The sequence below is a fragment of the Rhodococcus sp. MPR-R1B genome, assembly GCF_058793255.1.
In genome coordinates, this window is record NZ_JBXAFO010000003.1 from 229,969 (window position 1) to 418,543 (window position 188,575).

180 protein-coding genes and 1 pseudogene (1 of these 181 cut by a window edge) are annotated in these 188,575 nt (G+C 62.2%); 97 read left to right on the plus strand and 84 right to left on the minus strand.

Annotated features, from left to right (window positions below; translation table 11 throughout):
* A protein-coding gene (locus AC1Q61_RS06365; protein ID WP_007730356.1) for a 2-phosphosulfolactate phosphatase crosses the window boundary here: on the minus strand, positions 1-619 show its 5' portion. The gene continues 176 nt to the left of window position 1, outside the view; 619 of the gene's 795 nt are visible here — the first part of the coding sequence; the start codon lies at positions 617-619; its stop codon lies off the left edge, out of view.
* 12 nt (positions 620-631) lie between these two features.
* On the minus strand, positions 632-1,459 hold the full coding sequence (locus AC1Q61_RS06370; RefSeq protein ID WP_042925256.1) for a transglutaminase domain-containing protein: 828 nt from the start codon (positions 1,457-1,459) through the stop codon (positions 632-634).
* 88 nt (positions 1,460-1,547) lie between these two features.
* Here AC1Q61_RS06370 and AC1Q61_RS06375 point away from each other — a divergent pair, with 88 nt between their 5' ends.
* The gene (locus AC1Q61_RS06375) at positions 1,548-2,561 is read left to right on the plus strand and encodes an ABC transporter substrate-binding protein (RefSeq protein ID WP_007730352.1); all 1,014 of its coding nucleotides are present in this window, start codon (positions 1,548-1,550) and stop codon (positions 2,559-2,561) included.
* Here AC1Q61_RS06375 and AC1Q61_RS06380 read toward each other — a convergent pair.
* Complete coding sequence (locus AC1Q61_RS06380) at positions 2,536-3,828, minus strand: MFS transporter (RefSeq protein WP_007730351.1); 1,293 nt, start codon at positions 3,826-3,828, stop codon at positions 2,536-2,538. The two genes, AC1Q61_RS06375 and AC1Q61_RS06380, sit on opposite strands and share 26 nt — an antisense overlap.
* Positions 3,829-3,960: 132 nt before the next feature.
* Here AC1Q61_RS06380 and AC1Q61_RS06385 point away from each other — a divergent pair, with 132 nt between their 5' ends.
* Positions 3,961-5,082, plus strand: a complete 1,122-nt coding sequence (locus tag AC1Q61_RS06385; protein ID WP_007730349.1) for an endonuclease/exonuclease/phosphatase family protein — start codon at positions 3,961-3,963, stop codon at positions 5,080-5,082.
* Here AC1Q61_RS06385 and AC1Q61_RS06390 read toward each other — a convergent pair.
* A complete protein-coding gene (locus tag AC1Q61_RS06390; protein WP_007730347.1) occupies positions 5,053-6,132 on the minus strand; it encodes an alpha/beta fold hydrolase in 1,080 nt (359 codons plus the stop codon). The genes AC1Q61_RS06385 and AC1Q61_RS06390 overlap by 30 nt on opposite strands.
* A gap of 106 nt (positions 6,133-6,238) precedes the next feature.
* On the opposite strand from AC1Q61_RS06390, the gene AC1Q61_RS06395 reads away from it, so the two are divergent.
* A complete protein-coding gene (locus AC1Q61_RS06395) occupies positions 6,239-6,841 on the plus strand; it encodes a TetR/AcrR family transcriptional regulator (protein WP_050655008.1) in 603 nt (200 codons plus the stop codon).
* Here AC1Q61_RS06395 and pip read toward each other — a convergent pair.
* The gene (gene pip / locus AC1Q61_RS06400; protein WP_007730337.1) at positions 6,829-7,788 is read right to left on the minus strand and encodes a prolyl aminopeptidase; all 960 of its coding nucleotides are present in this window, start codon (positions 7,786-7,788) and stop codon (positions 6,829-6,831) included. The two genes, AC1Q61_RS06395 and pip, sit on opposite strands and share 13 nt — an antisense overlap.
* 101 nt (positions 7,789-7,889) lie before the next feature.
* Here pip and AC1Q61_RS06405 point away from each other — a divergent pair, with 101 nt between their 5' ends.
* From AC1Q61_RS06405 to AC1Q61_RS06450, 10 genes are all read left to right on the plus strand, one after another.
* Positions 7,890-8,348: a hypothetical protein gene (locus AC1Q61_RS06405; RefSeq protein ID WP_003942982.1), complete on the plus strand. Its 459-nt coding sequence runs from the start codon at positions 7,890-7,892 to the stop codon at positions 8,346-8,348.
* A 4-nt stretch (positions 8,349-8,352) separates the two neighbouring features.
* Positions 8,353-8,949, plus strand: a complete 597-nt coding sequence (locus AC1Q61_RS06410) for a hypothetical protein (RefSeq protein WP_007730333.1) — start codon at positions 8,353-8,355, stop codon at positions 8,947-8,949.
* A gap of 84 nt (positions 8,950-9,033) precedes the next feature.
* Entirely contained in the window at positions 9,034-9,648 is a 615-nt protein-coding gene (locus tag AC1Q61_RS06415) for a TetR/AcrR family transcriptional regulator (protein WP_007730330.1), read from the plus strand.
* Between the two features lie 15 nt (positions 9,649-9,663).
* Positions 9,664-10,524: a 3-hydroxyacyl-CoA dehydrogenase gene (locus AC1Q61_RS06420; protein ID WP_215516166.1), complete on the plus strand. Its 861-nt coding sequence runs from the start codon at positions 9,664-9,666 to the stop codon at positions 10,522-10,524.
* Positions 10,525-10,708: 184 nt separating this feature from the next.
* Positions 10,709-11,752: a ParB/Srx family N-terminal domain-containing protein gene (locus tag AC1Q61_RS06425; RefSeq protein ID WP_003942919.1), complete on the plus strand. Its 1,044-nt coding sequence runs from the start codon at positions 10,709-10,711 to the stop codon at positions 11,750-11,752.
* 182 nt (positions 11,753-11,934) lie between these two features.
* The gene (locus AC1Q61_RS06430) at positions 11,935-17,403 is read left to right on the plus strand and encodes a glutamate synthase-related protein (protein WP_492651104.1); all 5,469 of its coding nucleotides are present in this window, start codon (positions 11,935-11,937) and stop codon (positions 17,401-17,403) included.
* 33 nt (positions 17,404-17,436) lie between these two features.
* Positions 17,437-19,209 (plus strand): sulfite reductase subunit alpha, encoded by a 1,773-nt coding sequence (locus tag AC1Q61_RS06435; RefSeq protein ID WP_042925253.1) that lies wholly within the window; start codon positions 17,437-17,439, stop codon positions 19,207-19,209.
* Between the two features lie 46 nt (positions 19,210-19,255).
* Positions 19,256-20,149, plus strand: coding sequence for a ChuX/HutX family heme-like substrate-binding protein (locus AC1Q61_RS06440; protein ID WP_042925282.1), 894 nt, complete (start codon positions 19,256-19,258; stop codon positions 20,147-20,149).
* Between the two features lie 129 nt (positions 20,150-20,278).
* On the plus strand, positions 20,279-21,910 hold the full coding sequence (locus AC1Q61_RS06445) for an ATP-binding cassette domain-containing protein (protein ID WP_042925250.1): 1,632 nt from the start codon (positions 20,279-20,281) through the stop codon (positions 21,908-21,910).
* The gene (locus tag AC1Q61_RS06450) at positions 21,910-23,457 is read left to right on the plus strand and encodes an ATP-binding cassette domain-containing protein (protein ID WP_215516168.1); all 1,548 of its coding nucleotides are present in this window, start codon (positions 21,910-21,912) and stop codon (positions 23,455-23,457) included. The genes AC1Q61_RS06445 and AC1Q61_RS06450 overlap by 1 nt, the downstream gene beginning before the upstream one ends.
* An 11-nt stretch (positions 23,458-23,468) precedes the next feature.
* On the opposite strand, the gene AC1Q61_RS06455 is transcribed toward AC1Q61_RS06450, so the two are convergent.
* Entirely contained in the window at positions 23,469-24,056 is a 588-nt protein-coding gene (locus AC1Q61_RS06455; RefSeq protein WP_037126297.1) for a sugar O-acetyltransferase, read from the minus strand.
* Positions 24,057-24,158: 102 nt separating this feature from the next.
* On the minus strand, positions 24,159-25,316 hold the full coding sequence (locus tag AC1Q61_RS06460) for an acetyl-CoA C-acetyltransferase (protein ID WP_030536178.1): 1,158 nt from the start codon (positions 25,314-25,316) through the stop codon (positions 24,159-24,161).
* 654 nt (positions 25,317-25,970) lie between these two features.
* Here AC1Q61_RS06460 and AC1Q61_RS06465 point away from each other — a divergent pair.
* The gene (locus AC1Q61_RS06465; RefSeq protein WP_003943006.1) at positions 25,971-26,351 is read left to right on the plus strand and encodes a hypothetical protein; all 381 of its coding nucleotides are present in this window, start codon (positions 25,971-25,973) and stop codon (positions 26,349-26,351) included.
* Positions 26,352-26,447: 96 nt separating this feature from the next.
* On the opposite strand, the gene AC1Q61_RS06470 is transcribed toward AC1Q61_RS06465, so the two are convergent.
* Positions 26,448-27,533, minus strand: coding sequence for an ABC transporter substrate-binding protein (locus AC1Q61_RS06470; protein ID WP_030536179.1), 1,086 nt, complete (start codon positions 27,531-27,533; stop codon positions 26,448-26,450).
* A gap of 54 nt (positions 27,534-27,587) precedes the next feature.
* Positions 27,588-28,418 (minus strand): siderophore-interacting protein, encoded by an 831-nt coding sequence (locus AC1Q61_RS06475; protein ID WP_042451620.1) that lies wholly within the window; start codon positions 28,416-28,418, stop codon positions 27,588-27,590.
* Positions 28,419-28,592: 174 nt separating this feature from the next.
* Here AC1Q61_RS06475 and AC1Q61_RS06480 point away from each other — a divergent pair, with 174 nt between their 5' ends.
* The 3 genes from AC1Q61_RS06480 (at position 28,593) to AC1Q61_RS06490 (ending at position 32,058) form a co-directional block, all read left to right on the plus strand.
* A complete protein-coding gene (locus tag AC1Q61_RS06480) occupies positions 28,593-30,176 on the plus strand; it encodes a helix-turn-helix transcriptional regulator (protein WP_042925246.1) in 1,584 nt (527 codons plus the stop codon).
* A 157-nt stretch (positions 30,177-30,333) separates the two neighbouring features.
* Entirely contained in the window at positions 30,334-31,449 is a 1,116-nt protein-coding gene (locus tag AC1Q61_RS06485; RefSeq protein WP_042925244.1) for an agmatine deiminase family protein, read from the plus strand.
* A 36-nt stretch (positions 31,450-31,485) separates the two neighbouring features.
* A complete protein-coding gene (locus AC1Q61_RS06490; RefSeq protein WP_007730294.1) occupies positions 31,486-32,058 on the plus strand; it encodes a TetR/AcrR family transcriptional regulator in 573 nt (190 codons plus the stop codon).
* Positions 32,059-32,061: 3 nt separating this feature from the next.
* On the opposite strand, the gene AC1Q61_RS06495 is transcribed toward AC1Q61_RS06490, so the two are convergent.
* Positions 32,062-32,718 carry a TetR/AcrR family transcriptional regulator gene (locus AC1Q61_RS06495; RefSeq protein WP_003943145.1) on the minus strand — a complete coding sequence of 219 codons (657 nt, stop codon included), beginning with the start codon at positions 32,716-32,718 and terminating at the stop codon, positions 32,062-32,064.
* Positions 32,719-32,885: 167 nt separating this feature from the next.
* Between AC1Q61_RS06495 and AC1Q61_RS06500 the strand changes: the two genes are divergently transcribed.
* Genes AC1Q61_RS06500 through AC1Q61_RS06525 form a run of 6 tightly spaced genes read left to right on the plus strand, consistent with a single transcriptional unit; the run spans position 32,886 to position 40,663 of the window.
* Entirely contained in the window at positions 32,886-34,274 is a 1,389-nt protein-coding gene (locus tag AC1Q61_RS06500; protein ID WP_175280130.1) for a flavin-containing monooxygenase, read from the plus strand.
* Positions 34,271-35,425 (plus strand): serine hydrolase domain-containing protein, encoded by a 1,155-nt coding sequence (locus AC1Q61_RS06505; RefSeq protein ID WP_492651103.1) that lies wholly within the window; start codon positions 34,271-34,273, stop codon positions 35,423-35,425. Before AC1Q61_RS06500 ends, AC1Q61_RS06505 begins: the two co-directional genes overlap by 4 nt.
* A complete protein-coding gene (locus AC1Q61_RS06510) occupies positions 35,422-36,462 on the plus strand; it encodes an NAD(P)-dependent alcohol dehydrogenase (protein WP_020971224.1) in 1,041 nt (346 codons plus the stop codon). Before AC1Q61_RS06505 ends, AC1Q61_RS06510 begins: the two co-directional genes overlap by 4 nt.
* Before the next feature lie 19 nt (positions 36,463-36,481).
* Complete coding sequence (gene casG, locus AC1Q61_RS06515; protein WP_020971225.1) at positions 36,482-38,143, plus strand: steroid-24-oyl-CoA synthetase; 1,662 nt, start codon at positions 36,482-36,484, stop codon at positions 38,141-38,143.
* Positions 38,140-39,885 carry an N-acyl-D-amino-acid deacylase family protein gene (locus AC1Q61_RS06520; protein WP_492651102.1) on the plus strand — a complete coding sequence of 582 codons (1,746 nt, stop codon included), beginning with the start codon at positions 38,140-38,142 and terminating at the stop codon, positions 39,883-39,885. Before casG ends, AC1Q61_RS06520 begins: the two co-directional genes overlap by 4 nt.
* Complete coding sequence (locus tag AC1Q61_RS06525) at positions 39,875-40,663, plus strand: SDR family NAD(P)-dependent oxidoreductase (protein ID WP_020971227.1); 789 nt, start codon at positions 39,875-39,877, stop codon at positions 40,661-40,663. The genes AC1Q61_RS06520 and AC1Q61_RS06525 overlap by 11 nt, the downstream gene beginning before the upstream one ends.
* A 2-nt stretch (positions 40,664-40,665) precedes the next feature.
* Here AC1Q61_RS06525 and AC1Q61_RS06530 read toward each other — a convergent pair whose 3' ends face one another.
* The 3 genes from AC1Q61_RS06530 to AC1Q61_RS06540 form a co-directional block, all read right to left on the minus strand.
* Complete coding sequence (locus AC1Q61_RS06530; RefSeq protein WP_019745891.1) at positions 40,666-41,145, minus strand: carboxymuconolactone decarboxylase family protein; 480 nt, start codon at positions 41,143-41,145, stop codon at positions 40,666-40,668.
* A complete protein-coding gene (locus AC1Q61_RS06535) occupies positions 41,142-42,266 on the minus strand; it encodes an NAD(P)H-dependent amine dehydrogenase family protein (protein WP_019745892.1) in 1,125 nt (374 codons plus the stop codon). Before AC1Q61_RS06535 ends, AC1Q61_RS06530 begins: the two co-directional genes overlap by 4 nt.
* Positions 42,267-42,327: 61 nt before the next feature.
* Complete coding sequence (locus tag AC1Q61_RS06540; protein WP_134998990.1) at positions 42,328-43,008, minus strand: NUDIX hydrolase; 681 nt, start codon at positions 43,006-43,008, stop codon at positions 42,328-42,330.
* Between the two features lie 78 nt (positions 43,009-43,086).
* Between AC1Q61_RS06540 and AC1Q61_RS06545 the strand changes: the two genes are divergently transcribed.
* The 6 genes from AC1Q61_RS06545 to AC1Q61_RS06570 all read left to right on the plus strand — a co-directional run bounded on the left by AC1Q61_RS06545 (position 43,087) and on the right by AC1Q61_RS06570 (position 53,035).
* Positions 43,087-45,009 (plus strand): O-acetyl-ADP-ribose deacetylase, encoded by a 1,923-nt coding sequence (locus tag AC1Q61_RS06545; RefSeq protein WP_492651101.1) that lies wholly within the window; start codon positions 43,087-43,089, stop codon positions 45,007-45,009.
* Between the two features lie 269 nt (positions 45,010-45,278).
* Positions 45,279-46,421, plus strand: coding sequence for an Ig-like domain-containing protein (locus AC1Q61_RS06550; protein WP_492654879.1), 1,143 nt, complete (start codon positions 45,279-45,281; stop codon positions 46,419-46,421).
* Positions 46,422-46,450: 29 nt separating this feature from the next.
* Positions 46,451-48,196, plus strand: a complete 1,746-nt coding sequence (locus tag AC1Q61_RS06555; protein ID WP_492651099.1) for an Ig-like domain-containing protein — start codon at positions 46,451-46,453, stop codon at positions 48,194-48,196.
* Between the two features lie 104 nt (positions 48,197-48,300).
* Positions 48,301-50,442: a phosphocholine-specific phospholipase C gene (locus tag AC1Q61_RS06560; RefSeq protein ID WP_492651098.1), complete on the plus strand. Its 2,142-nt coding sequence runs from the start codon at positions 48,301-48,303 to the stop codon at positions 50,440-50,442.
* Between the two features lie 80 nt (positions 50,443-50,522).
* On the plus strand, positions 50,523-51,992 hold the full coding sequence (locus AC1Q61_RS06565) for a cellulase family glycosylhydrolase (RefSeq protein WP_492651097.1): 1,470 nt from the start codon (positions 50,523-50,525) through the stop codon (positions 51,990-51,992).
* Positions 51,993-52,090: 98 nt separating this feature from the next.
* Positions 52,091-53,035: an alpha/beta hydrolase gene (locus tag AC1Q61_RS06570; protein WP_492654880.1), complete on the plus strand. Its 945-nt coding sequence runs from the start codon at positions 52,091-52,093 to the stop codon at positions 53,033-53,035.
* Between the two features lie 109 nt (positions 53,036-53,144).
* Here the strand turns inward: AC1Q61_RS06570 and AC1Q61_RS06575 are convergent, their stop codons facing one another.
* Positions 53,145-53,471, minus strand: a complete 327-nt coding sequence (locus tag AC1Q61_RS06575) for a winged helix-turn-helix transcriptional regulator (RefSeq protein WP_007730275.1) — start codon at positions 53,469-53,471, stop codon at positions 53,145-53,147.
* Positions 53,472-53,527: 56 nt separating this feature from the next.
* On the opposite strand from AC1Q61_RS06575, the gene AC1Q61_RS06580 reads away from it, so the two are divergent.
* Entirely contained in the window at positions 53,528-54,412 is an 885-nt protein-coding gene (locus AC1Q61_RS06580; RefSeq protein WP_050654988.1) for an SDR family oxidoreductase, read from the plus strand.
* Positions 54,413-54,473: 61 nt separating this feature from the next.
* Here AC1Q61_RS06580 and AC1Q61_RS06585 read toward each other — a convergent pair whose 3' ends face one another.
* Positions 54,474-54,602: a hypothetical protein gene (locus AC1Q61_RS06585; RefSeq protein ID WP_492651095.1), complete on the minus strand. Its 129-nt coding sequence runs from the start codon at positions 54,600-54,602 to the stop codon at positions 54,474-54,476.
* A 179-nt stretch (positions 54,603-54,781) separates the two neighbouring features.
* Positions 54,782-55,354, minus strand: a complete 573-nt coding sequence (locus AC1Q61_RS06590; RefSeq protein WP_492651094.1) for a TetR/AcrR family transcriptional regulator — start codon at positions 55,352-55,354, stop codon at positions 54,782-54,784.
* A gap of 145 nt (positions 55,355-55,499) precedes the next feature.
* Between AC1Q61_RS06590 and AC1Q61_RS06595 the strand changes: the two genes are divergently transcribed.
* Positions 55,500-55,844 (plus strand): DUF2867 domain-containing protein, encoded by a 345-nt coding sequence (locus tag AC1Q61_RS06595; RefSeq protein WP_492651093.1) that lies wholly within the window; start codon positions 55,500-55,502, stop codon positions 55,842-55,844.
* Here AC1Q61_RS06595 and AC1Q61_RS06600 read toward each other — a convergent pair whose 3' ends face one another.
* The 3 genes from AC1Q61_RS06600 to AC1Q61_RS06610 are packed head-to-tail and all read right to left on the minus strand — an operon-like array spanning position 55,845 to position 59,743.
* Positions 55,845-57,470: a cation:proton antiporter gene (locus AC1Q61_RS06600; protein ID WP_050654985.1), complete on the minus strand. Its 1,626-nt coding sequence runs from the start codon at positions 57,468-57,470 to the stop codon at positions 55,845-55,847.
* A 39-nt stretch (positions 57,471-57,509) separates the two neighbouring features.
* Positions 57,510-58,175, minus strand: coding sequence for a YoaK family protein (locus AC1Q61_RS06605; RefSeq protein WP_492651092.1), 666 nt, complete (start codon positions 58,173-58,175; stop codon positions 57,510-57,512).
* 14 nt (positions 58,176-58,189) lie between these two features.
* Complete coding sequence (locus tag AC1Q61_RS06610; protein ID WP_355332711.1) at positions 58,190-59,743, minus strand: Rieske 2Fe-2S domain-containing protein; 1,554 nt, start codon at positions 59,741-59,743, stop codon at positions 58,190-58,192.
* 244 nt (positions 59,744-59,987) lie between these two features.
* On the opposite strand from AC1Q61_RS06610, the gene AC1Q61_RS06615 reads away from it, so the two are divergent.
* Complete coding sequence (locus AC1Q61_RS06615) at positions 59,988-60,965, plus strand: ABC transporter substrate-binding protein (RefSeq protein ID WP_060937769.1); 978 nt, start codon at positions 59,988-59,990, stop codon at positions 60,963-60,965.
* A gap of 33 nt (positions 60,966-60,998) precedes the next feature.
* Here AC1Q61_RS06615 and AC1Q61_RS06620 read toward each other — a convergent pair whose 3' ends face one another.
* Positions 60,999-61,484, minus strand: coding sequence for a hypothetical protein (locus AC1Q61_RS06620; RefSeq protein WP_003943095.1), 486 nt, complete (start codon positions 61,482-61,484; stop codon positions 60,999-61,001).
* 71 nt (positions 61,485-61,555) lie between these two features.
* On the minus strand, positions 61,556-62,434 hold the full coding sequence (locus AC1Q61_RS06625) for an alpha/beta fold hydrolase (protein WP_003942926.1): 879 nt from the start codon (positions 62,432-62,434) through the stop codon (positions 61,556-61,558).
* Between the two features lie 98 nt (positions 62,435-62,532).
* Here AC1Q61_RS06625 and AC1Q61_RS06630 point away from each other — a divergent pair, with 98 nt between their 5' ends.
* Positions 62,533-64,491: an AfsR/SARP family transcriptional regulator gene (locus tag AC1Q61_RS06630; protein WP_042922887.1), complete on the plus strand. Its 1,959-nt coding sequence runs from the start codon at positions 62,533-62,535 to the stop codon at positions 64,489-64,491.
* 4 nt (positions 64,492-64,495) lie between these two features.
* Here the strand turns inward: AC1Q61_RS06630 and AC1Q61_RS06635 are convergent, their stop codons facing one another.
* The 4 genes from AC1Q61_RS06635 to AC1Q61_RS06650 form a co-directional block, all read right to left on the minus strand.
* Complete coding sequence (locus tag AC1Q61_RS06635) at positions 64,496-66,070, minus strand: carboxylesterase/lipase family protein (RefSeq protein WP_030536200.1); 1,575 nt, start codon at positions 66,068-66,070, stop codon at positions 64,496-64,498.
* A gap of 25 nt (positions 66,071-66,095) precedes the next feature.
* Positions 66,096-66,773, minus strand: a complete 678-nt coding sequence (locus AC1Q61_RS06640; protein ID WP_042922976.1) for a GAP family protein — start codon at positions 66,771-66,773, stop codon at positions 66,096-66,098.
* Positions 66,774-66,847: 74 nt separating this feature from the next.
* Positions 66,848-68,542 carry a sensor histidine kinase gene (locus AC1Q61_RS06645; protein ID WP_215516178.1) on the minus strand — a complete coding sequence of 565 codons (1,695 nt, stop codon included), beginning with the start codon at positions 68,540-68,542 and terminating at the stop codon, positions 66,848-66,850.
* Positions 68,539-69,198, minus strand: a complete 660-nt coding sequence (locus AC1Q61_RS06650) for a response regulator (RefSeq protein WP_058038412.1) — start codon at positions 69,196-69,198, stop codon at positions 68,539-68,541. Before AC1Q61_RS06650 ends, AC1Q61_RS06645 begins: the two co-directional genes overlap by 4 nt.
* Before the next feature lie 173 nt (positions 69,199-69,371).
* On the opposite strand from AC1Q61_RS06650, the gene AC1Q61_RS06655 reads away from it, so the two are divergent.
* The 3 genes from AC1Q61_RS06655 to AC1Q61_RS06665 all read left to right on the plus strand — a co-directional run bounded on the left by AC1Q61_RS06655 (position 69,372) and on the right by AC1Q61_RS06665 (position 75,793).
* Positions 69,372-70,817, plus strand: coding sequence for an MFS transporter (locus AC1Q61_RS06655; RefSeq protein ID WP_042922889.1), 1,446 nt, complete (start codon positions 69,372-69,374; stop codon positions 70,815-70,817).
* Between the two features lie 76 nt (positions 70,818-70,893).
* Complete coding sequence (locus AC1Q61_RS06660) at positions 70,894-74,289, plus strand: ATP-binding protein (protein ID WP_128637975.1); 3,396 nt, start codon at positions 70,894-70,896, stop codon at positions 74,287-74,289.
* A 118-nt stretch (positions 74,290-74,407) separates the two neighbouring features.
* Positions 74,408-75,793, plus strand: a complete 1,386-nt coding sequence (locus AC1Q61_RS06665; RefSeq protein ID WP_492651091.1) for an FAD-binding oxidoreductase — start codon at positions 74,408-74,410, stop codon at positions 75,791-75,793.
* On the opposite strand, the gene AC1Q61_RS06670 is transcribed toward AC1Q61_RS06665, so the two are convergent.
* Complete coding sequence (locus tag AC1Q61_RS06670; protein ID WP_003943249.1) at positions 75,774-77,102, minus strand: diacylglycerol/lipid kinase family protein; 1,329 nt, start codon at positions 77,100-77,102, stop codon at positions 75,774-75,776. The two genes, AC1Q61_RS06665 and AC1Q61_RS06670, sit on opposite strands and share 20 nt — an antisense overlap.
* Before the next feature lie 140 nt (positions 77,103-77,242).
* On the opposite strand from AC1Q61_RS06670, the gene AC1Q61_RS06675 reads away from it, so the two are divergent.
* From AC1Q61_RS06675 to AC1Q61_RS06690, 4 genes are read left to right on the plus strand one after another with little or no spacing between them, the layout of a single operon-like run.
* Positions 77,243-77,677, plus strand: a complete 435-nt coding sequence (locus tag AC1Q61_RS06675; RefSeq protein WP_030536208.1) for a hypothetical protein — start codon at positions 77,243-77,245, stop codon at positions 77,675-77,677.
* A complete protein-coding gene (locus AC1Q61_RS06680; protein ID WP_007730221.1) occupies positions 77,674-77,937 on the plus strand; it encodes a hypothetical protein in 264 nt (87 codons plus the stop codon). Before AC1Q61_RS06675 ends, AC1Q61_RS06680 begins: the two co-directional genes overlap by 4 nt.
* Positions 77,925-78,569, plus strand: coding sequence for a TetR/AcrR family transcriptional regulator (locus AC1Q61_RS06685; RefSeq protein WP_042922893.1), 645 nt, complete (start codon positions 77,925-77,927; stop codon positions 78,567-78,569). The genes AC1Q61_RS06680 and AC1Q61_RS06685 overlap by 13 nt, the downstream gene beginning before the upstream one ends.
* Positions 78,570-78,579: 10 nt before the next feature.
* On the plus strand, positions 78,580-79,215 hold the full coding sequence (locus AC1Q61_RS06690) for a DUF5701 family protein (RefSeq protein WP_042922895.1): 636 nt from the start codon (positions 78,580-78,582) through the stop codon (positions 79,213-79,215).
* On the opposite strand, the gene AC1Q61_RS06695 is transcribed toward AC1Q61_RS06690, so the two are convergent.
* Positions 79,212-80,645, minus strand: a complete 1,434-nt coding sequence (locus AC1Q61_RS06695; protein ID WP_042922897.1) for an amidase — start codon at positions 80,643-80,645, stop codon at positions 79,212-79,214. The genes AC1Q61_RS06690 and AC1Q61_RS06695 overlap by 4 nt on opposite strands.
* 68 nt (positions 80,646-80,713) lie before the next feature.
* Here AC1Q61_RS06695 and AC1Q61_RS06700 point away from each other — a divergent pair, with 68 nt between their 5' ends.
* Genes AC1Q61_RS06700 through AC1Q61_RS06710 form a run of 3 tightly spaced genes read left to right on the plus strand, consistent with a single transcriptional unit; the run spans position 80,714 to position 83,561 of the window.
* The gene (locus AC1Q61_RS06700; RefSeq protein WP_231917414.1) at positions 80,714-81,346 is read left to right on the plus strand and encodes a TetR/AcrR family transcriptional regulator; all 633 of its coding nucleotides are present in this window, start codon (positions 80,714-80,716) and stop codon (positions 81,344-81,346) included.
* Positions 81,343-82,197 (plus strand): alpha/beta fold hydrolase, encoded by an 855-nt coding sequence (locus AC1Q61_RS06705; protein ID WP_042922901.1) that lies wholly within the window; start codon positions 81,343-81,345, stop codon positions 82,195-82,197. The genes AC1Q61_RS06700 and AC1Q61_RS06705 overlap by 4 nt, the downstream gene beginning before the upstream one ends.
* A 59-nt stretch (positions 82,198-82,256) precedes the next feature.
* Complete coding sequence (locus tag AC1Q61_RS06710; protein WP_492651090.1) at positions 82,257-83,561, plus strand: HNH endonuclease signature motif containing protein; 1,305 nt, start codon at positions 82,257-82,259, stop codon at positions 83,559-83,561.
* Between the two features lie 81 nt (positions 83,562-83,642).
* Here AC1Q61_RS06710 and AC1Q61_RS06715 read toward each other — a convergent pair whose 3' ends face one another.
* From AC1Q61_RS06715 to AC1Q61_RS06730, 4 genes are all read right to left on the minus strand, one after another.
* Positions 83,643-84,341 carry a type 1 glutamine amidotransferase domain-containing protein gene (locus AC1Q61_RS06715; RefSeq protein ID WP_030537402.1) on the minus strand — a complete coding sequence of 233 codons (699 nt, stop codon included), beginning with the start codon at positions 84,339-84,341 and terminating at the stop codon, positions 83,643-83,645.
* Positions 84,342-84,480: 139 nt separating this feature from the next.
* Positions 84,481-85,914, minus strand: a complete 1,434-nt coding sequence (locus AC1Q61_RS06720; RefSeq protein ID WP_116057683.1) for a lipase family protein — start codon at positions 85,912-85,914, stop codon at positions 84,481-84,483.
* A gap of 145 nt (positions 85,915-86,059) precedes the next feature.
* Positions 86,060-86,752, minus strand: coding sequence for a TetR/AcrR family transcriptional regulator (locus tag AC1Q61_RS06725; RefSeq protein ID WP_080712795.1), 693 nt, complete (start codon positions 86,750-86,752; stop codon positions 86,060-86,062).
* A 58-nt stretch (positions 86,753-86,810) separates the two neighbouring features.
* A complete protein-coding gene (locus AC1Q61_RS06730) occupies positions 86,811-86,981 on the minus strand; it encodes a hypothetical protein (protein WP_003943130.1) in 171 nt (56 codons plus the stop codon).
* 154 nt (positions 86,982-87,135) lie between these two features.
* On the opposite strand from AC1Q61_RS06730, the gene AC1Q61_RS06735 reads away from it, so the two are divergent.
* Positions 87,136-87,549 carry a hypothetical protein gene (locus tag AC1Q61_RS06735; protein WP_003942828.1) on the plus strand — a complete coding sequence of 138 codons (414 nt, stop codon included), beginning with the start codon at positions 87,136-87,138 and terminating at the stop codon, positions 87,547-87,549.
* A gap of 30 nt (positions 87,550-87,579) precedes the next feature.
* On the opposite strand, the gene AC1Q61_RS06740 is transcribed toward AC1Q61_RS06735, so the two are convergent.
* From AC1Q61_RS06740 to AC1Q61_RS06750, 3 genes are all read right to left on the minus strand, one after another.
* On the minus strand, positions 87,580-88,854 hold the full coding sequence (locus AC1Q61_RS06740; protein WP_042922905.1) for an RNA polymerase sigma factor: 1,275 nt from the start codon (positions 88,852-88,854) through the stop codon (positions 87,580-87,582).
* A 2-nt stretch (positions 88,855-88,856) separates the two neighbouring features.
* Complete coding sequence (locus AC1Q61_RS06745) at positions 88,857-89,285, minus strand: YciI family protein (protein WP_007735729.1); 429 nt, start codon at positions 89,283-89,285, stop codon at positions 88,857-88,859.
* A gap of 161 nt (positions 89,286-89,446) precedes the next feature.
* Positions 89,447-90,040: a hypothetical protein gene (locus AC1Q61_RS06750; protein WP_030537406.1), complete on the minus strand. Its 594-nt coding sequence runs from the start codon at positions 90,038-90,040 to the stop codon at positions 89,447-89,449.
* Positions 90,041-90,133: 93 nt separating this feature from the next.
* On the opposite strand from AC1Q61_RS06750, the gene AC1Q61_RS06755 reads away from it, so the two are divergent.
* Together AC1Q61_RS06755 and AC1Q61_RS06760 are read left to right on the plus strand one after the other, a co-directional pair.
* Positions 90,134-91,105, plus strand: coding sequence for an alpha/beta hydrolase (locus AC1Q61_RS06755; RefSeq protein ID WP_065456498.1), 972 nt, complete (start codon positions 90,134-90,136; stop codon positions 91,103-91,105).
* Positions 91,106-91,114: 9 nt separating this feature from the next.
* Positions 91,115-92,194 carry a helix-turn-helix domain-containing protein gene (locus tag AC1Q61_RS06760; protein WP_252194661.1) on the plus strand — a complete coding sequence of 360 codons (1,080 nt, stop codon included), beginning with the start codon at positions 91,115-91,117 and terminating at the stop codon, positions 92,192-92,194.
* A 22-nt stretch (positions 92,195-92,216) separates the two neighbouring features.
* Here AC1Q61_RS06760 and AC1Q61_RS06765 read toward each other — a convergent pair whose 3' ends face one another.
* Positions 92,217-93,116, minus strand: a complete 900-nt coding sequence (locus AC1Q61_RS06765; protein ID WP_042922908.1) for a LysR family transcriptional regulator — start codon at positions 93,114-93,116, stop codon at positions 92,217-92,219.
* 140 nt (positions 93,117-93,256) lie between these two features.
* Here AC1Q61_RS06765 and AC1Q61_RS06770 point away from each other — a divergent pair, with 140 nt between their 5' ends.
* From AC1Q61_RS06770 to AC1Q61_RS06790, 5 genes are all read left to right on the plus strand, one after another.
* On the plus strand, positions 93,257-94,663 hold the full coding sequence (locus tag AC1Q61_RS06770; protein ID WP_042922911.1) for an FAD-binding oxidoreductase: 1,407 nt from the start codon (positions 93,257-93,259) through the stop codon (positions 94,661-94,663).
* Positions 94,664-94,677: 14 nt separating this feature from the next.
* Positions 94,678-95,319 carry a histidine phosphatase family protein gene (locus AC1Q61_RS06775; protein ID WP_042922912.1) on the plus strand — a complete coding sequence of 214 codons (642 nt, stop codon included), beginning with the start codon at positions 94,678-94,680 and terminating at the stop codon, positions 95,317-95,319.
* Entirely contained in the window at positions 95,319-96,503 is a 1,185-nt protein-coding gene (locus tag AC1Q61_RS06780) for a winged helix DNA-binding domain-containing protein (protein ID WP_215516180.1), read from the plus strand. Before AC1Q61_RS06775 ends, AC1Q61_RS06780 begins: the two co-directional genes overlap by 1 nt.
* A 133-nt stretch (positions 96,504-96,636) precedes the next feature.
* Positions 96,637-98,112, plus strand: coding sequence for an aldehyde dehydrogenase family protein (locus AC1Q61_RS06785; protein WP_042922984.1), 1,476 nt, complete (start codon positions 96,637-96,639; stop codon positions 98,110-98,112).
* A complete protein-coding gene (locus AC1Q61_RS06790; protein ID WP_065351610.1) occupies positions 98,109-98,846 on the plus strand; it encodes an SDR family oxidoreductase in 738 nt (245 codons plus the stop codon). Before AC1Q61_RS06785 ends, AC1Q61_RS06790 begins: the two co-directional genes overlap by 4 nt.
* 82 nt (positions 98,847-98,928) lie before the next feature.
* Here AC1Q61_RS06790 and AC1Q61_RS06795 read toward each other — a convergent pair whose 3' ends face one another.
* Positions 98,929-99,570 carry a TetR/AcrR family transcriptional regulator gene (locus AC1Q61_RS06795; protein WP_058038428.1) on the minus strand — a complete coding sequence of 214 codons (642 nt, stop codon included), beginning with the start codon at positions 99,568-99,570 and terminating at the stop codon, positions 98,929-98,931.
* Positions 99,571-99,863: 293 nt separating this feature from the next.
* Between AC1Q61_RS06795 and AC1Q61_RS06800 the strand changes: the two genes are divergently transcribed.
* Complete coding sequence (locus tag AC1Q61_RS06800; RefSeq protein WP_042922988.1) at positions 99,864-101,213, plus strand: lipase family protein; 1,350 nt, start codon at positions 99,864-99,866, stop codon at positions 101,211-101,213.
* A gap of 17 nt (positions 101,214-101,230) precedes the next feature.
* On the opposite strand, the gene AC1Q61_RS06805 is transcribed toward AC1Q61_RS06800, so the two are convergent.
* From AC1Q61_RS06805 to fepB, 5 genes are read right to left on the minus strand one after another with little or no spacing between them, the layout of a single operon-like run.
* A complete protein-coding gene (locus tag AC1Q61_RS06805) occupies positions 101,231-102,073 on the minus strand; it encodes a siderophore-interacting protein (protein ID WP_042922913.1) in 843 nt (280 codons plus the stop codon).
* Positions 102,074-102,094: 21 nt separating this feature from the next.
* Complete coding sequence (locus AC1Q61_RS06810) at positions 102,095-102,919, minus strand: ABC transporter ATP-binding protein (protein ID WP_042922914.1); 825 nt, start codon at positions 102,917-102,919, stop codon at positions 102,095-102,097.
* Between the two features lie 26 nt (positions 102,920-102,945).
* Positions 102,946-104,001 carry a FecCD family ABC transporter permease gene (locus AC1Q61_RS06815; protein WP_215516181.1) on the minus strand — a complete coding sequence of 352 codons (1,056 nt, stop codon included), beginning with the start codon at positions 103,999-104,001 and terminating at the stop codon, positions 102,946-102,948.
* Entirely contained in the window at positions 103,998-105,056 is a 1,059-nt protein-coding gene (locus AC1Q61_RS06820; protein ID WP_116057672.1) for a FecCD family ABC transporter permease, read from the minus strand. Before AC1Q61_RS06820 ends, AC1Q61_RS06815 begins: the two co-directional genes overlap by 4 nt.
* Entirely contained in the window at positions 105,049-106,062 is a 1,014-nt protein-coding gene (gene fepB, locus AC1Q61_RS06825) for a Fe2+-enterobactin ABC transporter substrate-binding protein (RefSeq protein WP_030537421.1), read from the minus strand. The genes AC1Q61_RS06820 and fepB overlap by 8 nt, the downstream gene beginning before the upstream one ends.
* Positions 106,063-106,167: 105 nt before the next feature.
* Between fepB and AC1Q61_RS06830 the strand changes: the two genes are divergently transcribed.
* Positions 106,168-107,784, plus strand: a complete 1,617-nt coding sequence (locus AC1Q61_RS06830; RefSeq protein WP_042922915.1) for an AraC family transcriptional regulator — start codon at positions 106,168-106,170, stop codon at positions 107,782-107,784.
* Here the strand turns inward: AC1Q61_RS06830 and AC1Q61_RS06835 are convergent.
* A complete protein-coding gene (locus AC1Q61_RS06835; RefSeq protein WP_030537422.1) occupies positions 107,772-108,149 on the minus strand; it encodes a VOC family protein in 378 nt (125 codons plus the stop codon). The two genes, AC1Q61_RS06830 and AC1Q61_RS06835, sit on opposite strands and share 13 nt — an antisense overlap.
* Positions 108,150-108,249: 100 nt before the next feature.
* Between AC1Q61_RS06835 and AC1Q61_RS06840 the strand changes: the two genes are divergently transcribed.
* The 3 genes from AC1Q61_RS06840 (at position 108,250) to AC1Q61_RS06850 (ending at position 109,860) form a co-directional block, all read left to right on the plus strand.
* Complete coding sequence (locus tag AC1Q61_RS06840) at positions 108,250-108,975, plus strand: TetR/AcrR family transcriptional regulator (RefSeq protein WP_007735703.1); 726 nt, start codon at positions 108,250-108,252, stop codon at positions 108,973-108,975.
* The gene (locus AC1Q61_RS06845; protein WP_007735701.1) at positions 108,972-109,409 is read left to right on the plus strand and encodes a hypothetical protein; all 438 of its coding nucleotides are present in this window, start codon (positions 108,972-108,974) and stop codon (positions 109,407-109,409) included. The genes AC1Q61_RS06840 and AC1Q61_RS06845 overlap by 4 nt, the downstream gene beginning before the upstream one ends.
* An 88-nt stretch (positions 109,410-109,497) precedes the next feature.
* Positions 109,498-109,860 (plus strand): hypothetical protein, encoded by a 363-nt coding sequence (locus AC1Q61_RS06850; protein ID WP_225320185.1) that lies wholly within the window; start codon positions 109,498-109,500, stop codon positions 109,858-109,860.
* A 7-nt stretch (positions 109,861-109,867) separates the two neighbouring features.
* Here the strand turns inward: AC1Q61_RS06850 and AC1Q61_RS06855 are convergent, their stop codons facing one another.
* From AC1Q61_RS06855 to AC1Q61_RS06865, 3 genes are read right to left on the minus strand one after another with little or no spacing between them, the layout of a single operon-like run.
* On the minus strand, positions 109,868-111,505 hold the full coding sequence (locus tag AC1Q61_RS06855; protein WP_151098569.1) for an AMP-binding protein: 1,638 nt from the start codon (positions 111,503-111,505) through the stop codon (positions 109,868-109,870).
* A 14-nt stretch (positions 111,506-111,519) separates the two neighbouring features.
* On the minus strand, positions 111,520-111,984 hold the full coding sequence (locus AC1Q61_RS06860) for a MaoC family dehydratase (protein ID WP_003943225.1): 465 nt from the start codon (positions 111,982-111,984) through the stop codon (positions 111,520-111,522).
* Between the two features lie 14 nt (positions 111,985-111,998).
* Complete coding sequence (locus tag AC1Q61_RS06865) at positions 111,999-113,369, minus strand: MFS transporter (protein WP_007735697.1); 1,371 nt, start codon at positions 113,367-113,369, stop codon at positions 111,999-112,001.
* Positions 113,370-113,597: 228 nt separating this feature from the next.
* Between AC1Q61_RS06865 and AC1Q61_RS06870 the strand changes: the two genes are divergently transcribed.
* Both AC1Q61_RS06870 and AC1Q61_RS06875 read left to right on the plus strand, forming a co-directional pair.
* Entirely contained in the window at positions 113,598-114,287 is a 690-nt protein-coding gene (locus AC1Q61_RS06870) for a TetR/AcrR family transcriptional regulator (protein ID WP_007735696.1), read from the plus strand.
* Positions 114,288-114,347: 60 nt separating this feature from the next.
* Positions 114,348-115,046, plus strand: a complete 699-nt coding sequence (locus AC1Q61_RS06875) for a PHP domain-containing protein (protein WP_252194662.1) — start codon at positions 114,348-114,350, stop codon at positions 115,044-115,046.
* A 298-nt stretch (positions 115,047-115,344) separates the two neighbouring features.
* On the opposite strand, the gene AC1Q61_RS06880 is transcribed toward AC1Q61_RS06875, so the two are convergent.
* Positions 115,345-115,872, minus strand: a complete 528-nt coding sequence (locus AC1Q61_RS06880) for a CinA family protein (RefSeq protein ID WP_050654955.1) — start codon at positions 115,870-115,872, stop codon at positions 115,345-115,347.
* 77 nt (positions 115,873-115,949) lie between these two features.
* Positions 115,950-117,098 carry a glutamate--cysteine ligase 2 gene (locus tag AC1Q61_RS06885; RefSeq protein WP_051649630.1) on the minus strand — a complete coding sequence of 383 codons (1,149 nt, stop codon included), beginning with the start codon at positions 117,096-117,098 and terminating at the stop codon, positions 115,950-115,952.
* A 159-nt stretch (positions 117,099-117,257) separates the two neighbouring features.
* Between AC1Q61_RS06885 and AC1Q61_RS06890 the strand changes: the two genes are divergently transcribed.
* Positions 117,258-117,563: a hypothetical protein gene (locus AC1Q61_RS06890; RefSeq protein WP_007735689.1), complete on the plus strand. Its 306-nt coding sequence runs from the start codon at positions 117,258-117,260 to the stop codon at positions 117,561-117,563.
* A gap of 57 nt (positions 117,564-117,620) precedes the next feature.
* Here the strand turns inward: AC1Q61_RS06890 and AC1Q61_RS06895 are convergent, their stop codons facing one another.
* The 4 genes from AC1Q61_RS06895 to AC1Q61_RS06910 form a co-directional block, all read right to left on the minus strand.
* On the minus strand, positions 117,621-117,890 hold the full coding sequence (locus tag AC1Q61_RS06895) for a DUF7218 family protein (RefSeq protein ID WP_003943161.1): 270 nt from the start codon (positions 117,888-117,890) through the stop codon (positions 117,621-117,623).
* Positions 117,891-117,977: 87 nt separating this feature from the next.
* Positions 117,978-120,146 (minus strand): catalase, encoded by a 2,169-nt coding sequence (locus AC1Q61_RS06900; RefSeq protein ID WP_003943216.1) that lies wholly within the window; start codon positions 120,144-120,146, stop codon positions 117,978-117,980.
* A gap of 142 nt (positions 120,147-120,288) precedes the next feature.
* Positions 120,289-120,525, minus strand: coding sequence for a microaggregate-binding protein 1 (gene mbp1 / locus AC1Q61_RS06905; protein WP_003943084.1), 237 nt, complete (start codon positions 120,523-120,525; stop codon positions 120,289-120,291).
* 302 nt (positions 120,526-120,827) lie between these two features.
* A complete protein-coding gene (locus AC1Q61_RS06910; protein ID WP_225320190.1) occupies positions 120,828-121,292 on the minus strand; it encodes a hypothetical protein in 465 nt (154 codons plus the stop codon).
* Positions 121,293-121,574: 282 nt separating this feature from the next.
* Between AC1Q61_RS06910 and helR the strand changes: the two genes are divergently transcribed.
* Positions 121,575-123,797, plus strand: a complete 2,223-nt coding sequence (gene helR, locus AC1Q61_RS06915; RefSeq protein ID WP_492651203.1) for an RNA polymerase recycling motor ATPase HelR — start codon at positions 121,575-121,577, stop codon at positions 123,795-123,797.
* On the opposite strand, the gene AC1Q61_RS06920 is transcribed toward helR, so the two are convergent.
* Complete coding sequence (locus tag AC1Q61_RS06920; protein WP_003942865.1) at positions 123,759-124,520, minus strand: IclR family transcriptional regulator; 762 nt, start codon at positions 124,518-124,520, stop codon at positions 123,759-123,761. The genes helR and AC1Q61_RS06920 overlap by 39 nt on opposite strands.
* A 69-nt stretch (positions 124,521-124,589) precedes the next feature.
* On the opposite strand from AC1Q61_RS06920, the gene AC1Q61_RS06925 reads away from it, so the two are divergent.
* The 5 genes from AC1Q61_RS06925 to AC1Q61_RS06945 all read left to right on the plus strand — a co-directional run bounded on the left by AC1Q61_RS06925 (position 124,590) and on the right by AC1Q61_RS06945 (position 128,740).
* Positions 124,590-125,417: a 2-keto-4-pentenoate hydratase gene (locus AC1Q61_RS06925; protein ID WP_064113555.1), complete on the plus strand. Its 828-nt coding sequence runs from the start codon at positions 124,590-124,592 to the stop codon at positions 125,415-125,417.
* On the plus strand, positions 125,414-126,358 hold the full coding sequence (locus tag AC1Q61_RS06930) for an acetaldehyde dehydrogenase (acetylating) (RefSeq protein ID WP_003943168.1): 945 nt from the start codon (positions 125,414-125,416) through the stop codon (positions 126,356-126,358). The genes AC1Q61_RS06925 and AC1Q61_RS06930 overlap by 4 nt, the downstream gene beginning before the upstream one ends.
* Positions 126,355-127,383: a 4-hydroxy-2-oxovalerate aldolase gene (gene dmpG, locus AC1Q61_RS06935; RefSeq protein ID WP_215516184.1), complete on the plus strand. Its 1,029-nt coding sequence runs from the start codon at positions 126,355-126,357 to the stop codon at positions 127,381-127,383. Before AC1Q61_RS06930 ends, dmpG begins: the two co-directional genes overlap by 4 nt.
* A 159-nt stretch (positions 127,384-127,542) precedes the next feature.
* A complete protein-coding gene (locus AC1Q61_RS06940; RefSeq protein WP_051649632.1) occupies positions 127,543-128,259 on the plus strand; it encodes an NUDIX domain-containing protein in 717 nt (238 codons plus the stop codon).
* A gap of 19 nt (positions 128,260-128,278) precedes the next feature.
* On the plus strand, positions 128,279-128,740 hold the full coding sequence (locus tag AC1Q61_RS06945) for a DUF6389 family protein (protein ID WP_042922920.1): 462 nt from the start codon (positions 128,279-128,281) through the stop codon (positions 128,738-128,740).
* A gap of 62 nt (positions 128,741-128,802) precedes the next feature.
* On the opposite strand, the gene AC1Q61_RS06950 is transcribed toward AC1Q61_RS06945, so the two are convergent.
* The 3 genes and pseudogenes from AC1Q61_RS06950 to AC1Q61_RS06960 all read right to left on the minus strand — a co-directional run bounded on the left by AC1Q61_RS06950 (position 128,803) and on the right by AC1Q61_RS06960 (position 129,743).
* Positions 128,803-128,895 carry a mycothiol transferase gene (locus tag AC1Q61_RS06950; RefSeq protein ID WP_370852753.1) on the minus strand — a complete coding sequence of 31 codons (93 nt, stop codon included), beginning with the start codon at positions 128,893-128,895 and terminating at the stop codon, positions 128,803-128,805.
* 79 nt (positions 128,896-128,974) lie between these two features.
* Positions 128,975-129,133: pseudogene (locus AC1Q61_RS06955) on the minus strand (mini-circle protein); the annotation flags it as partial.
* 133 nt (positions 129,134-129,266) lie between these two features.
* Entirely contained in the window at positions 129,267-129,743 is a 477-nt protein-coding gene (locus AC1Q61_RS06960; protein WP_081377509.1) for a hypothetical protein, read from the minus strand.
* A gap of 375 nt (positions 129,744-130,118) precedes the next feature.
* Here AC1Q61_RS06960 and AC1Q61_RS06965 point away from each other — a divergent pair, with 375 nt between their 5' ends.
* Positions 130,119-130,490 (plus strand): SdpI family protein, encoded by a 372-nt coding sequence (locus AC1Q61_RS06965; RefSeq protein ID WP_064443539.1) that lies wholly within the window; start codon positions 130,119-130,121, stop codon positions 130,488-130,490.
* A 44-nt stretch (positions 130,491-130,534) separates the two neighbouring features.
* Here the strand turns inward: AC1Q61_RS06965 and AC1Q61_RS06970 are convergent, their stop codons facing one another.
* From AC1Q61_RS06970 to AC1Q61_RS06985, 4 genes are all read right to left on the minus strand, one after another.
* On the minus strand, positions 130,535-131,569 hold the full coding sequence (locus tag AC1Q61_RS06970; protein ID WP_492651204.1) for a HEAT repeat domain-containing protein: 1,035 nt from the start codon (positions 131,567-131,569) through the stop codon (positions 130,535-130,537).
* A gap of 13 nt (positions 131,570-131,582) precedes the next feature.
* Positions 131,583-132,248 (minus strand): HEAT repeat domain-containing protein, encoded by a 666-nt coding sequence (locus tag AC1Q61_RS06975; RefSeq protein ID WP_179090777.1) that lies wholly within the window; start codon positions 132,246-132,248, stop codon positions 131,583-131,585.
* Positions 132,249-132,330: 82 nt separating this feature from the next.
* A complete protein-coding gene (locus AC1Q61_RS06980) occupies positions 132,331-132,801 on the minus strand; it encodes a DUF2269 family protein (RefSeq protein WP_003943264.1) in 471 nt (156 codons plus the stop codon).
* Positions 132,802-132,835: 34 nt separating this feature from the next.
* Positions 132,836-133,510, minus strand: coding sequence for a DJ-1/PfpI family protein (locus tag AC1Q61_RS06985; RefSeq protein ID WP_007735669.1), 675 nt, complete (start codon positions 133,508-133,510; stop codon positions 132,836-132,838).
* 205 nt (positions 133,511-133,715) lie between these two features.
* Here AC1Q61_RS06985 and AC1Q61_RS06990 point away from each other — a divergent pair, with 205 nt between their 5' ends.
* Positions 133,716-134,660: a GlxA family transcriptional regulator gene (locus AC1Q61_RS06990; protein WP_042922997.1), complete on the plus strand. Its 945-nt coding sequence runs from the start codon at positions 133,716-133,718 to the stop codon at positions 134,658-134,660.
* Between the two features lie 8 nt (positions 134,661-134,668).
* Here the strand turns inward: AC1Q61_RS06990 and AC1Q61_RS06995 are convergent, their stop codons facing one another.
* Positions 134,669-135,784: an ABC transporter substrate-binding protein gene (locus AC1Q61_RS06995; RefSeq protein ID WP_257216393.1), complete on the minus strand. Its 1,116-nt coding sequence runs from the start codon at positions 135,782-135,784 to the stop codon at positions 134,669-134,671.
* Between the two features lie 99 nt (positions 135,785-135,883).
* The gene (locus AC1Q61_RS07000) at positions 135,884-136,555 is read right to left on the minus strand and encodes a DNA alkylation repair protein (protein ID WP_030537444.1); all 672 of its coding nucleotides are present in this window, start codon (positions 136,553-136,555) and stop codon (positions 135,884-135,886) included.
* Between the two features lie 146 nt (positions 136,556-136,701).
* Here AC1Q61_RS07000 and AC1Q61_RS07005 point away from each other — a divergent pair, with 146 nt between their 5' ends.
* Both AC1Q61_RS07005 and AC1Q61_RS07010 read left to right on the plus strand, forming a co-directional pair.
* Entirely contained in the window at positions 136,702-138,048 is a 1,347-nt protein-coding gene (locus tag AC1Q61_RS07005; protein WP_042922927.1) for an APC family permease, read from the plus strand.
* A gap of 25 nt (positions 138,049-138,073) precedes the next feature.
* Positions 138,074-138,442, plus strand: coding sequence for a hypothetical protein (locus AC1Q61_RS07010; RefSeq protein ID WP_042448254.1), 369 nt, complete (start codon positions 138,074-138,076; stop codon positions 138,440-138,442).
* Positions 138,443-138,492: 50 nt separating this feature from the next.
* Here AC1Q61_RS07010 and AC1Q61_RS07015 read toward each other — a convergent pair whose 3' ends face one another.
* Both AC1Q61_RS07015 and AC1Q61_RS07020 read right to left on the minus strand, forming a co-directional pair.
* Positions 138,493-139,197, minus strand: coding sequence for an SDR family NAD(P)-dependent oxidoreductase (locus AC1Q61_RS07015; protein ID WP_215516185.1), 705 nt, complete (start codon positions 139,195-139,197; stop codon positions 138,493-138,495).
* A gap of 108 nt (positions 139,198-139,305) precedes the next feature.
* Positions 139,306-140,640 (minus strand): aminotransferase class I/II-fold pyridoxal phosphate-dependent enzyme, encoded by a 1,335-nt coding sequence (locus AC1Q61_RS07020; protein ID WP_225320193.1) that lies wholly within the window; start codon positions 140,638-140,640, stop codon positions 139,306-139,308.
* 79 nt (positions 140,641-140,719) lie between these two features.
* On the opposite strand from AC1Q61_RS07020, the gene AC1Q61_RS07025 reads away from it, so the two are divergent.
* Positions 140,720-141,346 (plus strand): FMN-binding negative transcriptional regulator, encoded by a 627-nt coding sequence (locus AC1Q61_RS07025; RefSeq protein ID WP_215516186.1) that lies wholly within the window; start codon positions 140,720-140,722, stop codon positions 141,344-141,346.
* 39 nt (positions 141,347-141,385) lie between these two features.
* Here AC1Q61_RS07025 and AC1Q61_RS07030 read toward each other — a convergent pair whose 3' ends face one another.
* Positions 141,386-142,282, minus strand: coding sequence for an SDR family oxidoreductase (locus AC1Q61_RS07030; RefSeq protein ID WP_492651205.1), 897 nt, complete (start codon positions 142,280-142,282; stop codon positions 141,386-141,388).
* Between the two features lie 283 nt (positions 142,283-142,565).
* Between AC1Q61_RS07030 and AC1Q61_RS07035 the strand changes: the two genes are divergently transcribed.
* Positions 142,566-143,531 carry a DUF8129 domain-containing protein gene (locus AC1Q61_RS07035; RefSeq protein WP_042922930.1) on the plus strand — a complete coding sequence of 322 codons (966 nt, stop codon included), beginning with the start codon at positions 142,566-142,568 and terminating at the stop codon, positions 143,529-143,531.
* 93 nt (positions 143,532-143,624) lie between these two features.
* On the opposite strand, the gene AC1Q61_RS07040 is transcribed toward AC1Q61_RS07035, so the two are convergent.
* Positions 143,625-144,233 carry a TetR/AcrR family transcriptional regulator gene (locus tag AC1Q61_RS07040; protein WP_007735618.1) on the minus strand — a complete coding sequence of 203 codons (609 nt, stop codon included), beginning with the start codon at positions 144,231-144,233 and terminating at the stop codon, positions 143,625-143,627.
* 77 nt (positions 144,234-144,310) lie between these two features.
* Here AC1Q61_RS07040 and AC1Q61_RS07045 point away from each other — a divergent pair, with 77 nt between their 5' ends.
* Positions 144,311-144,994: an SDR family oxidoreductase gene (locus tag AC1Q61_RS07045; RefSeq protein WP_042922931.1), complete on the plus strand. Its 684-nt coding sequence runs from the start codon at positions 144,311-144,313 to the stop codon at positions 144,992-144,994.
* Positions 144,995-145,019: 25 nt separating this feature from the next.
* Here the strand turns inward: AC1Q61_RS07045 and AC1Q61_RS07050 are convergent, their stop codons facing one another.
* Positions 145,020-145,424, minus strand: coding sequence for a DUF4259 domain-containing protein (locus AC1Q61_RS07050; protein ID WP_042448139.1), 405 nt, complete (start codon positions 145,422-145,424; stop codon positions 145,020-145,022).
* Between the two features lie 109 nt (positions 145,425-145,533).
* On the minus strand, positions 145,534-146,619 hold the full coding sequence (locus AC1Q61_RS07055; protein ID WP_042922934.1) for a PQQ-dependent sugar dehydrogenase: 1,086 nt from the start codon (positions 146,617-146,619) through the stop codon (positions 145,534-145,536).
* Between the two features lie 178 nt (positions 146,620-146,797).
* Here AC1Q61_RS07055 and AC1Q61_RS07060 point away from each other — a divergent pair, with 178 nt between their 5' ends.
* Positions 146,798-148,006, plus strand: coding sequence for an MFS transporter (locus AC1Q61_RS07060; protein ID WP_252194663.1), 1,209 nt, complete (start codon positions 146,798-146,800; stop codon positions 148,004-148,006).
* A gap of 27 nt (positions 148,007-148,033) precedes the next feature.
* Here AC1Q61_RS07060 and AC1Q61_RS07065 read toward each other — a convergent pair whose 3' ends face one another.
* Positions 148,034-148,930 carry a helix-turn-helix transcriptional regulator gene (locus AC1Q61_RS07065; protein WP_042922936.1) on the minus strand — a complete coding sequence of 299 codons (897 nt, stop codon included), beginning with the start codon at positions 148,928-148,930 and terminating at the stop codon, positions 148,034-148,036.
* A gap of 134 nt (positions 148,931-149,064) precedes the next feature.
* Between AC1Q61_RS07065 and AC1Q61_RS07070 the strand changes: the two genes are divergently transcribed.
* Both AC1Q61_RS07070 and AC1Q61_RS07075 read left to right on the plus strand, forming a co-directional pair.
* Positions 149,065-150,087, plus strand: coding sequence for a zinc-dependent alcohol dehydrogenase family protein (locus tag AC1Q61_RS07070; protein ID WP_215516188.1), 1,023 nt, complete (start codon positions 149,065-149,067; stop codon positions 150,085-150,087).
* Between the two features lie 397 nt (positions 150,088-150,484).
* The gene (locus AC1Q61_RS07075) at positions 150,485-152,320 is read left to right on the plus strand and encodes an acyl-CoA dehydrogenase (RefSeq protein ID WP_042922938.1); all 1,836 of its coding nucleotides are present in this window, start codon (positions 150,485-150,487) and stop codon (positions 152,318-152,320) included.
* Positions 152,321-152,375: 55 nt separating this feature from the next.
* Here the strand turns inward: AC1Q61_RS07075 and AC1Q61_RS07080 are convergent, their stop codons facing one another.
* The 3 genes from AC1Q61_RS07080 to AC1Q61_RS07090 are packed head-to-tail and all read right to left on the minus strand — an operon-like array spanning position 152,376 to position 155,344.
* Positions 152,376-153,071, minus strand: coding sequence for a hypothetical protein (locus AC1Q61_RS07080; protein ID WP_042922940.1), 696 nt, complete (start codon positions 153,069-153,071; stop codon positions 152,376-152,378).
* Complete coding sequence (locus AC1Q61_RS07085; protein ID WP_042922942.1) at positions 153,068-154,096, minus strand: NAD(P)H-dependent flavin oxidoreductase; 1,029 nt, start codon at positions 154,094-154,096, stop codon at positions 153,068-153,070. Before AC1Q61_RS07085 ends, AC1Q61_RS07080 begins: the two co-directional genes overlap by 4 nt.
* A 45-nt stretch (positions 154,097-154,141) precedes the next feature.
* Entirely contained in the window at positions 154,142-155,344 is a 1,203-nt protein-coding gene (locus tag AC1Q61_RS07090; protein WP_042922944.1) for a YbfB/YjiJ family MFS transporter, read from the minus strand.
* A gap of 95 nt (positions 155,345-155,439) precedes the next feature.
* Here AC1Q61_RS07090 and AC1Q61_RS07095 point away from each other — a divergent pair, with 95 nt between their 5' ends.
* The 3 genes from AC1Q61_RS07095 to AC1Q61_RS07105 all read left to right on the plus strand — a co-directional run bounded on the left by AC1Q61_RS07095 (position 155,440) and on the right by AC1Q61_RS07105 (position 157,577).
* Positions 155,440-156,360 carry a LysR family transcriptional regulator gene (locus tag AC1Q61_RS07095; RefSeq protein ID WP_042922946.1) on the plus strand — a complete coding sequence of 307 codons (921 nt, stop codon included), beginning with the start codon at positions 155,440-155,442 and terminating at the stop codon, positions 156,358-156,360.
* Complete coding sequence (locus tag AC1Q61_RS07100; RefSeq protein WP_042922948.1) at positions 156,357-157,043, plus strand: hypothetical protein; 687 nt, start codon at positions 156,357-156,359, stop codon at positions 157,041-157,043. The genes AC1Q61_RS07095 and AC1Q61_RS07100 overlap by 4 nt, the downstream gene beginning before the upstream one ends.
* A gap of 96 nt (positions 157,044-157,139) precedes the next feature.
* Positions 157,140-157,577 carry an SRPBCC family protein gene (locus AC1Q61_RS07105; RefSeq protein ID WP_215516189.1) on the plus strand — a complete coding sequence of 146 codons (438 nt, stop codon included), beginning with the start codon at positions 157,140-157,142 and terminating at the stop codon, positions 157,575-157,577.
* Positions 157,578-157,598: 21 nt separating this feature from the next.
* On the opposite strand, the gene AC1Q61_RS07110 is transcribed toward AC1Q61_RS07105, so the two are convergent.
* The gene (locus AC1Q61_RS07110; RefSeq protein WP_042922950.1) at positions 157,599-158,063 is read right to left on the minus strand and encodes a hypothetical protein; all 465 of its coding nucleotides are present in this window, start codon (positions 158,061-158,063) and stop codon (positions 157,599-157,601) included.
* 115 nt (positions 158,064-158,178) lie between these two features.
* Positions 158,179-158,805 carry a class I SAM-dependent methyltransferase gene (locus AC1Q61_RS07115; protein WP_198531557.1) on the minus strand — a complete coding sequence of 209 codons (627 nt, stop codon included), beginning with the start codon at positions 158,803-158,805 and terminating at the stop codon, positions 158,179-158,181.
* A gap of 105 nt (positions 158,806-158,910) precedes the next feature.
* On the opposite strand from AC1Q61_RS07115, the gene AC1Q61_RS07120 reads away from it, so the two are divergent.
* Positions 158,911-159,159, plus strand: coding sequence for a DUF3253 domain-containing protein (locus tag AC1Q61_RS07120; protein WP_042922952.1), 249 nt, complete (start codon positions 158,911-158,913; stop codon positions 159,157-159,159).
* A gap of 42 nt (positions 159,160-159,201) precedes the next feature.
* On the opposite strand, the gene AC1Q61_RS07125 is transcribed toward AC1Q61_RS07120, so the two are convergent.
* The 5 genes from AC1Q61_RS07125 to AC1Q61_RS07145 all read right to left on the minus strand — a co-directional run bounded on the left by AC1Q61_RS07125 (position 159,202) and on the right by AC1Q61_RS07145 (position 164,046).
* Positions 159,202-160,068, minus strand: coding sequence for an NmrA family NAD(P)-binding protein (locus AC1Q61_RS07125; RefSeq protein WP_215516190.1), 867 nt, complete (start codon positions 160,066-160,068; stop codon positions 159,202-159,204).
* 55 nt (positions 160,069-160,123) lie between these two features.
* On the minus strand, positions 160,124-160,624 hold the full coding sequence (locus tag AC1Q61_RS07130) for a hypothetical protein (protein WP_042922954.1): 501 nt from the start codon (positions 160,622-160,624) through the stop codon (positions 160,124-160,126).
* A 122-nt stretch (positions 160,625-160,746) separates the two neighbouring features.
* The gene (locus tag AC1Q61_RS07135) at positions 160,747-161,265 is read right to left on the minus strand and encodes a MarR family winged helix-turn-helix transcriptional regulator (protein ID WP_003943230.1); all 519 of its coding nucleotides are present in this window, start codon (positions 161,263-161,265) and stop codon (positions 160,747-160,749) included.
* Between the two features lie 54 nt (positions 161,266-161,319).
* Positions 161,320-162,780 carry an amidase gene (locus AC1Q61_RS07140; RefSeq protein WP_042922956.1) on the minus strand — a complete coding sequence of 487 codons (1,461 nt, stop codon included), beginning with the start codon at positions 162,778-162,780 and terminating at the stop codon, positions 161,320-161,322.
* Between the two features lie 39 nt (positions 162,781-162,819).
* A complete protein-coding gene (locus AC1Q61_RS07145) occupies positions 162,820-164,046 on the minus strand; it encodes an MFS transporter (protein ID WP_215516192.1) in 1,227 nt (408 codons plus the stop codon).
* A 119-nt stretch (positions 164,047-164,165) separates the two neighbouring features.
* On the opposite strand from AC1Q61_RS07145, the gene AC1Q61_RS07150 reads away from it, so the two are divergent.
* Positions 164,166-165,065, plus strand: a complete 900-nt coding sequence (locus tag AC1Q61_RS07150; protein ID WP_042923001.1) for a LysR family transcriptional regulator — start codon at positions 164,166-164,168, stop codon at positions 165,063-165,065.
* Positions 165,066-165,132: 67 nt separating this feature from the next.
* Complete coding sequence (locus AC1Q61_RS07155) at positions 165,133-165,621, plus strand: hypothetical protein (protein WP_042922958.1); 489 nt, start codon at positions 165,133-165,135, stop codon at positions 165,619-165,621.
* A 60-nt stretch (positions 165,622-165,681) separates the two neighbouring features.
* Here AC1Q61_RS07155 and AC1Q61_RS07160 read toward each other — a convergent pair whose 3' ends face one another.
* The 3 genes from AC1Q61_RS07160 to AC1Q61_RS07170 all read right to left on the minus strand — a co-directional run bounded on the left by AC1Q61_RS07160 (position 165,682) and on the right by AC1Q61_RS07170 (position 168,542).
* A complete protein-coding gene (locus tag AC1Q61_RS07160; protein WP_042922960.1) occupies positions 165,682-166,542 on the minus strand; it encodes an alpha/beta hydrolase family protein in 861 nt (286 codons plus the stop codon).
* Between the two features lie 186 nt (positions 166,543-166,728).
* Positions 166,729-167,655, minus strand: coding sequence for a LysR family transcriptional regulator (locus tag AC1Q61_RS07165; RefSeq protein ID WP_042922962.1), 927 nt, complete (start codon positions 167,653-167,655; stop codon positions 166,729-166,731).
* Positions 167,652-168,542 carry a LysR family transcriptional regulator gene (locus AC1Q61_RS07170; RefSeq protein ID WP_042922964.1) on the minus strand — a complete coding sequence of 297 codons (891 nt, stop codon included), beginning with the start codon at positions 168,540-168,542 and terminating at the stop codon, positions 167,652-167,654. Before AC1Q61_RS07170 ends, AC1Q61_RS07165 begins: the two co-directional genes overlap by 4 nt.
* Positions 168,543-168,776: 234 nt before the next feature.
* On the opposite strand from AC1Q61_RS07170, the gene AC1Q61_RS07175 reads away from it, so the two are divergent.
* The 6 genes from AC1Q61_RS07175 to AC1Q61_RS07200 all read left to right on the plus strand — a co-directional run bounded on the left by AC1Q61_RS07175 (position 168,777) and on the right by AC1Q61_RS07200 (position 174,797).
* On the plus strand, positions 168,777-169,649 hold the full coding sequence (locus AC1Q61_RS07175) for an ABC transporter permease (RefSeq protein ID WP_042922966.1): 873 nt from the start codon (positions 168,777-168,779) through the stop codon (positions 169,647-169,649).
* 11 nt (positions 169,650-169,660) lie between these two features.
* A complete protein-coding gene (locus AC1Q61_RS07180) occupies positions 169,661-170,434 on the plus strand; it encodes an ABC transporter ATP-binding protein (protein ID WP_252194664.1) in 774 nt (257 codons plus the stop codon).
* Positions 170,435-170,494: 60 nt separating this feature from the next.
* Positions 170,495-171,451: an ABC transporter substrate-binding protein gene (locus AC1Q61_RS07185; protein WP_003943065.1), complete on the plus strand. Its 957-nt coding sequence runs from the start codon at positions 170,495-170,497 to the stop codon at positions 171,449-171,451.
* A gap of 51 nt (positions 171,452-171,502) precedes the next feature.
* Positions 171,503-172,600 carry a hypothetical protein gene (locus tag AC1Q61_RS07190; protein ID WP_042922968.1) on the plus strand — a complete coding sequence of 366 codons (1,098 nt, stop codon included), beginning with the start codon at positions 171,503-171,505 and terminating at the stop codon, positions 172,598-172,600.
* Positions 172,597-173,733: a CaiB/BaiF CoA transferase family protein gene (locus AC1Q61_RS07195; protein ID WP_007735579.1), complete on the plus strand. Its 1,137-nt coding sequence runs from the start codon at positions 172,597-172,599 to the stop codon at positions 173,731-173,733. The genes AC1Q61_RS07190 and AC1Q61_RS07195 overlap by 4 nt, the downstream gene beginning before the upstream one ends.
* Before the next feature lie 80 nt (positions 173,734-173,813).
* Complete coding sequence (locus AC1Q61_RS07200) at positions 173,814-174,797, plus strand: NAD(P)H-dependent flavin oxidoreductase (RefSeq protein WP_007735577.1); 984 nt, start codon at positions 173,814-173,816, stop codon at positions 174,795-174,797.
* Here AC1Q61_RS07200 and AC1Q61_RS07205 read toward each other — a convergent pair whose 3' ends face one another.
* On the minus strand, positions 174,798-174,974 hold the full coding sequence (locus AC1Q61_RS07205) for a hypothetical protein (RefSeq protein ID WP_156511704.1): 177 nt from the start codon (positions 174,972-174,974) through the stop codon (positions 174,798-174,800).
* A gap of 419 nt (positions 174,975-175,393) precedes the next feature.
* On the opposite strand from AC1Q61_RS07205, the gene AC1Q61_RS07210 reads away from it, so the two are divergent.
* Both AC1Q61_RS07210 and AC1Q61_RS07215 read left to right on the plus strand, forming a co-directional pair.
* Positions 175,394-176,410 carry a hypothetical protein gene (locus AC1Q61_RS07210; RefSeq protein ID WP_042922072.1) on the plus strand — a complete coding sequence of 339 codons (1,017 nt, stop codon included), beginning with the start codon at positions 175,394-175,396 and terminating at the stop codon, positions 176,408-176,410.
* A gap of 997 nt (positions 176,411-177,407) precedes the next feature.
* Positions 177,408-178,577: an iron-containing alcohol dehydrogenase gene (locus AC1Q61_RS07215; RefSeq protein WP_042922071.1), complete on the plus strand. Its 1,170-nt coding sequence runs from the start codon at positions 177,408-177,410 to the stop codon at positions 178,575-178,577.
* 79 nt (positions 178,578-178,656) lie between these two features.
* Here the strand turns inward: AC1Q61_RS07215 and AC1Q61_RS07220 are convergent, their stop codons facing one another.
* Both AC1Q61_RS07220 and AC1Q61_RS07225 read right to left on the minus strand, forming a co-directional pair.
* Positions 178,657-179,337, minus strand: coding sequence for a TetR/AcrR family transcriptional regulator (locus AC1Q61_RS07220; protein WP_007735574.1), 681 nt, complete (start codon positions 179,335-179,337; stop codon positions 178,657-178,659).
* On the minus strand, positions 179,324-180,970 hold the full coding sequence (locus AC1Q61_RS07225; protein WP_252194665.1) for a class I adenylate-forming enzyme family protein: 1,647 nt from the start codon (positions 180,968-180,970) through the stop codon (positions 179,324-179,326). Before AC1Q61_RS07225 ends, AC1Q61_RS07220 begins: the two co-directional genes overlap by 14 nt.
* Before the next feature lie 153 nt (positions 180,971-181,123).
* Between AC1Q61_RS07225 and AC1Q61_RS07230 the strand changes: the two genes are divergently transcribed.
* The 8 genes from AC1Q61_RS07230 (at position 181,124) to AC1Q61_RS07265 (ending at position 188,227) form a co-directional block, all read left to right on the plus strand.
* Positions 181,124-183,073, plus strand: a complete 1,950-nt coding sequence (locus AC1Q61_RS07230) for a flavin-containing monooxygenase (RefSeq protein WP_051649580.1) — start codon at positions 181,124-181,126, stop codon at positions 183,071-183,073.
* A 2-nt stretch (positions 183,074-183,075) separates the two neighbouring features.
* Positions 183,076-184,266 (plus strand): CaiB/BaiF CoA transferase family protein, encoded by a 1,191-nt coding sequence (locus tag AC1Q61_RS07235; protein ID WP_042922113.1) that lies wholly within the window; start codon positions 183,076-183,078, stop codon positions 184,264-184,266.
* Positions 184,267-184,306: 40 nt separating this feature from the next.
* Entirely contained in the window at positions 184,307-184,960 is a 654-nt protein-coding gene (locus AC1Q61_RS07240) for a TetR/AcrR family transcriptional regulator (RefSeq protein ID WP_042922070.1), read from the plus strand.
* A gap of 78 nt (positions 184,961-185,038) precedes the next feature.
* Positions 185,039-185,944: a metal-dependent hydrolase gene (locus AC1Q61_RS07245; RefSeq protein WP_193594746.1), complete on the plus strand. Its 906-nt coding sequence runs from the start codon at positions 185,039-185,041 to the stop codon at positions 185,942-185,944.
* Positions 185,941-187,077 carry a PDR/VanB family oxidoreductase gene (locus tag AC1Q61_RS07250; RefSeq protein ID WP_492651206.1) on the plus strand — a complete coding sequence of 379 codons (1,137 nt, stop codon included), beginning with the start codon at positions 185,941-185,943 and terminating at the stop codon, positions 187,075-187,077. The genes AC1Q61_RS07245 and AC1Q61_RS07250 overlap by 4 nt, the downstream gene beginning before the upstream one ends.
* 8 nt (positions 187,078-187,085) lie before the next feature.
* Positions 187,086-187,514, plus strand: coding sequence for a limonene-1,2-epoxide hydrolase family protein (locus AC1Q61_RS07255; RefSeq protein WP_030243698.1), 429 nt, complete (start codon positions 187,086-187,088; stop codon positions 187,512-187,514).
* A 188-nt stretch (positions 187,515-187,702) separates the two neighbouring features.
* Positions 187,703-187,900 (plus strand): hypothetical protein, encoded by a 198-nt coding sequence (locus tag AC1Q61_RS07260; RefSeq protein ID WP_020971351.1) that lies wholly within the window; start codon positions 187,703-187,705, stop codon positions 187,898-187,900.
* Between the two features lie 39 nt (positions 187,901-187,939).
* Entirely contained in the window at positions 187,940-188,227 is a 288-nt protein-coding gene (locus AC1Q61_RS07265; RefSeq protein WP_492651207.1) for a hypothetical protein, read from the plus strand.
* Positions 188,228-188,575: the final 348 nt, after the last annotated feature.

Consider the following 188,575-nt stretch of genomic DNA (forward strand, 5'->3'; position numbering starts at 1 on the left):
CGTACGAATCCGCCACCGCCGCCCACGCATCCGCCGCCATCCGAGCCTCGGGCGATACGTGGCCGTCCCAACCAGCAGCGGTCAGCGCCGTGACAACCGCACCGGCACCCCACAGATCCTCCACCGCCGGGCGCAACTCTCCACCGGGCCACTTCTCCCCGGATGCGACTATCGCAACCCGCGATCCCGGACCATGTTCGTGCACAATCCAATCCGCGACGGCATAAGCGTTCCTCAAGGAAGCGCCGACACACACCGCAACCTCGGACGCCAACGCAAACGCGATAGTCGACCCGTTCGGAGACGGCAGCACCAGCCGACTTGGCGCCTCGGTCTCGCGAATCGTCTTGGGAGACAGACTGATCTGACCCTCTCTGGCCACACTTCGCCGTACAGCCAGAACCGCATCGGCATCACGCGCGTAGTCGACCGCACTCTCGTCATTCCAGGAAAAGGGAAGTACGTCGATTCCCGCGTCGGCGGCAACGCTCAGCGTCGTCGTGAACGAGAGAACGTCTACCACCACTGCCACATCGACGCCGGCAGCAACCGCTTCGGCGCCGCGCAACCCCCAGTCGAATCGAAGTCCGTAATCGAGTTGGCGATGCTCCGGATTCATCGCACCAGCATCTCAGAAACGAATCAGCTTGTCCGGCACGCGCAAGTCATCGTGCTCGTACAGTGCTCGCACGGCAACGGGATCGTCGGCGGCGCACACCGCGGCGACATCGTCCAACAGTAGGTCGTAGTCGGCGCCTGTCTTTCCGTCGTAGGCGTCCGTCATACGACCCCACTCGTCCCACGGCAGAGTTTCGACCTTGTTCATCGCGGCAAGATCCTTCACTGCGTTGCCGCGGATCTCGGCCGGCCCCCAGTTCTCGGTGCCGTACACCCCGAACTGGGACCCGTCGATCACGCCGCGTCGATACGCCAGCCACGCCTCACCACCACTGAGGAATTCTCCCGGCTGCAGATCATGGGCGCGAGGAAGGACGTTTTGTCCGAGGATCTCCGAATCGATGCGGATCCACCGCTTGCCGGCGTCGTCCCAGTACTCGGTGATCCAGTGGTCCACGCCCTGTCCCGGTTGAAAGTAGGTGGCAAAACCACAGCGGACGCGAGCGGCAATTCCGCGATAGCGCAGAAACGCACAACTCGAAACAGCAAAGTGCCGACAGGTTCCGACGAGCCGCTTGTCGGGTTCTCGGGCGGAGGTCACCGGTGCCGGATCGAGCGCAAGCAGGCGTTGAAGCAGAACGCTTGCCGGCCGGATCTGGTTTTCGTCGAATCGGTCGGCAGGCAGATTCAGCGACTGAGCATCGGTGGGTTGGACCACCAGGTACGGCACTACCCGGCATATTTGCATGGGGTCGGTGGGGAGCGACTCGAGGGCGAGCATGTCCACCCCGTCGATGCGGGTGAACGGTCCTGCTGATGTGTAGTCGAGAACCGCCGTCATGGGCGGAGGTTAACAAACACTGCCGACACAGCAACTCCACTATGGTTAGGGTCCCATAACCATGAAACCCGAGGTTGCCGTGAACCCTATGTTGAGCCGCCGTGCCATGCTGTCCGTCACTTTCGCAACAGCAGCCGGTTTCGCCCTTGCTGCCTGCGGCGACAGTGCGAAGGACGAATCCACTCCCGGCACCGAAGGTGCTCACGCCGAGGCCAACGCCTTCCCGGTGACGATCGACCACAAGTTCGGCTCCACCACCATCGAGCAGGCACCCAGCCGCATCGCAGCGGTCGGTATCGGCGACGCGGACGTTTTGCTTTCCCTCGGGCTGACGCCCGTCCTGGTCCCGGTGTGGAAGGGATCGACCGACGACGGAATCGGCGTCTGGGCCGACTCCGCAGTCCAGGGCGCCGAGCCGACGCCATTGGCCAACGCCACCACCGATTTCGACATCGAAACGATCGTGGCTGCAGCGCCTGACCTGATCATCGCCGTCAACAACGCGATCGACGAGGATCTGTACAAGCAGCTCAGCGCCATCGCGCCGACGGTGCTGCACGCCGCCGATCAGACGGATTGGGTTCTGCCCTGGCAGGAAGTCACGACCCGCATCGGTACGGCTGTGGGCGTTCCCGCGCAGGCAAAGAAGGAGGTCCAGGAAGTCGAAGACCTCATCGTTCGCACCCGCGCGGAGAACCCCCAGTTCGAAGGCAAGACAGCAGCTCTCGTCATTCGCTGGAGCGACGGAAATCTGCGAGCGTTCAGCCCCGAGGCAGCGCGGGCTCAGCTGCTCACGCAATTGGGATTCACGGCGCCTGCCGCACTGAAGGATCGGTTCGCGGGCAAGCTGAACTACGAGATCTCCGCCGAGAACTACGACCTCCTCGAGTGCGACTACCTGCTCTTCGACAACTACGAGAAGGCTCGCGCCGAGATGGAGTCGCAGCCGGCGTTCACCAATCTGAACGTGGTCGAGACCGGAGGCCTGATCAGCTTGGACCCCATCGTCAGTGACGCGGTGTCCATGCCGAACCCACTCACCATTCCGTTTGTGCTGGAAGATTTCGTCGCAAAGATCAATCAGACGATCGCTGGTCGATAACTTTCGTTCGGCCTGACCACACCCACAACACCACAGCCGACACGGCCACGCAGAGCGCAACGATCACCCATGGTGACGCCGGCGCTGCGTGGCCGTTGTCGACGAGGTCGTACACGAATCCGACTCCCACGGTTCCCAGGAGCGCGAGCAGACCGCCGATCGTGTTGAGCATGCCGAAGTGCGCTCCGAGGTTGCTTTCACGACCGAGGATCGCGATGGTGTCTCGCATCGGCGGCACCATCAACATCTGTCCCAGGTGCAGCAGCCCGATCCACACCGCCAGACCGACTATCTGCGTCGACGCCGAAGCTGCGGAGTCGACGCCGGTGACCAGCGGAACCAGGAACGACACCGAAATGAGCACAAGCCCGAAGGTGATCGCGCGCCGATGCCCGATGCGGTGGGCAACCGCGACCGTCGGTCCCTGCCCGACGATCACCAACACCGCCGCGCCCACGTAGAACCATCCCAGCGCCGACTGCGAACCGATTCCGCGCTCGAGCTGTTCCGGAAGCATCAGGTACAGCTGGCTGTACGCAACCAGCTGAAAACTGCAGAGCGTCGCGAAGAGCAGAAAGTTGTTGTTGGTCAGGACGCTTCGCCAGACGTCGCGCAGCGTATAGGTCGACACCGGGCCGTCGTGGGCATCGCCCGGTCGGGGGAACCAGATGAAGAACCCGACCCACATGATCGCGAAGAGCAACGCGGCGCTCGACGCCGTCCACGAGAACGGAAACATCAGGAGAGCAGCTCCCAGCGCCGGACCGATCACTGTTCCCAGGCGGCTGCACATCTGTTCCACTGCAAACAAATCGGTACGACGCATAACTCCGGCGGACTCGAGTTCGCGTCCGTACTCCGCGTTGGCCGACTCCACTGCGGGCGCGAAGAGCGCGGCAGCAAAGCCGACCAGGAGCACGCCGACGATCACGGCGCTCATGCTTTCTGCCAGACCGAGCATCAGAAAACCGACTACACGAACGGCTATGCCCAGCAGGATGATCGGACGCTTGCCGAACCTGTCGGCGAGGCTTCCACCGATGAAGAACATGCCCTGCTGACTGAACATCCGCAATCCGAGGACGAGGCCGACAATCCAGGCCGCAAATCCGAGGTCCTCCGAAAGGTGCACCGCCAGAAAGGGGACAACCAGATAGAACCCGATGTTGAACAGCACCATCGAGAGGAGGAGCAGCTTCACCACCGGCGGCAGGACACGAACCTTTGCGAAGGTCTTGTTACCGGGGAAACGCTCACTGAGTACCACGATCAGAAGACTATTGCCCGCACGGCGTTCTGTGGAAATCTGCCATTTTACAATTGGTTAACTGTCCGTTTAGGTAGCGATGGTAATCATCTTCCGGGGGTTCGAGCACACGACAACGAGAGCCAGGATTTGATGAATGGATTGACGCGCCGCCAGATGGTCAAGGCGATGGCGGTAGCCGCGGGCACAGTCACCGCGAGCGCATTTACATTGGGTGCCAATACCTCCGTCGCGGGGGCGAGCCCCGCGCAGGAGATCAAAGTGCTCTCCCTCAACACCTGGCACGGCGGAACCAAGATCAACGGTGGCCTGCAGCTGATCGCCGACATGATCATCTCGACACAGGCGTCGATAGTACTCCTGTCGGAAGCCGGCACTGCGACAACTGCATTGGCGGACATGCTGACCAAATCAGGAACCACCTTCTACGGAGCAGCGTCCTCCGACGTGGGGATTCTCTCCAAGTTTCCGATCGAGGAAACAGCCGACCTGAACTCGATGATCAAGGCAGTCGTGACGGTCGACGGCAAACAAATCGCCGCCTACTCGGCACATCTGGCCTACACGTCCTACGCGACGTATCTACCGCGCGGATACGGCGCGGGTGTTCCCAAGCCCGGAGAGTTCTCCGAGTTCGGTTGGAACAAGATGCCGTCCGGTCCGGTCACGGACCCCGAGACGGTTCAGCGTGTGAACATCAATTCGGGACGACCCAAGGCAATTTCGACGTTCGTCGACGATGCGGCAAAAGAACGGGCCAAGGGCAGATCCGTCATCCTCGGTGGCGATTTCAACGAACCGTCGGCCCTGGATTGGACCGACAGCACGCGAAATCTGTTCGACCACAACGGTGTAGTCGTTCCTTGGGAATCCACCCGCCTGCTCGACCAAGCCGGATTCGTCGACGCTTACCGCAGTAAGTACCCGAACCCGGCCACACACCCGGGCTTCACCTGGCCGTCCGACAATCCCGACGTCGACACCTCACAGCTCACCTGGGCACCCGAGGCAGACGAACGCGATCGGATCGACTACATCTTCGCCGACCGCGCTTCCGACCTGAAGCTGGGATCCGTCGGGATCATCGGCCCGCGAAAGACGATCGTGCACAACAAAAGAGTGGAGGAGAACTCCCAGGACAACTTCATCGCTTCACCGACGCCGTGGCCGACCGATCACAAGGCCGTTCTTGCGACGTATCGTTTTGCCAGCTTCGGCGGCGGATCATCGACCGGTTCGTGGAGCGGTTCCTGACAGGGCATCTCGTAGCCACTCGATCATCATCGGCGTCAACTCGGGCAGCTTGGTCACTGCGCAGTGCCCCGCATCCGGGATGACGTGTACCTGCGTGTTCGGGCGCTCCTCGAAGAGAGTGGTGTCGGAGAGCGGGATGTGAACGTCGTCGGCCCCGTTGACCACAAGCATCGGGGTCCGGCCGTCGTCGGCGGTCATCAAGACACTGCGATCGAAAGCACGCAGACCCTGTACCAGCGCCTCTTTGGTTGCCGGTGCATCGAAACCCAGTGCGTTTCCGACGATGTCACCCATGCCGTAGACCAGGCGCTCCGCGTTCGCGGTCTCGAACGCGCCCTTGACCGGGGCGCCGATGTTGATCACCGCATCGACGGCGCCGGTCAACCCCGACCGCACGGCGAAGTTGCCACCGAAGGAGACTCCCAGGTGTGCCACCTGGCCATTGCCGAGGGCGCGAGCCGTCGCCACCAGTCCGTCGATCACCTCGTCACCGAAAGCGTCGAGAGGAACCGGTGATTCACCAGTTCCCGGCTGGTCGAAAGCAACAACAGTCACTCCGGCGTTCTTCGCGAACGCACTGACCAACGGATGCATGTCCATCTTCCAGCCGTCGACGCCGCCGCTGAGCAACAGGGCGGGTGCATCCTCGTACCTTCCGTCCACGGAGAGAATGTGTACCGGTAGCTCGATCTCGCCGGATCGGTAGGGCAGGGACAGGATTCGACGCTCGAACTCGAGCCCGAATCCCGGTGCTGCCTTGACGTATTCGTCCACCTGATTCTGCAGGGCCCGGCGCCGCGAATCGTTGGCCAGGACGGGGAACTTGGCGATTCCGTAGATCATCGCCGCGAGTGAATGATTGCCGTCGGCGGAGTACTTTGCTGCCAACGCCGACCACTCGTACGACCAACCACCCGGCGCGTCGGCCCAGGTCGAGTGGATGGACGCGCGCAGTTCCTCGAGATCCGAGACGGGGAGCCCGAAGCTCAGAAACTGTCCTGCGCGCTCTTCGAAGAGACCTCGGCGATCGACAGGAAATTCGTATGACATGGGAAAACACCCCTCAATTCATCTCTAATGCAACGATCAGTTGCATTAGCTCAGTGAACCACGTGCCTCCAGCTAACACAACACCTTGTTGCGATAAGGTTGGCTTATGACTTCGACACCACAACGGCCCGGAGGGCGTAGTGCCAGGGTGCGCGAGGCCGTCCTGGCAGCCACGGCGGCCGAATTGTCCGAACGCGGATTCGCCGCGATGACCATCGAGGACATAGCCACCCGCTCCGGAGTCCACAAGACCACGATCTACCGGCGATGGAGCACGCTGTCCCAACTGGTGGCCGACGCGGCCGTCGAGGTATCGGCAACCACCGTTCCCATCCCGGATACCGGTTCCATCGAATCCGATCTGCGCGAGATGGCCAGATCGATAGTCGCACTGGTGACCAGCGAGTCAGGCGGCGCGTTGGTGGCTGCACTGTTCTCCGATGCGGTCCGCACGCCCGAGGTCGCGAGACTCAAGCGCGAGTTCTATTCCGCACGTTACGAACTGGCAGACATCGTCGTTCGCCGAGCAGTCGAGCGCGGGGAGATCTCCGAGAAGGTCTCGGCCGCTGATCTTCTGGCGGCCGTCGCCGCACCCATCTACTATCGCCTGCTGGTCGCCGATCTACCGGTCGACCAGTCGGTTGCCGATCGTGCTGCTGCCGGCGCGCTCGCTGCGGCCCGCGCCGGGGCACTCGATCAGGCCGAATGAGCCAGTGAATTCAGCGCTTCCACGATTGCCTCGTTGAATCCGCTGCCGCCATGCCCGGCGCCGTCGAGTACCACCAACTCACTACCCGGCCAACGCCGGTGGATCGCCCAGGCAGTGTCGAGTGGCCCGGAAATGTCATACCGTCCGTGCACGAGAATCGCGGGAATCTCAGCGAGACGGTCCATTCCGTCCAATATCTGATTCGGCGCCAGGAAGCAGTCGTTACCCCAGTAATGCGTGACCAGCCTGGTCATCACCCGGCGGAAGTCCGGATTCTGGTATCGAACACTCGGAGTCCACCCCGGCATCAGCGACACGTGCACGTCTTCCCAACGGCACCACTGCAACGCGGCATTCTCGCGCACAACAGGATCCGGATCGGCAAGCAGTCGCGCGTACGCCGCGGGGAGGTTTCCGTCACGCTCGTCCACCGGCAACGGCGCCACGAACTCCTCCCATTCACGCGGAAATACCCGGCCCATGGCACGGGTGATCCACTCGATTTCGACCCTCGTCCCGCCGGTGATCGCGCCCAGGGCCATCGCTTGCACCCGCGCGGGAAACGCCTGCGCGTACACCAGACCCAAACTCACGCCCCAGGAAAGTCCCGTGACGATCCATCGCTCGATACCGAGATGCTCACGAAGACGCTCGATGTCTTCCACAATGTGCGCCGTGGTGTTCACGGTCAGATCGACGTCCGGACTGCTCGCTAGCGGAAGACTGCGCCCACAGCCTCGCTGATCGAACAGAACTGCGCGAAAGACTTCGGGATCGAAGAAACGCCTGGCGCCGACAGTGCATCCCGAACCAGGACCGCCGTGTAGGTAGAGAACCGGAATGCCCGCCGGATTGCCGACTGTCTCCCAGTAGAGACTCTGACCGTCCGCCACTTCCAACAGCCCCGACTCGTACGGCTCGACGGGCGGGTACAGGACAGCAGTCATAGGCGGTGATTCTTCCATCAAGCTGCCTACTCGAGTAGGCAGCACGCGGCCGAGCAATGGCCTAGCGTGGACAGGACACCACTGCGACGGGAGTACACCAGATGCGTGATGGGTTCAGGTTGCCGGGATACGGCGGCGCCGCAGTCTTCCTTCGCAGTCATGCGGTTCCCGCCACTGTCTTCGAATCCGACGTACCCACACTCGTTTTCGACGTCGGGCTGCTCAGCCCCGACCGCTTCAATCAGTATCTCAGCCGACATACGGACGACGGATTCGTCGAACGGCTGGCGGCGTTCTTCTTTCACGCGGCCGCAGACTTCCATCCCGAGAAATCGCTTCCGGCGTTCACCGACGAACGACTCGGGCTGATGATCTCGGTCTGTTCCAGCACCGATCGAGAGGTGGAACTCGACTTCTCACTCGCCGAAGATCCCGAATCGGAGGACACCGAACGCGACGAGATGACCTTCGAGACAAGCCGAGTCGTCCTCGCGACCTCGGCGCAGACGGTTTCTCGACTGACCGGTGGAGTAACCACCCACTTCGACGGGGAGTTGTAGAGACATGGGTTTTCTCTTCGAGGTTCTCGATTTTCCCGAAGGCAGTCGGATGACCGATCTGTGGAACAACACATGGGCTGAGCCGGCAATGGGCGAGGAAATTGCCTCCGGCCACTTCATTCATCTGGGCGACGATCAACACGTCGACGTGGAGACCGATTTTCTCAGTAGCCACCTACCGTTCAACGTGGCAGGCTTCGGTGGAGTCTTTCCCGACGGCAAACCTTGGATGTTCGTCATGCAGAAGGCGCCGGCGGACCTCGCGACCAGGCTTCGCGGCGAGGACGATCCGCACTCACTTCTGCGCGGATCACTCGACCGCGCCATGTCTTTCAACCCTGATGCACTGGTGGCCGAGGAATTGTCCTGGAGGCACGCCGATCTGGTGAAGGTGTACGAGGAAGAGGGAATCCCTGCGGTATCCGTCGCGGGTTGGTCGGTTGCGGATCTCCTGCGTGGCCTCTTGGCGCAGTGTTGCAACGTCGAACTTGCCGCCGTCGTCGCCGGATACCCAGAGTGCGCCTATCCCGAATCGGCGCATGCGTGCGAAGCGGACGTGTTCTCAGACGTGTTCGCCGGTTGGGTCAGCGGACTGCGGTGATGTGACGGAGGAGACTCCACCCTCCCGATATTTCGGAGTAGACTCATTTATGAGCGTGATCCGAAATGGAACGAGGTGAGCGGGATGACGAAGCCGGACCAAGAGCTGGGCCGTCGCGAACGCAACAAACTCGAGAAGCAGACACGCATCTTCGACGCCGCTGCCGAACTGTTCGCGGAAAAGGGCTACAGCGCAGTCACAACTCAAGAAATTGCCGACCGCGCCGATGTAGCCGGCGGCACTCTCTTTCGTTACGCCGCAAGCAAAGCCGAGTTGCTGCTCATGGTGTACAACGCGGAATACCGCAAGCAGATCGAATTGGGAGAAGAGTGTGAAGCCAAGTCGACCGGCACAGAAGATCGTGTGCTCGAGCTGGTTTCACCCCTGCTGATCGCAAGTCGCCGAAGCGACGAGAACACCGGCATCTACCAACGCGAGGTGTTGTTCGGTGAGCCCAGCGAGTGTTTCCGGGCCGAAGGCCTGGAACTCTCGCAGCGCCTGCAAACGCGGATTGCGCAAATCTTGCACGAGGCACACCCCCACCACACCACCCGAACCACCACTGCAGCGCGAACGATTTCCAACGTGCTGCACTTCGAAATAGCCCGCGCGGCATTGGACCGGATCACGGCTGACGAACTCACGAACATCGTTGCCGCACAGGTCCGATTGACGCTTGCCGGACTACCCACCGAATAGGATTGAGGATCGAAAATGACTGAACTGAAGCAGATCACCGTTCTGGGTACCGGAGTTCTCGGCTCACAGATCGCCTATCAGGCCGCCTATCACGGCTTCGACGTCGTCGCGTACGACATCAACGCCGAGGTCATCGAAGAGGCCAAGGCTCGGTTCGACTCGTTGGCCGCGGCCTACAAGGCCGAGAACGTCGAGGGTGCCAAGGAAGGCAAGGCTGACGAAGCGCTGCAACGTATTACGTACTCGTACGATCTAGGCGAAGCCGTCGCCAAGGCCGACCTGGTCATCGAGGCAATTCCCGAGGACATCGCCATCAAGCGCGACACCTACGAGAAGCTTGCCACGGTTGCTCCTGAGCACACGGTGTTCGCTACCAACTCCTCGACGCTGCTGCCGAGCGATCTCAAGGAGTTCACCGGCCGCCCCGAGAAGTTCCTCGCACTGCACTTCGCAAATCACGTGTGGGTCAACAACACTGCCGAGGTCATGGGCACCGAGTCCACCGACCCCGCCGTGTACCGCGAGGTCGTCGAGTTCGCGAAGAACATCGGCATGGTGCCGATCGAACTCAAGAAGGAGAAGGCGGGCTACGTACTCAACTCGCTCCTGGTCCCGCTCCTCAACGCGGCCTCCGACCTGCTGATCGACGGCATCGCCGATCCCGACATGGTCGACAAGACGTGGCGTATCGGCACCGGAGCCCCGTTCGGCCCCTTCCAGATCATGGACGTCGTCGGGTTGACCACCGTCTACAACATCTCCTCCCAGGGCGGCGAGAAGCAGCGCGAATTCGCCGACTACATCAAGAAGAACTACATCGACGAGGGCAAGCTCGGCGTTGCTGTCGGCGAGGGCTTCTACAACTACAAGGGCTGATCAATTGCAAGGCTGATCAACTGCAGGGCTGATCAACCAACAGGCTCACCGCGCGGTGGTTACGACGTGAATTCACGTGGTAGCCACCGCGCGGACGTCTGTTGTCAGTAAGTCCGAAACCACCCTGAGCGATTGTGACGCAAGCTTCTTCACGTGCGAACCCATCATCAGGAGAGATCCCCACATGCGTCGTTCCGCCATCTCGGCACTCACAACACTGGCACTGCTCGGCGCCGGAACATTGGTCAGCACTCCCGCTGTCGCCGCTCCCCTCGCGTGTGGCGGAATCTCCACCGGTTCGTTCTCAGGCTCCGCCGGCGGATCGGAGTACCTGTGCGCCAAGGAAGGTGATCTCCTGGACGTGCGCATCGGCGACGTTCACGCGACACAACCGTCACTCGGCTACGACGAGGTGTACTACAAGCTCGGGCGATACACGCTCGGAAAAGACACGATCAACAAGAAGTTCGACGACTGGTGTGAGGCGAACGGTCAGATCCAGGCCGCGACCGCTACTGCGGCGTCGACGCTGAAGGACCCGTCGTCCTTCACCTGCCAGCTCCCGGTGGGTCAGGAAACCGCGGAGAGCATCGCGCCCATGAAGACCGTGGTCGTCGGACCCCGCGGCGATCTCTACCTGACCGACGGTCACCACACCCTCACGTCCTTCATCGAGACGGCCGACGGAGGCCCCGACCTGCACGTGCGACTGCGGGTTCTCGGCAACCTCAGTGGCCTGAGTGAAGGCGCCTTCTGGACCGAGATGGAAAAGAACAAGTGGGTCTGGTCGCGTGACGTCGACGGAAACCAGGTACCGGTCCAGGCTCTGCCGAAGAGCGTCGGCCTGGCCAACTTCGCCGACGACAAGTACCGCAGCTTGATGTACTTCTCCCGCGACATCGGATTCGCCGCAGGCACGATTCCGTTCCAGGAGTTCTACTGGGGCGCCTGGGTCCGCGACACCGCGCCCGTCGACCTCACCAACTGGAATCGCGATGATCTCTCCAGCTACCTGGGCACCGTGAAGTCGGTGACCAAAGCACAGACAGCGTTGACGGGCGATGCCGTCGTCGACAGCGGATTCACTGCCACCGATCTTGGCGTCCTGTCGGCCTGGAACGACGGCAAAGCCGAGTCCAAGGGCGAGTTCGCAAAGCTGTCCAAGCCGTACACAGACGACAAGCCGGGCAAGATCGCCTACGCACTTGCCTACAAAGCAACCCTCTGACCTGCTCAGATCCAAGTCACACCAAGCAGACTTGACTAAGGTAAGCCTCTACTCAGTAGTCTGAACCCATTCGGGTGCCGCTTCATCGAAGCAGCGACGCCCTGCCCTGACGGAATACATGCCGTCGTATCTGCCCGGTCGAACAATCTCCGGGCAACCAGGACAGGGAGAAGGTTGCTGCAGTGAGCACGTCCATCGTCGGTTTGTACGACCCCGCAGATGACAAGAGCAGTTGCGGGGTCGGGTTCATCACGCGCAAGGACGGCGTGCAGACCCACGATGTCCTGATCAAGGGCCGCGAAGCGCTCTGCTCGGTTCCGCACCGCGGCGGTATGTCCTCCGAGGGCGTCGGCGACGGCGGCGGCGTCTCGGTGGACCTCTCCCTCCGGTTCTTCCGCAAGGTAACCGGGCGCTCCGACCTTCGCGCCGGACGCTTCTGCGTCGGCAACTTCTTCCTTCCGGACGACGACGCCCAGCACGCTCGCGCTGCCGCCCTGGTCGAACGTGAACTTCTCGATCGCGGTTTCACCACTCTCGCAGTGCGCGACGTCCCGGTCGACAACTCGGCGATTCGGCCGGCCGCGATCGCGCATCAACTTCCGGTCAGGCAGTGGATTTTCGAGGTGCCCACTCCTCGCCCCGAGCCTGCGGTAGTCGATCGCCTCGTGCACGAAGCTCTGCTCGCCATCGAGGCAATCGCGTACAACACCCCTGCACTACGCGGGTTGTACCCACTCTCGCTCAGCGCGCGAACTCAGGTTCTCAAGGGTCGCTTGAACTCCGACGAAGTGATCCCGTACTTCCGCGACCTGGTCGACCCCGATCACGCCGTGCACACGATGTACTTCCATACGCGGTTCTCGACCAACACGGACCCGCATCCCACGATGGCGCAGCCGTTCCGGTTCATGGCTCACAACGGAGAACTGAACACGGACAAGAAGAATCGGCTCTCCGAAGCTGCTGTCGCCAGTGCAAAACGACGTGCGATCGTCCGTCCGCCCGGCCAGTCCGACAGTTGCCGACTCGATCAGACCCTGGAAGCTCGCGTCATCGAGGACAGTGTCGACCTGGTGACGGCTGTGGTCTCGATGATGCCGCCGGCCTGGGAAAACGACACCACTCTCTCCCCCGCAGTGCGTGCGATGTTCGAGTACTTCTCGCTGTACGAGGAGAAGAACGACGGACCGGCAGCGCTGGTGTTCGGCGACGGCACCATCATCGGTGCGCGCCTGGATCGCCTCGGTCTGCGTCCACTACGCACGATCGAGACACACGACTACGTGTGCGCATTCTCCGAAGCCGGACAGATCGCGTTCGCACCCGAGACGGTGATTCACCGTGGCCGCGTCGAGGCCGGCGGAATGTTGTACTTCGATCATCGCGATCGCCATACCTACACTGCCCGCGAAGCTCTGGAAAAGATTGCCGCTCAGCGCGACTACCAGTCGTTGCTGGAGCAATCGCGAATCCTGATCGAAGACATTCCCACCGTGCCAGCGGAGAAGGTCAGCTCCCCGACCCGCTACAACGGCACCTTCGAGGTTCATCAGCGCTACATGGCGTACTCCCTGGATCAGGAAAGTTTCAAATTCCTGATGGATCCGATGCTCACGCACGGAGCCGAAAAGGTCTCCGCCATGGGTTACGGCAACGCCATCAACGCATTGAGCGACCGCGAAGGCGGCGTGGCTCGTTACTTTTCGCAGCGATTCGCCCAGGTCACCAACCCTCCCCTCGACAGCATCCGGGAAGCGGACGGTATGACTCTCAGGGTTGCATTGGGTGCGAAGATGTCCCCCGGACAGGGCAAGCAGATCGTCATCGCCTCGCCGATCCTCGGGCACCTGGACATGCTCAAGATCCGCGAACAGAACCACACTCCGCACCGCCGCTTCGAAATGCTCTACCCCGCCGAGGGTGACGCGCAGGCAATGGTCGACGCGATGACCGCGCTCGGCAACGCTGTTGTAGCCTTCGCGGCCGAACAGGGCGGAATCGCAGTCCTGACCGACCGCCACGTATCTCACGAGCGCGCAACACTTCCCGCGATCATGGTCGTCGGAGCATTGAACCAACGCCTCATCGACGCGGGCCTGCGACTGCGCGTCTCTCTCATCGTCGAGAGCGGCCAGATCGAGTCCTCACACCACGTTGCGGCCGCACTCGGTTTCGGCGCTTCCGCCGTCTATCCGCTGTCCGTTCAGTTGCGAGCCGAGGAGAAGTTCGCCGCTGACCCGGACGCCGCGTTCCGACGCTTCGCGAAGGCCGCCGAGAAGTCCCTGATGAAGACGATGGGACGCGTCGGTCTGTGCACCGTCGAAAGCTACATCGGCGGAGAATTTTTCGAACCCAACTTCCTCGATACGTCCGACCCTGTTCTGCGCCAGTGGTTCCCCAACATGAAGTCACCGGTGGGTGGCGTCGGTTTCGACACCGTCGCGGTGACCTCGAAGCAGTGGCACGAGCGTGCGAGCGAAGTCGGGGGCGAGAAGGATCTGCCACTGCTCGGCCTGTTCAAGGAGCGTGCAGACGGCGCAGGGCATTCGTTCGGTACCATCGCGGTCCGTAAGTACGTCGAACTCACCGAAGAGAAGATCGCGTTCGACAGTCCCTCCGGAACAGAACAATTCGAGGCTCTACGTCTACTGCCGCTCGGACGGCTCGACGACGCCTTCCGCCTCGACGCCGGGGCATACCGGGCGACGAGCTTCGACCGGTTGACCACCGAGCAGATCGACGACTTCGACATCACCGCCGGGTACCGGGACTTTTCCACTGTCATGGCTGCGGAACGATCGCGTCGTCCCGCCGCGTTGCGCGATGTCATCTCCGTGCCCGGTGATGTCACATTTGCGGTGACGACAGCCGAGTTCACCGACCAGATCAGCCGATTCTCGGTGCGCAGCAATAAGACGATCGTGATGCGTGGAATCCGGTGTGAATCTGCCGCGGACGGCCGGTACACACTTAGCCTGGACGGTCCACTGGCCGACGACACCGCTCGGGTGGTAGCACTCGGCGATGCTCTTTCCGTCGCCTTTGCCGACGACGTCACCATCGAGGCCACCGACCCGGATCTGGTGCTGAATGCAACCGGTATTGCGGCAGAGTTCCTTTCCAAGCTGAGGGTCGCACCGGCAGGTGTACCTCTCTCCGAGGTACAGAGTGCAAGCGACATCACCCCGAAGTTGGCGTCGGGTGCCATGAGCCATGGCGCACTGAACGCTCCGGCGCACGAAGCCGTCGCGCACGGCACGAACATGGTCGGTGCGATGTCCAACAGCGGCGAAGGCGGCGAACACCTTTCGCGCTACAACACGATTCGTGCATCGCGCATCAAGCAGTTTGCATCCGGACGCTTCGGAATCTGGGCGGGCTACCTCGCCGATCCGATGCTCGAAGAGATCGAGATCAAACTCGGCCAAGGCGCAAAACCCGGTGAGGGCGGGCAGCTTCCGGCCGCCAAGGTCACCGTCGACATCGCTGCCGCCCGCGGCGGAACGCCCGGGGTCGAACTGGTTTCGCCGCCGCCTCACCACGACACGTACTCCATCGAGGACCTCGCTCAGCTCATCCACGACTGCAAGGCAGCTCGCATTCGGGTGATCGTGAAGTTGGTGTCCTCGGAAGGAATCGGCACCATCGCCGTCGGTGTCGCCAAGGCCGGCGCCGACGTCATCAACGTCGCCGGAAATACCGGTGGCACCGGCGCAGCTTCGGTGACCAGCCTCAAATACGCGGGTCGTGCGGCCGAGGTCGGTATCGCGGAGGTCCATCAAGCTCTGTGTGCCAACGGCCTTCGCCAGAAAGTCGTTCTGCGATGCTCGGGCGCGCATCAGACCGGCAGCGACATCATCACTTCCGCCCTACTCGGCGCAGACAGCTTCGAGTTCGGTACGTCGGCGCTGATGATGATGGGCTGCGTCATGGCCAAGAACTGCAACATCAAGTGCCCCGCCGGTCTGACCACCAACCCGGAACTGTTCGACGGCGATCCCCGCGCGATGGCGCAGTACCTTCTCAACATCGCTCACGAAACTCGGGAACTGCTCGCGAATCTGGGAATGCGGTCCCTTCAGGAAGCGCGGGGTCGAACGGATCTCCTGCATCTGCTCGATCACCCGTCTGTTGTCGGCAATCTGAAGCTGGACGCGATGTTCGAGTCCGCCCCGGACATCACCATCGACAATCCTGTGTACCTCGAACGTGAGTACGCGCTCGACGAGAAGATCATGGACGAGGTTCGTACGGTGTTCTTCAACCGTGGCGAGGCCTCGGTCGCCGTGTCCGGACCTGAATTCGCCGAAGGTGCACTGCACCTGGGTAACCGGAACAAGAGCGTCGGTGGTCAGTTGGCGATCGACCTCGAACGTGAACTCAACTACGGAGCGGCCGGGCTTCTCGCTCCGGGAGTACTGACCGACGAGCGCGGGCGACGGTATCTGGCGCCGGGCAGCGTGCGCGTCCTGACGACCGGATCTGCGGGCCTGTCGTTCGGCGCATTCTGCAACGACGGCATGCACCTGGAACACACCGGGACATGTAACGACGGCGTAGGAAAGAGCATGAGCGGCGGCGTGATTGCCGTGCGCAGCCCAGGCGGCGGCTCCAGTGACGCCGGTGGAAACGTGTTGATCGGCAACTTCGCACTCTTCGGCGCCACCGGTGGACGAGTGTTCGTCGAAGGTGAAGCAGGCGATCGCTTCGCAGTTCGTAACTCCGGCGCCAGTGCTGTCGTAGAAGGTGTCGGAGACTTCGCCGGCGAGTACATGACCAACGGTGCTGTCGTGAATCTCGGCGAGTTCGGCAAGGGTGTCGGCAACGGCATGAGCGGCGGGTTCTTCTACCAGTACGACCCTCGCGGCGAATTGGCACTGCGAGCAAGTACCGATTCCGTACTGCTGGGTTCGATCACCGCTGCGACCGATCCTCTGGCCGCCGTCCACAACCACGCGGTACAACTCCTGCTCGAACTGCATGTGGAAGCAACGGGATCCGCGCTCGGAACCCGACTACTCGAGAACTGGGAAGTCGAACAGCACTCGTTCGTCTACGCCATGCCCAAGGCATTGATGCTTTACCAGGACAGCGATGCAATCCTGGCTGCGAAGTCGCACAAAGAGCTTCTCGAAGAATTGGCGTCCGCCATCGCAGCACGTCAGGTCCGCACGTTCAAACTCGCAGTGCGCGATGGGCGCCCCGCACTGAACGGAGCAGTCCCCGCCTATGGCGAGACCGATACCGCGACGATGTATGCGCTGCTCAGTGCGTACACCGTGCTTCACTTCGCACAACAACTCGCCGCCGCCCGCACGCCGGGTGCGTCCGGACCCGACGATCCAGCAGTGCAGAAGGCGGCCCGAAACCTGGTGCTGACCGAGGACTTCGCCCTCGTCCAGCACTTGGTCAAGTACTCGAAAGAGATTCTGGCCGACTACGACGACGAACAGTTGGCTGCGCTGATTGCAGCCAAGCGGGTCGACGACTACAAGCAGGCGCTGAGCCTACGCAACGTGTTGGCCATGGACAGCCCGGCGACGTACGGGTGGATTCTGTTTCAAGACAACAAGAATCGGGACAAGCTCGGATCACTGCCGAACTTCGACGAACTGTTCGCTTCGCGCACGATCCCCGACCTGGTGTCCTGACCTCCTCCCCCGAAAGTAGGTGAGCTTCAAATCATGGAAATCCCGTACATCCCCGAATACGCACCGTTCACCGGCGACCAGCGCGCGTGGCTTTCCGGATTCCTGGCCGGTCTACACTCGCGAACTGTCATGTCCGGTCAAACCGGTACTGCAACAGCGACAGTGGAGAGAGCTGCCGGCGCAGCCGTGCACATCCTTTACGGAAGTCAGACCGGCAACGCGGAGTCCTTGGCTGAAGACGCAGCCGCAGCTGCTCGTGCCCACGGTCTCGAACCACTTGTCGCGGGTCTGAACACCGTGGATATCAATGCACTTTCCGCCATGCGCCGGGTGCTCGTCATCACCTCCACCTACGGCGAGGGCGAGATGCCCGACAACGCGCAGCTGTTCTGGGATGCAGTCGAATCCGAGAGTGCGCCCCGGCTGGAGGGTCTCTACTTCGGAGTCCTCGCACTCGGTGACACCAGCTACGACGGGTACTGCCAGTCGGGAAAGAACATCGACGCCCGCTTCGAAGCGCTCGGCGGGACCCGGGTTGTCGACCGCACCGATTGCGACGTCGACTACGAGGATCCGGCGGCCGAGTGGATCGTTCGGGCCGTCGCTGCGGTGGCCGGTGTCGACGGTGATGCGGGGGCCGCTGCCTCGCCGGTTGCGCCCGCTCAGACGAAGACCAAGTCCCAGTGGACTCGCAAGAACCCCTATCCTGCAACCGTCCTCGCCAACCGGCTGTTGTCCGGCGAGGACTCAGCCAAGGAAGTCCGCCACTTCACCTTTGCGCTCGGCGAGGACGGTCTGGACTACGAGGCCGGAGATGGATTGGGCATCCGCCCGATCAACGACCCCGCCCTCGTCGAGGCGATCATCCATCAGCTCGGTGTCAGCGGCGATTACGTGGTTACCGCGAAAGACGGCTCGTCCGCACCGTTGGACCAGGTGTTGACCAGCGACTACGAGATCTCCATTCCCTCGCGCGATTTGATCGAAGACATCGCCCGACGCAGCGGCGACGCCGAACTGCAGCATATTCTCGACACGGAAGATCGGGAAGCGCTCGATGCGTGGCTGTGGGGCAAGGACGTTCTCGATCTCCTCCAGTTGGACAACAGCATTCGCCTGAATCCCGAGGATCTGCTTACACTTCTTCGCCCGCTGCAACATCGGGTCTATTCGATCTCCTCCAGCCCGCTGGCCCACGACGGCACCGTCCATCTGACGGTAGCGAGTGTGCGCTACCGCTCGGGCGAGCGGGACCGCGGCGGCGTCTGCTCGACGTACCTGGCGGACCGCGTCGGCGAGGGAGATCGGGTCGGAGTTTTTGTCTCCAAGAACAATTCGTTCCGCCTACCCGCCGATGACGCTGTTCCCGTCGTGATGATCGGCCCCGGAACCGGCATCGCACCCTTCCGCGCTTTCCTGCACGAGCGTCGCGCGCGCAACGCGTCGGGGCAGAATTGGCTGTTCTTCGGCGATCAGCATCAGTCGAGCGACTTCATCTACGAGGACGAGTTGAACGGGCTGACCCGTGACGGTGTCCTGACTCGCCTCGATCTGGCCTTCTCGCGCGATCAGTCCGAGAAGATCTACGTTCAGACTCGTATGCGCGAGCAGGGCCGAGACTTGTTCGACTGGCTCGAAAACGGTGCGCACGTGTACGTCTGCGGCGACGCCACTCGGATGGCAAAGGACGTCGACGACGCGCTGCACGAGGTCGTCGCCGAGCACGGTGGGTTGGATGCGGACGCCGCTGAGGATTACGTCAACAACCTCAAACGATCGAAGCGGTACCTAAGGGATGTCTACTGAGATGTACCCGCACCGTGGCGAATGTCGTTGTGCAGCTTTGGCGCGCATGTCGGACCTGGACGCACTGCTTGCGCGTCCGGGGTTCCGTGGTGAACTGATCGACACCGCACCTGACGTAGTCGGCGAAATGTTGCCGCTCTTGGACGACACGGTAGCAATCACCGTCGCAGGCCCGGTGGCTGTCAACGACTCGGGCAAGTACTCCGTTCCGACAGTTCCCGGCGATCCGTTGGTCTGCGCGCCCGGGCTCGTCGCTCTGCGTTTGAACGTTGCCTCCCTCGGCTCGGTGGTGACCACTGAAGCAGAGCAGCACATACCGCCGACGCTCCGCATGTTCGACATCCACGGATCAAGTTCACACACCACGTATTTGACCCCGGCCTCGGATCGTCTCGCCTTCGAAGCGATGCGAACTGCGCCGAGCACTGCGAGGGAAACAAGCACTCCCATCCAGACATCGAATACGCCCGCATTCTGGGCCGAAGCCGATCAGCTGACACAGCTCGACTTCATCCTCGCGGACGGCGGCAGCGAACGTCGTAGCGGCCTGGTCGCTCTGGGCGCCCTCGGTTACCGGCGAGTTGATCCTCACCTCATGGCTGCCGGGATGGAGCACCTGTCCTACCACCAACTGCCCGTCACGACCGTCGTCGCCGGGAACGGATGCCTGCAGATCCACCGTGGTGACCTCGACGCCGCAGCCATGTTCGGGGGGACGCTGACTTTGGCGTCCGACACCTGCCGGACGGTGATCGACCTGAATGGTGTCTCGGAGTGCTGGCTGACCCTCACCCACGGCGTTCACGGCCTGACCAGCTCGATCGAGATGTACGACTTCCGCCGCAAATGCGTGGCAGTCTTCACCCAAACGGGTCCAACCGAACCCGCAGTCATGGGCGTGTGGGAAGACGTCATGAGTTCCATCTCGGCCGCATCCTGACACCGACAGATGCTGGGCGAGTGTAAGAAATCGGCGTACGGCGATAACCACATGGAGCCATCGACCCCTAACCTTAGGTCTCGGTCATTTGTCGTGCCTGCACCCTGACGCTGATTCAAGGAGTTATCCATGCCCCGCCCTCTCGTCGAACCGTCGCTGGTCCCGGCCTTGCGCCCGGCGCTGCCTGCATTGGCTGCCGGGGTCGTCGCGGCCGCAGCGTCGGGGGTCGCGATGCTCGGGGCGCTCTGGTGCGTCGTGCAACTCATCGGTGAACCGTCGATGAGCTGGGCCGGGTGGGCATGTGGGCTGTGGCTCACCGGGGTAACGCTCGCTGCCACGTCGTCGTGGCTCTCGCATCACGCCGAGTCACTCTTCGAGGCCAGGCTTCGACGCCAGCTCGCAGCCCACCTCGTTCGCCTACCGGCAAGCACGCTGTCCCGCTACAGCGGAGACGCACTGCGGAGGCTCGTTTCGGACGACATCTCGGCGCTGCACCATATGACTGCGCACCTACCGGCCGAGTTCGCCACACTCATCGTGGTCCCCGCGGTCACGATCGCGGCGTTGGTTGCCTCAGCCGGCCCCGTGGCGCTTCTCGCTCTGGCTCCCGGCATCGTGGCAGCTCTGTTCTACCTGGTCGTGATCCCCCGAATGGCCGCTCGGCACAGCGCCGAAAGTGCAGATGTCATGGGCGACATCGTGACTGCCGTGGACGACTATGCCCGCGGCATCCGCGTCTGCCGGATCTACGGCGCGCAGACCGGCGCTGCCGCCGACTATGCAGAATCGACAGCACGGTTCACCCGGGGAATGCAGGAGCGCGTTCGACTCGTGGCTACCCCTGCGGCCGTCGCCGTTGCCCTCATGCAGGCGACGGCGACGTTCGCGATCGCCTATGCCGTCGGATTCCACTGGGATGCAACGACGTTGGCCGCCACCATTCTCTTCAGCCTCGCAATCGTGACACCGGCCCTGCGGCTCGGGCACGGCCTCGACTACGTCGCTGCTGGACGCTCTGCTGCGGGCCGGCTCGCCGCTGCCCTGGACGAACCCACCCTCCCTGCCGGTGAAGCGCCAACCGTTCCGGCCTCGAGTCCCTCCGATCGACTGGAGATCGTCAACCTGACTGTCACGATCGCGGACCGCAGAGTCGTCGACGACGTCACGCATGCATTCCGCCCAGCCACGATCACTGCGATCACGGGACCGAGTGGAGCAGGCAAGACGACGCTCCTGAAAACATTGGCCGGCTTCGAGATCCCGGAACTGGGTACCGTCCGCTACGCAGGTCGTAGCATCACCGCGATCGACGAGAACCTGCGGCCACAGTCCGTTCTGCTCACACCCCAGGGCGCAGACGTGTTACCTGCCACGGTGCGCGAGAACATCGCGCTGGCCGCCCCCGATGCAACGGACGCGGAATACACCGCCGCACTACGCCGGGCACAGATCGACGTCAGCCTCGACGCCCACGCAGCTTCACTCTCCGGCGGAGAACGTCAGCGAGTCGGGATCGCTCGGGTGTTCCTCTCGCCCGCAGCAGTACTGCTGCTCGACGAGCCGACCAGTGCACTCGACGATCGGACAGCGGCAGAACTGCTGAAAGAATTGCGGTACCTCGCGCACGACGAAGGAAAGACGGTCGTGATCGTCACCCACGACCCCGCTCTTGCAGACGATGCCGACGATCGACTCGACCTCGGCGGTCGAAACGTGAACGACGCCGCGTCGCACAATGCAGCCCTGACTGGAGCCGAATAATGAACAGCGCCAATGCAGTCCGACGACGCTTGATCACCATCGGACTCGGTTGGGTGTCCGTCGCTGTCCTCGAAGCGATCGCGTACACCACCCTCGCGCTCTCGATCGCTGATCACCGGTCGCCGGTTCTCGTCCTGGCCACGGCCACCATTGCTCTCTTCGTGACCGTCCTGGTCTCGCGGGGCGGTTACTTCACCGGGGCTCGACTCGTCGGCGATCTCTACGACGCTCTCGGCGATGCCTTCGCCCGTGCGAAACTGTCCTGGTTCACCGACGACAACCGGGCACTGCTCGCCACCGTCGCCGGGCGCGGGATCCCGTCGCTGATGAGTGTTCCCGCGCACCAACTTCAGACCTTCCTGGTTGCACCGCTGATCCCGCTGCTCCTGCTTCCTGGGATCGCGGTCGTCGCGGGGCCAGGTGTCATGCTGCTCGTCGGTGGACTGCTCGCCGTGTCGCTCGCCGCTCAGACGCTGGCCCAGCGTGCGCTCAGCCGAGCGGACGAGCGCCGACACGAAGCCGAGCTCGCAGCAACTCAGTCGACACTCGAACTCACCGATCATCTCGAATTACTGCGTACGGCAGCCGGTCCCACACGTTCCATCGAACGAATCGAGCGAAGCTGGCGGAATCAGGAAGCCGCGCTTGCACGGACAAATCTCGCCGCGGCACCAGCGACATTCATCTCGGCGATCGCCACCATTGTGCCGTTGGCAGGTGCAGTGATTTTCCTCGCTGCCACCGGATTCGACGATCCCGCAGCCGCTCTCGCCCTCGTCATCCTCACCGCCCGCGCCGCTGCGCCGCTCGACGAACTCGCCCTGGCCGGAATCGGAGTCAACGAGCTGCGCGCAACGGTTCGCGACTACCGCACAGCGACTTCGGCTCCCGCACTGGCCGAGCCCGCACCCCGGGACGCCGCGCGCCCTGTTGGAACTGACATCGAGGTCGCCGGGGTAGACCACGCTCCGGTTCTGCGCGGCATCACCGCGAAGATCCCCGCGGGTGAGCGAGTTCTCGTCGCAGGACGCTCGGGTACGGGGAAAAGCACACTTCTCGGGCTGCTCATGCGCTTCGACGATCCTGACCAAGGCAGCGTCACTCTGGGCGGAGTTTCATTGCGCGACTTGCCCTACGACGCTCTGGCGGCACATATCGGCTACGTGCCGCAGGACCCACTCGTGTTCTCGGGCACCCTCGGGGAGAACATCGGACTTGGAAGACCGGGCGCTACCGAAACCGAGATCGAGGACGCCGCAAGGCGCGCTGCCCTCGGCGCCGTTCTCGACCGCTCGACGCTCGGCATTCATCAGGACATCGGACACCAGGGTGCCGCTCTCTCCGGTGGCGAACGTCAGCGGGTGGCGATCGCTCGCGCCTTCCTCAAAGACGCTCCCGTCCTGGTTCTCGACGAAGCCACCTCGGCCCTCGACGAGGCCACCGAGCGCCGTATCGCCGGCGCCGTGCGGGAACTGGCGGCCACCGTCTTCGTCGTCACCCACCGCGACCCCGCCATCTGGGAGCCCACCCGCACGATCACCCTCTGACATCGCATGCCCTAGTGCTCGCGTTGCAGTCCCTCAACTTCGGCAGGTGTCCGACGGATAACCCTTGCCGGCGATCCAGCAGCAACGACGTGATCAGGAATGTCATGCAAGACCACACTTCCCGCGCCGATCACGGCGTTGTGACCGATCGAAACTCCTGCACCGACAGTGACTGAGGCGCCGAGCCACGTGTTCTCACCGATGACGATCGGAGCAGCCCGCTCCCATCCCTCGCGGCGCCGTCGATGATCATCGACAGGGTGCAACGCTGTCATCAGCTGGGCTCCAGGCCCGATCCTCACGTCCGCGCCGATCGTGATCAGCGCATCATCCATGAAGAACCCGTTCGCGTTGACGAATGCGTTGGCTCCGAGCCGAATGTTGTGTCCGTAGCTGCATTGGAACCGCGGCACCACCAAAGCTCCGTCACCTACCTCACCAAAAAGGCTGGCGAGAGCCCGTGAGCGGACAGCGTCGTCGTCCGCCGCAGCCCCATTGAACGAGTCGAGTCGACGCCAACACTCCAGCCGCCGCTGCCTCAGCTCGTCATCATCGAGATACCACTCACCACGAGCAAGACGATCCGCCTGTTCTCCCACACTCGGATCGTCGCACACCGCGCCACGGCACCCCTGTTGGGCGCGTTGCACCCGACAAAGCGCTACAACAGAAGGTCTTCCATGCCGCCCAATTTCTCGAGCTCAGCTCAGCCGCTCGATGATGGTGACGTTCGCGGTCCCGCCACCCTCACACATGGTTTGGAGTCCGTACCGTCCATCAATGCGGTCCAACTCGTGCAACATCGTGGCGAACAACTTGGTGCCAGTGGCCCCAAGAGGGTGGCCCAATGCGATTCCACCACCGTTGGGATTGACCCGGGAGGGATCTGCACCCGTCTCGATCAACCAGCTCAGAACTACCGAAGCGAATGCCTCGTTCATTTCTACGGTATCCATCTGGCCGATCGCCATGCCGGATTTCGCCAGTGCATACTTCGTCGCGGGTATCGGCGCCGAGAGCTGCAGCATCGGATCGTCGCCGCGCACGCTCATATGATGAATGCGCGCACGTGGCTTCAATCCATGAACCTCGAGCGCCTTCTCGGAGACAATCAGGGCCGCTGATGCGCCGTCACAGATCTGCGAAGCCACAGCAGCCGTCAGCAACGAGCCATCCCTCAATGCGGGCAGTGCAGCCATCTGCTCCATGGATGTCTCTCGTGGGCATTCGTCAACGACGCATTGGCCCAATGACACTGTCTCACGCTCGAATCGGCCGTCTGTGATGGCAGCACGGGCACGCTGATGCGATTGCAGTGCCCACTCCTCCATGTCTTCACGGCTGATACCCCATTTCTTGGCAATCAGGTCGGCGCCGACGAACTGTGAGATTTCGGCCTCGCCGAATCGTGCTGCCCACCCCCGGGACTTGCTGAAGGGCGTGTCGAATCCGTACTCGTTGCCGGCACGCATCGCCGCCGAGATAGGAATCGAGGACATGTTCTGCACACCGCCGACAAGCACCACATCTTGGGTCCCGCTCATGACCGCTTGCGCTGCGAAGTGGACGGCTTGCTGTGAAGATCCGCATTGTCTGTCGACTGTCGTTCCTGGGATGTCCAACGGTAGGCCTGCTGAAAGCCAGGCAGTGCGGGCAATGTTGCCCGATTGCGGCCCGATAGCGTCGACACAACCGAAGATCACATCGTCGACGGCCATCGGGTCCAGTCGAGTGCGGTCGAGAATCGATGTGATCACGTGGGCCCCCATGTCCGCTGGGTGCTCTCCTGCGAGCGAGCCGTGCCGTTTACCCACCGGAGTGCGGAGCGCATCGACGACATAAGCCTGAGGTGCAACCATACGAACTCCTTCGAAATCGAACTTTGTCGGGCTTTCGATGTCGCACACACTCTAGCGATCAAGCATTTGTTTGGTAGATGAAACGTGATTTCGAGACCCGCAGCCACCACCACAGGATTGGTCTCCGCACTTCTATCCAACGAAATCCACTGCTGTCGCAATCATTCGACAGTTAGAGGCTCGACCCCCAAACGCGGCTTGGCTGCCCACGCCGCAGACCCCTCACGCCAGCGTGAAACCGCGAAAGATGCGAGAACAGCTGCGGGAGTGCATCTTCGAGCGGAACGAGCGCATCATCCATATCCATTGCCTTCCCTGAGAAATCGTTCAGCCCGCCTTGCGAACAACACCAGCTTTGTCGAGCTACACCGCAAGCCGGCTGGCCGATGGCTGGAAAGTTAGTACTTTCGGTGGAGCCCAGCACGATTGGGCTATTCACCGCCCAATACAGGCTTCGTATACCGATACGCGTTGCAGGACAACGATTCTACAAACGGTCACGCACTCAGCGATTCATGAACCGCCGCTGGCTCGAAAACTGGATCCCCTTGCGGTAATTGCGCTCCGGGTAGAGCATGGGCACCACACCGTCTTCGATTACCGGAGGTTACCGTGACGAATCTCGTACGCCGACTATCTGCCTGCGTATCCATAGTGGCCGTATCGGTTCTCGCGCCCGCAGCCGTTGCCTCCGCTGCGGTCACCGTTCCGTTCCAAATCAACCCGGCGCCGTTCGGGAACCCAAACGGCAGCTTCGACGCACCCCCTGTCCACTGTGTGGCGGTAGTCGGCGAACAACCTGGCACGGTGACGATCACCGGCGCCAAAGACGAGCGGTGGGGTTGCATGCTTTCGACGGAAGTGCGCTGGATGAACCTCTCGACAGGAGCCTCCGGCACCGGTCGGCTTTCTGGCGACAACCAAGGAACCCCGGGAGAGGCAACCCTGCAGACTGGAGCCGGGCAAGTTGCCGTCGCCATATTGCCTGCCGCCGGACCTGTCACCCCGGGTTTCGCAACCTTCTTCGTCCCATAGGCAACCCTCAAACCCGGGACACCTGCTGTACGAACGACCCGTCGCCACACAATCGTGTGGCGACGGGTGAGGGCTTTCCGTTCTCCAGTTGTACGCCTACAGCTTCGCGCTGATGAGCGGCACGATATGTTCAGCCGCCCACATCGTTCCGATCGGGCCACCGCTCGTGATTGCCCACAGAACGTCGCCACCGTCGGCGGTGCGAGGAGGCAGAGCGACCCAACGACCGGAGGACACCGCTCCCAGCGCTTGGAAGAGCTTCCCGCCGGTCAGCTTGTCGAAATCCTCCTCGCTGCCGGCGGCACTGCGGCCGATCAGCAGGAAGTCCGCATCGATGTTCTCGAGAAGTTCCTCGCCGACAGTGCTTTGGGTGACGAACTCCTGTGCACGCGGGTTCTCGGCAAAACCGAGCTCGCCCAAGAAAGTTGCCGGAGCCGAATCGGGCGCTGAAAGGTACTGCAGCCCATTGCCGGTTCCGTAGAAGATCGCCCAGGTTGCGGTCAGGCCAGTGAGTTCAGGGTTCTCCTGACGCACCTTCGCAAAATACCGATCATGGTCCGCCACGATCTTTTCGGCTGCCTTCGAGAGGTCGAGTGTCTCGCCGAGTACGCGGATCGATTCCTTCCACGGCACGAGCATCCGCGACTTCGTGTCGGGGCTCGTCACCACCGGTGCGATGGAGGACAAACGTTCGTAGTAATCGCCCATCGACAAACCACCCAGGCCGTCGGCCCAGCCGACGGCGACGATGAGGTCAGGTTCGCTCGCGGCGATCGCTTCGACGGGAAGTGTGCCGCCCATCGCGAACTCGAAGGTGTCGAGATCCTCTGCGCCGTAAGGCAGCAAGTACGACTGGGAAGCCGACTCCTTGACCATCGACGAGGAGAGAACGGGTTTGACGCCGAGCGCGAGGAGCATTTCCGTGTCGACGGCATTGGGGACGATTGCGGCAACCCGCTCCGGGCGCTTCTCGAGAATACTTGTACCATATGGCGATTCCAGGGTCAGCGGGTAAGTAGTCGTTCCTTCCGCAGCGGGAAGGGCGTTCCCCTCCGAACCGGGAGTGGACGCCGTTTTCGAGTTTTCGGCCGAGGCCGAGCACCCGGACACAAGGAGCGCTGCGGCGAGCGCGGCCCCGATCAGTCCGATGATCCGTGATCGTCTGGTGCGCAGGACTGTCATTTCTGCCTTTCGGTGTTATCGAGCGCTTCGGTCTTACCGAGCGATGGAGCCGGGTCAGGAATCTGTGCGCACTGTGTCGCTGCGTTTCCAGTAGCCGGTGAAATCGATGTCGGTCTTCGCAATTCCTCGATCACGAATCAAATGACGCCGAAGCGAGCGAATCGTCGCCTGTTCGCCTGCAAGCCAAGCGAATACGCGTCCGTCAGGCCATTCGACTGCACTGACCGCGTCGAGCAACAAAGAATTAGTGCCGGGCTCCGCCCCCTCGCGTGGCAACCACGTGACACTCACCCCGGGCAACTCGCGCACCGATTGAATGTGAGCCGAGTCCGCAATTTCGACGAACACATGCCCCCTGGCATCGGCAGGCAATTCCTCGAGCAGACGTGCGATCGCAGGTAGCGCCGTCTCGTCACCGACGACGAGCAGATACTCGCAATCTTCCGGGAGTCCCTGCGATACAGAGGGACCCGCGATGTGCATTCGGTCGCCCGGGCCGGCGTCGCGCGCCCAGGTGGTAGCAACTCCACCGCCGTGAACGACGAAATCGACGTCGAGTTCACTTGTTCGCGGATCGTAACGGCGCACGGTGTACGCGCGGGCAAGTGGACGGCGTCCCGCTGCGAAAGTCACAGTGCCGTCGACTATCACCGGCAAGACCGGATCGGTTTCGCCAGGATAGGCGAACAACAATCGGAGGTCGTCGTCGAAGCCGGTGCTGACGAAGGCGGGCTCGGCAAAGCCGTCGGCGTTTGTGAAGGTGTCGAGCTGCGCTCCGGTGAGCGTCACTCTCCGCATGCCCGGCGTCACGTCTGTCACCCGACGTACCTCGAGTTCACGCAAGGTGACTGAGTACGCCGTTGTCGGACGGGTGTTTCGGGGCACGGAAAGACTCCTCGGAAGCGCACAGACGGGGGGGGTTCGACCCACGCTCGATCACGGCGGAAGGGCCATTGAATAAAGCTAGCCTCCCCTAATCGGCTACGGTTATCCGTGCGTGCCGACTTCTTACACTCATCGGTGGCTGCGTGAGAAAGCATCTGAATCGGGAGGGCATACGTGGGACCACGGTTGGTGTTCTCCGCGGGCGAAGTCCCCGAGATCCCCGCGTCCCGACTCTCCTTGATCGCGAATGCACGTGAGCCACTGCTCTTCTGGGTACACACCGGACACGCGGAACTACAGATTGGCGACCGCACCCGCAGCGTGACCGCTGGGGCGGCAACCTGGGTGCCCGCGGGAATCGCCTACAGCATCCGAGTCGACCCGGGAGCGGTCGCGTTTCCCATTCCGATGCCCGCTGCCGACCTGCCGCCCACGTTGAACCGGATCATCGATTTCGAGATCCCGGCAGCCTGGCAGGACTGGCTCGTCCACCAGTTCGCGCACAACTTGGGATTTCTGCGCGGTGGGGCGACTGTGGGGGCCGGACTACTCGAGCTTGTCGCGGGGGCCCATTCCAACGACGCCGACGCTTCGGTGTCGTACGCCCCACCGAATTTGCCACGCTCGGCCGAGACCCTCGAGATCGCTCGCACGCTTCTACGGACGCCAGCCGACGACACGGAGCTTTCCCAGTTCGCCCGGCAACTCAAGATCGGCGTCCGCACCCTGCAGCGCCGATTCACGGAGGAGACGGGGTTGCCTTTCGCGCGTTGGCGCACCTCGGCCCGGATCGCGGCAGCAATCGCATACCTGAACTCCGGCCGCGAAATCGGATGGACGGGTGGGCAGGTCGGATTCGCGACGCCCGCGGGATTCACCCGTGCCTTCCGTGAACACACCGGTGTGACACCCCGTGACTACACACGTGCAAACCAAGGCTCAGCGCCGATCCATGAGAACGAGACCTTGGCACAGAGCGTCGCACTCTTGTCCGAGGAAGGCGCCCACTCAGGCTCGGCGCCGATACCGCCGACGATTCCCGCAAGCGGAACGTGGGCCAGGGTCAACAACTTTCACGTCATCGTCTGGATCTACCGAGGCTCCGCCCGGGTCACTTTCGGCGACCGAACCTGGAATCTGAGGCGGGGCGACGCGATGTGGCTTCCCGCGGGAGTACGCAACAGCGTCGAGATCGCGGAGGGTTCGCTTCTACTTCCGCTCGGATCCCAGCCTGGCGACTCTCCCGTCACTGCACCGCCGCCACGAGTGCTGCACTTCGCGCGCGAAGCGGAGGCGTATCTGTTGCACACGGTCGTTGCGAATTACACCCTTCTGCGCCCCGAAATCCATGACCCAGCGAGGATCTCGAGGCTGATCCGAAACAGCGCGGCGACGCGGACACCCGGCGGCCGAACCGATCCTGTCGAAACGATCCTTACCGCACTCCGCGCGGACCCCACCGATTCGCGCACGCTGCCGGAGTGGAGCGCTCGACTCGGCGTCGACGAGGGCCTGCTCCACAAACGCTTCGTAGCGGCCACCGGCCAGAGCTTCCCGCGCTGGCGCGGTCAGTTGCGGATGACCCTCGCCCGCGCTTACCTCGAGGAGGGCTTCTCGGCCGGAGAGACCGCCCGTCGACTCGGCTACGCGCACGCGTCCGGATTCACCAAGGTCTTCATCGGTGCCCACGGCATGTCGCCCCGGGACTACCAGCGCCGCGGATGGCGGGGAACGGTCGAAGGACTCATCGACTCGTGACCTTCCGACGGATGAGTCCTTCGATCCGTCGTGTCGCCCGCCGAAACGGTCTCGAACTGGCACTACTTCCTTGACTAAATTTTCAGTCAAGGTTTACGCTCCATGCAAGCAGGACGCGGACCGGGCGCGCACGCACACAGCACAAGGAGTCACCGCAATGCAAAGACGTCGGTTCATTCAGGCAGGCGCCGCTGCGCTCAGTGGCCTCTTTTTGGCAGGTTGCGGCGATTCCGACTCAGCCTCGCGCGGGAGCGATGGCAGCAACGATTTTCGCGAGTGGGTGATGCCGGAAGAGGGGGATCCGCACAAGCGCACCTGGATGGCGTTCGGTGCCAGCGAAGCGATCTGGGGAGCAGCCCTCCTGCCCGAGGTCCAGCGCAACCTCGCGACGATCGCGCAGACCATCGCGCAGTTCGAGCCCGTCTCGATGCTTGTTCGTTCCGAGGAACTGGACTTGGCTCGCTCCCTCGTCGGCCCATCGGTCGAACTGATCGCCGCGCCTCTCGACGATCTCTGGATGCGCGACACCGGCCCTGTATTCGTGAAAGGCAACGGGACCAAAGCGGGTATCGATTTCAACTTCAACGGTTGGGGCGAGAAGCAGGATTTTGATCAGGACGGCCAGGTCGCAGCTTTCGTTGCCGCCCGCGCGGGAGTCGAATCATTGCCTACCGACCTGATCCTCGAAGGCGGCGGCATCGAGGTCGACGGCGAAGGCACAGCCATCATCACCGAAAGCTGTGTACTCAACAACAACCGCAACCCGGGATGGTCGAAGTCGGACGTCGAAGCCGAACTCGGCCCCCTGCTCGGTCTCGACAAGATCATCTGGCTACCGGGAATCGCCGGCAAGGACATCACGGACGGCCACACGGACTTCTACGCCCGTTTCGCACGCCCAGGTGTCGTGGTCGCAGGCCTCGACACAGACCCGGAGTCGTTCGACCACGACGTGACCGCACGTCACCTCGAGATTCTCCAGAACGCGACCGACGCACAGGGACGGAAGCTGGAAGTGGTTGTCCTCGAGGCGCCGGTCGCGATCAGGCCCGACTTCGAATCGGATGATTTCGCAGCCGGATATATCAACTTCTACGTATGCAACGGCGCGGTCATCGCACCCGAGTTCGGTGACCCCGAGGCCGACCAGGCCGCCAGAAGTGAATTGGAGCGCCTCTTCTCCGACCGCCGTGTCGTGCAGATCAACATCGACGCCATCGCCGCGGGTGGTGGCGGCATTCACTGCACCACCCAGCAGGAACCCGCGGACTAGAAACCTGTCCCGACCACCCTCGTAGAATTCGGACTCGTGTCGAACCGCCAAACGCAAATCTTGGAAGCAGCAGTCCGCGTCATTGCCCAACACGGCGTACGCGGGCTGAGGGTGGAGACGCTCGCTGCCGAGGCCGGAGTGTCGACGGCACTCATCTACTACCACTTCCAGAACCGTGCAGGTGTGCTGCGCCGGGCCCTCGATCACATCAACGATCGCGCCGCGCTGTACACCGAAAGCGCCTTCACGGAGACAGACCCTCGTGCGCAGCTCGAGCAGATGCTCCTGCTGGAGTTTCAGAATGCCCCGAAGATTCGAGAGAACAGCATCGCCTGGGGTGAACTCCGAGCAAGCGCAGTCTTCGCCGACGAACTGCGCGAACCGCTACGCACCACGACGCAAGAGTGGGCAGACGACGTCGAATCCTTGATCCGCCAAGCGCAGGACGCCGGACTCGCTGACCCGAAGGCAAGCCCGGCCGACGCCGCCGAGCGACTCACCGCCCTGGTCGAGGGTTTGAGTGAGCGCTGGCTGAGCGGCTCGATCCCCATCGAACGAGCCAGAGAACTGCTCACCGGCGCGATCAGTGTGGAGATCGATCCGAGCTAGCCTCTACCGCTCGCCGACGCCCTTCGATTCCGGAGACAGAGCCGGGAACCAGATGTCGGTCAGAACTTCGGCGGCCTGAATCCGCGTCACATCGATTGTCCCCTGCACGGCCCAGCGTGTGAAGAATCGCTCCAATTGACTCACGAGCAGTTCGACGCGCAACCGTGCCTCGTCGTGCTGTTCCGCCGGCCAACGGCCCAGGTACTTGGGCATGGCATTCGGTAGTTGGGTCATACCGTCTCGCGCTGTCTCGCGGAACTCCGGTTCGAGTGCCACGGCCTCGTCCCAGGCCGGCAGCAGGCGTTTGTTCTCGTCGAACCAGTCGAAGGCACGCTCCAGCCAAGCCGTGAATTCCACGCGAGAGTTCGTGTCGAGAACCCGATCGAGATCGATGTAGAAAGCGAACGCACTCGCCGCCATCCCGGCCGCGCCGATCGTTTTGAGCATCTCCACCTTGCTGGCGAAATGCACGTAGAACGTGGCTCGACTGCATCCGACGACCGAGGCGATGTCATCGACCGTGACAGCCGCGTATCCCCGTTCCTCGAACAGAGTGCGTGCGGCGTCCACGAGTTTGGCCCGCGTCGCGCGTTTCTGCTCGTCGCGAAGTGTTCCCCGCCTGTTCTTCGGGCCGTCCGTAGTCGTGCTCACGTCGCCCACCTTGCTCGCATTTCAACCTCCTGGCAAATCACCAACTCGCCGTCACCAAAAAACATTGCGTCATTCATTGACACAACGTCAGCGAATGGCGCACTATGACTCAAGTCACTTCTCGGGCTTCGATTCTTCTTCTCGCACGCCCGAGACAGAACAGAAAGCGATGGCGAATGAGCCCCTCCCCCTTGCCGAGCGTGTGCATCATCGGCGCCGGGCCTACCGGAATCACGACGGCCAAGCGAATGAAGGAATTCGGAATACCCTTCGACTGCTACGAAGCGTCCGACGAGGTCGGCGGAAACTGGTACTACAAGAATCCCAACGGGATGTCGGCCTGCTACCAGAGCCTGCACATCGACACGTCGAAGTGGCGCTTGGCATTCGAGGACTTCCCGGTCTCCGCTGACCTTCCCGACTTCCCGCACCACTCCGAACTCTTCCAGTACTTCAAGGACTACGTCGAGCACTTCGGACTGCGTGAGTCGATCATCTTCAATACCAGTGTTGTTGCGGCAGAACGTGATGCAGACGGACTGTGGACCATCACGCGCTCGGACGGCGAAGTTCGCACCTACGACGTCCTGATGGTCTGCAACGGACATCATTGGGATCCCAACATCCCGGACTACCCCGGTGAGTTCGACGGGGTCCTCATGCACAGCCACAGCTACAACGACCCGTTCGACCCGGTCGACATGCGCGGCAAAAAGGTAGTCGTGGTCGGAATGGGCAACTCCGGCTTGGATATTGCCTCCGAACTGGGCCAGAGATACCTCGCCGACAAGCTCATCGTGTCGGCTCGCCGTGGAGTCTGGGTACTGCCGAAATATCTCGGCGGTGTACCCGGCGACAAACTGATCACCCCGCCCTGGATGCCGCGTGGTCTACGACTGTTCCTGAGTCGTCGATTCCTCGGCAAGAATCTGGGAACGATGGAAGGCTACGGTCTGCCGAAGCCGGACCACCGCCCCTTCGAGGCCCACCCCTCGGCCAGCGGCGAGTTCCTCGGACGCGCCGGCTCAGGCGACATAACCTTCAAGCCTGCCATCACCAAACTCGACGGAAAGCAGGTTCACTTCGCGGACGGCACCGCCGAGGACGTCGACGTGGTCATCTGCGCCACCGGCTACAACATCAGCTTCCCCTTCTTCAGTGATCCGAATCTGCTGCCGGACAAAGACAACCGATTCCCACTGTTCAAACGAATGATGAAGCCCGGAATCGACAACCTCTTCTTCATGGGACTCGCGCAGCCCATGCCGACGCTCGTCAACTTCGCCGAGCAGCAGAGCAAGCTCGTCGCGGCCTACCTCACCGGTAAATACCAACTGCCGTCCGCGAACGAGATGCAGGAGATCACCAAAGCCGACGAGGCGTACTTCCTCGCCCCCTATTACAAGTCACCACGCCACACGATTCAGCTCGAGTTCGATCCCTACGTCCGCAACATGAACAAGGAAATCGCCAAGGGCACCAAGCGTGCTGCGGCCTCCGGAAACAAGCTACCTGTTGCCGCGCGTGCAGCAGCACACGAACTCGAGAAGGCGGATCGCGCATGAGTCTGGTGAACGGTCACTGCGACAACGAGTTCGACGCCGTCCGCACCGCCTTCGAGGCTCAACTCGAATCCGGTGAAGAACTCGGCGGCTCCGTTGCCATCACCGTCGACGGAGAATCCGTGGTCGATCTCTGGGGCGGGTACGCCGACGAATCCCGTACCACTCCATGGGGCAGCGACACCATCGTCAACACGTTCTCCATCACCAAGACCATGACGGCTCTGTGTGCGCTCCTGCTGGTCGAACGCGGCCAATTGGACGTGTACCAGAAAGTTGCTCACTACTGGCCCGACTTTGCGGTAAACGGCAAGGAGGACATCGAAGTTCGCCACCTCCTGTCGCATACGTCTGGCGTCTCCGGTTGGGAGCGCCCGATCGAGCTGAAGGACATCTACGACCTCGAGACGTCCACCGCTCGCCTCGCTACCCAGAAGCCTTGGTGGACCCCAGGTACGGCGTCGGGCTATCACGCGATCAACTACGGCCATCTCGTCGGTGAGGTCATTCGTCGCATCGACGGTCGGACCCTCGGCAGGTTCTTTGCCGAAGAGCTTGCCGGTCCACTGGGCGCCGACTTCCACATCGGTACGTCCGCAGAGCATTTCGGCCGAATAGCCACCATGGTTCCGCCGCCCGCGTTGGAGTTCGACCTGTCCACACTCGACCAGGACAGCATCTTCATCAAGACCCTGACCTGCCCACTGCTCGACTACCCCGAGGTCAACACCGCGCCCTGGCGGGAGGCCGAGATCGGCGCAGTCAACGGCCACGGCAACGCACGCTCTATCGCTCGGGTCCAATCCGTGATCTCGAACGGTGGTGTGCTCGACGGCCAGAAGCTGCTCTCGCAGAGCACCATCGACCTGATCTTCGAGATCCAAGCCGACGGTATCGACCTCGGGATCATGACTCCGCTCAAGTTCGGCATCGGATACGGACTGCCGCACCCGGATACCGCACCCCTGGTTCCCGACGGACGCGCCTGCTGGTGGGCCGGTATCGGCGGCTCGATGCTGGTCAACGATCTGGACCGCCGGATGACTTTCGCCTACGTCATGAACAAGATGGCACCCGGTCTGATCGGGTCCGACCGCAGCAACGCCTATCTGAGCGCTGCGTACAACTCCGAGATCAGCGAGGTCAGTTCATGAAGGCAGCTCAGCTCATGGGGCCTGGTCTCCTCGAGATCAACGACGTGCCGATCCCCGAGATCAGTCCATCGGAACTGCTGATTCGGGTGGGCGCAGCGGGAATCTGCCACTCCGATCTGCATCTCCTGCACTTTCCGTACAAGATGCGCGAAGAACCGCTGACCATCGGCCACGAAATTGCCGGAACGATCGAAGCCGTCGGGAGTGGCGTCGACGGCCGTTCCGTCGGAGAGCGTGGCGTCGTCTACCTCTGTTGGTCGTGTGGACAGTGCCGAGAATGCATGAGCGGCAACGAGAACATGTGCCTCGCCGCTGGACGCACCGCGATGCCGCCCTGCCCCGGGCTCGGTCCCGAAGGCGGAATGGCCGAGTACGTCAAGATCCCGGCTCGCTCATTCGTACCCATCGGAGACCTCGACTTCCTGCAGGCCGCACCGCTCGCCGATGCAGCACTGACGAGCTACCACGCCATTCGCGGCGCACGCGAACATCTCCAGCCCGGTGCCACCGCCGTCGTGATCGGCGTCGGCGGACTCGGTCACGTTGCAGTACAGATACTTCGCGCAATCAGTGCCGTGCGCATCATCGCCGTCGATGTCGGACAGGATCAACTCGATCTCGCCAAACGTTGCGGCGCCGACATCACGCTCGAATCGGGACCGGACACCGCGCGGCACATCCTCGACCTCACGTCGGCCAGAGGCGCAGAAGTCATCTTCGACTTCGTCGGTATCGACGCAACTGCACAGATGTCCGTTCAAGCGGTTGCGCCGAACGGCGCGTATCGCATGGTGGGTCTCGGAGGCGGAAACCCGGGAATCACAGCCGAAGCTGCCGGCGGACCGGGCTGGCCGTGGGGCGCATCGATCCGGAAGTCCTATGGCGGCACCAGAAACGACCTCGTCGATTCCATCGCCCTGGCACAGGCTGGTCTGGTAACGGTAGAAGTAGCCCGCTTCGACCTCGCTGATGCCCGCGACGCACTCGACCGTCTCGAACACGGCAAGGTCACCGGACGCGCAGTGCTCGTACCCTAATCTTCGAAAGGCACTTCACGTGACTACTTCCGCTGATACACAAGCATTCATCGCGTCCGTCATGGCTGGGCTGACCGGCCCTGGTGGTCCTTTCGAGATGCAAGTCGAGGATGTACTCGGCAGCTCGATGCCCGTCATGAAGAACCGTGACAAGGCACTCGGCGACGTGCTCGCTGCATCCTTCGATTACGGATCACGCGACTACCTGGTGACCAAGGACCGACGCTTCAGCTACCTCGAGCACGGCGAGGCCGTAGCAGCATTGGCCACTGCGCTGCGCGAGCGTTACGGCGTTCGCAAGGGCGATCGGGTGGGCATCCTCGCCGCCAATACGCCGGAATGGGTGATGACCTTCTGGGCGGCTCAGTCGCTTGGCGCCATCGCCGTCGGGTTCAACTCGTGGTGGGTGGCCCGTGAAGTGCAGTACGGCATCGATCACACCACTCCCACCGTGGTGATCGCCGACGCCAAACGCGCACAAGTTCTTTCCGAAGTGAACACCGATGTTCCCGTGCTCACGATGGAAGAAGATCTACCGGCATTGATGGAGAAGTATTCGGGTTCTGCACTGCCCCGCACGTCCGTCGACGAGGACGATCCGGCCGTCATTCTTTACACGAGCGGAACCAGCGGCCGCCCCAAGGGAGCTGTTCACACTCATCGAAACGTGTTGGCCGTCATCGACTACCACCGCTACAGCGATCGCCTCGCTGCGGCATTCACCGGCCGACCCAGTGACGGCCGACCCAGTGACTTGCGGTATCTGCTGACCGCGCCGCTGTTTCACATTGCAAGCCTGCATAACCTGGCGATCCCACGACTCGCGACGGGCGGAGCCGTGGTCATCCATCAGGGCGCCTTCGACGTCGACGAAGTCCTTTCCCTTGTCGAACGCGAGAAGGTCACCAACTGGGCGGTGGTCCCCACCATGGCAACCCGTCTCCTCGAACATGGCAGTCTCGAGAAGTACGACCTGACCTCACTGAGCGCCTTTGCACTCGCGTCTGCGCCGTCATCTCCGGCTTTGCAAGACCGCCTGCGCGCACGACTGCCTTTTGCGCAGCACACCTTGGTCGACAGTTACGGGCTCACCGAATCCTCCACCGGCATTTCGGTTGCCACGCCACCAGAACTCGCCGCGTTCCCCGGAACTCTCGGACGGCCCATCATCGGTGTGAGTGTGGAGGTCCGTGATCCATTCGGTGTTGCGGTTCCCGACGGCGAGGAGGGCGAAATCTGCGCTCGCAGTCCGTATGTGATGTCGGGATACTGGAACGACGAGACTGCAACTGCTGCCGCCATCGGTCCCGACCGATGGCTCCGAACCGGCGACTTCGGAGTTCTCGAAGACGGCCGACTCCGCCTGACGGGCCGCCGGTCCGATCTGATCCTGCGCGGCGGCGAGAACGTCTACCCTCTCGAAATCGAGCAGACTATCGACGAGCATCCCGCGGTACTCGAATGCGCTGTGATCGGCATTGATTCGGCAGACCTCGGCCAAGAAGTGGCGGCCGTTGTCGTTCTTCGCAGCGAGGGAGCGGCGACCGAAGAAGAACTACGCGACTATGTCGCCGAACGACTGGCCTACTTCAAGGTGCCGGTGAAGTGGAAACTGAGCACAACTCCTCTGCCTCGCAATGCAACCGGGAAGACGATACGCGCAAAGGTGGCTATCTCATGACCTACGACGCCGTGATCAACAACGGTCTGTGGTTCGACGGCACCGGGGCGAAACCAGCTGTCCGCAATCTGGGTATCAGAGGCGGGCTGGTCACTGCCATCTCCCTCGATCCACTCGACGAAACCGACTGTCCCCGTGTCATCGACGCGCGGCGCAAGTGGGTGATCCCGGGCATCGTGGACATCCACACTCACTACGACGTCGAGATCCTCGAAGGCCCGGCGCTGAGCGAATCTCTCAGACACGGGGTCACGTCGATCTTTGTCGGATCGTGTTCCCTGTCCACCATTCACGCCAGCCCGTCGGACGCCGGCGACCTTTTCGGCCGCGTCGAAGCTATCCCACGCAAGCACGTCGTCGAAGCACTCACGCGGGCCAAGACCTGGAACTCCGCGAGAGAGTATGTTGCTGCACTCGAGGCGCTTCCGCTAGGTCCCAACATTGCAGCCTTCATCGGACACTCCGACATGCGAGCCGCCGAGATGGGACTGGATCGTGCTACCAGGACGGACGTGCATCCCACCGACACCGAACTCGCGTCGATGGAAGCACAGTTGACCGAAGCTCTCGACGCAGGATTCGTCGGGATGTCCAGTCAGCAATTGTTGTTCGACAAACTCGACGGCGAGACCTGCCGCTCACGCACGCTGCCGTCGACGTATGCAACCACGAAAGAACGACGCCGACTCAATGCGATCCTGCGCCGCCGAGGACGGGTATTTCAGGCCGGACCTGACCTCTCCAACCCGATGAGTACCGGAGCTATGGCGTTCTCCAGCGCGGGTATCTGGCGTAAGCGACTCAAGACGAGCATGCTTTCGGCGGCCGACATCAAGTCCAACAAGTTCGCCGTGGTGATCCTCGGCCCACTGGCACACTTGGTCAATCGACTCGGCGGCGACCTGCGCTGGCAGCACCTGCCAGTTCCCTTCGAGGTATATGCCGACGGCATCGACCTGGTTGTCTTCGAGGAGTTCGGATCCGGCGCTGCAGCACTGCATCTGACCGACGAGATGGAACGCAACGTCCTGATGCAGAGTGAGAAGTACCGTCGACAGTTCCGCAAGGACTACGATCAAAAATTCGGCGTCAAAGTCTGGCACCGCGACTTCTTCGACGCCGAAATCGTTTCCTGCCCCGACGAATCCCTTGTCGGCAAGAGCTTCGGGCAGGTCGGCGTCGAACGAGGCGGCCTCCACCCTGTCGATGCATTCCTGGATCTGGTCCTCGAACACGGCACGAAAGTGCGTTGGCGCACAACCATCTCGAACCACCGGCCGGAGATTCTGGACAAGTTCGCCCAGGACAACGGCGTCCAACTCGGGTTCTCCGACGCCGGAGCGCATTTGCGCAACATGGCGTTCTACAACTTCGGCTTACGACTACTACGACGTGTCTACGATGCCCAAAAGGTCGGCCGTCCCTTCATGACCGTCGAGGCAGCGGTGCATCGCCTCACCGGCGAACTCGCCGAGTGGTACGACGTCGATGCCGGGCACCTTCGATTAGGTGACCGCGCCGACCTGGTTGTGATCGATCCCGCCCATCTCGACGATTCACTCGAGGCGTACGCCGAAAGTCCGGTCGCGGAGTACGACAACCTCTCCCGCATGGTCAATCGCAACGATCAGACCGTCACCGCAGTGTTCGTCGGCGGCGAGTACGTCTTCGGCGACGGAGAAGCAGCACCCGTTCTCGGCAACCGCCGAACCGGAAAGTTCTTGAAAGCAGGTGCCCATTAACACGTCCAGATTTGCCGGCAAAACCGCGGTTGTCACCGGCGCAGCATCAGGTATCGGTGCAGCCATCGCACTACGACTTATCGGCGAAGGCGCACAGGTAGCCGGAATAGACATCGATGCAGAGGGTTTGAAGGAGATAGCCTCCCAGCACAGCGCGTCTTTCCTCGCCGTTCCCGCTGACGTCACCAAGGAATCCGATGTTGCCGAGGCTATTGCCGCTGCGGCAGCGGAATTCGGCGGTATCGATCTGGCTTTCAACGTTGCCGGGGCGTCGCGGGTTGGGCAGATCGTCGACCTCGACGAGGCCGACTGGGACTTCACCATCGACCTGGTGCAGAAGGGCGTCTTCCTCTGCACCAAACATGAAGCGCGGCATATCCGAGAGCACGGTCGCGGTGGTGCGATAGTCAACGTGTCCTCATTGAACGCGCACGTACCGAGCCCCTACGGGAGCGCGTACGCGACAGGCAAAGCCGGGGTCGAGATGTTCAGCAAGAATGCCGCGATCGAACTCGCTGCGTCGGGGATCCGGGTCAATGCCGTTCTACCCGGCCTGGTCGACACGCCACTGGTCGCGCCGGTCATGAACTACGAACCCGCCCGCGACATGTTTCTCAGCCGAATTCCCATGTCCCGAGCGGCAACTCCCGACGAGATCGCGGGCCCCTGCCTCTATCTCGCCAGCGACGACGCCTCGTACATCACCGGAACCAGTCTGGTCGTCGACGGCGGCTGGGAGGTCTCGAACTACCCGGATCTGACGACGCTGGGCAACTAGGTTCAGTTGCCGGGCAACACACATTGAGTGTCGAGGCCGAGGACGTGGTTGAGCCGGCCGAAAGCCAACCACGATCCGAGGCACATGCTCAACTCGACGATTTCTCGCTGGGAGTAGTGAGCTGTCATGCGTTCCCAGAACTCGTCGTCGAGCCCGTGGTGGTCGAGGGCGTATCTCTCGGCGTATTCGGCAGCGAGGCGTGTCCTGTCGTCGAACGCATCTGTGGTGCGCCAGTCGGTGACAGCCTGATCGAAAGTCGACTCCACAGTCTCGCCGTCACGCTCGGTGCGCCAGTCCTGACAGAAGATGCACCCGTTGATCTGAGCGATCCGAAGCCTGGCCGCCTCGAACTCACGGAGTCCGAGAGTGCCGTCCGTGTAGACCTTTTGGGAGAACCCGGCGGCCGCGGGCCCGATGCCGGGAACCATCTCGCCCCACACGTAGCCGATCGGGTTCTTGCCTTCGGGTATGTCGATATTCATGTGAGTACCTCCGAGTTTCGGGCACCGAGCTTGCCGACGCCGGGTGTGAGCGGAACGTCCAGCGCGTCGTAGAGGCCGGGTTCAGCCTTACGTAGCCACGGAATTGCGTTGACGAGACGTCCTACGGCCGTGGCATTTCCACCGGCCGCGCGGTTTCCACCTTCATCGGTGGCTTCGACGTTGATCTCGATTCGTGGTCGTCCTTCGACGATCACCTTGTGCGCGCCGTCGCCTCCGTCGGGCGGGAGCGGCCAGTCGCGGGCACAGGACGGATGAATACGCGTGACGTGTTCGATCACGATCAGGGGTTCCCCGCCGACGATTCCCTGAACCTCGAATCGCAGTGCGCCTTGGGTGCCGGCCGCGAACTCCCCCATATGTTCGGTCGACACGGTTTCCTCGAGCGGGCGGCGCAGCAAGGTCTCGCGGATCTCGTCGAGTTCCACCCCGAGCGCTCGGGCGATGAGCCGAATCTGCCCGCCCCAGACCATGGTGGGAACACTGGGCGCGACCATCGGAGGTTCGTAGTCCATCGGCTGACCCATCCCGATCAGGTAGCGGACAGAATCCGGCTGTTCGTAGGTCGTGTAGTCGAAGATTTCCTGACACCGGATCTGGTCGATTGTCCCCGCGAGCCCGCTGACGAGAATCGGCAGGATGTCGTTGCCCCAGCCTGGGTCGATACCGGAGACGAACAGAGCGCCGCCGCCCGCCTTGGCTGCAGCTTCAACGGGATCACGAAGTTCGGGAGGCGCAGATTTCGGGTCGTACAGCGCATATACCGACGGCGTGACCACTACAGCTCCGGCGGCCAGCGCCCGCGTGATGTCGGCAACCGCGTCATCGGGCCGAATGTCGCCGGACGCCGCGTAGACCACCGCGCCGGGGGACGCTGCGAGCACGGCATCGGCGTCGTCGGTAGCCGCGACGCCCAGGTGCACTCCCAGATCGGCGAGGTCACCGGCGTCTCGCCCGACCTTTGCGGGGTTGGCAACGATGACGCCGACAAGTTCGAGGGCAGGATTGGCTGTCACAGCGCGAATCGATGCACGCCCGACGTTGCCGGTACCCCACACGACAGTCGGAATCTTGGACTCGGCTTCATTCGAAACTGCACCCATCAATCGGACATTACCCAGCTCAGCGCGTCAGGTCAGCAGAACTGCAAGAATTCGTTTCACTTCATCCGGTCAAAAATGCCATTGCCTGCGCAGCCAGTGCGCCGTCACCCCGCCTCCGGTACGTCTCGGCGGGTCGGCCGTTACCTGGTCTGCTCATCTCGCCGGTACTTTCGAGCGCGTCGAACACCTGTCGGCGGAAGCTGTCCTTCTGGAACGGACGATCGAAGATCACCTCGTACAGTCTCCGAAGTTCGGCGACGGTGAACGTCCCGCCCGACAATCCGTCCGGATCCACGTACGACGCATACCTCGTGCGTAGGTCCGTGACCGCGAGTCGCACCATGTCGGCGTGATCGAATGCGAGTCCGCTCACTGCCTCGTCGTCGTACACATCGACGAGAAGCGCCGAATCGGGCAGTGCCGATTCCGGTAGGCAAGCGGTGTGTGCGACCGACAGAACCCATCCACGGTCGTCGCGGTCCGGTCGGTCGAAGATCGCCAACTGGTGAAAGCTCGTCTGGGTCAACTCTGCCTTGACCGACAGGGCACGATCGGCTGCGGCCGTGAGCAATTCGCGTTCGTGCAGAAACGTTCCCGGTAGCGCCAGCGCCCCGAGGCGGTGCCGAACGACCAGAACTTTCAGAGATCCACCGCTGTACGTCAGCACCGCGACGTCCACTGCCACAGACGGACGCGGATAGTCCGTCAATCCCTTGCCGCTCGTGTCTGTCCATTTATTCACCCTTGCATGTTATCTCAAACATGATCTATGGTTAGCGCAAAGTTGATCAAACGATCATCGCGAACCGAAGAGGTGGCTATGAAACTCACCGCACAGCAGTCCGATCGAGCGGCCGGCGTTCTGCTCGGCACCGCAGCAGGAGACGCACTCGGCGCCGGCTACGAATTCACCTACCCGAAGGCCGAGGTCACGATCGACATGATCGGTGGCGGCCCGTTCGACTGGGCGCCGGGAGAATGGACCGACGACACCTCGATGGCAGTTGCGATCGCCGAGGTGGCCGCTACCGGAATCGACATCGGAAGCTCTGACGGTCTCGATGCCATTGCAGCACAGTTCATCCGGTGGTACGACTCGAAGCCCGCGGACATCGGCAACCAGACGCGAGCAGTGTTGTCCGTCCGCTCCGAAAGCGCAGCGGCGATGGCGGATCGTGCGCGGGCGATCAGCGGCCGCAAGGCCGGCAACGGCTCGCTCATGCGGACTGCTCCCGTCGCCCTCTCCTACTTGGACGATGCAGAAGGTGCCATGGCGGCCGCGCACCGGATCAGTTCACTCACGCACGACGACCCGCGTGCCGGACAGGCGTGCGAGTTGTGGACCCATGCCATCCGCCATGCCGTTGTCACCGGCAACTTCGACGGTGTTCGCGGCTTCCTCTCCGTTGCCGATCAGGACGTCGCCGAATACTGGGGCCCGCTGCTCGATCAGGCCGAAACCGGGAACCCGCAGGACTTCTCCAAGAACGGTTGGGTGGTGCATGCACTTCAGACTGCTTGGTGGGCCATCACTTCCACGGACAATGCCGACGCTCGCCACCTCCAGTACGCATTGGAAGCAGCCGTACGAGCCGGCGGGGACACCGACACGACTGCGGCCATCGCGGGTGGCCTCCTCGGCGCCCGCTGGGGAGCGTCGGCGGTTCCCGCCCGCTGGCGCCGAATCATGCACGGCTGGCCGGGATACCGTTCCTCCGATCTGGTTCGCCTGGCGATCAAGACTGCTCGCGGCGGTACCAACGACAAGAACGGATGGCCGTCGACGGCAGAACTCGATTACTCGAAATTCCGCGGAACCCACCACCTGACCACGCATCCGCACGACGACGGCGTCATGCTCGGCGGCGTCGATGCAGTGTCCACTGCGGACTACGACGCCGTGGTCAGCCTGTGCCGCATGGGAACACGGCAGGTCAGCTCCGATCACGTCGAGTTCTGGTTGGTCGACGACGGTCACGATTCCAACGCCAACCTCGAGTTCGTTCTCGACGACGCAGCGCGCACCGTCCAGGCGTTGCGGGCCGAGGGAAAGCGCGTACTCCTTCATTGCGTTCAGGCGCGCAGTCGCACACCGTCGGTTGCGGCGCGATACTCGATGTTGATCGGACGTGACCCCTACGACGTACGCTCGGCTATGCCGTGGGCTCGCCCGAAGCGTGAACTCTGGAACACGGCAGTCGGAAACACAGCCGTCGGGTACCCAGGAGGATCCATGCCCGCTATTACCGTCGTCGAAGGTGACATCACGACGCTGACCGTCGACGCCATCGTCAACGCGGCCAACTCCAGGCTCCTCGGCGGTGGCGGTGTCGACGGCGCGATCCACCGAGCCGGAGGACCGGAGATCCTGAAGGCCTGCGAGGTATTGCGCAACACCAGCCTTCCCGACGGCCTCCCGGTGGGTGCGGCCGTGGCCACCACCGCGGGAAAGCTCCACGCCAAGGCCGTGATTCACACCGTCGGCCCGAGGTATTCGCGCTCCGAGGACCGATCCGGATTGCTTCGGTCGGCGTACACCCGCAGTCTCGCCGTTGCCGACTCGATCGGCGCACGAACCGTCGCCTTTCCGTTGATCTCGGCAGGGGTCTACGGCTGGCCGAAGGAAGATGCGGTCCGACAGGCCGTTTCAGCGATTCGCGCGGCGAAGACCGAGGTCGAGACGGTCACACTGGTCGCATTCAACAAGGAGACGGCAGAACTGATGCGCCGCGCGATCGCCTGACCGTTTACCGGGCGCACTTCACGCCACGTTAAAGCAGTGCAGAGCGGTCAGAGAAGTGGAGAAATTTCGCTGGTTGGACGTTTGTCCAACAATTTGTCCGAATCGCATATTTCGCGGGTCGCTCTGTGTTCTACTCCTCTCCAGGGTTTGAGCTGGTGGTGAGCAAACGACGAAGACGTATTCGCTTCTCTGTCAGCTCGAGGCCGGTTCCCGGACCCGGCTTCAAGCCGAGAGCCCGATCTTTCGAGCGCTACTCAAGGAGAATGTGAATGGTGTCGACGTTGATGCGCCGAGGAGTAGGGGTGGCCGCATCCTTGACCGGATGCGTTGCCCTGGTCGTCGGCGGAGCGGGAGTTTCATCCGCCGCTGATGTGAACCTTCCGTTCACGGCATCGTGTCACGGGTGGCAGTTCCCCGGCCCGATCACACACAACGAGACGCGTGATTCCGGCGTCACGATCAGTGCCCCGACCGTGGTTCCGCCGAACTCGACCTTCACCTACCGACTCGCCCCCAAGCCGATGACGGTCCCCAATGACGGCTACGACCTCAGGTCCGTCGTGAACTGGACGCGTCTCAAGTTCGATTTCGACATCCCTGCAGGCACCTCCTACGTGGGGGCGCAGATCGTGGCCGGCACCAGCTCGAATCTGGGTGGGGTCGCCCCGACGATCACGCGGGTGAACGATGCCGGTTCACCCGATCCGAATGGGACGCATCTTCGTATCTCCGGCAACAACATCACGGCGGGCAACGGACCCAACACCGACGACAACGGCGGCGGCGGAATCGAGGTCGGTGGAGGAAAGACGTTCCAGCTCCCGGCAGTCGACGTCACCGTCACGTCAGGAGCTGTGGGAACCCAGATCAAGCCCATGCTCCGCGTTTCCGACACCAACTCCGGTTCCTACGACAGTGCCGCCAACTACCTGACCTTCCTGCAACAGGAAACCCTGCTCGGCGGCGTCAAATACTGGCTGACCACCAATTGCTCACCACGCGACAATCGTTCGGCCGGATTGAACGCAGGCGGCCAGCCGCTCGCCGTGATCAATGTCGACTCCAGCCTCGCTCAGACACAGACGCGAATCGACGCACCCGGTAAAGCTGTCATCGGCGACTCCGTGGAACTGACGGCAACGGTCACTCCGTGGCCGTCGGGAGGAACAGTGCAGTTCCGTGACGGAGGGGTCGACCTCGGCGCTCCGGTGGCCGTCGTCAACGGCGTCGCGAAGGCCAACCGCACGATGACAACAGCGGGCGACCACAACATCACGGCGTACTACACGGGATCTGCCGGCTTCATGGAATCGATGTCGGGCGCCGTGACGATCAACGTCGTCGAACCGTCCGAGCCCGAGCCTGGCACCGGTAGCCTCGGCAGCCTTGGTACCCCCGGATTCGGGTCGTGAAAACTGTGAGCAGAAACCAGGATTCGTCGATGAACTCGAAACTGTTACGCGGCTCTGCGATTGCAACCGTCTCGGTACTGGCCGGCGGGTTGTTCTCCATCGTCGGCGGCGGGACCGCCTCTGCTGCCCCCGAGACCAAGAGCGTGGCCTTCACAACTGCATGCCATGTGCGCGAGATGGACGGTGCGGCAAGCCCGATCACGTTCAACGAGACGCTCGGCTCGGGGGTCACCATCACCGCACCGACCACCGCGGCACCAGGTGAGACCGTCACCTACCGCGTGCAGCCGAACGAGATGAAGGCAAACAGCGGCGGCCATGCCAGCCGTGGAGTCGTGCATTGGGCCCGGATCAAGTACGACTTCGACATCCCGTCGGGCGTCGAATTCGTGAGTTCCCAGCTTGTGGCGGACAGTGCGTACGGCCTCGGATCCGACAGTGCCACTCCAACAGTCACACAGATCGACGACGGCGGTAATCCATCGGCATCCGGTACGCACCTGCGTATCTCCGGATCGAATCGGACCATCGGAAACGGTCCGTCCTCCGCGGTTCGATCGAGTGACGGCATCATCGTCGGTGCCAACACCAAGTTCCGACTCCCCGCAGTCGACGTCACAGTCAAAGCCGGTGCGGCTGGTAGCGAGATCAAGCCTTCGCTGCGAGTTTCCGATCCTGGCTCCGCCAACTACGACGATGACCGAAATGCGCTCACATTCGTCCAGCGCGAAAAGGACGTCTTCGGAGTCAACTACTGGGAGCGCTACAACTGCTCCCCGCGGGACAACAGGAATTCCGGCCTCAACGCCGGTGGGCAGGCCCTGACCACCATCTACGTCAGCCAACCGACAACCACCACAATCCAGATGCCCGGCTCGATCCAAGCCAGCACACCGACAGAGCTTGTCGCAAAGGTGGATCCGGCTCCGGTCAACGGAAACGTGCAGTTCAGGGTGGACGGCGCTGACGTCGGTACACCTGTCACGCCCGGTGCCGACGGCACTGCCCGGCTACCGCATACCTTCTTCACCGCCGGAACCGCGCGGGTCTCCGCAACATTCCAGGGAATCAACGGATTCCAGAGTTCCAACTCGACAGAGGCGATGGTCACGGTGACTGCCGCACCTGTCGTCAAGCAGACCGACACTGCCGTGAACGTTCCTACCGATGCAAAGACGGGCGTATCGGTGTCGCTGAGGGCGCAGGTCACGCCGACCCCCACTGGTGGCACTCTCCAGTTCAAGGATGGCGCTGCAAATATCGGTGCCCCGATCCCGGTGGGCGCTGACGGAAAAGCCACTCTGGAACACGCATTCACCTCGGCCGGATCTCATGCAGTGTCGGCCTACTACTCCGGCGCAACAGGATTCATGCCGTCGATGGCATCAGCCCAAACGGTCACCGTGTCTGATCCCGCGCCGTCCGATGTCACCACCTCGACCTCACTGGCAGCTCCCGCGACGGCCAAGCAGAATGTCGCGGCAGAACTTTCCGCAACGGTCAGTCCTAATCCGGGCGGGGGTTCGGTTCAGTTCTTCGACGGTGACCAACCCATCGGACAACCCGTTGTCGTCGGAGTCGATGGTGTGGCGCGACTGACGCACACTTTCGCATCGACGGGCGATCATCCGATCAAGGCGGCATACGCCGGGCGAAGCGGATTCACGCAGTCTGCGTCGGACGAATCCGTCGTAAAGGTTTCTGCTGCGCCTGATGATGGCGGAAACGGTGGCTCGGGCAGCCTCGGTTCGCTGGGCGGTCTCTTCGGTTCCTGATCGCATTTCTCTCGACACTGTTGCCGCTGCACCGATTCGGAGCAGCGGCAACAGCATGTCGCGGCCGTAGTCATAGCACTGATTGATTGATCGATGGAGCACAAGTGTCCAGGAATTCCTTTTCTCGACGGTCGTTTCTCGCCGCCGGGGTCGGTGCGACTGCAGTCGCCGCCGCTTCCCTTCTGCCGCCGTCGCTTCAACGTGCACTGGCGACACCCGCAAACTCCGGCGGGCTCGATTCGATCGAGCATGTTGTCCTCGTCATGCAGGAGAACAGATCTTTCGACCACTACTACGGCGCTCTGAGGGGTGTTCGCGGCTTCGGGGATCCGAATGCGTTGCGTCTACGCAGCGGCCAAAGCGTCTTCGAGCAACCCGGGCTTACCGGTCCGGTGCTCCCCTTCCCCATCCGCGATTCCGCTGCGGCACAACGCATGGACACCCAGAACGTCACCGGGCTGGATCACAGCTGGGCGGGCGGACATGCCGCACTCGCCGACGGCTGGCACGACGGTTGGATTGCGGCAAAAACCGGTACGACGATGGCGTACTACGACCGGCAAGACATTCCCTTTCATTACGAACTGGCGGACTCGTTCACGATCTGCGACGCCTACCACTGCTCCGTTCCGACGTCGACGAGCCCCAACCGGAACTATTGGGTCTCTGGATACACCGGATACGAGCCCCGTGAGCTGAATCCATTGGGTTCGATGGAGTCATTCGGTTCGAGTGGGTCGTCGGAAACCGGGGGCCCGGAGGGAAGAGCTGTAACCAATGCTGCCTACAACCCCTGGCACGCCGGCTACGGATGGACGACGGTTCCCGAGCGGTTGCAGTCCGCCGGCATTTCCTGGAAGACCTACCAAGAGTGGGACAACTTCGGAGACAACAACCTCGAATACTTCACTGCCTTCAAGAAAGTGGCGGCAGGGCTGCTTGGTCGGCCAAGCCTGCTCCCCTACGAACTGCAGACCTTGGCCGGGTTCTATCTCGCCCTGCCGTCGATGCCGGCGCCGGTCCAGGACGCAGCGGTACTGGCCCTCGAGAATGCTGCAGACCAACTGTCGCCTGCTGATCGCCAACTCTACGATCGCGCACTGTACCGATCCCGGCCCGGCACACTGGCCGCCGAGTTCAGGAAGGACGTCGAGTCGGGCCGACTGCCGCAAGTCAGTTATCTCGTTCCGTCCGAAGTGGATTCGGAGCACCCATCGGGATCGTCACCTGCGGCGAGCGCAACACTGCTCTATCAAGTGCTCGACGCCGTCGCCTCCGATCCCGATCTGTGGGCGAAGACGGCCGTGATCGTCAACTTCGACGAGAACGACGGGTACTTCGACCATGTACCGCCACCTCGACCACCGCGCTCGGTCGAAACCGAATGGATCGGCAATCAGCCGCTCGGCCTCGGCCCGAGGGTGCCGATGACGATCATCTCGCCGTGGACTGTTGGCGGTTTCGTTTGTTCACAAGTGTTCGACCACACGTCCGTCACGCAGTTCCTGGAGAAGCGGTTCGGAATCACGCAGCCGGAAATCGACCCGTGGCGACGCACGGTGAGTGGCGACCTGACGTCGGCGTTCGACTTCGCCAACCCGCGTAGTCGACCGACTTTGGCGCGCCCGCAACCCACTCCGGCGCTGGAACCGCGGTGGACACCGACCCCGCCCACCGAACAGAGAATGCCTCTGCAGGAGAACGGCACTCGACCAGCACGGGCCCTTCCCTATCAGCCCGACGCCTACACGACGGTGAACCCGGAAACCGGCTCGTTGGCGGTCCATCTGGTCAATGCCGGTGCCGCATCAACTCACCTGGCCTTGTACCCGTACGCAGGTGAGTTCGACGAGCCACGGCATTACGACCTCCTGGGTGAGGTCGATGACACCGTTGCGCTCAGTGATCGCGTCTACAGCCTGACCCTGTTGGGTCCCAATGGTTTCAGGCGCGAGTTCAGTGGAGCTACAGACAGTGCGGCAGCCTCGCTCGACGTCTCGACAACTGTCGACGCAGGGACGCGCGCGCTTGTACTGACGGCGAACAATTCCGGAAGTCGTGCACTGACGGTCAATGTGGACGGAAACCGACGCAAACTCGCTGCCGGTGCACACTCTCAGTGGACGGTGCGTTCGGTGGACGGCTGGTATCAGGCCGCCGTGACGGTCGACGAAGATCCTGAATTCAAGCGCGTGCTCGTCGGACACATCGAAAACGGGCGTACCAGCGTAAGCCAACCGACGTGAATCGACACCGAGCGTTCAAGCCCAGGGCTGAAGCCCCAGTCGGACAAGTCAATCCATCCACACATCCAGGAGGAGTTTCCGTGCGTCGTATCCCGCTCTCAGCACTGATAGTCGCGGGCTCACTGATACTGGGCGGCGGCATTGCCGCGGCTCAGGGCAGCCTGCCCACGTCGGGGAGCGCCGGTGGCACGTCGGTGCCACCGTCGTACCTGACCGATGACGCCGGGCGCTCCTTGATCCTGCGAGGGTTCAACACGGCGTCGAGCGCAAAGAGCGCACCCGACGGCATGCCGAAGTTCACCGAAGCCGATCTCGAGCGCGAACATGCCGACATGGGAACAAATTTCGTGCGGTTCCTGATCTCCTGGCGTTCGGTGGAGCCAGAGCCGGGACAGTACGACCAGGAATATCTGGACCGCGTCGAGGACCGGGTCAGCTGGTATGCCGAGCGCGGCTACAAGGTCATGCTCGACATGCATCAGGACGTCTATTCCGGCGCGATCACACCAGAGGGCAACAGTGGCAACGGCGCAGGCAACATCGGCAACGGCGCGCCGGCCTGGGCGACATACATGGACGGCCTTCCGGTCAGCCCTCAAGACCGGTGGGAGCTGTACTACGTCCAACCCGGTGTGATGCGTGCATTCGACAACTTCTGGAACACCACCGGCCAACATCCCGAACTGGTCGAGCACTACGCGAACGCATGGCAGGCGGTGGCCGAACGTTTTGCAGGCAATGACACCGTCGTGGCATACGACCTGATGAACGAGCCGTGGGGCGGTTCCCTCCAAGGCCCCGCATTCGAAGGTGGGCCCCTCGCTGCCTTGTATCAGCGAACCACCAACGCCATCAGGGAAGTTGATCAGGACAGCTGGGTGTGTGTGGCCCCGCAGGCCGTCGGCGTCAACCAAGGTGTCCCCAGCGGGCTCACGAAGATCAACGACCCACGAGCCGGCGAACAGCGAATCGCCTACTGCCCACACCTGTACCCGCTGCCCCTCGACCTCGGTGACGGATACTCCGGCCTCTCACGCACACTCACCGACGCGACCATCGACACCTGGCGCGACAGCGTCGAACACATCGCCGGAAACGTACTCGGCGGCGTTCCGATCATTCTCGGCGAATTCGGGCTCGACACAACACTGCCCGGCGCAACCGACTACATCGACCGCGTCTACACGACCGCCCGAGAACTCGGCGCGGGTGTCTCGTACTGGTCCAGTGATCCCGGGCCTTGGGGCCCGTACCTGCCGGACGGATCGCAGACACTCCTCGTCGACACCCTGAACAAGCCGTATCCGCGTGCCGTCGCGGGCACACCCACCGAATGGTCCTCGACCGTTGACCGCCTTCAGCTGACGTTCACCCCGAACCCCGCGGTGACGGCACCGACCGAGATCTATCTACCCGAGAGCGGCTTTCCCGGCGGCGTCGACGTCGCGGGCGCCGACATCGTGAACTGGAACCCCCAAAGCCGTCTTCTCACAGTGGAAACCGCGGACGACGCGGGCCCCGTCACAGTCACGGTGACGCCGGCAAGCTGACCGCGAGCGCCGAGATTCCTGGATATTTGTCCGGTTCTTTCGTAACGTACAAGCGACGGGTGATCGGCCGACGGAAGGCGAGTATGTCCACGGAGAAGATGTCTGTCCAAGATCGTGTTGCGCGGGTGGTGCTCGATGTCGTCGGCGCCTTACCGACCGGCGCGCAGCGCATTCTCGGTGGCAAGCCGAAGGAGATCGACGGGCAGACTCTGCACCCCGAGATCCAGCTTGCGCTGAGATTGCTCTCAGCGGTCGAAGGTACGAGCTTCGAGCATCTTCCGGTCGAAGAGGGACGGGCTCAGATCGACGCCGAATCGCGACTGTTCGGCGGTACGCCCATCGACATCGAGACGGTACGTGACCTCGAGATCCCGGCCGGGGATCACGCGATTCCGGCTCGGCTGTATCGCCCGGCCGGAGTCTCAACGCCCGCTCCACTTTTGGTGTACTTCCACGGCGGCGGGTTCGTCCTCGGCAGCCTCGAGAGCGGCGACAGTGTGTGCCGCTTCCTGGCCCGCCACGGCAAGGTCAGTGTGTTGTCGGTGGACTACCGGTTAGCACCGGAGTTCCCGTTCCCCGCCGGGGTCGATGACGCCGTCGCCGCATTCCGGTACTGCGTCGAGCATGCCACAGATCTGGGTGCAGATCCGAAATCCATTGCGGTAGGCGGAGACAGCGCGGGTGGGAACTTGGCTGCCGTCGTCGCGCAGTCCACGACCGAAGACGACGTCAAACCAGTATTCCAACTGCTCTTCTTCCCCTGGGTGGACCTTTCGTCGAAGCGCCCTTCGCACAAGATGTTCGGCACCGACTTCTTTCTCACCGACGCCCAACTCGACTGGTATGCAGCCCATTACCTGTCGGGCGGCGCTTCGGCTCTCGACCCGCGAGTCTCACCGCTGCTCACTCCGGACCTGGCCGGCCTACCGCCCGCGTACGTTGCCGTCGCCGGTTTCGACCCACTACGCGACGAGGGTGAGGAAACGCGGACCGGCTGCGAGAGGCCGGAGTCCCGGTTGCACTCAGGCGTCACAGTGGATTGATCCATGCCTTCGTCAACACCACCGGTGTCGGCCATACCGGTCAAGATGCGATGTTCGAGGCCTGCGGCGCTCTGCGGGTTGGACTTTCGGGCCCGCACTGAGGGCAGGGTCACGAAACGGGGAGTGCCAGATCCGCCCACTCGACCATCGCTTCGAGCACGGAGCGCAGTTCCATCCCCGTCGCGGTGAGTTCGTACTCCACTCGCGGCGGCACCTCGGCGTAGGCAGTCCGGGTCACCAGATCGAACTCCTCGAATCGCTTGAGTCTGGCGGACAGTGTCCTGGGACTGATGCCGGGCAATGCGCGTCGTAGTTCCGTGAAGCGCATCGGGCCGTGCGTGAGCTCACGAACGATCAGCGTTGCCCACGGTCCGTCCAGAACCAGCAGAAAGCGCGCGACGCCGCACTCCGGAAGCTCGTGACCTGATTCACTCATCGATTCCCCATTAGTTCACTTGAAGTAACTGGTTCCCAATCTGAACTATAGGCGTCATGACTTACACAGTGCATGGCGCCACCGGCGCACAGGGTTCTCCCGTTCTCGCGGGATTGGTCGCGGCTCTCGCCGGATCGACAGGTGCCGAAGTCCGAGCAATCACCCGCAACCCCGACCAGACGTTCGAGGGTGCGAACACCGTCGTCGCGGACAATGCGTCAGTCGACTCTCTCGCCGACGCTTATCGCGGGGTAGACGGGGTGTTCTTCCACCTGCCACTCGCCGGTGACACCGAGACGCTAGCTGGTTACGCCCACAACGTTCTGGCAGCAGCAAGAGTGACAGGTCCTTCGCGGTTCGTGATCTCTACCAGCGGCACGGTGACCCGCGACGCTACTTCGCCGCTTGCCGGTCCCAACACACCCGTTCTCTCCGAGCTCGTCGACGGACTCCGCGCCGAAGGTATCGCGGTGACCGTCCTGACCCCGCGTTTGTTCCTCGAGAATCTTCTTCTGCCCACCGTGCTGTCGGGGGTGAAAGACGAAGGGGTCCTGCGTTACCCACTACGTGCCGATCTCGCGGTCGCATGGAGTTCACATCTCGACGTCGCTGATGCAGCCGTTGCGGCCCTGACTCTCGACGTAGCACCGGACGCGGTCGACATCGGACAGATTCCGGCGATCACCGGCATCGAACTGGCCGTAGCATTCGCCGAACACTTCTCGCGCGCGGTAACTTTCGAAGCCGTGACGCCCGATGCCTTCGGTGCGTCGATTGCGCCGATCATCGGAGGGGGCGCAGCAGCCGGGGTTTCCCAGCTCTACACGGGACTCGAATCTGCCGACAGCGTCGCGTTCGACTCCGCGACGGGTTCTGCCGTTGCCTTGGGCATCGTCGCCCGCAGCACCCGGGCCTGGCTGGTAGATCTCGGAGTGAACTGACCGGAGCAACGCAATCGGCCGGCTCCGCGAAGTATCGCGTGGAGCCGGCCGATTTCCGGGGTTACTGGTGCGTGCGGGTCTTCAACTGGCGGTTCAGCTGCCGACTCCCGAAGTCCAGACCGGCACCGTCACTGGTGGCCAGCACGGTGAGTCCAGCGGCGACCAGCAACGAAATAAGCACAACGCTCATGGTGAGTCACCTTTCTTCCTGTCGTGAAACGGTTTTGCGCCTCCGGGAAATGTCGACATATCCGGCACCCCACTTCAGCTGACCTCAAAGTATCTGTAACTATGGGTTACGCGCAATGTGTGGTCCCTCACCTGAAAGCGCAGGGTGATGCGCAGATCACGCTGCGTTCGACGGCGAACTTACCTGGCCAGAACCATATTCACGAACTCGTCGGCGAGCGCCTGAGCGTCCGCACCGCTGCCAGGAACCACATCGGGCGCACTGTGTACCAATTGCATCTGCCCCAGGTACATCGAATAGGCAAGTACGCCACGATGTTCCGCTTTCTGCCTGTCCATCCCCAGATCGACCAACAACGTCACGATGTAGGTAACTCGACGCTCGGTGACACGTCGAACCGCCGCCGAAACCAAAGGATGGCCGATCCCGGCAAGCAGTTCCAACTCCGCACGGCGACCGGCCAATCCGGTCGTGACCGAATCCACCAGACGACGCAACCTCACCTCCGCCGGTTCACCAGAGGACTCGACGGAGGAGATCAGTCTCTCGGTTGCCAAAACTTCCCACCGGCCGAGCGCAGCTTGCAGCAATTCGTCGCGGTTGGCGAAGTGCCAATAAAAGGAACCCTTGGTCGATCCGAGCGTGCGCGCCACCTTTTCCACTGCAACTGCATCAGGCCCATGGCTTGTCAGAGCCCGGAAAGCTGCATCGATCCACTGGTCACGAGAGAGTCGGGCGCGGGCATTCGTCACCTCCGTACGGTACCGTATGGGTAAGTTCCATACGGCACCGTACGGAGGACGAAATGACACTCGCTTTCAAGGCAATGCCTGCACCGGACTGGGCAGAAGCCACCACGATCACCATCCCGGCTGTTCCGACCCATACATCCGAGGAGTGGGCGCAGGCAGTCTTCGACGTCAGGAATGTCCCCGCACCCGTCCTCGCGATGTTCTGGCTCAGGGAGCGGATAGTCGGACTGCTCGGCATCGCAAGGGACGCCCCGACACCTTTGCCGTCGACAAGATCGCCGACGGCGAGGCCCTCATCGAAGCGGACGAGAAACACCTACGATTCGTCGCCTCGGTTCAGGCCGACAACGACGCCGGCCTCCTGCACGTCGTCACCGCCGTGGAGCTGAAGAACCGCGCGGGCCGAATCTACTTCGCCCCCGTTCAGGTACTGCACGGCGTGATCACGCGGGCAATGATGACGTCTGCTCGAAAGCGCCTGTGCACGTGATCAACCGTCCGGGCCGCCCCTGAGTTCGAGACTGATCTGATCGGCATCCAGCGCGGCAAGTGCCGATCCGAGCATCCGTGCGTCGAACACGCCATCGTCACGTGCGTCGAGCAGTGCCTGACGCTGCGCTTCGATCACGTCGAGGCGGATCCTCTTCTTCGACCGACCCTCTGGCGGAACGACACTCGCAGCAGCATCTTCGAGGAGGTCGAGCAACCTGCGATGCTCGTCTAGTTCGGATTCGGTGAGGTCCTGCGCTGCCGGACCGGTCGCCACTACGACGCGCTTCAACGTCCCACCCTGAAGGATCAACGAGCCTGCTGCCACCAGGAACGCAACCAAGATCAGGAGCGATCGACTCGGGGTGTCTTCCGGCAGAGTCTGCGCTGCAGCCAGAGTGACCGCCCCGCGCATGCCGGCCCAGATGACGATCGTGCCTTCACGCCATCCCAACGGCGCAGCGAGGTAGTAGTCGATATCGGCAACCGTCCGCCGAACCCGAACCTTGAACCTTTCCATCTGATTCGCCGAAGGTGCCCGGCGCCTGCTGCGTCGTTCGTCTGGCGGGTAATCCTCGGGATTGTCGAGGCGATTCGCGATGTCGGAGAGTCTGGGTTTCATGCGTTCACGAAAATTCGCCCGCGCTTGGAGCGCTCGCAGGAGCGGGGCCACGTACAGAGCCCGCACCAAGATCGTGAGGAACAGTGCACCCGCCGCCACGAAGACCGCCGTGGATATGCCCTCGTGGTCGACCCGGACATCGTCGACTATCGACGAGAGTTCGAGGCCCATCACCAGGAAGATCGCACCTTCGAGGACCAATTCGACTGTGCGCCAGTTCTGGGAGTCGGACAACCGGTGTCGCGGTGACAGCTTCCGAGGAGCGTCGTAGCCGGTGACGAGCCCGGCCACGACTGCAGCAACCAACCCTGACGCACCCAACTCTTCGGCGGGGATCGCCGCCAGAAACGGCACCGTGAACGAGATGACCGTGTTGACCGTCGAATCGGTGACACGGGCGCGAACCATCAGGTTGACCTTGCCGACGACAACTCCGATGACCGCGGCCACGACGACGGCAAAAGCGAACTTGCCCAACACACTCCACAGCGACACCGATGCGGCGGCCCCGGCGATGGCAGTACGCAACAGAACCAGAGCGGTGGCGTCGTTGAGCAGGCTTTCGCCTTCGAGGATCGACACCACCCGCGGCGAGACCGGGAGTTTCTTGACGATGGACGTCGCGACGGCATCCGTCGGGCTCACGATCGCACCGAGTGCAATGCCCCACCAGATACCGAGTCCTGGTATCACCCAGGAGAAGAACACACCGAGAACAAGCGCACTCACGACCACGAGCAGAACGGAAAGCCCACCGATGGCACCGAACTCACGCCGAAACTCCATCGACGGCATCGAGACCGAGGCGGAGTACAGCAGTGGCGGAAGCACGCCTGCCAGAATCCATTCCGGGTCGATGTCCACTGCTGGGACAAATGGTAAGAGGCTGACAACGATCCCGGCCATCACCAGAATCAACGGTGCTGCGACTCCGATCCGCGCTCCGAGCGTCGAGGCCGCGACGATTCCGAGCAGTCCGAGCACCACGATGATCAGAGCATCCACTGCTTCCCCCTGTACCCCCGGATTTGTGTCTGGCTCTTTCTACACCTTTGCCGGAGACGGGGGCGAGACCTGCCAGGCAACGGCGATCAGAACAACCGTGAACGCCGATGCGGGCCACAGAGCGTGAAGACCGATCCACCGATGAACGAGCGCACCGACCACCGCGCCCGCGATCAACCCCGCGCACATCCCGAAGTGCTGCAGCCACGCCCACTTCGGGCCACCCAGAAAGGCTCCGGTGAGACGCTGGCCCATCTTGACCAGCGCACCGGTCATGTACGTGACACCGATCGTCACCTCACCGTCGCGTTGGAACACCGAGTTGACGGCTCCCATCGCCAGGGCCATCGCCGAAATCGCGCCTGGGGTGACGTCGAGGCTGCTCATCACCGAACCGATGGCCAGCAGTCCAGCCACAACCGCAAGCACCGTGACCTTGCGGGTCCGGACGGAGTACCGCTCCGTGAAGTGGGTGACGACGGTTCCCAGCGCGATTCCCAGGAGGAAGAGCACGATGATGCCGCCTGCCACCCGCGCGGTCGACCACACCCCGTCGGCAAATGCGACGCTCGCCTGCGTCATGTTGCCGCTCATGAACGAAACGAAAGGCCCACCGAGCGTGATGAATCCGAGCGCGTCGACGTAACCGGCCAACCCGGCGAGCGCTGTCGCCAGGCCGATCAGCGACCTGCTGTATCCCGTCACCCGACGAGCTCGGTTCAGCTCAGCTTGCTGGTGCGCAGCTCGTGGCCCTTGGACGTCTTGCAGCGGCCGGTCTCGAGATCCCACTGCCAGCCGTGCAGATCGCAGGTGAGGTTGGTGCCGTCGACGACACCGAACTTCGACAGGTCAGCCTTGAGGTGGGGGCAACGACGCTGAATCTCGTAGCCACCCAACTCGATAGACGCGCTGTCGTCGTGCGCCTCGGCGAACCAGCCGTCGGCGTATGCGATGCGTTCGTCGGTGAGGCACTTGAAGAACGTGTAGAGGAACTCGTTGTACCCACCGATGCGCCACGCCGTGAAGCGTGTCGACAGGAAAATGGTGTTGACCCAGTCTGGCTCGTCGTCACGCAGAACGGTGCGAACCAGTTCGGGAGCAATGCGGAAGCCGTAGCGGTACTTACCTTCTCCGTCGATGGGCTCGCGAACGATCCGCTTCGGGAAGTCGAGGACGACCGTCTCCTCTCCCATCACGAGTCCGACGGGGTAGCCGATTCCGTCGCAGATCAGATCGGACTGCGCCATGATCGGCTCGAACTTGGCCTTCAGACCGTCGAGCAGCGGCTCGCCTTCGGCCGGAGCCCACGTAGCCTTCTGCGCGGCGATGACCGGTGCCATCTTCTGCGCCATCTTCTCGATGTACTCGGCCTTGTTCGAGAAGATCTTGTCGACGTCCGCGTCCGGGATGGGATGCGTCAGGGCGACCTTCTCACTTCCCCGAAGTTCGACGGCCGAGCCGGGGATCATCAGCAGACCACGATCGTTGCCGTTGATGCGCATCTGCTCGAGGAACGTGATCTGGTCGGGGAAGATGTTTCCCTCGTCGCCGTGATCGTCGTTGAGGTAACGCAGGTCGTCGTCGAGGAAGACCGGCGGGCCGGCCGACGGGACAACCCACGCAGCGTCGACCTGGGCGATGTAGTTGCGGCAGCGGTCCATGCCGCGCTGACGCTTCTGCTTGCCGAAGTTGCGCTTGGTGCCCTTCGGGATGTCGTAGACCATCGGGTACCAGATCGCGCCCGAGTACTGCAGCAGATGGATGTCGACCTTCCCGAAGGCGTCGGTCAGCGGGTCGAGGTCGACGGGCCTGGCGTCGTTCATGTTGAAACAGGTGGTCTCCCCGTCCGAGACGACCAGGCCTGAGTCACCGATCGGACCGTCCGCGGGAGCGCGCAAAGCGATGATCATGATGTCGAGATCGCCCTTGGGACCGCTGACGGTGTGCTTGACGGAGTCTTCCGTCTCGAAGAACTTGTGGAAGCCGAGCTTCTCGAGCTCACGCTTGAGGTCCGGCACCGGGTAATCGGGGAGCAGGACGGTGGCGTCCTTGTTGACGTGCGCGATCAGGTTCTTCGGATCGAAGTGGTCCTTGTGCAGGTGCGAGACGTAGAGGTAGTCGCAATTGCCCAGCGCGTCCCAGTCCAACTCGGTGTTGTCGGGGAACGGCACCCAGGACGCGAAATACGTCGGGGTCACCCATGGATCACACAGGATGGATCCGGCCTCGGTCTGGATGTGAAATCCTGCGTGGCCGACGCTGGTGATCTGCATTGCAACCTCCGAAATCGTACTGCTGGTGCACCCAGCATAGTCGGCGCCATCAGGGCCAAATCGCGATCGAGGAGGCGGCCGGTTGTGACGTCATGCACGTCAAAGGTCGAAAGTGGGTTGTGATTCAGGCGGGCCGGTGACGCCGACAACACTCTGCGCGCTGGCGTGTTCGCCGTATTTCTTGGCGCTCATGGGAGCTGTTTCGCCATTCCCGAAGGCAGCCCCTAAGGCTAACCTAACAAATATGACTCGACTTCTTTCTCCCTCCACGACCGATCGCGACTACTGGGCGATCGTGGACAACCTGACGCGGCGCGGTTTCTTCGGCGTCGGCGCGGGCGTCGCTGCGGCCGCGTTTCTCGCCGCCTGCAGCAGCACGGAAAGTTCGACGCCCGATAACGCGGAGACCTTCGAGTTCACACGCGGCGACGAGAAGCTGATCATTCCGACGGACCCTCAGAACGTCGTTGCCCTCGATCCACGCGACGGCCTCGAATTGTCGATCCTTGCGGGGTACCCGGTGACCGCCTACCCGACCGGCGCCGCCGAACACCTACGCCGCGAGGTCCCGGATGCCACCGGTGTCGAGATTTTCGCCGAAGGTGCTTCGGATCCCAACTTCGAATACATCTCGACCCTCGGCGCGGACCTTCTCGTCCTCAGCGCCGGCTGGTGGGACACCGGGTCGTACGGCAACGACCGGATGCAGCAGATCGCACCGGTCCTGCCCGTCGGCAAGGACTTCACCCCCGAGTGGCGCAAGGTCATGTCGGACTTCCTCACCGGCATCGGGCGCAGCGATCGCGCCGAAGAAGTACTCGCCGAGTACGACGCCCATGTGGCTCAGGTCCGCCCGACCGTCGAACCGCTGATGGCCGGCAAGAAGGTTGCCTTCGTTGCCGCCGCAGAGGATCAGATCGCGTGGTTCCAGAACGATTTCCGCACCGCCGTCGCCGAGGACCTCGGGTTCGAGGTGCTCCGTGAAGGCCCCGACCTTCGCGTGATGCTCGGGTCGGAGCAGTTCAACCGTCTCGAAGAAGCCGACGTCATCTTCGCCTTGGATCGCAGCGCCTCCGGCAGCGTGTACACCTCGCCGACGTGGCAGCGCCTGCCCGCCGCACAGGCCGGTCGCGTGATTCCGTTCGACTACTACAAGGCCGCGGGATACGCCTTGACCGCCAAGGTCCTGGTCGACGACTTGGCGGCCGGGGTCAAGCGGTAGAACCCGACCTTCGTCAACCCGACGGGGCCCCGATCATTCGGCACCGGCGGCTCGTCCTGTCACGCGGTCCCGAAACTCGCGGAACGCTTGGAAACCACCGGTGAGCGCCCGCGCCAGTTCCTCGGCGCTTTCGACCCAGACGACGTCCTCCAACTCGGAAACGTCGTCGGGCTCGTGATTGCGCTGGGGAACGAGAAACGTCGGGTCACCCTGAGGGTTGACGATCAGGAACCCAGCCGCCGCGCAGAGGTCGTAGACGAACGCGCACTCGGCAGGCGACAGCGTCGCGTGGAAGATTCCACCACTGAGTGGATCGCTCTGCTCGAGCGAGTCGAGATGAAGGTCGGAGAAGGCCCCGTCGATCGTCAATGCCCTGTCGTCACGGTCGACGATCTCGCCTCCGTACGGGCTCTCGACCACGCGCAGCCCGTGCTGATCGAGGAAAGCGGCGACCGCCGCCCGATCAACATCGAGTTGCACGTCCTTCGTCACCCGCATGAAGTGCAGCGAGAAACCCATCGATCCCCCTCGTCCATTCGCGACGCACGTGATGCGCTCGCCAGTACCTCGACAGCCGAGAAGCGTCAAAACTACCTCTCGAGTAGGGTCCGGATCGCCTCGACCACTTCGGCAGGCGCCTCTTCTGCCATGAAGTGACCTGCGGACAGCGTGCGGTGCTCGAGATCGGGCGCCCACGCTTTCCACAGGGCCTCGGCGTCGTAGCCGAGCATCGAGCCCCAGTCCTGCTGAATGACCGTGACCGGCATGTGCAGTTGGTTGCCCGCCTCCCGATCGGACTGATCGTGTTCGATGTCGATGCCTGCCGACGCCCGGTAATCGGCAACGATCGACGGCACCGCCTCCCGTGAGGCGCGCAGGTATTCCGCCCGCACGTCTACCGGAATCGCTTCGCGGTTCTGCGTCCACACGTCGAGAAAGTACTCGAAGAACGCATCGGCGCTGGCGCTGATCATCTGCTCGGGAAGACCAGGTGGCTGAGCCATGAGATAGAGATGGAACGCCACAGCAGCATTCGATCCATGCAGGATGTCCCACATATCCAGGGTGGGGAGCACGTCCAGCGAGCCGAGTTGCGTGATCACATCCGGATGATCCAGCCCCGCTCTGACGGCAACCAGTGCGCCACGATCGTGGCCGACGAGGGCAAACTTCTCGTGTCCCAATTTCCTGGCCACCTCGACGATGTCGGCAGCCATTGTTCGTTTGGAGTAGGTGTCCGGGTTTTCCTCGACCGGTTTGTCGCTGGCTCCGTATCCGCGTAGATCCGGGCAGATGACGGTGTGATCCGACGCCAAGGCAGTGGCTACGTGACGCCACATGAGGTGAGTCTGAGGGAAGCCGTGCAGAAGGACGAGTGGTGTTCCGCTTCCGCCGACCGCGACGTTGAGCCGCACTCCGTCTGCTGTGGAAATCTGCTGGTAGTCGAAGCCTGGAATGGTGATAGTCATCGATCGCTCTCGTTAGTCGGGGTGATGGCAGGTCGGGGTGATGGCAATCAGCTTCGCCGCAGTCGATGAGCGTTCGATGAGCGCGATAGCGTGGGGAAATGCGAGACCACACATTTGAAGCCCCGGCTTTCGGAGTGCTCGGACCCGTGGTCGCGTGGAACGAGTCTTCACACCAGATCGATCTGAAGGGTCCACGACACCGAGCGGTCCTCGCTCGTCTCGTCGTCGCCCGCGGCCGTGTTGTTCCCGTGGACGTGATTGTCGACGACCTCTGGGTCGATCCTCCGTCCGGCGCTACCAGCGCAATACGTACGTTCGTTTCCGCATTGAGGCGTGCGCTCGAACCGGATCGCGCGCCGCGAAAGAAGCCGAAAGTCATTGTCACCGAAGGGCCCGGTTACGCCTTTCATGCAGCACCCGACGCGGTCGACGCTTGGGAATTCGAAAGACTGGTGCGAGAAGCCGCAGATTCGACGCCGGCGCAATCACTCGAACTGCTCCGAACCACGCTGCAGCTGTGGAGAGGGCCGGCCTACGCGGAGTTCGCCGACGAGCCTTGGGCCCGAACGGAGCGATCACGCTTGGAGGAACTGCGTCTGACTGCCGTCGAACGCTTGGCATCCGCGCAGCTCGATCTCGGGCGAGCTGCCGAAGCGATTCCCGATCTGGATGCCCACGTGACGGAACACCCTTGGCGCGAGGAGGGTTGGCGACTACTCGCTCTGGCGCTGTACCGGTCCGATCGTCAAGGCGATGCTCTGGCAGTCCTACGTCGCGCACGGAAGTTACTCGCCGAAGAGTTGGGCATCGACCCTGGTCCACGACTGAACGACCTCGAGTCCGACATTCTCCGCCGGGAAACCCGCCTGGATCCTGTAGGGGCAGAACAGATCTTCAGTCAGGTTTCGGCAGCGTACGACCGGACCGTAGCGGCAGGATCGAAATCGAGATTGGAGTCAACCGTCGGCCTCCTCCGAAGTTTGGCAGTTGCGGGCGGAAGCGGACTCGAGACTGCCCGAAACCAACGACTGACAATCATCGGCGCCGCTGAACAATTGGACGACGTCGAACTCACCGCGCGGATCATCGGCAATTACGACGTGCCCGGGATCTGGACGCGATCCGACGATCCTCGGCAGGCTACGCAGATCGTCGAGGCCGCTCAGCGCACTCTCGATCGACTTCCGGCCGGCAACGAACCCGCTCGGGCGAGACTGTTGGCGACAATCGCACTCGAATCGCGCGGACTGCCCGGTCATCACGGTCTCGAATGTGCCCGTGCCGCAGTACAGATCGGTCGCGCTCTCGACGATCCAGGGCTCCTGGCCTTCGCTCTGAACGGATTGTTCATGCAGACGTTCTGGACTAACGGTCTGGCCTCCGAACGCGACGACATCGGCCGTGAACTGGTCGACCTCGCCATTCGACACGGCCTGGCTACCTTCGAGATCCTCGGCCATCTGATCCGCATGCAAGCCCTCAGCGCCCTTGGGCAATTCGATGCAGCCGAGCTACATTCCGAGACGGTTGATCGATTGGCCGGACGTCACGAACGCCCGTTGGCAGCGGTGTTCACCACCTGGTTTCGCGCTATGCGTACTGCCGCTGCCGGCGCGGAGGCCGCGCACTGCGAGAAGCTGTACGAAGCTGCGGCGGTCAATCTTTCCGATGCCGGCATGCCGGGTCTCGCGGACGGCATACTCCCTCTCGCAATTCTCGCCCTCCGCGTATGGCGGGGACTGCCGGCGATTTTCGACCCGACCACGCAGTGGGGCCCCTACGAACCCTGGGCCCGGCCACACCTGCTCATCGCACAGGGGCAGACGAACGAAGCAGCGAAGGCCGTCGAGGCATTGCCGGACCCGCCCGAAGACCTACTCTCCGAGGCACTGTGGTGCTTGACTGCCGCAGCGGCGACTGCAGTCGGCGACCGTCGAGTCAAGGAGCGTGCGCGAGCGGCGCTCCTACCTGCCGCCGCCGAAATAGCCGGCGCCGGAAGCGGAATGCTCACCGTGGGACCCGTCTCGCACTACCTGGCCGAATTGGAGCAGGGCTGAACCGTCAGGTGAATGCAATCACCGTCTCACCCCACGCCTCCCGGATCTCGCGGTCGAGATCAGCGACGACGGCATCGCGTTTGTCGATCAACAGTGTCGAGCGTGTGTCGGTGTCGTAAGTGGGCCACCCCGGGTCCGCACCCAGTTCGCGATCGTCCCCGGCGTCGTAATCGCCTGCAGCTCTGGCAAAGTCCAACCACCTCGCCTGCATGCGCTCAGAGACATGACGCGCCGCGCTCAAGCCACCCAACTTGTAGGTAATGTCTCGTGCCCCGTGGTTGATGTTGCCGAAGACGTAGGCAAGTTCGGTGCCGTGGGTCGCACCGATCTTCAGCGCCTTGAGCATCGGCGGCGCGTAGTCGAAGCGATACAACCACGTCGGCGCAACCTTGCTGTGCGCCTCGGCGATCCACAACGTAGGCAGCCGGAATCCGAAATCACGGGTCAAACCGAGACCGGCGCCCAGCTTGGACAGTCCCGAATACGCGCCTTCGATTTGAGAATGATCCGGTAGCTCGAGTCCTGGATGCTCGTCGGCGATCTCCGCGAACATCGACGTGATCACGACGGGATCGATCGGCATCAACGGCGACTTCATCATCCGGAAGAGCGAAGATTCGTCCTTGTTGGTTCCGATGATCAGCGGAATCGGGTGTGCATTGCCGTGACGGAACGCGCGCACCGGGTAGTCAGGGAGCAGATCACCGTCGACGATCGGCGCGAACGCCAAAGTGCCAGGCGTCTCCTGGGGGACGCGAGCAAACAGTTCGTCTGACGGCCCGATCAAGTCTTCGGCAGACGTGGACCGCAACAGACCCAGATCGCTTCCGCCGCTGAAGATCTCGAGAAACAGCTTCGCGACGATCTCACCACGTTCACTACCGTACACCGAAGTGGCGGGCGAACTTTCGGCAATAGCGCGATGAAACAGGCCGCGAGCGGACGGGACGGTCATCAGCGTCGTCACCGCGCCGCCACCTGCCGACTCGCCGAACAACGTCACTTTGTCGGGATCGCCACCGAAAGCCGCGATGTTGCCTTGAACCCATTGCAGCGCTGCAATCATGTCGCGGAGAGCGACATTGGGCTCGAAGGTATGTTCACTCGAATTGAAGGACGAGAAATCGACGAAGCCGAACACACCGATGCGGTAGTTGATCGAGACGACGACAACGTCGCCGTTCTCAGCCAATGTGGTTGCGTCGAAAAGTGGTTGGCTGGACGCTCCGCGGAAATACGCTCCGCCGTGAATCCAGACCATCACCGGTTTACCCGGCGCATCAGAACCGACGGGGCCCGGTGCCCACACGTTGAGGAACAGGCAGTCTTCGTCCATCGGAACGTTCTCACCGAGCGGGATCATCGCGAGTCGACTTTGCGGCTCACACGGCCCGAATTCTGTTGCGTCCTGGACCTCGGTCCATGGCTTCGGCGGAACCGGCGCGCGAAATCGCAGCGGACCGACCGGAGGTGCCGCGTAACGAATCCCCTTCCAACTCGACACCGAGCCTTCCGTCGATCCTCGAACCGGCCCGTACGTTGTCTCGACTACCGGCGCTTCGCTGGGTGTGATCGTCATTCGATTTCTCCTCGAAAACAAGTTGCTACTTCGACAGGGCTTCGACAACGTGCGAGAGTTCCAATGCTGCCAGCATCAGGAACAAAACGGTCATGATTGCTGCATTGTGGCGGATCAGAGTGCTTTTGGTGGCGCTCAGTGCATCGGTCACCTTCGCCGAGGGCACGGCAGCCAATGCTGACAGCACGATCAAAGCGATGGACGCCCCTACCGCGAACAGGACGGAATACGCGATCACTGATACCCAGCCGAGGTGCCCGCCACCGATGATCGAACCTGCCTTGAGTTCGAGCGGCAGGTTCTTCGCGTTGGGTACGGTCAACAACAGTCCCAGGACCGCAGCTTTGCCCGGTTGCATCGAGTCGATCTGCGCCAGCCACGACGGCATCGCCGGCTCGGCATCGTCTTTCGGACGGCCACGCCAACTCGAGTATGCGAGCGCCAGAAAACCGACAGTGAACACGACGGCGAACACCGTCTGGACGGTATGCGCGCTGCCGCTGGACTTCGATTCCACTCCGGTGGTCGAGAGTGCCGTCGCTGCTGTGATCGCTGCCGCGGCCAGCACGATGCTCGCGGTGTACGCGAATGCACTTGCCTTCGCCCGAGTGGACAGCAGGATCGCGATGATCGCAACCAGAGGAATCGGGCTGATGACGACGCCGGTGGCGAGTGGGATGAGCTGCGCAGTAATCGATTCCATTTCTGCGACCGTACAAGCGGCCAATCCGGCCATTGGCGAAACGTTCGGCCTCCACGACATCGCCACTCACGGTGTCACAGAAGCACGGCTGTGAGGACCACCCGGTCTTCCTCTTCGACAAGTTCGAGGGACGTTACCGTACCGGCGAGCGATTCAAGCCCGATCCCTGAGTCCCGTGCCACCGGCATCCGACCCGGCGAACTGATCCGCACTACTACCGCCCGAGCATCGGCGAGTGTCACCTCGAGGAAGACGGGCCCTCCTGCACCGTGTTTCACGGCGTTGGTCAGTCCCTCCGACAGGATCTCCACCACGCTGTCGAGCCGAGCGGAGCCGGAACCGATCACCGCCCAGACTTCGTCGTCGACGTGACTGACGACCGGAATTGCGTAGCGCCACACCGTGACAAGATCATCGATACGCTTTCGGGCATCGGAGTCAGCCGGCTGATCGGATGACGCAGACAGGTCGCTTTCCAAGCCGTCGAGAATGTGGGCAATGGTTGCCGCAACATCGACTGGGCGACCGGCAACGGCGCCCGAAGACCATGCGGCCGCTACGAGTTCGCCCTGCACCGACGAGTGCAACAACCTGGCCAGTCCACGTCGGGTGTGCATGAGCTCGGCATGGATACGAGCTGCATCGAGCGCTTGCCGGCTCAGGGCACTGCGGAGTTGACGCTCCTCGTCCTGACGCTGCGTATCCGCAGCCCTGATCAGGCAGACGGACAGCGCAACCAACGGGTAGACGGCCATCGACGAGAGATAGAAAGTCGGGGTACGGCCGAACACCGTCAGGAGCAGCCACGTCGCGGTACTGCTGATCAGCGCACTCGAGCAGTACACCGCAGAAAGAGTCGCGATCCGTCTCAGAGGGCCGTCTCCGCTGCTGACAACTCGGCGAGCGCACGCATTGCCACCGACGAAGAGCCAGAAACCGACGCCGAGCTGGACCGCCGTGAACGTCACGCCGTAAGTCGTGAGCAGGTAGACGGTCACCAGTGCCGTGTACGCGAACACCGGTACGTACAGTGGCGCCGGTTCAACGCTGCGTACGACGCCGATCAGTCGATCTCTCGCCGTCAGCCGCACAGTCGGCGTCGGTGATTCGATCGGGGGAATCTCCCGGAACAGTCGATGACTCATCGGGCGAACCACGTCGTCGGAGATTCGCTTCAAGAGCGCTGCTCCTCGTACTCCCTCGAGTTCCGTTTCAGCAACCGCGTGCATGACTGTCTCGATACTGCGCTCGAGCTCTCGCCGACACTGCGCACGGGTTTGGTCGAGGCGGAATCGATCCCGGGTCTGTTGGAGTTGGACGGCGGCCCCGGCAACCTTCAAACTCCGTTGCAGCGCGAGGCGGTCACGGAGAGCGCCTACCAGTACGGCGGTCAACGACAAGAAGACAACGCTGCACACGACGTTGAGTCCCACCCGGACGAGCATCGGTCTGGGGTCGACGGGGAGTTCGAGCGAGCGGGTGATCGCGTCGAGGACGAACGGGCGGATCGCGCCGATCATTGCGAACAGGGCCAGGGCTGCGAGCTGCGATCGGTGTGCTGCAAGAACAGCCCTCGCCATCAGCAGCATCACTCCGACGACGCAGTGGGTCGCGAAGGCGCCGACTGCCATCACGCCTACTTCGCGCACCCCGGTACACAGGTAGTAGTTGGCCATCACGGTCACCGCGAACGGCAGCGTCAGAATCCAGGACCACTTGGTGACGATGTTCCGATCACCGAGTCGAAGCCACCACTCGCGCGGGTTCACACCGAGTCGGTCACTTCGGGCACACCGAAATGGCGGATGAAGATACTCGCAGCAAGCACTCGCGGATTGGTGGACGAATCGTGCGTCAATCCCAGGCTCTCGAGAGTGCGCGCGATGAGCTTCTCCACACCTCGGATCGAGGACCCACGATGCGCTGCGATTGCGCTGTTCGACCACCCGAGCGAGATGTAACGCAGAAGATCGAGCTGTGATCTGGTGAGGCTCGACAAGGCGGAGTCCGGATCACTCCCGAGCGCCGGTGGCTCGGTTTCCGTCAACGCGGCCTCCACTACGCCGATCAACTGATCCGCCGACTGGACAGCCGCCTTGTCCACGAACAGCGATTTCGGCGGCACACCCGCAGAACCTGGCGCTGTCGATGCGTTGGGGTAGTTCGTCAGGAACACGATCGCGCAATGCGGAGCCTTCACGGTGACGATGTTCGCGAGATCGACGCCGTTCGGCCGCACGCCAAGGTCGATGTCCGTGACCAAGAGGTCAGGATCGAATCCGTCGAACTCCGTGAGCGCTTCGACCGCCGATCCGGCCGTATGGACCACGAACCCGGCGTGTGTGAGCGTGTCACCGACGAGCGCACGCATCAGTGGTTGGTCTTCCACCACCAACACCCGTCGCACCCACTGGCTGGTCTCCACGACCAGAGATTAACCGTTGGGAGAGTGCGTATTCGACCGAGCAGGTGGTGACGGATTCCGAGTAACACGGCAGTTATCAACCATGCGGGTTCCAAGCATTTCGCCCGATATGTCCCAAGCGTCGGAGCGCAGGGTGTTCCGAGTACACACCCCTTCGACCATCAGGACGGGCCATGGCCGCACCGATCACCCCGAAGAACACCGCAGTACGACGAGCCACTTTGCTGGCAGTGTGCGTGAGCACCGCAATGCTCATGCTCGACATCGCCGTCGTCAACACCGCCCTGCCGTCGATCGCATCCGATCTCGATACCGGAGTCAGCGCCCTGCAATGGGTGATCGACGCGTACACGCTGGCATTGGCGACGGTGGTTCTCAGCGCCGGATCGTGGGCAGACCGACGGGGTCGACGCCATGTTTTCATCATCGGCATTCTGTGGTTCACCACGGCATCTCTGTTCTGCGCTCTGGCGCCGAACATCTGGGTGCTCGACCTCGCGCGGGCCGCTCAGGGTATCGGCGGTGCCGTACTCTTCGCCTGCTCACTTGCCTTGCTGGCGGACGTGTTCGAGAAGGGTCCCCAGCGCGCGACTGCTCTGGCTGCATACGGCGCCACGATCGGGGGCGCGTTTGCCGTCGGCCCACTGGTGGGCGGGTTGCTCACCGAGTTGTTGGATTGGCGCGCAATCTTTTTGATCAACGTTCCGATCGGGTTGATCACACTGGCGATGACGGTGCGGTGGGTTCCCGAGTCACGCGATCCTCGGCCTCGCCGCGCGGACGTGCCCGGGCAGATTCTGGTGTCCACCGGCCTGGCAGCTCTGGTGTTCGGTTTGTTACGCGGTAACGAGGATGGGTGGTTCGAGCCGCAGCCGATGATCGCCGCGGTGATCGCCGCGGCCGCCATGATCGGTTTCTCCCTGCACGAGCTTCGTACCACCGAGCCCATGCTGCCCCCGCATCTGCTCGCCAATCGGGCCTTCGCCGGAGCGCAGATCGCAGCGTTCTCGATCTCCGCCTCCCTGTTCGCGGTGTTCGTCTACACGACCATCTACCTGCAGAACGTGCTGCATCTGTCTCCCGTGGACGCCGGCCTGGTGTATCTACCGGCGACGATAGCGATGTTCGTCGTCGCGGGCGCCACCGCGAAATTGGACGGGCGCATCCCCGTCTCGGTCTCGTTGACGTGCTCGCTTCTACTCGTCTCGGTAGGGCTGGTCATGATGACCGTCGTCGACGTGACGAGTTCGCCGTACGCGATACTTCCCGGATTTGTTGTCGCGTGCGTGGGGGCCGGGGTGTTCAACCCCGTCATGAGTGGGTTGGTTCTGGGCGAAAGCACTTCGAACCATTCCGGATTGGCCGCAGGGATCAACGACGCGTTCCGGCAGACCGGCATCGCAGTCGGGGTTGCCGTGCTCGGCGCCTTCCTTCCGGCGCAGTCGATGCTGCCCGGCGGACCACCGGACGACTTCGTCGGTGGACTTCGGTTGGCACTGTTTGTCGCAGCCTTCATCGCAGCTCTCGGTGCGTTGGTCTGTGCGGCGACGCTGCGCACTACCAGCGTCAACCAGACTCTTTCCGAGGAATCCGAGCAGATGTTGACGAGAACTAGTTGACCGTTTTGTCCTGCATGTATGAATTTCGCTCCTTAGAATCGAACCGTCCTGCGTCCGCAGGTACGAGGGGAAACGGATGATCTATCGACTGCTCGGGCCGTTGGAGGTCGCACGGGGTCCGGCGACGAGCGACGTGATCGATCTGGGCCCTCGAAAACAACGAACGGTCCTTGCCGTTCTACTGCTCAACCGTGGTCGCGTCGTCTCCACCGACCGGCTGATCGATGCTCTCTGGCACGACGACGCACCGGCGAGTGCGATGGCAAGCATCCAGGCGTATATCTCCAACCTGCGCCGAGCGCTACGCGTCGAAACCGGTACGGCGTCACCGATAGTGCGTCAATCGCCTGGCTATGTCCTCGACGTCGCTCCGGCAGACGTCGATCTGTCGGTGTTTCTCGACGACGCCGAAACCGCGCGACAACACGCTGAGAACGAACGGTGGCAGGAGGCTTTGACGACCGCTGACCGTGCCCTCGCCTCGGTCCGGGGGCAGCTTCTGGACGACCTGAACGACGCGCACTGGGTGGAGGTGGAAGCCGCAGCCTTCGAGGAAGTGCGGACCGAGTGCCGGGAGACCCGGATAACGGCGCTTCTGGCTCTCGGGCGCCTGGCACCCGCGCTGGTCGAAGCTGCTCAACTCTGTAGCGAGTACCCGTTCCGCGACCGGACCTGCTGGCTGCGAATGGTTGCCCTGCATCGGGCGGGCAGGTCACCGGAAGCCTTGGAACAGTTTCGATTACACGCGTCTCGGCTCGACGCCGAGCTGGGACTGGAGCCCGGCGGGGAGCTGACAGCATTGCAAGGCTCGATCCTGCGCCACGCACCCGGCCTGGCCGCCTGGCCGCGCACTCCGGGATGGACGGGGGCCGAACAAGTTTCGGTCCCGGCTTCTCCCCCAGCCGTAGCAGCGATGCCCGAGACGGATTCCTCACGCTTGTTCGTCGGGCGCGACGCTCAGACGACTGTCGCCGACAAGATGCTCGACGACGTTCGCCGTGGCTCGCCTCGCTGGTTGATCTTGACCGGCCCCGCCGGCATCGGCAAGACACGATTCGCCGAGGAGTGTTCGTCGAGAACAACGTCCATTCGAGGAGCCACCGTCTGGGCACGTTGCCCGGAGGACGACGGAACGCCGCCGTGGTGGCCGATCCGCCGACTGGTTCGGGAACTCGGAGCCGACGCCGATTTCGTACTGACGCCGCCGACGGACATCGATCCGGACGAAGCGAGATTTGCCGTCTACGAACGGGTTCGCACCACCATCGAAGCTGCGGCGAAAGATGCACTGTTGACCGTCGTCATCGACGACATTCAATGGGCCGATCCCACGTCCCTTCGTTGCCTGACCTACCTGGTCGGCGCAATGGCCAGTGCCAGAGTCTGGTTCGTGTCGACGCTCCGAGACTCGGAAGTCGGGTCGGCAGTGCGCAAGTTCGAAGAAGCCGTACTCCACGGCGAAGGAAACCGAACCATGATTGTGCCGGCGCTCGCGCAGGGCGAGGTTGCAACACTCGCAAGGTGCGTCTCCGGGGACACGCTCGACGACGCGGAGGCGCGAACCCTGGCGGAACGAACCGGCGGCAACCCGCTGTTCGTCTCGGAGTACGCCAGGCTTCCCCGGAACGAGCGACTGGGCGACGGCATCCCCGTCGCCGTTCGATCTGTCCTCGGTCGACGGCTTGCCGCAGTGGAACCGGCAGTGTTGCACGCTCTTCGGGTTGCCGCAGTTATCGGCGACGCCATCGAGGTGTACACACTGGCCGCAGCCACCCGTCTCGATGTCGACACTCTCGCCGACCATCTCGACGCGGCTGCTGATGAACGAATCATCGTCGCGGACTCGGCAAACGGCGGTTACGTCTTTGCTCACGGCCTTCTCCGAGACGAAGTCCTCGAAGCGATACCCACGCTTCGTCGCCAGCGGATACATGCCCGAGTTGCCGAAGTGCTCGAAAATTCCTCCGATCCGGACCGGCTGAGCCGCCGCGCGCAACATCTGATGTCGGCACTTCCCCTGGTCGATCCACTCGTCGTTCTGGAGGCATGCACGGCTGCAGCTCAGGATGCGACCGATCGGTGGAGTTCGGAGACCGCGGCCGAGTGGTGGGAGGCAGCTGTCCGCGCGTTCGACTCACTTCCGGTGTCCCAGCAATCCGCTGACGATCGGGACGACCTGCTGGTGGCCAGAGTCGAGGCCCTCGCCCGCGCAGGTCGAGGGCAGACAGTTCTCGACGTCGTCAATGCCGGTCTCCTCGAGGCTGTTCGGGAGGGGCGAACCTCCGCCGTCGGACGATTGGCAGGCGCATTACTTCGGGCCGCCGGTGCGTGGCCGTGGGTTTCCTACGGTACCGATCCGGGACCACTGCTCGAACGGCTCGCGGCGGTCGAGCCCTTGGTCGAGAACGACAGGTCAGCTCACGCACGGGTTCTTGCTGCGCTGGCGGTGGGAAGTTGCTACCACCCCGAAGCCGAGATCCCGAATCGATGGAGCGCCCGTGCTCTCGACATCGCCCGCGAACTCGACGATTCGGATGTGATCGCGGACGCGCTGCTCGGACGGATTCTGCTTTTCTCCGGAGTCGCGGTGCACAGCGCGGAGTCCATGCGCCTACTGCGCGAGCTTTTCGAACTGCCGCACCAACAATCGCGTGTCGACAGCGTCGTCGCACACGCCGTCGCGAGCATGACGGAGATGAATCTGGCCAATGTCGATGCTGCCGTCAAACACGTCAGGCAGGGGATCATCGGCTGCGAGCTACTGAGACTCCCGGTGGTTCGGGTCCAATTACGTTGGATGGAAGCAACTCTCGCCGAATGGTACGGAGACTTCGCGCAAGCCCGCCGGCAGTACGAGACGGCCAGGCAGATCCATCTGCAAACGGAGTTGTACACGGCTGGCAGCGCAGATCTGGCGTTCAACACTCTGGAGTGGGAGCGAGGTGCGTTGGCAGAATCTGATCCCGGTGTCGTGGAACCTGATTCGTGGAACATCGCCATCGACGCCGCCCGAGGCGAGCGCGACGCCACTTCCGAAGGCATCAAGAAGTGGCTGATCAATCGCGGGCCACAGACGTGGACGACATTGGGACACCAGACACTACTTGCACGCGTCGTGGCAGATCTGGAACTGGTCGAATACGCCGACACCTTCATCGGCCTTCTCTCGCCACACACCGGCTGCATCGCAACGGTAGGCCATGTCGGTGAACTGGGCTCGGTTGCCGAAGCCTCCGCGCGTCTGCACGCGCTTCTCGGTCACGTCGAGCAGGCATCGACTCTCCTGGATCAGGCCGAGAAGATCGCAACTGGCTCCGGCGGAGCACCAACACTGCTGCGCTGTCGACTGCTTCGGGCGCAGCTCCGAGAGCCGTCCGCCGAACGTGAACGGGAGCTGACGGAAGTGGCGGCCGAATCGGAGACACTCGGCATGCGGGGCGTAGCTGAACGAGCGCGATCGACATGGCCCTGAACTGCGAGAATGCGCTTGGATAAAACTTGGATCCGCTCGGGATACATACGTCAAGAACCACCCAAGCCTGTTCGGACATCCTTCCCTTGACCGAAAGACGGATGAGGAAAGGAAGACCATGAACCTTCAGACCCCCACGCTCGACGCCGCGGTCGAATCACTGCGCGCAGAGGTGACCGGCTCCGTTTCCCTGCCTGGCGAAACGGGATACGAGTTGGCGATTCCGTGGAATGCAGCGGTTCCCGTCGCGCCTGGCGCTGTGGTGGCAGTCGAGAGCGCGCAAGACATTGTCGCAACGGTGCGATTTGCGGCGAAGTTGGGTCTGCGCGTCGGTGTTCAGCGCACCGGCCACGGCGCGGTCCCTCTCGGCAGTGACGTTCTCCTCGTCCACACCGGCAGGCTCACGGAGTGCGTCGTCGACCCCGAAAACCGCACTGCCCGAATCGGCGCGGGCTTGATCTGGCAGGACGTCATCGACGCTGCCGCACCCCACGGCTTGGCGCCACTGGCAGGTTCTTCACCCACGGTCGGAGTCGCCGGCTTCCTCACCGGCGCCGGCATCGGCCCGATGGTGCGCACGTACGGGCTCTCGTCGGATCACGTTCGTTCGTTCGACATCGTCACCGGCAGTGGCGAACTCATTCATGTCACCCCCGACGAACATGCCGAATTGTTCTGGGGGCTACGCGGCGGCAAGGCCACACTGGGCATTGTCACAGCCATCGAGATCGACCTACTACCGGTCACCCACTTCTACGGCGGTGCACTCTATTTCGACGGCGCAGATGCAAGCGCGGTCGCGCACGCCTGGCTGGACTGGGGCGCCGACCTGCCTGAGCACAGCTCGACCTCTCTTGCCTTTCTGCAACTTCCACCCCTTCCACAGGTTCCGCCACCGCTGGCCGGCAGGCTCACCGTCGCGGTCAGATTCGCAAGTCTTGCCGAGGAATCCGATGCCAAGTCACTGATCGACCGAATCCGTTCAATCGCAACACCCTTGATCGACGCAGTCGGTGTGCTGCCTTATGCCGCCCTCGGGGCAGTGCACGCCGATCCCGTCGACCCGATGCCGACGCACGAATCCACGGCATTGACCAACGAGCTGTCACACGAGGCCGTCGACGCACTGCTCGCCGCTGCCGGCCCCGGATCCGGTTCACCCCAAACCGTCGTCGAATTACGTCTCCTCGGGGGCGCCCTCGCACGGGAACCTGAGCACCGCAGCGCCTTCTGCCATCGGGACGCTGCCTTCTCGCTGTTCACCGTCGGAGTTCTTGCCCCACCGATGGTCGACGCGGTAGTCCCGCACGCCGAGACTCTCGGACGAACGATGGAGCCATGGACGAACGGGCATGCACTGCCCAACTTCGCGCCGAGCGTCGACCCGGAGAAGATCGCCCGCACCTACGACGAGGACACCGCTCACTGGCTGAGCGCTTTGGCGGACACGCATGATCCACAGGGAGTTCTGGCCGTCGGTCAGGTCATGCGCCGGATCTCCTGAACTTCGCCAACTCTCGCAACCGGACCAGATCCCAGGCGTGCCGGGGGCGACGGATACCCGGTCGATCTCGGGGGACTCTGACCCTCAGCGCCTGCGGACTGACCGTGCATCTGACCGGAGTTGGCATCACCAGCGCCTCGCCGTCGACGCCGACCGGAATCTCGTCGGTGTCGGCGTCGACGATCACCTCGAATCCGGTGCCCTGAGCCAGACCGTGTTGATGCGCCCGATGGAGCAACCCGATGGCCTGACGTGCACTGCTGACGGAGATCGCGACGATTCCGAGAGTGCCCCGGTCCAATCGCGGCCGATGACCGAGCCCCGCCAGGTCGTTCATCTCGTACGGGCCGTTGCTGACCAGCACAGCCTGTGGACCCACCGCGGACACGCTCGGGGAGCGCGCGGTCAGCACCGCTCCGGCACGTCCGGCGAGGAGATCCGGGAGCATCTGCAAGAAGGTGCTGGTCTTGGCGTCGCGGTACTCCGGACTCTGGACTACCTCGGCGTACGCCCCGAACGATGCGTTGTTGACGAAAGTTCGACCGCCGACGTTTCCCAGATCCACCGTGACCTCGACGCCGTCGACGAGCGCGTCGAGGCACCGAGATGGATCCTCGAGATCGAGCCCCAGATCCGCGGCGAAGTGGTTGCGCGTTCCCGCGCTGACGACGAGGAAGGGCAGGTCGTGTTCCGCCGCGACAGCAGCAACCAGCGCCTGCGTTCCGTCGCCACCGGCCACACCGAGTAGGTCGGCGCCGTCCGCGACCGCCTGCCTGGCCAAGGCCGTCACGTCGATCTTCTCGGGCCCCTCGAGCAGTGCGACCGTGGCCCCCCGTTCCTCGGCCTTGCGTTTCAAGTCGAACTTCTCGACCTTGCCACCACCGGAGTTCGGGTTCATCACGAAGAACGGCTTGACGGGCGGCGGTGCCGGTCGCTCGACAACCGGCAATTCCTTCTCCTCCCCCGCCAAGGCGGTGCGAGCGCAGATACCGGCTACCACGAACAACCCGATCGCGAGCAGCACCACCCACAGGAGTCGTTCTCGGACCAGGAACGTGAGCACCACGATCGGGGTCAGTACCACCACCGCCAACGAGATCCAGCGGAGGAATCCGCGGGTGGTCAGAAACCAGTACACGGCCACGACACACACGACCACCCCACCGATCCCCAGGATCAGCATGGTCAAGGCTTTCAGTCCGGCGAAGATCAGGAGCACCGCGACTGCAAGAACCAGGGCCGCGAAGGCTGCGCGCGCCAACCAACTCTGTTTCGACGAGGGCCGATCCGTGTGGGCAGAGGTCGTCATCGAGCCACCTCCCCGCGATTGTCATTTCGGCCGGTACTTCGACGCTATCCCTTCGAAGCAGGCCAGTCACCTACCGGCAAGAATCTCGCGATCGCGCACTGCTACTTTATGACGACACCTCGTCATAAAAAGGAGTAGCCGTGACAACACCGACGTCCGAAGCCTGGGAATCCGCCGAAGGAACCCTGACCGGCATTCGGAAAGCCGGACTCCACGGACTACGTTGGACGGCCTGGTTGGCCGGCGCGACAGGTCTCGCACAATTGGTGTCGATCGGGCTGAACTTCACCGACACTGTCAGCGGAATCGTTCCGGCCACGTACCCGCCTGTAGATGTGGCGTGCAGCGTCGTCGCGCTCGTTCTTCTGGTCAGCCTGCTTGTCGGCCGCCCCAACGGTCCCGCGATGTTGTCGAGTCTCGCCCTCCTTATGGCCATGCTGATGGCGCCCACCCTTCACAAACATGCACCCGCGTCGCTCTGGCTGGCGGCGGCACACGCCGTCTCGGTCGTCGCCGTCATCACGCTGTCCGTGATGACTTCGCGGTTCTCCAGTGCCGAGTTGGATCGGTCGTGACACCGGATTCACCCCTCTCGCTTGCAGCTGAGGAATGGATCACTGATCTCACTACCGCGGAGATGGAGCGATTGCGCAAACGCACGACGCTCACACTCGCCGAAGAACAAGAGGTCTGCCGATCCGTACGCTCGATCGCGCAGCAGATGATGCTCGCACCCGTCTCGATGTGGCAAGGTGATCCGCGCCTTGTTGCGGACCTGTTCGACCTCCCCGTGACCGTGAATCAGACCCAGGAGGATCGACCATGCCGAAGTTGACCGGTGGCGCGACAACCGCAGAGCACAAAATCGCCACCCGAGAAGCCATGTTGGACGCATTCATTCGCGAACTTCACGAGCAGGGCTGGCAAAACGTGAAGCTGCAGACCGTGGCCCAGGCGGCCGGCGTCTCGCGGACAGCGGTGTACAACTACTTCCCCGACAAATCCGCGTTACTGCTCGCCTGGTCCACCCGCGAGATGGACAGGTTCCTACTCCTGGCCGAGCGTGAGCTCGCGGACCGCGAGAATCCTGTGGACCGACTCGAAATCCTCGTCAAACTGACACTCGTCGAGTTCTCACTGCAACGATTCACAGGAATCGCGTTGGTCGAATTGTTGTCAGCGCAGGATCGCGAAATTTTCCTCGAACATATTGTCCCGCTGTCGGTTCTGGTCGAACAGCTCGTCCAGGAAGGTGTCGACGCCGGTGTCTTTGTCGATTCCGATGCTGCCGCATCCGCGCAACTCATCCTCGCCTGCGTGGAAAGCCGACGCCCGATGCTCATGGCCGGCGACCGAGTGGACGCCGTCGTAGCGACCACCGTCCCGTTCATCATGCGCGCGTTGGGCGTTGCGTGGCCGGCTTCCCCCGCAGCCGAACCCTCCGATCGCTCTGCTCACGATCGGTAGGATCGCAGATATGCATTTCGACCTCCCGCCCATCGATCAGCAGGCCGAGCGATTGATCGAACTCGGTGTTCACGAGATGGCCGGACTTTCTGCCGGCGATGTCAGGGAGGCCGCAACCGGGCACGGTGATGTCGGACTACTCACCGTGCACGAAAAACTGGCTCCGGCTTCAGTTCTGACTCCGCTGCTCGAGCTCGGGAACAAGCGCGGATTCATAGTCGTCGACATGGCGGACGTCGATCTGTTCGCCCCCACCGAGCAGGCAACGCTGCCCGAAAGCCCATTACATCTGCTCAGTGGAGTCGACCGCGGGGATCACCTGGCCAACTGGAGCCCGGACGAAGCATTGCCCGCAATCGTCGACGCAGACCGTACGCCGCTGACGCTTACCGAAGGCATCCACTGGCTGTTGCAGCGCCCCGACATTCTCGAACGCGGAAAGTGTTTCATGACCATCGGCTCCCGACTGCGCAAACCTGACGGATCCTTCGACACCAGAACTCCCGCCGTGTGGATCAGCAACGGAACCGGTCGCGACGGCAAAGACAACCGCAACGCCCCGAAAGTCGGGTGGTGCTGGTGGGGTAACCGCCACACGTGGTTGGGGTTCGCATCGGCGAGCGACCGGGTACCGCTCCCGAACTAGAGCACGGTTGCGCGGTCGAATCGGTACCGATCCTTCCACGGCATCTCGGCCTCGAGCATTGCAGCGGCAGAAAGTAATTCCGCGTCGCAACCCCATTTCGCCGAGATCATCACGCCGAGTGGAACGCCGTCTTCCGTCCAACCGAGTGGCAGACTGATCGACGGGAAACCGGTTGCATTGGCGACGACGGTGTTTCCGGTGAAAGCGACCATGTCGATCAGTTCGGTCGCGGGATCTTCGTCGTTGCGCAACTCCCCGATCGCAAGCGGCGGCTTCGTCACAGTCGGAGTGACAACAAGGTCGGCGTCGGCGTAGTCGAGACTCCATCGCCGCGCCCAGGCCTGAACAATACCGATTGCCGCGGCCAGCTCACCCGAAGACACCTGGTTTGCTTGAACTCGCAAGTGCTGCACTATCGGACGCAGAAGGTGTTCGTACTCCTCCGGGATCGGCTTGGTTCCCGCCAAAGACGAGAACATCTTGACGAAAGCATCGATGAAAATGTCATCGCGAGCCTGCGGTCGCTCGAACACGTTGTGACCCAGCCCCTCCAACACAGACCCAACCTTCGATACAGCAGCCGAGAGCTGCGCATCCACGGCTCCGCCGGAGACCGATCCGTGAGCAAGAGCGACGGTCAAGGGGCGAGCCCGAACTCCCCCAGCCTGTACGACGAACTCTTCGAACGACTTCGGCCGAGGCGGGTGGATAGTTCCGGCGCCGGGTCGCGTCGCCAGAACGTCCAGCAGCGCAGCGGTATCGCGAACTGTCCGGGCGATCGGCCCCTTGCTCGCAAATCCGAAGTTGTCATGCCCCGCCACGCCCATCGTGATCAAACCGCGGCTCGGCTTGAGGCCAACGACTCCGCACGTACTTGCCGGCGAACGCAACGAACCGGCGGTGTCACTTCCCTGTGCAAACGGCACCAGACCAGCGCCGACGGCGGCAGCAGCGCCGCCACTGCTGCCGGCGGCACTCCGCGTGCGATCGAACGGGCTGCGAGCAGGCGGAGCGACTTCCGGCTCGGTGTAACAGGCTGCCCCGAACTCGGGCACCGTCGTCTTACCGATGTCGATCAACCCACCTTCTCGGATCGCCTCGACGATCTCGTCGTCAGCGTCCGGCACGAAGTCGCGAAAGAGCGCCGATCCGAAGGTCGTGCGAATGCCGCGCGTTGCGTCGAGGTCTTTGATTGCGGTCGGAACGCCGAACAGACGCGGAAGGGGCCCGGCGTCCCGCTCGTCCAACCTGCGCTGCGCTTGTTCGGCGAGGGCGACAGCGTGCTCCCCGGCGATCGTCGTGAAGGCGCCGACGTCATCGGCAGTGGTCGCACGGTCGACGAAGTACCTGGTGACTTCGGGAATCGAGACCTGCTTGGCGGCGATCACACCGGCAAGTTCGACGGCAGACAGTTGATGGAGATCGGTCATCGGGCAGCGCTCCTTGGAGGTCGATGGACACTTGTAATTTCGATACGCGTATCGCTATTGTTGTCAGCATGGTATCCGAATCCACCAGCTCTGCAAGGGCTGGTCGACCAAAAGCATTGAGTCACAGACAGATTCTTGATGCCGCGGCAGAGATCGCCGATACGGACGGCCTGGATGCGGTGTCATTTCGAGTGCTCGCCGAACGACTCGGCATATCGCCGATGTCCGTCCACCGCACAACCGGCGGCATCGACGCCTTGAGGCGAGATCTGATCTCGACTCTCGTAGGCGAAGCCGTCTCGTCGATCGACTGGCCGACCGACTGGCGCGGGGTTGCCCGCACGTTCGCCTACGGCCTCCACGATCTCCTGATGCGCCATCCCCTGGTCCTGGAAGCCCATCGGCAGGCATCACTGGAAGCACCCGGGGCCGACGATACCGCCCACCGAGTCGTGAGCGCCCTTTCCTTGGCAGGCCTCGAGGACGAGCAGGCCACGTACGCATACGGCGCGCTGCATGATTTCGTCACCGGACACGTCGCAATTCAATTGGGACGCGGCGCTTTCGACAGCGCACCTGCCGATCGACGCGAGGCATCGGTGTTCGCACTTCATCACGATCCCACCCGAAGGTTCGAGTTCGGAGTCGCCCTCATCCTGGACGGTGTGGCGTCGATCGCGCAGCAAGGAACCACATCATGACGAGCGGCGTGACCACAACCGAAATTCGCGACGCGTCGGGGCGTCGTATCGCATTCTGCGAGTACGGCGATCCGACTGGCCACCCGGTAGTCGTGGCCCACGGATCACCTGGCAGCCGATACGAAGGGCTCTCACTCCACAACGCGTCTTCGACGGCTGGCATACGGCTGATAGTCCCCGATCGACCCGGCTTCGGACGCACGGATCCGTACACGGACAAGGGATTTCATTCCTGGGACGACGACTTCGTCACCCTGGTCGATCACCTCGAGTTGGGCTCGGCCACACTGATGGGTTTCTCCGGAGGCGGCGGTTACGCGCTCGCAGTCGCTGCAGCCGTTCCCGAACGAGTCTCGAAACTGGTGCTGGCGTGCGCCATGATCCCCGGGGCACCGCGAAATACTTTGCGACGCAGAATAAAACTGGTATCTGCGTTGTACTTTGCCGCCAACTGGGCTCCCCGTGTGGCCGGCGCAATGCTCGCAGGAACCGGAGTGTTCTCCAAGCTACGCAGCGACTCAGTCTCGATCTGGCCGGCCGCCGATCAGGCCGTCATGACCGACGAGGTACATCGCCCCGCTCTCCAGTTGGATTCATCCGAAGGGATCGCACAGGGCGGATCCGCAGGGGTTGTCGACTTGGCTCGGTATCGCCACGAGATGCCTGGACTCTTCCAATCGATCTCGGTACCAACGGTTTTCCTACACGGAACCGACGACGGAAACGTACCCATCGAAGTAGCCCGCTGGGCACACTCGTTGATTCCCGACTCTCGCTTCGAAGAGATCAACGGAGGCGGCCATCTGTTCGTCGTCGCGGACCCCACTCCACTCCTTCGCGCCCTCGCCTAATTCCCTCTTGACTCGAACGCGTGTTCGAGTACCCTTTGGGGAGGGGATCGGGGGATTCAATGAGTGTCTTGTTGTCGGATGTGGTGTCTGGTTCTGCGGTGGGGTTACGCGGACGGTTGTGGCAGTTGTCTGCTGCTGAGTTGCGCGCTGCTGCGGTGTCGGCGAGTGCGGAGATTCTGCGCCTCGAGGCGGTTCGTGTGGCGGTGGTGGACGAGTTGTCGTTGCGCCCGGATGATCAGGTGATTGCCAGCCGCGGTGTGGGGTCCTGGTTGGCGGCGAACACGATGCTGCAGGTTCGGGACGGGAAGAAGATCGCCGCGTTGGGTGCAGCTTTGCGGCCGTTTCCTGCGGTGGCGGCTCGGTTCGATTGCGGGGATTGCTCCTTCGAGCACGCCGTGTTGATCGTGGCGTTCTGTGAATCACCACCTAAAGGCATGCCGGAGGAAGCACTCCCGAAGTGCATCGACCTGTTGTTGGCTGCTGCGTCGGGTGTGGAGGCGACGACCACGAAGGTGCGGAACGTGATCGCGACGTTGGAGAGGTTGTTCGAGTCCGATGAGATCCCGCCCGCCGAGGATGTCGATCTCAATGAGTTGCGGATCGCGTCGACATTGAACGGTCGGGTGGTGGTGCGCGGTGATTTCGATGCCCTCACCGGTGAAATGTTGTTGTCGGCGTTGTCGAATCTGACGATGCCGACCCCGGCGCCGGACGGAACCCCGGATTCTAGGTCGGCGGCGAAACGCACGGCGGACGGGTTCAGCGAACTGATCCGCCGCTATCTGGACTGTGCCAAGACCGGAACCGATGGTGGCCAGCGCCCGCACGTGAACGTGCACATCAACGCCCGTGATCTCGCTGAGCACCGAGACTGCGCCGCCACACCCTCGCCCGATGGTGGTGGAATGGCTGTGTCGGATCTTGATGTCGGGCACATGCCCTGGCTCGGACCACTCTCGGTGTCGCAGACCCGACTCCTCGGATGTGATTGTTTCCTCTCCACCGTCCTGCTCGACAGTCACGGCGCGCCCTTGGATGCGAAACCAGGAAAGAGGTTGGTCACCGCCGAACAGCGAGTGGCGTTGATCGCCCGAGACAGGGGCTGCGCGTTCCCGGGGTGTTCATGTGTGCCTGCCTGGACGGATGCGCACCATATTAAGCACTGGGCGAACGGTGGCCCGACGGTGATGAACAACCTGGTCCTGCTGTGCCGTTCACATCATCGGTTGATGCACCGGAAATCAGGGTTCGTCGGGAAATGGGTGATCCGAATCGGCGCCGACAACAAACCCTGGTTCGTCCCGCCACCCTCGATCGACCCTGGGCAGCACCCGCGACCGGCGAACACCACCTTCAAAACCTGAGAGGTCAAACCTCTTTGGCGACAACAGAAAACGGACCAGCGCCGCATCGAGGAGACCTCGATGCGGCGCCAAAAAACATGCTCAGCCCAAGTCGGCGACAATCCGCTCGGCGAGAGGCCGTGACGACGCCGGATTCTGACCGGTGTAGAGCTTGCGGTCCACCACGACATAAGGCGACCACGCCTCAGCCTTCGAGAATTTGCCGCCCAATTCGCGTAGGCGAGTTTCGAGCAGCCACGGAGCCTTGTCCGCCAGACCAGCCTGCGTCTCCTCTTCGTTGGTGAACGCGGTCAGCTGATAGCCGTCGAACAGCCAGCTTCCATCGGGTCTCTGGGCCGGCAGGAGTGCCGCCGGCGCGTGACAGACCGCCGAGACCACCTTGTCCGCGTCCAAGAAGTTCACGAGAAGCTCACCGAAGGATGCCGACACCGCAAGATCCTCCATCGGTCCGTGCCCACCCGGTACAAAGACCACGTCGTAATCGGCAGCATCGGCGTTCTCCAGAATCTCCGGCGAATCGAGCACCGGCTGCAGATCGGCGATGTACTTGCGCATACGGTCGGCGCCTTCTTGCCCGCCGTTCACCTCGGGCGCCAGGCTTCCCTCGTCCACAACGGGAGCTTTACCGCCAGGCGTCGCGATCACGATCTCGTAGCCGGCGTCGACGAAAACGCGATGCGCCTCGACCAGTTCTTCCGCCCAGTACCCGGTCGGGTGGGGTGTTCCGTCCTTCAGCGTCCAGTGATCTGCAGAAGTGACCGCAAACAACAGCTTTGTCATCGCGCAACCTTTCGTCGGTAAAAGGAACCCATTGGTGACAAGACACCATCTTCAAGGCCCGATCAATGAAATAACGTCCAGTCAGTGCAACACGCTGCCCTTGTGAGAATTCCTCACCACCGCAGAATCACGTCACCCGTCAGGTCCCGATCGGTTTGCCGAACAGGCCTGCGACGAGTTCACCGACCGCATCCACCCAGACTGGCCAGGTCCTCTGATCAAGCGCCATGGATCCAGCGTCGAAGGTGCTGCATCCCTGCTGAGCAGGCACACCAGCGAACCGATCACGAAGCCACAGTAGAGCACTCGGCAAAGCGACGACTTCCATGCTGACATGCTCACTGAAGTGGTCTCTGGTGTAAACGACACTCGCAGAAGGATCTTGGCAATAGGTATCGACAAGTTTGTTCACCGGGCCAACAGGCACCAACCAGTCGGGATTCGACTGATAGATGTACATCGGCACGTCAGGAACAGACTTACCCATGGCAGCTCGGGAGAGCGCAGCTCTCACCGTGGGGTGTTGGACCGGATCTCCCGGGACATCGAGGAAGCCCTTGATGTTGAGGAAGGGCACTGCAGCCGACGTCCAGAGCATGCACAGGTTGTCCTTGGCAGCGAAAAGCGCTCGGCCGGCAGGGTTTATGTGCTGATCGATGAAACCTGCAAGTTCAGGATCTTCTCGGCTCACTCCGATTACACCGGCAGCGACGATCCCGGCCCCGAGAGCGTTGTTGGCATTGTCGAGCAAAGCGCCGAGATCCGCGGCAACACCACCTTCGGCGACTCCGACGATATTCAGTTCCGGCGCGTACGCCTGCCGTATTTCAGCTGCGTGACCGGTAGGAATCGATCCACCCGAGTAGCCGAGCAGCCCTACGCGAGTTGACCGCCCTTGCAGCTCCATGGGTTCGAAGTTCTCAGCAGCACGAATACCGTCGAGCGTGATCCGGGCCGCGACGGGGCCGGAGGCGAAGGAAGAATTGGGTCCCTGATGATCGGGCACCGACAATGCCCAGCCCTGCGCCAGTGCCGCCTGCACTTCGAGGAATTGAGCCCCACCGGTCGCAGCGCCCGTCACCAGCCACGGCAACGCGCCTTGCTGCATGACATACGAAGGTGCGCAGTAGTTTCCGAGTGAATCCTCTGCCATCTGAAAGGACAGCAGCGGGCGCGGGCCTCCATCGCGAGTGTCGCCACGCGGCTTGATCACTGTGGTGACAGCAGGAATCGCCTCGCCCGCAGCATTATTGGATCGATACGAGATCTGCCACGCATCGACGTTGGTCGGAATCAGGTTGAGAGTACCGAGATTCACCGCACGAGCGGCGATGATCTCACCCGGTTGCTTGGATTCGACGACCTCGACAGGCGGTTCATAGAAGGCCTGGTCCAGTTCAGGCAAAGGCGGTGCAACCGCAGGCGGCAGGGCAGGCTGGACCTGAATTTGGGCGGGAACACCTTCGTCCGGTGCCGCTGAGGCAGGTGCCGAAAGTCCGATCTGCCCGATTACTGCAATCACGGCAATTGCGAGGCCCCCGCGTTGTCGGTCAGTTGTCCAGCGTCGTCCCATACCAATTCCTCCCCGGAAACGCACAGATTGCCTTGTGTTGCCGCAGTTCTCATCACGAGCACACAAGTTAGATGTGAGTGTCTAACATATTGAGGACGAGAGTAGAGCGTTGTGGGCTGGATTACAATCCCCTGGTGTTCGTGACCTATTCGTCGGTGCGAAGGGGCGCGTCGTCGATCAACGCATTCAAGAGCACCGTCATCAGATCGACCAGTACCGACACGGGAGGACGAGGCTCCGCAGTGCTCCACTGGTGCACCAGCGCGGTAAGCGCGCCGATGAAAGCGGTGGACGCCCACCGGTAACCACCCGGCGGTTCGTAATCTTCGCCCACGATCCCTTTGATGATCGACTCGAAAAATGTTGCCCAGACCGAACGTTGGTCCACACGATGCTTTTCCACCCGGGGACTGACACCTACGACGTCGATGAAGGCAACGTGTGCGCGTCGTGGGTCACTTCCGACCGACTCGACGAAGGCGGCCATGGCCGTCGCTGCCTTGTCACGGAGATTGACCGAAGGCTCTGCATCGAGTGCGTCGACCATTGCAATTCTGGCGTCGAGTTGAATCTGGTCATACAGCGCGAGGAGTAGATCCTCGCGACTACCGAACTCGTCGTAGAACTGCCTTCTGGCCAGACTCGCGGACGCGCAGATATCCGCCACCGAACTTCCGGCATACCCCTGGTCTGCAAACACGCTGAGAGCAGCATTCAAAAAGAGGGAACGGCGTTCGGCCTTGCGAGCCGCGACCGACCTTCCACCGTAATTTCTGTCTGTTTCAGCGATTGCCACGTCTGCCAGAGTATGCGGCATCGCGCCGCACACAAAACGCATCTGACCTGCTGCGAAGTTCCTTCACCACCACTACCGGCGCATCGGCACTGCAGCACGATCAGGCCAATACGAAGGCCACGGCAAAAAGTGTCCAGGCGGCAGCGAGAACCGTTGACGCCGCAGTAACTGCCCCGGTCACGGCAGGTCGAGTGCTGCGGTTGCGCGCGGCGATGATCCCGACCGTTATCAAAGTCAATGCCACCAGGAACGACAAAACCACGATTTTCACCAGCAACCCCTTCGACGACGGTCAACAGAACCGGAGACTATTTAGATAGTACACAAATAAATCGTGCATTAATTAAACTCAAAGTCTGTCAGGGGATTCTTGACAGAATTCAACAGCGCCTGTCAGGCTAGTCCTGACGAAAGGAGAACTTCTCATGGAAGACCTGATCGAACGCGCCCTGACTGCGAAGATCGAGACCGCCGCGATCACCACGGTCAACGCCGCGATCACCGAGGCCGGCACTCAGGCAGACAAGATTGTCGGAACAGATCCTTTACCTGGCAGCCCTGAGTGGGAGGCAGAACAGGACACCGACATCCCGGCGCAGCGTCAGATGGCGTGGCAGTTGGCCTGTTTCCGGATTCAGCTCGCCGCAGGTATCGATTCGACGGCAAGCGTCATGAGCCTGCGTAGATTCGGCGCAACATGGTCAACCATCGGCCGCGCAGCGGGAATGACCCGTCAGTCCGCGCATGAACGGTGGGGTCGACGTGTATCGGACATGCTCGATCCCTACGGAGTCGGGATGCCGCCCATGGTGCCGAATGATGATCCGACTCAGCCCTGACTAACAATCGCGTGACTAACAATCGCGTGACTACCGATCCGGCAGCAGCGCATCGGCTTTCGCGACCAGCACAGCGCGCTCACGCTCGTTCCCGGCCAGCCGAGCCGCTTCGAGGAGTTCGGTTCTAGCCTCCTCGGATCGGCCGAGCTGACTGAGCAACTCCCCCCGAACGCTGGGAAGCAGGTGGTAGTCGGCCAGTTCACCTGAAGCGACAAGCTTGTCGACGAATTCGAGCGCAGGGCCAGGACCGTATGCCATGGATACCGCCGCCGCATGATTGAGGTCGACCACGGGCGATGGCGCCAGTTGCGCCAGAGCCTCGTAGAGGATGACTATCTTCTTCCAATCGGTGTCTTCGAAAGTTGCTGCTCGCGCATGACATTCGGCAATCGCCGCCTGCAGGCCGTACGGGCCTCGTCCACGCCCGACGGCGTCAGCTCGTTCCAGCGCGGCAAGCCCACGCGAGATCTGTAGGCGATCCCACCTCGTCCGATCCTGGTCAGCCAGCAGGATGGGTTCACCGGTCGAGGTTGTCCGAGCGCCGAATCTCGAGGCTGTCAGCTCCATCAAAGCGACAAGGCCGTGTACCTCGGACTCCCTGGGGACCAATTCGGCGAGTATTCGCGCGAGCCGCAGAGCCTCAGCACTGAGCTCCGCCCGCATCCACTCGTCCCCGGAACTGGCTGCATAGCCTTCGTTGAACACCAGGTACAGCACTCCGAGGACCGCGCTCAATCTGCTCGAAAACTCTTCTCGCCCTGGAACTTCGAAAACCGCTTTCGAGGCGGTCAGCGCCTTCTTCGCGCGGACTATCCGCTGCTGCACCGTCGCCGTCGGCGTGAGGAACGCTTTCGCAATCTCTTCCGTGGTCAAACCGCCCACCACCCGAAGCGTCAACGCCACCTGCGCTTTTCGATTCAACACGGGATGGCAGGCGATGAACATCAGGCGAAGGACATCGTCGTCGATGCGGTCCGGATCCCAGCTGACGTCGTCGAAATGTGAAGCGTCGTTCTCGAGTTCACGCGCAAAGTGGGCGTAGCGCTCGTCCAACCTCTCACGTCGTCGCCACCCGTCGATCGCTCGTCGTGTCGCCACAGATGTCAGCCAGGCAGCGGGGTTTCTCGGAACCCCCGTCGCGGGCCACTGCTCGACGGCTTCGAGCAGAGCCTGCGCGGCCAGATCCTCGGCGAGATCAAGATCTCCGACGGTGCGAGTCAACGTGGCGACAATCTTCGCGGATTCGATACGCCAGACCGCGTCGACAGCCTTTCTCGTTTCTTCTCGCACCGCCTCGTCGGTCATGGTCAGCCTGCGACCGGACGATCGGTACCGAGCTCTTCACGCCAGCCTGCCTCTTTCTGGATGTACTCGTTGTCCTGATCGAAGTCCGACATCTCGCTCACGCGGCGTACCTCGAGCTTGCTTCCCGGCCCGAGCGGGCAGCGCTTCGCCCATTCCAAGGCTTCGTCTTTGGTCGACGTCTGAATGATCCAGAATCCCGAGAACAACTCCTTCGTCTCCCCGTACGGGCCGTCGGAGACCAGCGGAGGATCGGACTCGAAATCGACGATGAATCCCTCCTCCATCGCCAGTCCCTCACCGGCCAGCAAGACACCTGCCTTGATCAGGGACTCGTTGTACTGCCCCATCGCGGCGATGATCTCGTCGAAGTCCATGTCTTTGGATGCTTCGATGGCCTCATCGGTGGAACGCATGATCAGCATGTACTTCATGAGAATCTCCTTCGTTCGTGGACCGCTCTGTTCGGTCCCTCTGCTTACACGTCGAACGGCGCACTCACCGATCGACAAACTTCCGCAACAATTTTTCCGAGTACATAACCGCCGGTCGCGATACGCTGCCCACGGTATCGGCGGACGGGCCGTCGGGCCGGTCAGAAGTCGAGAAATCCCGGCACAACTTCGCGAACGAGCCCGGTCGCGTCAGAGCTCCCGTAGAAATACACCGACCCGTAACCGAATAGGTACTCCTCTACGAAATCGGGGTGGGACTCGGCAACCACCGGCCACCCCTCTTCGTTGATCTGGAACAGGAAGCTGTGTCCATCCGCCTCGACGGCATCGGCGTAGGACGGTTCGTTCTGAATGAGCACCGGTTGCGGAGCTATCAACACCAACGGCATCACCTCGTCGTCCGATGGAATCCTGATCAACGCCGCGCTGCCAAGGCCCGCATGGCTGCCCGCCGATTCCGCACTTCGTGACGACGGCAAGTGCAGGACTGCCCTAACCCCGATGTCCGGGTATTCGAGGTCGTCATCGCCGATGGAGAAACCTCGACGGATGAAGATCGAAAGCTCTCGCACGCCGAGCCACGGCGCCGTGTGTGCCTCGAGCGTCAGAAGGTACTCGTGCGACCGCAGAATCGCCTGACCAGCGAAAACCTGCGGAGGTCGTCCACCAATCCGTGCCCCACTATTCGAATCGCTCGAACCCACCCCGAGATGTACCCTGTCCACCGGCGTCATCCTAGGGAGATCCGACGGGTGTCGGAGGGAGACTCTCCGATTTCCTACAAGCCGCTGGTGACGTAGGACACAATAAGGCTCGATGATGGGTGCATGACAACATTCCCGACTCTCGACCCCGAACTCGCCGCGGCACTCACCATGCTCCCGAAGGTGGACTTCGCTGACCTCCCCAACGCACGGGCCACCTACGACGCTCTGGTCGGCACCATGTTGGCCGACCTGTCATTCGACGGAGTCTCGCTTCGTGAACTGTCGGCACCCGGCCTGGACGGCGATCCGGAGGTCACGATTCGTTTCTTCACCCCGGACAACACTGCCGGCCCTGTCCCCGTTCTGCTCTGGATCCATGGCGGCGGATTCGCAATCGGCACCGCAGAATCCAGCGATCCATTTTGCGTCGAGGTGGCGCGGGAACTCGGATTCGCCGTTGCGAACGTGGAGTACCGCCTCGCCCCCGAAACCCCCTTCCCCGGCCCCGTCGACGACTGCTATGCCGCACTCCTCTACATCCACGCCCATGCCGAGGAGCTGGGGGTCGATCCACGCCGCATCGCAGTGGGAGGGCAGAGCGCAGGCGGTGGACTGGCCGCAGGCACTGTCCTCAAAGCCCGTGACGAGGGCGTTGTGCCCGTGGCCTTCCAATTCCTCGAAATCCCTGAACTCGACGACCGCCTGGCGACGGTCTCGATGACGAACTTCGTCGACACCCCCTTGTGGCACCGCCCTAACGCCATCCTGTCGTGGAAGTACTATCTCGGCGGGTCGTATTCCGGTCCCGAAGATCCTGACGTGTCCATTTACGCTGCGCCGTCCCGGGCTACCGACCTCACCGGTCTGCCGCCGACCTACCTGTCCACCATGGAACTCGACCCGCTCCGCGACGAAGGAATCGAATACGCCCTTCGGCTGCTGCAAGCGGGAGTCAGCGTCGAATTGCATTCCTTCCCCGGAACCTTTCACGGGTCGGCACTGGTCGCGACCGCCGCGGTCAGCGAAAGAGGTGCCGCCGAAGCCCTCACTGCGCTCAGGAGAGGGTTGCGTTCGCTCTCGCCGGTCTCGTAGCGTTGCGAGATGCAAGGACTGATGTACCGGCTTGCCGAGCTCGATGCAGACTCGGCAGGCCTGGTACGTGTCATCGATTACTTCGACGCCCTCGTGCGGCACGGCTCCGACACCGCGTCTTTGCTTCGTGCGAGCGCGCAGTTGGCGGACTGCGTCGTGGGTATCGAGATCGTCGAGCGCGGCAGAAGCAAGAAGAATTTGCGCCGTTGCGATCCGCGCGGCCGCTGGTCACCCGATCCTCAGCTCCCACCGAGCATGACCAGAAACATTGCCGTAGACGACGAGGTTCTCGGAACGGTATGGATCGAACGACCCGGGGCCAGCTTGCCACTCGACGAAATGCTCGTCGACCGGATGGCCCTGACCGCAGCGATAATTCTGCAACCGCGACGCCTGCCTACCGAAGCCGAGCACACTCGAAATCTGTTGTTCCCGATGGATGAACTCGCGGTGCTCACCTCCTGCGCCGGTCTCGGTATCGAACCCCATACCCCAGTCCGTGTAATGGCAACCAAGGCAGTCTCAGGCACGGCCGAAGGTGCTGCACACCTTGTCATTTCGCCAGATTACAAACCTGGCAAAGCCACTGGGATAGACGCTGACGGCGAGTATCTGAATCTCGTGACGGGTTCGTTCGCGGCGACACCCGAGCTGTCCGAGGCCGCGCTGTCGTCATTCATTCGCGCCGGAATATCTTTGACTGCTCCCGCTTCCGAAGTGAGCACAATACTGAGCACTGCACGATTCGCTCGTACACAGGCGTCGGCAACAACACCGATCGTGAACGCCGACAATCTCGGCGCCCTCAACCTCCTGGCGCCGGGACCACACATCGATCACTCGCGAATACCGGATCTGGTTCGTGCCGAAGAGATCGGCGACACCAAACAGGGGTTAGAACTACTCGAAACCTTGAGGTCATACCTGCAGTCCGGAACCTTGAGGGCCGCAGCAGATTCCATGCATCTTCACCACAGCAGCGTCGCGCACCGATTGGCGAAACTGTCCCAGCACGTCGGATTCCACGTCGATTCCATCGAGAACCGAGCACGCGCAACGGCCATGATGCTGGTCCTCGATGGCGGATAGGACCCACCGCGCATCACAGGCACTACGCAGTGGTTGACGATCTTTCGCGTTCAGCGAGCGCAACAAACGGCGCAAGCGCCGGATTCGGATTATCCGGGCGGTAGGTCACTGCCACGTCGAGAGTTGGTTGCTCACCGGCGATCTCACATAGATGGACACCCGGGATGCGGAGCATCCGCGCTCTGCCCTGGGGGATCGGCGCAATACCCACCCCGTCCGAGACGGCATGCAGCACCTGCTCGTCGTCGGCCTCGAATCGAACGATGCTGGGCGCCCCGTTTGGCCAAAGTTGTTCGAGCGTACGCAAATACATCCCCGGGGCGTTGGCCTCCGGCCAGAACACAACGGGGACATCCACCAGATCTCCGAGTTCGAGCGTCGCTCGACCACCGAACGGATGATCCACGGGAACAGCGACCAGGATAGGTTCGGTATCGAGGACGATCAGGGGAAGTTCTCGATCGTCTTCATCGAGCGGCGGGCGAACAACCGCGATGTCGACGGCTCCGGTTCGGACGAGGTCGACAGTCTGCGCCGAAGTGCCACGATGAACGACAACTTCGACGCCCGGGTAGAGCCTTCGATAGGTGCTGACCAGATCCGCGACTGCGCCGCCCGCCCACGAACGGGTGTACGCGATGCGCAGTTCTCCGTCCACACCGCGCGCGGCCAACCGAATTCGTTCGACCGCCCGGTCCGCACACCCGATCAAAAAGCGCGCCTCTCGTACCGCCACCTTGCCGGCTTCCGTGAAGGTGAACTGCGGACCCCGACGATCCACCAGCGGAACTCCGAGTTCGCGCTCGAGAACCTTGATCTGCTGACTGAGGGCCGATTGCGCGACGTGGACGTTCGCAGCGGCTCGAGTGAAGCTCCCATGATCCGACAGAGCGATCAGATAACGGGCACGCTGCAGGTTCATACGGCGATTATAAGAAAAACAGATGGTGGTGTCACTACTTGGTCTTGGACACGGCATCACCTGAGGTCGGAGGATCGAGTTCACGTTGATCCACCGTCTGTCTCCCGAAAATTGTCACCCGAACGATCACAAGGTTGCACATGAATCCCCGAGCACTCACTGAACCTGCAACAGACGCGAGGCTTATCGACGCCCTCGCAGAGATCGTCGGCCACACGCATGTCCTTACCGATCCCGAACTGATCGAGGGCTTCACACGTGACTGGACGGGACGTTGGATCGGCGACGCGATCGCGGTCATCCGCCCCGGCAACACCTCGGAAGTGTCTGCGGTTCTTCGAGCATGCTTCGACGCGGGGGTTCCCATCACACCGCAAGGCGGCAACACCGGACTGGTCGGTGGTGGGATCGCCTCGGCTGGGTCCGTGGTGCTGAGTACCAGACGTCTGGAGACGATCGAAGCCGTCGACCCCATCGGTCGGACAATCGCAGCCGGCGCCGGCGTGACCGTTGCTCGCGCCGACCTGGCCGCATCGGCACACGGTCTCCGCTTCGGAATCGATTTGGCATCAAAGGAATCCGCGACACTCGGCGGCATCGTCGCAACCAACGCCGGTGGGACGCGCATGGTCCGATATGGAAATACGCGCGCACAGATACTCGGTATCGAAGCCGTGCTCGCGGACGGTTCGGTACTGAGTAGATGGACTCCACTCGTCAAAGACAATGTCGGATACGACATTCCAGGACTTCTTGCCGGCAGCGAGGGAACGCTCGCAGTCATCACCAAGGTCCTGATGAAGCTGGTCACCCCGGCGACCGACACCCAGGTCGTGCTCGCGGGTGTGCGCGACGTCGATCAAGCGCTTCATTTGTGTAATCGCGTGCGTCAGAGCGGATTGACCGTCGAAGCCGCCGAAATCATGACTGACGACGGCATCTCCCTCGTCTGCGCACACACCGATGCCCGTCGCCCGTTCGGCACCCCTTCACCGATGTACACACTCATCGAGGTGTCATCACCGCGCGAAACGGAAGAGTCGCTCCTCGAAGTACTCTCCGACTCTGCCGACCTCATCGAGGACGCGACGGTCGAGCCTGGGCCGGCTCGAAAACTGTGGACTCTGCGAGAAAGCCATACCGAAAGCATCAGCGCGTCGTCGACGACGCCGGTAGTCAAGCTCGACATCTCCGTCCCCTTGTCCGTGATGGGAATGTTCATCGACAACCTCCGAGAAAGCCTGGCACAACGATTCCCCCTCGTGCGGCCAATCCTGTTCGGGCACTTCGCCGACGGAAACATTCATGTGAACCTTCTGGATGCCGAGCCGAGGGTCGCACACGAACTGACCGATATGGTGTTCCGACTCGTCGCCGCCCACCATGGAAGCATCAGCGCCGAGCACGGGATAGGCCGCGCGAAGTCGCCGTGGATATCGCTGGGGCGCACTGAAACCGACATCGCCGCAATGCAGTTGATCAAATCGTCCTGGGATCCCCGTGGAATCCTCAATCCTGGAATACTGTTGCCGGAAAAAGTCGGGTAAGCAAAAGGGGTCTCATGCAGGATCTTTACGTCGTCACTCATCCTCATGCCGAACACACAGCGCAGGACGTAGTCGGCGGTTGGCACAATTCGGTTCTCACCCCCGCTGGTCGGCGCGATGCAGGTTTGATCGCCGAAGCACTGAAACGACGACGCACCGGAACTTCGCGCGCGGTCCGCATCACCTCGTCCGACCTCGAACGGTGCACCGAGACATCCACGATCATCGCCCGGACACTCGATGCTCCGGCGACAACAGACACTCGATTGCGCGAAATCAGCTTCGGAGAAGCCGAAGGACGCCCGAACTCGTGGCTGGCCCAGCGGCAGGTCCCGGCCCCTGACAACAACCGCCTCGATCACCGTGGCCCCGTTGCCGGTGCCGAGACCCGCCGCGACATCGCAGCAAGGGTTCACGAATGCATGCGCGAACTGATGGACGATCTCGATCACGATCACATCGTCGTAACCCACGGCTTTGCACACACATTCGTCGTCTCCGCCTGGCTACAGATTCCCGTCGAAGCCGCAGGATTTGCGACCTTCGCGACCACCCTGGGTGCAATCACACATCTCCGACACGACGACTACTGGCGCAACCGAACCCTCGTGCAACTAGCTGATACGACGCACCTGGACTGTGGCACGATGGCCTGATGCGCCATGTCTCCGACGACGAACGCCGTGCTCGCATAGGAGTACGTCATGCGCTGGAGCCAATGTTTCACGTCGATTCGCCGGAAGCTGCCACGCGGGCGATGACGGTACTGCACGCCACCGAGTCAGCGACGGTCTATCTGTCTTGCTGGGCGAGGGTTCGGTCCGTGGACGCCGCCGACGTCGACCGCGCCCTGTACGACCAACGCAGTCTCGTGAAGCAATTGGCAATGCGCCGCACACTCTTCACCTTTCCCCGCGACTTGCTGCCGGCCGCGTGGTCGAGTGCGTCCGCCCGCGTCGCGAACACCGAGCGGGCACGAATGGCCAAGGATGTCGTCAAGGCCGGACTCGCCGTCGACGGCAACGACTGGCTCGATCGCGCACGGACGGAAGTGCTGAAGTTGCTCACCGATAGGCCTGAAGGGCTTTCAGCGGTAGAGATTCGTCAGGCCGTGCCGATGACAGACGTCAAGGTCGAGGGTTCGGCAGGTGAAATCTGGTCGGCACCCAGGGTTCTCACGCATCTCGGGGCGACCGCAGACATCATGCGCGGCACCAACACCGCCCGCTTCCCAGTCTCACGCCCACTGTGGACTCTCACTCGACACTGGCTCGACGACGCCCCCTTCGATCTCGAATCTGCAGACGGCTATCGAGAAATAGTCCGCCGTTGGCTCTACACCTTCGGACCGGGCACGGAAGACGACATCGTCTGGTGGCTGGGCTCGACGAAGACGGTCGTCCGGGCCGCCCTCGCCGAACTCGACGCCGTTGCAGTCTCACTCGACGGAGGCGACACCGGCTGGTTGCTACCCGATGACGTCGCCACGGTGCCTGATCCAGGTCCTTGGGTGGCACTCCTACCGGTGCTCGACCCGACGGTCATGGGGTGGAAGAACCGTGACTTCTACCTCGGCCCGCACCGCAACCAACTCTTCGACACCCGCGGTAATGCCGGCGCCACCGCTTGGGTCGACGGTCGCGTCGTGGGGTGCTGGATCCAAGACGAAACCGGTGTGGTGCACGTCCGATTGCTCGAGACCGTGTCAGCGTCTGCGCGACGTTCTCTCGATGCCGAGGCGGCGCGCCTCACCGAGTGGCTGGGCGGCGTCAGAATCGGCACGGGGTACGTCTCACGGGCTATGAAGCAGGCGGCTGAAATTGCTGGAGCCACGCCTTGACGATGTGACCAGAACACTGTTCTAGCTGTTCTTTCTGCTAACGCCATCCATGCGCGGCAAGGCAACCATCGACAAGTGTACGAAACGTACAGTACACTTCGAACTTCACCGATTGACCGATCTAGGAGGATCCATGGAAGGTCAAGCAGTTCGTGAATACGGTGCGTACATCGATGGAGCGTTCCGAGCCATCGGCACATCCACCTTCGAGGCGCGTGACGCCGCTTCCGGCGCTCTACTCGCCACACTGTCCCGATGCGGGGCAGAAGAAATCAATGATGCGGTCGAAGCCGCCAGGCGGGCATTTCCTGCATGGGCGAACCTGACCACTGAAGAACGATCCGCAAAAATCTTGCAGTTTGCCGCGCTCGTGGAGGATCGAACCGAAGAGCTTGCCCAACTCGAGTGCAGGGATACCGGGCGGCATATCAGGGAGATGCGAGAGGACTATCGAGCCGCCGTCTCACACCTGCGATACTTTGCGTCAATCTCGTTGGCCCACCATGGCTTCGGCCGCGAGTTGGCATCGGGATACCTGGTCGCGAAGCGAGTGCCATTGGGCGTATGCGGACAGATCATTCCCTGGAACGATCCCGTTGTGATGACGGCATTCAAGATTGCTCCCGCTCTCGCTGCCGGAAACACCGTCGTACTCAAACCTGATGAAAATGCCTGTGTTTCAGTCATGGAACTGGCGAGGATCGCCGCCGAAGTGTTCCCGAAAGGCGTTCTCAATGTTGTACCCGGCCTCGGCGAAGAGGCCGGCGCAGCCCTGATCGGTCATCCGAAAGTCAGCAAACTCGCTTTCACCGGGAGCACCGAAGTCGGCCGGCTGGTGGCACACGCCGCAGCATCCCGACTGATCTCGACCACTCTCGAACTCGGCGGCAAGAGTCCGAGCATCGTCTTTCCTGACATCGACGACGTCGATGCGGTAGTCGCAGACGCGACCTCCGGCGTCCTGATGTGCAACGGTCAATCCTGCTTAGCCGGAACACGTCTGTTCATCCACGAGGATATCTATGACGCCTTCGTGGAAAAACTCGTCGCCGCATTCCGATCGTTGCGAGTCGGGCCACCTCTGAGTGAAGACACCGAACTGAGTGGATTGATCCACAAGGAACATGCCAATCGTGTGATCTCGATGATCAATTCCGGAATCGAAGAAGGCGCACAGGTACTTACCGGCGGCAAACGAACGGTAGTGCCGGGATTCGAAGCCGGAAACTTCGTCGAACCGACAATTCTGGAGGTCACGAACTCGATGCGAATTGCGCAGGACGAAATCTTCGGACCTGTTTTGTGCGTCCTCAAGTGGAACAATTACGAGCAAGTGATCACAGAAGCCAACGACACTCCATACGGACTCGCTGCTGGGATCTATACCTCGAACCTGAAGAACGCCATGGAAACCGCGGACCGTCTCGATGCGGGCTGCGTCTGGATCAATCAGTACTTCAATCTGGGAGGCGGCGTCCCCTTCGGCGGATTCAAGGAAAGCGGTCTCGGGCGAGAGTTCTGCCTCGAGACGCTCAACGAATACACCCAACTCAAATCCATCACTGTCGCCACGTCGACGCCCACGACAAACCAAGGAAACACACATTGAATATCTCGGGAAATACCATCTTCATTGCCGGCGGAACCTCCGGTATCGGGCTCGCACTTGCAGTGGCATTGCAGAACGAGGGGAACAAGGTAATCATCGGTGGACGGCGATCCACTCTGCTGCAAGAGATCTCGAGCAAGCATCCGAAGATCAGTACCGTCGTCATCGACGTAGACGACCCGAAATCCATTCGAACGGCGTATGAATCCGTAACGGAGGACTTTCCCGATCTGAACGTCCTTGTGACGATGTCGGGAATCATGTACCCGGAGGACCTGAAGAACCCGGACTTCCTCGACGTCGCCGAACGAACGATCACGACGAACCTACTCGGGACTATTCGACTGGTCGGCCAGTTCATTCCGCATCTGTTGACGAAGCCGACCGCCACCATCGTCACTGTGTCATCCGCCGTCGGCTTCGTCCCACTTCCCATCACGCCCACGTACAACGCCACGAAAGCTGCCGTTCATCTCTTCACCGAGAGCATGCGCGTTCAACTCGCCGATACTTCGATCCAGTGCATCGAACTCATCCCACCGGGCGTCCGCACCACACTGATGAACCAGGAGAACTCGGAATCGGCTCTACCCCTTGATGATTACATCGAAGAAACCATTGCTCTACTGAAAGCTGACGACAACGCCACAGAGATTGTGGTCGAAGCGGCCAAGCCACTTCGTCGTGCCGAGATCAACGGTGAGTACCAGAACGTGCTGAAAATGCTCAGCTGACAGTGCCGAGTTGACACACATCGCGCAACGCTGGAGAGGGCAGTACCCTCTCCAGCACAAAGGATTTCAGCGAATATCCCCTTTAGACACCGTTCCGGAGTCCACGAACTGCATGATCGATGATCGAGCGCACCGTGTTGTCGTCGATACTCGCGTGCCCCACCAACATCCGGTAGATCAAGGGACCGAAGAAGAGATCGATCGCTTCCTCGATCTCGATGTCGTCGCGGAAGTATCCGGACTCAACACATCGTCGAATCAGTTCGGCGAAGCCGCGACGACGTTCGTCGAGGAAGAAGGTACGGAAGTATGCAGCCGTCGTCGGGTCGTTGGCACACGCGCCGACAAGTTCGGCAAAGATCGACCCGAGTGGACCTCGGTAGAACCTTCCGATGTCCTCGAGGTAATCGTTCAAATCGTCTTGCGCACTGTCGGTCTCCGGAAACGTCAAGTGCCGGGCCATGAGCACACCGAACGCTTCAGCGGCGATCGCCTGCCGCGACGGCCAGTGCCGATACAGCGTGACTTTGCTGACGCCCGATTGCTCGGAGATCGCATCGATGGTCGCCGCCTTCATTCCCCCGGATTTCAGAAGCGCTTCCGCTGACCGAAGGGCCTTCTCGTGGGCCGCCTCGCTACGTGCACCGCTCGGAGGAGTGAGCAGTCCAGCCTGGGCGCCGGCCGAGTCTCGAAACACGCCGTCATCGGGAGCGCGCTTACCCATGTCCACTCCTTCGTCCTTCAAGACCGTGCAGCACAGAACATTTCCCGGAATCGGACGACCCGGAACAGCCCAAGGCAGCAGCTCGTCGCGACAGCTACTAGTCGTATCGTACACATGGCATCCTGAGCAGAATTAGCAAGGCCACTTCAAAGATCTCAATCACATTGCGTCCATGCATGATTCAAACAACCAGCGCAAGCCTCTCGTTTATTACTCAAAAGTAAGATAGCGTGTGGTCGTCATCACACCAGCCCGTCAAGTACCGAGAGACATACGAAACCGAAGGGTCGATCGTGGCATCAAAGATTCTCTTTCAGGGAGCGGTGGCGCTGACAGCCATTGCACTCACAGGCATCACAGCACCTACTGTCGCCGCGCAACCGTCGGCGGATTCCTTCTATCAGTACGACGGTTCGGCACCGCTGTCGTCGTATCAGCCTGGGGCCGTGCTCAAAACGAGAACCTTGCCCTATCACGTCGTCAACATCCCCACCCCGCTGCAGGCCGTGCAGGTTCTCTACCGGTCGACCGACGCTCTCGGCCGGCCGTCTGCCAATGTCACCTCGATACTTCGACCGCCCAACGCCCAGCCGGACAAAGTCGTCTCGTTTCAGTCTGCTTACGACTCAATGAACCCAGAAGACGGGCCGTCACGAGCCATCGCGGGGGACACCCCGATCGGCAGCCTTACCGCCAGCGGGCGCAATGTCGCCTTCGGCGGGACTTTCGCTTCCGGCGAAGCCGTCATGTTCGGTCCTCTACTGGCGCTGGGCTACACCGTCGTCATTCCCGACACCGAGGGCCCGAACGCGGACTTCGCGGCAGGACCCGAATACGGAATGATGACTCTCGACTCCCTCCGTGCCGCTCGCAACACATCCGAGACAGGTATTTCCGACTCAGCCGAGATCGGTCTGATGGGATACTCGGGCGGAGCAATCGCCACCAACTGGGCGTCCATCCTCGCGCCGGACTACGCCCCGGACATCAACGAGGACCTGATCGGCGCCGCCCAGGGTGGTCTGTTGGTCAACCCGGCAAACAACCTCCGGTACGCAAACGGAAGCATCGGTTGGGCAGGCGTTGTCGGGATGGCGGTCGTCGGACTTGCCCGTGCCTACGACATAGATTTCGACCCGTATCTCGGCGATCGCGGACGCGAACTCCTACCTCGGATCGAGGATGCCTCGATCGGGAACGTCATCCTGCAGTACCCGGGGGTGACCTGGCAGGACCTTGCCAAACCAGAGTATGCGAACCCCAACTCGGTGCCCGAGTACGTCGACGTGGCCAACAAGATCAACATGGGCAACGCGCCGATACCCACCATCCCGATGTTCATCGCTCAAGCCGCAAACGGAGCCCTCGAGGGCACCCAGCCAGGTGGACCGGGCGTCGGCCCTGGCGACGGAGTCATGGTTGCCGGGGACGTCCGCTCACTCGCCACTCGCTATTGCGACGCAGGTTTGTCCATCCAGTACGACCAGTACGACACCATCAGTCACGTTCCGGGTGGCGCGCTGTGGCTCCCCGGCGCCATCACCTGGCTCAACGACCGTTTCAACGGAAATCAGTTGCCGAACAACTGCTCGAACATCGCACCGGGCAATTCCCTGGCGCCGGAAGAACACGCGGTGGGCTGACGAATCCAACAGTCGCATCAGATACCGATTGCCAGATCGTCGATGTCTGCGAGCGTGCCGCCGTTTTCGAGGATGCTCGTGTAGTTCCGAAGTCGGTTCTGATCTATCTCGGTAGTGCTGACCCCTCGCTTCCAGTACCCGAAGACAACTACATCGTCCTTCGCCAGGCCGACTGTCTTGCGGAAATGCGCTCGAATGGCTCGCATCTCGTCCCGTTCCCCGGCACCCCACACCGCGTAGTCTCCTGGGTTATCGAGTTCGACGGCGTACTCGGCGAGGCCATCTTCGACATGGTGCAGCTCGAGGCCGGGGATCACGGGTAGTTCCGCGAAAGCCTCGGCGTCACCGGTGGCGACCCAGCCGACGCCGGTCAGTCCCTCGGGCCACTGAAGCAGAATCGAATAGAGGGCAGGTATCGCGGTGTCGTCGGCGAACAGTGCGACGCGGCGACCAGCGATCTCGGGAACGAGGAAGTGCGGGCGAGGACCGGTGAGTGAGAACGTGTCACCCACACGCAGGTCGGCGGCCCACCTCATCATCGGGCTGGTGTGGCCGTGCAGCACTACGTCGAAGGTCATCGAACTGCTCGGCGCGTTGCAGGTGCGCACCGTGTAGACGCGAGAGACGTCGCCGTACTGCGGACCGAGCTGGATGCGAAATGCGACGTTGGGCCGCAACCAATTCGGGTCGTCCGCCGACGAAGTCAACTGGACGGCGATGCGCAAGATGCTCTCGGTCGGCCGTTCGACGCGTTCGACGACGGCAACCACGTCGTTGAGACCGCGGTCGTGGTCTTCTCCGCGTGGCGCCTTTGCCGACGCAGACGTTTCAGTTTCTTCAGGTCGAGATGCGGTAGTCATTGATATCTCCTGATCGGTGGTTCAGTTGTGGACGGGTAGCTGACTGACAGGTCTTCGATCACGCGGAACAACAAGTGGCCGTCCGGTTTCCGGGTCTTCGAGAACCAGCGCCTCGAGGTCGAAGACTTCGCGCAGTAACTCAGGGGTGAAGACGTCCGAGGCACTGCCCTGCATGACAATTTTTCCGGACCGCATGGCAACTACGTGCGTGGCATATCTGGCCGCGAGGTTCAGGTCGTGCAGGACCGCGACCAATGTTCGACCGGACTGGTGGAGTTGGGAACAGAGGTCGAGAACCTCGATCTGGTGGGCGATGTCGAGAAAGGTGGTCGGTTCGTCGAGCAACAACACCGGGGTGCGCTGCGCAAGCGTCATGGCGATCCATACCCGCTGACGTTGTCCCCCACTCAGCTCGTCCACCAATTGGTCTGCTGCATATCGCATTCCGACTTCATTCAGGGCCTCGGAGACAACATGCTCGTCTTCGGGTGACCACTGTCGCAGCATGCTCTGATACGGATATCGGCCGCGGGATACGAGGTCTGCGACACTGATCGCTCCAGGCCAGAGCGGGGACTGTGGCAACAGGGCGATTCGCCGGGCGACTTCTTTGGTTCGATGGGACCGAATATCGTTACCGTCGAGCACAACACGACCCGATCGAGGTGTCAGCATTCTGCCGAGCGCACGCAACAATGTCGACTTGCCACACCCGTTTGGTCCGACGACGACGGTGAACCCTCCATCGGGGATCTCGAGACTCAACTCGTCCACGATGGTTCGATCGGCGTACCGTAGTTCGATCTTCTCGGCGCGCAGCCGCGATGTTGGGGTGGCAGTAGTCATGAATCTCTTTCGTAGCGAGTTTTTTTTCAGGCCTGACGAGCGAGCAGCCAGATCAGATAGGCACCACCGAGCAGACTGGTGACGAGACCGACCGGAGTGCGGAGACCGACCTCGACCGCTTGCGCGATCAAGTCGGCGCCCGCCAGCAGAACTGCGCCGAGGAGGAAGGAAGTCGCGACAAGAACACCGCTGCGCCGTGCCAACCGTCGTGCGATCTGGGGAGCGGCGAGCGCCACAAATGCGATGGGGCCGGTGGCCGCGGTCGCCGCGCCGGTGAGCGCGACCGCAAGCAGAATGCCGGCAAATCGGTATCGCTCCACGGAGATCCCGAGCGAGGACGCTGCGTCGTCGCCCATCTCCATCATGGTGACGCGCCGGGACACCACGACGAGAGCAGGAACGAGAACACCGACGGCGATCGCAACACTGACCGCGTGTGGCCAACCGCGCCCGGTCAGCGAGCCGGCCGTCCACTGCTGCACAACGGTGGCGTCGTCGATATCCGCACGCACCATCAGGAACGACATCACGGCGCTCAGCATCGCGCCCACGCCGATACCGACCAGGACAAGTCGAAGACCGCCGCTGACGCCGTCTTTGCGTGCCAGCGCGTACACCAGAAGCGCCGTCAGCATGCCGCCGAGAACAGCGGCGCCCGCGGTCTGCAGTACCCCGCCTCCGAAGAAGACGATCTGAACCACGGCTGCAGTCGCAGCGCCGGTGGTGAAACCGATGATGTCCGGCGATCCGAGAACATTGCGCGAAAGCGTCTGGAAAACCGCGCCGGCCACACCGAGGCTTCCGCCCACGCCGATCGCCGTGATCAGCCGCGGCAGCCTGCGATTCTGGACGGACCGAACCGCCGCTGGGGCGCCTTCGCCGTGCAGGGCACGCCATACTTCGCCCAAGGACAGATCCAGGGTTCCATACATCAGCGTGGCAAACGAGAGCGCCGCCAATGCCGCACTGATTGTCACGGTTACGAACAGCACTCGCGGAACTATCCGCCACGAGTACGACCCGATTCGAACCACCCAACCGCGGAACAGCGGTGGAACCGGCTGTGCTGCAATCGCGTTCACAGCGACGCCACCCGCCGCGAGCGCACGAGCGCAACAAACAAGGGGCCACCGAGCACCGCCACGGCGATCCCCGTCTGCAGATCTCCCGGCGCTGTGGCAACGCGACCGAGAACGTCGGCCAAGAGCAGAAATGCCGGGGCGACAACGAGCACGCACGGCAGAAGAAATCGCAGATCCGGCCCGACGACACCGCGCACGATGTGCGGCGCAGCCAGGCCCACGAATCCGAGCGGTCCAGCCGCCGCAGTGGCGGCCCCTGCCAGCAGGATGACTGCGACAGCGGATCCGACCCGTGCGGGTCCGGTGCTGGCACCGAGCCCTTTGGCGACATCCTCGCCGAGCGCGATTGCGTTGAGTGGACGAATCAGCAACAACGACAGAATGATACCGACGATGACGAAGGGCAGAACAGTGACGATCACGTCTCCGCCGCGGCCTTGCAACGAACCCACTGCCCAAAATCGGAACTGATTGAATGCGGCCTCGTTACTGATGAGAACCATGCTGGTGAGAGCCGTGATCGCCGTCGCAACAGCGGCACCGGCAAGCGCCATGCGCGCTGGGGTCGCGGCGCTGCGATGCGCCGACCCCAACATGTACACACCTACCGAGGCAACGGCCGCGCCGGCAAGCGCGAACCACAGATAGCCGCCGACCGAAGTCACCCCCAGATAGGCAATCGCAATCACGACTGCTGCTGATGCTCCGGCGTTCACACCGAGTAGTCCCGGATCGGCCAGAGGGTTGCGGGTGATCGACTGCATCAGCGCGCCGGCCAGTCCGAGCGCGGCCCCGACCACAAGCCCGAGAATTGTTCGAGGCAAACGTGATTCGATCACAATCAGGTGCTCGTTGTTACCGGCGTCGTAGGAAAGAACTGCATCGAGGACAGTGGAGACGGGGATGTTGCGTGAGCCGATGACGAGTCCGCCGACGGATGCCAGCACGATTACAACGATGGAGACGAGGACCAACAACCCCGCACGCGCGGCCGTCCCGGACCGCAGTGGCGCTTCGGTCCGGGACTGCGCAGAAACGCCCACGCGGTCATCCACCGAACGTAGACACCAGCGACTCGACCGTCTGCTTTGCACTGAAGTAGTCGAGACGGAAGGCTGCCGTTCCCATCGCGTATACCCGATCACCCTTGACCGCAGGTTGATTCGCAAGGAGCGGGTCGGCCGCGAGTTGCTTCTCCACGTCCTTGGGCCCCATCGAGACGGCAAACAGCGTCTGCGCCCCGTCTAGTGCGGCAGACATGTTTTCGGAGCTGACGATCGCGACGCCGGAGGCACCCCGCTTGTCCGGAGCGACAAACTGCTCGGCGGGCTCGGCATAGGTGAAGCCGAGCGAGGCCAGCAGATTGCCCTGCGGGCTGTCGGCTCGGAACGTCCAGACACCGTCGGCACCCATGTAGACCAGTGCCGTCACCGGCTGCTCGGGAAGTTTGATCTTCGCGGCTTGGGTGGTGACCCAGCTGTCGTATTCGTCGACGGTTTTGGCGGCCTCGCTCTCGAGTCCGGTGACAGTCCCGAGCTGATCAGCGAGCTCCTCCCAGGAGCTGGCGCCGTAGTCGAGAAGAACAGTGGGTGCGATGTCGCTCAGCTGTGAGTAGGCATCGAGTGTCGAGTCGCCGCCGTTAGCGGAGCCGATGATCAGATCGGGCTCGAAGGTCTCGATCGCGTCGAGGTCCAGCTCGAGATTTCGGTAGAGCACCGCGACGCCACGATCAGCCGCCACGCCCGACCACTGGGAGAAAAACCCCTGGTCATCGGTCATTCCCGACGGCGTTGTCGCCGCACTCGCGACCACCGGCGCTCCGATCGCAAGCAGCGTGCCGGTCAACGACGGCGAGGTGGACACGATCCGAGTCGGCTTTGCAGTGATCTCGGTACTACGGCCGCCGTGATCGACGGTGCGCGGCCAGCCCTCGGTGGCCCCGGAGGTTTCCTGGGTGCCCTCGGTTCCGGTGTCACTACCTGACGAATTCGAGCAGCCGGCAAGAGCGAGGGCGACGACCGCGGCGAGTACTGCCGCCGCCGGGCGTAGAGATCTGCGCATGAGTATGTGGCTTTCTGAAGATACGAGAGTGCGCCGCTGCGAACACAGTCGGCAGAGGTAAAGTTAGCCATACTTAAGTCGCAAGGGTTGTCCAGGAGCGCCAACGTGTTACCACTATCGGGAAGGTCGGACGCAATCGACTTGTGGCCGATCCGCGCCTGCCGCACCGAGCCAAGCATCGGCCGCTCACCGCTGTTGTTCTGGGTTCTCGCAGGTAGTGGACGCGTCAGGACCGGATCGACCGTCTACGAGGTGCCGGCGGGCGAGTTGTTGTGGATCCCGGCGGGCGTGCGATATTCGATGGAGACGGACTCGGATTCCGTCGCGTTTCCCATCCTGCTTCCGCCCTCGAACGGCGTCAGCGCCGGGCCGGCTACCGTGACGCGTCTGCGCGTTCCGCCCGGATGGGAAGACAGACTGATCCACGAGTTCGTTCACAACCTGGGCTATCTGCGCGGCGACGCTGCACACCCGTCGTCCTTGTTCGAAATGATTACCCGGGCCGACGACGGGGCCACCTCGCTGCCGCAATTGCCGCAATCACGGGAAGCGTTCGAGATCGCGCACGCCCTGTTGCGAACACCTGGCACCGACGACACCGAGGCACAATTCGCGAAGCGTGCCGGGATCAGCATTCGAACGCTCCAGCGGTACTTCGTGGAAGAAACCGGCCTCACCTTCACGCGCTGGCGGCTACGAGCTCGGATCGCCGCGTCGTTGGAGTACCTGAAGCAGGACCGCGAGATCGGTTGGATTGCAAACGAAGTCGGCTTCGAAACGGGCAGCGGATTCACGCGTGCGTTCCGGTCCCAGATAGGAGAGAGCCCGAGCGACTATCGCCGCCGGGCCCTCTCCGGTCCAACCGATCGCAGCGTGGACACCGACAACGATCAAGCATTGGTCCGCATGCTCGCAGAGACCAGGCAGCCCGGGGAAACGGCGCCGCCGATACCGGCCAATGCGACGTGGCCGCGCGTCAACGGCGCCCACGTCGCCGTGTGGGTCTACCGAGGCCAAGCCCGGGTGGACGTCGCGGACCGCAGCTGGGAACTGCGCACCGGAGAGGCCATGATTCTTCCTGCAGGCGTCCTCAATACCGTCACGGTTCCGACTGGTTCACTGCTTCTGCCGCTCGGCTTCCGTTCCTCGAACGGGTCGACCGTATCTGCCGACGCCCTCGAGACCGTGCAGTTCTCCCCCGCTGACGAGTTGGCATTGCTGCACACTTTCGTCGCCGCCTACACGCCCTTGCGCCCGCGCGGCCACGACAGCGCCATGGCATTCGACATCATCGCCACCGGCCCTCTTGCACAACCGGTTTCGAACACCTCGCCCGCCGCTTCGATTGCCACACGACTGGCAGCGACGACCGCCGCCCGCCCGGCCGACCCTCGCACTCTGGACGAGTGGGCGCAAGAGTTCGGTACTGACGCGGCCAGGCTGCGCCGGGAGTTCCGTATCGAAACCGGCACCACGTATCCGCAGTGGCGATCGCTTTCACGGATGACCCAGGCACGCACCCAACTCCAACTCGGGGTTGCACCCGGCACGGTGTCGAGGAACCTGGGTTACGCGCACCTGCCCGCATTCAGCCGAGCGTTTCGCACTGCGCACGGGATCTCACCGCAGCGCTTCCAAGCCCAGTCCGTCGAACGCGCCCTCTGGTTACGTTCTGTGCCGCGCGCCGCGGAGCCGAGCGCTCGGGTTCTTCACACCCACTGAACGAGTTGCCACACGATTCCGTTGGCGTCGACGAACTGGCAGTAACGCTCACCCCACGGTTCCGTCTCCGGTTCGGTGACGACGGAGGCACCTTCAGCAGCGATGCGGGCGAACTCGGCGTCGACATCGTCGACCACGAATGCAATGAGCAAGCCTTGACCGGCCGGACCTGCGACGAAGTCGGGCTTGAACGTCCCGAGCCCGGTGCGCAGGAAGACCACGTTGACCCCGGCATCCGGATGATTCAGGGAAACGAAGCCGTCATCGGCCATGGCCTCGGTGAAACCGAAATGGGTTTTCGCGAAGTCTGCCGATGCGTCGGTGTCGGCGACGTTCAAGGACAGAGCAGTGCTGGTGATTTTCATCGTGGGCCTCCCATGATCGATAAACCTTATGCAGTGCATACAGTATGCACTGTATAAGGTATACCACCGTTGAGGTATTCCCGATTTCTGGAGACGACTGATGGCACGCGAACTGATCGACCTGCTCTGGCGCGATCACCCCCTCGCGCCGAAGGGTGGCACCCGCGGCCCGCGAGCGAAGGTCACCACCTCACAGGCGGTCGACGTCGCGATCTCCGTCGCGAATACCGACGGCCTCGACGCCGTGACGGTCCGCCGATTGGCCGCCGAACTCGGAATCTCGGGCATGGCGGTGTACACCCACGTCGGATCCCGCGACGATCTGCTGGTGCTCATGGTCGACGCCGTACACGGACACAGCCCACTCCTGCCGTACGGGAACATGACCTGGCGCCAACGTGTGCGTCGGGTCGCCGAGGAAGAACTTGCCCTCTATACGGAGCATTGGTGGCTCCTGGACATCTCCGATCAGCGCTCCGCGTTGGGTCCGGGAACTATCGCGAAGTACGACCACGAACTTCACGCCTTCGACGGCACGGGACTGAGCGACATCGACCGGGACTCCGCCCTGACATTTGTCGCCGACTTCGCCCGATCCTCGGCGCAAGCGCGGCGCCCTGACCCCCGAGCAGCCGACATGGCCGAGGTGTGGTCGTCCTGGAACCAGCGTCTGGCTGCTTATCTCGGCGACGACTTCCCGCTGGCGCAGCGAGTCGGAGGGGCGGCCGGCGAGGCCAAGAACTCCCCGTACAGCCCCGAGGCGGCCTGGGAGTTCGGGCTGGACCGGGTACTGGACGCCCTGGACGGCCTCATTCACATCGAATGACATTCCTGCAATTCGTGGGAGACAATGTGTCCGTGCAGCGTTTCGGTTGGTCTCGACGGTCCGACGGCGACCCTTCGGTGTTCGAACCGCGAGAGCTGTTGCACGCCTACGAGAATCGATCGACTCGAGAGGTACGAGATTCCGGCGAGCTTCTCATCGAGATTCCGCTGAGCGACGCGAGCATCGTCGAGATCACCGTTCTTGATGCCTCTGCGGGCTGGATCGACTCCCGCGTGCGAGGACTCTGCAGTTCCCTGGACAAGATCGACCGCCGGGCTCAACGCGTACTTCGAGGGGGATTCAGCATCGGCTGGATCGAACTCGAATCGGAGCGCCACGGCGTCATCGACTACTGGGAAAACGGGGTCAACAACGAATACCCCATCTCCATCGTGTGGAATGGAAACTCCTGGGAAGAAGCGGCAACCACCTAGCCTCGAAATCAGCGGAATACATCCGCGAAGACGGGGTAGACGAGTACATACCAGCGGCACATCGACTCAACTCCAGGCGTGGTGGACAATGTTTCTCAGCGACCAGTCAATTCGTCACCACACCCGCCGTTTCGGAGCAGCTCTGTCGCCTTCACACAAGTGGCCTCCGCCCACCGAAACACAGCGCATCGCACGCTGGAGTGAGCGGTCTGAGATGCTCGGCGCGCTGTCGGTACTCCTGTTCTGGGCTTTCGGCTTCGGCATCCTGCTGGGCGTCGGCGCGATCACAACAGGAATCTTCGCGCTCCGACGTCACCCGAAGAAGTCTGGCGGGCATCTGCTCTCGAATGCCCGCCAGCTGCCATGGGATGCAATAGTCGGCCTCTTCACCGGATTCATCGGTCTGGCACTGAGCGGCTGGTTCTTCGTGGTGGTCCTACCCAACATGTAGCCCTCTGCTAGCCGAGTCCGTTCGCGGAGGTGGCCAGCGCTCGGAGTTCACGTCGGAGGATCTTGCCGGTAGTGGTGAGCGGCAAGCTGTCGATGAACGTGATCTCCCTCGGGTACTGGTAGAAAGCAAGGCGACTTTTCACGTGGGTCTGCAACTCCTGACGGAGCTCCTCCGAGGAGTTCGACCCCTCGGACAGTACGACAAAAGCGTGAACCGCTTCGCCGCGCAACGGATCCGGAACACCGATGACACCTGCCATGGCTACCTCGTCGTGCGAGAGCAGGCACTCTTCGATCTCTCCGGGGCCGATTCGGTACCCCGCGGACGAAATGACGTCATCGGCACGTCCCTGGTACCAGAAGTTCCCGGCGTCATCAGTCCGACCCAGATCACCGGTGTGAATCCAACCGTCGTACACCTTTTCATCGGTCTTCGACGGCTGGTTCCAATATCCGAGGAACTGTCCGGGGTTGCCTGCCTTCACACAGATCTCGCCTACCTCACCAATCTCGACCGGCTCGCCGAGTGGATCGAGGAGGGTGACTTCGAAGCCGGGGAAGGCGCGGCCCATCGAACCGCTGGCGGGACTCCACTTCGACCGCGACGTGCCGATGGTCAGATTCATTTCCGTCTGCCCGTAGAACTCGTTGACAGCTACGCCGAGAGTGCTCGCAACCCAGGCTTGCAGCGCGTCACCGAGTGCCTCACCACCGGTTCCCAATGCCCGCAACTGAATACCACGCGCAGCAGTCTTGTCGACGCCGATGCTTCGCATCTGCTTGAGGGCAGTGGGAGGAATGAAGGCGCCCGTCACCTTGTGACGGCTCAGAATCTCGACCGCACGCGAAGGCGTGAATTTGTCGGGCGTCGCAACTACGGGGCACCCCAACGCAAGTGCGGGGAACAGTACGTCGAACAAACCACCGATCCAGGCCCAGTCTGCCGGCGTCCAGAAGACGTCTCCCAGCTGCGGAGCATTGTCGAACGCCGTCCGCATACCGGGCATGTGCGCCAGGAGAATTCGGTGCCCGTGGAGCGCGCCTTTCGGATTCCCGGTCGTCCCTGAGGTGTAGATGATGATGGCATGTGAATCGGGGCCCGTGGCTACCAGTTCACTACTTTCTGCGGCATCGTCGACGAGGCTGTGGAAATCGAGGATTTGCACGGGCGTCGAATCGGAGAGCCGATCGAGCCTTCCGACCACGATTACGGCTTCGAGACCCGGCATCTCACCGATTCCGTCGGCAACTCTTTCATAGCAGTCCTTCTCGACCACAAGAACTTTCGCGCCGGAGTCACGCATCCGATGTACTAACGCATCCGATCCGAACTTGACCGAAAGTGGAACGGTGACCATTCCGGATCGGAAGGCGCCCAGATGTGTCGCCAGAACCTCGATTCCCTGTGGGACCATCACACCGACGCGATCGCCTGAGACCAGGCCGAGATCCGCGAGCACGGTCGCGAACTTTCGGCTCATCGTGGCGACTTCACCGAATGTGTACCGCGCCCAGTGCCCACCGGTGTCTACGACGAGGGCCAGATCATCGGGATTCTGTACATCGACACATGCGTGCGCAATGTTGAAGTGCTCTGGCACAGCCCATTCGAAGTGTTCTGCTTCGAGGTCCTGCCACCATGACATATGCCGCCGAGAACTCACCGAGCACCCACTTCGAGGTCGAGGGAATGGGTCTCGCCTACCAGGAATGAGAATTCGCCGGAGAAGACAAGGTCTCCGTCTTGGTTGACGAGTGAGCCTTTCGACGTCACGATCGCGGTCTCACCGTCCGAGCGAGGGCGCACCGACAGCACTTCCGACACCGCATGCACCGAGTCGCCGAGGTAAGTCGGCCGGTGGAATCTGACCTGATCGAGCCCGTAGAAGCACTGCAGGTAACGGGGGTCCAACTCCACCAGACCGAGCAAGGTGGACAACATGAGGGCACCGTGGGCGATCTGGCGACCGAAGCGCGTCTGCTGCGCGTAGTCGGGGTCGAGGTGAAGGGGATGGCGGTCCCAGGTGAGGTCGGCGAAACTTCGCACATAGTCTTCGGTGACGACCCGCGGGTCCGTCACCGCAATGTCTCCGACAGAGATCTCTTCGAAACTCTTTGTGATCATTGAAGTTTCCTCTATTAGTTGACAACCGTGGAGCGTTGATCGACCGGCGGCAGATACGCCCCGTTGTCATCGATGTACATGTCGCGACTTCCTTCGTCGAGGTCGGTGTCACGGACGAAGTAGACGCTGATCAGCGAAATAACAGACAGGGCAGCGATATACACAGCGACCGCAAGCGATCCACCGGTTGCGCGAACCAACATGGCGGCAACCATCGGCGCGATTGCACCACCCAAGAGCACCCCGATCTGAAAAGCGATGGACGCTGCGCTGTACCGCACCCGTGCGTCGAACAGTTCCGCGATGAACGTCGCCTGCGGCCCGTACGAGATGCTGAGCATGAATGCGCCGACTGCCAATGCGCCGGTGGTGATCCAGAAGTTGCCGGTATCTATCGCGGCGAATGCAACGAAGACCCACACTCCCATGCCGGTGATGCCGACCATCAGGATCCGGCGTCGGCCGAATTTTTCGGACAGTTGACCGAAGATCGGAATGAAGATGACTGCAACGAGCGCGGACACCATGACCGCTCCGAGCATGAGGTTTCCGGACAGCAGATCGAACTGATCGGCGTAGGTCAGGCTGTAGGTGTTGAGGATGTAGAAGTAAGCGCCCGTGCTGATCATCGAACCTGCGGCAAGAATGATTTGACGAGGGTAGTTCTTGAACGCGTCGACCATCGGAATCTTGACCGCAGTGTTCTGCTGCTTCACGCGAGCGAATGCGGGAGTCTCTTCCAACGCGGTGCGAATGTAAAGCCCGACGGCGACCAACGCGATACTCAGCAGGAAGGGAATTCTCCACCCCCACACCAGGAATTGGTCCCCGGTGAGCGCCTTGGTGCCGAACATGACGGCCGTCGCCAGCAGAAGGCCAGCAGGCACACCGACCTGCGGCATACTGCCGTAGAAACCGCGGCGGTTCTTGGGTGCGTATTCCACAGCAGTCAGAACTGCACCGCCCCACTCACCCCCGACGCCGAAGCCCTGAATCAGTCTCAGCAATACGAGAAGAATCGGGGCCCACACACCGATCTGGGCGGAGGTCGGAAGGACGCCGACCAGGAAGGTCGCTGCTCCCATCAAGAGAAGTGCGAGCACCAAGACCTTCTTGCGTCCGATGCGGTCGCCGAAGTGGCCCATCACAACACCGCCGAGTGGCCGCGCCAGGAAGCCGACAGCGAAGGTGGCGAAGGAAAGAATTGTCGCCAGCGCGGGGTCTGCGCCCGAAAAGAACAGCGGCGCAAAGACCAACGCGGCGGAGGCGCCGTAGATCTGAAAGTCGTACCACTCGATCGTGGTGCCGACCAGAACCGATCCGGCCACACGCCGCAGGGCAGGCCTGTCGACAGTTGCGGGAGATGGGGGATTCGCGTCGTTCATGTCATTGCTCCTTGTATGGAGTGCCCTGTTAGCTCTCGCACCGAGAGGGAGGCTCGACAAGGAGACTATGCAGTGACCCAGGGCACAGTCAAGCGTATTTCAATCGATCGATTGATTAGTTGATATGCAATTTGCCAGTACACAAACAGCTATCAATCGACTGATTGACAGCCGGTCGATTTCGGCGGCGATGCTAGCATGATTGGGCAACCAACCGAAATGAGGATCATGGACCTGGGGCGCGTTCAACGGGCGGCAGTCACGCTGTTCGCGACGAAAGGATTCGCCGCCACCGGCATTCGTGAGCTCGGAGCCGAAGCCGGCATCAACTCGGCAACGCTCTACCACTACGTCGGCAGCAAAGAGTCACTGTTGGCCTCGATCATTCGGTCCTGCCTCGACGAGCTGACGCAGTCGGGAGAGCGGGCAATGCGCCGAAGCGCCGATCCCGTAGTCCAGCTCGCCGGCCTGGTGTCGTCACACGTCGGCATTACCGCCGTCAACCAACTGACTGCCCGCGTCGCCGAGTACGAGATGCGCGGGTTGACCGGAGACAACCGCATCGAGTTGCAGACCCTGCGCGACGAGTACGAGCAACTTTTCGGACAGATCCTCGAACGCGGACAACGCGTGGGCGCCTTCGACATCGAAGATCTGGCATTGAGCCGACTCGCGATACTCGAGATGTGTACCGGGGTCGCGCATTGGTACCGGCCCGGTGGGCGTCTCGAGTTGGAAGATGTCCAGCGATTCTTCGTCAGCACCACGTGCAAGCTTCTGTCGGTTCCGTCCGACGAACTGCACGGTGTGGAGTTCATTCACGACGTCCGAAAGCTGGACAGCGAGCCCGAGACTCAGTCCTCCGAGATCTGGGGAACCACTGCACAGAGCGAATTCGCGCGACAGTCCGAGCTTTAACCGCCCCTCGAAACTCCCGGCTCTGGTACGAACTGAACATGCAACTACCCGCGGACAGTCATGTTCACAGCGAGTGGTCGTGGGACACCGGCGGACCGCTGTCGCACGCATCCGGACGAATGCAACAGACTTGCGCGCGCACCGATCCTCGACGTCGGCGGCTATCTCGACAGCATCGAACGATGCCGACACCGTTTTCCTGAATTGCGGATACTCACCGGCGTCGAGTTCGGACAACCGCACCTGCACGAAGCGCAGGCGTCGCACCTCCTTGATCTCGGTGTCATCGACCGGGTATTGGGTTCCTTGCACACGCTCGAGGTCGGCGACGATCGGAGTGAACCGAACACTCTGTTTCGAAAGTGGAGTGCCGACGAAGTCATGTGGGCATACCTCGATGAGATCCCGCGTATGGTGGCTGGCTCTCGGACCTTCGAGGTGTTCACCCATATCGACTACGCGGTGCGTGCATGGCCGATCGAAAGTGCCGGACCTTTCGATCCCCGTCGATTCGAAGAGGGATTCCGAAATGCGATGCGCGCCATCGCCGACAGCGACCGGATCCTCGAGATGAACACCCGTCGGCTGTGGCCCTGGATAACCCAATGGTGGAGCGAAGAGGGAGGTAAAGCGGTGACATTCGGCAGCGATGCACATGTGCCCGAAGCTCTGGCAGCCAATTTTCCGGAAGCGACCGCGATGCTCGCGCACTACGGATTCCGTCCGGGTCAACGTCCCGAAGAGTATTGGACCCGCTGATCCGCCTGATTCCCAGACCGATATTTCCGTGAGCTCGGGTTGTCGGAGACGGATCAACCCGCAATAGTCGATGTATGGATCGGTACAAAATCACGATGCCCGACGGCTCTTCGACCGAGGAACCTTTCAATTCCGACAAGGAAGCAATCACTTGCGCAGTGGATGCGAACCGAGGAGTCAGCAAGAACCTCGTAGTCGAAAAATACACGGCCGACGGTCATCTGGTTCCAACCGCGCAGGCGCCTGCGAAACACACAGGTCGTCACAAGAAGAACCGTTCGAAGAGTTGAAAACTCGACTAGTTCACAACTCTCGAACTCGGTGTGTGGCGACCGGATGCGTGACGCAGAAGTAGTTGGATCGCGTGCTCGACAGTTGCACCGAGGACAGCTTCGGGGTCGCCCGAGAAAACCTGCTTCTCCGTTTCGGCGGTCCCATGGTCGACGACTCCGAACCACACAGTTCCGGGTCGAACGTTCTCCTGGGTATCAGGACCGGCTTCACCGGTGACGGCCAGCGTTAGCGACGCACCCATCAGTGTGGCGGTGCTGTGCGCCATGACCCTGGCTGCCTCTTCGCAGACCACTGGCCCGTCCGGAACATGAAGTACGGAATGTTTCACCTCGCGGGTGTACGCGACGATCCCACCACAAAACCACGATCCGGCGTCCGGCGCCTTTCCCAGATGTGCGGCGATGTTCCCGGCAGTCAACGATTCCGCCGTCGCCACCGACAGACCGTGTTCCTCTACTGCCGCAGCCAATTGCCTGCACATATCGTCGAGATCCTTGCCCGACGGAAGCTCGGGTCGTGGATCGCCATTCATATGTTCCTCCTCCTGCAGTCCGATCGGTGACTTCGACAAGACATTGAAAGTTCTTGAATGCCCATTCCAACCGTGCCTTACAGTTCACTGCCCCCTTGCGAACTGCACCCTTCGAAAGTGCGTCGAGCGCACTCGTCGATCACATCAGCTACACGTGACCGACGCGTGAGTTGACGACGCTGCACGATCGCCCCGTTTCCGTTGCTGAACACCTTGTCCAAGGAGGCCGTGACCTGCTCGAATTCTCCGAATGCAGTCAACGCAGGTTCGACGTGATCCACCAATTGCCGAACCGCCTGGTGTGCAGTCAGCAAGCGCACGGATTCCACGTCCAGCGACCTCCCGTCGAGTCCGTCACGCGCCGCCCGCCAGCAAGCCGCGCGGAGTAGCTCGTGATCGACAGCAGGCGCTGCTTCACCTTTCGTGATCGCGGCGGATGCGGTACCGACGAGTGCCTGCACCAGTGTGGCCAGAGTCATCGTCTCCTCCACGGTGGCGGGCACGTCGCTGATCCGAATCTCCACGGTGGGAAGGTGATCCGACATGCGCACATCCCAATAGACCATGTGTGGATCGAGAATGACCCCTGTCTCCAGCATTGCTGCAACAGCATCTTCGTAGTGCGCCACGGACTCGAAGTAGGGCGGCGGACCCGAACTGGGCCATCGGCCGAACAGAACGTAACGCCAACTCGCATAACCGGTATCGCGACCGGCGCTGATCGGAGAGTTCGCCGTCAGTGCCAACAAGGTCGGTAACCATGGGCGCAGATGGTTGATGATCTGGACCGATCGTTCTCGATCTTCCACACCGACATGAATGTGGCAACCACACATCACACCTTCGGTGATCGCTCCGAATTGACCGGCCATTCGCTGGTATCGCGACGTTTGAGTGATCTCGTCTACCGGCGGATCGTAGAACGGCGTCCCGACTGCGATGAGTTGACAACCCACACGGGCAGCGGCGTCGGCGGTGACGGCACGCGACTCACAGAGTTGATCACGAAGATCACGAATATGGTTTCCGATCGACGTGGACGTCTCCACCTGACAGCGCGTGAGTTCGAGTTGCAGCGAGATACCGAGTTCCCGCCCGGCGGCAGCAACCTCGGAGTTGCGCAGAGCGGGATGTCCAGTCTGCGGATCGCAGAGCAAGAACTCCTCTTCGACACCGAGAGTCGGTGTACCTACCGAGAATATGTCGGGAGTCGGCTTCGCGTTCATAGGCCTTCCTCGCACCGGTTTTCATCCACTTCCGATACTTCGAGCGTACGACCTTCTACCCCTTTCGGCACTACTCCAACCGTTTCATCCAGTCACCGATCGGGTAGTTGCCCTGTGGACCGCGACGAGCGAAGAATCGCAAGTCTTCATGAGCTCAGGATGGAGTGTGCCGTGACAAACGCGAGCGAAAGTTCACCGGTAGATGACGAACACACAAATCGATCGCACGTAGGGGAGGCAATCAGCGACGGTCGCAACTATCCCGGATACCTGCTGATCGGGCTGGGTCTGGCAACACTCGGATTGACCTTGGTGGCAGCAGGTTACGGATTTCGTGGTTGGGCAGTCATTGCCGGCGTCGTGTGCGTGGTGTCCTTCATCGTCGGAACACTGGCCATCTTGATGGAACACCGACGGGTCAAACGACTGGAAGGTCAGGAACTCTTCGATCAAGAAGGGCACTGAACCGACCGCTCGAGTCGTATTCTGCACAAGCAGAATACGACTCGAGCAGAACACAGCTCAGTGAGTGCGGAGTTGCTCGATCAGCTCACCCTTGTTCAGCTTCGAATAGCCGTGCAGATCGAGTTCCTTGGCACGTTTCTTCAGCTCGTCGACTGTCCACTCCTCGTACGGCGAGGATTGTCCGCCGGACTTGGCGACATTCGACCGCCCTCGATTGGCGGCCGCATTGGAGATTCGGGCCGCCTTCTCCTTGGAATCGCCCTTCTCGCGTAGCTCTTCGTAGAGTTCTTGATCCTTGAGTTGAGGTTGTGAGTCCTTGCGAGCCACTGTTTCGTCCCTTCACTCGTCTTCACTCCGACGGTGTGGCCGAACTGGCAATTCGGCCACACCGCAGGTTCGAACGTACGTCGGCACTCAGGATGTAGGCGGCACCTCGAAACGCCCCCACACGCGGTGCGTCTTCAGAAGCTGAGCCAGCGAGGCGAGCGCTCCTTCCGCGTCTGCATCGACGACGACTCCCAATGCAGACTCGTCGATACCGGCCGCAGCCAGCGCACTCATGCTCTCTCCCCAACCACCAATTGCCTTGCTGTGACGATACATTTCGTTCAGCAGAGTCTCCACCCGTGGATCCAACTTGCCCTCGCCGATCCGAGAAACGTCGCCGCTCAGCAGGATTGCATCGAATTCGATCGAACGAGCTGTGAGGTACGTTCGCTGCACCGTCACCGCGTCGTCACCGTCCCCGATGGTTCCGCCGTGCGGTCCGAGGATCAGCGGCACCATGCCGGCGTCGAAGATCTTGTCTCGAACGGCGACAACCGTTTCGAGATCGGAGTTCTCATCGACCAGTAGTGCGATGATCCTTCCGTCTACCGGCCATTCCGCACCAACCTGGGACAGTGCAGGGCTGAGCTCCGGATCACTCAACGGCTCGGTCGGTTCGGGAACCGGAAGGCCAAGCCCCCCTGCGACGATCGACACGAGACCCGCGTCGATATTCGCCAAGATGCCCAGATTCCGGGTCTTGATGTTCTCCTCGTAGCACTTACCCAATTCGAAGGTATACGCCTGCGCGACGTGCTCCTGCTCGACAGGGGAGAGACTGCGATAGAAGAGTCGAGCTTGCGAGAAGTGATCGTCGAACGATGCCGGCGCCTGCCTCACCTTTCGCCCTGAAACTTCTTCGGGCACCTCGATATAGGCCGCACTCTCCGCCGAGGCCAAGAACGGGCACCCACCGTCCAACGAATTGGGATGGTACGGCGCAACTCCGGTATGTACACCGTCCTGATGAAAGCCGTCGCGAAGCATGTCGTTGACAGGCGCGTGAGGCCGGTTGATCGGGATCTGATCGAAATTGGGGCCACCGAGTCGCGTGATCTGGGTGTCGAGGTACGAGAACAAACGTGCCTGCAGGAGACGATCGTTGGTGATGTCGACACCCGGAACCAAGTGACCCGGATGGAATGCAACCTGCTCGGTCTCGGCGAAGAAGTTCGTCGGATTGGCGTCGAGTGTCATCGTTCCGATGACCTGAACCGGCGCGAGTTCTTCGGGCACGATCTTGGTGGGATCCAATAGATCTATGCCTTCGAACATTTCGTCTTCGGTATCAGGGAACACCTGCACGCCCAGATCCCAGGACGGATATGCGCCCGCCTCGATGGCGTCGGCAAGATCGCGTCGATGGAAATCCGGATCCACACCGCCGGCGATCTGCGCTTCCTCCCACACGAGTGAATGCACTCCGGCGGCCGGCTTCCAGTGGAATTTCACCAGATTCGTCTCGCCGTCGGCATTCACGAGCCTGAACGTGTGAATACCGAAGCCCTCCATCATGCGATAGGAGCGCGGGATGCCGCGATCGGACATGTTCCACAATGTGTGCGCCGTGGCCTCGGTGTGCAGCGACACGAAATCCCAGAATGTGTCGTGCGCGCTCTGCGCCTGCGGGATCTCGCGGTCCGGGTGGGGCTTCGCGGCATGGATGATGTCCGGGAATTTGATGCCGTCCTGGATGAAGAACACCGGGATGTTGTTGCCCACCAGGTCGAAGACACCTTCGTCGGTGTAGAACTTGGTGGCGAAACCGCGTGTGTCGCGTACGGTGTCCGCCGAACCTCGTGAACCCAGCACCGTCGAGAACCGCACGAACACCGGGGTTCGAGCACCGGAAGCGAACACCGATGCTTTACAGATGTTTTCGGCCGCGCCATTCGCCAGGAACGTTCCGTGTGCGGCCGCCCCGCGGGCGTGGACGACGCGCTCCGGAATTCGCTCGTGATCGAAGTGTGTGATCTTCTCACGCAGGTGGTGGTCTTGAAGAAGAGTCGGGCCACGCTCGCCGGCAGTGAGTGAGTGGTCGGTCTCGTAGAGACGTGTACCGGTTGCGGTGGTGAGGTACTCCCCCCGCTGGCCGCGACCATTTCCCTTCACCTTCTCCTCGGCACCCGCGACGGTACGCACCTCCGGCTGCCGCTGGTCATCCTTGGGCGGCAACGGCTGTCGAGGCTTGACCGGCTCTTTCAGGTCCGGCGCTTTCGGGGCCGGTGCACCTGGGACGGACTGAGATGAAGGCATCGAACAGCTCCTCTTGATCGTCATGCTGGGCGCAAGAATCTTGTTACGCCTTATGTAAGTAGAGATTTCAAACTGAACGCGGAGCCACGACTCACCCCCGGCTGGGATCAATCCCAGGCCGAGGGTGACGAGTGCGTCAGGGCTATTGCTCGGACTTCTGTCGCGCTTCGTCCGCGGCCGCTTCTGCGCGAGCCTTCTCGGCTTCTGCCTCTTTCTTCGCGACTTCTCGCTGGCTTTCGGCCTTGTCCTGCTGGGCGCGGCCCTCTCGGGTCAAACTGTCGTTTCCGGAAACCGCACCCACGGCTTCCTTGGCCTTACCCTTGACGTCCTCTACGACGCCTTTGATTCCCTCGCTGGGACCGCTCTTGTCATCTGGCACGTTGACCCTCCAATACGTTTCGGATTGTTGCTCCGGGATCCCACACAGGTAGGAATCCCCCACAGAAGGCCCTACCCCGTCGAAATTCGCATAAACATCCGTGCACCGACACGCCGCAACGCGTACAAGAAGCGGCCACCGAGGGGAGTGCCGTTCACTCTCGTGTGTTATTCAGTGCTCATGAGCCAGTTACAGACCGATCCCCCCGTGGGCGGAACGCTGTCCACGATTCGCGCGCTTGCGCCCAACCTGGCTCCGAGCGAGCGATGCGTCTCGAACATCTCAAATAGCAAACAGCATTCTCAGAAACTGTTTACCGGGCACAGGAATTGGCGGGACTCGTTCCAGAAGGGGAAGAGGTCGGTGGTGGTGGCCGTGGGGTGGTCGATCTCGGCGAGAGTGTAGAAATCGAGAATCGTCCGCCCGGCGGTTGCGCTGACCTCGCATGCCTGCAAGCTCAGTTTCGCCTCCGCCACGAAGCCGATACTGCGGGCGAAAGGTCCGAGGGTCCCGGCATTGACAAAACCCTCGAGGTTTTGTCCCCACTGGTTGTAGTCCGACTGCAAAGCAAAGCTGCATGTTTCACCGAACAACTCGGTGCAGGTTGTCGGCTTCCCACCGATCGTGTGAACCGTATCGGCGAGCTCGTGCGAAGTACCTTCGCGCGGTGATCCGGAAAGGAGAAGCAAGACGGCGACGGCCAGGGCAACCACCAGAAGGATGCTCGCGGCCGTTGCCAGTATCGCCTTCACAATCCCTCGATCCACGTAAGTTCATGAGGGGAACCGATTTTGGAACACCGGTCACTGGATTTGTACCCGTGACACTCGGGGTCCAAACATCGACCAGGCTGGGAGCCGTGCATCAGGCTGGGGGGGTCGCGAGAGGATCTGTGGGAAAAAGCCGGGGGAGGATCGACACTCCCTTCCACTACCAATGTATATCGCACCGGGGGCCTTGCGGCAAGGCCCGGGTAGTGCCGCAAAATGGCTCTTCCGATCCCGCACGACCCACTACGGGATCGGAACAGCCAGCGGAAGTGAGGGCACGTGCCAACCCAGGGATACGAAGAAGAACTGCGGTCCGAGCGGAACTATGTGGAGGGGCTCTACGCTCGCCTCGATGCGGAGCGCGCCCGAGTCAAGGGCAGGTACAACACCGCTCTGCGCGGAAACGGCGAAGCACTCATGGAACGCGACGCCGAGGTGCGCGCGCTCGCCAAAGAGGTGAAGAGGCTGGACGTAGCCGACAACGGCCTGTGCTTCGGCCGGTTGGACTCGCTGTCGGGTGAGACTTCGTACATCGGCCGAATCGGCCTTCTCGATGCGGACAACGACTACGAACCGGTGCTGCTCGATTGGCGGGCGCCGGCATCTCGCCCGTTCTACGTTGCCACCGCTGCAAACCCGGAGAACATGCGTCGACGCCGTCAGTTCCACACACGCAGTCGACACGTGGTCGAATTCACCGACGAGGTACTCGGGCGCCCTGACGGCGCAGAACACGACACCCACAGCGATTCCGCCTTGCTCGCTGCGGTTAACGCACCGCGAGGTGAGGGCATGCGCGACATCGTGGCCACGATCCAGGCCGAGCAGGACGACATCGTCCGACTCGAACACCCCGGGGTTCTGGTGATCGAAGGTGGCCCCGGTACCGGGAAAACCGTCGTCGCCTTGCACCGCGTCGCCTACCTGCTCTACACGCAGCGAGAGCGAATGGAACGTCACGGCGTTCTCGTGGTCGGGCCGAACCCGGCGTTCCTGAACCACATCGGCCGCGTACTGCCCTCGCTGGGCGAGTCCGACGTGGTGTTCATGACCACCGGTGATCTCGTTCCGGGTTTACGCGTCACCGCCGAGGACGCTCCTGAGGCCGCTGGGCTCAAAGGCTCGCTGAAGATCCTGGACGTTCTCGGCGCAGCGATTGCCGATCATCAGCGATTGCCCGAGAACCCGTTGTTGATCGAATTGGCGGACGTCACAGTGCGAATCGACGCCGAAACGGCGGAGTGGGCCCGAGAAGAAGCTCGTTCGAGCGGACTCCCCCACAACGACGCTCGCACTGTGTTCACCGAAATCGTCACCTGGGCACTGACCGAGCGGGCGATAGCGCGGATCGGCAAGGGATGGTTGACACGCAGTGACCGTGAAGCCTGGGAACAAGTGCGCGCAGATCTGACCGCAGAGTTGGCGGAGAATGACGCGTTCGCCGCCGCACTCGACGCACTCTGGCCGATCCTGACACCGAAAGAGCTACTGACACAGCTGTTTACTTCGCCGGAACGCCTACGCAAGGCAGGCGCAGACGAGACACTGTTGCGCCGAGAGGGCGATGCCTGGACGGTGTCCGACGTTCCGCTTCTCGACGAATTGGTGGACATGCTCGGCCGGGACAAGCCCGTCGACCAGAGTGCCGAACGTGAACGCCGCGACGAGGCTGCGTATGCAGCGGGCGTGCTGGACATGATGATCAGTCGCGAAGACTTGATGGACGACGAGGATCATCTCCTCGCCCAGGACATGCTGTACGCCGAGGACCTGGCGGATCGTTTCGTCGAACGCGATACCCGGGAGCTCGCCGAACGCGCTGCTGCTGACCGAGACTGGACGTACCGGCATATCGTGGTCGACGAGGCACAAGAGCTGTCCGAGATGGACTGGCGAGTCCTGATGCGCCGCTGCCCGGACCGGTCTTTCACGGTGGTAGGTGATCTCGCGCAACGACGTTCACCCGCAGGTGCTCGCTCGTGGGCGACGATGATGGAGCCGTACGTCCCCGGCCGCTGGATCTACCGATCCCTGTCGGTGAACTATCGCACCCCCGCCGAGATCATGAGCGTCGCCGCCGCCTTGCTCGCCGAGTTCGCGCCAGACGTCCAGCCGCCCGAGTCCGTCCGCGCCTGCGGGGTCCAACCGTGGTCCAAGCGAATCTCCGCCGACGAACTAGCCTCCGCCATCGACGAATTCAATCAGGACGAGGCCGGACGCGAGGGTACGAGCGTCGTCATCGGACCTGCGAGTGTGCCCGGCGCTGTGCCGGTTTCGGAAACGAAGGGCCTCGAGTTCGATGCCGTGCTCGTCGTGGAACCGGAGCGAATCATCGCCGACGGCCCACGCGGTGCGTCTGAACTCTATGTCGCCCTCACCCGCGCAACCCAACGTCTCGGCGTCCTACACGAGGGGCCATTGCCGCACGCATTGACCGGGCTCGTCCGGGTCGGGACGGCCAGATCACCGCAATCGTTCGCGGCGAGCGATCGTGCTGTGTAGGCCTTCGGCAGCAGCGCGCACGTAGGACACCTGGCTCTCGGGGACGAAGCGACTGGTGGGACCGGTGACACTGATAGCCGCGACGGGTTTGTCATTGGTTCCGAATACCGGCGCCGCAACGCATGCGAGACCCGGCGCTGATTCCTCGCGCTCGAACGCAATACCGGTCTCGACCACTCGGTTCAGTTGGGTGTTGAGAATGCCGGGCGCAACAATTGTGTGCGGGGTTCGGCGCGTCATCGGCTCCGACAGCACCTCGCGGCGAAACTCGTTGTCGGAGAATGCCAGGAGCGCCTTGCCGATTGCGGTGCAATAAAGCGGTATCCGGCCACCGGTCCGGGACGGCGAGTTGGCTTGCCGGTGTCCGCCGATCTTCGCGACGTATACGACGTCGTGGCCGTCACGGACCCCCAGGTGGACTGTCTCGTGGGTCCGCTCGTACAGGTCCTGGAGGAACGGCATCGCCATCTCCAGGAGGCTACGTTCGAGAGAGGCGAGCATGCCGAGTTCGAAGAGGCCGCCGCTGAGCCGGTAGCCACCGTCGATACGGTCGAGTAGCCGGTTCGCGACCAGTTCGTTGGCCAGGCGGTGCACCGTCGCCTTGTGCAGGCCCGTCCGCTGGACCAGGGTGGCCAGAGGCAACACGTGGTCGTCGGCCCGGAAGGCGCGCAGGATCGTCACCGCCTTGCCGAGCACGGTGTCGAGGTTTGCGCTGCCAGTCACCTCCCCAGCGTATCGCTGAGTGAGACAGTTCCCTGGCGCAATCTCGGTGCCGCGGCGAAGGTAGTGGCCATGAGCCAGCCCACGAATACCAGTACAGCTAGCGAGACCGACATCGCAGCTGCTGCGGACCGCCTCGCAGCCGCCATCGCGAGCGGCACTCCCTGCGCGCCCGTGCGCGATCTGATCGGCGCCGACGACCTCGTCGCCGCCTATGCCGTCCAGCGCCGCGTCGACGAAATCCGTCGGCAGGCGGGGGCCGTGGTCGTAGGCCGCAAGATCGGCCTGACCTCGGTGGCAGTCCAGCAGCAGCTCGGTGTCGACCAGCCCGACCTCGGCGTGCTGTACGCCGACATGGAGTTCCCCGCCGGCGGCGCCATCCCCATGAGCCGTTTGATCCAGCCCAAGGTCGAAGCGGAAGTTGCCTTCGTGCTCGGTGCCGACCTCGTGGACGGACCGCTGGACAGTGCGCAGGTGCGCGGTGCGATCGACTACGCCGTCGCCGCGATCGAGATCTGCGACAGCCGCATCGAGTCGTGGGACATCAAGTTCGGTGACACCGTCGCCGACAATGCGTCCTCGGGCGTGTACGTCCTGGGAACCGAACGACGCACCCTCGACGAGGTGGAACCCGCCGGCGTCGTCATGTCGATGTCCGTCGACGGCACCGAGGTGTCCACCGGCGTCGGAACCGCCTGCCTGGGCGATCCGATCGAAGCCGTCGTCTGGCTCGCCCGCACTGCACGTGAGTTGGGGCAGCCGCTGACCGCAGGGCAGGTGATCCTGTCCGGCGCTCTCGGCCCCATGGCACCGGTCACCGCAGGCAACGAAGTCACCGTGACCGTCTCCGGGCTCGGTTCCGTCACCACCAGTTTCTCCAGCGAAGAGGACAACGCATGAGCAAGGTCAAGGTCGCGATCATCGGATCGGGCAACATCGGCACGGATCTGATGATCAAGGTGCTGCGTAACTCCGACTACCTGGAGATGGGCGCGATGGTCGGTATCGACCCCGCGTCGGACGGCCTCGCTCGCGCGGCGCGTCTGAACGTGCCGATCACGGCAGAAGGCGTCGAAGGCCTTGTCGGTCTGCCGAACTTCGACGAGATCGAGATCGTCTTCGACGCCACCTCGGCAAAGGCTCACGTGGCCAACAACGCGCGGCTGGCTCCCCTCGGCAAGCGCATGATCGACCTGACGCCTGCCGCGATCGGACCGTACGTCGTACCGGCTGTCAACGCGGACGAGCACTTGGACGCACCCAACGTCAACATGGTGACGTGTGGCGGCCAGGCCACCATCCCGATGGTTGCCGCTGTTTCTCGGGTCGTCCCGGTGGCGTATGCGGAGATCGTCGCGTCCATCGCCTCCAAGTCGGCCGGTCCCGGAACGCGCGCCAACATCGACGAGTTCACCGAGACCACGTCCGAGGCGATCGTGGCAGTCGGCGGCGCTCGTCGCGGCAAGGCCATCATCATCCTCAACCCCGCTGAGCCGCCGCTCATCATGCGCGACACGGTCTTCTGCCTCGTCGACGCACCGGACCCGGCTGTTCACGACGAGATCCGTCAGTCGATCGAGAAGATGGTCGGCGACGTCTCCGCGTATGTCCCCGGCTACCGACTCAAGCAGGAAGTCCAGATCACCGAGATCCCGGCCGACCAGCCCGTCGAGACGTTGCTCGTCGACGGCAATCGCCCCACCCACCAGGTGTCGGTGTTCCTCGAGGTCGAGGGCGCGGCACACTACCTGCCTGCGTACGCCGGCAATCTCGACATCATGACGTCCGCCGGAATGCAGATCGCGGAGCGCATCGCCCAGCAGAAGGAAGCAACCAAGTGAGCAACCGCAAGATCTTCGTCCAGGACGTCACCCTTCGCGACGGCATGCACGCTGTTCGCCACCGCATCTCGCCGACCGACGTCAAGCGGATCGTCACAGCTCTCGACGCTGCCGGCGTCGACGCGATCGAAGTTGCGCACGGTGACGGCCTCGCCGGCGGCTCGCTCAACTACGGCCCCGGCTCGAACACCGACTGGGAATGGATCGAAGCAGCGGCCGAGGTACTCGAGCACGCTCGTCTCACCACGCTGCTGCTTCCGGGTGTCGGCACGATCAGTGAACTCAAGCATGCTTACGACCTCGGTGTTCGCTCGGTTCGCGTTGCCACGCACTGCACCGAGGCCGACGTCTCCGCGCAGCACATCGAAACCGCCCGCGAGATCGGCATGGACGTCTCGGGCTTCCTGATGATGAGCCACATGACGCCTGCCGAAGAACTGGCCAAGCAGGCCAAGTTGATGGAATCGTATGGCGCGCACTGCGTCTACGTCACCGACTCGGGTGGACGTCTGGTGATGAACGACGTCGCGGATCGTGTTCGTGCATACCGCGACATCCTGGACGAGGGCACCGAAATCGGTATCCACGCCCATGAGAATCTCTCACTCTCGGTTGCCAATTCCGTTGTCGCAGTGCAGAACGGCGTCACCCGCGTCGATGCTTCGCTTGCCGGTCACGGCGCCGGTGCCGGCAACTGCCCCCTCGAGGCCTTCATCGCCGTCGCCAACATCGAAGAGTGGGAGCACGGCTGCGACCTGTTCGCCCTGCAGGATGCCGCCGACGACATCGTCCGACCACTGCAGGACCGGCCGGTCCGCGTCGATCGCGAAACCCTCACTCTCGGCTACGCCGGCGTGTACTCGAGCTTCCTGCGCCACGCCGAAGCTGCGTCGGAGCGCTACGGAATCGACGTTCGCACACTGCTGCTCGAAGCTGGACGCCGCCGTCTGGTGGGTGGTCAGGAGGACATGATCGTCGACATCGCGCTCACCCTCGCAGCGCAGGCGACAAAGGAAGCAGTCTGACGCGCTGCCGAGTTCGCTGACACCCGAGTCCCGCTCCCGTCTCCGGACGGGGGCGGGACTTCTCAGTTGGACTGAGAGTTTCCGCCGCGACGCCGCTCAACGCTGAAGCTGTTGTTGCCCAATAACGGCGAGGTGCCGATCTTCGCTACGGTGGATGACATGACCGAACCTCTCAGCGACCGGCTGATACACCCAACTGCAACGGCGGGTTGCGCCGGCGTCGACATTCCGGACAGCCGGGGTCGCACCGGCCTCGACCGAACAGGCTTCGGGCTGCACGGTAATCCGAATGTCGAGGTCGAACGAGTCGAGGTCACCTCAGACGGTTGGCATGTGTTGCGTCGCAGCACCTTCACGTACCGGCGACGGGACGGCACTGTCGAGACACAGCAACGAGAAACCTACGACCGTGGGAACGGCGCGACGATCTTGCTGTACGACCCAGAACGGCGCACCGTCCTGCTGACGAAGCAATTCCGCTTTCCCGCTTACGTCAACGCACACCCCGACGGCATGTTGATCGAGACCGCAGCCGGTTTGCTCGACGACGACACGCCGGAAGTAGCCATTCGGCGAGAGACGAGCGAGGAGCTTGGCGTCGCGATCGGTGAGGTGCAGCATCTGTTCGATCTGTACATGAGCCCCGGATCCGTCACCGAGAGAGTGCATTTCTACGCCGCTCGATACAGTCCGGCGGACAGAACCGGCAGCGGTGGCGGGGTGCCAGACGAAGGCGAGGACATCGAAGTCCTGGAGTTGCCGTTCGACACGGCACTCGACATGATCTCCGGCGGAGAAATCGTCGACGGTAAGACGGTCATTCTTCTTCAATGGGCGGCCATGTCGGGGGCACTGACTTCGAAGTCGATTGCCTGAATTTCTATATCCTGTGCCGATGGAACCTGCTGAGTACAGCGACGCGCTGAGGTCTGTCCTCGATACCGTGTCGGCGGTAGTGAGCGATCGACTGGCTGCGATTCACCACGCGGCAACCCCGCGCACCGAAGGGATCGTCATCGATGTCTCGGTCGATCAGGACGGCGAGGGAACTTTCGGCGTCTGGGCGCGATTCGACGATCCGGATGCGTTCAGTTTGAATCAGCAAATCGGCGACGAGCGGGAGCTTTTCAGCGTGATCTGGGGTGAGGAAGGCTGGGAGCCACCGGTTCCCCCTCGTCCGCGAGAGTGGTCACGCACGGAACTCGAGAAAGTTATCGTCGGTGTCGTTGCCGAGTGGATCGGCGCGCTCGTTCCCCCGACTGCATCCGAACTGCACTGGGAAGTAACAACTCCCGACGGAGCGACCGACCCGATACCTGTGGGCCCCGATTTCGGTAGCGGACATTCGCCTCAATGAAGCGCGGAAGCTGTCGGCGAGACGGACGACTTCGAACCACTGTTGTGATCGATGTTGCGATGTCACCGACCGGTCGAACCGTCGATAAGTTCGCGGAGGATGTCAGCGTGCCCGGCATGGCGCCCGGTCTCTTCGCTGAAACGTCGCTTTCCAATCCGTCACGTTTTCTGCGAGAAACATCGATCGTTCGACAAAGGTCAAGTGAGTGACCAGCCCGAGCAAGGTTGTCCCAGACGGAACAATTGTGGTGCGCACCTGAGGTTCCGGAGCACCCTCGACCTTGGCAGCGATCGAATCACGCAAGTAGTCGAGAAACGCGCGTAGCGTATCGACCTCGCTATTTCCGGACCGGGGTGGTGGGGCATCACGGCGGCTGCGACGCGACGCTGCCATGGTGGTTCTCCTTACTCGGTGAAGAACGACATAGAGGCTTCATTCCTGGGTGGGCAGAACCGATCCTTCCGAATTCACTCCGATCCCGCATCAAATTTTGCCGTTGCGGCAAAGGCAGGCTTCATCGCCGGTATCACCGCGCCGAATGCAGGTCGTGCACAAGTTGGGGCCTCCGCAACTTGCCGACCTCGAAAGGCCACCGCTGCAGCGGGTAGGCGAGACGAGCCACGAAGTAGTTGGCGTACTCGGCGACGCCGAAAGCCCACACCGCCACCACGCCCACGGCCGCGCCGGAGTGATCTGGTAGCCAGATGACAACGCCGAGAAGAGCTATCGCCAACAAGAGAACATCGAGGACCCGAAACACGCGGTAGAGCGCTGCGAGGCGGGCCGGCATCGGCGCCTGCTCGACCCAGCCTCGGGCAAGCAGCCAATAGACACCCGCTTGTACGAGAACCACGAGCAGTGGGGCCAGCGCCGACCACAGCGCCGCGGAGTCGTGCGGACCTTCGAGCCGAGGCATCACGACACTGACAGCCACGGCGGCAAACACTCCCGCGGCGGCCAGTTCGCCAAGACCGAGGCTCAGGTACCTGCGTCGCAAACTCATTCGCCGTTGATCCACCACGTGAGAAACCATATCCGTTGATCACCGCGCAGCGGGTGCGCAGCAGCTTCGAGGCTTTGCCTGAGATCGATCAGGCTCGCAGCCAAAGGAATACGGTTCACCTCGACTTGATTCGGGCGGATCATCCGGCACGTGTTGGCGGATCCGGCGGGAAACCTTTTCTGCCTAGGCAATCCACACTAGGGCTTGTCTGAAAACTAGTCCGAGATCGAGTCCACTGCTCATCCGACAAAGCCTGAAAGTGCGTCACCCGATCAGCAGTACATACATTCGTTCGCATACAGTCGGATGTGTCCCAGCGGCACCCCAGACTGGAATGTCCGCTGCGTCAACATCTGCCGATTGGGGGCTGGACGGATGGAATCGCCTGACTTACTGGGTCTGACGGTCTCACTGACGTCGTCGACGCTTATCCTCGCGTTCGTTGCTGGGCTCATGCCGCGACTCGTCGGTGATGAACCGAATCCCGTTGTCGGCATACGCACGAAGGCGACGATCTCGAGCCCCGAGGCGTGGCAATTGGCCCATCGGATTGCGTGGCCCCTTCTACGCCGGACGGTGTGGACAGCCGTAGTGGGACTGTGCATGCAGGTCGCCATCGGTGTCGTGACAGGTTTCGGATCTGTGGTGTCGGCTGTCGCCTCAACAGTCGTGTTTCTAGCGGTGCTCCTTGTCCTGCTCTGTGCAGCGTTGAAGGGCAACGCCGCGGCAAAATCGTTACGGCGCTGACCACCCGGGCCCGCATTTGTCAGAGGTGCCCTAGTTCTCCGATTTCAGTTCCCGATACGCGGTCGTTCGCGCCGGCGTGGTCCACGGTCCCGCATCTCGAGGATCGCGGCTGCCGTGGACGCGACCGTCTTGTCGTCGTCGCGTGTCAGCCGGGCGAGCGCTTCCCGGGCCGCCGCGCCGGGAATCTCAGCGAGTGCCTGCGTGATTCGCAACCTCGTCGGGGCGTCGTCAGTGCCGTCGAGCCCTGCCTGCGCGGCATCGACGACCTCACCGCTTGTCGGTGAGTGCTCCGCGAGAAGACCGAGCACCTCTCCGGCCTCGACGTCGCGTCGCCCGTCGGCGACCATCTCGAGGAGAGCGGGCATCGAGACGGCCTCTCCGCGAGATCCGAGGGTGAGAGCGGCATCAGCGCGGACTATCGCGTCCGAATCATCGAGAGCTCGCTTCAGCGCCCGAGTTGCTTCCTCGGTGTGGATCCCGGAGATGGCCGACGTCGCGCGGCGTCGAACCTCGACGTCCTCCGATTCGAGGCCCTTCGTGAGACCTGCAAGGCCCGCACCTTCGGTCCTCGCCAACGCCCACTGCAACGCTCCGGCCACGTTGGCATCCTTCTCCGACAGGATGGCCTCGACGAGTGCGTCGACGGGCAACGCCGCATTCAGCTCCTGCGACAGGATCGCTTGCTGACGGTGGGCAGCGAACTCGGATTCGAGTGCACGCAACAGCGAGACCATGCGCAGGACGTCATCCCACTCCGAAGGGGCGGATGCGTCGACCCTTTCGAGTTTGGTCAGCAATTCCTCCTCCGCCGCGATCCGTTGCCGAGTGTGTTGCATGAGTTCACCCACCAAATCGGCCGGCGCGAAGTCGGGTTCGTCCAGTTCACGCTTGGCCTCGTTCAACGAGAGCCCCAACGTCCTCAAGCTCTCGACGTGGAAGAGTCGACGGATGTCGTCGGCGGAGTACTCCCGGTAACCGCCGGACGTGCGGCCCGTCGGCTTCACCAGTCCCAAGGTGTCGTAGTGACGCAGCATCCGTGTGCTGACACCACAACGCCGCGAGACCTCGCCGATCAACATCCGTCTCCCCTTCCTACGCGTCCGGGCCGATTGCCGCGACGCGCTTCGCCAACTCGTGTGAGAGTGCGAACCCACCGTCGGGGTCGTGCCAGAGTTGCTTTGTAGCATCAGCATGCGCCCGGACACGCGGATTCGGGTTCATTCCGGCCGCGTCGAGCACCGGGAGTACAGCCTCGCCGAGCCCGGTCAGAGCACGGCTCAGACTGAGCTGCATCTGCAGTTCGCCCCGCCCGAGTTCGGTCGCCAGATCCGCTGCGAGTGCACCCTCGACTCCTGCCGGCACGAGTGCCACTGCGGCGCGCCACGCACTGCGCGCGACCTCGTCGTCCTGGTCGTGCACCAGCGCAGAGACCTCGGGCCACGCGATCGGATCGCCGATCTTGGACAAGGTGTGGAGCGCCTGACTGCGGGCTTGCGAACCATCGGACCCGAGCTCACGGATCAGCCTCGGCACCGTAATTTCGGCCGGCAAGCGGCACAATGCCCAGGTCAGCATGTCGCGGACGAAGAAGTCCGGCTCGACGGCGCACCGATCGATCAGGGCATCCGTCAGCTCAGGGTCCGGGCGCGTGCCGACAGCGAGCGCGGCGCGCAGCCGAACCGAGGGATCAGCCGCGGCCAATGCGTCGACGAGGTGAGCATTCTGCCCACCATGGTTGGTTGTGTTCACGACAACCACCTCCTTCGTCGACCATTGGAGTCCTTGTCACTGTGTCAAGGTCAAGCGTCGCTGTCTCCGACACGGGAAATATCGCCTCGGATCACACGCCGGTTGTCGATCCTGGCCGAAAGATCATCAGCACGACGACAACGACCCAGAGCAGATTGAAGATCCCCGTCGCTGTGCCCAGTCGACGGGTGAGCCGCGTTGCGACATCCACAACGGACCCGGTTCCTTCGATCGCCGCCATTGTCAGCCGTTGGGCGGGAAGCACGACCGCGGTGAGTATCACGGCGGCAACGACGGTGAGTGCGATCGAGGTGAGGATCCACAGGTCACCGAGCACTCCGAGATTGACGGCGGTGGCGACACCGAGCATCGGAACGACAACGCCGATCGTGGCATACACCCGAACGATGCGATGCAGCATGCCCGTCGTCGCAACACTGGCGCTGTCCGGATCGGCGAGCGCGGCGCGGCTCGCCACCGGGAACATACTCGCCGCCACAGCGACGGGGCCGATGGCAAGAATGGCCGCAATCACGTGGAGGGACAGCAGGATTCCGGTCATGGGATTTCTCGCGTTTCGGTACGCACAAGCGTATTCACGCAGCGTCCGGGGCGAAGGTGATTACAGGCTCGGCGCCCTTGGCCGACCACACCGTTCCACGACGCTCGTAGTCGAAGAGCGCTTCGACCTCGAGACTTATCCGGGGCCCGAGGCATCGTTCCAACAGGTACAGGCCAAGGTCGAGACCGGATGTCACACCGCCGGCGGTGATCAGGTCACCGTCGTCGACGATTCGCGCCTGGATCGGAATAACGCCGCCGGCCGCCAGTGCGTCCACGGCAAGATGGTGTGTCACGGCGCGGCGCCCTTCGAGAAGCCCCGCCATCGCCAGCGCCAAAGATCCTCCACAGACGGTCGCAACAAGAACACCAGGATCGTCGAGTGCACGCCGCATCATGACAGGCAGTTCGGTTTCCGTTGTGGCCGCGAGTCTTTCCGGCAAACTGGTGCCCGGCTGGTCCGCATCGGGTTCGAAGAGACCCGATGCTCCGGGAACGATGATCAGATCCGCGTGTTCGACATCGAGGGTTGCAGTGGCGGTCATAGCGAGTTCACCACTTCCACTCAGGACGGTCCGAGGCCCCTCCGCGCTGACGAGTTCGACACTCAACGCCCCACCGCTGGCGAGACCCCCGGCGTAGAGCACCTCGTACGGACCCACGACATCCATGGGATCGAATCCGTCGAACAACACGATCTGCGCGTGCACTGCAACCTCCGATTTTGTGCGACGCGCTCCTGTGCGCTTCGCTGTTCCTACGACAGTAGGAGGAAGTTGACCCCTGCGGCGACGGCTGAAAGCCAACCTTCGACGGCTTTCAGCCAACCTCACATATTCTGTGAAATACCAGTTGAGAGGATATTTCACGACACGAGATCACAGAATCTCGCGCCACATACGCTACGTTTCAGACATGCATGACGTTGCAGTTCTCGCGTTGCCCGGAGTGGTGCCGATGGACCTGGCAGCACCCCTCGAAGTCTTCGGACGATGCAGGCTTCCCTCAGGCGCACCGGCCTACCGGACCGCCGTGTGCGCGCTCACCGAGGAGGTGGAGACCGGAACGTTCACGATGCGCGTACCGCACGGACTGTCACGTCTCGCCCAGGCCAGCACGATCATCATCCCGGGCACCGCCGATCTCGATGTGCCGGTCGACGCCGAGATCATCGACGCCCTCAGATCAGCCGCGGATCGCGGCACACGCATCGCATCACTGTGCGTCGGCGCATTCACGCTCGCCGACACCGGCTTGCTCGACGGACTTCGCGCGACGACGCACTGGGCGGCCGCCGCAGAGTTGGCGCGTCGGCACCCGGCTGTCGACGTCGATGCTGCCGTTCTCTACGTCGACAACGGGCACATCTTGACTTCGGCGGGCGCTGCGGCCGCACTCGACCTCTGTCTGTACATGGTGCGTCAGGACTACGGGTCTGCCGTCGCCGCCGACACGGCACGTCTGAGCGTGATGCCGCTCGAACGTGCCGGAGGGCAAGCACAATTCATCGTCCACGAGCCTCCCGTACCCAGCGGGACAACCCTTCGTCCACTGCTGAACTGGATGGAAGAGAATCTCGGGGAGCAGCTCGACATCACGACAATCGCGGCCAGGGCAACGATGAGCACCCGCACGCTCAACCGCCGCTTCCAGGAACAGATCGGTACAACGCCGTTGCAGTGGCTCCATCACGCGCGGCTCCGCCAAGCGCAATTTCTGCTCGAGACTACCGACCACTCGATCGAACGTGTTGCGGGACAAGTCGGATTCAATGCCGTCACCACGTTCCGCGAACGCTTCCGAGACCTGGTCGGCACCAGCCCACAGCGGTACCGGACACAGTTTCGAACTTCCCGCTAGCGGGCCGGTCAGCCCTTGACGTTGCCGGCAGCGGTGTTCAGAACTGTGGCGACGTCGTCGAGGATGTACGGGATGGTCAGGACCGTCAGTCCGCCGAACGCGAAGTTCTTGTCGACGCTGAAGTCCTTGGTGGATGCCGTACGCCCATCGACGATCACCGGCTGAGCTGCCACCAGTGGCTCGGCGAGGAACGCGTTCAGAGAGTCCTTGTCGTAGGCCACCACGAACAGCACGTCAGACGCAATCAGCGGCGCCTGCTCGGTGCTCAGCTCGAAGTACACGGCCTCGGGATCCTTGACGGGATCGGCCTGCTGGATCGTCGGCTCGTTCTTCAGACCCAGCTGCTCGAGGAACTCGACACGCACGTCGGCGTTCTTACTCACCGCGAAGGTGCTCGGACTGTTCGGGAGTCCGATGGTGACGGTCTTACCTTGCAACGCAGGGTTCTTCGCAGCCGTCGCGCTGATCGCGGCGTTGGTCTTGTCGATGAGCGTGCCGGCCTCGGCCTGTTTACCCAGCGCCTGACCAGCGATGGTCACCTGGTCCTGCCACGACGCGGTCCACGGCTCGTCCTGGAAGGAAACCACCGGCGCGATCTTCGACAGTGCGTCGAATTCCTGCTGAGTGAGCCCGGAGTACGGGGCGAAGATGAGATCTGGTTCAGCCTTGGCGAACTGCTCGACAGGTGCTTCGCCCGTTCCGTCACCCGACAACAAGATCGGCTGCTCGCCACCGAGCTTGTCGAGTGCCTCGGCGTCCCACTTCAGAATGCCCTGCGCGTCGGCCCCGTACTGAGGTCCGGAGAAAGTGGGCATCGCGACCGGGACGACACCGAGAGCCAGGAGGGCGTCCTGATTGGACCATCCCCAGGTTGCGACCCGCCTGGGCTCCTCCTTGATCTCGGCCGTGCCGAGGGCCGACGTGATCGTCACCGGGAACGCGGCGTCGACTGCGGATGAAGTCCGGGTGCTGTCTTTGTCGTCGGTGCTGTCTTTGTCGCTGTTGCTGCTGCAGGCCGCCATTCCGGCCGCCAGCCCGCACGCCGCCACGACGGCTACCATCCGGCGGACACGGCTGCCACCACTTCGTCGCTCTGACAGCCCTCGTCCCAAAATTCTCGCCACGCCAGGACCTCCCGGTCGATCGACCTGCTCAGACACCCCGAGCGGGTGACGGCGCCTAACGTAGCACGAAGGTAACCCTATCCTCAGTTGTCGTGCGCTCTACTTTGCCCTCTGTCGTCGCACCATCTCCGCGATCCAGATGGGCGCAAACGGCGAGGTGCAGTTCGGTGGAGTCGGGTAATCCTCGAGCACCCGCAGTCGCTCACCGATCTCGATTGCCCGGGCGCGGTACTCGGCATGTTCGATCCCGATCTGAGCCAGGCAGTGGTTCATCGCCCATTGCAGGCGGTCAGGAGCATCCTTCATCTCCGCCTCGATGACGTCGAGTAGCCCTGAAAGGTCAAGTCCCTCGGGCTTCTTCGCGACACGTTCGGTGGTCAGAGCCCACCCGGCGCTAGCGACCACAGGATCAGGGTCAGCGGTCCAGGCCACCCGCAACTCCTCGGCATGCGGGTTCTTCTTCACCACGTAATTGACGAGCCAGTCCTGCACCTTCGGAGTGCGGGCCTCTCGCAACATGACATCCAACTCGTCACGCTCGAACGCCTTCGGGCGGCAGATCAAAAGGGCCAACAATCGCGCCGCGGTATCGCCCGTCGCCCAAAGCTGTTGTGCGAGTTCCTGCTGAGTCTTCAATCGCTTCGCAACAGCGCGCAGTTTTGTGAGGTTCACACCGTGATCGTCACCGTGCTTCTCGTTCACCGCACGCGCCTTCGGATCTTCGAGAGCAGCCAACTCGTCCATCACCGCGGCAACCGTCGTTTCGGCCACTTCGTCCTCCAGTCACTACTTCTGCGATTCCCCTACAAGCAAAGCACGGGAAGGCGGGCGACCTACGTTTGAAACCTCGGCCAATGGGTACATGACTGCTCCTGAGGTGGCGGCACGCCACCATGAAGACAGGACGAACCTTGCATATGCGACGCGCCGCGGGTGCTGAGAACGTGGACGAAACCGCAGGCGGAGATGAAGACGGCGGTAAGAACATTCTCACTCGGGCTATAACCGGCCCACTCCTTTTCGTGTTCATCCTCGGAGACGTTCTGGGTGCCGGCATCTACGCGTTGGTGGGCGTCATCGCCGGTGAAGTTGGTGGAGCCGTCTGGGTACCACTGCTCGTAGCGCTCGTCATGGCATTGCTGACAGCAACGTCGTATGCCGAACTGGTCACCAAATATCCGCGAGCGGGCGGCGCAGCAGTATTCGCCCAACGGGCGTATCGGAAACCACTGATCTCGTTCCTTGTCGGCTTCTCGATGCTGGCGGCCGGCGTAACCAGTGCGGCGGGACTCGCCCTCGCATTCTCGGGCGACTATCTCAAAGCCTTCATCGACGTCCCAACCGTTCCAGCGGCGCTCGTCTTCCTGCTCCTGGTGGGACTTCTCAATGCCAGAGGCATCAAGGAGTCGATGCGCGCCAACGTCGTCATGACAGTCGTGGAGGTCACCGGGCTCGTCCTCGTTGTCGTCCTCGCTTGCATAGTTCTCGGGCGCGGCGACGGAACCCTGAGCCGCGTCGTGGAGTTCGACGACAGCCGATCGCCTGCACTCGCGGTGCTGGCTGCGGCACTCCTCGCGTACTACTCTTTTGTCGGCTTCGAAACGTCCGCGAACGTCGCCGAAGAAGTGAAGAACGTGAGCAAGGTCTACCCACGCGCACTGTTCGGAGCATTACTGACAGCCGGCGCCGCCTATGTCCTTGTCGGCCTGGCTGTCTCGGTGGTCCTGCCCGCCGACGAACTTGCCGCATCCTCCGGGCCACTGCTGGAAGTTGTGTCAGCTGCCGACGTCGGCGTTCCGCCTCGCCTGTTCAGCCTGATCGCGTTGGTCGCCGTCGCCAACGGCGCACTGCTGACAATGATCATGGCGAGCAGGCTGACATACGGGATGGCATCGGAAGGCTTGCTCCCGAGCGTCTTCGCTCGGGTACTGCCGCAGCGACGGACCCCCTGGGTGGCGATTATCGCGACCACAGCAGTTGCCATGGCTCTCTGCGTCACCGGATCGCTGTCAGCCCTGGCGGAGACGGTGGTACTCCTGCTGCTTTTCGTATTCATCAGCACCAACATCGCCGTCCTGGTTCTGCGCCGTGACGCAGTGCAACACAAACACTTCCGAACGCCGATCATCTTCCCGATCCTCGCTCTCGGTACGTGCGTTGCGTTGCTCACCCAGCAGAGCGCTGCGACGTGGTTACGCGCATCATTACTCTTGGCCGTCGGAGTAGTGCTGTACGCCCTCTCCCACCGCCGATCCACGAAGTGAGGTGCGATGTACAGGAGCCGGTGTGATGACCGACAGTTCTGACGCGTCAGATGTAATTCAGCGTCGAGAGCGAAAGATCAACAGGCGAACCCTGACGTACGGCGTGTCAGTCGTTCTGGCTACCGCGGTTTTGGTTATCGCGATCGTGTGGTTGGGCTCCCGGCGGGGCGAATGCTTCGGTACCGACACCTTGCTGTGCTCACAGAAGGATCGCCGACTGGCGGTCTTCGTCCCGAGCCTGATGTTGCTGCTCGGGACCGTGGGCGCGTTCTTGCGAGCCTCCCTGCGATTGCACCGCCTGCGGCGCCTCTACATCCGGCCGTACATGGCGTGGACCTTGGCGGGCCTCACCCTGACGTATCTGACCGGAGCTTACTTCTTGATCGGGGTCTAGATTCTCTGAATACGTCTGTTCAGCAACCAGATTGAGTCGACCGCCGCAAATCAGAATCGCGGATCGTCGATCGCAGTGAGGACTACTTCCGGCACTGACGTCGAAGACGACAAACTCGAGATCGAGCGCACCGTATCCACAACGTCATGTACCGGGACCAGAGATCCCTCTCCCCTGGCGGCAGCGACGTCTCGGGGCACGTCGAGTCCGTCTTCTGTATTGAGATATCCGAGATGAAGGACAGTCACGGCGAGTCTGTCCTTCCGATAGCCCTCTCTCAACGCGTCGGCAATGCCGTTGATCGCGAACTTCGATGCACCGAACGCAACCTCCGGCCTACCGCTTCGCGGGAGTCCCGAGGTGGACCCGGTCAAGATGATCCGAGGTCGAGGACGGCCGATCATTCTCGGGATCAGGCGCTTGAGCAGGAGAATTGTGGCCGTGATGTTGGCGTTGATCATTTCGAGCATTTCGACATCGGATTGATCTGTGAACGCATAATCGGAAGTGAAGGCATCCCCTTCCCAAATTCCGACGTTGCAGATCAGGGTATCTACACCACCGACAAGCTCCTGATCGATCGAATTCGCTGCCGTAACAGGATCGGTCAGGTCGGCTTCGATCCACTCGGAGACGTCGAACCCGTCAGGACGCCGACGCGATATGCCGAGAACTTCGTCGCCATCGCTCCTCAGACCCTCGATCAAAGCACGACCAAGACCTCGGCTCGCACCGACAACAACCGCCCTCGCCACAATTACACCCTTCGTCGTCGCTCGAACCGATCCTATCGATCCAGCCGTCGCCGGTAGTTTCGTCGAGAAGCGAGAGACTCAGATTCGCACCGTAGTGCAGCTGGACAACTACGGGCTCGCCAATATTTCAGCCAGGGCACTGGCGAACTCGCGTGCTTGGTCAGAGGTGATGGTGGAGGCGGTCACACGAAGTGCCCGGTGGCACTGACCCGGCGTCGCCGAGAACTGACTTCCGTCCCGCACGAGCCAGCCAGACTCGGCGAGTCGCTCGACAATCGGTTCGGAATCCCGATCCAGCGGAACCCAGACATTGAGTCCGTCGAAAGTGTCAGGAACCTCGATATCATGTTCTGACAGTGCAGATTTCAGAAGGGTTCGGCGGCGCTCGTAAACAGCGCGAGCATTGGCGAGGCCGTCGATCACCGTCGGATCACTCAGCAGTTCAGCACTCAAGCGCTGCTGCAGGTGACTGACCCAGTTGGCGCCCGACCGGAGATGAGTGCTCAGCCGAATGCCGGTGTCGAGGTCCGAGGCGACCACTGCCACGCGCAGGTCGGGCCCGAGAAATTTCGACACGGAACGAACAAGCGCCCACCGCGTCGTGCTCATCGGAGCGAGCCGACAGTACCGATTGCTGGACACGGCAGAGAAGTGATCGTCCTCGATTACCAGAACGTGAGGGAACTCGGCCAGGATGCTTCCGAGAATCGCCGCTCGGTCGGCGCTCATGCTGACCCCGGTGGGGTTGTGCGCACGAGGGGTGCAAATAATCGCGCGCACACCACTTTCGAGAGCACGCAGCAGCCCTTGCGGGGTAATACCCGAAGTGTCGATGTCCATCGGTACCGCTCGGAAGCTGTTGGCTTTGAGCGTTCCGATGCTCGCCAGGAAGCACGGATCCTCGATCGCGACGGCGTCACCTCGGGTCAAATGAGCGGTCAACAGTCGCTCGACCGCGTCAACGGCACCGTTGGTGATGGTGATCGAGCACGGCCTTAGAACCTCGTCCTCGATCGAGGAACGTGCCCAGGAATCGAGTAGAGGCTCGGTGGCTGCGGCGCCGTACAACCGGGGCGTGTAAGTGGTCCGGTCCAACGAGGCTCTGAGATCAGGCAGCAATGCCGGATCAGGATTTCCGCTGGCGAGATCCACGCTGCCAGGAAGAGCGATACCGCCTTCTCCTTCCAGGAACGGTATGGCTCGCACGAAGCTGCCGCGCCGGCCCTGTGTCTCCACAACTCCCGCCGCCACGAGCAAGCGATAGGCTCCGGCAACTGTGTTCCGGTGAACCTCGAGATCGTCGGCCAAGGCCCGTATGGGCGGCAACGCATCCCCTGGAGCCAGTACCCCAGCACTGATGAGATTGCGGATGCCCTCGGAAATCTCGCCCGCTGTCCCGCGGACGACATAGAGCCTCACCTGGTCCGCCACAGTGCTGGTCACAGGCTCACTCTATTAGCACATGACAAAACCTCCACGCTGTGACACATTGTCACATGACAAAAAATCTGTGAGGAGACACATGATTCTGCCCGGACAATTCCGCCTCTCCGACGACGCGGTCGCCGACTCTCTCCACGCCGGTGGATTCGGACACCTGGTCACACCGGGCCCCGAGACCCTCGAAGTCACGTCGATGCCACTGCTGTACAACGCCGACGGAAACGTGTTGGAGGGGCATCTCGCCCGGACGAATCCGCATTGGCGATACACCGGGACATCGGAGTCTCTGGTGATCCTCCCCGGCGCCGACGCCTACGTGAGCCCCGAGTTCTACCCGAGCAAGAGCGTCCACGGGAAGGTTGTCCCGACGTGGAACTACGAAGTTCTCTACGTCTACGGCCAACTGGTTGCGCACGACGACGAGCAGTGGCTGCGTGCGCACGTCACCGCATTGACAGCTCGACATGAATCCGGCCGTGAGAACGAATGGAAGGTCACCGACGCGCCGCCGCAGTTCGTCGATGCGCAGCTGCGAGGGATTGTGGGGATCGAACTGCACGTGGCCCGTGTCTACGGAAAAGCGAAGTTGAACCAAAACCGTTCCCCCGCTGATCGCTCCGGCGTCATCCGGGGTCTGGAGAAGGGCTCATTCTCCGAACGAGAGATCGCCGCAGCGATGGTCGCCGCCGGCCTCGACAACGGTTGACCGTTACGCCGTCGTCGTACGCCTTGTCTAGTCGCACATTCAGGTGAGCGGTTTTCCACCCGTCACGCCGATGACTTCCCCAGTGGTGTAACTGGATTCGCCAGAGGCGAGAAATACATAGGCGGGAGCAAGCTCGGCCGGCTGACCAGCCCGCCCGAGCGGAACGTCGTCCCCGAACGTCTCGAACTTCTCCTTGGGCATCGTCGCCGGAATCAGTGGCGTCCAAATCGGTCCAGGTGCAACGGCATTGACCCTGATTCCCTTTCGTGCGACATCGGCGGCCAGCCCCTTGGTGAAGTCGATGATGCCCGCCTTTGTCGTGGCGTAATCGAGCAGCTCGGGCGACGGGGACGCACCTTGGATGGACGAGGTATTCACGATCGTCGATCCGGGCTCCATCTGCGCGATCGCTGCTTTGGAGAGCCAAAATAGTGCGTAGAGGTTGGTTTTCATCACACGGTCGAATTGTTCGGTGGTGATATCGGCGATGCCGCCCATCTGCACCATCTGAAACGCGGCGTTGTTCACCAAGATGTCCAGTCCGCCGAGTTCACTCACCGCGGTTTCGACCAAAGCAGAACAGTGTTCCTCGCTTCGGAGATCTCCCGGCACCGAGACGGCTTTGCGACCTGCCTCCTCGACCCAGCGAGCGGTTTCCCGAGCGTCCTGTTCTTCCTCGTCGAGATAACTCAGGACAACGTCCGCGCCTTCTCTGGCAAATGCAATCGCGACCGCACGTCCGATGCCCGAATCCGCTCCGGTGACAATCGCACGCCTTCCTTCGAGTCGACCGCTTCCTCGATAGGTGTTTTCACCGTGGTCGGGAGGAGAAATCATGTCTGCGGTGAGACCGGGGTGTGCGATCTCCGCCTGCCGCTCACGCACAAGAGCGGGGAACCGCGTGGTCGGGTCCTGCATTGCGTACTGGTCCGGCATATCGATACTCCTCGGGTGACGCAGTTTCTCGCGGGCTTCTGGATGGATGCACTGCACATGCCTCCTTCCCGCCGAATAGAAATCGAAACCTCGGGGTGGCCGGGATCTCACTCGTCCTGGCGCCGACGATCTCGGTGCGTCGAGCCCACTTGTTCGTTGTGGTTACTACGCGGTAGGTCGGGGTAGCCCGCGTAGCGGCGGTGGCTCCGCGACCCGCGGAGCACTCGTCGAGCAGAAGCTGAACATCACGTAAAGCACGCACCGACGAAGGGACGACCCCGATATGAGCAACTCCGAAACCACGTCCGCCTTGATCACCCAGTTACGCATCCTCCTCGGACTGACGCACACCGAGATCCAGGTCGCCGAAACGCGCGTCGCACAGGCCAGAACCGAAGCGGTTCGACGCGAACTCACGGAAAACGCAGAGAACGGCCGTGAAAGGGCGAGTTCCATCGAGTCCACGATTCGCGATCTGGGTGGCGTTCCGGAATTGGTCGGTCCGTTCCTCGGACGCGCGACAGCCGGAGTGAAAGCGATGGTCGAACAGGCCCAGCCCTTCGACGAAGCTGTACTGGGCGACCTTGCGCTCGAACATCAACTCCTCGACCGCTCCCGCTACCTCAAGGCCCTGGCCACTGCCGGCGGCGATCAGACCGTCGCGGCGTTGGCCGACCGCCTCATCGCTGCACACTCCGCGACCGTGGACTGGCTCACGACTGTCTTGGCCGAAGAGGCACTCGGTGGACCGGCAGCTTTGCGCCGCACACCGATGCAAGCTGCCACCGGCGCGGCGATACGGCTGGTCAACGTTCCGGTCTCCTGGTCCACCCGCAGTCTCGACCGTGCCATCGACGCTGTTCGCACCTCACCGCCGGTACTGGGTGAGCTGATCAGCTGGGGCGCATATGCCGGTGACGTGACTGTGAAAACACTCTCGGCCAGTAGGGATGCGGCCATCGCCACTGCAGAGAAGGTCACTCGCCGTGAAGGTGCTGACGGTGCCGCCGACGTCTTCCGTTCGGTAAGGAAGTCGAGTGGGCTACTCGACCCCACTGAACTTCCCATCGAAGACTTCGACGAACTCAACGTCACCCAAGCCGTCTCCGCCGTGAAGGAACTGACCGAAGCCGCACAGGTGCAGGACATCGTTGCGTACGAGGAAGCGCACAAGAACCGCCACGGCGTCGTATCCGCCGCACAGGCAAGACTCGCAGCGATCGCCCAGGAAGTCGTCGGAATCAACTAGAGCGTTCAATCAACATATCGAGAGTCCGACTCTCGGAACCGCGAGAACTGGACCTCGTGAAAGCGGGATTCGCGGCCAGGGCACCCGAGACCGTCAAGAAGATGACAGCGGCTCTCGAAGCCCTCTGATCAGTTCGACGCGCGCGGAATCGAGAATTTCCTCGGAGAGCGGGGAACCCTTGGTAGCTCGCGAAAGAACCAGTGCACCGAGCATGGTGGAGAGCCGGAGGAGACCGACAGCTTCGTCGTCGGCAAGAGCTGCGGCAAAATCCCCCACTCCCTCCGTGTAAACCCGACGGGCCTCGCTGTCTGCAGGCTCGCGCGCCATGTCGGCGGCGAGCGCAGCAGCGGGGCATCCGTCTGCCGGGTTGTCGCGATGCGCCACCGAGAGATAGGTATCGATCAAAGCTTTTCGGGCGGAGTCACGTTGCCCTGCATGCTCTTCGAGTCCCGCAGAGTGCAGCTGAGCCAGTTCCTTGAAGGCGTGGGTGGTCGCTTCGTCGATGAGAGCGTCCTTGGACGCGAACTGCTTGTAGAAGCCACCGTGGGTCAGCCCCGACGCCTTCATCAGGTCGGCGACGCTGAGGTGGGTGCCCTTCTCTCGGAACAGTCGGGCTGCGGTTTCCACGACGCGCCGACGGTTCTCTTCCGCTTGTTGCTGCGATACGCGGCCCATCACAACGCCTTCCAGTTTGGATTTCACTTGACATCTATCCTAGCCGACACTTAGATTTGATTCATAATCTAAACGTCACGAGCAATCACAACACTGGGAGAATCATGGACCTGAACAAGACGGTTGCGGTCGTCACAGGAGCCAATCGCGGGCTCGGACGCCATCTGGCTGCGGGACTCGTCGAGCGCGGCGCAAAGGTGTACGCGGCTGCGCGCAATCCGGAAACTGTCGATCTACCCGGCGCCATCCCCCTGAGGTTGGACGTGACGGACGCCGAATCGATAACCGCCGCCGCGCAAATCGCATCGGATGTGACCTTGCTGGTCAACAACGCAGGTATCTCTACCTCGGCGCCCTTGATCGGGGGCGACATCGATGACATTCGACGAGAGATGGACGTCAACTTCTACGGCCCGCTCGCCGTGACCCGGGCGTTTGCTCCCGTCATCGAAAACAACGACGGCGGAACAATACTCAACGTTCTGTCGGTGCTGTCCTGGTTCCATCCAGCCGCGCTCGGGTCTTACGCGTCGTCGAAGGCAGCGGCCTGGGCGATGACCGACGCCGTTCGAGAAGAACTTGCGCCGCGCAAAATCTCCGTATCGGCACTGCATGTCGCATACATGGATACCGACATGGCCGCTGGCGTACCCGCCGAACAGAAGATCGATCCTGCCGACGTCGCCGCGCAAGCACTGGACGGTATCGAAAGCGGGCTCGCCGAGATCCTCGCTGACGACACCACCCGGTACGTCAAGGGGAGTCTGTCCTCGTCGAACTCCGAGTAAGCAAGGGACTGCAGACGAGTGACGCTTACCCCACCGTTTTGAGGCTGGCCAATCTGCTCAGGATCGGTGCCCGCCAAGCTGCGAGGTCTTCCGGACCGTTCTCTTCCCACAACTCGTACAACTCCGAAGTGTCACTGTCGGAAACTGCACGCTCGAGTGCGGCGAGGACCCAACTCTTCTGCTCCGGGCTCAAGGTGCTGACGTACCCGGCGGCGTCAATTCCATCCAGCTGCACAGGCTTCGGCGCAACGCCGTGCGCAACCGCAAGAATCTCGGCGACGGCAATTGCTGTTTGAGCATCATCGGCATCGAGATAACCGCCATCGGGGTGGCTAGCGTAATCGTCGATGTCGTAGTCACCCGCCTGTACTGCGCTGAGCAGGTCGCCCGCTACGTCGTTGTCGAAAGGTCCTGAACCCCAAGTCCCCATGCTGTCTCTCCGATCCGTACCCGGCGCACCTGTCGTAAAGATATTAGTGAATCACCGGCTTCGGCGAGGATCCTCGGGCTGGAAGTACTGCGTTCGCCGGAAATCGACATCAGCGCAACGGCACGCGAATGATGCGGTCATCACCGGGGTTGGGGTCGCCGCGTCCGTCGGTGTTGTTCGTCAGTATCCACAGCGACCCGTCCGGTGCGACTACAACATCACGGAGGCGCCCGTATTCGTCGACGAATTGCTCGTCGGCGGTCGCGGGATCGGTCAAGGGCACCGTGCGGAGTCGCTCACCACGAAGATTGGCGATGTAGATCGTGCCGTCGTGGATGGCGATTCCGCTGGGGCTGGCATCATCCGGTGACCATTGTTGGAGCGGGTCGATGAATCCGTCTTCACCCGCAATCCCTTCGACCTCGGGCCACCCGTAGTTTCCGCCTGCTTCGATCTTGTTGAGCTCGTCCCAGGTGTCCTGCCCGAACTCGCTGGCGTACATCGTGCCGTCCTCGGTCCAGGCAATGCCCTGGGAGTTGCGGTGGCCGTAGCTGTAGACAAACGAGTTCGGAAACGGATTATCTTGCGGCACATCACCATCCGGAGTCATGCGCAGAATTTTCCCGGACATCGAGTCGAGGTCCTGAGCTCTGTCTCGACTACCGGCATCACCGACGGTCACGTACAGCATCCCGTCCGGGCCGAACGCGATGCGACCACCGTTGTGGTAGTTGGCCGAAGCGAGCCCGTCGAGAATCGTCTCGGCCGGCCCGAGCGCGAATTCCCCCGGAGCACCGATGATGTCGAAGCGTTCGATCCGGTTCTCCCCGTTCGCGGTGAAGTACGCGTACAGGCGGTTTTCACGTACTGCGATCCCTAGTAAACCGCCCTCACCTCTTGGGCTGACGCCGTCGACCACTCCCACCTCGCGGCTGTTTCCGCCGGCGTCGAGTTCGAGGATTCGCGCGCTGTCGCGCTCACTGACTAGTGGTGTATCGCCGTGGAATGCGATCGACCAGGGCGCGTCCAAGCCGTCGGCGACGGTCTCGGGTTCACCGAAGGCCGCGGCGGGCGCCGATCGTGTTGTCGTGCTTGCCTGTGGACCGGGCCCCTCAGCGTCCTCGGTACTGCAAGCAGTCATCAAGGCCGAGACAAGCACGGCGGCGCCGAGCCCCCGGATCTGTCGTCGTGTCATGGGCGCGCCTCCCGGGTTCAGGCAGTCTTTGCGCCGACGGTAGCGCGCAATCGGTCACACCGGGAGTCCCTTCGAGTACCCCCAACGACCGGGACTCCCTCGCAGGCGACGGGCGTGATGCCCTGGACGGGTGCGCCACGACATGCGCGTCGTCAACAGAAAGAGAACTGACCACCTCATGATTTCCGCCCCGACCGTCGAAGAAACCGGCCGCCTGCCGCTCGTGATCTACGTGCTGGCCGTCGGAGTTTTCTTGATGGGCACAACCGAATTCGTCGTCGCCGGCATTCTTCCCGAGATTGCGGGTGACCTCGGGACGTCGATCGCGAACGTCGGCTTGATGATCACCGTCTTCGCGATCGGGATGATCGTCGGCACGCCGGCGATGGCGATCTTGACACTCAGGGTTCCCCGACGCGTGACCTTGAGCTCGGCTCTGATTGTTTTCGCGATCGGACACGTCATCGTCGCGCTCTCGTCCAACTTCGGACTCATTCTCGGCGCCCGCTTCCTCACAGCCGTGGCGACGGGCGCATTCTGGGCAGTCGCCGCCGTGGTCGGAGCAAAAGCGGCCGGCCCGGCGTCTTCCTCGCGCGCGCTCGGCATCGTCTTGGGCGGAGGCATGCTCGCGAACGTCATCGGTGTTCCGCTCGGCGCTCTGGCCGGTCAGGCCATCGGGTGGCGTGGTCCTTTCTGGGCCCTCGCCGCCCTCGCACTCGTTGCCGCGGCCATCGTCCACCGATTGGTACCCGCCGACAGCGACTCCGGTGCGGTGCCGTCCTGGCGAGCGGAGATCGCGAGCCTACGGGACGGACGCATCTGGCTCGTTCTGTCCGGTTGCGCCGTCGTGTGCGGGTCGTCGCTGGCGGCGTACAGCTTCATCTCTCCGCTGTTGACCGAGAACACGGGACTTGCTGCGTCGGCAGTGCCACTGGTGCTTGTCGGCTACGGACTCGGTGCGTTCGTCGGCTCCAATCTCGGCGGTCGACTCGGTGCGAAGCATCAGTACGGGGTCTTGTTCGTCTCGGCAGCGATGACGTTTCTCGTACTCGGAGCGCTCTGCCTCTTCTCGCACAACGTGATCGTGACGGTGATTCTCGTAGTCATGCTGGGACTATTCGGCATGTCGACCAATCCCATCCTGATCGGGATGGCTGTGCGTTATGCCGATCAGGCGCCGACGATGGCTTCTGCTCTCAGCACCTCGTCGTTCAATCTGGGCACGGCGGTCGGCTCCTGGATCGCCGGGTTCGCGTTGGCCTCGAGTCTCGGTGCCACTGGGCCGGTGTTGGTAGGCACCGGCGTTGCCGCTCTCTACTTTCTGCCGCTGATGATCCTGTTGCGCAAGGAACGCACGAAGCGCACCGCCGCCGAAGTCGTCAACTGACGACCTGATCAACCGTCGCGCAGTTCGTCAGCCGTCCGTCAGCGACCGCTCCGGCACGTGAGGCGCAGAGTCCGCATTCTCACTGGCTGCCAACGAGGCGAGTAACTGCATCCGTTCCGCGGAGGGCGATCCCGGCTCTGCGGTGTAGATCGTGAGCGTCAACCCCGGCTCGGCGGCCATCTCCAAACCTTCGAAGGCAAGCGTCAGCTCCCCCACGGCGGAGTGGTGAAATGTCTTGAATCCGGTGCCGTGATGGCGGACGTCGTGCGCGCCCCACCGACGCCGGAATTCCTCACTCCGAGTGCTGAGTTCACCGATCAGATCGTGCAATTCCTTGTTGTGAGGATCTCGCCCAGCCTCGGTTCGCAGAATCGAGACAGTCACCTCGGCAAACGCGTTCCAGTCCGGATAAAACTCGAAAGCCCTTTCGTCGAGGAACGTAAAGCGCGCGATGTTCGGGGGCTGCCCCGGCATGTCGTACAGGTCCTTGTAAAACGCACGCGCGAGTGGGTTGACCGCAAGAAGATCCATGCGACCGTTCCGCACGAAAGCGGGTCCTGCGGTGACTGCATCGAGCGCCCACTGCAGGCTCTGATGGGGCTTCCAGCCCTTCGCATTTCGCCGACGCGGGGGCCTGGCCACCGGGCTTGCCGCGTGCGCGAGATCAAAAAGGTGGGCGCGCTCGGCGTCGTCGAGTCGTAAGGCCTTCGCGATACTGTCGAGTACACCCGGCGATGCGCCGCTGATCGCTCCGCGCTCGAGCCTCGTGTAGTACTCGACGCTCACGCCGGCGAGGGTTGCCACTTCACTTCGACGTAGACCGTCCACGCGGCGGTTCGATCCGGCCGGAAGTCCAACTTGTTCGGGCGTGACTCGGGCGCGCCGCGAGGTCAGGAATTCGCGTACTTGCGCTCGATCGTCCATGCCATCGAGCCTAAGTCAGTGACCGGTAGCGAGGGAGTCCCTCGCAGTACCACTATCGCGTGGGACTCCCGCACGCCGCCAAATCATGATCAGGTTGAAGTGACACGAGAAAACCGATGGTGAGGAGTCACGTCATGCGCGCTGTCGTCATGCATGCCCCCGGCGACGTCCGGGTCGAAGAGATCGAAGCGCCGGTGATCGTCGAACCGACCGACGCGATCATTCGCGTTACAGCCACCTGCGTCTGCGGTTCCGACCTCTGGCCGTACCGCTGCATCGAAAAGCTGAATGGCCCGACGCCGATGGGACACGAATACGTGGGCGTCGTCGAACAGGTCGGCCCCGACGTCAACGACATCGAAGTTGGGGACTTCGTCGTGGGCTCGTTCGTCGCGTCGGACAACACCTGCGAAATCTGCGAGGCCGGCTTTCAGTCTCGCTGTATCCACCAGGTCATGATGGGCTCGGTCGGCACCCAATCCGAATACGCTCGCATCCCGCTCGCGGACGGCACCCTCGTCCCTGTCCACGGAGAGCCGACCGAGCGGCAGGCCCGCAGCCTCCTTGCAGCCTCCGACGTACTCGGCACCGGTTGGTTCGCCGCCGTAGCTGCGGAAGCCGGACCTGGCAAAACAGTCGCCGTCGTCGGCGACGGCGCAGTCGGACTTTTGGCGATCCTCGCTGCCAGACAACTCGGCGCCGAGCGGATCATTGCCATGTCACGTCACGCCGACCGGCAGGCACTCGCCACACAATTCGGCGCCACCGACATCGTCGAAGAGCGGGGCGACGCGGGCATCGCGAAGATCAAGGAACTCACCGGCGGCTACGGCGCCCACTCGACCGTCGAAGCCGTAGGCACCCAAGAATCGATGATGCAGGCTATCGGAGCTACCCGCCCCGGCGGACATGTCGGCTACGTCGGGGTATCCCACGGCGTCGAACTCGACGGCATGAACCTGTTCTTCGCGACGGTGAGCCTGCTCGGCGGTCCCGCGCCGGTCAGGCGATTCCTACCCGAACTGATCGAGCTCATCATGACCGACCAGATCGACCCAGGCATCGTCTTCGACCTCACTCTCCCGTTGGAGGACGCCGCCGCAGGCTACCGGGCGATGGACGAGCGGCGCGCCACCAAAGTGCTACTCACCCTCTGACCGATACCAAAGGCTCACGAGACAGAACTGGGCTCTACACGCCGGCCGAGAAACGTCTCGGCTACCAACGAGAGGCGCTCTTGGTCGACCGATCAGCATGTTCACTGATCACACCGAATGCGTATGATGCCGAAGGTGAGGACGGGCACTTCAATTGGTGCGCAGCTGCTTTGATCGTAGAGGACGCTACGCGACTGATATGCGCCCCCACCAGCGGAAACCGATTGTACGAGTGAATGTTTCAATGAGAGCGACTCGGCGCTACTTTGTAGCAACGAAACTCGTCTCTACCTACGGTTGCGTACTGAATTCCTTGTGGGGCAGGCTTTCTTGTGTACTGCTGACGAGCCGTATCTGCTGACGAATCGTATTGCTGACGAACCAAGGTCGGAGAACAATGGGTCACTACAAAAGCAACGTGCGTGATATCGAGTTCAATCTGTTCGAGGTGCTCGGGATCGGCGAACTGTTGGATGCCGGCGCATACGGGGACCTCGACACCGACACTGTGCGCAACATTCTTGCGGAAGTAGCGAGACTGGCAGAAGGCCCGGTCGCCGCGTCCTTCGCCGACGCGGATCGAAACCCTGTCGAATTCGACGCACCCAATCACGCAGTTGTGGTCCCGGAACCTCTACGCAAGACGGTCGAGGCGGTGAACGAGGCCGGTTGGTCGCGACTCGGCCTACCAGAAGGCATGGGTGGTGTTCCTGCTCCGGCACCGTTGGTCTGGGCGATCGGCGAAATGTTGGTCGCGGCAAACGGATCCGCAAGCTTTTTCAACATGGGTCCACTGATGGCGAGCGTGCTCTACACCATCGGAAACGAACAGCAAAAACACTGGGCCAAAGAAGGATTCGAGCGCGGATGGGCCGGAACGATGGTGCTCACCGAACCAGACGCCGGATCCGATGTAGGCGCAGGCCGAACAAAGGCAATCGCGCAGGACGACGGTACCTGGCACATCGAGGGCGTCAAGCGGTTCATCTCCGGCGGCGACGTCGGAGACACGGCCGAGAACCTCTTCCACTTGGTGCTTGCCCGGCCCGAGGGCGCCGGTCCAGGAACCAAAGGTTTGAGCCTGTTCTACGTTCCGAAGTCCCACTTCAACTCGGACACACTTGAACTGGGAGAGCGCAACGGTGTCTACGTCACCGGCGTCGAGCACAAGATGGGCCTCAAGTCTTCCCCAACTTGCGAGCTCACCTTCGGAGCGACGGACGTTCCTGCCGTCGGCTGGCTCGTGGGTGACGTCCACAACGGTATCGCCCAGATGTTCCAGGTCATCGAGAACGCTCGAATGATGGTGGGCACCAAGGCGACCGGAACACTGTCCACCGGCTATCTCAACGCCCTCGAGTACGCGAAAGAACGAATTCAAGGTGCAGACCTTACCGAGCTGACAAACAAGACCGCGCCCCGTGTGGCCATTACGCATCACCCCGACGTCCGACGCAGCCTGGCGATGCAGAAGGCCTACGCCGAAGGCCTCCGAGCGGTCTACCTCTATACCGCTGCACACCAGAATGCCGATGTCGCCGAGTTGGTTTCGGGGGCGGATGCCGAATTGGCGGCGCGGGTCAACGATCTGCTGCTGCCGATCGTCAAGGGCGTCGGCTCCGAGAAGGCCTACGAACTGCTCACCGAGAGCCTGCAGACCCTGGGCGGCTCCGGTTATCTTCAGGACTACCCCATCGAGCAGTACATCCGCGATGCCAAGATCGACACCCTGTACGAGGGCACCACGGCAATCCAGGCGCAGGACTTCTTCTTTCGAAAGATCGCACGCGACCGCGGCGTTGCACTCGCTCACGTAGCCGGTCGCATACGAGAGTTCATCGACAGTGAGGCCGGGAACGGTCGACTCAAGGCCGAGCGAGTCCTACTCGAGACCGCCTTGACCGACGTGCAGGAGATGGCCGGGACGCTCACCGGGTATCTGATGGCTTCCCAGGACCAACCCTCCGAGTTGTACAAGATAGGCCTCGGCTCGGTGCGCTTTCTGTACGCGGTAGGCGACCTGCTCATCGGATGGCGCCTGTTGGTGCAAGCGGAAGTCGCGTTGGCAGCCTTGGACCGTGACGCGTCGGCAAAGGACCGGTCGTTCTATCGGGGCAAGGTGGTCATCGCGTCATACTTCGCCAAGAACATCCTGCCCGTCCTGGCGTCGACCAAAGAAATCCTGGGTTCCCTCGACAACGAGATCATGGAACTCGAGGAAGACGCATTCTGACAACGTGCCACGCGCGGTATGGGTGGTGCGCAACTCGGAATGCTTGCTGCGTGATTCAAACGTGGTCGTGAACCGGCGACGGAATCTTGTTGGAACGGTAAGAGTCTGCGCTCCGGTTCGGCCGCCAGAGACGCCAGTGTTTCGCGGACAACCGGAACGGGAGATGGTCTTGTAGGTGACGAGCACCGGACGACAACCGTTCGTCTGCTGGCAGGTTGAGCCACAGGGACAGTGAGGATGCCGCGTTCCCAAGGGTTGCGCGTATGCCTGACTCGCCGAGAGTCCGGCCGTATCCGTCGACGGCAAAGCGGCCGAACGCGTCGGGCGTGATGTCGGGATACGGCGCATGGGTGTCCGGGTCGATCAGGCGTACGGGCGCACTGTAGGTCAGTGCCGCCAAAGAACGTCCGTGGGTTGTGACCGCATCGGAACCAACGAGGGCATCGAGCGCTTCGTTGACAGAACCAGGTGGGACGTTCCATTCGGTATGGGTTTGCGCTTTGTAGCGGGGCCCACCGAGGATCCCAGTGGCAAGCTCTGTCAATTGCGCGGTCGGCGCGGGTGGCCCGCCCTGGCGGATCTCTAATGTCCACGACGGCAACGACACTGGTTCGATGCAGGCTTCCAGAAATGTCTGCAGGCGTTGAAATGCCACGTCGGGGCGCTTGACTCGAAGCGAGTGTGCACCACTGGGCAACCCGTCGTATGTCACTACCTCGGGCAATGCGGCTTCCGGTGTCCGCGCCGTCACAGGTTAGCCAATCGCGAAAGCACTACCCCGGCTGGTTCCTCCGTCGCGTGGCGATAGCCACTACCGGCCCACAGGTGCATTCGCTCGGGATCTGCCTGCGCAACAGCGGCTTTGCGCATCGGGTTGGTCAGGTGATGGATGGCCGGGTACCCGATGGGCGCTTGTGCGTCGTAGCGATCGATGAACTCGTTCCGAAGTGCTCGTGCGGGACGTCCCGTGAAAGCTCTTGTGACGATTGTGTTCCCGCGTGACGTGTCGGCCAGAGCTGCCTTGTGCGGAGCCGAGGCACCACTCTCCTCGGTGCGCAGCAGTACGGTACCGACCACTGCCGCGTCCGCTCCGGCACGTAAGGCAGCAGCGACGTCGGCGGAGGTCGCCAGTCCACCGGCCGCCAATAGCGGAACCGACGTGCGGTGACGGATTTGTGCGATCAATTCGGTGATCGGTGTTTCTGCCGGAACCTGCAGGGGAGTGAGCGTTCCGGAGTGGCCGCCGGCAGCCGACGATTGCACCACAAGCAGATCGGCACCGGCGTCGACGGCAAGGAGCGCCTCTGCCTCCGAAGTCACAGTGAGGACGACAAGTGAACCGGCAGCGCGCAGCGCCTTGATGACGCCGGGTGTGGGAAAGCCGAAGGTGAAGCTGACCACCGGAACCGGGCTGGCCAGGAGCAGATCGATCTTGTCCTCGAAGTAGTCGTCGTCTTCGACCGGCTCACCGTCAGCCAGTGTGATGCCGTAGCGATCCGCCTCGACCTGGATCGCCCTGGTATAGGCACGGTAGGCATCGATGTCGACAGGCACCGGATTGGGCGCAAAAACGTTGACACCGAACGACACTCCCTCGGCGCGCACGGCGTCGATCTGGTCGGACAGAGCCTGAGGCGTCTTGTACCCGGCGGCGAGGAAGCCGAGACCGCCTGCGCGAGAGGCAGCAGCAACAAGTGCCGGTGTGGAAGCGCCGCCGGCCATGGGCGCTGCGATGACAGGGACCTTCAGGTCGAGATCGGTTGTGAGTGCGCTCATTCGAACATCTCCAGTCCTACGTCGGATAGTGCTCCGGCCGTTTCGTCATCTGACATCAAAAACTACCTCCTCAGTCGAGGTGGCCGTCCGAGGGTCCGCATCGAGATCGGAAGGGAATCGGAACCGCACAACCGCGGCGGCCACTGCCGCGCCCAGAACGACGGCCGCACCCAACAGCAGAGCGTCGCGATACCCGTCTCGCAGCAACGGAGTGACAACGAGTGGGCCGAGAATCTGACCGACGCTGTATCCAGCGGTCAGCAACGCCACGGCGCGTGGGAACTGCAGGTGCGCGCCGATTGCCAACACAATTGACCCGATACCAAGGAAGGTGACACCGAACAGGAAAGCTGAAATCAGTGCGGGGCCGACGCCTCCGATCACAGCAGGAAGCGCTATGCCCACCGCCTGAATCAACAGGGCAACGAGAAGCAGAGTCGGCCTCGACCAACGCAGGCTGAGCCAAGCCCACAGGGCGCATGAGGGAAATGCGGCCAGACCGACCACTATCCAAGCGCCGCTGCCGACCCATTCTGGAGCGGCGAGATCGATTGCGGCAACAAGGAACGTGCCCGCGATGATGTAGCCGATGCCTTCCAGGAAATAGCTGATGAACAAGGCAGTGAACCCGCGTTGGGAACTGGGAGTTCCCGGCGCGTCCGGTGTGATGACCGGACGCGGTTCCGGCGTCAATCCCCAGGCTGCGACCGCACACACCACTGCAAGGGCCGCAGATGCCAGCCAGGCAGTGCTCCAGGTGCCGACGAAGCGGACGACCAACACGAGGACCCCGGACAGGGCGATACCCAACCCAACTCCGCCGAATCCCCATCCGGCCAGGAATTGGGACTGCCCCCGAAGGTGCGCGTGCAAAGCGCTGACGGCGATCATGAAGACGAGGGCACTGGCAATGCCTGCGACGAGCCGCAGGGCGAACCAGATGGATCCGTCGTGGGTAGTGGGCATGAGCGCCAAAGTCGCGATGAGGACCACCAACGACGTACGCATCACCGCTGCCGAGCGCACCACGCCGGGAATGAGGATTCCCGCGAGCGCGCCGATCAGGTACCCGATGTAGTTGGCCGTCGCCAGGGTGGCGCCGAGCGAGGCCGACAGACCGGCCTGCGTGTGCATCAACGGCAGAATCGGTGTGTAGACGAATCGACCGATTCCCATGCTCGCCGCCAGCGCAGCGGCAGCTTGGACAGCGTGCGCTCGCGAGGAGACCCCGTTGTGGATTGTGGTCATGGTCTTATCGTGTGCCCCGGCCGCGCCGGACCGCCACGACCGCTTTGCTCCTGACTGATAGGCGCAACCTCCCACCGCACGTAGCATGAAGGATCGTGGAGCTGCGTCAGCTGAGATACTTCGAGGTCGTCGCCGATGAACTGCACTTCGGCCGAGCCGCGGCACGACTACTGATAGCCGGGCCGTCATTGTCGCAGCAGATCATGGCACTCGAACGCGACCTCGGCGTCAAGCTGTTCGTCCGCGACCGCCGTTCCGTCGCTCTGACGCCAGCCGGCGCGGCGCTGCTCCCCGATGTCCGTGTGCTACTCGAGAGTGCCGGGAATCTGCGGCGCCGCGCGGAGCGTCTGTCCGGAGCGGAGCCCGTCCGGATCGGCTACGTCAATTGGCTCCCCGCGGATCTGATCGCGCGCACTTCAGGGGTCGCGCAACTGCACGTCGACGCCTGGGTGGTGCCATCGCACGCACAGGCCGCGCGGGTGGCGGACGGCAGCCTCGACCTGGCGATCGCCTGGGTGCGGAAAACCGATGTCGCCCAACATGCTCTGAGCGCGAAACTGCTCGGCGCGGATCGGCTCTACGCCGTCTCCACCGGAGAGGACACCACACCGGTGCGAGCACGCGACGTCGTCGTACTCGTCGACGACGACACCACCTCCTGGTATTCGTGGAACGTCTACGCCGAAGAATTCGCTCGCGATACCGGCGCACAGATCCTGCGCATCAACGACGGTGGTATCACCGGTCCGGCATTCTTCGATCACGTCCGTGCCGTCGGCCGTCCGGTCGTCAACTCGCCCAAAGGGCAGACCATCACGCTGCCGAGCGATCTCACGGCACGCCCGATGATCGACCCGGCGGCAATCTGGACGTGGTCACTCCTGTGTCGTGAGAACGAAACGCGCCCTGCCGTTCTCGCGGCCGTCGACGCTCTCACCGGCGGTGCCACTGATCTCGGAATCCACGAAGACGGGATATGGCTACCCATGGACGATCCTTACCGGAGGACTCGATGACACGACGCGCTATTCGAGTTTTCTGGGGACGACGGCCGGAATCGGTGCCGGCCGTGGCCTCCCGGTGGCGTCGGACGTTGGAGCAAGTCGAATTCCTGTTGCCCGAGGTGGTCGGCGGGTCGTGGCAACAGATCCATTCCGCTGGACCTGCTACTGCCGTGACCGTCGACCAGTTGGCGCAGGTCCTCGAGAAAGCGCAGGCCGCCGAAGACTGGTCGGATCGTCTGGGAATCGGATTGAGGCTCGCATCCAGTGGAGGGCCCGAATGGGGGCTCGAGCTCTCCGGGTTGGCGGGCGGCGAACCTGAAATCGTCCTTCAGTCGATGATTATTGCCGTCAGCGCGCCGGACGCCGCCGAAGTTCCTGAGACAGAACTACTTCGGATGCTCGCCGCGGTGTGGGAACCGGACTTCGGGGACGTCACCGACGACAACATCCTCGACGCTCTCGAAGACGAGTCCGACTATCGCGTCGGAGATCCCGTGATCGGCCGCGTCGGCTACCTCTCTTCCGCTCGCGCTGACGCGATCCCGGATGACCTGGCCGTAGGCGTTGCCGCGTTACCGGGCGGCGTGTTGCTACAGATCGGGGCCGTCGATGGGGTCGTTCGGGCGTACGAGCGCCTGCGCGAGACCGGCGCACTCGATCCGCTTCCGCGTCCACTGGACCGCGCAGTCCTCTGAAGACGGTTACCGTTTGTCGAGTTTGGGTAGCCCGGGCGTCGGAACGAACTCTCACCGCGGCACTACCGCCGAAAAATGAACCGAAAGGCCCACCGCATGGTTGACGTCACCCGCAATTTCACCGCCGAGGTACCGATCGAGAAGGCTGCGGCGTTTCTCCGCGACTTCGCCAATGCGCCGACGTGGGATCCGGGCACCGAGAGTTGCACGCAGATCTCCGACGGTCCTGTCGGCGTCGGAACCCAGTGGCACAACGTGTCGAAGCTGTTCGGCGTCACCACGGAACTGACGTACACGCTGGTGACCGACGAGCTGAATCACGTTGTTCTCGAAGGAAAGAACAAGACTGCCACCAGTACCGACGACATCACCTTGACTTCGGTGGGTCCGAACTCGACCGAGATCGAGTATCACGCGAACGTCGAGTTCAACGGTGCCGCCAAGATTGCGTCGCCTCTCCTGAAGGCGGGATTCGAAGCCAAAGTGGCACCGGAGACGGTGAAGAAGATGACGGAAGCCCTCGAAGCGCTCTGACCGTCCGTCAGGTTCTTGTCACTATGGGTTGCCGCCGCTCGCGCCACCGTTGCGAGCTTCGATGGCATCGATGGACTTCGTGAACGACTTTCCCAGCACTTGGGTGCCGACGAGTCCGAGTACCGACGCCAGGAGCTTTCCCTTGAGGTTCTTGCCGTCCCGGACCACGACGGCGTCGACATCGGTCAGGCCCGTCGGCTGCCGGGTCAGCGTGTAGGTATGGCTCGACGCCCCGCCCCACAGGTTGGAGTCGGTGGTTGTCATCACGACGCGGTGCGGGTCGGTCCAGTCGTAGTGCAGACGCTCCCAGATACCACTGGAGCCCTCGGTGACATCAGCATCGTGGGGTCCTTGTTTGTGCACTTTCAGGTAGCTGTCCGCACTGCGGCCGAAGATTTCCTCACGGCCCGGACCGAAGTCGGTCAGGCCGGCAAGGACCTGTTCGGGCGTCGCAGTGGTCGTCTTGTGAAGATGGATCGTGGTCATGGCGCCTTCTTTCAACTGTGGATGATCCGGTGCTGAAAAAGCCGGGAAGTGACTCATCCAGCACACCACTCACACGAAATGAATGAAAGAGAATTGCTCGCCCTGTCTCGATCCGCTATTCGACGCCGCGCCGGCTGGCAGTGATTGCGCCGTGCGGCCTGTAGCCGCTCCCCGTCCGGGTATGGGTCTCGATCACGTCGAAGCCCGCTGTGACCAGCACCTCGGCAAGTTCGGTCACCGGCCATCGATAACCAGTCGTCGCGGCGTGATCAAAAGGCTCCACGGTCACGCCTTCGAAGAAGCCCACCAGCAACCCACCACCTGGGCGGATCACGCGCGCGAATTCAGCGAGCGGTGCCTCGATATCTTGCGGGTGATGGTGAATGAGCGAGTACCAGGACAGCACGCCGCCCAGTGAATTCGTTTTCGCGTCCAATGCCTCGAAGCCCCCGACCTCGAAGGAAAGATCCGGGTATCGGGTGCGGGCTCGTTCGACGAACTCGGGCACGAGATCGATCCCGCTCACAGCCAGCCCGCTCTGGGCCAGGAAGTCTGTCCACTGCCCCGGCCCGCACCCGGCGTCGAGTACGGGGCCGGTCAAAGTGGCAGCCCAGCTGGTCACCAGGTCCCGATCAGATACGTGCGTCGAATCCATCGAGCCGAAGAGGTCCGTGTACTCCTGGGATCTGGCCGAATACGACTTTCGGACTACGTCGCGGCGCGTTGCACTCGAATTCTCCACGCCGTCAATAATTATCGATGTGCACCATTCCTTCGCCACAACTCGCCGAACCGAAGGTTCATACTCTGTTGAAGGCCTACGGTCACGACCGGAAACTGAGGTCATATGGTGGAAGAGAAAGAACTGGCGGCGAAGATCCGCGAACTACTCAATGCCCGATCGGCCGAGTCGAGCATCTGCCCCTCCGACGTGGCCCGCGCAGCAGCACCCGACAATTGGCGTCCGCTGATGGAACCCGTCCGAGAGGCTGCCCGCCACATGGTGGCCCACGGCGAAGTGCAGATCACCCAAGGCGGCGAAGTCGTCGACCTGGAATCCGTACGAGGTCCGATCAGGATTCGGTGGGCTCGTTGATCAACCGCATGACTGCTGGCGGCACTGCTCTCGCAGCGTGAATCAGCGGAAACGGTCCAGATGCTCACGCAGGAACGCATCCAGGGTTCGTGGCTCACGCCCCAGGACACGTGCCACCGTGTCGGTGGGTGACTCCGGGCGCGAGACGGCAAGTTGCTGGATCTCCAGAATGTGCTCGGCCAGCCACGGAGGCATGTGGGCATGATCGACGAGGTTTTGCCGAAGTTCGTGCGGTGGCAGGTCGATATATTGGACGGGGCGATCGAGCATGCGGGTCAGAGAATCGGCGATGCCGCCGTAGCCGACCGCCTCGCTGCCCGTCAGGACGTAGGTGCCGCCGGCGAGGTCGGCGCGTGTGAGCACGGCCGCGGCGACGTCACCGATATCTCGGCAGTCGATCCAGTTGCACGGCGCGTCCCGCATCGCGCCCAGAATCACCCCTTGCGCAGCCACCGCCGGAGCCAGGAGCAACAGATTCTGCATGAACGCATAAGGGCGGAGCAGAGTGTGGCGGATCCCGGATGCACGCAGGTGTTCGCCGACGGCGTGGTGGCCGCGGGAGAGAGCGATGGGGGAGTCGGCCGCGGCGGCGGGGTCGGAGATCTTGACGATGTGTTCGACGCCGCTCTCGGCGGCTATGTCTATCACACGCGTTTCGAGCTCGACCTGTTCGAGGCCGTTGGCCATGGCGAGGAAAAGTTGTTCGGCCCCTTCGAAAGCCGTGCGCAGCGAAGTTGAGTCTGCGGCATCGGCCGGCACTACTTCGACCAAACCGTCGGCCAAGTCGCCGAGGTGGGCGCGCAGCCTGTCCGGGTCGCGGGACAGCGCTCGGCTCGGCACACCCGAGGATGCGAGACTGTGTAGCAACGCGCCGCCTGTGGTTCCGGACGCTCCCATGATGACGATCATCGTGTTCCTTTCGGTCTTCCCCGCGAAGCCGGGGATCGTTGACATATGTTGTCGGTCAGGGATTCTGACGGCGCCATCGCCAGCTGACGATGACGGCAGCGACAGCGGCAGATATCGGTAGATCGAGTTGCAGGCGAGCAAGCCAAGCAGTGTCGACCACGCTCGTGTGAGCTGGTAGCCAACGGGAGGCGAACCACCCGACGAGACCAGCAATCACAGCGGCTCCGACGGCAAGAATTGCCGCCACCATGACGCGAGGCAGTGTCGTGGTCCACGGTCGTGACCCTGCGCGGCGCTGCAACCAGGAGCCGATCAGCAACGCCACCACTGCCGACGTGCCCGCGATGGACGTAAATGCCGCCATCGTGAGGCCCGATTGGCCGGATGCGACTCCGCCCGCACCCGCCATCAGCGCAGGGGCAAGGTAGGCGACCAGCACCTCTCTCCACAGGGTGAAAGGTCGTGCGGCGCGACGATCGGCAACCGGGTCGAGTCGATTGGAATCGGTTATCTCCTTTTTGTTTTCGCGACGGATCGGCGGGGTGAGTCCGGACATGAAGGAGACCAACTTTCCGTTTATAATTAGGTGGCTAACTATTTGGGCATGGAAGGAGAAGCCTCTGTCGAGAATTGACGACGATTCGAAATCGCTACACGAATGCCTGGAATCCCAGCCGACTACTCCGCAGTCAGCGCACCGATACCGCGAACGACCCGCGAGAGCAGATCCAGAAAAACCGCACGCTCGTCGACAGTGAGCTCGTCGACCATTTCCTCGAGACGAGCAAAGTGTTCGGGCGCCATGTCACGTAAACGCTGAGCGCCGCGAGCAGTCAGGACGACCACCGCACCACGCCCGTCCTCCGCGGACGGACGTCGAGCGACCAAACCCTCCTGCTCGAGCCCATCGACCAAGCCGGTGACCGTGGCTCGCGAGACGCCGAGATCAGCGGCCAGTCGCGAGGGAGATTTCTCCCCGTCGTGGTCTTCCAGATCCGCAAGCAGTCGGTAACGGCCGGTCGACAGTCCATACCTCGCGAAGTGAACCTCGGTTGCTCGACCGAGCCGCGCGCCCGCCGAGATCAGCCGCACCGCAACCAGCACAGCCTGCGGATCGGACCCGAGGCCGTAGTGCTCCAACTGCCGCCGCGCCTGATCCAACGTGGGTGAGTCGTGATCGGTTCCGTCCACTGCCATGCAACTAATATGGCACCTAACTACATTCTGGTCAACTCTCCACCAGAGCTAGCTTCAAACGCCGAACAATACCTGCGGGGCCGCATGGCAGTCCGGGTGATTGCCGGGATACGGCAGGACCTTCTCGAGGGCGAGCCCAATCGCAAAGGCCGTCTGGTCGTCGTACGGTCGCGTAACTATCTGTGTGCCCGTGGGGATTCCGTTCCGAGCGAAACCTGTGGGGATTGTCAGCACCGGGCAGCTACTCAGGATGTTGAAGGTGATGGCCGGTACAGCCTCGAGGTAGAACTCCAATTCTGTTCCAGCCACATTGATTCCGTGCCCCACGTAGTCATCGCCGGCAAGAAAGCCCTCCGTCGCCACTGCCGGAGTGATCAACGCGTCATAGGTGTCGAACAGGGATCCGATCGACGAATACAGTTCGGCTTCGATCGCGAGTCCGTCGAGGAAAGTCGCGTCACCACGGGTGCGGCGTGCCCATTGCGCGAATTCCTTCGCGTACTCCGTGACTTTGTCGGGGTGCGCGGACGCTTCGGCGGAGATCGATGCACCGAACACGTGATCGTAGTGAATGGCGGCCGCACGCATGATTGCAGCGCGTGACAAGTCGACTTCGATGATCTCCGCGCGTGCGCCCAGCGCAGTGAGGGTGTCCACCAACTTGGCGGTGTTGGCGGCAACGTCCGGATCAACCGGCCAGTCACCCAACGCGGGGATCACGGCGATACGCATTCCTGTCAACGAATGCGTTGCGAGGCCGGACAGCGGCGATGCCGGTGCATGCGAGGCAATGTCAGTGGAGGTCGGTCCCGCGATGACCGACTGCATTGTGAGGCAATCACTTACGGTGCGAGCCATCGGACCGCAGTGGCAGTAGCGATCGAGATTGAATGGCGGATCGACGGGGACACGGCCGTGCGGTGGCTTGAACCCGACAATTCCGTTGAGAGACGACGGAGTTCGGATCGAACCTGCAACATCGGAACCGGTAGCCAAGTGCGTCATACCGGTGGCAAGTGCGACTGCCGATCCACCGGAAGACCCGCCGGAGGAGTATTTCGTGTTCCACGGATTGCGAGTGACGCCCCACAACTCGGACTGTGTGAACGCGGCCGAGGAGAATTCGGGCGCCGTCGATCGCGCGTGGACGATGGCACCGGCGTCGATGATTCTCTGCACGAAAGTCGAAGTGTGAGTGGCGATCACATCCTCATAGACCTTGGACCCTTGAGTCCAAGGTTGTCCTTGCACCGGTTCATCCTCTTTCACCACAACGGGAACACCGGCGAGCGGAAGGCTGACATCCGAGCCGCGGGCGTAGTGGCGTTCCGCTGACTTCGCTTGCGCCCGTGCCGCATCGAAGAAAGTGTGTCCCACTGCATTCAAGGTCGGGTTGAGCGCCTCGATACGTTCGATGGTGGACTCGAGTACCTCCACCGGAGACAGCGATTTATCCCGGTAGCGTTCGATCATCTCGGTCACATCCATGAAGGTTGAAACGGGTGTCTGGCGCATATCTGTTGTCCTGCCTCTATGAAGGTTTTGTGTAGGCGGCTAGGTTGTCAGTTCATGCTTTGCCACGACGGGATTGCGGAATGTGGCGAGCAGCATTGCGAGAGTGGCGATTCCCGCGGCTGTCCAGAAGACCGTTTCGGAACCGGAGTGGTCATGAATGCGTCCACCCGCGAACGCGCCGAGGGCGATGCTTGCATTGAAGACTGCAACCCACAGAGCCGCAGCGGCCTCTCGGTGAACGGGAGCGGCTTGTGCGATCCATGTTTGAGTACTCACCGATACACCACCGTAGAAGAGGCCCCAAGCCGCCATGAGCAGAGCAGCTGTGATCAAGGTGGTAGCCGAGATCGGAAACAGGGCGAGTGTGACCGCTATTCCCACGCTGAGGCTGACGACCACCGCCTTCGGGGACTTTGCAGCGGACGGCCCGGCAATGAAGTTGCCGACGACACCGAATGCACCGTAGATCAGGAGCATTGTGCCGACCTGCGAAGCGTTCAACCCCGCGAAGAACTCCAGCCCCGGACGCACATAGGTGTACGCCGCGAAATGAGCGGTGACGATGAGCGCGGTAATCGCGAATCCGACCCGGACTCCTGGGTTCCGAAAGGCCGCCACGAGACTCCCGAGCGACAAGGCCCGATCAGCTGGCATCGTGGGTAGGACAGCGATCATGGCGATCGCGATCAGCGTCGCGGCGCAGCTGAGAGTCCAGAATGCCACGCTCCACCCGGCCGCTGCTCCGATATACGTCCCCGCGGGGACACCGAGAACTGAGGCGACCGCGATTCCGCTGAAGATGATCGTGGTCGCCAACCCGACGGATCTGGTCTCCACCAACCTGGGAGCCAGGCTTGCGGCGAGCGCCCAGACTCCACCCATGCTCACGCCTAGAAGGACGCGAGCCACAGCGAGGACAACGAAGCTCGGAGCAAGGGCCGTGAGGGCGTTCGCCGCGGCGACTACAAGCATCAGAACGATAAGCGTCGACCGACGATCGAAGCGCCGGGTCACGATGGGCACAAACGGGGCAGTGGCCGCTGCCACCAATCCGGTAATGGCCAGTGAGAGCCCGATGGTCCCTTCACTTTCCACCAGAGCAGCACCGATCGGGGTGAGTAGCCCGACCGGCATCATCTCTGCCGCGACAACGATGAAGGTGGACGCTGCGATCAGCGCGACCGCAGCCCAGTGGTTCTCAATGGTGTGTGCGTGGGTTGAGGACGTGGACGCAGGGCTGTTCTGTGCAGATGCGGAGTGGGGCATGTAACCAGAGAAGCTCCTGCACGCCGAAGGATCAACGGCGAATCGCTCATCCAACCATTAGCTCAATTCATCGATGAGCCATGATGGAGTGGTCGAATGAGTCGAAGGTCGGAGTGAAAATGTCGGAGCCTCCGATGCGTGAGATCGAGTGTTTCCTCGTTCTCGCTGAAGAACTGCACTTCGGTCGCACCGGCGAGCGGCTGTTCATCTCCCAGAGCCGAGTGAGTCAGCTGATCAGCGCATTGGAGCGTCGTATCGGCACAAGCCTGGTGGCGCGGACCAGTCGCCGCGTGCACCTGACTGAATTCGGTGCCGATTTTCTTGCGTCGTTGGCTCCCGCGCATCGTGCGCTTGTCGGAGTAATCGAGGACGCTCAATCGAGAGCACGCAACACGCCGACGCCGTTTCGGGTGGGTTTCCAAGGAGCAATTTACGATTCGATCGCGGCTGCTGTCTCTCGTTTCGAGATACAACATCCGCAAACATGCGTGACCATCAAAGAATTACCCCTGGGTGATCCGTTCAGTGATGTACTCGCCGGGCGAATCGATGCGGCAGTGGCCCTTCTCCCCGTAGATGAGCCGGAACTGACAACCGGGCTCGTCTTTTCTCGACAGCCCCAGACCCTCGCCATCTCAGTCCATCACCCGTTCAGCGAACTGGGCGTGATCGACGCCGAGCAGTTGGCGCAGATCTGTCTCGTACCCATCACCGGCCCCGCCCCCGACTATTGGCAGCGTGTGAATTCCCCGAGCACGACGCCGGGCGGAGCCACGATTCCCACGCAGGGTGGGGCGAGCACCGTTCAGGAAGGCCTGTCGCAGGTCGCATTCAGTCAGGTCGGCCTCATCCTCTGCGCTGCAACCGCTGCATACAGCCAGCGCTCGGACATCACATTCGTACCGATCAACGGATTACCCGAATCTGCTTTGGGTCTCGTGTGGCGTACCGATCTCGAAAGCCCACGACTTCGCGCTTTCGCGAAAGCGATCGAGGAAGCACACACCTGTCCCTCCTGACGTCGATCAGTAAGTCGCGGAAGGAGTCCGGGGCATTGAGATGCATCGTGTGTGAGATGATCGCGCCATGTCTGCGATCACCGACTACTTCACCGCGCGCACGGATGAGCATGCCACCTCTGCCCTCGAGGGACTCGTCGACTTGGACCCAGAGGTGATGGAGGCGAACGCAGCTTCTCGCCCGCGGATCCAGTTGGCTGCGAGTGGGACTCCAGTTCTGCAGGCGAAAGGCGTCGATCCAGTTGTCGCGCTCGGCCGACTGGAAGCAGCCCTCACCGCTCGCCCCTACGACGAAGTTGCAAAAGGTCCACGCTGCGGGAAACTCGTCGCGATGAGCGACGACGGCGACACCCTCGTGCTCACGGTTACCGACGAATTGCGTGATGCACTAGCGGAATTGAACGCAGAAGGCGTCGCGGCCGCTGCGGCCGCCTGGGCGATCGACGAGACCAGTGAACCGTCGGAGGACTCAGTGCCGTTCCTGACCGCCTTCGTCGAACTAGCGACCAGAGCTGTGGCTCAGGGCGAACGAATGTACGGCTACGTCGTCATTTGAGCTTCGCAACTCCGCCGATCTGAACAGACAGGTCGTTCGTCTTCGACTCCCGACTTACCGTCAGCCCGGGATCTGCCGGGCCAGATCGTTGCGGTCGAAGTCGGAGAACTGCTGGGTGTCAGTGCAGTATCCACAGCTCGCTCCGAAGAACTCGGTGCGAGCGTTCGGATCGTCGAGTAGCCAGTACCGCAGCCACGCCGTGCTCGGCCCGCGCATATCGCCGCCGTTGATCGCCGTACCGAAGTGCGTGGCGCCGCGCAGTTCCAGATACTCGGCAGGCACGTGGTCTGCGTCCTCGTACATCGCCCGCACGATCGCCGGCCAAACGATTGCGTCGGCCTGGCCGGCCAGATAGAGAACGGGCTCGTCGATGAGATCGACATCATTGAGCGGGCCTGGCTGGATCGCGACGGCGGTGTCGACGCGGTCGTCGATCGCCGCGTTGATCGCCGCAGACCCGCCCTGCGAGTGCCCCACCGCACCAATGTGTTCCAGGTCGACTTTGCCGAAGAAGACGCTCGACGGGCTGGCCGCTTTGTCCGCGATGAGGTCGATTCCCGACCGCATGGTGATGGCGAAATTGCTTGCCGGGGTATTGGCGGCGACCACGATGAATCCGTGGCTGGCGTAGTGGCGCAACAAGGAGGTGTACGCACCGGGGAGCACACCGGTCCCGTTCCCCCAGATCACAACAGGGTGCTTCTCGCCGCGCGCGCCGAGCTGGCGCGGGTAGTACAGAGTGTGCACCAGCCCGATCGAGACGTTCGGGGTGTACGGCCCTGCACTCGCCCAATCGTGCCCGACGCTCGGGATGCCGGGCGCATCGGCAGCCGCTGTTCCGGTTGCGCCCGTGAGTCCTAGCGTCGCGCACAACGCAACCGCCGCTGCAGCATTCACGAAATGTTTCACAGACTTTCGCATGAAAGTCAACCTTTCGAAGTTGATCCGGAGTGACGTGTATTACATATTCACGGGAAGGCAACCCGTCGGCTTTGTTTCAGGAAACGGACTATCCCAGAAGTGTTGTGTCTGTGGACAAAATCATCGTTCTCGGTGGACGCCCGGCCGACGCGAATACCCAGAGCGCAAGGTCCAGTTCGCCTCGGCCTACGGCTTCCGCGCGGATTGCTCGGCACACAGCCGTAGGAAATGTTCGACGATCTGCGTGTTCGGGCCGTCCCTTGCCACGGCTGCGATCTTCCGTGGGGGCAGTTCGAATATCTCGCCCACAGTGCACCCGCGTTCGGATGCTCGCTCGGCACTGGAGAGTTCGAGGATGACAGCACCGATCCCTTCGTACGCGAAATCCGCGAAGGCATCGCGGTGCTGTGACCTCATCACGAATGCGTGGTCGATTCGCGGTTCGATCGACCGCAGATGGCGATAGACATCGGAAGTTTCGAACCGTGGTGCGACAACCAAGCCGATGCGCATGAGGTCCTCGCCGATGAATACCCCGTCCACCGGTGGCGGGGTACCGGGCGGGCAGACGAGCCGCAACTTGTGGTCCGGAAGGCGCACCGTGCGCGTCCCGGGAACACCGGTGGGCAGCGACTCCATTATTGCCACGTCAGCGGTGCCTGCCATGACCGGGTGAATCGCATCGGCCACGGACGACCCAGGCGGATCCGAGATGGTGATCCTCAGGTTCGGCACCTCCGTGCGCAGCGCTCCGAGCAGTACCGCTGCGGGATCGTCCGCAAGGCTCGCTGTCGTGGCAACACTGAGGTGGGGGACTGCTGACAGTAAGAACTCGCGCTCGACCACTAATCGGTCGAGCGCGGCCAGCGCTTCGCGTGCTGGATCGATGAGATTCCGTCCGCGCGCAGTCAGCGTCGCGCCGGTCCGGCCTCGATTGAAAAGCCGTCCTCCGACGCGTCTTTCGAGCCGCGCAATTGATTGAGAGACGCTCGATGTACCCGTGAACTGATTTGCCGCTGCCGCCGTGATGCTGCCGTGTTCGACGACGGCAAGGAAGTCTTGTAGCTGCCGCGGATCGATTCGCGGGGTGGCGGACTCTCCGAACTTGCTCATCCGGCGTTCCCCATTCCACCTTCGTCACGTAATCGGCTGGTCGTCTCGATAAACGCTTGTGCCGCAGGCGATGGCGTCGAACCGTGGAACATCCAGATATCACGAGTGAGCGGGGGCCGAGTACGACACAGCACCACACCTTCTCCGACTGTATCGGCGACAGATTCGGGAAGGAAAGCGACGCCGACTCCCGCGCGTACAAGTGGGATCATCGAAGCCACAGAGATAGTCTCCGCAACCACCGCCTCGTCCACAGTGCCTTCGCCCAGGCGTTCCGCCAACAGTCGCCGAGTGACATCGTCACGCGGGCTGGTGATCAATCCGATTCGCAACAGATCCGTCAACGCCGCTGCCCCCTCGCCTTCACTTCGTGCGGCCGGCACCAGCGCAACGATTTGTTGCCGGCCGAGAAGGATACGTTCAACGCCCTCGTCGAACACCTCGTCCACCCCGAGGCCGATATCAGCCTGACCCGAGGCGACCACCGTTCCGATTCCGTCGGTGTCATTGCTGAGCATCGTCACCGCAACGTTCGGAAATTTGCTTTTGAACGCACCCAGGGCCGTGGCCGCTGGATCACGCGCCAGTGTTCGCGGACACACGACCGTCAGCCGACCCCGCTGCACGACGTTCAATGGATGCAAAGCGTGATCCAAATCCCGGTATGCCCGAAGTACTTGGGCCGCCGGACCTGTGAGATCGCGTCCAGCGTCGGTCAGGGTGACTCCCCGCGAGCCACGGCGGACGAGCGTCAGGCCGCACTCTTTCTCCATTCTGGCGAGAGCCTCCGAGATTGTCGGCTGGCTGACCCCCAGTCCGCGAGCCGCAGCGGAAATGCTGCCCCGATCAGTAAGGGCGAGAAAGTATTCCAGATGACGCCGGTCCATTCGGGGTTCCCTTCTCGTGGCAGTCCTCGCGCGCGCCCGATTTTGCGCCCGTCAGGCATAGGGAAACCCTATGGCATACCTCTCGAATGTGGCGTAGACGGGAAGAAGAATCCCGTGATCTGCTTCACATATGAACGCAGTGAGCAACAACCCGGGGAGCTTCGACCAGAGGCACCCGTCTGCTTTTGTCGAGCACCTATCGCCGCCTGCGAGCACCACGGAGGAGGCGCCGAAATGACCGAAACCATCACCGCAAGTTCGCCATCCGGTGCTACGTCACCCCGTTCTGCGAGGCGGGCACGCTCTGAGCCGAAGCCCGCTCGACAGCGTCGATCCGGTACGCGACTCACCATCGGGGTACGACTGGCCCAGGTCGCGCTGCTTCTGGTCCTACTCGGAGCGTGGCAGCTCGTCGCATCGCAAGGTTGGATCGAGCCAGTTCTGGCCAAAACGCCAGGCGAGGCCTGGGCCTACTTCACCGCAGCGGTGCAGTCGGGCGAGATTTCGTCGAACTTGCGTGCCACGATGACTGCCGTCGTGATCGCGTGGATCCTCGCCAGCGCAGTCGGGGTGGCGGTCGGACTCTCTCTCGGACTGCTTCCGACCCTCGAACGCATCATGAGTCCGTTCCTGGATGCGGCGAATGCCATGCCACGTCTTGCGCTGGCGCCTCTGCTTATCGTCATCTTCGGGATCACGATGACGGCGAAGGTCGCTCTCGCGTTCACACTCGTCTTCTTCATCGTCTGCTCGAGTGCACGAGCCGGTGTGAAGACAGTGGACGACGAATGGCTCCGACTATCCACTGTCCTGAATGCCAGTAAGACACAGGTGTTCTGGCACATCCTCCTCCCCGTCGCAACACCTGGCATTTTTGCCGGTCTTCGGTTGGGGCTGATCTATTCGCTACTTGGCGTTGTCGGTTCGGAACTGATCTCGTCACGGGACGGGCTGGGCCAGCTTGTGTCGATCTACTCGGCCCAGTTCCGGATGGAAGCGGTCTACGCGATCCTCATACTTCTCGCAATCGTCGCAGTCGTCCTCAACCAGGTCATGAACTTCGCCGAGCGCTACCTCCTTCGGTGGCAGCCGCCGGCTCGACGATGACAGGAATCATCATGGATACCAACGTGATTACACCCGCCGTACAACTCGACGGACTGACGATATCCTTCCCCTCACCCGAAGGGTCGACGAAAACTGTGGTCGACAATCTCGACCTCACCATCCCTCGCGGACAGTTCGTGAGCTTGGTCGGCAGGAGCGGTTGCGGAAAGACCACTCTGCTCAACGCGCTCGCTGGATTGGTGGACGCAACAGAAGGGAAGACTGAGGTCCTCGGCACAACACCATTCGACGCTCGTTCTCGGATGGGCTTCATGATGGCCCGAGATGCGCTGTTCCCGTGGCGAACAGCGCAGAAGAACGTGGAGTACGGTCTCGAATTGAGGGGAGTACCCAAGGCGGAGAGACGAACTCAATCAGCGCGCTGGCTTGCGGCCGTTCAAATGTCCGAGGCGTCACGGCTGTGGACTTGGCAACTCTCCCAAGGGATGCGCCAGCGTGTCGCGTTGGCCCGAACGTGGGCACTGGATCCGGACATCTTGTTGATGGACGAACCCTTTGCCGCCCTCGATGCGCAAACCCGAGTCGAAGTACAGCGAGAATTCCTCGAGCTTTGGCAATCTCAGGTAGGCCGGACGGTCATCTTCGTAACCCACGACCTCGGCGAAGCCATCTGTCTCTCCGACCGCGTTCTGCTGCTCGGGGCCGGCCGGGTGATCGACGACGTCAGCATTGACATCGAACGCCCCCGCGAACTCGAAACCCTCACCGCCGAACCTCGATACATCGAAATCTTCAACCGGCTGCGTGGTCAGCTCGACCACTGATGTGCCCAGCCAACTCAGCTTGATTTCTGATGCGCCCAGCCATCAAGGAACAGGAATCCCATGAAACTTCGACCTTTTGTCGGCACAGTCATTGCAGCGGCCCTACTGCTTTCCGCGTGTGGAGGGGGAGGGCGTCCGAACGACGGTAGCGTCGCCATCGGGGTCTACCCTGCGAGTGCTTTGTCCCTGCCTGTCTACGTCGCTGTCCAACAAGGAATGTTCGACAAGGAAGGCCTCCACGTCGAGCTCATCGACGGAAAGAACGGGCCCGAACTCATCAGCGGTCTCATCGGCGGTACAACCGATCTCGCGGTCGGTGCACCCGGAACCGTCGTGCCGGCCATAGAGCAAGGGCAGAGTCTGCGGCCACTGTCCCCCTACGGGTCGATCGATCTTGCCATCGCCGTGACGAAAGACAGCGGCATCACCACCATCGAGGATTTGCCCGGCAAGCGGATCGCCATACCGTCGCGTGGCGGCGCGGCCGAGCAATTCGTCAATCAGCTTCTCGCAGAGAGAAACATCGACGCCTCCACGGTGCAATTCATCGCAGCGGCACCCACCGCGAGTCAGATACCACTCGCACGAAAGGGCGACATAGATGCCGCCGTTCTCACCGCTGCCAGCCAGGCCGTATTCGATGCTCAAGGAATTCCGATGACGGCGATTACAGAAGTAGACCCGGTGGGCTCTGACGGCGTGAGTTCATACGGCCTGGGCACGGTGCTCGTCACGACAGCCACATTCGCTGAATCCGATGCTGCTGCCCCCGTGTGTGCGGCGCTCGAGGCCGCAGCAGGGTGGATAGCCGATCCCGCGAACGAGCAAGCAGGAGCTCAACTTCTCACCGAGCGAATGAATGTTCCTGCTGACAAAGCCAACCAGGTGTGGGCTTCGCAGAAGAGCCTCTGGCCTGTGCAGATTTCGGCCGACCGATGGACCCAGAACGTCAGATGGGTGAACAACCAGACCTCGGGCAAGTCCGACGCAGACGTCCCTTTCGACCCCCTCTGCTGACCAACGCCCCCATACACAATCCAGTTCGTCTACCACGAGAGAGAAGAAACGATGACACAACTCACTGACCAGTCAACACAATCCGAGTCCCAGCACGATCGCCGGCAGCTCACCGAGGCTTGGTCTGCAGTCACCGACAGCCTTGCGACATTCGGTTCGACCGCTGCCGCTACCGGATCGCCGCTGGACAGCGCCGAAGGTGTACGGCACGCACTTCGCCTGTTCGGATACCTCGCCGAGATGAACATCGAGCGCCAAGACGTGCTCCGGCCTGAACTCTTCACCCTGATGTCACCGATGCGAAAGTTCTGGGGAGACGGCATCGACGTCGACTACTGGACTGCGATGATCGACCCCAACGAGACATATCGCATTCACGGTAACCGTGGCACAGTGCCCTACGTCGCCGTCCTCGCCAATCGTGTGGGCGCGTCTGGGACCGACCGGGTCGCCGACAACATCGTCATCGACGACAAGGTGTGTGACGCGGACGGCAACTTCGAGATCTTCGTCGCACAAGAGCTGGAGGGGCGCAGCGGCATTCGGCTGGATGAGCGCTGCTTCGACGTAGTAGTTCGTGTGTATCACAAGACGCGTAACGCGGAGATCGATCCTGTTCTCCACATCGAGCGCCTCGGTCCGCCGCCTGGTGCACGCCCCGATCTCGACACGGCGTGGCTGACCCAGCGCCTCACGAAACTTGCTCGTGGCATGGACGTGAGCCTTCGACGCAGTCTTCAGCTCATCGAAACACTCAGTCAGTCTCCCAACGAGATTCGCGTGACCTCGGAGCAGCGAGGGTGGGGAGACTTCTACGGCACCAGCTCCAACCAATACGTTGCCGGCTGGTGGTCACTGAAAGACGCTACTGCCGTGGATATTACATTCACTCTCCCGGACTGCACCTACTTCGGAGTGATGCTGTACAACCACTGGTTCGAGTCCTTCGAGTACCGCGACCACACCGTCAACCTCAACGACGCACACTTCGAACGCAATGACGATGGAACGGTGACGATCCGAATCGGGGGAGCAGAAGGTGACAGAAACCGACTGAACCCCTGCAACCACACCGAAGGAATTCTGTTGGCGCGCTGCCTGGAGCCCGCTGAGGATGTCACTTCGCCTCATGTGGAGATCATTCGATGACCGACGAAGTAGACCTGCCGTTGGCAGGTGTCCGAGTAGTGGAGATCGGTCAGCTGATCGCAATACCCAGCGCCGGGCAGCAGTTGTCCGACCTCGGTGCGGAGGTCATCAAGCTCGAGCCCCCCGGCGGTGAACCGGCCCGACAAATCGACGCCGACTACGCGCGCGGCATCTTCTACGGGTACAACCGTGGAAAGCGTTCAATCTGCCTCGACCTCAAAGACTCCGCCGATCTGCAGCGAGCTCGGGATCTGATCGCATCGAGCGACATCTTGCTGCACAATCTTCGCCCGGGAACCCTCGATCGATTGGGATTCTCCTCTACCGAACTCCAACGCCTGCGACCGGAAATCATCGCCGTCTCGGTGAGCGGGTACGGGGCGGAAGGCCCGTCCGCCACCCGCGCGGGGCTCGACATCGCTGCGCAAGCAGAGAGCGGACTGATGTCGGTGACGGGTGAGGCGGATAGCCCACCACAACGTGTGGGCGCACCGGTCATAGACCATGCAACGAGCTATGTCGTCGCGCAGGCGGCACTAGCAGCGCTACTTCGACGTGAGCGCACCGGCAAAGGATCGTCCGTCCGAGTCTCCCTGCTGGACGTCGCAATCCACTTGCAGACCGCCAACTGGATCGAGTGGCAGGTATCCGGAAAGCCCATGAGTCGCAAAGGGAACGGACAACCAAGCGTCGCACCGGCGGCAGACGTCTTTCGCGCCGCCGACGGCGAGCTGGTGATCAGCGGATACCAACCGCGCGCATGGATCGAACTGTGCAAGGCGATCGACCTACCCGAGTTGGCCGACGACCCGAGGTTCACCACCAACGCGCTGCGCGTGGAAAACCGTGTTGACCTCGTCGCCACGATCGAGAAGCAGCTGTGCTACCGCAGCGCCGCTGAGGCAGTAGAGCATCTCACTGCGGCCGGAGTGGTTGCCGCAGTTGTGCGTGACTACGACCAGGTAATTTGCGCCGACGATGTGATTGCGAACCGTACCTTCATCCCCGGCACCAACGAACATGGCGAACAGTATTTGACGCCTGCCATGCCCTATCGCGCCGAACCTCCGATGGCACGAACTGAACTTTCACAGGTTCCGGCCTTGAACGAGTGGACAACATCGACGCGCTGAATGCGCCGTTCGGGTCGAAATTGACTTTGCACCAACGTAACTGACAAACAGATAGCCATGCACCATCGAGGAGATGTCCAGTGCTGACCACCGCATTTACCGAGACATTCGGAGTTCGCCACCCAATCGTGCAGGGCGGCATGCAATGGGTGGGGAGAGCAGAACTCGTAGCGGCAGTTGCAAACGCCGGCGCGCTCGGCATGCTCACTGCCCTGACACAGCCGACACCTGACGATCTTGCCCGAGAAATATCCCGAACGCGCGAGCTCACCGATCAACCTTTCGGGGTCAACCTCACAATCCTCCCGACGATCACACCTCCGCCCTACGATGAGTATCGCAACGTGATCATCGACTGCGGAGTGAAAGTCGTCGAGACAGCTGGATCGTCTCCCGCGCCCCATCTGCCGCACTTTCACGGCGCAGGCATCAAGGTTCTCCACAAGTGCACCAGCGTCCGCCACGCGGTCAAAGCCCAAGTCCTCGGCGTCGACGGCATCAGCATCGACGGGTTCGAATGTGCCGGGCATCCAGGGGAAGACGACGTACCGGGTCTCGTCCTCATCGCTGCAGCAGCAGAGCGGATCAGCATTCCCATGATCGCGTCCGGTGGATTTGCCGATGGGCGAGGATTAGTGGCGGCCCTCGCGCTCGGCGCCGACGGCATCAACATGGGTACCCGGTTCATGTGCACCGAGGAGTCTCCGATTCACCGCAACATCAAAGAGGCGATAGTCGCTGCCTCGGAGGTCGACACGGAACTGATTTTCAGGTCACTACGCAATACCGCACGGGTAGCACGCAACAGCATCAGCCGAGAAGTTGTCGAAATTCTCTCCAGTGGTGGCAAATTCGAAGACGTTCGACATCTTGTTGCCGGTGCGCGGGGCAGAGCGGTGTTCGACAGCGGCGACCAGGAGGCTGGCATCTGGACGGCTGGGACTGTGCAAGGATTGATTCACGACATCCCCACAGTGGGTGAATTGGTGGAACGAATTGTCACAGAGGCCGAAGCACTGATTGCCGGACGGCTTACCGGCCTCCTGGACCCGGTCAGCGCCTGACTACGTCCGAACCCGCTGAGCGCTACAGTCGGCCAGTCCTTCGCGCATGACCCCTGCCGTTGCGCTCGTCGACCCGCATGCCGCCGATACCTCGTCCTCGATGCGTCGTGCGGTGACGGTGAGCTCTTCGCGATCGCCTCGCGGCTTGTCATCGCCGTTCGATCGTTTCGGGTGCATCCGGACGATCATTGACGTCAGGACGAGGAAAGGAGGTGTACTCCGAATTGCTTGCGGTCATCAGAGTAACAACCGCAAGGTTTTGATCGGCACCGAACACGATCTACTCGACGTTGTGGCCATGGGGCTACCAAAACATCACCGTCGGCCCACAGCAGCTCCCCCCATTACGTCCCCCGACATTTCTTGGCTTCGACTGCATACAGCAAGGACGAGAGCCCGGCGCGCCCGTCCCGACTGTGCGATCGTCGAAGTCGTCTCACAACCCTTTCAAGGCACCTAGTCCCTATGGCGCTACGATCCCCGCAACAATCTTGCGCTTGACCGAATACTGAAGTCCCACGAGCCCGATAGCGTTCGCGATAGAATCCGATATTTCGCTCGCATCGTCCGGGGCACACCGAAGGGGAATCAAGAGCATGCATGCGGTACCGACCCGGAGGGCGAAATTCGTTGCAGCGGGATTGATCATCGCTGTGGCTACTGCTGGTGCTATCGGTGTATCGAAGATCTTCGCTGCACGCCCATCCTCTGCGAATATCGAAGAGACCATCACGAAAGCGGAACGTGGACGGCACAATCCAGCGTGTGAACCCATCCCGTCGAGGCCCGATGCAGCTACGTTGCGTCGCTCTTCTGACGCGTCGGTTCGTTTGACGAACGTGGTACAGACTGCTGCGCAGCTCTTGCGAGTCAACGGAGCGGCTTGGGGGCCCCAAGTCGCTGTCGGTACTGAGCTATCCATTGATGAAGCTTTCGAGAACGCCGGTTCGATTCCCGGAGATGCGATAGTCGCAGAAGCGGAGTGGCTTCGTCAGGCGCAACGAGATGGACTCTACGACGACGCAGATCGTTCGCTCGATTCGCTTGTCCGGCACATCGAGTCGACAACCATCACGGACGTCGACCTCGCCAGCCATCTGGGGCCGAATTGGCCCGCAGTAATCGATGTCGTCGGGACTGTCGCCGTGATCGGGTTCGAGGAGTACGTGAGCAAGGTGCGCGCGTCACCCCCGATGAGAGCAGCTGACGCGCTCGACCTTCGATCCGCGTTGCGGGAGAACACGGTAGCCCTCGGCCTGGAGGCGGAGTGGGACGGCGCTCAGGAGTTGGTCGCTCTCTACTTTCAAGGATGCACTTCGGCCGCGCTGAGCCGGCGAGAAGCGAACCTTTCGGTCGAGGATTACATCCATGATTGGGACCTGGCGGAGGCTCTGGCACGCGACGCCGTAGCTGCTGCTTTCGCAGCAGATCTCACGAGCAACGAGAACCGTGGACGAGTCGAGATCTTGGCACGAGGTCTTCAGATCATCCAGGCGCCAGACGAATTGGGTCCAAACGACCGGTTGACCCGATCCGTGGATCCGAACGAAAACTTGAATCCGGACGAGGTCGCGCTTCTCGAACTGGAAGATCCATTGATCGAGGGCGAGTGACACGACCAGAGCCTCCGGCGAGTGTGGCGCGGCAAGCAGAAGGGTGGTTGCCGATGTGGCACCGCGCTCTCAGAACCGAAGTGACGCAACATCATCGTGCTCTCCTCTTCGGTGCCCCCTTGCTCACGCAGACAACGCAGCACCTCCTTTCGATACGCACGTAATCGAACCCCGAAAATCATGTCCTCTAGCTGACGGTCCATCCAGTCGAAGAAACAGTTCGCGTCGTGCGGCGGCAGCGGATTTACCGTGGGTATGCCCAGTCTCGAAGCCCCAGCAGAAGCCGAGGGTCTCGACTAACTTTGCCGGACCGACTGCAATGGTCAGCTTCGGCGGAGTGAATCTCGGAAGAAGAAACCTTCGTCCCCGATATGCCAACTCCCTTTGCAGCCGGATCGACCCGCGGCATACCTCGCGATAATTGTTCACCACAGTGCAGCTGTTCTGACCAAGGAAAGGTCGAGGCGCTTCTCCACGGCGAAGTCGATGCATGTCGCGCCGTCGACACCATGCACCTGAGTGCAGGGAAGGGTGCGCACTGGATTCGGCGTCCGTCACCAGAGTGCCAGTGATGGCTACAGCCCCAGTACTCAACCCAGGCGTCATCACGCAGCTGTTCCCGAAATTAGGCAATCGGCGGTTAGGTAATTCGACCTTTTGGGGATCGAATCCACCGTAACCGATTCTCGCCCTCCACTGGAGATGCAACGGCGCGCCGCCGAGAGCCATGAAGATTTCTGAAAAACTGCAGATCAAGTCAGTATTGACGCCCACGGACTAACCTCGCCCTCTGGTTCCGCTGGCCAAAAGACAAACGATTGTGGCGTGCGCCACAAATCTCCTATAGGGTAACCACTGTTAGCCTGCGACGGGGTGCGAGACATTTCCCAGCGCCGGATCCACGCTCTATCCCACTCCTGAACAGACCGAGCGAGAGCTGAGCGCTCTTGACGACGTCGTGGTGGATTGAGGATCAAGAAAGAAAGATGGTATTGCCGTGCAGTCATCACTTGTCTCTCTGCCGTCCATGGAGAGAGTCCGCATTGGCGCTCCGGTCGCGGAGGCCGCGGCCCAGGAAGCAGAGTTGCTCGGGGCGAACCGAGTCTTCGTCGTATGTAGCGGGACGCTCAACTCGCAGACCGACGAGATCGCTCGGGTGATCGAGGCATTGGGTGATCGATTCGTGGGACTGTTCGATGCGGTTCGACCTCATGTACCGCGCGAAGACGTCATTGCTGCCACCCGAGTTGCTGCCGACGCCGATCCGGACATGCTGTTGTGCGTGGGCGGCGGATCGGCGACGGACCTGGCGAAGATCCTTGCAATCACTCTGGAGCACGGAGTTCGCGAGGCATCGCAAATGGACGCCTACCACCTGCAGGTCAATCCCGACACATCGGTGACCGCCCCCACCTTCTCCGCCCCGAAGATCCCGGTAGTGGTGGCGCCCACGACCCTGGCGGGAGGTGAGTTCAACGCGTTGGCCGGGTCGACGGATGAGAAGAGCAACGTCAAAGAGGGTTACTTGCATCCGGCGATGACCCCGAAGGCTGTCATCCTCGATCCTGCACTCACGCTGCACACTCCGGAGTGGCTGTGGCTGTCGACCGGGGTTCGCGCACTGGACCACGCCTTCGAGACCCTGGGCTCGCTCGAATCGAACGGATACTACGACGGGATGGCGATGAATGCCATACGACTGCTCTCCGAAGGACTCGTCCGAGTGAAGGAGAACACCGACGACGTGGATGCGCGTCTGATGTGCCAGGTCGGTGCGTGGTCGTCAATGGTCGCGATCGTCGCAGGCCTCGACATGGGCGTCAGCCATGCCGTCGGGCATGCACTCGGCGGTTCGTTCAACGTCCCACACGGGTACACCTCCTGCGTCATGGCGCCCTTCGCGCTCGAGTACAACCGCGAAGTCAACGAGCATCGCCAGGCGCTGATCAGTGCGTCCTTGGGTGCGCCGCAAACGCCCGCACACGAGTTGGCGGACTCGCTCATTCGGCGGCTCGGCATGCCGAGATCGCTGGGAGAAGTCGGGCTGACCGAAAACGACCTCCCCAGTCTGGCTACGTACACGTTCAAGGACATCTGGTGCGGGACCAACCCGAACCCCATCGCGAATCCGGATGCTTTGGTTCCTTTGTTGCGGCGGGCACTCTGATCGAGCTCGAAAACAAGTGATCCCCCTCCACGTCGGGTGGAGGGGGATCACTTGTTTTCGGGCTGAACGGGCGTAACCGTCAGCTGGGCGTACCGCCGTTACCACTCTGCGTTCCGGGACGGTGACGGAGAATTCCGACGACGATGTAATCCACGTAGGTTGCCACCAGCGCCTCGATATCGTGGTCGTCTCGAAGCCACCAGCTCACGCCGTTCATGAGGTCGAGCACCGCAACAGCCGCACGCTGTGGGTCGGCGATCTCGAACTCTCCGGCGCGGACCCCGGCAGCAATCACATCGCGCACACGCCTCTGGTAGTACTTGCGGTACTCGAGCACCCTCATACGGTGTTCGTCGGTAAGCGCCGAGATCTCTCGTAGGCTTACCAGATGCTCGACCCTGTTCATCGCCAAATACCGCAGATGAACATCGATCAGTGAGGTGAGTCGCTCGACCGGAGTTCCAGTCTCGTCGAGGACAAGTAGATGCTCCTCGACCGGGTCCCGAGTCATCTTGAGCGCGATCGCGTAGAGGATCTCCTCTTTCGAGGTGAAGTGGTTGTAGAGGCTCGCGCCCTTGATTCCCACCGAATCTGCGATGCCACGCATGCCTGCCGAGTGGTAGCCCTGATCCGCGAAGTATTCGGCCGCCGCGGCCAGTATGTCGTCACGTCTGCTTGGAAGCCCTTCAAGCCGTGGTCGACCGGATCCGGGTGTCGCGCTGCTGGCAGGATCGATGTTCAGCGTTTCAGTCCTTTGCATACAGGCGGCGTAGTTCTCTCTTGAGCAGCTTCCCCTGAGGGTCCGTGGGCAGCTCATCCACAATCTTGATCGCCTTTGGAACCTTATAGCCTGCGAGCACGGTCTTGCAGTGGTCTCGCAACTCCTGGCCGGTGAGGTCGCTGCCGTCTATGACGATGACGAAGCCTGTGACCGCCTCGGACCAGTATTCGTCCGGAAGTCCCACGACGGCGGCGCGCGACACCTCGGGGTGGGCTTGTAGTACGCGCTCGACCTCCTGCGAGGACACGTTGTAGCCGCCCGTCTTGATCATGTCCTTGCTGCGATCGAGGAAGAACATGTTGCCCTCCGAATCGCGACGTACGATGTCGCCGGTGTGGACCCAACCACCGTCGAGGACAGCGGCGGTCTTCTCGGGATCCTTGTAGTAACCCAGCATCACCGACGGCGTGCGACAGAGGAGTTCACCTCGCTCTGCTTCATTTCCGTCGGCATCGACCACCTTGACCTCGAGATGGCCTACAGGCTTGCCGATCCAGGTCGGATCCTGATCGGGAATGTCCTCGAGTCGCTTGAACCAGCCGACGGAGCCCAACTGCGTCAACTCGGACTGACCCCAGTAGGTGCCCCACACCGATGCGGGCGCCGCGTGGTGCCATGCGTCCACCGTTCGCGGCGAGACCTGACCTCCGTAGGTCAGGCAGCGCTGGATGGTCCCGACAGTCTCAGGACCGAAGTCAGGATGATCTGCGAGCGAGATGAAGAACGTCGGGGTTTGAGCCAGGACGGTGATCTGCTCCGCTTTGATCATGTGCAAAGCGTCGGCAGGCGCGAGGCTGGCCGGGAGCACGAGCGTCGCTCCCAATAGCAGGAGCGAGGTCAGGGAGCCGATTCCGGCAATAGTGTGGAATGGCATGACGTAGAGCCAGACGTCATCGTCCAGGCATCGCAGTCCCCATGTGTACGCAGGTGCGGTGGAGACCAGGTAGTTGCGATGCGGCAGCATGACGCCCTTCGGAGCCGCCTCGGTTCCACTGGTGTACACGATCATTGCGAGATCGTGCTCGTCGACATCGCAATCCGGCTCTGTCGGCGACGAGGACTCGAGGAGTTGATCGAAGCAGTGGCCGCCGAACTCGTCCGTGCTGTCGAGAACAATGATTTCGGGGCGGGTACCGAGTCCCGCCAGCACTTCTTCCAGTACCGGCAGGAATTCCGCGGCCACGACCACAACCGCGGGCTCGAGGTGCCCGATCTGTTGAGCCACTTCGTTCGGTCCGAAAAGGACATTGATGCCGGAGTACACCGCCCCTATTTTGAGAGCACCGTAGTAGGCGACTATCGACTCCACGCGATTGCGGGCCATCACGGCGACCCGGTCACCGCGGGAAACACCGAGTCCGAGGAACATGTGGGATGCCCGGTTGGCATCCTGATTGAGCGCACCGTAGGTGGTCACGGTGCGTCGACCACCTGGGGCATACGACACGATCGCCGGCTTCGAGTATCGACTCTGCGAGTGGCGGCGTAGCTGGTCGCCCAACGTCGCTCGCCCTAGCGGTGACGACTGGGTCGCTGTGAGGGATCGGACAAGCGGACCTGAACTCCGTCGCACATCAGTGGCATCCGATTCGACACTTGTCGACAGATCCATGGTTCCTCAACTTCCTGAATGCTTACCGCGGTTAGTATGATGTGGCTCATACTGTCATCGGCATCCACGCGGGTCAAGCAGAGTTTCCAAGCAACAATGGGAATATCGAAATCACACTTGGTTGTGTCGCTAACGACTGTTAGCCTGCATGACATGACTATCGTCACTGACCTGGACCGTGACCACCTGCGTTCGGCGGTGTTACGGGGCAACGTTCCGACCATGCTCGCCGTGTTGCTGGAGCTGACCGCCGATGAGCGGTGGGTGGCACCCCGCTATCAACCCACGCGCAGTCGGGGCATGGATGACAACTCCACGGGAGGACTTCCGGAGGACGTTCAGTCCGAAATCCGGAGCGCGTTGATCGACGCAGTGGAACGCTGGTGGACGCTGGACGAGCCGTCCCGGCGGACGCTGGACAGCTCGGAAGTCGAGCGAATCCTCAACTTCACCTGCAGCGAGACCGTGCCGCCGGACTTCGCGCCGATGATGGCGGAGATAGTCAATGGTCCGCAGATCAAGCCTGCCACCGCCAAGTGCGACGAGCGACTCCACGCCATCGTGATCGGAGCCGGCATCGCGGGGATGCTGGCCTCCGTCGAGCTCACCCGCGCTGGAATCCCTCACGTGATCCTGGAGAAGAACGACGACGTCGGCGGATCATGGTGGGAGAACCGCTATCCGGGCGCCGGAGTTGATACACCGAGCCACCTTTACTCGATCTCGTCGTTCCCTCGTAACTGGTCGACCCACTTCGGCAAGCGCGACGAGGTTCAGGGATATCTCGAGGACTTTGCGGAGGCCAACGACATCCGGCGCAATGTCCGCTTCCGCCATGAGGTGACGCGCGCCGAGTTCGAGGAGTCGAAACAGAGTTGGCGTGTGTCCGTCCAGCGACCAGGTGAGGCGCCGGAGACCCTCGAGGCTCCCATCCTGATCAGCGCGGTCGGTCTGCTCAATCGTCCGAAGATCCCGCATCTACCGGGAATCGAGACCTTCCGTGGTCGCCTCTTCCACTCCGCCGAGTGGCCGAACGAGCTCGACGATCCCGAGTCGCTCCGCGGAAAGCGAGTGGGCATCGTCGGTACCGGAGCCAGTGCTATGCAGATCGGCCCGGCCATCGCGGATCGTGTCGGATCGCTGACGATCTTCCAGCGCTCACCACAGTGGATCGCACCGAACGACGACTACTTCACGACCATCGACGACGGCGTCCACTGGCTTATGGACAACATCCCCGGCTATCGCGAGTGGTACCGGGCGCGTCTGTCGTGGATCTTCAACGACAAGGTGTACTCGTCCCTCCAGGTCGACCCCGACTGGCCAGAGCCGAGCGCCTCGATCAATGCGACCAACCATGGTCATCGCAAGTTCTACGAACGCTATCTCCGCGATCAGCTGGGTGATCGAACAGATCTGATCGAGGCATCTCTTCCGGACTATCCGCCCTTTGGTAAGCGAATGCTGCTGGACAATGGCTGGTTCACGATGCTTCGTAAGCCCGACGTCACACTGGTGCCCCACGGAGTCGACGCCCTGACACCTTCTGGACTCGTCGACACGAACGGCGTCGAGCACCAGCTGGACGTCATTGTCATGGCGACGGGTTTCCACAGTGTGCGCGTTCTTTACCCGATGGACATCGTCGGTCGATCCGGCCGGTCCACCGGAGAAATCTGGGGCGAGCACGACGCGCGCGCCTACCTGGGAATCACAGTTCCTGACTTCCCCAATTTCTTCGTCATGACCGGACCGAACACCGGCCTGGGACATGGGGGGAGCTTCATCACGATCCTGGAATGTCAGGTCCGCTACATCATGGATGCCTTGAAGTTGATGCAATCGGAAAACCTCGGCGCGATGGAGTGCCGGGCCGAGGTCAACGATCGATACAACGAGGCCGTCGACCGACAGCACGCACAGATGGTCTGGACCCATCCGGCAATGGAGAACTGGTACCGAAACCCGGACGGTCGCGTCGTGTCGGTCCTTCCGTGGCGGATCAACGACTACTGGGCCATGACCTACCGAGTCGACCCGGCAGATTTTCGTACCGAGCCGGCACGCTCCGAGTCGGTCCCGACTCCGACCGCGCGAGGGTGATCATGCAGGACGAAGCCACCGGCGGAGTGCACGGCGGGCCGCTGTCGGGTATCCGGGTCATTGAAATGGAGGCCATAGGGCCGCTACTGCACGCCGGTCTGATGTTGGCAGATCTTGGCGCCGATGTCGTGCGCATCGTGCGCCCCATCTCGATGGGAGCAGATGACGGAATCGACGATGCGAATGCGGGGATGCTCCGAGGGCGGACCGAACTCACTGCAGATCTGACCAAGACCGAAGATCTCGCCAAGGTGCGCAGGCTGATCGGCCGAGCGGACGTCCTGATGGAGGGCTCTCGGCCCGGCACGATGGAGAAGCTCGGCCTGGGCTCCGAGATCTGCCTGCAGGACAATCCGGGGCTGATCTACGGCCGAATGAGTGGCTGGGGCCAGAAGGGACCGATGGCCCGAGAAGCCGGGCACGACCTGAACTACCTTGCGCTTTCGGGCGCGCTCGAACAGCTCGGACCGGCTTCCGGGCCGCCGTCACCGCCGCTGAACTACGTCGGGAACTTCGGCGGCGGATCGATGTTCCTGCTCGTAGGAGTACTTGCCGCGCTGCACGAAAGAGAACGCACTGGCCGAGGCCAGGTGGTGGATACAGCGATGGTCGACGGCGCCAGTTCGTTGACTGCGCTCGTCCGATCGTGGCAGCATGCCGGCCGCTGGTCAGCCCGTCGTGGAACCAACCTCCTCGACGGATCTGCCCCGTTCTACCGCGCGTACGAGTGCGCAGACCACAGGTACATGGCGGTAGGGGCCCTCGAAGACGTGTACTACGACCGCTTCGTGTTCGGACTCGGATTGGATCCCGCCTCATTGCCGAATCGCTGGGACCAATCGAACTGGGACGACTTGTCCGAACGCTTCGGCAGAACCTTCGCCACACACGATCGCGACGCCTGGGTCGAGGTCTTCGACGGCCTGAACGCTTGTGTCACACCCGTGCTCACACTCCACGAGGCAACACTCCACGACCATGCAATACAGCGGACGGCCTTCGTCGATGCAGGAGGCTTTTCGATGCCCTCCGCCGCACCACGGCTGGACTCGTCACAGGGAGCAGCCCCACCACGGAGAAACGACGAACTGGACGCAACCGTGTCGCGATGGGAGATTGCCTCAGAGCACCACGGGGGCAATTCCACTCGACATCGGTCCACTCGCATGGCTGTTGGTCCACAGACGTGGTGAGCGAGAGAACCGATGGCGCCAGGCGGGCTACGATTTCGGTATGCGCAGGCTGGCTGGATCGTTCGATCGTGACCTCCCCGGGTTGCCGCGTGGCCGCGGCCGACTGGCTGTGGACGAGGTCCAAGACGCGCAACGCGATCGCATTCTGCGTGCGGTGATCTCGTCGACGGCGGAGAAGGGGATCGCCTCGACCACGATCGCCGATGTCGTCGGGCGTGCCAGGGTGTCTCGTCAAGCTTTCTACAAGCAGTTCGAGAGCAAAGAAGCGTGCTTGATCGCGGCGATCGACGCCGGCATCGAGGTGATCGTCTCCAACATCACCTCGACACAAAGCTCGACCGCCAATTTATCTCTACACGAACAGCTTTCGGCTGTCATCGAGAAGTATCTCGAGACGTGTTCGTCCGAACCGGAGTTCGTGCGAGCCTGGGTGGTGGACCTACCTGTGGCCGGCCCGGCCGGGGTGGCGAAGCGCAACGAGTACGTGGAACTGCTCGCCGATGCATTGCTCGTCGGCTACTCGTCCAAGTCTTCAGAAGCCCCGGGGCGTGAAGTGTTTCTCGCGGCGATCGGCGGTTGCAACGAGTTGTTCTACCGCCAGGTGGTTGACGGGTCGAATTCGTACATGAATCTTCACGCCCCGATCATGTCCTTCCTTGAACGGGTACTGGATCTCTCGCCCGACCCTTCGTAGTCCGGTGTTGACAAGCCAAGGGTAGATCGCCATGCTCATTCATAAGTACGCAGCAGTACTTATGAATGAGGAGTGGTCATGCGAATTACGAGTGGACTGACACAGAGTCCGATCGCACCGCCCGGCCGGGTAGCGATCCGTCCGCGGCGAGTCGATTTCGACTGGGAGAAAGCGCCTTTGGTGTGGTTGCCGAACGAGCCGATCGCCTCATACCTCCTCAGCTCGATGAACCTCGTCATCCCGGAGGGCGAACGGATGATGATCCAGGCCTTCGAGCAGGCCCTCCCGGACGTGCACGACGAGAAGCTTCGCGAGGACATGCTCGGTTTCATGGGTCAAGAACTGCTGCACGCAGAGGCGCATGACGAGGTCATGAATCAGGTGTTCACACAGCACGGGATCGACCCGGCCCCGTTCAACCGCCAGATGCAGTATTTCTTCCGTAGAACTTTGGGCGTCGGTGACGACCCCGATCCGCGGGCCATCCGGCAGCGTCTGATCGAGCGTCTCGGGATTTGCGCGTCTTCGGAGCATATGTTCGCGTTCGTGGGCGACTGGGCGTTGAACGCGGACTTGGAGAAATTCGGCGCGGATCCGCAGATGCTTGACCTCTATCGGTGGCATGGGGCCGAAGAGGTCGAGCATCGTGCCGTGGCACACGAGGTCGCCACGTACTTCGGAGTCGGCTACTTTCGCCGCTGTATCTCCATGATCATCACGTGGCCAATCTTTTTGGGGTGGTTGCTCCGTGCTGCGATGTATCTGAGTCGCAACGACCCCAACACGCCGAACATCGGTTATCCACGATTGCTACTGGAATTCGTCCGCGCCGGACGCCGCGGACTGGTGCCTGGTGTATCGAAATGGTTCTGGAGCGGTGTGTCGACGTTCGTGCCGGGATTTCACCCCGACAGTGTGGGGTCCACCGCCCAGGCCCTCGCCTACGTCGCGCAATCGCCAGCGGCCAAGCGGGTCAACACATGACACCCAACGCGCCCGAACTCACACAGCGGTGGCCGGCCCCCCGCGAGATCCCGGTCGACCTACGTCGCGGCAAGCGCCGCGACTCGATTCTGCGCATTCTGGATGTCCTGGTCTCCACGCAGGTCAAGTTGGCGGTCTTGATTCATCGCGACGAGCCACCGGAAAACCGGATCGACAAGTACAAGACAACGCTCACGGTGTCGGAGCGCACGACGGTGGCCACCGACAACGACGTGGTCAGTCTCGAACTGCGAGCACCTGACGGCAGCGACCTCGAACGGTGGTATCCCGGGGCACACCTCGACCTGTACCTGCCCTCGGGACGGATACGTCAGTACTCGCTGTGCGGCGATCCCGCCGATCGACGCTGCTACCGGATCGCGGTACGCCGGATTCCTGATGGTGGCGGCGGATCGAACGAGGTGCACGACGAGTTGCCAGTCGGTACCGTCGTCGGCGTTCGCGGTCCACGCAACGCATTCGGGTTCGTCGAAACCGGGCGAATCGAGCGCGCGAAGCGCGTTCACTTCGTGGCGGGTGGCATCGGCATCACACCGATACTGCCGATGGTCCGCGAGGCGGAGCGCATGGGCCTGGATTGGTCGCTGATGTACGTCGGTCGCGAGCGCCGCACACTACCGTTCCTCGAGGAATTGTCGCCGTTTGGTGATCGGGTCACCATCCGCACCGACGACGAATACGGCCTACCCGCAGCGAACGATCTTCTCCCGCCGAATGTGCGCAGCGGCGACGCGATCTACTGTTGCGGTCCCGTCCCGATGATAGACGCGATCACAGCTAGTGTGCGCAACGAGCCCGGTGTGGAAGTGCACGCCGAACGCTTCTCCGCCGCACCGGTCGTCGATGGACGACCCTTCCGCATCCAACTGGCTCGCACCGGTCAGGTCATCGATGTCGCCGCCGACCAGACCGCACTGGACGCGGTGCTGCGTGTGAACCCGAAAGCCCCCTATTCATGTCGTCAGGGCTTCTGCGGCACCTGCATGGTCCACGTCAGCGACGGCGACGTCGATCATCGTGACAATTCGTTGAGCCCAGCCGAGCGCGCCGCCGGCAAGATGCTCCTGTGCGTTTCGCGGAGCAACAGTCCCTGCCTGACGGTCACCACATGAATCCACCGATGAGAAAACACAATTCTCGACGACCGGAGTACCTGTTGAACGACGATCAACTGACATCGCGGGTGGTGGACCTGCTGATCGCACTGGAGGAAATGGACGCCGATGCCGTGCGCGCACTCGTCGATCCCGACATCGAATGGCGCAACACCGGCCTGCCCAGCGTGCGTGGAAGCAAACGCGTCGAACTGGCGCTCACGATCGTCTCTCGCCTGATCACCAGGTACGAGGTCGTGGAAGTGCTCACGATGACCACCGACCACAACACCGTGTCCTCCCGGCGACGAGAGATCATCCGCATCGGATGGTTCGCCATGCACCTCGACGTAGACGGCCACTACACATTCGCAAACGGCCTGCTTCGCATTTGGGACGACCGCTTCTCCTACCGCCGACTGCTCCGCGGATTGCGATTCGGCCCAACCACCTGAAGTAGCGACGTTTTGTGTCGCATTTTGCCGGGGAGTCCTCACCAGATGCTGAAATCTCCCCCTGCAGCTTCTCGACTGCATCCTCGGTTCAGGAGTTCGGCCGCTGGTGCGGAGAACTCTCGCCGAGTCTACGTTCGCGCATGTGACCAGCTCGTTGTTCCTTTGGACTGCAACGGGATTGGGTACCGATGATGGATGCTCGACAATTGTTCGCCCTCGGCGCGCTCGGTACCGGGATGTTGTCGCTGGCCTTGCAGCTGACCCCGCTGTGTCTCGGCACCGAGGATGCGGAGCAGTACGTCTTTGTTCGCGCCGCCAATGCCACCGCGGTCCTCACCCTTGCTCTGCTGTCCGCCGCATTTGTCTTCTGGCCGCCGGCTGGATGACTTTCCGGGCGCAACATGTTCACGAATGAAGGAGTTTCGGTGAATCCACCCATAAACCACTACCGCCGGCGATCGGTGGAGTCGATCCTCCTCGGCGGAGCCCTTGCAGCACTGCTGCTCTCAGGATGCACGATCAGTTCAGCAGATCCCACTACCGAGAGCAGGCAGTCGTCGAAGATGCCCACCGACTCCGAGCAGATCACCACGGTGATCCGATCTCACCTCGATACCCTCAGTACGACTCGACCGAGGTGCAACGAGAATTGTCGACGGGTCGGGGCATCCAGGGGTCGGTATCGAGCCGGCGGTCGACGGGTGCTCAACTGACGAGTAGTTCCGTAACTTTCTTCGAGAGGGCCCCACTAATGCGTATTGGAGTATCCGGCCCGCACGGGACCGGCAAGAGCACGCTGGTCGACGAGTTGTGTGGCCGCCTCGCGGGGCATATTCGGGTCGATGAACCGTATTTCGTGCTCGAAGAGGAGGGGCGCGAGTTCGAGTTTCCACCCTCGGCTGATGATTACCGTGCGCAGCTTCGTCGTTCACTGCAATTGCTGACTACACCTTCTTCTGGTGTTGTATTCGATCGCACGCCGCTTGTCAACGTCGGATGAAAAGTGATCGGTGATCGTCGGACGAAAATTCACCACCCGGCTTGGATTTAGTCCCTGCTGG

What these genes read in the sequence shown, in the direction of transcription:
- AC1Q61_RS06370 (WP_042925256.1), bottom strand. Translation starts at nt 1,459, where the DNA reads ATGACGGCGGTTCTCGACTACACATCAGCAGGACCGTTCACCCGCATC.
- AC1Q61_RS06375 (WP_007730352.1), top strand. Translation starts at nt 1,548, where the DNA reads ATGTTGAGCCGCCGTGCCATGCTGTCCGTCACTTTCGCAACAGCAGCC.
- AC1Q61_RS06385 (WP_007730349.1), top strand. Translation starts at nt 3,961, where the DNA reads ATGAATGGATTGACGCGCCGCCAGATGGTCAAGGCGATGGCGGTAGCC.
- AC1Q61_RS06390 (WP_007730347.1), bottom strand. Translation starts at nt 6,132, where the DNA reads ATGTCATACGAATTTCCTGTCGATCGCCGAGGTCTCTTCGAAGAGCGC.
- AC1Q61_RS06395 (WP_050655008.1), top strand. Translation starts at nt 6,239, where the DNA reads ATGACTTCGACACCACAACGGCCCGGAGGGCGTAGTGCCAGGGTGCGC.
- pip (WP_007730337.1), bottom strand. Translation starts at nt 7,788, where the DNA reads ATGACTGCTGTCCTGTACCCGCCCGTCGAGCCGTACGAGTCGGGGCTG.
- AC1Q61_RS06405 (WP_003942982.1), top strand. Translation starts at nt 7,890, where the DNA reads ATGCGTGATGGGTTCAGGTTGCCGGGATACGGCGGCGCCGCAGTCTTC.
- AC1Q61_RS06410 (WP_007730333.1), top strand. Translation starts at nt 8,353, where the DNA reads ATGGGTTTTCTCTTCGAGGTTCTCGATTTTCCCGAAGGCAGTCGGATG.
- AC1Q61_RS06415 (WP_007730330.1), top strand. Translation starts at nt 9,034, where the DNA reads ATGACGAAGCCGGACCAAGAGCTGGGCCGTCGCGAACGCAACAAACTC.
- AC1Q61_RS06420 (WP_215516166.1), top strand. Translation starts at nt 9,664, where the DNA reads ATGACTGAACTGAAGCAGATCACCGTTCTGGGTACCGGAGTTCTCGGC.
- AC1Q61_RS06425 (WP_003942919.1), top strand. Translation starts at nt 10,709, where the DNA reads ATGCGTCGTTCCGCCATCTCGGCACTCACAACACTGGCACTGCTCGGC.
- AC1Q61_RS06435 (WP_042925253.1), top strand. Translation starts at nt 17,437, where the DNA reads ATGGAAATCCCGTACATCCCCGAATACGCACCGTTCACCGGCGACCAG.
- AC1Q61_RS06440 (WP_042925282.1), top strand. Translation starts at nt 19,256, where the DNA reads ATGTCGGACCTGGACGCACTGCTTGCGCGTCCGGGGTTCCGTGGTGAA.
- AC1Q61_RS06445 (WP_042925250.1), top strand. Translation starts at nt 20,279, where the DNA reads ATGCCCCGCCCTCTCGTCGAACCGTCGCTGGTCCCGGCCTTGCGCCCG.
- AC1Q61_RS06450 (WP_215516168.1), top strand. Translation starts at nt 21,910, where the DNA reads ATGAACAGCGCCAATGCAGTCCGACGACGCTTGATCACCATCGGACTC.
- AC1Q61_RS06460 (WP_030536178.1), bottom strand. Translation starts at nt 25,316, where the DNA reads ATGGTTGCACCTCAGGCTTATGTCGTCGATGCGCTCCGCACTCCGGTG.
- AC1Q61_RS06470 (WP_030536179.1), bottom strand. Translation starts at nt 27,533, where the DNA reads ATGACAGTCCTGCGCACCAGACGATCACGGATCATCGGACTGATCGGG.
- AC1Q61_RS06485 (WP_042925244.1), top strand. Translation starts at nt 30,334, where the DNA reads ATGCAAAGACGTCGGTTCATTCAGGCAGGCGCCGCTGCGCTCAGTGGC.
- AC1Q61_RS06500 (WP_175280130.1), top strand. Translation starts at nt 32,886, where the DNA reads ATGAGCCCCTCCCCCTTGCCGAGCGTGTGCATCATCGGCGCCGGGCCT.
- AC1Q61_RS06505 (WP_492651103.1), top strand. Translation starts at nt 34,271, where the DNA reads ATGAGTCTGGTGAACGGTCACTGCGACAACGAGTTCGACGCCGTCCGC.
- AC1Q61_RS06510 (WP_020971224.1), top strand. Translation starts at nt 35,422, where the DNA reads ATGAAGGCAGCTCAGCTCATGGGGCCTGGTCTCCTCGAGATCAACGAC.
- AC1Q61_RS06520 (WP_492651102.1), top strand. Translation starts at nt 38,140, where the DNA reads ATGACCTACGACGCCGTGATCAACAACGGTCTGTGGTTCGACGGCACC.
- AC1Q61_RS06530 (WP_019745891.1), bottom strand. Translation starts at nt 41,145, where the DNA reads ATGAATATCGACATACCCGAAGGCAAGAACCCGATCGGCTACGTGTGG.
- AC1Q61_RS06535 (WP_019745892.1), bottom strand. Translation starts at nt 42,266, where the DNA reads ATGGGTGCAGTTTCGAATGAAGCCGAGTCCAAGATTCCGACTGTCGTG.
- AC1Q61_RS06545 (WP_492651101.1), top strand. Translation starts at nt 43,087, where the DNA reads ATGAAACTCACCGCACAGCAGTCCGATCGAGCGGCCGGCGTTCTGCTC.
- AC1Q61_RS06550 (WP_492654879.1), top strand. Translation starts at nt 45,279, where the DNA reads ATGGTGTCGACGTTGATGCGCCGAGGAGTAGGGGTGGCCGCATCCTTG.
- AC1Q61_RS06555 (WP_492651099.1), top strand. Translation starts at nt 46,451, where the DNA reads ATGAACTCGAAACTGTTACGCGGCTCTGCGATTGCAACCGTCTCGGTA.
- AC1Q61_RS06570 (WP_492654880.1), top strand. Translation starts at nt 52,091, where the DNA reads ATGTCTGTCCAAGATCGTGTTGCGCGGGTGGTGCTCGATGTCGTCGGC.
- AC1Q61_RS06575 (WP_007730275.1), bottom strand. Translation starts at nt 53,471, where the DNA reads ATGAGTGAATCAGGTCACGAGCTTCCGGAGTGCGGCGTCGCGCGCTTT.
- AC1Q61_RS06580 (WP_050654988.1), top strand. Translation starts at nt 53,528, where the DNA reads ATGACTTACACAGTGCATGGCGCCACCGGCGCACAGGGTTCTCCCGTT.
- AC1Q61_RS06585 (WP_492651095.1), bottom strand. Translation starts at nt 54,602, where the DNA reads ATGAGCGTTGTGCTTATTTCGTTGCTGGTCGCCGCTGGACTCACCGTG.
- AC1Q61_RS06610 (WP_355332711.1), bottom strand. Translation starts at nt 59,743, where the DNA reads ATGCAGATCACCAGCGTCGGCCACGCAGGATTTCACATCCAGACCGAG.
- AC1Q61_RS06615 (WP_060937769.1), top strand. Translation starts at nt 59,988, where the DNA reads ATGACTCGACTTCTTTCTCCCTCCACGACCGATCGCGACTACTGGGCG.
- AC1Q61_RS06620 (WP_003943095.1), bottom strand. Translation starts at nt 61,484, where the DNA reads ATGGGTTTCTCGCTGCACTTCATGCGGGTGACGAAGGACGTGCAACTC.
- AC1Q61_RS06625 (WP_003942926.1), bottom strand. Translation starts at nt 62,434, where the DNA reads ATGACTATCACCATTCCAGGCTTCGACTACCAGCAGATTTCCACAGCA.
- AC1Q61_RS06630 (WP_042922887.1), top strand. Translation starts at nt 62,533, where the DNA reads ATGCGAGACCACACATTTGAAGCCCCGGCTTTCGGAGTGCTCGGACCC.
- AC1Q61_RS06635 (WP_030536200.1), bottom strand. Translation starts at nt 66,070, where the DNA reads ATGACGATCACACCCAGCGAAGCGCCGGTAGTCGAGACAACGTACGGG.
- AC1Q61_RS06640 (WP_042922976.1), bottom strand. Translation starts at nt 66,773, where the DNA reads ATGGAATCGATTACTGCGCAGCTCATCCCACTCGCCACCGGCGTCGTC.
- AC1Q61_RS06655 (WP_042922889.1), top strand. Translation starts at nt 69,372, where the DNA reads ATGGCCGCACCGATCACCCCGAAGAACACCGCAGTACGACGAGCCACT.
- AC1Q61_RS06660 (WP_128637975.1), top strand. Translation starts at nt 70,894, where the DNA reads ATGATCTATCGACTGCTCGGGCCGTTGGAGGTCGCACGGGGTCCGGCG.
- AC1Q61_RS06665 (WP_492651091.1), top strand. Translation starts at nt 74,408, where the DNA reads ATGAACCTTCAGACCCCCACGCTCGACGCCGCGGTCGAATCACTGCGC.
- AC1Q61_RS06670 (WP_003943249.1), bottom strand. Translation starts at nt 77,102, where the DNA reads ATGACGACCTCTGCCCACACGGATCGGCCCTCGTCGAAACAGAGTTGG.
- AC1Q61_RS06685 (WP_042922893.1), top strand. Translation starts at nt 77,925, where the DNA reads ATGCCGAAGTTGACCGGTGGCGCGACAACCGCAGAGCACAAAATCGCC.
- AC1Q61_RS06690 (WP_042922895.1), top strand. Translation starts at nt 78,580, where the DNA reads ATGCATTTCGACCTCCCGCCCATCGATCAGCAGGCCGAGCGATTGATC.
- AC1Q61_RS06695 (WP_042922897.1), bottom strand. Translation starts at nt 80,645, where the DNA reads ATGACCGATCTCCATCAACTGTCTGCCGTCGAACTTGCCGGTGTGATC.
- AC1Q61_RS06700 (WP_231917414.1), top strand. Translation starts at nt 80,714, where the DNA reads ATGGTATCCGAATCCACCAGCTCTGCAAGGGCTGGTCGACCAAAAGCA.
- AC1Q61_RS06705 (WP_042922901.1), top strand. Translation starts at nt 81,343, where the DNA reads ATGACGAGCGGCGTGACCACAACCGAAATTCGCGACGCGTCGGGGCGT.
- AC1Q61_RS06710 (WP_492651090.1), top strand. Translation starts at nt 82,257, where the DNA reads ATGAGTGTCTTGTTGTCGGATGTGGTGTCTGGTTCTGCGGTGGGGTTA.
- AC1Q61_RS06715 (WP_030537402.1), bottom strand. Translation starts at nt 84,341, where the DNA reads ATGACAAAGCTGTTGTTTGCGGTCACTTCTGCAGATCACTGGACGCTG.
- AC1Q61_RS06720 (WP_116057683.1), bottom strand. Translation starts at nt 85,914, where the DNA reads ATGGGACGACGCTGGACAACTGACCGACAACGCGGGGGCCTCGCAATT.
- AC1Q61_RS06725 (WP_080712795.1), bottom strand. Translation starts at nt 86,752, where the DNA reads ATGCGTTTTGTGTGCGGCGCGATGCCGCATACTCTGGCAGACGTGGCA.
- AC1Q61_RS06735 (WP_003942828.1), top strand. Translation starts at nt 87,136, where the DNA reads ATGGAAGACCTGATCGAACGCGCCCTGACTGCGAAGATCGAGACCGCC.
- AC1Q61_RS06740 (WP_042922905.1), bottom strand. Translation starts at nt 88,854, where the DNA reads ATGACCGACGAGGCGGTGCGAGAAGAAACGAGAAAGGCTGTCGACGCG.
- AC1Q61_RS06745 (WP_007735729.1), bottom strand. Translation starts at nt 89,285, where the DNA reads ATGAAGTACATGCTGATCATGCGTTCCACCGATGAGGCCATCGAAGCA.
- AC1Q61_RS06750 (WP_030537406.1), bottom strand. Translation starts at nt 90,040, where the DNA reads ATGACGCCGGTGGACAGGGTACATCTCGGGGTGGGTTCGAGCGATTCG.
- AC1Q61_RS06755 (WP_065456498.1), top strand. Translation starts at nt 90,134, where the DNA reads ATGACAACATTCCCGACTCTCGACCCCGAACTCGCCGCGGCACTCACC.
- AC1Q61_RS06760 (WP_252194661.1), top strand. Translation starts at nt 91,115, where the DNA reads ATGCAAGGACTGATGTACCGGCTTGCCGAGCTCGATGCAGACTCGGCA.
- AC1Q61_RS06765 (WP_042922908.1), bottom strand. Translation starts at nt 93,116, where the DNA reads ATGAACCTGCAGCGTGCCCGTTATCTGATCGCTCTGTCGGATCATGGG.
- AC1Q61_RS06770 (WP_042922911.1), top strand. Translation starts at nt 93,257, where the DNA reads ATGAATCCCCGAGCACTCACTGAACCTGCAACAGACGCGAGGCTTATC.
- AC1Q61_RS06775 (WP_042922912.1), top strand. Translation starts at nt 94,678, where the DNA reads ATGCAGGATCTTTACGTCGTCACTCATCCTCATGCCGAACACACAGCG.
- AC1Q61_RS06780 (WP_215516180.1), top strand. Translation starts at nt 95,319, where the DNA reads ATGCGCCATGTCTCCGACGACGAACGCCGTGCTCGCATAGGAGTACGT.
- AC1Q61_RS06785 (WP_042922984.1), top strand. Translation starts at nt 96,637, where the DNA reads ATGGAAGGTCAAGCAGTTCGTGAATACGGTGCGTACATCGATGGAGCG.
- AC1Q61_RS06795 (WP_058038428.1), bottom strand. Translation starts at nt 99,570, where the DNA reads ATGGGTAAGCGCGCTCCCGATGACGGCGTGTTTCGAGACTCGGCCGGC.
- AC1Q61_RS06805 (WP_042922913.1), bottom strand. Translation starts at nt 102,073, where the DNA reads ATGACTACCGCATCTCGACCTGAAGAAACTGAAACGTCTGCGTCGGCA.
- AC1Q61_RS06810 (WP_042922914.1), bottom strand. Translation starts at nt 102,919, where the DNA reads ATGACTACTGCCACCCCAACATCGCGGCTGCGCGCCGAGAAGATCGAA.
- fepB (WP_030537421.1), bottom strand. Translation starts at nt 106,062, where the DNA reads ATGCGCAGATCTCTACGCCCGGCGGCGGCAGTACTCGCCGCGGTCGTC.
- AC1Q61_RS06835 (WP_030537422.1), bottom strand. Translation starts at nt 108,149, where the DNA reads ATGAAAATCACCAGCACTGCTCTGTCCTTGAACGTCGCCGACACCGAC.
- AC1Q61_RS06840 (WP_007735703.1), top strand. Translation starts at nt 108,250, where the DNA reads ATGGCACGCGAACTGATCGACCTGCTCTGGCGCGATCACCCCCTCGCG.
- AC1Q61_RS06845 (WP_007735701.1), top strand. Translation starts at nt 108,972, where the DNA reads ATGACATTCCTGCAATTCGTGGGAGACAATGTGTCCGTGCAGCGTTTC.
- AC1Q61_RS06850 (WP_225320185.1), top strand. Translation starts at nt 109,498, where the DNA reads ATGTTTCTCAGCGACCAGTCAATTCGTCACCACACCCGCCGTTTCGGA.
- AC1Q61_RS06855 (WP_151098569.1), bottom strand. Translation starts at nt 111,505, where the DNA reads ATGTCATGGTGGCAGGACCTCGAAGCAGAACACTTCGAATGGGCTGTG.
- AC1Q61_RS06860 (WP_003943225.1), bottom strand. Translation starts at nt 111,984, where the DNA reads ATGATCACAAAGAGTTTCGAAGAGATCTCTGTCGGAGACATTGCGGTG.
- AC1Q61_RS06865 (WP_007735697.1), bottom strand. Translation starts at nt 113,369, where the DNA reads ATGAACGACGCGAATCCCCCATCTCCCGCAACTGTCGACAGGCCTGCC.
- AC1Q61_RS06870 (WP_007735696.1), top strand. Translation starts at nt 113,598, where the DNA reads ATGGACCTGGGGCGCGTTCAACGGGCGGCAGTCACGCTGTTCGCGACG.
- AC1Q61_RS06875 (WP_252194662.1), top strand. Translation starts at nt 114,348, where the DNA reads ATGTTCACAGCGAGTGGTCGTGGGACACCGGCGGACCGCTGTCGCACG.
- AC1Q61_RS06880 (WP_050654955.1), bottom strand. Translation starts at nt 115,872, where the DNA reads ATGAATGGCGATCCACGACCCGAGCTTCCGTCGGGCAAGGATCTCGAC.
- AC1Q61_RS06885 (WP_051649630.1), bottom strand. Translation starts at nt 117,098, where the DNA reads ATGAACGCGAAGCCGACTCCCGACATATTCTCGGTAGGTACACCGACT.
- AC1Q61_RS06890 (WP_007735689.1), top strand. Translation starts at nt 117,258, where the DNA reads ATGGAGTGTGCCGTGACAAACGCGAGCGAAAGTTCACCGGTAGATGAC.
- AC1Q61_RS06900 (WP_003943216.1), bottom strand. Translation starts at nt 120,146, where the DNA reads ATGCCTTCATCTCAGTCCGTCCCAGGTGCACCGGCCCCGAAAGCGCCG.
- AC1Q61_RS06925 (WP_064113555.1), top strand. Translation starts at nt 124,590, where the DNA reads ATGAGCCAGCCCACGAATACCAGTACAGCTAGCGAGACCGACATCGCA.
- AC1Q61_RS06930 (WP_003943168.1), top strand. Translation starts at nt 125,414, where the DNA reads ATGAGCAAGGTCAAGGTCGCGATCATCGGATCGGGCAACATCGGCACG.
- AC1Q61_RS06940 (WP_051649632.1), top strand. Translation starts at nt 127,543, where the DNA reads ATGACCGAACCTCTCAGCGACCGGCTGATACACCCAACTGCAACGGCG.
- AC1Q61_RS06945 (WP_042922920.1), top strand. Translation starts at nt 128,279, where the DNA reads ATGGAACCTGCTGAGTACAGCGACGCGCTGAGGTCTGTCCTCGATACC.
- AC1Q61_RS06960 (WP_081377509.1), bottom strand. Translation starts at nt 129,743, where the DNA reads ATGAGTTTGCGACGCAGGTACCTGAGCCTCGGTCTTGGCGAACTGGCC.
- AC1Q61_RS06965 (WP_064443539.1), top strand. Translation starts at nt 130,119, where the DNA reads ATGGAATCGCCTGACTTACTGGGTCTGACGGTCTCACTGACGTCGTCG.
- AC1Q61_RS06970 (WP_492651204.1), bottom strand. Translation starts at nt 131,569, where the DNA reads ATGTTGATCGGCGAGGTCTCGCGGCGTTGTGGTGTCAGCACACGGATG.
- AC1Q61_RS06980 (WP_003943264.1), bottom strand. Translation starts at nt 132,801, where the DNA reads ATGACCGGAATCCTGCTGTCCCTCCACGTGATTGCGGCCATTCTTGCC.
- AC1Q61_RS06990 (WP_042922997.1), top strand. Translation starts at nt 133,716, where the DNA reads ATGCATGACGTTGCAGTTCTCGCGTTGCCCGGAGTGGTGCCGATGGAC.
- AC1Q61_RS07005 (WP_042922927.1), top strand. Translation starts at nt 136,702, where the DNA reads ATGCGACGCGCCGCGGGTGCTGAGAACGTGGACGAAACCGCAGGCGGA.
- AC1Q61_RS07010 (WP_042448254.1), top strand. Translation starts at nt 138,074, where the DNA reads ATGACCGACAGTTCTGACGCGTCAGATGTAATTCAGCGTCGAGAGCGA.
- AC1Q61_RS07025 (WP_215516186.1), top strand. Translation starts at nt 140,720, where the DNA reads ATGATTCTGCCCGGACAATTCCGCCTCTCCGACGACGCGGTCGCCGAC.
- AC1Q61_RS07030 (WP_492651205.1), bottom strand. Translation starts at nt 142,282, where the DNA reads ATGCCGGACCAGTACGCAATGCAGGACCCGACCACGCGGTTCCCCGCT.
- AC1Q61_RS07035 (WP_042922930.1), top strand. Translation starts at nt 142,566, where the DNA reads ATGAGCAACTCCGAAACCACGTCCGCCTTGATCACCCAGTTACGCATC.
- AC1Q61_RS07045 (WP_042922931.1), top strand. Translation starts at nt 144,311, where the DNA reads ATGGACCTGAACAAGACGGTTGCGGTCGTCACAGGAGCCAATCGCGGG.
- AC1Q61_RS07050 (WP_042448139.1), bottom strand. Translation starts at nt 145,424, where the DNA reads ATGGGGACTTGGGGTTCAGGACCTTTCGACAACGACGTAGCGGGCGAC.
- AC1Q61_RS07055 (WP_042922934.1), bottom strand. Translation starts at nt 146,619, where the DNA reads ATGACACGACGACAGATCCGGGGGCTCGGCGCCGCCGTGCTTGTCTCG.
- AC1Q61_RS07060 (WP_252194663.1), top strand. Translation starts at nt 146,798, where the DNA reads ATGATTTCCGCCCCGACCGTCGAAGAAACCGGCCGCCTGCCGCTCGTG.
- AC1Q61_RS07065 (WP_042922936.1), bottom strand. Translation starts at nt 148,930, where the DNA reads ATGGACGATCGAGCGCAAGTACGCGAATTCCTGACCTCGCGGCGCGCC.
- AC1Q61_RS07070 (WP_215516188.1), top strand. Translation starts at nt 149,065, where the DNA reads ATGCGCGCTGTCGTCATGCATGCCCCCGGCGACGTCCGGGTCGAAGAG.
- AC1Q61_RS07075 (WP_042922938.1), top strand. Translation starts at nt 150,485, where the DNA reads ATGGGTCACTACAAAAGCAACGTGCGTGATATCGAGTTCAATCTGTTC.
- AC1Q61_RS07085 (WP_042922942.1), bottom strand. Translation starts at nt 154,096, where the DNA reads ATGAGCGCACTCACAACCGATCTCGACCTGAAGGTCCCTGTCATCGCA.
- AC1Q61_RS07090 (WP_042922944.1), bottom strand. Translation starts at nt 155,344, where the DNA reads ATGACCACAATCCACAACGGGGTCTCCTCGCGAGCGCACGCTGTCCAA.
- AC1Q61_RS07100 (WP_042922948.1), top strand. Translation starts at nt 156,357, where the DNA reads ATGACACGACGCGCTATTCGAGTTTTCTGGGGACGACGGCCGGAATCG.
- AC1Q61_RS07105 (WP_215516189.1), top strand. Translation starts at nt 157,140, where the DNA reads ATGGTTGACGTCACCCGCAATTTCACCGCCGAGGTACCGATCGAGAAG.
- AC1Q61_RS07110 (WP_042922950.1), bottom strand. Translation starts at nt 158,063, where the DNA reads ATGACCACGATCCATCTTCACAAGACGACCACTGCGACGCCCGAACAG.
- AC1Q61_RS07120 (WP_042922952.1), top strand. Translation starts at nt 158,911, where the DNA reads ATGGTGGAAGAGAAAGAACTGGCGGCGAAGATCCGCGAACTACTCAAT.
- AC1Q61_RS07125 (WP_215516190.1), bottom strand. Translation starts at nt 160,068, where the DNA reads ATGATCGTCATCATGGGAGCGTCCGGAACCACAGGCGGCGCGTTGCTA.
- AC1Q61_RS07130 (WP_042922954.1), bottom strand. Translation starts at nt 160,624, where the DNA reads ATGTCCGGACTCACCCCGCCGATCCGTCGCGAAAACAAAAAGGAGATA.
- AC1Q61_RS07135 (WP_003943230.1), bottom strand. Translation starts at nt 161,265, where the DNA reads ATGGCAGTGGACGGAACCGATCACGACTCACCCACGTTGGATCAGGCG.
- AC1Q61_RS07140 (WP_042922956.1), bottom strand. Translation starts at nt 162,780, where the DNA reads ATGCGCCAGACACCCGTTTCAACCTTCATGGATGTGACCGAGATGATC.
- AC1Q61_RS07145 (WP_215516192.1), bottom strand. Translation starts at nt 164,046, where the DNA reads ATGCCCCACTCCGCATCTGCACAGAACAGCCCTGCGTCCACGTCCTCA.
- AC1Q61_RS07150 (WP_042923001.1), top strand. Translation starts at nt 164,166, where the DNA reads ATGTCGGAGCCTCCGATGCGTGAGATCGAGTGTTTCCTCGTTCTCGCT.
- AC1Q61_RS07155 (WP_042922958.1), top strand. Translation starts at nt 165,133, where the DNA reads ATGTCTGCGATCACCGACTACTTCACCGCGCGCACGGATGAGCATGCC.
- AC1Q61_RS07160 (WP_042922960.1), bottom strand. Translation starts at nt 166,542, where the DNA reads ATGCGAAAGTCTGTGAAACATTTCGTGAATGCTGCAGCGGCGGTTGCG.
- AC1Q61_RS07165 (WP_042922962.1), bottom strand. Translation starts at nt 167,655, where the DNA reads ATGAGCAAGTTCGGAGAGTCCGCCACCCCGCGAATCGATCCGCGGCAG.
- AC1Q61_RS07170 (WP_042922964.1), bottom strand. Translation starts at nt 168,542, where the DNA reads ATGGACCGGCGTCATCTGGAATACTTTCTCGCCCTTACTGATCGGGGC.
- AC1Q61_RS07175 (WP_042922966.1), top strand. Translation starts at nt 168,777, where the DNA reads ATGACCGAAACCATCACCGCAAGTTCGCCATCCGGTGCTACGTCACCC.
- AC1Q61_RS07180 (WP_252194664.1), top strand. Translation starts at nt 169,661, where the DNA reads ATGGATACCAACGTGATTACACCCGCCGTACAACTCGACGGACTGACG.
- AC1Q61_RS07185 (WP_003943065.1), top strand. Translation starts at nt 170,495, where the DNA reads ATGAAACTTCGACCTTTTGTCGGCACAGTCATTGCAGCGGCCCTACTG.
- AC1Q61_RS07190 (WP_042922968.1), top strand. Translation starts at nt 171,503, where the DNA reads ATGACACAACTCACTGACCAGTCAACACAATCCGAGTCCCAGCACGAT.
- AC1Q61_RS07195 (WP_007735579.1), top strand. Translation starts at nt 172,597, where the DNA reads ATGACCGACGAAGTAGACCTGCCGTTGGCAGGTGTCCGAGTAGTGGAG.
- AC1Q61_RS07205 (WP_156511704.1), bottom strand. Translation starts at nt 174,974, where the DNA reads ATGCACCCGAAACGATCGAACGGCGATGACAAGCCGCGAGGCGATCGC.
- AC1Q61_RS07210 (WP_042922072.1), top strand. Translation starts at nt 175,394, where the DNA reads ATGCATGCGGTACCGACCCGGAGGGCGAAATTCGTTGCAGCGGGATTG.
- AC1Q61_RS07220 (WP_007735574.1), bottom strand. Translation starts at nt 179,337, where the DNA reads ATGCAAAGGACTGAAACGCTGAACATCGATCCTGCCAGCAGCGCGACA.
- AC1Q61_RS07225 (WP_252194665.1), bottom strand. Translation starts at nt 180,970, where the DNA reads ATGGATCTGTCGACAAGTGTCGAATCGGATGCCACTGATGTGCGACGG.
- AC1Q61_RS07230 (WP_051649580.1), top strand. Translation starts at nt 181,124, where the DNA reads ATGACTATCGTCACTGACCTGGACCGTGACCACCTGCGTTCGGCGGTG.
- AC1Q61_RS07235 (WP_042922113.1), top strand. Translation starts at nt 183,076, where the DNA reads ATGCAGGACGAAGCCACCGGCGGAGTGCACGGCGGGCCGCTGTCGGGT.
- AC1Q61_RS07240 (WP_042922070.1), top strand. Translation starts at nt 184,307, where the DNA reads ATGCGCAGGCTGGCTGGATCGTTCGATCGTGACCTCCCCGGGTTGCCG.
- AC1Q61_RS07245 (WP_193594746.1), top strand. Translation starts at nt 185,039, where the DNA reads ATGCGAATTACGAGTGGACTGACACAGAGTCCGATCGCACCGCCCGGC.
- AC1Q61_RS07250 (WP_492651206.1), top strand. Translation starts at nt 185,941, where the DNA reads ATGACACCCAACGCGCCCGAACTCACACAGCGGTGGCCGGCCCCCCGC.
- AC1Q61_RS07255 (WP_030243698.1), top strand. Translation starts at nt 187,086, where the DNA reads ATGAGAAAACACAATTCTCGACGACCGGAGTACCTGTTGAACGACGAT.
- AC1Q61_RS07260 (WP_020971351.1), top strand. Translation starts at nt 187,703, where the DNA reads ATGATGGATGCTCGACAATTGTTCGCCCTCGGCGCGCTCGGTACCGGG.